A 230,686-nucleotide genomic window follows, 5' to 3' on the forward strand; every position below is an offset into this window, starting at 1 on the left:
GGTCGTGATCGGAGAGCGGGTCGCCGTTCGCGGCCGTGCCGCCGTAGCCAGCGCCATCGACGGCGAGGCGGTGCGCGACATGCCGCTCGGTCCCGACTATCGCAGCCTCGTTCGGCTCGCTCCGGGCATCCAGGTGACCCAGGACGGCGTGCGGGGACCGGCCAGCGGCGGCAGCGGCCAGGACAACGTGTACCGTTTCGACGGCGTCGACGTGTCGCTGCCGATGTTCGGCACGCTGTCGGCCGAGCTCTCGAGCCACGACGTCGACCAGTTGACCTTCGAGCGCGCCGGCGCCACGGCGGTGGGCTTCAACCGCAGCGGCGGATTCACGATGGACTCGACGGCGAGGTCGGGTACGAACGCCTTCGCGGGCAGCGTCGAGTACACGGTGGAGCCGCCAGATCTCCTGGCGGAACCCGAGACGGTCCTGGAATCCGTGGCTGGACACGACACGGACCGCCAGCGGGCCGTCGCCACCCTCGGCGGCCCGATCGTTCCCTCGCGACTCTTCTTCTTCGCTTCCGCTTTCCGGCCCACGGAAGAGCGGACAAACGCGGCCACGGCGTACGGACCGGTCAAGGACTACGCGAACACGCGGCGCGAGCTGTACGGCAGGCTGACGCACATGCCGTCGGACCAGGTGCTGCTCAACGCCGGTTACCGTACCTCGCGGCGTGAGGAGAACGGCGTCTCGGTCGGGCCTTACGAAGCCGACTCGGTATCGCTCGGCGGCAGGGCGGATCAGCGCGTGGCGAACGTCGACGGCGTCTGGCAGACACGCTTGGGCGCCCTCTCGTTCCGGTTCAGCGACTACGAACTCGATGGCTCTTCCCGCCCCGACGTGGTGCTGGCCGTTCAGCCGGCGCTCGACGGCGCCCTGGACGTGGAGAATCTGGACCTGATGGGTTACTTCAGCGTCCCGGAGTACGTGGACGGTGCCGATGCCTACAACGCCGCGGTCAGGCCACTGGTGGAACGCTACGGCTACGAGGACGAGCACGGCGCGGGCCGGGGAGGCGGTGCCGTCGGCGCGCATCCGTTGATCAACGACCAGGCGTTCTACCGGCGGAGCTTTGAACTGGCGTTCGATCACGAGTTCGACTGGGGCGCCACAGGCCACGACGTCCACGTCGGGTTGCGGGCCGCCGAGGCGCGCGAGACGCTGAGCCGTGAATCGAACGGTTGGGGCGCCATCGAGGCGCCGGGCGGCGTCGACCTGGCCGAGGACGGAACGCCGGTCTTCTACGTCGCTACGGTACAGCAGATGAGCCTCCGGCGCCCGGACGGCACGGTGGTCTCGCCCATTGACTCCTTCACGGAGACGACGTCCCTGGAGGTCCACGATCGCTTGGCGACTGGCGACTTCACCTTCGACGCCGGCGTGCTGCTGAGTCAGGACGTCCTGTACGGGCAGGGTCTGCGAGTGGCGCCGGGGACGGTGTCCGGCTTCGCCCTGGCGCCTGGCGAGAAGTACCGGATGTACACGATCGACTGGCGGGACATGATTCAGCCGCGGCTCGGCGTCGCCTGGTCCTACCGGGCGGAGGGCATGGTCTTCGCGAACTACGCGCGCTACCACCCGGAGGCGACCTCGCTGGCGCGCGCGGCCTCCTGGGACCGGAACACCCGCGCCAGCCTCCGCGTGCTGTTCGACGAGGGCGGCCGGATCATCTCCCACGAGCCGTACCCGGGATCTTCCGGCAAGGTGTTCCAGGACGGCATGAAGCCCCGTCGCATTGACGAGTGGACGCTCGGCGCGACCCGGACGTTGTCGCGGGGTCTGGCCCTCAGCCTTCACCTGCGCCGCCGGGAGGGCGGGCACTTCTGGGAGGACACCTGGAACGGATCCAGGGGTTACGACAGTGCCCCCACCCACCTCGCCGCCCGCGGTCTCTACGTGCCGGGTCTCGACGCCGTTCGAGCGGAGATCGGCGGTTCGAGCTACGTGATCGCCGAGCTCGACGACGCGTACACGGAGTACTCGGAGGCCGCGGTCGAACTGGTGTGGCGGGGCGAGCGCGGCTACCTGAACGCTTCGTACGTGCGGAGCCGCTACACCGGCAACTTCGATCAGGACAACACGAGCTGGAACAACGACGCCAATCTGTTCATCGGTTCGTCCAACCTCGCCGACGGCTATGGCCGGCAGGTGTGGGACAACAAGGACGGGACGCTGCGTGGGGACCGGCCGCATCTCGCCAAGGTCTTCGGCCGTCTTGATCTGCCGTGGCGGGCGAGCGTCGGCGCCTTCGTCTTCTTCCAGTCCGGGCAACCTTGGGAGGCGTGGGACTCCGTCGCGTACGGACTGCCTTCCTACTTCTCGTCGACCAACCGTTACGCCGAGCAGGCCGGCAGCCGGCGCAGTCCGGGCCACTGGCAACTGGACCTGGGCTATACGCAGCGCTTCCTCCTGCCGCCGGACCTGGGGCTTCGGCTGCGTGTCGATCTCTTCAACCTCTTCGACCGCCAGACCGGCTACAACATGAACCCGTTCCGGCGCGACGCCGCCTTCGGAGAACCCCGTGACCGCTTCGACCCGCGCCGGGTGCAGATCTCCCTGAGCGTCGAGTTCTGATCCGTTGCCTCGGAACGTAGCGAAGGCAGGTTTGGTGGGCGCCGGCCGGACGGAGATCACGGTCCGCGACGCGCGGCGGCTGGCGCTGGCCCGAGCGGGGCTGCTGAAGCCCGAGTGGACGGGCTTGCCGCGCGCGGCTTCCGGCCGGGGCCTGCGTGCGCGCCGGGCGCTCCACGCACTGATCGGGCGTTTCGGCTATCTCCAGCTCGACACCATCTCGATTGCCGGCGCCCGCACCCACGCCCTCGTGCCGTTGTCGCGCTGGCCCGGAATCGATCGGAACCTGCCGGAGGAACTCCTGCAGCCGGGCGAGCCGATCTTCGAGTACTGGGGTCACGAGGCGAGCTGGATCCCGATCGATCTCTACCCTGCGTTCGGCTTCCGACGGAAGGAGTATCGAAGCGGCAGGACCTGGCACAGCAAGGGGATACGCGAGCACCCGGACGTGGCGAAAGCGATCCTGCGCCGGGTCGAGGCCGAAGGGCCGATGCGTTCGCTGGATCTGACGGGGCCGATGATGGGCGAGATGTGGCGCTCGAAGCGGGAGCGGTGGGTCGCCTACTCCCTGTGGTCCACTGGTGAACTCGCCATCCGGTCGCGCCGGAACTTCCAGCGAACCTTCGACCTGCCGGAGCGGGTGATACCCGAGCGCTGGCGGAACGAGGAATGGAGCCTGGAGGAGGGGGTCCGGGCGTTGATCCTGCGCGCGCTCGAGGGTCACGGGTGGGCGACGATCGGCACGCTCGCCGACACCTGGCGGCTCAAGAACGTGCGCCCGCAGATCAGGGCCGCGCTGGAGGATCTGGCCGCGGCGGGGGAGGCGACCCCGTGCGACGTGATCGCGGCCGGCGGCAAGAGGCGGTCGGGATGGGTGCGCCCCTCGGATCTGGAACTCGCGGCGCGGTTGCGGCGGGTGCGTCCGGCGCCGGGCCGGGGCGTGCTGCTGTCGCCGTTCGACCCGGTGCTCTGGCGCCGGACGCGGGTCGCGCACCTGTTCTCCTTCGACCAGATCCTCGAGATCTTCAAGCCGGCCGCGCAGCGGCGGTACGGCTACTACTGCATGCCGGTGCTGGCCGGCGACCGGCTGGTGGCGCGCTTCGACTTGAAGGCGCACCGGCGTCAGGGTCGCCTTGAAGTGCTGGCGCTTCACTACGAGGCGGACGGCCCGAAGGCGCCGGCCGCCGACCGGGCGGCCGCGGAGAGCGCGCTGTTGAGATTCGCGGAGTCGGTGGAGCTGGCTGTTTCGGACTAGGCTCTGTTGCGCGATGGTGAACGGCAGACTCTCCAACGCATTCCCAGGCCTCCTCGCCGTCATAGCACTCGCGTTCGCGGGTTGTGGAGGCCCCGGCAGCGACGCGCCCGGCGACGAAGTGCACGCGCGGCCGCGGATCGCCCTGGTCATGAAGTCCCTGGCCAACGAGTTCTTCGAGACGATGGCCGAAGGCGCCCGCGCGCACCACGAGGCCAACGCGGACGAGTACGACCTGATCGTCAACGGCACCCGGAACGAAAGCGACCTTGCCCAGCAGGTCGCCCTGGTCGAGCAGATGGTGGCCTCCGGCAGCGACGCGATCGTCATCGCACCCGCGGACTCGAAGGCGCTGGCGCCGGCCCTCGCTCGGGCCCAGGCGGTAGGCGTGGTGGTCGTCAACATTGACAACCGCCTCGACGCGGAGGTGGCGGCGGAGACGGGCCTCGACGCGCCGTTCGTCGGTCCGGACAATCGCGATGGCGCTCGGCGGGTCGGCGAGGTGCTGGCGGAACGGCTCACGCCGGGCGATCGGGTGGCGATCGTCGGCGGCATCCCGACCGCGTTCAACGCCCAGCAGCGGCAGGCCGGTTTCGAGGATGCGATGAACGCGGCCGGCGCCGAGATCGTCGACACATAAAGCGGCGGGTGGGAGCAGGCGCAGGCAAACACGGTGGCCGCGGCGATGCTCCGGGAGTATCCGGACCTGCGCGCGCTCCTGTGCGCCAACGACAACATGGCGCTGGGCGCCCTGGCGGCTCGCCGTCTTCGGGATCGAGGCCGCGCTGGAGATTCTCGGCGGCGGTGAAGCCGGAGACCGTCAGACGCCGGTGGACGTCGTCGCGGCGCCCGACTAGGGGAGCTTCGTCACGATCGCCTGGCCCGTGGGCAGGGCGAGCGGGGCTTCGGGCCGGTCGGCGAAGAACTCGTCCACGGCGTCCTTCTCCCCGCGAGCGGCGGGGAAGCCGTAGTCGTCGAAGACCACGATCCCGCCTGGGGAGAGGCGCGGATAGAAGTACTCCAGGCAGTCGAGCGTCGAACGGTAGAGGTCGACGTCCACGTGGACGAAGGCGAAACGACAGTTTTCGAGACCCTCGAAGGTCGACGGGATCCACCCTGGGTGGACTCTGAGGGATCCCGAGAAGCCGCCGAGCAGAGCGCCGACGGCCTGGGCGGACGTCGCCTTGAAGACGCCCTGTTCCAGATCGGGATCTCTCTCCGGATCTGGCGCCGGGAGCCCCTCGAAGCTGTCGAAGAGATGGAGGGTCTTCTCGCACCCTTCCAGGACCCTCGAGAGAAGAAGCGCCGTGCCGCCCCGGTACACGCCGCACTCGGCGAAGTCGCCGTCCACGGAAAGAGCCTGGCTGGCGAGACGGTAGAGGACCTGGCAGCGGTCGCCTGAAACGACCGTGTACGGCTCGACGCCTTCATAGGCCTCCCGGAAGTCGGGCTCGCCGCGCCAGGGCGCCCAGACCGGCGACGGTGACTTCCACGCGCGGTAGAAGCGCTCGTCCGCGTTCTTCACCGCGTGGGCGTCCCGCCTCGAGCGGGGGAAGATCTCGAAGTCGTATCCGAATCGACCCAGCACGCCCTTCGTCAACCGGTATGCGGCGGCCTTTGAACCACCGCGGACCCTGCGAACGAGAGAGAGCATCGGAGCCAGCCGCGACTGTATCCTCGTCCCGATGCTCGCCGGGCGCTCCGACCGATGACGCTGGCCGTTGCCGGCTGGCGCAGCTCCTTGTCTCCGGGATACCAGGGAGGACTGGTCCTGGTCATCCTCGGCTTGTGCGTCGCCTTCGGCCTGGTCACGGATCACTTCTGGAGCGCCGTTACCTTCCGGACGCTGGCGAACCAGTTGCCGCCCCTGGTCATCGCTTCGGCCGGCCTGACGCTTGTGCTGATCGCCGGTGGCATCGACCTTTCCGTCGGCTCCGTGCTGGCTTTGGCCGCTGCCGTTCTGGGCGTCCTGACGCTGGATCAGGGATTGCCCCTCGTCGTGGCGGCCCTTGTAGCTCTTGCGGTCGGCGGGCTCTGCGGCGCGATCAACGGTGCGCTGGTCGCGCGCTGGTCCATCCCGTCGTTCCTCGTCACGCTCGGGATGCTTGAGATCGCGCGCGGCTCGACCTACCTGGTGACTGCCTCTAGGACCAGCTATCTCGGCGACCGGGTCGCCGCGCTGGGCACCAACCTGCCGGTCCTCGGGCTGTCGGTCGCCTTCATCGGCGCGCTCGCCGTGGTTGGCGTGTTGCAGTTCGTTCTCTCGCGCACCGCCTTCGGGCGGTGGGTGTTCGCGGTCGGCGGCAACCGCACGGCGCTCCATCGCTGCGGGGTCCGGCCCGCACGCGTACAGTTCGCGGTGTTCACGCTTGCGGGCCTGCTGGCGGCAGCCGCCGGACTCTGTCAGGTCGGCTACCTGCAGTCCGCCGACCCGAACGCTGCGATCGGCATGGAGTTGTCGGCGATCGCCGCGGTGGTCATCGGCGGCACGTCGCTGCTTGGCGGCCGGGGCTCGGTGACCGGCACGCTTCTGGGCGTGCTGGTGATCGCGGTTCTTCAGACCGGCCTGGCCCAGGCCGGCGCCTCCGAACCGACGAAGCGGATCATCACCGGCGCGGCGATCCTGCTGGCGGTGGCGACGGACGTCTGGCGCCGGCGACGGAGCGCGGCCGTCGTTTCCTGACGCCGGGTGTCATCCGTGCGTCCGATGACGGACGCCCGGACGGTTCGCACCAGGCGAGTTCATCAGCGAGCCGCTGCACCGGCTATTCTCCGCTCGTTGTCCCGGAACTCCGTAACCCGAGAGGAGCTCGCGATGAAGAGTCGACTGGCCGTTCGGATGCAGGTGCTGACCTTCGCGGCGTTCGCCGCAACTATGCCCGCTGTCGCCCAGGAGCGCGCGATCGAGTTTCCAGACGTCGACGGCTACAGCACGTTCAGCGTCGATCTGCACACCCACTCCGTCTTCTCCGACGGCATGGTGTGGCCGATCATCCGCATGCAGGAGTCCGAGCGGGACGGCCTCACGCTGATGGCGGTCACGGAGCACCTGGAGTACCAGCCTCACCGGGCGGACATACCGCATCCCGACCGGAACCGGTCCTACGCCGTCGCCAGCGAGTACGCCGCGGAGGCGGGATCGGACGTGATCGTGGTCAACGGCGCCGAGATCACCCGCAGCATGCCTCCGGGCCATGTCAACGCCGTGTTCATCTCGGACGCGAACGCACTCCTCGTCGAGACCAGCGACGCGGACTACATGATCCGGCTCCAGCCCTCCACCCCCGAGGAACAGGCGGCGAGCGAGCGCGAGGCGCGGCACGCGATCGAGGCGGCCAACGAGCAGAACGCCTTCGTCTTCTGGAATCACCCGAACTGGCCGCGGCAGCGGCCCGACGGTGTGGCCAGGCTGACCGACATGCATCGGGACCTCATCGCTGAGGGGCTGCTTCACGGCATCGAGGTGGCGAACGGTGACTTCTACTCGGCCGAGTCCTTCCAGATCGCGCTCGACAACGACTTGGCGATCCTGGGCGTTTCCGACGTCCACTACCTGATCGACTGGGACTACATGCCCAACGACGGCGGCCATCGCACCGTGACCCTGGTGTTCGCGGAGGAACGGAGCGCGGAGTCGATCAAGGAGGCGTTGCACGCGAACCGCACCGTCGCCTGGCTGGGCAACTGGCTCATGGGCCGCGAGGACGCGCTGATGCCGCTGCTCGAGGCTTCGCTCCTGTTGACGAAGGTCGAACGCAGCCTGGGCGACGAACTGATCGACATCAGGCTGTCCAACGTCTCGGATGCCGCCTTCGATCTCCGCGTGGTCAGCGGCCACCGGTTCAACGGTCCTCCGTCGACCATGCGGGTCGAGCCGCACAGCGACCTGGACCTGGCGATCAGCGGCGAAGCCCGTACGAGTTTCGAGATGGCCTTCGAGGTGCTGAACGCGTTCACAGCGCCCGAGACACACCCGACCCTGCGACTGGAGGTGGAAGTAGCGCCGGCGAGCTCGGCCGAATGAACGACTCGGTGAGCGGGCCAGGTTTCCTCCAGGCCCTGTTTCTGGCCACGGCGGCGGTGACGCCGGCGGCCGCGCAGAGCCGCGCGATCGAGTTTCCGGAAGTGGGCGGCTACCACACCCTCGCCGTCGACCTGCACACGCATTCCGTGTTTTCGGACGGTTCGGTGTGGCCGGTCATCCGGGTCCAGGAGTCCGAGCGGGACGGCCTCGCCCTGCTCGCCGTGACGGAACATCTGGAACACCAGCCCCGAGCTGCGGACATCCCGCATCCCGATCGCAACCGCTCGTTCGAGATCGCCGCGGAGTACGCGGGCGCGGAGGCTCCTGGGGTGATCGTGGTCAACGGTGCGGAGATCTCCCGGGGCATGCCGCCCGGCCACGTCAACGCGGTCTTCCTGCGCGACGCGAACGCCCTTCTGCGGGCCGACGTGATGGAGGTGTTCCGGGAGGCGAACCGGCAGGACGCCTTCCTGTTCTGGAACCACCCCGCCTGGATCACTCAGCGGCCGGACGGTGTAGCCAGGCTGACGGACATGCACCGCCGGTTGATCGCAGACGGACTCCTGCACGGAATCGAGGTGGCGAATGAGCACACGTACTCGGCGGAAGCGCTCCAGATCGCCCTCGACTACGACCTCGCCATTCTCGGCGTCACCGATATCCACGGCCTGATCGACTGGGAGTACGACGTTCATGGCGGTGGACACCGCACAGCCACGCTGGTGCTGGCCGAGGAGAGGACGGCGGAGTCGATCAAGCAGGCATTGCATGCAAACCGTACGGCCGCATGGAAGGACCACGAACTGATCGGGCGGGAGGATGTGGTGGTTCCGCTCCTCGAAGCGTCCCTGAAGGTGTCGGCCGTCCGGTATCGGGAGCCGAGGGGCAGCGTGGTGACCGTGACGTTGGCGAATGGCTCCGGGGGAGCGTTCGACCTTCTGAGCGTCGGCCCGCAGCGCTTCTACGACCGCGCCGCTGTGGTCGAGGTGCCGCCGTACGGAACGGTGGAACTCAGCGTGACCGGGGAGAACAGCGCGGACTTCGAACTGTCCTTCGCCGTGCTCAACGCCATCGTGGCGCCTGAGACCCACCCGACGTTACGACTCGCGGTCGAAGTCCCCGAGTAGCGACATCAGTCGCGCTCGCCGCGTCGCTGCCGGTCGACGATCCTGCGCACGGAGTCCAGATCCGCTTCCCAATACCTCGCTTGCTCCTCCAGGGGTGGTTCGACCAGCGGCCGGACGACCCGGAAGCCGAGGAAGCGGGCGTTCGTATGGAACCAGACGCTCTGGGGGATCTGGGGGTCCATCCGCTTCCAGGAGAGCTGGGAGCCGCGGCGGGCGGCGCAGCGAAGGTCGGCCGGCTCGTCCTGCCAGGAGCCGCCGCGGACGCTGCGGGGATACTCCTGCTGCGGCCAGGCGATCGGATCGGTCAGTAGCTCGCCGTCGCCAGGTTCCGCATACTCCGCGTAGGCGTCGAGAGTCCATTCGGCCACGTTGCCGTGCAGGTCGAAGAGGCCCCAGGGATTCGGTTCGAGCTGGGCGACCTGTCGATAGCGCCGGTCACTGTTGCCGGCGTGCCAGGCGAAGCGGTCGATTGCAGTCTCTTCGTCGCCGAACGACCAGGCGGTCGTGGTTCCGGCGCGGCAGGCGTACTCCCATTCGGCCTCGGTCGGCAGCCGGTAGAAGCGGCCGGTCTTCATCGACAGCCACTTCGTGAACTGGCGGGCCGCGAACTGGGTCATGGAGATCGCGGGAAAGCCGTCCGTGCCCATGCCGAAGTCCATCGGCCGGTAGGGCGGCGTCGGCCTGCTGACGGCGTCCGCCCAGGCGGCCGCGGGTTCGTCGCCGCCGCGGTCGGTGTCGAACATGAAAACGCGGTAGAGGTCCCAGGTCGTCTCGTGCGTCGCCATCCAGAACGGGCCGACGTGTACACGGCGCCGTGGAAACTCGAGTTCGCCACGCCCTGGCTCGCCTTCAGGACTTCCGAGCTCGAACTCGCCGCCCGGCACCGGAGCCATGTCGAGGTGGAGTTCGCCGCCATCGGCACTGACTCCGACGATCCGCTCGCGGTAGGGCTGCATCTCGGCTTCCGTGGCCGCGACGGCGTCCGGTACGTCGACGGCCGCCGGCCGGCCCGGCGGCATGTCCGGATAGCGGCCGGCACCCGGTTCCTGGACCGCGGCGGCGAGCAGCGCGACCAGGATCGGGAGCCCCTTCAGCACGGGAGCGGTCTCAGCGGCCCCGGAAGTTCGCTCGCCGCTTCTCGAAGAAGGCGGCGATGCCTTCCGCGGCGTCCTCCGTTCGTGCGGCGTCGGCGATCGCCTGCGACTCGAACTCCATCTGGGACTCCAGGTCCTCCGAGAAGGAGCGCATCACGAGTTCCTTGGCCGCGCCGAACGCCCAGGTCGGTCCAGCGGCCAGTTGCCTTGCGAGCTTCCCCGCGCGGGCGTCCAGTTCGTCGGCCGGCACGACCTCGTTGACGATTCCCCATTCCTGGGCCTCGGTGGCCGACAGCGTGCGGTTCGTGAGGATCAGTTCCAGCGCACGGTGGCGTCCGAGCAGCCGTGGCAGAAAGTACGTCGAGCTGCCGTCCGGCGTCAGGCCGGCGCGCGTGTAGGCCATCGTGAACACAGCCCGCTCAGAGGCCACGACGAGATCGGCTGCGCAGGCGACGGAGAAACCGGCGCCGGCAGCCGGCCCCTGGATCGCGGCGACGACTGGCGCACTGCCGCGAGTCAAACGCGTGATCGCGGCATGGAGGTAGACCGTCATCTCCTTGAGGCCACGCGGCAGGGCGTCACCCGCCTTGGCGAAGGAGGCCAGGTCGCCGCCGGCACAGAACATGCGTCCCTCGCTGCACAGCAGGACGGAGCGCACGTCGGGGTTCTCGTCGCACTCGATGCCCACTTCCAGCAGATCCTTCGTCATCTGCAGGTTCATGGCGTTCGCCGCTTCGGGCCGGTTGAAAGTCACCCGGGCCACCCCGTCATCGAGTTCGAAGAGCAGGGTCTGGAGTTCGTTCATGGCGGCGGATGGTAGCGAAGTGTCCTCGAACCGCGTGTAGCGGAGATCATTGGCCGGCTTGAGGATGGACTCCGCTACACTCCGCCCGCTGATGCTCCGGTCGACAACATCGGCGTGGCGGGCTCGCACTCTTGCGTTCGCGGGATGCCGAGGGGCTGTCGTCGCTGGGACGTTGTTCGGTGCGTCGATGTGGGTGCAGGCTCCTGCGGCCGGCCAGACCCTGTTTGAGATCGACGGCGATGCCTCGGTCACGGGACTTGCCGGCGATGAGGTGGACGCGGTCGGAGTTGCGCGACGTGCCTTCGCTATCGACGTCGATGTCGAACTGCTGCGTTCGGCGCCGGGAGAGTTGAGGCTTCTCACACCGGATGGTCGCGAGCTGGCGGCGACCCTGAGCACGTTCGAGGATCGCGGCGGCGGCAACGTCTTGTGGCGGGGCCGTCTTGCCGGGGAGGAACTCGATGGTGTCGTCCTGACGGTGGAGGATGGCATTCTGGTCGGGCGGTTCGGTGACGGCGAAGGCAGCTACAGAATCAAGCCGGACGTGGGCGGCCAAGCTCTCTTGAAGAGTGCGGACGGTCCCCTTCGTTGTGCGGCGGAGAGCGCTCCCGGCCAGCCTTCCTCCGCGCTTCTTCCTGGACTGGACCAGCCGCAACGCGCGGTCGGCGCGGCCACGACGGCAGTGATCGATGTGCTTGCCCTCTACACGCCGACAGCCGCCGCGCGCATGGGTGGCGCCGCGGGAATGCGGGCCGCCATCCGCAACGCGGGCGACTATCTCAACACGGCCTTCTCGAACAGCGAGATCAGCGCGATGGTGCGCATCGTTCACATCGCGCCGGCGCCGGCTGGCCTTGCTTCCACGGACACGGTTCCTCTCGAGGACATCGCGCTGAACCTGACGGACCACGGGGGGTCCGCGCACTGCGGGAGCGCCATCGAGCCGACCTGGTTCATCTATTCATCGATCAGGCGGCTGAAGGTCGCACGGGCGCCTGCGGCTGGGCATGGGTTCTTCAGCGACACCATACGGTCGCCCTGTTCTCGCCGTACGGTTACGCCGTCACGAGAACCTGGTGCGACGTGGACGAACTCTTCGCTCACGAAGTGGGTCACAATCTCGGTGCCAACCATGTGCCCTCGAATAGCAACATTGCGCCCGAGGAGGCGGTTCGGCCCTATGCCTTCGCCTACAACAACCTGGCCGAAAGCGTCCACACCGTCACGAGTCAGGGCACGGATACGACGTTCCCCGTGGCGATCTTCTCGCTCGCCGGGAACAGTGGCGCGACTGTCGGCGTCGCGGGGAGACAGGAGAACGCCCGCGCCCTTCGCGCGACGGTCGGTATGGCCAGCCGCTACAGCGACGTCTTCGCACCGCCGCCGGGGAACAGAGCGCCGGCGGCGCCCACGGAGTTGACCGGCTACGCGACAAGCGAATCCAGCGTACATCTCACCTGGAAGGACAACTCAACCAGTGAGGACACCTTCGAGGTGCTTCAGGCCCCCACTCTCGCTCCCAGGAACGTGGCCTTCTCCGGGTCGCGGATCCGTTCCGTCGGCGCGAACACCGTGGAGGTCGACCTGACGGGTCTGAGCCCCGACTACTACGCCTTTGCCGTTCGGGCGAGGAACGCGGCGGGTGCTTCGGAAACGAGCAACAGCATCGGGTTCTTCCTGCCGCGCGATCCGTGCAACGAGGACGAGACGACGACGTGTCTTCAGCGGGGGCGGTTCGATGTCTGGTTGCACTTCGCGACCGACGACGGCACCGGGCACGGCAAAGTCAAGCGCGTCGACCTCGGTGATGCGTCGACTCTTATGTACTTCTTCGACGAGAGCAACGTCGAGATGCTGATCAAGGTCCTGGATGGGTGTCGCATCAACAACCGGTTTTGGGTGTTTGCGGCGGCCGCAACGGACCTGGAGTACTACCTCTACGTTTGGGATACGACGTCGGGCGTGGTCGCCATCTACTACAACTCGCCAGGGACGGCGCCTCGTGCGGTTACGGACACGCAGGCGTTCGCGACTTGCGACAGGTGAGTGGGGCGGCTACGCTGACCCCACCTTTTCAGCAGACAGTCGAGTTCGTAACGGTCACGGGAGAACAGAGATGGACGGAACCTCCAGGCGCAGTTTCATCACGGGGGCCTCGGCGGCCCTGCTTGCGGGCGGAGTCGGCGGTGGACCGGCAGCGGCCGCTGCCAACACGAACTCGGACGTCGGACGCGCTCGCGGCGACGCGACGCTGCGGATCGGCCTGATCGGCTGTGGCGGACGTGGCACGGGTGCCGCGGCGCAGGCCATGTCGACCGAGGGACCGGTCGAACTCGTGGCGATGGCCGACGCGTTCGAAGATCGGCTGGAGAACTGCTACGCGCATCTCGCCGAGCTGGGCGAGGACGGGTCGTTCGACAATGGCAAGCGCCTCCAGGTGCCGGCGGAGAACCGCTACGTCGGCTTCGACGCCTACCGGAAGGTGATCGACTCCGGCGTCGACGTCGTCGTCCACGCGACGCCGCCGGGCTTCCGGCCGGAACACTTCGAGTACGCGGTCGAGCAGGGCAAGCACGTGTTCATGGAGAAGCCGGTGGCCGTCGACGCGCCGGGCGTGCGGCGGGTGTTCAAGGCGGCCAAGGCGGCGGAGGAGAAGAACCTGAAGGTCGGCGTCGGCCTGCAGCGCCACCACAGCGCGATGTACAACGAGACGATCGATCGCATTCATGACGGCGCGATCGGCGACGTCGTCGCACTCCGCGTCTACTGGAACGGCTCCGGCGTCTGGGTGCGGGCGCGCAAGCCGGGCCAGACCGAGATGGAGTACCAGATGCGCAACTGGTACTACTTCAACTGGCTCTGCGGCGATCACATCGTCGAGCAGCACATCCACAACATCGACGTCGGCAACTGGGTCAAGGGCGGGCACCCGGTCGAGGCCCAGGGCCAGGGCGGCCGTCAGTGGCGGAACGGTCCCGACCACGGCGAGATCTTCGACCATCACTTCGTCGAGTACACCTACGACGACGGCGCGGTCATGCTGAGCCAGTGCCGGCACATCCAGAACTGCTGGGACCAGGTCGCCGAGTTCGCGCACGGCAGCAAGGGCCGGGCGAGTCTGGCCTCCGGCCTGATCGAAGCGCCGGGCGGATGGACCCACCGTGAGCCCGAGGACGAGAAGAGTCCCTACCAGGTCGAGCACGATCGCCTGTTCGAGGCGATTCGCGAGGACAAGCCCTTCAACGAGGCGAAGAACGGCGCAATCGCCACGATGACGGCCGTGATGGGCCGGATGGCGACCTACTCCGGCAAGAAGATCACCTGGAAGGAAGCGATCAAGTCGGATGCGTCGTTCGAGCCCGCGACGTACGCCTGGGACGCCGACCCGCCGACCGTGCCGGACAAGAAGGGCCGGTACGCCGTGGCGGTGCCAGGGGTGACGAAGGCGTAGCTACGGAGCGGCCTCGAAGGCCGCCAGGAACTGGTGATCGCCCCAGGCGATCCGCAGTACCGCGCCCGGTTCGACTTCCAGGAACTCGATCGTCAGCTTCTCGGTCGGCTCGTCGGCCGTTGAGTGCGTTAGCGGCACCTGGACCGCGTCGGCCGCCGGGTCACGCTGGCTGCCCCAGATGTCCGCGTCGCCGTTGAACACGAGGCTCCAACCGTCCGCGGTGCGCCTGGGCCAGAGGCTGTAGACGCCAGGATAGTCGGGGGAGGCGTTGCCGTAGGGCACCACGACGCCGTCGAAGGAGAGTGTCGCGTGGCTGAGCAGCTTGATGGCCCTGCCACTGTTCCAGGCGGCGACTTCGCCTCGGTCGAGAGCTGCGAACGCCCGGTAGTCGTCGCTGTCCGTCATGAGGTCCGGATAGGAGATCCTGAGCTGCTTGCCGCTGAGTGCGAGTTCAGCCAGGTTGCCGTACCGCAAGCGGCGGAACCGCTCGCGCAGGGCTGCCGCCCTGGCTGCGGCGTCGCTGTCGGCGGCCTCGGTGGTTGCCGGGGCGGAGTCGGATCGGTTCGAATCCGCTTGCTCCTGGGCGGCGACCGGGGCTGCCGCCGGAAGCAGTACGGCCAGGAGAGTGAGGGCGTTGATGCTGGTCGTCGTTCGCACGGCAACTCCGGTAGAGGTTGCGGTTGGCCGGGGCAGTGGCGGCCGGCGCTTCTGGTTGGATGTAGCTCGCGGAGCTTACAGGCCGGCATGGCCGGCAGCGGCAGCCCCACACCGAGGGTGAGTCTGGTCGAGGATCAGATCCGCCTGTCAGCAGTAAACTTCGAGCGGAGGCCAGTCGCCCGGACAACCCGCTCATGACTACACCTGAACAGGATCCCCGGATCCGGCCCGCCGAGGACGCCAGCCCGCTCCGCTTCGTGACCGCGGCGTCGCTGTTCGACGGTCACGACGCCGCGATCCACATCATGCGGCGGATGATCCAGGACCGCGGGGCCGAGGTGATTCACCTGGGCCACAACCGCGGCGTCGACGAGATCGTCCGCGCGGCCGTGCAGGAGGACGCCGACGCGATCGCGATCAGCTCCTACCAGGGCGGTCACATCGAGTTCTTCCGCTACATGATCGACCGCCTGGCGGAAGAGGGCAGGGAAGACGTCCTCGTGTTCGGCGGCGGTGGCGGCACGATCACGCCGGAGGAGATCGCGGAACTCGAGGCTTACGGAGTCGAGCGGATCTACCACCCGGACGACGGTCTGAAGATGGGCCTGCCGGCGATGATCGACGACGTCGTCGAGCGGGCGCATGCGAAGCGCCGACCGGCGCCCGAATCGCGGTTCAGAGTACGCGTGGCCTCGGACCCGGACGGCGACATCGAGTTGTCACGCCTGCTCTCCGCGATCGAGCGCGGAGCGGTGGGCGAGTCCGAGCTGCGCCGGTTGCGCAAGGAGTGGCAGCTGGCCGGCGCCGGCGTGCCGGTCGTCGGGCTCACCGGCACCGGCGGCGCGGGAAAGAGCAGCGTCGCCGACGAGCTGCTGAACCGCTTCCTCGAGTGCATGCCCGAGGCGGCGAAGGCGACGCGGATCGCCCTCCTGGCGGTCGACCCGACGCGCCGGCGGACCGGCGGCGCTCTGCTCGGCGACCGCATCCGCATGAACAGCCTCCGCTGCGAGCGCGCCTTCATGCGCTCGATGGCGACGCGGCGCCAGCACCTGGCGACCAGCGAAGTGCTCGGCGACGCGATCGCGCTGCTCAAGGCGTCGGGGTTCTCGATGGTCCTCGTGGAGACCGCCGGCATCGGCCAGAGCGACAGCGAGATCGTCGATCTGGTCGACCTCTCGATCTACGTGATGACCTCGGACTACGGCGCCGCGAGCCAGCTCGAGAAGATCGACATGCTCGACTTCGCCGACGTCATCGTGCTGAACAAGTTCGATCGCCGGGGGGGCCAGGACGCGCTGCGCGACGTGCGGAAACAGTGGCGGCGCAACCGGCTCGCCTTCGATACGGCCGACGAGGACGTGCCGGTCTATCCAACGATCGCCAGCCAGTTCCAGGACCCCGGCGTAAACTGGATGTTCTGGAACGTATGCCGGCTGCTCCGCGAGCGCCTCGACCTGGACGAGGCCGCCTGGACGCCGGCGATCGCGGTGGACGAGCGCGAGCCGAGCGCGGCGATCCTGATTCCGGACAATCGCAACCGCTATCTGGCGGAGATCGCCGAGGCGGGCCGCGCCGCTGAGGCCGATGCCGAGCGCCGAGCGTCGGCCGCCTCGAAGGCGCACGGCTGCTACCGGGCGCTGGCCGAACTGGACGACCCGGATCTCCCGGCGCCCCTTTCCGGGTACGCGGCGGCGGCGCTCGACGCGGCGCGCGACGAGACCCTGGCGCGGCTGCGCCGGAGCTACCAGGAAGCGCTGGCGGAAGTCGGCCCCGAGGCGGCCGAACTCCTGAAGAAGTGGCCTGAGCGGGTCGAGGCCGCGCGCGCGGACCACTACAGCTATCCGGTCCGCGGGCGCGAGGTCACCGGCGAGAACTACCTAACCACCCTGAGTCACCTGCGGATGCCGAAGCTGGCGCTGCCCGAGTACTCGGACTGGGGCGACCTGCTGCGTTTCCTGATGAAGCACAACCTGCCGGGCGCGTACCCGTACACCGCCGGCGTTTACCCCTACCGGCGCGCCAGCGAAGAGCCGACGCGGATGTTCGCGGGCGAGGGAATCGCCGAACGCACGAACCGGCGATTCCACTTCGTGTCGCGCGGGCAGCCGGCGAACCGCCTGTCCACGGCGTTCGACTCGGTGACGCTCTACGGCTCGGATCCGGGGCTCCGGCCCGACATCTGGGGCAAGGTCGGTAACTCGGGGGTCTCGATCGCCACCGTCGACGACATGAAGCGGCTCTACTCGGGATTCGACCTCTGCGACGCGGCGACGTCCGTGTCGATGACGATCAACGGCCCGGCCCCGACCATCCTCGCCTTCTTCATGAACGCAGCGGTCGACCAGCAGGTCGAGCGTCACCTCCGGGAAACCGGGGGCCTGGAGGAGGCGCGCGCGGAGATCGACCGGCGGTCCGGCGGCGACGTGCCGGCCTACCGCGGCGAGCTGCCCGAGGAGAACGACGGCCTGGGACTGGAGTTGCTGGGCATCTCCGGCGACCAGGTGGTCGAACGCGAGGTCTACGAACGGATCCGGGCGGACGCCCTTAGCCGGGTCCGGGGCACCGTCCAGGCCGACATCCTGAAGGAGGACCAGGCCCAGAACACCTGCATCTTCTCGACCGAGTTCTCGCTACGGATGATGGGCGACGTCCAGCAGTTCTTCATCGACCACAACGTCCGCAACTACTACAGCGCCTCGGTCAGCGGCTACCACATCGCCGAGGCTGGCGCGAACCCGATCACCCAGTTGGCGTTCACGCTCGCCAACGGCTTCACGATCGTCGAGTACTACCTGGCGCGGGGAATGGCGATCGACGACTTCGCGCCCAATCTGTCGTTCTTCTTCTCGAACGGCATGGACCCCGAGTACGCCGTGATCGGCCGGGTGGCGCGGCGCATCTGGGCACGAGCGATGCGCGAGCGCTACGGCGCCTCCGCCCGCAGCCAGATGCTGAAGTACCACATCCAGACCTCCGGTCGTTCGCTGCACGCGCAGGAGATTCAGTTCAACGACATTCGCACTACGCTGCAGGCGCTGTACGGCATTCTCGATCGCTGCAACTCCCTGCACACGAACGCCTTCGACGAGGCGATCACGACGCCGACCGAGCAGTCGGTGCGGCGCGCGCTGGCGATCCAGTTGATCATCAACCGGGAGTTCGGTCTCAACCGGAGCGAGAACCCCTGGCAGGGCTCTTTCGCCCTGGATCAGTTGACCGACGCGGTGGAGGAGGCGGTCTACCTGGAGTTCGAGCGCCTCGCCGAGCGTGGCGGTGTGCTGGCGGCGATGGACACGATGTACCAGCGCTCGAAGATCCAGGACGAGAGCATGGAGTACGAGGCGAAGAAGCACGACGGCAGCCTGCCGGTCGTCGGCGTGAACACCTTCCTCGCCGAAGGCCAGGACTTCGCCGAGACGGTCGAGGCGGAGCTCATCCGCTCGACGGACGAGGAGAAGCGGCAGCAGATCGAGAGTCTGGCCGCCTTCCACCGGCGTCACGGCGATCATTCAGGGGCGTGTCTCGAGCGGCTGCAGGACGTGGCCCGCCGGCGGAGCAACGTCTTCGAGGAGCTGATGGAGACCACGAAGCACTGCTCGCTCGGGCAGATCTCGGACGCGCTCTATCGCGTCGGCGGCGAGTACCGGCGAAGCATGTAGGGCGGAGTGCGTCGGCCCTTGGGCTGTCCGCTCCTATTGGCAGGGAAACGCCTTGATGTCGCTCTTCGTAGCGGCGGTCGTGCCCTGCGGGTTGCCGTGCGTCCAACGGCTGCCGTCGGGTCCCGTGATCCACAGGTTGAAGTCCAGGGTGGTCACCGGCGCCACGAACGCCCAGCGATGGCCGTTGACTCCACAGCCGTCGAGTACCTTGACGAGAACCTCGGGGTTGTTGCGGCCGAAGAACCACAGGATGCCGGCCTCGCTGGACCAGACTTCGGCCTTGACCGAGCCTGACTCACCTTCTGGCGTGACGTAGCACATGCTGACCTCGTAGCCGCCGTCGAAGCGGAGGACCACGGAAGTGGGCGTGCAGGTCCCGACCGGGTCCGGAGCCGGTCCGGGATCCGGATCCGGGTCGGGGCTGGGGCCGGGTCCGGATGGCCGCGAGCCTCGGTCGGCGAAACCGTCCTTGATCCAGTCGAAGACCTTGCTGTTGGGCACGGTGCCGCGCACGTTCTCCGACGTGCGGCCGACCGCATAGATCATCACGTCTTCGCCAGCGTGCGTCTCGAGGAAGAGCGGGACCGTTGCCTCCTGCCGGTACGCCGAGTGGGCGGTGCTCGAAGGAACCGCGCCACCGTAGCCTGCCGTCCGGTCGCTGTTCGGATTGACGCGCGAGCCGCTCCGGTGTCCCGGCCCGTTGGCGTAGCCCAGGATGGTGTAGGGAATGCCGCCCGAGTCTCCGCTCTCCGAGATCGTGCCTCCGCTGTCGATGTCGTGGACCGTTCCCAGGATGCCGTGGTGCGGCTGGTTGCGGAACGACGCGGGCACCGAGCGGGGGGTGTAGCGCAGGTCGCCGAGCGGTCGCATCGGGTAGCCGGCGATCGTGAAGACGTGACTGTGGTCGGCGGTCGCGAGGATCAGGGTCCTGTTGAGATTGACGCTTCGCTGCGCGGCGTTGATCGCCCGGTCGAACATCCGGGTGTCATTGAAGGCGCGAAATGCGTTCCCCTCGTGGTGCGCGTGGTCGATGCGGCCCCCTTCGACCATCAGGAAGTAGGGCTTTCCCGTAGCGGTGAGGATCTGGATCGCCTTCCTCGTCATCTCCTCCAGGCTCGGCTCGCCGCTGCCCCGGTCCGCTTCGTACGCCAGGTGACTCGACGCGAATAGACCGATTGCGCGGCCGGAACCGCCCAGCGAGTTGAGACCCTGCCGGTTCCAGACGTAGCGATAGCCCCGCTGTTGCAGCTCGCTTCGTAGATCGCGTCCGTCTGATCTCCGTCCCGGAAGTCCCTCGTCGTCCGAAGCCGAAGTCGGAAGGAAATGCCGTCGGCCACCACCGAAGATGACGTGAAGCCCGTCTCCGAGGCGTGTGTTGAAGCCCCCTCCGCCCGGCACCATCTGCGCGGCGATCTCGTTCTCCAGGTTGCGGTCGTTGACGTGCGCGAAGACGGCCGCAGGGGTCGCGTGGGTGACGCGAGTCGTCGTCACGATACCGACCGCGTAGCCCATCGAGATGGCCAACTCGCCGATGTTCGTCAACCGCGGGCCGTCGCCGTTGCCGTTGAAGTCGCTGAACTCGGTGGTCGGGCCGTAGCCGATCACGCCCGTGTTCGTGTTGACTCCGGTCATCATCGCCGACATCGTTGCGGCGCTGTCAGGCGTGATGTAGTCGGCCGACGCCGTGCGCGAAATGGCGGTGTAGGGCATCCGGTCCATCGTCAGTTGTCCGTCGACGCCGACCGTCGCAATGCGGGTGGACGTGACCGTCGACACGCCCATGCCGTCGCCGACGAACAGGATGACGTTGTTTCTCTGCGCGGAGGCAGGTGTCGCCGCCACCAGAAGGAACATGACCGTCGCGATAGCGCTTGCGACCCCCGCGAGACACCTGTGGGCGCTTCGGATCCGTACGAAACGACTCTTCATGGCCGAACCCTCCTTTCGCGTGCCCGGTCCCGGCAAGGGACGAGTACCTGTCGGGATCGAGCCGCTCTTCTAAAGACCGGATGTGGACTGGCGAACGATGCTAGTTGGAGAGAGCCCGAGCGCCAAAACGAGCGCGCAGGTGCCGGTGTCTCGGCTCTGTTTAGGGCCTGGAGGCGAGCTCGATGAGTGACTTGCCGACGATCGACGTCTTGGACAGTCCCGCCGCGGACGCGGTGTTCGTCCGCTCGCACTGCCAGACGCAGCCCTGCACGAGGTCGCTGCGCAGTCGAACGCAGTCGCGCTGGCAGAGTTGAACGGCTCCTTCCGCCGCCTTGGGTTGCGAGAAGTACCGCGAGCCGCGAGTGGGGATCCCCTTTTCGCGTTGCATGCAGACGACGGTCACGGCCGTCAGATCGGTTTGTGCGCTTGAAACAAACCCCGGTCCGTCGGAGGCTCCGGTTCGCCCGTTCGCTCCGGTGCCCGTAGCCAACGCGGCCACGGGGCCGGCTCCGACGATCATCATGCGCTGATTGCCGCCGTCCTTTGGCTCCAGCCAGTCGCCAGGGGAGTACGCGATGTCCTGGATGCCCTCGCCGCGCAGAAGGATCGTCTGGAGCGAATCGGCGCCGATGCTCAGCGACGTCGAACCGGATGCGGCGTCGATGCCCAGTAGGTCCCGGCCGGCGGCCTGCGGCGGATGACGGGGCGGCACGAGTTCCGGTGGGAAGTCGCTCAGGTAGTCGCCGTTCTTGAAGTCGATGAACCCGTCCAGCGTGAGCGGTTCGTGACCCTTGCGGTGAACGGTGATCGTGTACTTAGCTGCATCGCTGGAGATGAACTCCAGATCGATGACCCACCGTTCCTCCGGATCCTCGGTACACGACGTGAAGCAGAGGATGAGTTGAGCCCTGCTGGGGCCAACGTGCTGATACTCGTAGCGGCCAAACCGAGTCACTGCACCAGTATCCGAATCTCTCCTGGGTCCCGTGTGAGCCACGAAGCCCGGTGGCAAGCGAATAGACACTCCTGTTCCAGAGATGTGGCCGCCTATCTGCACCCCGGGCAGGAACGGCCTTCCCTGCGCGAGGACCTCAAACTCCTCCTGGCTCCGTGGTGCGAGATTCTCCGGCTCGGGCGGCGTCTCTTCGAGGTCGAAGTCGGTGTTGACGCCAGCGTCCCCGCACTCGTCGAGGAACGAACCGGAAGTGAGCGACGAGAAGAGGAGGGAAAGCGAGCAGCCGGAGCGGCCGACCTCGTCGTACTCCAGCGTGATCAGGCCCCGGTCGGGCTCCGTCTTCTCGTAGTCGTAGCTGCCATGGACGTGCCTGCCGTTCGTTCTTTCGCTGAACCGGCCCGGTGCGGGGAATCGCCGGTCGCCCAGCCTGCCGCCGGGGCCCAGGCGATCTTCGAAGTCCTGGTCGTTCAGAGGCGACCGGTCCGTTTGGGGTATGCCGGATACCGGTTCCGACCAGCCGCAGGCCCGCTCCGGGCCGAATGGGCGGATGCGAACGTAGTAGCGCTGAAGGTTGGTGAGGCCGGCAAGGTACGCGAAGTCGTTCTCTCGCCCGGGAACCGTGACGCGGTTGGTCCACGCGCCGCTCGACCCGGCACGCCATTCGATTTCGTAGCCGAGCACGGCGGCGGTCTGATCGTCCTCCTCCAGCGGCGTCCACCGCACGACGAGCAGGCCGTCGCGCGGGTTGAGACGCAGTCTCGGCGGCTGCGAGCAGTTAGCTTCGAGGTCGAGAATGTCGATGGTGACCGGGAGACTTGCCGTCTCGTCGTGTACGTCTCGAGCCTCTACGGTGACGTTGTACGTGGACCGGGACTCGAAGTCATAGGTGCGGCCGGCGCGGGTGCGAATCTGGCCCGTCTCGGGCACGATCTGGAAGCTCGCGGCGTCCGGTCCGCTCAGGCTGTAGGTAAGGATGTCGCGAAGGCCGTCCGCATCATCGGCGGCAACGGGCGAGCCAACATTCACCTCGTCCCCCGCGTTCTCCTTGACCGAGACGGTGACTGAAGTGGCGCCGGCGAACTCGGGACGGCTGTTGATGGCAGTGCCGCTCGTCGTGCCGTGGCCTACGGCCGACCAGAGGCCCGGCGAGCCGGCGGTACAGGAAGAAGAGCGGCGCGACCGGTAGCGGGCTTCGTACGTCGTGCCGGCGCGAAGCCCGGTGATCGTGATCGAAACCGCACCGGTTGCTTCGCTGCTAGACGAGTTACGGACTGGTTGACAGCCGATATCGGTCCATGCGGTTTGGGGTCTCCGTAGCCGAACCTGATAGTCGTAGGCGCGCGTCTCCAGAGGCCGGAACGTGGCGCGGAACGTGACCTCGAGCGCGTCGTCATTTGAGCCGGTTTCGAGCGCGGGTGCGTTCGCAGTCGGCGACGTCACGAGCGCATCGAACGTCGAAAGCCCTGACGGTTCGCCGCGGCTGTTGACGGCCACGACCGTGATGGTCGCCTTTCCGGCTTTCTTTCCGGTGACAGCGAGTAGTCGACCGGACTTCGAAGCTCTCACCTCAGCCACAACGGCGACGTCTTCATCGTCCGACCAGGCGCCGAAGCTGTACAGATCGTCACCGGCTTCCGCGACTTCCGCGAACAGGGTGGTCGTGTCGCCAGTGGCGACCTCGTTGTCGCCTCCGCTCTCAAGCGCCGGCGGTGCCTCGGGAACGCCCACCCGTACGGCTGCTGCGGAGGAACAGTTGTTCGCCGTGTTCGCCTCGCCTGACACTGGGTCGACGCAGGCGCCGTAGTAGTAGGTGCCGGCACTTGACGGAGCGGTCAGGCCGATGGAGTGGGCCGCGGTTCCGGACTCGACAAGAGCACTCACCGGGTCGGTGCCGATCGCCCTGTCGTTCGTGGTGATCGTGGAGTCCCTCGATCGGTAGTAGCTGAGGGTGGTGGCGGCCGACCGGTCGTCGCCGCGGTTGTCCACCAGCACCTGGAGGGAAAAGGACTGTCCCGGCTCGAGGTCGGCGTCGCTGACCGAAGGCGCCCGCACGGCCAGGTCGGCTCCGTACGTGTCGTCCGTCGCGCACCTGAACGCCGTGACGTCGCTGCTGGTCGCGGCGGTCTCACCCAGTCGGTTCCGGTAGATCCAGCGGTTGCCGCGGCTACTCGTCACGTGCAGGTTGAAGGCGACGTCGGTCACGGGCGCGACGAACACCCAGCGATAGCCGTTGTGGGCGCAGCCGTTAAGCACCTTGATCAGCATCTCGGCGTTCTCGCGACTGAAGAACCAGACGATTCCCGACTCGGCCGACGCCCAGATCCCGGCCTTTCCGTCGCCTACTGTCCCTTGTGCTGTTTCGTAGCACAGGCTGACGCCGTAACCGCCATCGAACACGAGAACCGTCGTGTCGGGAGTGCAGTCGCTGTACTCACCGCGGCTCAGGGCTGTCTCGGCACGCGACGCCGGTGGTTCGGCCGTCGAGTCTCCCGCGGGCATGGCGTGGGGGAGCGTGGGGGCTGGGGCCGAAAGAAGGAAGGCAATCGCCAGCCCGCCTCCCAGGGAGCTCATCTTCTGGTTTCCAACCAAGTGCCTCGCGTTACGGTTCTGCCGTCGATCTGGCACGAGCTCGCTTCGCATGTGTAGCGGTAGCTCCCGTACTCGATGTAGCCGCCCCTGGAGTTGACTGTCTTGACGTTTCCGCTCAAGCTGCAGCCGCCGGTGCAGACGTTCGGGAACCACGATCCCGTCGGCAGCGTCGTGATCACGTCTCCCACGCTGTACGTTGTGCCCGACGGGTCTCCTTCATCGTCGTTGCCGTCTTCGTCGGCGCACATGAACGCGGATGTGTCGCTCTTAGTGGCTGCGGTTTGGTTCTGCTTGTTGCTATGCGTCCAGCGGTCGCCGTTTGGCCCCGTCACCCAGAGGTTGAACTCCAGCGTGGTGACCGGCGCCACGAACACCCAGCGGTGGCCGTTGTGCGCGCAACCGTCGAGCACCTTCACGAGCACTTCGGCGTTCTCGCGGTTGAAGAACCACAGGATCCCCGACTGGCTGGAGGCCCAGACGCCCGATTTCGCCTGACCTTCTTCCCCTTGGGGTGTGCGGTAACACATGCTGACTTCGTAACCGCCGTCGAAACGCAGTGCCGTGGTCGTGGGTCGACAGCCGGAGGTCGGCGGCGTCTCTGGATCCGGGTCAGGCGGAGGTGTACCTCCTCCGTGGTCGACGCTCAGGCGAATGAAGTAGGCCGTGGCTACCGTCTCGGCGTTCCATGAACCCCAAGTGGCTCCCGATGAGGATCGACTCCGCCAGAAGTTCCTCGTGCCTCCGGGTCCGTTGCGATCCTCGGCGAAGAACTTCCCGGTTGAGTTCTGCCACCGGACGCTCAGCCAGGTGTTGCCGCTCCCAAGTCGCTGGTTTGTGATGTCGCCTCGGTTGACATTGACGCAGGTCCCCTGGCCTCTGGTCAGGCCCGAAGCGCTCGCGGAGTACGAGGCCAATTGACTCCCCGGTCGCCCACCGGAATCGCGGTAGAACGTCAGGACGAACGACACGTTCGCGTTGTCGTCGTCCTGGTCTCGACCGAAACAGGCCGTCGCGGAGGTCACGGTTCCGGCACTAGGCAACCGGAATCGTTGAGCGTACTCCTGCTCGTGTGCGTTCCTGATGCGAGTGAATCCCTCAGGAGTGCCGTCGTCGTACTTGTACTCGGTTGTGGAGGCAGAGGCGACTCTGAAGGGGCCAGAGACAGCCGCTTCGACCAGCGAGATGTCGCTGGCCTCATGGACGACTACGTCGCGGACGGTTTCCTTGACAAAGACCTGCTCGCGGACCGGCTCTTCCCAGGCAAGAAGATCCCGCCCCTGCTGAGCGATCGATGGAGCCGACACGGCCATGGCCAACGCCGTCAGCGTGAGCACGACGGCCGGTCGCACCGGACGAACGCGTCTGATTCCGGAGGTTCTCATGATGGTCATGGTCGTGTCTCCCAGCACGAATTGTTCCCACGCTGCGCGCACGTTGGACGACGTGGCGGTTGCTCGTGCCACCCTGAGACGGCACTCTTGCCCCCGCGCGTCGTGACGAGTCGGAAGCGGGTGCGGACCTGCGCCGCTACCGCCAAAGAGCGTAGATCAAACCTGGCTTGTAGTGCGGGAGAAAAATGTGTAGTTGGTTGCTGTGGCGAAGCGACCGGTCAGGAGTCGTCCGGGATCAAGCCCATCTCTTGAGCCCGCCTTACGGCCTCCGCCCGATTTCGGGCGGCGAGCTTGGTGAAGAGGCTTCGCAGGTGGTACCTCACGCCATGCGTGCTCAGGCCCAGGTCGGCCGCGACCTCCTTGTCCCGGCGGCCCGGCAACCGCTGTAGCACCTCGAGTTCGCGCTCGCTGAGCAGCGGCGCCGAACCCTCGTCCGCATGGCACATCGCCAGCAGCGAACGCGCGGCTTGCCGGTGGGATGCGTCCGCGTCGAGGTCGAGGTACATCCGCAATGCGTCCACGCAGGTTACCTGGTCCCGCACCAGGGGCCAGGCGTAGGGGGATTCGGCGAACCGCCTCAGGTACTTCGTCAGATGTCGCAGGCTCGCCTGGGTGTCGCCAGCTCGCTGTTCCAGCACGACGGACAACGCCAGGGCGCGCATCTCGACGGTGCGTAGGCCCAGCTCGGCCGAAACCTCGTGCAACTGACGTAACAGCGACCGCCCTTCCTCCCACCGTCCGCCTGCTATCAACAGACGAGCACGCGCTTCCGAAACGGCCTCTACTTCCCTCCAACTCTGAGCCGTCAAGTCCACGCAGGCCGCAGGCTCCGCAGGCAACCCCTCCCGCCGCCAGGCTCGTTCGGCCTCTGCCTCGCGGCCGGCGATCACCAGCACCGAGACGCGAAGCGCGACGATCAATCTCAGGAAGGTGGTCAATCCCGCCCTGCGCGAACGAAGCACCAACCTGTCCGCCAGGGCGAGGGCCTTGTCGACCTGTCCGGACCGCAGCCTGGTGCCGATCAACACGTTGCTGGCCGTTGCGAAGTACGAGAAGGGCACGCCGTGGCTCGTCAACACTCTCAGCACGCCGGGCGGTTCGACGGCGGCCGAAGCGGGGTTGCATTCCAGGGCGATTTCGTTCCGAACGACATCGCAGCTCGTCATCGCCGTAGGATCGAGTAGAAAACCCTTCCTGGCAATCCGGCGTGCTCTGCGGAAGTGTGCCCGGGCGCCCTCCAATCGGCCTCTCACGAAGTCGATCTGGCCGTGCAGGATTCCTCCGTACAACACGATGTAGTCGGTGCCGGTGGACTCGAGTGCCTCGGAGAGCCTCTCGAGGGCGACGTCGAACTCCCCTTTCAGGAAGTGGAGGATGGATAGACCGTACTCGATTCCACCGCGCTTTGCCGGACTTAGGTCCACCGCTGCCGTCAGCCGGGCGGCGTCGCGAAACAGGGTCTCCGACCAGTTCGACCCGACTGGAGACACGCCGTACAGCGCCAGGCCGGTACGGACGGTGAGATCCTCCAGGGGGTAGCGGAAGTCGTCGTTGTCGTCGCTGGAGGGGATGGAGCGGGGACACGTGCTGTAGAGCGCCCTTGCCTCGTCGCCGCGCCCTGCAAGTGCCAGCGCCATGCATCTGAGCAGTTTGAGTCGCGGCGATGCGGCAACGACTTCCTCGGTCAAGAGGCGATTTGCTTGCAGCAACTCCGGGACACCGTTGCGGATCCAGAGGCGTACGCCGCCTGCCCGCTCGGCAATCCTGCCGGCGAGGAACGGATCGCGCCCTTCGATTGCGTGGCGCATCGCCGCTATCGTCTCGCGGCGTTTCGCCAGGGCCGTGGCGATTCGCCGATGGACGGCGGCAAAGCGCTCGGGGTCTTCGTGACGCCGCCTGTCGATGCAGTGCTCTCGCACCAGCGGATGCAGCCGCCAGCGCTGGGTCTCGCCGTCAGCGAGCGGCTCGAGCAGACCCGTCAGCGCGGACATCGACTCGAAGTGGCGCAACGAGTCCCTCCGCTGCAGCACTTCGTCCAACAGCTCCGCGTCGATCCAGTCGAGCTGCGCCAAGTCCAGAACGAAGTCCCGCTCGCTGCGCCCAAGAGCTGCGAACAGGCGGGACTCGATCCAGTTTCCGACGAAGCCATGCGCAGCGTCGCGGCCGTCGTCCGCTGCGTGTTCCATGCTGTTTCTGGCAATGCGCAGTGCCACTGGCCATCCAGCCGAACGAGTGATTTCTTGCGCCAGGGCGCGACGCGAGAGGCGGAGGCCGAAGAACCTAGCCACCTCCGCCCGGGAGAACCTCAGGTCTTCGGTTTCCATCGCTTCCGCGTGACCCGCCAATAGGGGACTGGCCACATCAATGCCGTCCGGGATTTCCCGGCCGGCGAACACAAGATGCAGGTTGGAGGGTCCGCGGTGCAGGAGGAACGCCAGGAGCGGGACGGAGGCGGGATTCAGACGCTCCAATTCGTCGAAGGCAAGGACGAAGGGTCTTCCAAGCGACTCAATCTCGCGAAGAACCGTGCCGATCCGGCCAGTTGGCCCGTCGGCGACTTCACTCGCAGGCGCCGCGTCGAGGAGGTTCAGCCCGGCTCTGGCGCAGGCAAAGGCGATGTAAACGTCAAGCACCCCAGGCTCGTCGCTCTCGTCCAGCGAAACCCAGGCTATGGTGACCCCATTGCGGCGGAGCCGGCGGCAGCACTCCGCCATCAGGGTCGTCTTGCCAAACCCGCCGGCTGCTCGCAACACCGTTAACCTGCGGCGCGTGGGGAGGGCCCGCTGCTCGAGTTCCGGCCGCGGGAGGTACCCTGCGACCCGGTCCGGGATCGCGACCTTCTGCCGCAGCAACCAGGGGAATGCGTGCGTGGGAAAGGGCTGTCCAGGCATTCCTCGCGGCGCGCTGGCTCTTCCCAGAGCGCCAGGAGAAGAGCTTACCGGCCGACGACGGGGATCGGCTTGCTTGTGCCGCGGACGCCGCAGAACGGAGCCTGCGCTGCCCCGTGGGCTGACGCCCCACCCGCAGCGCCGGCGCCTGACAAGGAGTACTCGTCGGCCTGGTCCAAGTTCACCTGGTAGCCGAGATCCGCGAGAGCCTGAACCGTGATCGCGCTGAGGGCGTGTCCCCCGTGCGGCCCCATGAGCTCATGGTCGAGGATGGGGACTCTCCAGTGCGTTGGCTCCGCCAAGGGCACCTTGGCGCCGACGTAGCTCGTGCCGCCCGCATCGTCGAACGCGGCGATCGCCAGAGGGCCGTTGAAGTGGGGATCGGTCGAAGTCTGGAGGAAGTCGCCCCAAAGAGGCCCGATCCCTATGCCCAGGACGTGCCCGAGTTCGTGGGAGGCAGTGACGTCGACGTTGGCACGGTCCAGGTCGATCGCCATGCACCCCACGACCGGGAAACCACTGTCGCGGAGCAAGGCTTGTCCGGCGTAGCCAACCGGATCTTCTGGATCTCCCTCAAAGCTGGTCACGTAGACCCGCAGGTCGTCCACGCGCTCGCCGGCTGAGATTTCCCACGACCCCTCGCCGCACCTGCCCGACTCTGCCTGACTGAACACATGGTCGGCCAGGTCGTTCGAGACGATCGCTGTCCATCGCCTGACCGCCCATTCGACCACCTGCCGATGAGTCTGGCCGCGGCCGCCACTCCACCGCTCGTCCAGAAAGACGAGTTCGATGTCGAACTCGCCCTTGGTGAATCGATCGAACTGCACTTCGACGCCTCTCCGGAGAAGGCCTGGGACATGGAGGTCGAGCGAGGCGGGGTCGAGAGGATTGCCGCGAAGGTCCAGCGCACTCAGGCTCGGGAGTCGAGCAAGTGGGGCCACGTCCGCGATCTGGTTGAAGCGAGCGTCCAGTGCGCTCAGGTTGGTGAGCCCGGCAAGTGGGGCCACGTCCGAGATTCGGTTGTAGGCAAGGCGCAGGTCGGTCAGATCTGCGAGTGCGGCGAGCGGCGCTACGCTCGCGATCTCGTTGAAGCCAAGGTCCAGGTTCTTCAGGTTTGTAAGTCCGGCAAGCGGGGCCACGTCCGCGATCCCGTTGTCCTGAAGGTGCAGCCAGCTCAGTTTGGTGAGTCCTGCCAACGGACCAACGTCCCCGATCTCGTTGTCCGCCAGGTACAGCCCCGTGAGGTTCGTGAGTCCGGCCAGCGGAGCGACATCCGTGATCTTGTTGACCTGAACGTACAGGTTGTTCAGGTTCGTGAGTCCGGCGAGCGGGGCCAGGTCCGAGACTCGGTTGTAGTCGAGGGTGAGGTGGGTCAGCCCGGTAAGTCCGGCGAGCGGCGCCACGTTCGAGATTCCCACAGCCTGGCTGCCCAATCCGTTGTAGGCGAGTTCCAGCACCTTCAGTCTGGTGAGTCCGGCGAGTGGCGCCACGTCCGAGATCCTGTTGCTTGCAAGTTTCAGCCAGCTCAGGTTGACGAGTCCCGCCAGGGCAGACACGTCCGTGATCTCGTTGCCCTGAAGCTCCAGGAAGGTCAGATTTGTCGCTGCCTCGAGTCCCTCCAGGTCCCTGATCCCTGCGTCGTTGGCAGCCAGGCGAGTCAGACCTTTCAGGTGGTCTCTTGTGATCGACGTGCCGCTCGGCAGACCAAGCTCAGCCCGGATAGCCGAGCGCAGAGTCGGGTCCGTGATGTCGACGGGCGTGGCATCGTCGGGCGCACCGTCGTCGGTGGCGCAGACGAACGCCGATGTGTCACTCCTGGTCACTGCCGTTCGGCCGAGGGGGTTACGGTGGGTCCACTCACGGCCTCCACTGCTCGTGACGTGGAGGTTGAAGGCGACATCGGTGACGGGCGCGACGAAGATCCAGCGCCGACCGTTGTGCGAGCAGCCGTCGAGCACCTTGACCAGCACTTCGGCATTGCCGCGGCTGAAGAACCAGAGCAGGCCCGACTGGTCCGATGCCCAGATCCCCGCTCGGGCCTCGCCGACGACACCTTCCGCGGTTTCGTAACACAGGCTCACCCGATAGCCGCCGTCGAACGTGAGTGGCGTCGTCGCGGGCCTGCAGTCCGTGTGCTCCCCCCGGACGATGGGACTCGCGGTGACGGATAGGCCCGGCGCGGTCTCCGGCGGTCCGCTGGCTGCGGCGTACGTACTCGTCGCGTCGTCCTCGGTCGCGCAGACGAACGCCGAGGTGTCGCTCCTGGTTTCCGCCGTTCGGCCGAGGGGGTTGCGATGGGTCCACTCACGGCCTCCGCTGCTCGTAACGTGGAGGTTGAAGGCGACATCGGTGACGGGCGCGACGAAGATCCAGCGCCGACCGTTGTGCGAGCAGCCGTCGAGCACCTTGACCAGCACTTCGGCATTGTCACGGTCGAAGAACCAGAGCAGGCCCGACTGTCCCGAGGCCCAGATTCCCCCCCGGGCCTCGCCGACGACGCCTTCCGCGGTTTCGTAACACATGCTCACTCGATAGCCGCCATCGAACATGAGTGGCGTCGTCGTGGGACGGCAGTCCGTGAACTCTCCCTTCGATATCGAGCTCCTGACGGCGCCCTGTCCGCCGCGAAGACCGACCGTTGAATGGACAGGTTCAGCGGCTGAGTACGCGGCTCCCGGTTTCCCTTGCTGCGCGGTCACCGGTGACACGATCGCCAACAAGAGGAGGAGAAGTCGTGCCTTGCGCTTCAGCACATCGAAGAGGCTAGAACAAACCCGGCCTGTAGTGTCGTGGAGAAACGTGTAGCTGGTCGCCGGACGGGACGGAGGCGATCGTACTTCCGCCGTGGTTGACCGCGAGACGGATCAGGAACACCCTGACCGAGGAGATCGGGTGGTCCTGCCACGCGATCCAGCTTGAGTTCGACGTCAAACGGGCCCTGATGCTGAGTTTCGTGGACCCGGTCGCGCGGTCATCCACGACCATCGCCATCCCGGTTGAGGATAGCCAGGACAGGCCGATCCAGGTGTCGCCGCCACTGAGCTTCTGGGCGGTGATGGCGCCGCCAATCCTGTAGCACCGCCACCTTCCCGCCGAAGGACTTTCCAGCGTGCCCGTGAACTCGCCGAGAGCGCCTCCCGGGCGTCCCCCGGAATCCCTGTAGAACGTGAGCTTGAAGGGCAGGCGACTGCTGTTGCCGACATTCGGCCGCCGAGCGACACAGACCGTAACGTGATCCACGGTGCCGCTTTGCCTGAGCCGGAATCGCTGGGCGTACTCCTGCTCGTGGACGTCACCGGCGTTTGTGCTGAGCCAGGAGGACCTGCTGGTGTCCCCGTCGTCGTAGCGGTACTCGACTACGGCACTGCCTACCGCCACTCTGACTCCGGTGGAGCAGTTGTTGTCCGCGTTCACCTCGCCGGTCACCGAGTCGACGCAGGCGCCGTAGTAGTACGTGCCGGGGGTTGAAGTGACGGTGAGATCAATCGACTCCGCGCTCGAAGCCGAAGCGGAAAGCGTCCCTATGGCGTCTGTTCCAACTTCGCTGTCCGCTCTGCTGATCGTGGAGTCAGAAGAGCGGTAGTAGCGGAGAGTCGTCGAGGTGGACCGACCGTTACCCCGGTTCTCCACCGTCGCGCTCAACGTGAACGTCGCTCCCGCCGTGACGCTCGCGTCACTCGCTGAAACGGATGAGACGACCAGGTCGGGCGCCCGAGGCTCACGATCGCCGCACGCGAACCCCTCGGCATCGACAACCGACTGCCCGTCCCGTGAACGGAACCACTTGAGTTCGTTCGTGTCGGTATCCCTGATCGCGACGTTGAAGTCGGCGCCCGAGGCGGCTCCGGCGTAGACCGTCCAGTTGCCGTTGGTGTTGCATGTGTTGGCGACCCGCACCAACAGTTCGGGGTGGCCGCTGTCGAACGTGAAGAGGCCCGAGGACTTGCCCAGGTCGGCCGATAGCGCGCCCGCGGCCCGACTCGAGCCGCCGTCGGGCACGTACCAGGCCTTGACCCTGAAGATGTCATCCTGCAGAAGGCAGGTTGCGCCGGCGCAGATCGGGTCGTCCGCGCCGCCAACGCCGCCCGTCGACATCCTGGCATCACCGTCCGTGCAGGCGAACCCCTCCGTGTCCGCGACGGACCGGCCGTCTCGCACCCCGAACCACCTGAGTTCGTCGGTGTCGGTGTCCCGGACGGCAACGCTGAAGTCGGCCTCCGACGCGACCCCGGCGTACACCTCCCAGTAACCCGTTGTGCGACAGCGATTGACGATCCTGACGAGCAGTTCGGGACTGCCGCTCCCGCCGCTGAACAGGCCTGCGGAATCCGCCAGCGCCGCTTCTATCGCTGGGGCGCTCTGACCCGGGGCGCCGGCCTGCGAGTAGCGGGCCTTGACCCTGAAACGCTGTCCCTGCAGGAGGCAGGTGTCGCCGCTGCAGGGGCTCTCGGCAGGTTCGCCAGGCGGCGTCCCGTTGTCCGACCCGGTGCACCGGAACGCCTCGACATCCACGACGGCCTCCCCGCCCTGCGAACGGAACCACTTGAGTTCGTTCGTCTCGGTGTCCCTGATGGCCACGCTGAAGTCCGCGTCCGAGGCGGTCCCCGCGTAGACCGTCCAGTAGCCGCTCGTACTGCATGTTTCGGCTATCCGGACCAGCAGCTCCGGGTTGCCGCTGTCGAAGGCGAAGAGGCCGGCGGATTCGCCCAGATCCACCGATGTCGCATCGGCGGCCTGACTCGATCCGCCATCCCGCGCGTACCAGCTCTTCACCCTGAAGCGGTCTTCCTGCAGGAGACAGGTGAGGCCGCTGCACGGGGCGCCGTTCGTGCTACCGCCGGGATCGGCTGGTGCTGCATGGTCGTCGCTCGTCGTACAGGCGAACGCCTCCGTGTCGGCGATGGACCGGCGGTCTCGGGTGCGGAACCACTTGAGTTCGTTGGTTTCGACATGCCTGACGGCAACGCTGAAGTCGGCGTCCGATGCGACCCCGGCGTGCACTTCCCAGTAGCCCGTGGTGCGGCAGTGATTCACGATCCTGACGAGCAGTTCGGGACTGCCGCTGTCGCCACCGAACAGCCCGGCGGAGCCCGCCAGCGCCGTTTCCATCGCTCCGGCGCTCTGGCTCGGGGCGCCGGCCTTCGAGTAACGGGCCTTGACCCTGAAGCGCCTCCCCTGCAGGAGACAGGTGTCTCCACTGCAGCTTGCCGTTGCTCCGGTTACGGAAACAGGTACTCCGATGGAGCAGTTGTTCGTTCTTTCCGATTCGCCCGACACCGCGTCGACACAGGCGCCGTAGTAGTACGTCCCAGGAGTGGCTGGTGCTTGCTGGTCGATGGACTGCCTGTCCGTTTCCGACGCGGAGAGAGCGCTGACCTGGTCCGTTCCCACCGGAGTGTCGGACGTCGTGATCCGGCTGTCCGAAGACCTGTAGTAGCGCAGGGTCGTGGCGTTCGACCGACTGTCGCCGCGGTTGCGCACCGTCGCGGCGAAGGTGAAGGCACCGCCGGGCGCCACGGAACTCTCGGTCGAAGCCGGGGACTCGACGACCAGGTCGGGAGCGGGGGAGTGGCTTTCGTCCGGGTAGAGCCGGCGCACGGCGGCCCGGTCGTCGCTGTGCAGAGCCGTGCCCAGATCGCGGTGGGGATCGCTCCTCCACCACATCACCGCACCCGAGAACTCGTGGGCGGTGTCGCAGTTGCTTTCCTCTGGTTCACAGGGGTGAGCGATGCCCAGAGCATGGCCCAGCTCATGGGCCATGACGTTCTGGAAGGCGCGTTCCGCGGTTCGCGAGTCGAACTGACCAAGGAAGCTCCGGTAGCCGTCCTGCGTCGCCATGTTCGCCTCTGGAATCTCACTGATGCGGAGTCCGCCCACGGTGCGCGGAACGCAGTTCGACCAAGTCGAAGTCAGGGCGATGACGCCACCCCGTCCCGCAACATACGAGCCTTCGATCTCGTCGTGGGGGTCCTCGAACGTGATCGAGTTGTCTCCGTCCAGTTGACCGAGACGGGGGGGCGAGGTGATCGTCCTGGCGAACTCCAGGTCCACGTTGCTCCCGGGATCGGCGTTCCAGACTCGCATGGCGGCGCGCACCAGCGACAGGCCGCCTCCAGCTATGCCAGGCTGGCCTCGCGAGTGAACGTCGAAACCGACGGTTTCGCCGCGGTCGAAGTTGGGCCACCTTGCCGGGATTGCTCCTGCGGCGCAGGAGAACTGAGTCAACCGAAACGGCGACACCACCGCCGTGGGATGCTCCGGAAGCTCCCGCGCAAGGTAGTCGGCGGGCCGCCCGGCGCCCGCCGCCCGGTCGGCGATCCAGCGACGGAAAGCCGCTGCGTCGCGGTAGCCCCGGCGCCTGACGCGGCCAGTCGCCGCCTGACCGCCCGGCAGGACGACCTCGCCCCGGAGCGAGGGCTCGCGCAGCAGGAAGGCTCGGTCGCCGACCCGGGCCTCGTAGAACATGCCGAGACCGTACTCCACGATGCCGTGCGCACCGTTCTCTGCGGGGTGCAGGAACAGCAGGACGCGGTTGCCCTCTGCCAGCATCGGCAGGCCGAGAACCCTCATCGCCACACCATCTGCGCCGACGCCGCCCGGCTGCCGGACGATGATGCCGCTACCGGCCACGAACCCCTTCAGCACTTCCTCGACCGCGAACAGGTACTGGGTCGTCGGAGTAGCTCCGGCGGGCCCCGGTTGAACGCTCAGGACTTCGCCGAAGACGATGATGGGCGACCGGTCCACCATGCCCTCGTCCGTCGGCATGACGTAGACGATGGCCGCCGCCGGCAGAGCGAACAGCAACCCGACGGCTGCTGTCATCGTCTGGAAGCGAAGACGTGTTCTCCGGCCTTTCGGGCGCCCTTTCTCGGTCACCATTGCCAGTTCGTCTCCGCGGTCCCAGAGAATCTGGTCACCGCGGTGAGCCTAGCGAAAGGGTGATCGGGTAGAGCGGCAGCGTTGTTCACCAGGTAACCGAAATCGGTGTCGGAGACGACCCCAGCGCTGCCGCCAACTGCTAGATTCCTGCGCCCATGAGCGACTGGCATCACGCGGACATTCTGGAAGCAATCGCAGAGCATCAACCGGAGGCGCCCGCGCAGGCCTTCGTCGATCCACTGGGCGGCGCCCCGAGCCGCCGCTACACATGGGCCGAAATGCACCGCCGTGCGAACGGCGTGGCGGCGACGCTGATCGAGCGGGGCGCGAAGCGCCAGGACAAGGTGGCGCAGTACCTGTACAACGTTCCGGAGTACCTGGAATCGGTCCTCGCCTGCTTCAAGGCGTCCCTGGTTCCCGTGAACACGAACTACCGCTACGTCGAGGGCGAGCTGCTCTACCTGTGGGACAACGCGGATGTCGTGGCGGTGGTGTTCCACAGCTGCTTCGCCTCGCGGATCGAGGCGCTTATGGCGAAGGTCCCGCAGATCCACACCTGGCTGTGGGTCGACGACGGCTCCGGGCCTTGTCCCGATTGGGCGATTCCCTACGAGCAGGCAGCGTCCGCGGCACCGGGCGAATCGCTGTCCTTCGAAGCGCCCTGGCGGCGTAGCGGCGACGATCTGTGGCTGCTGTACACCGGCGGCACGACCGGCATGCCGAAGGGGGTGATGTGGAGGCTGGACGATCTCTGGCTGCTCGGCAACGAAGGCCGGCCCGAGCCGTTCGATCTTTCGGGCGGTGTGGAGGGTCTGGTGCCCCAGTTCGATGAGCTTCTGATGCGGCGGGTCTCGCTTCCCGCGTGCCCGTTGATGCACGGGACGGGTTTTCTGACCGCACTCGGCAGCATGCTGAACGGGGGCTGTGTGGTCACCCTCGCCAACCGGCGCTTCGACGCGATGGCGACCCTCGAGGCGATCACCAGCGAGAGGATCAACGGGATCGCGATCGTCGGCGACGCGTTTGCACGGCCGATGGTCGGGGCGCTCGACGAGGCTCCTGAACGCTTCGATCTCTCGAGCCTCGAAGCCGTGGTTTCCTCGGGCGCCATGTGGAGCGCCGAGGTCAAGCGCGCGTTCCTGTGCCACTGCCCGCCGGAGACGATCCTGACCGACAGCCTGGGATCGTCGGAGTCGATCGGCATGGGACGGTCCGACTCGACCGCCGGCGAGGCCAGCGACACGGCCTCCTTCGTGCTCGGCGACAACGCCTGCGTGATCGACGACGACGGCAACAAGGTCGAGGCGGGCTCGGGGGTGCTTGGGCGGATCGCCGTGACCGGTCACATTCCGGTCGGGTATTACAAGGACCCTGAGAAGACGGCGGCCATTTTCGCCGAAGTCGACGGCGTCCGCTACTCGATGGCGGGCGACTACGCCACCGTCGAGGCTGACGGCTCCCTCAAGCTCTACGGCCGTGGCTCCGTGTGCATCAACAGCGGCGGCGAGAAGATCTTCCCCGAAGAGGTCGAGGAAGTGCTGAAGACCCATCCGTCGGTTCGGGACGCGGTGTGCGTCGGCGTGCCGCACGAGCGCTTCGGGCAGGCCGTGACGGCGGTCGTCGAACTCGACGATCCCGGCCGCTTCAGCGAACCGGAGGTGATCGGATGGGTCAAGCGCGAACTGGCGTCCTACAAGGCGCCCAAGCGCGTCCTGGTGCGTGACAGCGTCGGACGGGCGGCGAACGGCAAGGCCGACTACAACGGTCTGCGCGAGTGGGCGACCTCAGAGCTCGCCACCGCTGAGGCCTGAGGGAGTGAGCGGCAACAGCAAGCAGAAGGTCGTCGTCCAGTTGCCAGGCATCGCGAAGGCAGCGTCGGTCGAAACCCGCTACCACTTCGAACTGGAGGCTCTGTTGCCGGTGGCGGAGCTGGTCGAGGTGTCGGCAAAGACGGAGGAGGACTTCCTCGCCGAGGCCTCGGACGCCGCCGCTGTCATCACGTCGTGGGGCTTTCGGATTTCCCGCTCGGTGATCGCGGGACTCGACGAGTGCATCGTGATCGGCGTCGGCAGCGTCGGCGTCGACATGGTCGACGTCGAGGCGGCAACCGACGCCGGCATCGTGGTCACCAACGTTCCCGACGTCTTCATCGAGGAAGTGGCAGACCACACGATGGCGCTGCTCCTGGCCGGGGCCAGGCGGCTGCGCGAGATGGACTCCATGGTCCGTCGCGGCGACTGGTTCCAGGGTCGGCCCCTGCTCAACGAGGTGCCGCGGCTCTGGGGACAGACGCTCGGCCTGATCTCGTTCGGCAACGTGGCGCGGGCGGTGGCGCGGCGGGCGAAGCCCTTCGGCATGCACGTCATCGCGCACGACCCCTACGTCAGCGAACTGAAGATGACGGGCGAGGGGGTCGAGCCGGTCGGCTTCGGCGAACTGCTGGATCGATCCGACTACCTTTCCATGCACCCGCCCCTCAACCGGGAGACGCGCCACATGCTCTCGGGTCCCCAGTTCGCGGCGATGAAGAAGACCGCCGTTCTGATCAATGCCGGCCGTGGCCCGACGGTCGACGAGGCGGCGCTGATCGAGGCGCTTGAGTCGGGCCAGATCGCGGCCGCGGCGCTCGACGTGCTGGAACGGGAACCGCCGGCCGAGGACAACCCTCTTCTGGGGATGGACAACGTGATCCTGACACCGCACGTCGCCTCGGCGACGACCCGAATGCGGCCGGTGACCCGGCGGCGCGTCGGCCGTGAGGTGGCCCTGGCGCTCTCCGGCCGCTGGCCGATGAGCTGTGTCAACCCGACGGTGTTGCCGAGGGTCGAGCTGGAGCGCTGGCAGCCGGTGCCGATGGAGCGCGGACCGAACCGGTAGGCCGGGCGCGCACGGTCTTCAGGCCGTTTCGACCACCTCGCCTGCAGCCTGCGCCCGCTCGACCCGGCTGCTCTCGTCGGCGGCCACGGTGCGACCGGCGAGCCAGAAGAAGATCGCCCCGAGGACGTAGGCGCCCAGGCTGGCCAGCATCGCCAGTTGGAGAGAGCGGCCGGAGTCGGCGCCGCCGGCCTCCAAGGTCGTGCTCAGCCAACCCATGAGGAAGGGTCCCAGCGCAAGACCGACGAAGGTCATCATCAGGATGTAGAACGCGGATGCCGTCCCGCGCATCCTGGGCAGCACGAGGTCGTTGGCCAGGGCCACGGCCGAACCGATCCAGGCCGATCCGACGACGGTGAAGGCGAAGTTCAGCACGTAGGCGGTCGTCACGTCCTCGGTCAACACGAAGAAGGCGCCGAGCGGGATCGAGGCCAGGGCGATGATGAGCCCGCAAAGTGGACGGGCCTTCGCCGTCTTCTGCTTCATCCGGTCGGAGAAGTAGCCGCCGCCGGCGACCCCTAGCCAGCCGGCGACCGCCGCGGTGAGGCCGAGGACCAGGCCGGCTTCACCGGCGCTCTGATCGTGAACCCGCCGGAAGAAGGACGGTGCCCAGAAACCGAGGCCATAGCCGACGAAGGCCATCCAGCCGAAGCCGAACATGCCGTAGATCATCGACCGCGAGCCGTAGATCAGCTCGAAAGTCGGACGGTCCCTCAGCCGCAGTCGCTGCACCCAGGAGAGGAAGGCGTAGGCGCCGATCCCGAGTGCGATCCACTGGACCGGGTTGCCGGAGACCTGGATCAGTCCGACAACGACGGCGGCGCATCCCACCGCGATCAGCAGGTTCCTGACGATCGCCCGGAAGCCGCCGCTCGCGAACAACGAGAACACGGTGAGCGGCGGCAGGATGGCGGCCGTCTCGCGGCCCAGCTCCTTGAACGGCGCGGGATGCGGGGGAGTGACGATGCCCTCGCTCTGGCCTCGCACTGGCTCTTTCAGAGTCCATACCCAGATCGCCATCAGCAGGCCCGGCAGGCCGACGGCGAAGAACGCGACCTGCCAGCCGACCAAGCCGAACGGTGCTCCGCCGTCGGCGAACGCGTTGTTCCACCTGTCAACGATCTGCCCGCCGATCAGGATGCCGAGGCCGGCGCCGATGTAGACGCCGCTCGAGTACATCGCTGTGACCGTGGCTCGCAGCCGCGGCGGGTAGTAGTCGCCGAGCATGGAGAACGCCGCCGGCCCGGCGCTCGATTCGCCGATGCCGACGCCGATCCGGTACGCGGCGAGGGAAGCGAAGCCGCGGGCGGTGCCGGACAGCGCCGTCATCAGACTCCACGCGGCCAGACCGATCGAGATCAGGCTCTTGCGGGTCCACATGTCGGCCAGACGGCCGATCGGAATCCCGAAGATGGCGTAGAAGACGGCGAACGCGGTGCCGTAGAGGAAGCCGAGCTGGGCGTCGCTGACGCCGAGGTCGTTGCGGATGTCCTCGGCGAGGATCGAGAGGATCTGCCGGTCGATGAAGTTGAAGACGTAGACCAGGACGAGGACGCCCAGGACGTAGTTGGAGTAGCGCCTGCTCGGCGCCTTCTGGGCCGGGGTCTGGCTATCCTGGTCTGTTGACGTCATTCGCCTCCGTCCGCTCCCGGTTCCGCCATGGCGCCGGGGACCGTGCCCTTCGCTAGTTCCTGATCGATCATCAGCATGCCGACGCCGTCGCCGCTCACCAGCCTCAGCCGGCCAAGCAGCGTGCGGGCGACGTTCTCTTCTTCGACCTGCTCGTTGATGAACCACTGGAGCATGATCGAGGCGGCGCGATCGTGGACCTTCTCGGAGAGGTCGTAGAGCTCCTCGATCGCCTTCGTAACGTGCTGTTCGCTCTCCAGGATCGCCGCGACCGCGGCCTCGGGTGACTCCCACTCCGTGGGCTGAGCCGGGATCTCGGGGATCTTCACGAGGAGATCGCGGTCGGCGAGGTGATCGATGATGCGGTGGGCGTGGCCGAGTTCGTCGGCCGACTGGCCGCGCAGCCAGGCGCCGAAGCCGGGCAGGTCGATGCGCTCGAGCCAGAGCGCCATGGACAGGTAGCGGTGGGCGGCCTCGAACTCGAGACCAAGGTGGGCATTCAGACGGTCGTGGAGGGTCTTGTCCATCGTGTCCTCCGGTTTGGGCGTTTTTGGGGTCGGTTGGAAGCGGACGCCGCCAGCATAGCGCCGGCCGATGGAGAACCGGTGAAGCGGGACCCGTCTGCCCGCGCTGGACTACGGCAGCAGTTCTTCGACGCCGGCGCGCTCTTCGAACAACTCGTCGAGCGTCGCCTGCATCCGGCCGCGGCTGAACTCGTCGATGTCGAGGTCCGGCACGATCTCGTAGTCGCCGCCGCTCGTCGTGACCGGGAAGGAGTAGACAACGCCCTCGCGCGTACCGTAACTGCCGTCGGCGGGAATCGCCATGCTGACCCAGTCGCTGTCGGCCGTGCCCTGGACCCAGGTGCGGATGTGGTCGATCGCGGCGGCGGCCGCCGAGGCCGCCGACGACGCGCCACGCGCCTTGATGATCGCCGCGCCGCGCTGCTGAACGGTGGGGATGAACTCGTCGCGGGTCCAGGCTTGGTCGACGAGTTCCGGCGCCCGCCGGCCGTCGACCAGGGCGTGGTTGAGATCCGGGTACTGGGTGGCCGAGTGGTTGCCCCAGATCGTCATCCGGTGCACCTGGGTGGTGTGGGCGCCGGTCTTCCCGGCGAGTTGGCTGATCGCCCGGTTGTGGTCGAGCCGGGTCATCGCGGTGAACTGCCGGCGGTCGAGGCCCGGCGCGTTGCTGGCCGCGATCAGGGCGTTCGTGTTGGCCGGGTTACCGACTACGACCACCCGCACGTCGCGGCTGGCGTGGGCGTCGAGCGCCTTGCCCTGAACGGAGAAGATCGCCGCGTTCGCCTGCAGCAGGTCCTTGCGCTCCATGCCCGGTCCGCGCGGCCGCGCACCGACCAGCATCGCGATGTCGGCGCCGTCGAAGGCCTCGTCGGCGTCGGAACTCGTCACCACCTCGTGTAGTAGCGGGTACGCCGAGTCGCGGAGTTCCATCACCACTCCCGCGAGGGCATCCATGGCCGGCGGAATCTCCAGTAAATGGAGGCTCACCGGCTGCTCCGGCCCCAGCATCTCCCCGGCGGCGATGCGGAAGATCAGGGAATAGCCGATCTGACCGGCGGCTCCGGTGACGGCGACTCGAACGGGTGTCTGCATGGCCTGGTTTCCTCCTCGATCCGGCGCGGGATCGTAGCACCGCGGTCTGGTGCGCGTGCGGGTTCGGAAGGTATCGACGGCGGGGAGAGGTTGGACGGGTTGTTCGCTAGATTCGTAGTTCTCTCTGAGGGGAGGAGTCATGCGGTGTCGCGCGTTGGACGGCGTTCGGTATCGAGTTGCCGCAACGTCCTTGACGGCAGGCCTGCTGTCGGTCGCCAGTGCCGGAGCCTCGGTCGAAGTCAGAGGCTCGATCGAGGGCCAGCCGAATGGACGTCCACTGGAGGTTTCCCTGGTGCCGGCGCCATCGCTCTACGAGCTGTTGAGCGTGGTCTTGCGTGATGAACCGGGCGGCTTTCATGCGGCGGAAACGACGGTCCCGGTCTCGGGCGGTCGCTTCGCGCTGGATGTCGCCGAGCCCGGCGTCCGTTGGGTCAGAGTGCAGGCAGGCGGCACGGCGCCCAGGACCTACCTCCTCGTGGGGCCGGAGACCGACACCCTCCTGCCGCCACTTGAACTGGGCAACACGGCTTCCTGCAGCCTGAGACTGGTGGAGCCAGGGAGCGCCTGGGTGGCCAGGGGCAGGAGCCTGCGTGATCTTCGTTTCTCGCGCTCGTGGAGCATATGGCCGCCGCTGCGCCAGCTCCAGGCCGGAAGAACGACCAGCTACGAGTTCGAGGCCGGAAGGAGCAGGCGGACCGTTTCCGGTGTTCAGCGTGATGCCGTGGCGGTCACGATCGGTGCACCCGGGTACGAGCCGAAGGTCGTCGATTGCCTCGCCGGGACACCTGTCGCCGTCGAACTGGAGCGACGGAGCCAGCCGATCGCCGACGGCGTCCTGAGGCGTGTGGGCCTGCCGGTGGCCGATGCGATCCTCATTCACGCCGACGGATGGCCGGCCGGGACGACGGATGAGTTGGGGCGCTACCGGGTACCCGCGGGCGCCTATCAGGTGCTCGACACGGACGGCGGCTTGGATGGGGTCGAACTGAACGGCGGCATCGCCGAACTAAGCGCAAGCGCGCCGCAGCCTGTGGCCGTGACGATGACGGGTGTCGGCAGTGGCCGCGATGAGTTGCCGGCCGTCGCGGTGGTTCACTGGTCGTCGTCGGGTGTTCCGCTTGCTGTCAATCGCGGGCGACCGGAGAGCGCGAGGTTTCTCGTCGGCGCCGGACCCGGAGTGTCGAGAACGACCGTGTTGGCGGAGCGTTTCCAACCGCTGCGGATCACGTGGTCGGAGCGTCCGGCGAACCTGTCGTTGGAGCCCTTGCTGCGGCTCCGCGGAGTCGCCCTGGATATGGCCGGTGACCCTGTCGGGGGCGCACAGGTCGTGGCATCCGGATACGGAGCCACGGCCGGGCCTGCCGGAGTCAGCGACGCGGCCGGACGGTTTCTCCTGGAGGTCGCGGAACCCCCGGATCGGAGGTGGCTCGTGGCGAGCGCACCGGGCTACCGCGAGACACGCACGAAACTGAGCGACGCGCTGAGCCGGACAGGGCCCGAGCAGCTCGTGGTGGAGCTGAGGCCCGTCCGGGCGATCGTGGGCCGGCTCGTGTCGGCCCGGAGCGGTAGCGGCGTTCCCGGAAAGGTCGCCCTCGCGCGGCTCTGGGTTTCGGATCGGTTCGTGGGTGAAGCCTCGACGTGGAATCTGGAAGATCCATCCCTCTTGCAGTTCGTGAGCACGGATGAGGCCGGTAGGTTCCGGCTCGATCCTCCGGACCAGAACGATGTCCGGCTCGTTGCGGCCGCTGCCGGCCATGGCACGGTGCGGCGGCCGCTCCCGAAACCGCTTCCGGGCGATGCCGGGGATCAGCAGCTCGGCGACGTCGTTCTGGAGTTGGAGACCGTCCTGCGGGGCCGGGTCATGGACGACGAGGGTGCTCCGGTCGCGGACGCCGCGGTCGATTTCGGCAGTGGCGGTTCGGGAGGCTGGCTGCCGGCAGGTTCTACGGGCGATGGGAAGCCCGACGCGACGACCGACGCGAGCGGGGGCTTCCGTATCGGCGGGCTCGTGCCCGGCGATGTCGTCTCGTTGCGGATCCAGGCGGCCGGCTTCGTGACCGAGCGCGTGTCGCCGGTACGGGTGGATGCCGCGACGGAAGCGGAAGTGCTCGACGTCCGGCTCCGTACCGCCTACGAGTTGGCCGGGCGCGTAACGGACGAGTCGACCGGCGAGGGCGTCGAGGCGCGGTTGCGGTTTCAGCAGACGGTTCGCTACGGTGGCGGCAACACCGAATCCGATCCGGATGGAGAGTTCGTGTTGAGCGGCTTTCCGGCGGGCGCGGGCGTCCTCACAGTGCGCGCTGACGGCTACGACGACCTCGACCGCGTCCTGGCTGAGCTCCCGCGAAGCCCCCTCGATCTGGTCCTCCGACCGAAGGCGGAGATCGAAGTGCCGGGCGTCGTGGTCCGGGACGGAGCACCGGTACCCGGCGCCTCGGTCTCCATTCGCTCGGCGGTGTCTGTCACGGATGCTGCGGGTCGGTTCGCCGTCAGGGCACCTGTGGGACCGGCGACTGTCGAGTGCCGGGTGCCCGGCCTGGAGCGGATCAAGCGGCGGCAGGTCGACGTGTTCGCGAACATGGCTGAGATCACGATGGACGTCACTCCGGTGACCGTGCGAGGCCGGGTCTTGGGACCGGACGGGATGCCCGTGTCGGGCGCCTCCGTGGATGCGGTCCTCCAGGACCAGGACCGTCGGTTCCTCATCAACTACGGCAGGGGAAACGCGCAGACCGGGGCGGACGGCGGCTTTGAGTTCCAGGTCGATCCGGGCCTCTACTCCCTGAAGGCGCGTACGGGCGGCGCGGAGGGTCCTGAGGTCGAGATGTCCGTAGCGGCCGGGGACCGGCCGTGGGTCGAGCTCGAGGTGCCCCAGCTCCATCTCGTGAGAGTCAGGGTTCTGGGCCTGACGGCCTCCGAGGCAGCCGAGGTCGTCGTGAGCCTGAGGGCGATCTGGGAACAGGGAATGTTGATGAGCATGACCCTGACCAAACCCGAGGGGGGAACCGATCTCGAGCCGGTGTTCGAAACCGAGTTCCACGAGCGTGAGGGCGCCACGATGATGGCTACGGCTTCGGCGGCGGGGCGCACTCGCCGGGCGCCGATTCGGTACTCGCCGAGTGGTGTTGCCGATGTGGAGATCTCGTTCGCGGCCGGCGGCGGCGACATCGAGGGCACCGTGACGCTCGACGGGTGGCCTCTTGCCGGTGAGTCGGTTCACGTCCGTGACGAACGCCGCGGGCTGACCTGGAGCGTTCGCAGCGATCACCGCGGGCGCTTTCTGATCGACGGGCTGCGTGCCGGCGCCGAGGTCGCCGTCGCGGCGGTCGGGCAGCAACGGGCGATTCGCGTAAGCGATACGGCCGTCCACGTCGATCTGGAGGCGACCAGCGCCGCGGTGCGAGGCCGGCTGTTCGATGGCGAGACCGGCTTGCCCGTCGCGGGGATGCGGGTCTCCGCGGTTCCGGCGCAGAGTGCGGCTTTCGGCGAGATCGCAGCGGCGTCGAGACGCGTCATGTACACCCGCACAGCCGAGGACGGTTCCTTCGTGCTCGATGGCCTGTTCTCGGCTCCCTACCGGCTGGAGATCCGGCCGGGCGGCACCAGCCGAACATCGGAAGACATTGCCGGGTCGGCGGACGTGGACCTCAGTGCTGGCGACGCGGACGTCGCACTGTCAGTGCGGGTACCGGCGGATCGGTAGCAGTCCACCCATAGACTCGGCTCATGGCGGAGCGGGTTCTGGTCACAGGCGGAGCCGGCTTCATCGGCAGTCACACCTGCGTCGAGCTGCTGGCTGCGGGCTGGGACGTGACGGTCATCGACGACCTCTCGAACAGCTCGCCGGAGGCGCTGCGGCGGGTCGAGGAACTGGCCGGACGGAGATTGCGCTTCGTCGAAGGAGATGTTCTCGACGAAATCGCCCTTGCGCGCGCGTTCGGCGAGGTCGGCTGCACGGCGGTCATTCATTTCGCAGCGAAGAAGGCGGTGGCCGAGTCCTGCGCCGACCCGCTCGGCTACTACCGGACGAACGTGACGGGCACGATCAGTCTGCTGACGGCGATGCGTCGTCACGGTGTCCGGCGCCTCGTCTTCTCGTCTTCCGCGACGGTTTACGGCGACCCGGGTCCGGGCGCTTGCCCGCTGGCCGAGAGCGCGCCGCTCAGGCCGTCGAATCCCTACGGCCACACCAAGGTCTGCGTTGAGCGGATGCTGCGCGATCTCGCTGCCTCGGAGGAGGGTTGGCGAATCCTCTCGCTGCGCTACTTCAACCCGGCCGGGGCCCACCCGAGCGGCCTGATCGGCGAGGATCCGCGAGGCGTGCCCGAGAACCTGCTGCCGAGCGCCATGCAGGCCGCCGCCGGCCGGCTGCCGCAGCTACGGGTGTTCGGGACGGACTATCCGACCCGGGACGGCACGGCCATCAGGGACTATCTCCACGTCGTCGACGTAGCGACGGGGCACCTTGGGGCCCTTGACCACCTGCCGGCGATCGAAGGCTGCGCGGAGTACAACCTGGGAACCGGGCGCGGAGTGACGGTCTTCGAAGTGCTCGAGGCCGTGCGGCGGGCTAGTGGCCACGAGCTCTCGACCGTTGTCGAGAGCAGGCGGCCGGGGGACGCAACGGAAGTCTGGGCCGACCCGTCGCTTGCGGAGCGAGAACTCGGCTGGACCGCTGAGCGTGGCCTGGACGAGATCTGCGTCGACGCCTGGCGCTGGCAGAGAACGAATCCCGAGGGCTACGGGAGTTGAGCGGAGACTGCAAACCGGCAGCCGGAGATGCGCCGCTCGAGGTCTTCGTCTACTACGACTTCGCATCCAGCCTGAGCTACGTGGCGCACCGGGTGCTGGCGCGGATCGACGAACCGCTCGCGGCGGAGCGCGTCGACCTGCGGTGGAAGGCGATCGATCTGACCGGCGTGGGGAACTTCCAGCGCGGCCGGCTGCTTGACCCGGCGCGACGGCAGAGTCTCCTGAGGGTGGCGGCGGCGCTGGACGTGGACTTCGATCCACCCGAGTACTGGCTCGATTCGCGCCTTGCCGGCGAGGTCGCGGTGGTCCTGGACGAGCGAATCGACCGCGGACTCGACCCGGCGATCGAACGGGAATGGCGGGCTGCCGCGTTCGAGGCGTACTACGAACGGCGGAGCGAGATCGAAGACCTGCTGCGGGACTTCGGGCGCCGCACCCCCTTTCCGCTCGGCGCCGCCGCCGATCTCGCGGCCGGCCGGCGGCTGACCGAGGTGACGCGGAGCGCGGTGGCGGCCGGGGTCGAGGGCGTGCCGACCCTGATGCTCGACGTCTTCCCGCTGTGCGGTATCCACGACGAGGAGACGATGCTGGGGATGATCCGGCGCTACGCTCGCCGGCGCCGGCGGCTGAAGGCGGACGCGGCGGTCGGGGTGAACTGAGTGCGCGGGCTTGCCCTTGCGGCGGCCGGGGCCGCGATGCTGGGTTGCGCGGCCGAAGAGGGCTCTTCGGAGGCGCCAGTCTCGCCACCGGCCGACGCAGTGTCCGTCTCCGCCGTGACGTTCGTTGACGTGACGGCCGAAACCGGCCTCGACTTCGTCCACGCTACGGGCTCGGCTGGGACGTTTCCCATGCCGGCGATCATGGGCGGCGGCGTCGCGGCGTTCGACGCCGACGGCGACGGCCTGCTGGACCTCTACTTTCCTAACGCGGGCAGCGACATCGCCGGCGAGCCTGGGAGCAACCGCTTGTACCTGCAGAACCCGCGCGGCCGTTTCGTAGACGCGACGGCGGGTTCCGGGCTCGACGACCCGGGCTACGGCATGGGCGCCGCGGTCGCGGACATCGACAACGACGGCGACCTCGACCTGTACGTGACGAACCTGGGCCCCGACGTGCTCTACCGGAACGAGGGCGGCGGCCGCTTCGTCGACGCCACCGACTCGTTCGGCGTCGCAACGCCCGGCTGGTCGACCTCGGCGGTGTTCTTCGACGCGGACCTCGACGGCTGGCTCGACCTGTACGTCGCCCGCTACGTCCAGTGGCACGAGGCGCGCGAGTGCCAGGTCCAGGGTGGGCGGGTCGATTACTGCGGCCCGCAGCAGTTCGAGGGCGAGGCCGACGTCTTCTACCGGAACGAGGCCGGCCGGCGCTTCGTCGACCGCAGCCGGGACGCCGGTGTTTCGCTGATCGAGGACGCCGGCCTGGGCGTCGCCGCTGCCGATCTCGACGACGACGGACTGGCCGATGTCTACGTCGCAAACGACGCCGACCCGAACCAGCTCTGGATCAACCGGGGCGACGGGATCTTCGAGGACGACGCGGTGCTGCTCGGTGCGGCCTACAATCGGTTCGGTGTAGGCGAGGCGGGAATGGGCATAGCACTGGGCGACATCGACGGCGACCGGGACCTCGACCTGTTCCTGAGTCACCTGATCGAGGAGACGAACACGCTGTACGTGAACCTGGGCGGAACGCCGGGGGCGACGGATGGCTTCGAGGACCGGGCCGCCGAGGCCGGCCTGGCGGCGCCAAGCACGCCGTACACGGGCTTTGGCACCGCTTTCTTCGACGCCGACAACGACGGGGATCTGGATCTGGCCGTGGTCAACGGAGCGGTCAAGCGGCGCCCGGAGGTGCTGTCGGAACGAGACGACTGGTTCTGGCGCGGCTACGCCGAGCCGAACCTGCTGATGCTCGGCGACGGCGCCGGCGTCTTCGCCGACGCCAGCGCCGCTTCCGGCGACTTCGGGACGGCGCTCGACGTGAGCCGCGGCCTCGTCCCCTTCGATCTGGAAGGCGACGGCGATCTGGATCTGCTGGTCAGCAACCTGGAGGGTCCGGCGCGCGTCTACCGCAACGAGACGATCGCGGAAGGCGAGACGGCGGGCGCAACCGGGGCCGGCTGGGTGCGGCTACGAGTGATCGACCCCGAACTGCGTCGCACGGCGATCGGCGCCTCGGTCGTAGCCAGGATCGACGGCCGTCCGCTCCGGCGCCTCGTACTGCCGCTCGGCGGCTACCTGACCGGCGGCGAAGCGCCAGTCCACATCGGCCTCGGCGACGCGACCGCCGTCGAGCGCTTCGAGGTGACCTGGCCCGGCGGCGCGCTCGAGACCTTTGACGGCGCCGCCAGCGGCAGCGAAGTGACTCTCCTCCGCGGAGAAGGCCGATGAGGAGGTTTGCCGCGCTCAGTGTCTTCGTCGCCGCCGCTGCGGGCGGCAGTGAGCTCCCAGCGCCTGACCTCACCGCCGTCGAACCCCGCGTACGCACGGCCATCGAGAAGGAACTCGCCACCGCGGCCCGCGAACCCGACTCGCCCTCCACCTGGGGCCGGCTCGCCATGGCCCTGCATGCTCACCAGTTCGACGACGAGGCCGCGGCCGCTTACACCGAGGCCGCGCGGCTGGCGCCCGGCGACTTTCGCTGGATCTACCTGCGAGCGAACGTCGAAGAGGCGAGCGATCCGGTCGCGGCGACGGCGCTCTACCGTCGGGCCGTCGAAATCGACCCCAACTACGCGCCGGCCCACATCCGGCTCGCTTCTGCTCTGGAGAAGATCGGCTTCGCCACGGACGCGGACGCCCACTACCAGCAGGCTGCACGTCTCGAGCCCGACAACGCGGTGGCCCATCTCGGCCTCGGCCGGCTCGCCCTCGCCGGCGGCGACGTCGATCAGGCCACGCGGCACCTCGAACGGGCATACGAACTGAGCCCCGAGACCCAGGCGATCGTCGCCATGCTGTCGCGCGCCCGGCACCGTGCAGGCGACCGCGACGGGGCGAGGCGTCTCGCCCAGGCGGCGCGGGACCTGCCGCCGTTGCTCCACCAGCGCGACCCGCGCCGGGCCCAGGTCGACCTGCTGGCCGTCGACTCGGAGAGCTTCCTGCGGCGGAGCAAGACCTACCGGGAGACTGGGCAGTTGCAGGCTTCGCTCGGGGAACTCCGGCGCCTGATCGAACTGGAGCCCGGCAACGCGCAGGCGCACTTCGCGGCGGCCGGCGTCCATGATCGGATGAACCGCCCACGGGAAGCGGCCGCGGCCGCCCGCCGCGCGCTCGAACTCGATCCCGATCTGGCGGGTGGGCAGGCCGTGCTGGCGGGCGCCCTGTTCAAGCTCGGACAGTTCGGGGAGGCGGCCGCCGAGGCCGAGCGCGTCCTTGCCGAAGACCCGGCCGACATCCACATGCTGCTCGTCACGACGATGCTGGCGATGCGGGAGAACGACGTGGCGCGGGCTCTCGAGCGGCTCGACCGAGCGGCCGGGGTCGGCGCCTCCGAACCGCGGATGCGGGAACTGATGATTCAGCTCCAGCTCGAACTGGCGGACGCCCTGGGTGGCGCCGGCCTCTACGACGACGCGGCCCGCCGGATCGAACAGGTGGTCGAGACGCTCGAACGGGCCGGCGCCGACGACGGCGAGCTGCAGGTACACCGGCGGCTGCTCGCCCGGTATCGCGAGAGGGCACGCGGATGAGCGCGCCGGGACCGGAGACCGCAGTGCCGGTACGGGTCCGGGTGGCGCCGTCGCCGACCGGCGACCCCCACGTCGGCACCGCGTATCAGGCGCTCGTGAACCTGGCCTTCGCGCGCAGCCGCGGCGGCGTGTTCGTACTGCGGATCGAGGACACGGACCGCGCCCGCTCGAGCCGCGAGTCGGAGGCGGCGATCCTCGACGCCCTGCGCTGGCTGGGCCTGGACTGGGACGAGGGCCCGTACCGGCAGAGCGAGCGGCTGGAGTTGTACCGCTCGGAGGTCGACCGTCTGCTCGCGGACGGCAGCGCCTACCGCTGCTTTTGCACCCGGGAGCGGCTCGACGAGATGCGCCGGGAGAACCGCGCGCAGCAGCGTTTCCCGGGCTACGACCGCCGGTGCCGGGACCTGCCGGTCGCCGAGTCCGAGCGCCGAGCGGCCGCGGGAGAGCCCCACACGATCCGCCTGGCCATGCCGACCGAGGGCGAATGCGTCATGCGGGACCGGCTACGCGGCGAGATCCGCCGCGAGTGGGAGCTGATCGACGACCAGGTGATCCTCAAGGCCGACGGCTATCCCACCTATCACCTCGCGTGCGTCGTCGACGACCACGCGATGGGGATCACCCACGTGATCCGCGGCGAGGAGTGGATCAACTCGCTGCCCAAGCACCTGCGGCTATACGAGGCACTGGGCCACGAACCGCCGACCTTCTGCCACCTGCCGCTCCTGCGGAACAACGACGCGAACCGGTCGAAGCTCTCCAAGCGGCGCAACCCGACCTCCATCACCTGGTTCCGGGACGCCGGTTTCCTGCCGGAGGCGCTGCTCAACTTCCTGGGGCTCATGGTGTCGAGCCGGGCCGAGGGCGAGGAGAAGTTCAGCCTGGACCAGCTCGTGGACGGTTTCCGCCTGGACGACATCTCGCTCGGCGGCCCCGTCTTCGACCTCGACAAGCTGCGCTGGCTGAACGCCCGCTACCTGCGCGAGGACTATGACGCCGACGGCCTGGCGGACCTCGTGCGGGAATGGTCGATGGGGCGGGAACGGCTTTCCGCGATCGCCGCCCTCGCGCAGCCTCGCCTGGAGACGCTCGGCGACTGGGGCCGGCTGACGAACTTCCTGTTCGTCGACGCGCCGGCCGTCGAGTCGGAGAAGCTGGCGGTCAAGGGTCTCGAAGAGGCTCAGGTCGCCGAGGCGTTTCAGTTCATGCTGTGGACGCTGGAGCGCGAGCAGGACTTCACTGCCGACGTCATCCAGGGCCACTTTCGGCGTCTGTCCGAAGCGCTTGGACTCAGCCTGCGCAACCTGACGCGCCCCTTCTACGTCGCCATGTCCGGCGAGACGGCCTCGCTGCCCCTGTTCCAGTCGATGGAGATCCTCGGTCCGGACCTGGTGCGCGCCCGCATTCGCCGCGCCATCGAGGCGCTGGGCGGCATCTCCGGCAAGCGAATGAAGAAGCTGCAGAAGCGGTTCGAGGCGCTAGCGGGCTGACGCCTTCTGCGCCCGCTCGATCTTCGCCCACGTATCCCGCAGCGTCACCGTTCGGTTGAACACCGGCGCGCCGGGCGCGCTGTCCGGATCGACGCAGAAGTACCCGAGCCGCTCGAACTGGACCCGGTCGCCCGGCGCGGCTTCGGCAAGGCTGGGCTCGAGCCGGCAATCCTTCAGAACCTCCAGCGAACCCGGATTCAGGTGATCCTCGATCTCGCCGGGCGCACCGCCGGGGTTTGGGTGATTGAAGAGCCGGTCGTAGAGGCGGACCTCGGCCGGGATCGCGTGGGCCGCCGATACCCAGTGCAGCGTGGCTTTGACCTTGCGGCCGTCCGGCGCGTCGCCGCCGCGTGTGGCGGGATCGTAGGTGCAGCGGAGTTCGACGACGTTGCCTTCCTCGTCCTCCACGACGTCCGTGCAGGTGATGAAGTAGGCGTAGCGGAGCCGCACCTCCCGGCCCGGCGCGAGCCGGAAGAACTTCCGCGGCGGGTCGCGCCGGAAGTCGTCCCGCTCGATGTAGAGGACCCTTGAGAAGGGCACCTTGCGGGTGCCGGCCGAGGCGTCCTCCGGGTTGTTGATCGCCTCGAGTTCCTCTTCGTGGTCCTCGGGATAGTTCTCGATCACGACCTTGAGCGGCCGCAGCACGGCCATGACCCGCGGCGCGGTCCGGTTCAGCTCGTTGCGAATCGCGAACTCGAGCTGGCTCAGGTCGACGACCGAGTCGTTCTTCGTCAGACCGACGCGCGCGCAGAGGTCGCGGATCGCTTCGGGCGGGCAGCCGCGGCGGCGGAGCGCGGTCAGGGTGGGCATGCGGGGATCGTCCCAGCCGTCGACCAGGCCTTCGTCGATCAGCCGTCTCAGCTTGCGTTTCGAGGTCAGGGTGTACGTCAGGTTGAGGCGGGCGAACTCGATCTGCTGCGGCAGGTGGATGCCGTCGATGTGGTCGAGGAACCAGTCGTAGAGCGGCCGGTGGTCCTCGAACTCGAGGGTGCACAGCGAGTGGGTCACGCCCTCGATCGCGTCGGACTGGCCGTGCGCCCAGTCGTACATGGGGTAGATGCACCACCTGGAGCCCGTACGGTGGTGGTCCGCGTGGAGGATCCGGTAGAGCACCGGGTCGCGCAGGTTCATGTTCGACGAGGACATCTCGATCTTCGCGCGCAGCGTGTGCGCTCCGTTCGGGAACTCGCCGCTCTTCATCCGTTGGAACAGGTCGAGGTTCTCCTCCACGGAGCGTTTGCGGTAGGGGCTCTCGCGGCCCGGCTCGTTCCAGCGCCCGCGGTAGGCGCGCGCCTCCTCCGGACTCAGGCTGCAGACGTAGGCCTTGCCCTTTCGGATCAACTCCACCGCCCACTCGTAGAGCTGGTCGAAGTAGTCCGAGGCGTAGAGCGCCTCACCGCCCCAGTCGAAACCGAGCCAGCGCACGTCGCGCTCGATGGCCTCGACGTACTCGGTGTCCTCCGCGGTCGGGTTCGTGTCGTCGAAGCGGAGGTTGCAGTGGCCGCCGTACTCCGCGGCGACGCCGAAGTCGAGGCAGATCGCCTTCGCGTGGCCGATGTGCAGGTAGCCGTTCGGCTCCGGCGGGAAACGGGTGACGACCTTGCCGCCGTGCTTGCCGGCGGCGACATCGGCGCGCACGCGCTCACGGATGAAATCGAGGGGCCTGGAAGTGGCGGAATCGTCGGTCATGGCGGCTTGGCCGCAGCGTATTGCTGCGGAGCAGCGGAGGTTATCGCGCCCAGGCAGGCGTCATCAGCCGTCGAAACGGTAGCCGAGCCCGTGCACCGTGACGATGAACTCGGGCCGGCCCGGATTCGGTTCGATCTTCTGCCGCAGCGACGACACGTGGACATCGACGGTGCGGGTCGTCGGCGTCGCGTCGTAGCCCCAGACCTCGTCGAGCAGGCGGTCGCGGTCGTGAACCTGACCGCGGTGCTCGATCAGGTACCTGAGCAGGCGGTACTCGAGCGCCGAGCAGGCTACGTCGGTTTCGGCGCCGCCGTCATCGATGCGCCACACCTGGGCGCGGTCGAAGTCGACGCGGACGTTGCCGAAGCGGTAACCGCGGGGTGCGTCGGTCGCTGTTGGCGATGCCGGCGCTCCGTCCCGGCTTCGTCGCATCAGCGCCTCGATGCGGGCCAGCAGCTCCAGCGTCTCGAACGGCTTGGCGAGGTAGTCATCGGCGCCGAGCTTGAGCCCGAGGACGCGGTCGACGAGTTCGTTACGGGCGGTCAGCATCAGGATGGGGAGGTCGATCCCGTCCCGGCGGAGGTCCCGGCACACGTCGAAGCCGTTCTTGCCCGGCAGGTTGACGTCGAGCAGGACGACGTCGAAATCGCCGTCTCTGGCCAGCCGTTCGCCCGACGGGCCGTCGGCCGCGATGACGACCTCGTAGCCTTCCGCGGCCAGTCGGTCACGCAGGGTGCGGGCAAGGCTGGGTTCGTCCTCGACCAGGAGCAGGCGCGCGTTCATGGAGTGTGCACCGGCAGCACGACGCGGAAGGTCGTGCGCCCGGGCTCGCTGTCCACGGTGATCGAACCGCCGTGCTCCTCTATCGTGTTGCGCGCGAGGCTCAGGCCCAGGCCCGAACCGGGAAGACCGCTCTCGGTCGCGGTGACGCCGCGGACGAAGGGATCGAAGATACGCCGCTGTTCGCCCTTCGGGATGCCGGGGCCGCGGTCGGTGACGGCCACGGTAACCCCACGTCCATCGGCGTCGGCGCTTGCATCGACTCTCACCCGCACCGCGCCGTCGGCGCCGCGGCCGTACTTGGCCGCGTTGTGCAGGAGGTTCATGAAGACGGTGATCAGGCCCTCGCGGTCGCCCCGGAGCGGGAGCAGATCGTCCAGCCCTTCCAACTCGAGTTGGACGCCGTTCTCCTCCAGAAACCACTTCGACTCGGCGACTGTCGTGCGCAGCAGTTCGCCGAGGTCGATGTCGGCCGTGGCTTTCCGCGCCGTACTCCGGCCGATGCCGGCCCACTGGAGCGCCTGCTGAACCAGCCGCGACAGTCGGCGCTCCTCGCGTTCGATCAGCTCGCCGTAGCCACGGACATCATTGGACCGGTGGACGATCCCGCTCCGCAGGTTCTCGCCCGCCGAGCGGATCGCCTGGAGCGGCGTGTTCAGCTCGTGAGAAACCCCGGCGACGAAGTCGACCTGCTGGGCGGCCAGAGCCCGGGCGCGGCGGGCCGACACGAGGACCAGGGCGAAGGCGACGCCGATCAGGAACAGGGCGCCCGAGCTGTGGTAGAGGTTGCGCCGGCGTGCCGCGCTGGTCGCGGCTTCAAGCGACCCTCTGCGGTGCGTGATGCGCACCAGCCAGGGTCCGCCGGGCTGCCCGAGCGCTGGTGGGCCGCGTTCTGCCCGTTCGCCGCGGCCGCGGCCGCCAGGCCCGAAACGACGGCGACTCTCGCGCCCGACCGCGCGGAATGCCGCGAACTCGATATCGGCCGGTCGCGCAGCCGCATTCGCGCCGTTCTCGGCCCGATCACCGGAGAGCGGATACAGGAGCCGGGGAGGGGAACTGGTCGTGTCGGTCACCGTGACCAGGTACGTGGGCGCAGCGCCCTCCGCGGCGGCGCCGAAGTGCCGCTCGATCAGCGCCGGCAGCATCTCTTCCTCGATCGTCGTGGTACTGAGAGTCGCCACGATGAGGCCCGCCGGACCGGGTGGCCCGCCCCGGCCGCGAGCCGGGATCGGCATGACCAGTCTGTCTGTCCGCTGCGTCGGCGCTGAACTACCGGGTCGGCGCTGGAGACGGTCCAGTTCTTCGAGGACGTCAGGGTCCGTCTCGGCCTGGAGTTGGCCGCCGTCCTCGTCCAACCGGAAGACCCGGCGCGTCGAACGGCGGTCCGCGAACACGATACGCGTCCGGTCGAGGATGGCCGGAAAGTCGGCGCTTTCGCGCCAGTCCTGGAGAAGACGAGAGAGCGTGTCGGCGAGCAGTGCTGATCGTTCTTCGCCGCGGGCCGGGCGCGGACTGCTGGAAGTTGCCGCTCGCAGCAGGGTCAACTGGAGTTCAGACAGCTGGCCGTCGATGTCGTTGGCGAGCAGGCGGCTCGATTCCTCGAGGTTTGCCCGCATCCGCTGGTTTGCGGCGTCGCTGAGCGCACCGGTCCAATGGTACTGGAGTACCGCCAGCGCTGTCAGGAGGACGGTGGCGAGCAGAGCGATAACGAGCAGCCAGCGGTCGCTCGAGGCCTTTCCGCGGCCGGAGATGGGCCGAACAGCCATGGGGAGTCAGTGTAGCTACAGCCAGGGCCGCGAAAACCGGGTCGGCGAGAGGCTTTACAAGCGTTACAAACATCTTGCACCGGCTTGATGACAGGCCGGGCCAGGGCTCCGTACTGTCTCTTCACGTTTGATCCCTCACACCCCTAAGAGGAGGTGCTCGAAATGAAGACAACCCTGAACCGTTCGATCCGGATCGCCCGCATCCTGCTTCCCGCTCTGATCGTCGCGGCCGCGACTGGGTTCGCCGCGGCCGAAGAGGGCGAAGGTCGCCAGTCCAAGCGGAGTGCCCGCGGCGACTTCGCGGAGCGCGACGCCGAGCGCATGGCTCGAGTGCTCCAGTTGACGGAAGACCAGCAGGAGGAGTGGCGCCGTTTGCGCGAGGAGCACGAAGCGAGCGTGCGGCCTCTGATGCGTCAGATGCGCGACATCACTGAGCGTCTCGAGACCGAGGCGAACCTCAAGAACCCCGATCCGGCCCTCGTCGGCCAGTTGGAGCTCGACCGCCGTGCGGTGGCGCGTCAACTGAGAGACTCGAGAGTCCAGGTTCACGAGGATGCGACGCGGTTGCTCGACCGTGACCAGCGGATCCGCTGGGAGGCCCTGCAGGAGAATGGCCGCGGCGGCTTCCGGGGCCTCTTCGGCCCAGGCGGCCGTGGTCCTCGTCCCCGGCACTGAACGCGCGCAGAAACCAGCCTCCGTTCCACGGGCGGGCGTCCTTCGGGCGCCCGCCCTTTACGTGGCGGGGAAGCTAGGATCGCGCCTCATCGATCAGTTCGGGCGGTGGGATTCTCCGCCTGGGGAGGTAGGTCTTATGGCAGACGTTGCTTTCGTCGGACTCGGAGTCATGGGCTATCCGATGGCTGGCCACCTGGCGGCAGCGGGGCACCGTGTGACGGTGTACAACCGCACGGCGGAAAAGGCGGAGCGGTGGGTGGAGGAGCACGGCGGCAGGAGCGCGCCGACCCCCGCCGAGGCCGCGGCGGGCGCGGAGTTCGTGTTCTGCTGCGTCGGCAACGACGACGACGTGCGGGCGGTGACGCTGGGATCCGGCGGCGCGCTAGAGGGGATGGCGGCCGACAGTGTCCTGGTCGACCATACGACGGCGTCGGCCCGCCTTGCCCGCGAGCTCGCGGGTGCCTGCACCGAGAAGGGCCTTGGCTTCCTCGACGCCCCGATCTCGGGTGGTCAGGCGGGCGCCGAGAACGCGGCGCTGACCGTCATGTGCGGCGGCGAACCGGCCGTCTTCGAGCGGGTGAACGCGGTCATCGACTGCTACAGCCGTGCCGTCACCCTCCTCGGTCCCGCCGGAAGCGGCCAGTTGACGAAGGCGGTCAACCAGCTCTGCATCGCCGGCATCGTTCAGGGCCTCTCCGAAGGCATCCACTTCGCGGAGAAGGCCGGCTTGGACCCGCTGGCCGTGATCGGAGCGATCTCGACAGGCGCCGCGGGTTCCTGGCAGATGGACAACCGCGCCGAGACGATGGTCCAGGGCAAGTTCGAGTACGGCTTCGCGGTCCAGTGGATGCGCAAGGACCTCGGCATCGCGCTGGAGGAGGCGCGCAGCAACGGCGCTCACCTGCCCGTGGCCGCGCTCGTCGACCAGTTCTACAGCGAGGTCACCGCGCTCGGCGGTCTGCGCTGGGACACGTCGAGCCTGGTGGTGCGGCTGCGGGCGATGAGCGAGGGCGCGACGAGCTCCTAGCGCTCGCCGTCCTGGCTTCTCTGGCGCGCCCCAGTCAGTTCTGCTTCTGCTCCTGGTCCTCGACCCGCTCCACGCGGGGGACCACGCCCATCAGGGGGCCGCGCGAAAACAGCGTCCCGAGCGGACCCTCGTCGGCATCCACGCCGGCGGGCAGGACTGGGGTCGTCAGCTCCACGTCCGCGCCCCGGCGCAGCAACGGGGCAGCGGCCGCGGCCGTGCCCGTGTTCAGCCAGTACCAGGCGCCGTCTTCGAGACCGTCGGCCTCCAACCGGCCAGACACCGAGGTGCCGTCCTCGTCGAAGCAGCCGGGCAGAAGCGCCACGATCAGGCCGTCCTCGCCCGCGTCAAGCGGATGACTCTCCGCATCGGCCTCGCCGCACGCCAGCCGTACCGTGGCTCGGCTGCCGTCCAGCGGACGGCCGACGATCCCGCCGCCGCCCTTCCAGTACGGCGCGACGTGCTCGCCTCCGCCCTCCAGGTCGACGAGATGCGGCACGATGCCCATGAACCCGGACTCGTCGTGGACCATCAGCGTGCCGTGCCATGCGTCCCGCACCGATAGCACGAAGCGGCGGTCGCCGCTTGGGCGCGCGGTGACGCCGTTCGGCACGGGTGGCCTCAGCTCGGGATTCAGCGACTCCTCGCAGACCAAGGGTGCGACGGCGACGTTGTGGTCGCCGTTGACCCAGTACCAGCCGTCGCCGTCGATGCCCTCGAAGGTCATCTCGCCGTCGATCGGCCGGCCGTCGTCGGTCGTGCACACCGGCTGGCTGACCGTGCGCACGATCAGGCCGTCTTCGCCGGCGCGCTCGCGGCTCGTGTAGCTCTTTCCGCCGCACTCGATCCGGACCATTGCCGACTCACCGTCGGCGGGCCTGACGGCGAACCCGCCTGTGCCGTGCCAGTACGGCGCCAGGCGGGACGGACACGCCGGCTCGGGCTCGGGCTCCGGCTCCGGCTCGGGTTCAGGCGGCGGCGGTTCTGGCGGCGCGCCACAGCCATCAGCGCCGCCGGGATACCCGTAGGACAGGTCGAATGCCTCCGCGAGGTTGCCTGCGAGATCCTTGATCGGGTTTGTCGAGGGCGGCGTGTAGACCAACCTCCAGACCTTCCGCACCTCCGACGGCGAAGGGAGTGGTGGACGCAGTTCCAACACCAGGGCACTGTCGCCGAACACGCCGTAGCCGATGCGTACTCCGCTCAAACCCCGGTCGACGTCGCATATCTTGAACTCGAAGGCATCTGTCCCGGGGACCGAGTCCCTGTCGAGAGGCTCGCTGGCGGCAATGACCCAATCACCGCGTCCTCCTGGCGTGACCGCGTACAGCGAGACGTTGCCCCCTATCGTGGGCGGCGTCGTGTCCTGCTGCGTCCATCCGGACGACGCCGAGCCCAGGAGGACTACCATCAGGCTGGCATGCGCTAGTCGGCCCACTACACCTGCTCCTCCTGCACTTCGAGCCGCGGCACCACGGCCACCAGGGGGCCGCGGGTGAGCAGCGGCCCCAGAGGACCCTCCTCGGCGTGGTTCCGGTGCGTGTGCATGAGATTCGGCGCCGGCTACTGCGGCCGAGCTCACTCATCCGACCCCTCAATAGTGTGACGCCCACGAGCGATCTTCTGGCGATCAAGCCAGAACGAAACGCGATGAATCAGGAACGGGATCAGCCCACTCCGCCCTCGTCGCGGGGATTCGCAACCGAGGAAGTGGAGGAAGGGTTGGCCCCGGGTTTGGGGCCGGGACAGATCAGGACACGTTCGGGTCACCGGCGACGTAGAACCGCCAGAGTCGTTTCGGGGCTCGCGTGACGCCGATGCGGCCGCTACGTCCGGGGTTCGCAGGGGGCGGCGTACCGTCGTCGGCGATGTAGATCGGCAGACGCTGGCGGGGATGATTGGACGCGCCGACCAGGTCGTTTCCATCGTCGCGTCGGTCGAGGCCGAAGGCCTGACACAGGCGGGCGGGGCCTGAGCAGAGATCGACGGCAAGGAACGGCCGTGTGGAACGCCGGCGGCTGGCCGCGTTGCGTGCCCGGCGCATGATGCCGACGCCAGCGAGCGGTGCGGCCGCGCGCAGCAGGACGGCGGAGCACGCGCCGTCTTCGCCGCAGACGACGTTGGCGCAGTGGTGCATGCCGTAGGTGAAGTAGACGTAGAGTTTCCCGGGTGGCCCGAACATCGTTCGCGTACGGTCCGTAGGGCCCCGGTAGCCGTGGCTGGAGGGATCGTTCGCGCCCTCGTAGGCCTCGACTTCGACGATCCGCGCGGCGCGCCGGCCGCGGACGAGGACTTTGTTCAGGAGCTGCGGCGCGACGTCGAGCGCGGTGGGGCGGTAGAACGAGCGGGAGAGCAGCGAGAGGCGGGAAGAGCCCGTGCTCAGACCGGCACCTCGTCCAGGTTCGTCTCGGGCCCCATGTAGGCCCGGATCTCCGGAGGGGTTTCCTGCTTCGTGTAGTCGGGCACCTTCACGCTGACGTAGACGACCTCGCCGGTGAAGATGGGTCGTCCTTCGTGAGTGCCCCGGTAACCGAGGATCCAGGAAGTCCGTCCCCAGTGCTTGATGGCGAGGTCGATGTCGAGCAGGTCGCCGTCGGTGACCGAGCCGAGGAAGTCGATCGTCGTGCGGCGAAGCATCATGTCCCAACCGAGACTGTTGCGGAGCTCCCGGATCGGCAGCAGCCAGGTCTCCATGGCGTCGTCCATGTAGGCCATGTAGTGGGCGTTGAAGACGACCCCCTGCTTGTCGACCTCACCGTAGCGGACGCGGATCGTGTGGCGGTAGGGCGTGGTCATCGAGCCCGTGGCGATCTAGAAGCTAGGTTCGAGACCCACCGCCCAGGCGGCGAAGGCCCACTGGTTGGCGACATCCTCGATCTGCATCGATGTCGGCTTGCCTGCCCCGTGGCCGGCCCGGGTCTCCACCAGGATCAGGACGGGGTTGTTGCAACCCTGGCCTCGTTGCATCTCCGCCGCGTACTTGAAGCTGTGCCAGGGCACGACGCGGTCGTCGTGATCGGCGGTGGTGATCAGGGTCGGCGGGTAGCAGGCGCCTTCCTGCACGTTGTGGAGTGGAGAGTAGGCGTACTGGGCCCGGAATTCATCCTCGTTCTCGGAGAGGCCGTAGTCCGTTGACCAGTTGCGCGCGTTGGCGCTCGGCAGGTGGTAGCGCAGCATGTCGAGGACGCCGACCGCCGGCAGGGCCGCCGCGAACAGGTCGGGCCGCTGGTTCAGGGTGGCGCCGACGAGGAGGCCGCCGTTGCTGCCGCCCTGGATCGCGATCCGCCTGGAGCTTGTGTAGCCCTCGGCGATCAGCCATTCCGCAGCGGCGATGAAGTCGTCGAAGACGTTCTGCTTGTTCAGCTTGGTCCCTGCGAGGTGCCACTCACGGCCGTACTCGCCGCCTCCGCGCAGATTGGGAATCGCCAGCACGCCACCCATTTCGAGCCAGGCGAGGCGCGAAGAGGAGAAACCGGGCGTCAGCGGGAGGTTGAAGCCACCATAGCCGTAGAGGAGAGTGGGATGGTCGCCATTCTTTTCGAGCCCTTTGCGGTGGGTGATGAACATCGGGATGCGCGTTCCGTCAAGGCTCTCGTAGAACACCTGCTCGGTCTCGTAGCCGTCGAGCTCCGCGTCGATCGCGGGGCGGCGGACCAACGTACTTTCACCGGTGGCCACGTCGTACCGGTAGACTTGGGACGGCGTGCCGAAGCTGGAGTAGGAGTAGTAGGTCTCCGGATCCTCCCATCGGCCGCCGAAGCCGCCCGCAGTACCGATGCCCGGAAGCTCGACCTCGCCGGCCGGGGTCGCCGGACGGGTTCCGTTCGGCTCAGCCAGGCGGACTACCGTGCGGGCATCGTGCAGGTAGTTGAGCACCAACTTGCCGCCGACCGCCGAAGCGTAGGACAGTGTGTCCTCGGCCTCCGGCACGACCTCGTGGAGCGTCGGGTTCCCTTCTTCCGAGTCGTCGCTCACGTCCACCGCGACGATCCGGTTGCGCGGCGCGTCCTTGTTCGTCTCGAACAGGAACACGGACCCGATGTTGACGAGGTAGCTGTAGAGCGCGTCCCACTGGTCGAGCAGGGGGCGGATGGCCGAATCCGGCTCCTCGATCTTTCGGTAGTGGACGGCATTCTCGAGATAGCCCTCCTGCAGGTTGACCAGCACGTACTTGCCGTCCTCGGAGACCGAGGCATAGGGGTTGCGGCGGGGGTGCTCGGGCTGGCTGAAGACGAGTCGGTCCTCACTCTGGTCCGTGCCCAGGGCGTGGAAGTACGCCGACACCGCCTTGGCGCCGTCACCCCTCGTCGGGTCGTCCTCGCGTGGGGGATAACGACTGTAGAAGAACCCGGAGTTGTCCGGCATCCACGACACCCCTGTGAACTTCGTAAAGTCGATCAGGTCGCCCGTGTCTTCGCCGCTCTCGACGTCGCGGACCTTCCATTTCCGCCAGTCCGAGCCGCCGTCCGACTGCGCGTACGCGACGTAGCGGCCGTCCCGGCTGGGCGCGAACCCGGCCAGCGCCACTGTGCCGTCCTGGCTCCACGTGTTCGGGTCGAGCAGCACGCGGCCCGGCGGCTCGTCGCCTTCCGGGTCCATCGACTCGGCCACGTAGACCACGCTCTGGTCCTGGAGTCCGTCGTTACGGTTGTAGAAGTAGCGCTTGCCCCACTTGCCGGGCGTGCTCCAGCGCTCGTAGTTCCAGATCTCGCTCAGCCGCTCCTCGATCGCTTCGCGGCCGGGGAGCGTCGCCAGAAAGGGCCCGGCGACGGCGTTCTGCGCCGCCACCCAGGCCGCCGTCTCCTCGCCGTCGAGGTCCTCGAGCCAGCGGTACGGATCCGCGACCTGGACGCCGAAATAGTCGTCGACCTGGTCGACCGTCCGGGTCTCCGGGTACTCGACGGTCCCGGAGTCGGAGGGTTCGGTGGAACAGGCCAAGAGGGTCAGGACAAGAGCCGGCAGAAGCCGGCAAAGAGTCGGTTTCATGATGGGGCGGGATTATAGGCGCGCCGTTGGCCCGCGCCGCCCATGACGAGCACGACGTTCAGAGCCCCAGCGCCTCGCGGCACCAGACGCTGACCGCGTCCGCCACTTCTCGGTCGACGTCCTCCTGCCGGCGCCCTGACCGCTTCAGCACGTGCAGGCTGTGGTCGCCGCCCTCGACGAAGTGGAGAGTCGCGCGGGAGCCGAGACGGTCGCAGACACCGGTCAGCAGTTCGGGGTCGGCGAGCCGATCCCTGGTGCCGTTCAGGAAGAGCATCGGTTTCTCGACCTGGCTCAGGTGGTCCGCGCGTGACGTTCCGGGCTTGCCCGGCGGGTGCAGGGGGAAGGCGTGGAACACGAAGCCGGCGACGTCGAGGGCGTCGGCCGCATCGGCGCCTGAGGCCATGCGCCCGCCCATCGAGCGTCCGCCCGCGAGGAGCGGCAGTTCGGGGCGCACGGTCCTGGCCTGGGCCACCGCCGCCCGAACGGTTCGCTGCAACACAGGCCGCGGGTTCGGGGGGCGGCGACCCGTTTCACGGTAGGGAAACCGAAATCGGAGCGTGGCGATTCCTAGCCCGGCCACGCCGCGGACGAAGGTCTCCATCGTCTCGTGACGCATGCCCGCGCCGGCACCGTGGGCGAAGACGAGGAGGCAGCGTGGCTCTTCGGGTTCGAGTAGGAGAGCGCTGACCCGCTGGCCGTCACTGACAGCGATGCTGGTTTCGCTGGCCCGCGTCACAGCCCGAACATCTCCGCCGCCCGGTCGGCCAGGGTGTCGCCGATCGCCAGCGACGCCGTCGCGCCGGGTGACGGGGCGTTCAGCACGTGGAGCATCCGCGGACTCGTTTCGATCGCGAAGTCGTCGACCAGGTTGCCCTTGCGGTCCAGGGCCTGGGCACGGACGCCGGAGCCGCCGGGCATCAGGTCGGAGTCCCTAAGATCGGGGACGAAGCGGCGCAGGTCGCGGGCGAAGCGGGCGCGGCTGCCGGAGCGCGCCATCTCGCTGATGCCGACCTTCCAGAAGCGGAGGGCCATCTTCCAGAAGCCGGGATAACTCAGGCTGCTCCAGGTGTCGCGGGCATCGAAGCTGGTGCGGTCGTAGCCCTCGCGCTTGAGCGCGAGGACCGCGTTCGGGCCGGCTTCGACCGAGCCGTCGACGCGCCGGGTCAGGTGGACTCCGAGAAAGGGGAAACGGGGATCGGGGACGGGGTAGATCAGTCCGCGCAGGAGGTGACGGCGCTCCGGAGCGATATCGAAGTACTCGCCGCGGAAGGGAACGATCCGCACGTCCGGATCGAGGCCCGCCATGCGCGCCACGCGATCGGACTGAAGGCCGGCGCAGTTGATCGCGTGGCCGGCCTCGAACTCGCCGGCGGTTGTTTCCACGACGACGCCGTCAGAGCGTGGCGCGAGACCGGTGACGCGGGTCTGCAGGTGGAGGGAAACACCGGCCGCCTCGAGTTGTTCGGCGTAGGCGCGGGCCACGGCCTTGAAATCGACAATGCCGGTCTCGGGAACCCAGAGAGCGTCGACGCCGGTCGCGTACGGCTCGAACTCGGGGATCCGCTCGGGCGGGAGGCGCTCCAGGCCGGCAAGGCCGTTCGCCCGGCCGCGACGCTCCAGTTCGTTGAGTCGGGGGATCTCCTCCGGGTCGGTCGCGATGACGAGTTTGCCGCAGATCTCGTAGGGAATCCCGTGCCGGTCGCAGTAGTCGATCAGACGCTTCCGTCCGCCGACACAGTTGCGCGCCTTGAGCGATCCCTGCTTGTAGTAGAGACCGGAATGAATGACGCCGCTGTTGTGGCCGGTCTGGTGGACGGCGGGCCTGGGCTCAGCCTCGACAACGTGGATGTCGATCTGACCGAAGCGGCGGGCGAGGCTCCGGGCCGTGGCGAGACCGATGATGCCGGCCCCGATGCAGACGACGTCCGCGCGCTGGGGCAAGGCGGGCTCAGGCGCCTTCCGCCGCCGCGTCCTCGGCTGGCCGCTCGGCGGGTGCTGGCGGCAGCGCGCTCGGGTAGGTGCCTAGGATGCGGAGCTCCTTCGCCTTCGCTTCGATCGACTGGAGCGCTTCGGTCACCGGCACCGAAGCGGCGTGCCCCTCGATGTCCAGGTAGAAGCAGTAGCGCCAGGGCGTTGCCGGGATCGGTCTGGACTCGATCTTGGTCAGGTTGATGCCGCGCCGCGAGAAGCTCCGCAACACCTCGCCCAGGTCGCCCGGTTGATGCCCGGTGACCAGAAGCAGCGAGGTCTTGCACGGCACGTCGGGCGGACAGGGCGCCGCTTCCGCGGCCACTTCCACGAAGCGGGTGAAGTTCCCGGCCTGGTTCTGGATGCCCTGGGCCAGGATCTCCAGGCCGAAGACCCGCGCCGCGGGTTCGCTGGCGATGGCGCCGACCGTCTGGTCATTGCCTTCGCGGACGCGCGCGGCCGCGCCGGCGGTGTCGAACTCGGGCTGCGGCCGCAGCCAGTCGTGGTCGTGGAAGAACTGGTCGCACTGGCGAAGCGCCTGGGGATGGGAGAGCACGAGCCGGAGATCCTCGATCCTCGCGCCGGGCAAGGCGAGCAGGCAGTGCGCCACCTTGCTGATGACTTCGGCGGTGATCACCAGGCCCCCTTCGGCCAGCAGGTCGTAGGTCTCGTTGATGCTGCCGGCGGTGCTGTTCTCGATGGGCAGCAGGGCGATGTCGTGGCGGCCGTCCCGGACGCCCTCCGCGGCGCTCCGAAACAGCTCGTAGCCCTGGAGCACGACGCCTCCGGGCCGTCCGGCGTACTGCCGCTGGGCGGTCAGGTGGCTGAACGAGCCCTCCACGCCCTGGTAGGCGACCCGCAGCGGCGCCCGGTCGAGATCGCGGATGTAACCCTGCTGCGCCGCGATCGACATCTCGATCAGCAGCCGGAAGATGCGCTCGGTCTGGTGGGGGTCGAGCTCGAGTTCGGCGGCGATGGTCCGCACCCGGGTCAGCAGTTGCTCCTCGCGCAACTGGTCCCGGAACGGAAAGGCGGCGGCGATCTTGGCGCCCGCGACATCGCGCGACAGTTCGACGCGGCGCCGGAAGCCCTTCAGCAGCTCTTCGTCGACGTGCTCCAGTTCCTGGCGCACCGCCTCGAGATCGGGCAACAGGTCATTCTCGGCAGTGGCCATGAGGTACTCGACTTTCGCGGCCTCTGGTGGCCGCGAGGCGCAGTATACGGCGCTAGTGCGTAAAGGCCTGTCCTGACAGTCAGTTGGAGTGCGGCCGGATGGCGACCTTCAGGGCGTGCCGGCCGATCATCAGGTCGAGCGCCTCCGTCAACCGCTCGAGGGGCAACTCGCGTTCCACCAGTGCGCCATAGCGCTCAGGCGCGCCGATCAGCCGGTCGAGCGCCGCGCGGAACGACGAGGGCCGATGGTGGTAGACGCCCAGCAGTGTCTGTTCCTGGTAGTGGACCCGCTCCGCGTCGATCACCAGGTCTGTTCCCGGACGGCAGCCGCCGAACAGGGCGGCGACGCCACCGGGAGCGAGCGACTTCACGGCGTGATCCCAGCCGGCGGGCGTACCGGTCGCGTCGATCGCGAAGTCGAACGGATCTTCCGCCGCTGGGCCGTTGCCGTCGCCGGCGCGGCCGAGCCGCGTCTCCGCGGCGCCGAAGGGGCCCGCCGCTTCGAGGCGGTGGCTGTGTGGATCGAGGGCGCAGACGTGAGTACGCATGCTGTGGAACAGGTCGATCAGCATGAGTCCCAGCGGTCCGCAGCCGATGACCAGGGTCCGCGCCTCGGTGGGCGGACCGCTCCAGGCCCCGAGGCAACGTTCGAGGCAGTGGACGGCGCAGGCCAGAGGCTCGGCCATGGCTGCGACCACAGGGTCGAGTCCGTCGGGGCGCGGATACACGCTGCGGTTCGCAACGGCTTCGGGAATCAGCAGGTAGTCGGCGAAGGCGCCGTTCAGGTAGACGAGGTTGCGGCAGAGATTCTCGCGCTTGTGCCGGCATGGCTGGCACTCGCCGCAGGAGGCGCTGTTGGCGACAACGACGGCGTCGCCCTCGGCGTACGAGGTCCCGGCGGCGGCTCGGACGACGGTGCCGGTGACCTCGTGGCCGAAGGGCGATGGCAGGGCGAGCATGGTCGGATGGCCGCCGCGGCGGTAGACCTTGACATCCGTGCCGCAGGTGGTCGCGGCGTCGACCCGGATCAGCAGCTCGCCGGCGCTGGGTTCGGGCATCGGTGGTCGCCTCAGCTCGACGCTCCCGGGGCCGGTGAGAAAGGCCTGGGTCTGATGCTCAGGGATCATGCCGTCAGGGGTGTAACAGTACTTTCAGCGCTTCTCGCCGTCGGCACAGGTCGACGGCTTCAGTGGCGCGGTCCAGGGGCATGCGGTGGGTGACCAGCGGCGTCGGGTCGAGCGCGCCCTCGTGGAGCAGATCGAGCACGCGCGCCTGTTCGGCGGGGGAGCCCGAGTATGCGCCAATCACATGGCGCTCGGTCTTGAAGACCGCGTTGATGTCGAGCGTGACGCGGGCCTTCCTGGCGGCGTGCGCGAAGAGCACGACGCGGCCGCCCGGTCGCGTGACTTCGAGCGCCAGGTCGAAGGCCTCCTGGCCTCCGGCGGTGTCGAAGACGGCGTCGGCGCCGGCTTGAGGCTTCGCGGGGTCCGCCAGGTCGGCGATCGCGTCGGGCGGCACCGCGGTGTCGGCGCCGAGCTGCCGCGCGGTGGCCCGTCGGCCGGCGTCCGGCTCGACGATCACGATCCGACCGCCGGGAAGGACCGCCCGCAGCACCAGCAGGTGGAGCAGACCCATCGAGCCGGCGCCGATAACGACGATGGCGGGCGTCTCTCCGACGAGACCGGCGCGACCGACTCCCCGCAGCACGCAGGCGGCCGGTTCGACGAACGTGGCCGCCTCGTCGGCGAGTGCGTCGTCGAGCTTTCGCACGGTGCGTTGAACCGCCCGGGCCTTGAGCCGGAGGCGCTCGCTGAACCCTCCCGGGTCCAGCAGGTTCTCCGCGAACTGCGGGCACATCGTCTCGGCGCCCGAACGGCACAGGCGGCAGTCGCCGCACGGTGCGTGGTGGGGGGCGACGACCCGGTCGCCGGCCTGGAGAGACGCGGACCGACTCTCGACGACTCTGCCTACGACTTCGTGTCCGAGCACCTCTCCCGGCGTCCGGCCAGCGTCGTCCAGCTTGTAGAGATCGGTCCCGCAGAGGCCGCAGTAGATGAGCTCGACCAGCGCCTCACCGGTCCTGATCGGCGGCTCCGGCACCTCCGCGAGCTCCAGACTGCCTCCGTCGGTGGTGCGCGCGACCTTCACTTGTTCGCCTTGATCAGGTTCGAGCGCGGCATGTCGTTCCCGAGAGGCATTCTAGTGAGATGGAGGATGGCGGCTTTGACTCCGGAGTCGCGGTCGTGTAGGTTGCGCCTTCCGCCGGGTCCAGCTAGCAGTCCCCTGGTCGCCACGACGACCAAGAGCGCTTGATTGCCGCGCCAGGGTTGATGCAGCGGTGGACGTGAGTCCCGCCCCCTGCTTGCTCGCCCGCGCCCAATCGCCTTACCACTATCTCCCGACCAGAGGAGTCTGTTTCCTTATGCCCAAGAAGTCTCGCGCGTCCCGCCGGCGTTCGTCCGTCCGGCGTCCGTCAGGAGGGAAGCCGTTTGGCCGACATGCGTCCGGCCGAAAGGTGCGCCACGGCCACGATGCCGTCTGCGCCGAATGCGACAGCCCGACAACCGTTCCATTTCGCCCCGCCCCCGGTAGGCCGGTGTACTGCCGTTCCTGTTTCACCAGCCGTCGTGACGGCGCCGGCACCGCGGTGAACGCCGCTACCACCGAGCGGGCCGTGAACGGCGCCCGCCGCGCGGCAGAACCCGCCGCCGATCGCGGACGAGATGCTCGCTCCGGCGCCGTCTTCGCCGGCATGGCGCTGACGCGCGCGACCAGGGCGGCGATCGCGCGAATGGCCATCTCCGAGCCGACGCCGATTCAGGAAGAGTCGATCCCCGCTCTGCTGGCGGGCCGGGACCTCGTCGGGCAGGCGCAGACGGGGTCCGGAAAGACGCTGGCCTTTGCCGTGCCCATCGCTGAAGTCTGCGATCCGTCGGTCCGGCGGGTTCAGGCCCTGGTGTTGGTACCGACACGGGAGCTTGCCCTCCAGGTCGCCGGAGTCATCTTCGGTCTGGCCTCATCGCGGGGCGTATCCGTGACGCAACTCGTCGGCGGACGCCCGATCAGGCGCGAGCAGGCGGCGCTCCGGCGAGGAGTCGACGTCGTCGTCGGCACTCCCGGCCGCACCCTGGACCACCTGCGGCAGGGCTCGCTGAAGTTGGACGCCGTGCGATTCCTCGTCCTGGACGAGGCGGACGAGATGCTGGACCAGGGCTTTGCCCGCGATGTCGAGGCGATCCTCAGCCACACGCCTGCTTCACGGCAGACGGCTCTGTTCTCGGCCACCATGCCGAACTGGGTGGCGAACACGGCGAAGCAGTATCTGCGCAACCCGGTGAAGGTCGAGGTCGACGCGCGCCTTCAGGAGCTAACGGTGGAGCATCTGGTCTATTCGATCCAGAGGGACGACAAGATGGCAGCGCTCCAGACGCTGCTGGACGACCGCGGCAGCGACCCGATTCTCGTCTTCGGCCGCACGAAGCACGGCGTCAGAAAACTGGCGAAGAAGCTCGTTGCCCTGGGCTATCCGGTCGGGGCGCTGCAGGGGAACCTCAGCCAGGGCGCCCGTGAGCGCGTGATGAGGGGCTTCCGTTCCGGCGCCGCGCCGATCCTCGTGGCGACGAATGTGGCCGCCCGGGGGTTGGACGTGAACGGAATCGGCCAGGTCATCAACTACGACTTGCCGGACTCGGAGCGACTCTTCACGCACCGGGTCGGGCGGACTGGCCGCATGGGGCGTTCCGGAGAGGCGGTCACCTTCGTGACCCCGGACGAACAGCGGAAGTGGCGTGAGATTCAGCGTGGGCTTGGCCGCCGGTTCCCGCACCGGCCGTGGCGAGCGCGGTCGAGGTCTTCGTCAGTCGGCAGCGGGCTCGGTTAGCCGGGGTTGCCGCGAGGGCCGCCCTTCCTTGATGTAGATGTCGTGCTTGCTGTACGGGATCTCGATGCCCGCCTCTGCGAACGCCTTGATCGTCGCCTTCACCAGCTCGTGCGTGACGATGCCGCGAAGCACCGGCTCCTCGACCCAGCACAGCAGCTCGTAGTCGATCGAGGAGGGTCCGAAGCCGCGGAACCGGACGCGCGGTGTGGGCTCCTTGCACACCTTCACGTTGTCGTCGGCTACCTGAAGCTGCAGGGCCTCGACCTTCTCGACGTCGCTGGTATAGGCCACGCCGACCCGGACGCGGATCCGGTACTTGACGTGGGGCCCGCCGCTTTCGTTGTTGATCTTCGCGTTCCCCATCACCGCGTTCGGGATCGTCACCTCGATGTCGTCGCGGGTCAGCAGCCGGGTGCTGCGGATGCCGATCTCGGTGACCATGCCGCGTTCCCCGGTGTCGAGGGTGATGAAGTCGCCGATCTTGTAAGGCCCGTCCGCGAAGATGAAGATGCCGGCGAAGAGGTTCGCCAGCGTGTCGCGGGCCGCGAAGCCGATCGCGAGGCCGGCGATGCCGCCGGCGGCGAGGAGTCCCGAGACGTCGGCGCCCCAGGCCTTGATCACCAGGTAGGCACCCAGGATCACGATCGCGACCTTGGCCAGGTTCTCGAACAGGGGCTCGGTGTGCTTGGAGACGAGCGCGCCGCTGCTCCGGCGCCGCGCCAGGGCGCGTAGCAGGACTCCCGAGGCACGCAGCGCCGCGACGACCCAGAACAGCAGCGCCACGGTCTGCAGCGCGTCGACGATCCTCTGCTCGGTGATGTCGGCGAGCTGCAATCGAGCGACGCCCATCCGCAGGCCGATCAGGAAGACCGAAACCCAGAGCGGCCAGTGCGCCGCCTCGAGCAGTCGGTCGTCGACCTCGGTCTTGGTCTTCCCGACGAGCTTCGTCGCGCCGAACTTGAGGATCCACCAGACCACCCAGGCGCTTAGCGCGGAGGCGAACGCGATCGCCAGCAACTGGAGCCAGGCGCCCCACGTTTCGTGCACGTAGACCGGAAGCAGCTCGGCGAGCCGTCCTTCCAGTGCGGTCAGTTGCGCGTCCACGGGTCCAGTGCCCACGCCCGATGGCGGGCGTACCGGTTGTTACGATAGCCGACGCCCGGAGGAGGCCATCGTAGTGAACTGGCTGTTTGTGGGACTGGTGATGTGCGCGGCCTCGGTGGCCGCGGGCGCTTTCGGCGCGCACGGCCTGCGGTCCGCGCTCGACGCCGAGCACCTGGCGCTGTGGGAGACGTCCGCCCGCTATCTCATGTACGGCGGCGTGGTGGTGGCCTTGCTGGGATTGGCCGGCCGCGGCTCGAACGTCGACCTGCGGCTAGCCGGTTGGCTGTTGTTCGCCGGCTCCCTGATCTTCTCCGGGACGGTGGCGGTGATCGCGGTCGGAGGCCCGCGATGGCTGGGCGCCATCACGCCGATCGGCGGCACACTCCTGATCGTCGGCGTTCTCGTTTTCGCCTGGAGAATGCTGGAACGCTCGGGGACGTCGGCGGGCTTCTGAAGGACGAGGGGAAGGCCGGTTCGGCGCAGGTCGTTCGCGGCATTCCCTGGAGCGGCTGCGCGGTCTATGCTGCGGTCGCGGCTGCGACGAAGCAACCCGCACACCCCAGGAGATGAACAGAAATGCCGAACGGCAGGTTGAACGTACCCGAACCCCGCAACGAACCCGTCCTCGACTACGTGCCCGGTTCCGCCGAGCGCTCCGCTCTGGAGACGCGGCTGAAGCAGATGCTGGGCGAGCAGGTCGAGATTCCGGTCCTTGCCGGCGGCCGCGAGATCCGCACCGGCCGCACGCAGGACGTCGTCTGCCCCCACGATCATGGCCACGTCCTCGGCACCTGCCATCAGGCCGGTGCCGCGGAAGTCGAAGCGGCCGTGGCCGCCTCCCAGGAGGCCTGGCCGGCCTGGTCCGCGATGCCGTTCGAGGAGCGGGCGGCGGTCTTCCTGCGCGCAGCCGAGCTGTTGGCCGGTTCATGGCGGTCGACGGTGAACGCCGCCACCATGCTGAACCAGTCGAAGACCTGCTACCAGGCCGAGATCGACTCCGCCTGCGAGTTGATCGACTTCCTGCGCTTCAACGTCGCGTTCGCCGAGGAGCTTTACGGCCAGCAGCCTGTATCGTCGCCCGGTATCTGGAACTACGTCGAGTACCGGGCCCTCGAGGGTTTCGTGTTCGCGGTCACGCCGTTCAACTTCACCGCGATCGCCGGCAACCTGCCGACCTCGGCGGCGATCATGGGCAACACGGTGCTGTGGAAGCCGGCGTCCACGGCCCTGCTCTCGGGCTACTACGTGATGAAGCTGCTCGAGGAGGCCGGGCTGCCGCCGGGCGTGATCAACTTCGTGCCCGGTCCCGGTGCCACGGTTGGCGATCCGGTCCTGGCCAGCCGTCACCTGGCGGGAATTCACTTCACTGGTTCGACGCCCGTGTTCCAGCGCATGTGGCGGACGATCGGCGACCAGATCGAGAACTACGACACGTACCCGCGGATCGTCGGCGAGACCGGCGGCAAGGACTTCGTCTTCGCGCACCCGTCCGCGGACGCGGCCGCCCTGAGCACGGCGCTGATCCGCGGCGCCTTCGAGTACCAGGGCCAGAAGTGCTCCGCGGCCTCGCGGGCATACGTTCCGGCATCGCTCTGGGGCGAGGTGCGGGAGCGCTTGGCCGACGAACTGGCGACCGTGTCGATGGGCTCGCCGGTCGACTTCTCGAACTTCATGGCCGCGGTCATCGACCAGTCGTCCTTCAACAACATCTCCGGCTACCTCGCCGATGCGGAGAACGGAGCTCCGTACGAGGTCGTGTCAGGCGGCGGCCGGGACGATGCGGCCGGCTACTTCGTCGAGCCCACCGTCGTCCGGAGCGAGGATCCGCGGTCCCGCCTGATGAGCGAGGAGATCTTCGGACCGGTGCTGACTTTGTTCGTGTACGAGGACGCCGCGCTCGACGACGCACTCGAACTCTGCGATACGACGAGTCCGTACGCGCTCACCGGCGCCGTGTTCGCCAACGACCGCGCGGCGGTCGCCCGTGTCGGCGCCGCGCTTCGACACGCCGCCGGCAACTTCTACATCAACGACAAGCCGACCGGCGCGGTCGTCGGTCAGCAACCCTTTGGCGGTGCGCGTGCGTCGGGTACGAACGACAAGGCCGGATCGCTGGCGAACCTGATGCGGTGGACGTCCCAGCGCGCGGTGAAGGAGAACTTCGCGCCGCCGACGGACTACCGCTACCCCCACATGGGCTAACGCAGCCGGTTCACCGCCGCCATCATCGAGTCGACGTCGGTGTACTTCTCGCGGACCTTGTTCCGGGCCTCGCCGAGGCGGACTTCGTCCTCGTCGAGGCGGTTCCAGTCGTCGAAGGTCACAAAGTCGACGCCGCGGGCACGGAGCAGCTCGACGATCCTCTCAGGTGCCTTGGCGGGGTCGGCTGGGGCCGTCACGCCGTCGATGTCCTCGATCATCTTCTTGACCGTGGCCGTGGAGTCGGGACTGTTCGTGCCGATCAAGCCGGTCGGACCGCGTTTGGCCCAGCCGACGACGTACTGGCCCGGCACGACTTCGCCGTCCGGCTCGGTCTGCAGCCGGCCTTCGTCGTTGGGCAGGATGCCCCAGCGCTCATGGAACGGGACGCCGGGCAGTGGGACGCCGCGGTAGCCGACGGCCTTGAACACCAGCTCGACGTCGAAGGTCTCGGTTACGCCAGTGCCCCGGGGTCGCGGGGTGCCGTCGTCGGAGGAGTAGAGCTCGTTCTTCTCGATCACGACCTGGGCGACCCGGCCGTCGTCCCCGGCCACGAGTTCGATCGGTGAGACGAGGAACCTGCAGGTGACGAGGCGCTCGTCGGCTCCCGCTTGGGCGCCGGCCACTTCGGTCAGGTAGTCGACGTTTCTTTGGGCGCTGCGTGCCGCTCCCTTCTCCAGCCAGGCGCTGCTGATCTCGTCGAGGTCCATCTCTTCTTGTGAGACCAGCAGGCTGGCGCCTTCGAGCGAGCCGATCTCCTTGATCTCCTGAGGCGAGAACGCTGCCTGTGCGGGTCCGCGCCGGCCGAGCAGAACCACCTCATGGACCGCACTCTTGCGGAGTACCTCGAGGGATTCAGCCGTGATGTCGGTCGGAGCGAGTTCGTCCGTGTCCCGCACCAGGACGCGGGTCACGTCCATCGCCACGTTGCCGTTGCCGACGACCGCGACGCGCCGGGCCGAGGCCAGGTCGAAGCTGCGATCCTGGAAGTCGGGATGGCCGTTGTACCAGCCGACGAACTCGGTTGCCGAGTGAACGCCGGGCAAGTCTTCGCCCGGAATCCCCATCTTGCGGTCGGATTCGTTGCCGGTGGCGTAGACGATGTGGTCGTAGTGCCGGCGGAGGTCGTCGACCGAGATATCGCGGCCGAGTTCGACGTTGCCGAAGAAGCGGAAACGCTCATGCTGCGCGGTGCGGTTGTAGACCCTGATGACGTTCTTGATCTTCTGGTGATCGGGAGCGACGCCGCCGCGCACCAGACCGAACGGAGTGGGCAGACGGTCGAACAGGTCGACATCGGCCTCGATGCCGTCCGCCTTGAACAGCGCGGCGATCGCGTAGAAGCCGCTCGGACCGGAGCCGATCACGGCGACGCGGAGCGGTCGTTCATTGCTCCCGAGGGGCCGGTCTTCGAGGGTCTCCTGCACTCGTTCCTCGCCTTCTCGCGCCGCGGTCGCGGCTCTCGTCTTCCTGTTGGGGATGGCCGATCGGTCGGGTATCATAACGCCGTACCTGCTGGCGCCGTTCAGGGATGCGCCACGGCCGGTCGCCGGCATTTGTCAACACCGTTAAGTGTTTGACATGATTGGACATACGCCGCTCCGGCCCGCCCGGTCATGCGGACCGCGGCTGGGAGAACTCAAGGAGATGACTCATGTCCCAGTCCCGTTGGCTCGCTGAACACGCCGCCACCCAAAGCTCGTTGCGGGCGGCCCTCGTTGTACTCCTGCTTGGAGGCCTGATGCTGGGCGCCCTGCCGGCCGCTGCGCAGCAGTGTGAGGGTGCGTCCGAGATCACCCGCCTCGGGGGAGCGAACCGGTTCGCCCCACCGGTCACGGACCAGGAGGGTCTGCAGGCCCTGTTCGTGGATCACCGGGACGAGATCGTGGCTCTTCTCGGACAGGCGAACTGGGCGGGCAACGCGGACGATCTGTTCGCGGCCGTCGCAGCGTGGCGTGGCGTCACCTCCACGACCTTCGATCCCGGACAGCGGGTTCAGTGGATGTTCTTCCGCGAGCGCGGCCAGACGCCGACGGTCGGCACGAACCTCTGCTGGGCCGGAGACGAGGCGTTTACGTCCTGGGAGATCCGTTTCAACTCCAGCGGGCGCTGGTACTCGATGATCGTGCCCGAGTCGTGCGGCAACCTGGCTCTCCTGGCGGAGCAGCCGTTGCCCAAGGTGACGCTCGATCTCGACATCGGGGGCCTTTCCTGCAGCGACCAGACGTTCGACTTCCAGAGTTCCTGTGTCGACGGCGAGGGTGCCGTGATGGTGCGGATGCCGGACGGCGGCGAACGTTCGGCGGCTTCCGGTGGCGCGTCGTTCCCGTTTACCGCCGAGGGCGACTACACGGTCACCGCGACCTGCTCCGCGATGTCGTCCCGTGGCGACCGGCTCGAGGACTCGGTCAGCCGCACGATCGCCGTCGGCTGCCCGAGCTGCAGCGTGACCGCTTCGCCGGCCGAGGTCGATCTAGGCGAGTCGTCCACGTTGACCGTCACGCCGAAGGCCGGCCACGGCGCGGAGGTGTCACAGGTACTGCTCGACGGGCGCCCGCTCGCGTCTCCGTACACGCGGGAGATGACCCACGACGGAGCCGACGCCTTTACTCACGCGGTGACCGTCGAGACGAGCACCGGTCAGAGCGCCCAGTGTTCGACCGGGATGAAGGTCGCGCCCACGGTCACGATGTCGATCGAGCCGGACCGGGTCCTGGCCGGCCAGACGGCGGTCGTGACGGTCGTACCGGAGAATGGCAACGGCGCTCCCATGACGGTCGCTCTGGACGGTCAGCCGCTCGGCGAGCCCTACCAGCGTGAGGTCCTTCACGGGAACGACGGCGAGTACACCCACACGGCAACGGTGGAGAACGCTGGAGGCAGCAACGAGGCCTCCGCCACGATCAAGGTCGATCGGCGGTGGACCCTGGTGCCGACGCTCAACTCGTTGAGCGGAGACGACGTGCACATCTCGGTGCTCGGTCCGGATTCGCGGGACAGGCTCAAGGCCTGCGTGGACGGCGTCGGCATCGGCGTAACCGCCGAGTACCGCCTTAGCTACCCCTTGGGGATCACGTTCGGGGCGAACACGATCAACTGCGAGGTCGATTGGTGGCTGCACCCGGGCGGCCGGACCGGCTACAGCAGCGCCGATGTGGAGATGAAGAAGTTCTTCGTTGGGTTGAATGTGCATCTGACCCGACCCGGCAGCCGCGTGGACTGGTGGATCGGTCCCGTGGTCGCCCAGCTCGACTACAGCTCTCCGTCTCTGGTGGCGGACGGGCTGGACGGCGCCTCGGTGGACGCCGTGTACAAGCCCGAGTGGCCCGGCGAGACGGTGCTCGGCGCCAACGTGGGTCTGAAGATCCCGTTCAAGGCGGATTGCCCGGTTGGTCTGTATCTCGGCGCCTTCTGGTTCGACTCGTCGATGAAGGCCAAGAGTACGGAGATCCGCGGCGAGGACGGGGTTCTCGCGCCCGGCTTCGAGTTGCGCAAGACGCCGGTGTACGTGAAGGCCGGAGTCTCGTTCGAGTTCTGACGGTTTCGAGTAGTCCGCGGCAGAAGTCGCGCTACATTACATCCGAGCGCCCGAAGACGGGCGCTCGGACTGTGACGCTGGTAGCGCGGGACGCGCCACCAGGGTTCGAGCAGGGAACCTGTCGTGAAGCCGACGGAACTGGAAGAACGATACGGCGCGCGGAACTACGCGCCTCTCGACATCGTGATCGAGCGCGCCGAAGGCGTGTGGGTCTGGGATACGTCTGGTCGTCGCTACCTCGACTGCCTCGCCGCCTATTCCGCGGTCAACCAGGGCCATTGCCATCCGCGGATCGTTGAGGCGCTGATCCGGCAGAGCCGGAAGGTGACGGTCACTTCGCGGGCGTTCCGCAACGCCGAGCTCGGGGCGTTCTTCCGCGACGTCTGCGAGCTGACCGGCTTCGAGCGCGCGCTGCCGATGAACACCGGCGCCGAAGCGGTCGAGACCGCGATCAAGCTGGCCAGGAAGTGGGCCTACACGCGCAAGGGTGTGCCGCCGGGGGAGGCGGAGATCCTGGCGTTCGCCAATAACTTCCATGGCCGCACGACGACGATTGTGGGATTCTCGAGCGAACCGCAGTACCGGGACGGTTTCGGCCCCTTCGCGCCCGGCTTCGAGCTGTTGCCGTTCGGCGATGCGTCGGCGGCGAGGTCGGCGGTCGGCCCGAACACGGCGGCGGTGCTCGTCGAGCCGATCCAGGGCGAGGGCGGAATCGTCGTTCCACCGGACGGCTTCCTGACCGAACTGCGCGAGGTCTGCAGCGAACGGAACGCGCTTCTGGTCGTCGATGAGATTCAGTCCGGCCTGGGGCGTACGGGACGGATGTTCGCACACGAGCACGACGGGATCCGGCCGGACGTCATGCTGCTCGGGAAGGCGCTCTCCGGCGGTCTGTATCCCGTGTCGGTGGTGGTGGCCGACGCGGAGATCCTGGACGTGTTCCAGCCGGGCGACCACGGCTCCACCTACGGCGGCAACCCGGTAGGGGCGGCGGTGGCGCGCGCGGCGCTCGCGGTGCTGCAGGAGGAGCGGCTGGTCGAGAAGTCGGCCCGGCTCGGCGAGCACGCCCTGGGCCGGTTGCGGAGCGTCCGCTCACCGCTGGTGCGTGAGGTCCGTGGCCGTGGACTGTGGATCGGAGTCGAACTCCATGAATCCGCCGGCGGGGCCCGTCCGTATTGCGAGAAACTGGCCGAACTGGGCCTGCTGTGCAAGGAAACCCATGATCACGTCATCCGATTCGCACCGCCGCTGGTCATCGGGGAGGAGGAGCTGAACTGGGCGCTGGACCGGATCGAGGAGGTGCTGGCGGTATGACGGCCGACGCCGCGAGCGCCACGCCGGTCCCGGCGTCGCCGCGGCCGGGGAACGATGCCGACGACCGGGTGCGGGCGCTCCGCCGCCCCCATCCCAAGTTGCTTCGCTACTACGTTCTTTTCTCGCTGATCACCGGGCCGGCGTTCCCCGTCGTCTTCACCATCCTGTTCCTGCGCTATCGCACGCTGTCCTACCGTTTCGACGACGAAGGCGTGACGATGAGTTGGGGCGCGGTGTTCAAGCGCGAGATCAGCCTCACCTACAGCCGCATCCAGGACATCCACGTGCAGAGCAACGCGGTCGAGCGGTGGCTCGGACTCTCGCGTCTCCTGGTTCAGACGGCGAGCGGCTCGGCGAAAGCCGAGATGAAGGTCGAAGGCCTGCTGGAACTCTCGGCGGTTCGCAACTTCATGTACAGCCGGATGCGCGGCGCGCGTGCCGGAGCACCTGCCACTGCTGTCGCCGGAGCGACGTCGGGCGCGGTTGCCGAGGGCGATGCCGCCGCCCTGGCCTCGACTCTGCGTGAGATCGCGCGCGAGGTGGCGGCGGTACGGAGCGAGCTGGAGCGGAGGCGATGATGCCCGCCCGCGCCGAAGGCGCGCCAGGCGGCGGGATGCCGCCGGGCCTGAAGCGTCGGCTGCTGGCGCTGTTCCGCGTCGAGGAGCGGCCGGAACCGCCGCCAGGATCACCGGAGTCGCTGCGCACCTTTCGCGCCTCGCCGCGGTTCTTCCGTTACAGCCTGCTCAAGTGGGGCCTGGGGCAGGCGGGCGCCCTGTTCGGCCTGGTGGCGTCGACGATCGGCTTCGACTTCATCGAGTTCGGGCCCTGGTCGCGATTCACCGCCGCGGCGGGGCCGTTCCTGATCGTCCTGTTCGTCGTTCAGGTGCCGTTCTCGTACCTGGTTCTCCGTCTGGGCTACGAGATGCGCTGGTACATGGTCAGCGACCGGGCTCTTCGCATCCGCCACGGCGTCTACAGCGTCAGGGAACAGACGATGACGGTTGTGAACATCCAGAACATGGCGGTGAAGCGCGGTCCCCTACAGCGTCTGTTCGGCATCGCCGACCTGGAGATCCGTACCGCCAGCGGCGGCGGTTCGGACGATGACGACGAGGACAGTCTGAGCCGGGGCCTGTTGCAGGGCCTCGACAACGCGGAGGAGCTGCGCAACCTGCTGCTGTCGTCGCTCCGGCAGAGCCGGGACGCCGGTCTCGGCGATCCTGACGACCAGCCGGCCGCTCTCGCCGTACCGGCGACCCCAACGGAGGCCACCGCCCCGGGCGAAGCGGAGAGTGCTCCGGTTCTCGCGGCTGCCAGCGACCTGCTCACCGAGTGCCGGGCTCTGCGACGAACGGTGGCCGGGTCCGCGGAAGCATCGTGATCCGCCTGACTCCTGCCGGCTCGTAACCTCGAATGCCCGAGCTTCCCGACGTCGAGGTCTACTGCGAAGCGATCGAGCAACGGGTCGCGGGCCGCGAACTCGTCCGTGTCCGTCTGCGGAGTCCGTTCCTGCTCCGTTCCGTACGCCCGCCGCTTTCCGATGCGGAGGGGCGGACGGTCGTCTCCGTCCGTCGGGTCGGCAAGCGCGTCGTCTTCGCGCTGGAGGGGGAGCTGTTCCTCGCCGTCCACCTGATGATCGCCGGCCGGTTCCGCTGGGCAGGACCGTCGGCGAAGGTGCCGGGCCGCGTGGGACTGGCCGCGTTCGACTTCGGCTACGGCACACTGCTGCTCACCGAGGCGGGGAGCAAGCGCAGGGCCGCGCTGCACCTGGTCGCGGGTGAAGACGGCCTGGCTGCCCTGGACCGCGGCGGGCTGGAAGTGTTGCGCGCCGGTCCGGAGGCGTTCAGGGAGCGGCTCAAGGCCGAGAACCACACACTGAAGCGGGCGCTCATCGACCCAAGGTTGTTCAGCGGTATCGGCAACGCGTACTCGGACGAGATCCTGCATCGCGCGCGCCTGTCGCCGATGCGTTGGACCACGCGGCTCAACGACGAGCAGGTCGACCGGCTGCATCGGTCCGCCGTCGACGTGCTGACGGAGTGGATGGATCGCCTCAGGGCCCAGGCCGGGGGGCGGTTTCCCGCCAAGGTCACCGCCTTCCACCCGGAGATGGCTGTCCATGGCCGCTACCGCGAACCATGCCCGCGTTGCGATGCGCCGGTCCAGCGCATCGTCTACGCCGAGAACGAGTGCAACTACTGCGCGCGCTGCCAGACCGGCGGCCGGCTGCTCGCCGACCGGGCGCTCTCGCGCCTGCTGAAGAAGGACTGGCCGAAGACAGTCGGGGAACTGGAGGAGCGCCTGGGCGGGAGCGCCGGGGAGCCGGCCGGCTGATGGGCGTAGCGCCCGAGATGTCGGGTCTGACCGACTGTCACGCCCACCTGTGCGACGGCTCGTTCGCGGGCGACCTGGGCGACGTGCTGTCGCGAGCCCGCGACGCAGGCGTCGGGGCTGTGGTCGCCGTCGGCGAGACGCGCGCGGACGCGGAGCGGAATCTCGAACTGGCGGAGGCGTATCCCGGCATCGTGCGGCCGACGGCCGGCCTCTATCCGGCCCATCTCGACCAGGCGGAAGCGGAACAGGTCGCCGGACTGATTCGCCTGGAGCGTCCTCGTCTGGCCGGAATAGGCGAGGTCGGCCTGGACCGCTGGAAGGTGCGCGACGAGCGCGACCTCGCGGTGCAGCGCGAGATCTTCGCGTCGTTCATCGACCTCTCCGTCGAACTCGATCTGCCGCTCAACGTCCACTCGCGCTCCGCCGGCCACTACGCGATCGACCTCCTGCGGAAGCGGGGCGCGAAGCGCGTGCAACTCCACGCCTTCGACGGCCGGGCGGCCCGGGCCGAACCGGCGGTCGAGGCGGGCTACTTCTTTTCCGTGCCGCCATCCGTCGTCCGTTCGCCGCAGAAACAGAAACTCGTGCGGCGTTTGCCGCTCTCGTGTCTGCTGCTCGAGACGGACAGCCCGGTGCTCGGGCCGGTGCGCGACCAGCGCAACGAACCGGCGAACGTCGTGGTCTCTCTCAAGGCGATCGCGGAGCTCAAGGGCCTTGAGGAAGAAGCGGTGGCGGCCGCGGTCAGGGAGAACACACGACGGCTCTACCGCCCGTAGAGGAACCTAGGAGGCCGCGCCGCAGAACACAACGGAGTCAGTTCTTCGGCGCGGTCTCCTAGGGAGGTGGGGGCTGGGGCCAAACACGGAGCCTGCGACGGGTTTGGCGGCGCTAGCGGACGGTCTGAATCGTCCCGGCGGGCCCCAGCAGGAGCGCAGGGTCGACCCGGGCGCCCTGCCAGCGGATGCCGAAGTGCAAGTGGGGGCCGGTGGATCGTCCGGTCGAGCCGACGCTGCCGAGCCGGCTTCCGCGCGTCACTTCCTCGCCCTGTTCGACGAATACCTCGTGGAGGTGGAAGTACATGCTGATCAGCCCGTTGCCGTGATCGAGAAAGACGGCGTTGCCGGAGAAGAAGAACTCCCCGGTCAGGGCGACGACGGCGTCGCCCACGGCAAGCACCGGCGTCCCCCGGGGCACCGCATAGTCGGCGCCGGTGTGCGGCGAGCGCGGTTCGCCGTTGATGATGCGCTTGGCGCCGAAGCGGCCGCCGGCGGGCATGTCCTCGAGCGGCGGTCCCAGGGGCAGGGAGAAGCGCGGCTTGCCCTGGCGTGTCCAGAGCTTGCCGATCAGGGCGTTCTCGCGCTGCACCCGGGCCAGGTTCTCCGGCGAGAGATCGACGCGGCTCTGGTCCTTGATCTCGAGTCTCTGTACCGAGTAGGGGTACTCGCCGAGACCGATCCGTAGCCGCTCGCGTTGGCCGTCCCGATCGCGCTGGGCCACGATGTCGGCAGTTCGGGTGAGGCCGACAGGCACCAGGCAGCCCGGTTCCCCATCGAGGTTCGTCGGCGCAAACTCACGGCCGCCGAGCAGGCACCGTTCGATTCCGGCGCCCTGCCAGTGGACGAGGCTGCCCGGCGACGCGGTCTGGGCTGGCGCCGGCGCGGCGACGGCCACGAGCATCGCGGTAACCGAGCAGATGCCGACCAGCGAACGGAAAGAGATCATGCGCCGAACTATAGACGATCGCGTATAAACGACGCGGGCGTTCGCGCGAAAAGCGGTACGCTTTCGTTCTGCCGGGCGCGGTCCGTCCGGAGTGGAAGGGAGCCCCTGTGAGTCTCAGAGCGACGTACCTGGAGAGTGACGGACTGGAGCTGGCGCGCCTGCTTCGCGGAGGCGAGCTGGCGCCGGCCGAGGCGGTCGAGTGCGCGGCCGCGATCGCTTCCGAGTTGAACGGCGACCTGAATGCGATCGTGTACTCGGACTTCGATCGTGCCGCGGCGGCGGCTCCGGATGCCGTGGCGGCCGGCGGGCCGTTCGCCGGCGTTCCCTACCTGCTCAAGGATCTCTACGCCGCCGCCGACGGTTTGCCGATGACGAACGGCAGCCGCCTGTTCGCCGGCAACGTGCCGGACCACGACTCCGAGATGGTCCGCCGCTACCGGCAGGCGGGCCTCCTGATCGCGGGCCGCAGCGCCTCGCCGGAGTTCGGACTCACGACCAGCACCGAGTCGGCGATCTTTGGTCAGACCCGCAATCCCTGGAACCTGGAGCACATCGCGGGTGGCTCGTCGGGCGGCGCCGCCGCCGCGGTTGCGGCGGGAATCGTGCCGGCCGCTCACGCCAGCGACGGTGGCGGTTCGATCCGGATCCCGGCGTCGTGCTGCGGGCTGTTCGGCCTCAAGCCGAGCCGCGCCCGGGTGTCGCTGGCTCCGGATGCCGGAGAGGGTTGGGCCGGTCTCTCGGTCCAGCATTGCGTGAGCCGGACGGTGCGCGACAGCGCCGCGCTCCTCGACGCGGTCGCCGGTCCGGTCGCGGGCGATCCCTACGCGGCGCCGGTGCCCGAGGGTCCGTTTCTGGAGGAAGTCGGCAGGGAGCCTGGGCGGCTGCGGATTGCCCTGACCGCTCGGGCCTTCAACGGCTCGGAGGTTCATCCGTCGTGCGTCACCGCGGCCGAGGAGGCGGCGCGCCTCTGCCTGGAACTGGGGCACGACGTCCAGGAGGCCGCACCGGACATCGACGCCGCGGCCCTGGGCAACGCAACCCGGCTGATTGTGGGGGCCAACATCCGCGCCACGGTGGCGGAACGGTCCGAGATGCTCGGCCGGAAGGCGCGGGAAGAGGAACTGGAGCCGTTGACCTGGGCCATGGCCGCTGTCGGTGAGGAGCACGATTCCGCCGCCTACGTTCGGGCGACGCGGACCGTCCACGCGGTCTGCCGCCAGGTGGCCGCCTTCTTCTCGGGCGGCTACGACGTTCTGCTGTCGCCGACGATGGCGGCGCCGCCGGCCAGGCTGGGCGTCCTGTCGCTGTCGAATCGAGGCGACGACTACCTGCCCGCGTTGCTTCAGACGATCGGCTTCACCCAACTGATGAACGTGGCGGGCAACCCGGCCGCGTCCGTGCCGCTTGGCTGGACTGAATTGGGCGGCGGTCTGCCGATCGGTGTGCAGCTCGCCGCACCGGTCGGGGGCGAGGGGTTGCTGTTGCGATTGGCCAGTCAGTTGGAACGGTCCCGTCCCTGGACCTCGCGCAAACCGCCGTGTTCGGCCTGGGGCGAGAACTGAGAGCGGCTGCGCTGTCCGTAGCCGTCCTGGCGGCGGCGGTGCCGGTAGCGGCGACCGGCAGTGAGCCGCCGTGGCAGCGACTCGAGTTTCGGGCCAAGAAGTTCTTTCTCTCCGCCGACGCCGCGGTCGAGTTCGACTCCACGGCCCCACTGCCGGCGGATGATCGCTGCGAGGGCCGTCCTTCGTTGCCGGCGTCGGCTGCGCGGATCCGCATCGAGTCTTCGATGTTTGGCCGTCGTTCGCAGTCCTCGTTGTGGTTTGATGCGGAGAGCCTCCAGGCCCATGTCCGGGTGCAGGAGGAACGTGGTAGCCGCAATCGCTACAAGCGCTATACGTTCTGTCAGGGTACCGTGGAGGCGGAGCGGGCGACGCCGAACGACGGGGAGGCCGACCTGCCTGTTGCGTCATGGACGCACCGCTACCCGCTCGTTCACGAGGTGCCGGCGGAACTCACAGCACCCCTGTCCGAGCCGTCGGCGCTTTTGCACCTGGTGGCACGCCTGGCGGCTCCTCAGGCCGAAGGCGGAGCGGCGAGCCGGACCGTCCCGGTGTTCTCCAACAGCCAGGTTCTGGCGGTCCGGATCGACCGACATCCGGAGACGATTCCGGCGATGCCCGGGTTCTCCGTCGCCGGCGGTCCGTCACCGGAGGAACTGACCCTCGCTCGCTTCACCCTGACCCCCCTGGCCATCGGTTCAGATGGACGGGTCGAGGACTTCGAGTTGCTCGGGCTGGAGGGTGAGATCGAGATCCTCGCGGCGAGAGAACTTCAACTGCCAGTGTCGATTAGCGGTAGGCTCCCGCCTGCGGGACGGGTGACCGTACGGTTGCGTCACGTCGAACTCCGCGAGAACCAGTAACCATGCAGAAGAAACCAGGGCGGCGTTCGTGACGGACGGCCCTTCCGACAGCGTCGATCGGGTTCGTGAGGAGTTCGTCCAGCTTTGGGGGGCGCTGGGGACCTTCTGGGGCGTTCCGCCGACGACGGCACGGGTCTTCGGCTGGCTGATGTCGCGCAGCGAACCCGCCGACGCCCAGGAGATCATGGCGGGTCTTGAACTGAGCCGCGGCGCGGTGTCGATGGCATGCCGGGAACTCCGGGAGTGGAAGCTGATCGCGCCTGAACGGGTGGCCGGGTCGCGTCGGGTCGTCTACCGCCCCGAGACCGACCTCGAACGCGTGCTGCGCAACGTCGTTCAGATCCGCAAACGACGCGAATGGGACCCGATCCGTGAGAACATGCGCGACTGGATTCCGGCGCTCGAGGCCGATCGCTCTCCCGAAACGACAGAGTTTCTCGAGCGTCTGCGCGCCATCGACACACTCATGGCGCGCGCGGATGCAATCGCGGAGTTCCTGCTGAAGGGCGGTACGGTGACGGACTTTGGACTGAAGGCGCTGCTGGGAGCCGGAGCGGTCGCCGCCCGGTTGGGCAACCTCGCCCTTTCACGGCTCGACTCGGCCACGCCGCCGGATCGAGTAGGGGACCTCGAGGCGGAGGAACAGGAGAGTTGACGGTGCTCCCCGATCACCGCAGCGGCATCGCCCTCGGCGATGAGGTCCTGGTGAGGCTGCGGGATCTGTGCCTCGACGGCGGTCTGAGCGACCTTGCCTCGACGATCGAGGATCTGGTCGGCTTCGTTCGTGACGACCTGGCGGTGGTCGAGGAGGACCTGGCCGCCCTGCCCTTGGGCGACACGCTCGTGGGGGATGCCGGAGTCGGTCTGGTTCACCTTGGCGGCAAGCGGCTGCGGCCGCTCTGTGTCCTCCTGGCGTCACGGGTCGGAGGGACCTCCGCGCCGGCCGTACATGATCTGGCGGTCGCCGCGGAACTCGTCCACAACGCGACTCTGCTCCACGACGATGTCGTCGACCACGCGGATCGCCGCCGGGGCCGGCCGACGGCGCGCGTCGAACTCGGAAATGCCGCGTCGATCTTCGCCGGCGACTATCTGCTGATCGAGGCGCTGCAGCGTGTCCAGCGAGCGGATGTGCCCGGCGTGATGGACGGTCTGCTCGCGACGATCGCCGAGATGATCCGGGCCGAGTCGCTCCAGTTGGAGAACCGTGGCCGACTCGATACGTCGGAGGAGCTCTACTTCGAGGTGGCCCGCGGCAAGTCCGCTGCTCTGTTCCGTTGGGCTCTGGGCGCCGGCGCGATGACGGGCGGGGCGTCACCTGAGGTCTGCGCCGCTCTCGAGGCCTACGGCGAGTCGGTCGGTGTGGCCTTCCAGTTGATCGACGACCTGCTTGATCTCGTGGGTCACCACAGCAACACCGGCAAAACGCTGTTCAGTGATCTGTCCGAAGGCAAGGTCACCTATCCTTTGATCACGGTACTCGAACGGGAGCCGGAACTGGTCGACACGATCCGCGCCATCGCCGACGATCACGGGGCGGGACCCCAGATCGGCGGATCCGGTTTCGGGCACGCGCAGACGAACGGCGACGGACCGGTCAACGGCGGTCCGACCAACGGCGACGGTGGCGCCGGAAGCGAGCTCTCGAGTCGGCAGGCGCGGGTGCTGAAGGCAATGGCCCGCCACGGCGTCGAGGGAATCTGCCGGGGCCTCGCTGCGACCCACGTCGATCAGGGAGTCGCGGCGCTTGCCGGAATCCCTGATGGGGAGGCCCGGCGGGCGCTGACGGCCGTGGCGTACGCGAGTGCGCTGCGGGAGCGGTAGGCGCTTCGCTGGGAAGATCCCGGAATGGTCCTGACCGAGGCAGAAAGAGTGCGTGGCGACGGCTCGGGCGCGATGTTCGATCGCATCGCTGCCCGCTATGACCTTCTGAACCGTCTCATCTCGCTGGGCTGGGACCGGCGCTGGCGGCGCATCGCGGCCGAAGCAGTGGCGCTGGACGGTGGGACTCGCCGGCCGCCCCGGGTGCTCGACGTTGCTTCCGGTACCGGAGATCTCGCGATCGAGATCGCCCGCCGGTACCCCGGCGCTGCCATTCACGGAATCGACGCGTCCCGCGGGATGACCGAGATCGGCCGCCGCAAGGTCGACCAGGCGGGGTTCGGGGATCGCATCACACTGGATGCGGGCGACGCCCTGGAGCTTCCCTTTGCCGACCACTCCTTCGACGCCGTGACCATCGCGTTCGGCATCCGGAACATTCCGGACCGGAGCCGCGCCTTGCGGGAGATGGCGCGCGTGACGCGGCCGGGAGGACGGGTGGCCATTCTCGAAGCGGGCGAGCCTTCCGCCGGCCTGACGGGGGCGCTGGCCCGCTTCCACATTCACGTGATCGTGCCGTTCGTCGGTGGGCTCCTGGCCGGCGCCGAGGAGTACCGCTACCTGGAGCGGTCGATTCGAGCCTTCCCTCCGGTCCCCGAGTTCGTTTGCACGATGGCGGCCGCCGGCCTCGAAGAGGTCGAGACGCGGAGCTTGACCTTCGGCGTCTGCAGTCTGTTTCTTGGCCGTCCGGCGGCGGCTTCGCCCCTGGGGGCGGACACGTGACGTCGCCCGCGACCGGGGCGCGGCTGGTTCCGCGGCCGCGAGTGCCTGGGGCCTCGCTACGGGCGGTGCGCGTCGATGCGCCGCGCGCCGCGCCCGAGGTGTTCTTGCAGTTGGCGGCACGGAGCTTCCGGGACTGCGAGCCCGTAGGTCATCTCTGGTCTCCGGCTGAGGGAATGCAGTGCGCCGGCTGGGGCGCGTCGCGTCGCTTCGAAGGCGCGATCGATCCTCTGGCGGAGGAGGCGTCCGGGTTGTGGAACGAACTGGCGGATGTCGATCCGCTCGCTCTTCGCCTCTATGGCGGCTTCGCCTTCGATCCGGGAGCCGATGGGCGGCGGAGCGCGAACGGTTCAGCCTGGGGCGACTTCGGCGCCGGCAGCTTCGTGCTGCCCCGAGTCGGCTATGTGGCGGAGGCGGAATCCGCGTACGTCTACGCGGTTCTGGACGGGACGGAGTTCGCGGCCATGCCCTCGTGGCGGCAACGGCTGCTCCGCCTCGCCGATGAACTCGACGCAGGGAATCAGCCCGCGAGCGGGGCCAACGGGAGCGTGGGAGCCGCGGGTGCCGGCGACGCCGCTCCGGACCTGCCGGCTCTACCCGAGATTCTGCGGAGCTTCGATCTGCCGGCGACCGAAGAGTGGATTCGGCGGGTCGAGGAGCTCCGCGGCGAAGTCAGCGACGGACGGCTGCAAAAGGTCGTGGCGGCTCGCATGGTGGAACTCGACCTCGGCCGGCCGTTCGGGATCCGTGATCTGGGGCGCATCGTGGAGCGTCTGCGGAGGCACATGCCTACGTGCACCTGTTTCTCGTTCCTGCGCGGGGGATCGATCTTCTTCGGCGCCACGCCGGAGCTCCTGGTCCGGCGACGCGGCCGGCGGATCGAGACGCTGGCCCTGGCGGGCTCGATCGCCAGCGACCCGTCTCCGGAGAAGCGCCGGGAGTTGAAACGGCGCCTGCTTGCAAGCGCGAAAGACCGGCTCGAGCACGACCTCGTGGTCCGCTACCTCGTCGAGCGGCTCGACCGGAGTTGCGGCGCCGCGGCCCCGCGGTCACTGCCGGGAGTGCGGGTCCTGAGGAACGTCCTCCACCTGGAGACGCCGATACGGGCCACGCTGGCGGAAGCAGCCGAACCCCCCCATGTGCTGCGGCTCGTGAGCGCTCTCCATCCGACTCCAGCCGTGGCCGGTCGTCCGACTGCCGGTGCCCTGGAGGCGATCCGCCGCTCCGAGGAGCGGGATCGGGGTTGGTACGCGGGGCCCGTGGGCTGGTTCGACGGTCGCGGCGACGGCGAGTTCTCGGTGGCGCTCCGCTCCTGTCTGGCGACCGGGCGAAAGGGGCTCCTCTACTCGGGCGCCGGCATCGTCGCGGACTCGGATCCGGACCGCGAACTGATCGAGACGAACCTCAAGCTCGACGCGATCCTGGGGGCATGGGACTGAGGCCCGGCGCGGCCGAGGTGCAGTTCCAGCGAGCGCGCCTTCTCGTCGGCGCTCTGGTTCAAGCGGGCGTCCGGCAGGTCGTCACCAGTCCCGGTTCGCGTTCGACGCCGCTTGTGCTGGCGGCGCTGGACCTGGCCGCCAGCACCGGCCGGACCGGCGGTCTCGAACTGAGAAGCGTTCTCGATGAGCGTGCGGCCGCCTTCTACGCGCTCGGGCAGGCCCGGGCCACAGGCATGCCGAGCGCCCTGATCTGTACTTCGGGTTCGGCGCCTGGCCACTACCTGCCCGCGATTCTGGAGGCGAAGGAGGCAGGGCTGCCGCTGATCGTCCTGACCGCCGACCGGCCGGTCGAACTGCTGGACTGTGGAGCGCAGCAGACAACCGATCAGACCAAGCTGTTCGGTTCGGCCGTCAGCGACTTCGCGGAGATCGACCTGGGCGGCCGGACCGACCGTTTGAGTCTGCGTGCGCTTCGTCGGACGGCCGTGCAGGCCGTGTTCCGCTCGCGCTGGCCTCAGGGGGGCGCTGTGCATCTCAACGTGCGGGCAAGAAAGCCCCTGGAGCGGCCGGAGGCCGGCGAGTGCGGCACGGTTACGGCCGCGGTGGACGAGTTGCTCGCGGAGCCGGTCGACGTGGGCCGACCGAGCGTCGCGCCTGACGCGGACGTTCTGAGCAGGGCGGTGCAACTCTGCCGTCGGTCGGAGCGTGGACTGATCGTCGCCGGTCCCCTGACCCTGCCGCCGCCGGTGGCTCGTGAAGCCGGCGCCGACGTCTTCGGCCTCGGGGAGCTTGCCCGCCGGACTGGCTTCCCGTTGCTCGCGGAGGCAACCAGCCAGAGCCGCTTCCTGGAAGGGAGCGCTGCCGGCGTGGCCTCCTGTCTTGCCGACTGCCTGGGTGCCGCCTGGGTGGCGAACGATGGGAGCGCGCTGCCGGTTCCGGACCTCATCCTGCAGGTCGGGGCGCCGCCGGTATCTTCCGGGACGCAGCGCCTCCTGGAAACCTGCGGTGCGCCGCAGGTTGTGGTCTCGGATGGAACGTGGACGGATCCGGCTGGACTGGGCTCGGTGTTTCTGCTGGGCGATGTCGGGACCACCGTCGCCAGCCTCTGTTCCGGCCTGAAGTCAAGTTCGCCCGCGGCGGCAGTGGAACCGTGGCGCCGGGAGGTGCTCACCCTCTGCGGTCGCTTTCAGGAAACGGTCGCGAACCTGGTCGCCGAGTCGGGACCAGGAGATTTCCACGACGGTGAAGTGACTCGCCAAACGGTAGCGGCGATGCCGTCGGGTGCGCTCCTGATGTTGGGAAACAGTTTGCCCGTCCGTCTCGTCGAGACTTGGGTAGGGCGACGCGGGCGTCGTCTCTGGGTCGCCAGTCAGCGCGGGCTTGGCGGGATCGACGGTCTCGTTGCGGGTTTCCTGGGATCGCTGTCGACCGGCGAGTTCCCCGCCGGCGTCCTGGTCGTCGGCGATGTCAGTCTCCTGCACGATCTCGACGGCCTGACAGCTGCCACCGAGTACGGGGATGACTCGGCGGCAGTGATCGTCGTGATCGACAACGGGGGCGGACGGATCTTCGAGCGGCTACCCATCGCCTCGACCGAGGCGTTCCAGGGCCCGGAGGGGCGGCACTGGCTCACTCCCCACCATGTCGACTTCTCGGGGCTGGCGCGGGCGTTCGGCCTGCCCTGCGCCCGTGTCGACACGACTCAGGCGCTGCAGCGCGAGCTCGCGGCGGCGATGGGCCGCCGCGGTGTTTCACTCGTGGTCGCCCGGACCGTACCCGGTGCGCTCGCTCAGGGTGAAGAAGCGTTGAGCCGGACGATGGCTTCGTCCCCCGGCCCCTGATGACGACGGCTGTTCTGATCCACGGATTCTCGGGCAGTCCTAAGAGCTGGCGCAGCGTCCGCGCCCGACTCGACGTGGCGAGCTGCGTGCCCGCCGTGTGCGGCCATGGCGGAGGACGCCCGACGGCTCCGACCGTACCTCCCGGCCCCTCCTTCGAGGCGGAAGTGGATCGGTTGGCGTCGGTGATCGGCAAGACAGCACCTGCTCCCCGCTATCTGGCCGGCTACTCCCTGGGCGGGCGTCTGGCGCTGGCCCTGCTCGTGCGCCATCCGCGTCTGTTCGCGGGCGCAACCTTGATCGGTGCCAACCCGGGCATCGGCGACGAGGGCGAACGGGCCGAACGTCGCGAGGCGGACGGGAAGTGGGCACGCCTGATCGAAGAACGAGGTCTGGACGAGTTCGACCGCGAGTGGTCAAGGCTGTCCTTGTTCGGGAGTCAGTCCCGGCTCGAGCCCGGTGTACTTGAGGAGCAGAGGAGGATCCGGTTCGGTCACGGCCGTGTTGTGCTCGCGTCGGCGATGAGGACACTCAGCCTGGGCGCGATGCCGGACTACCGGCCCTTCCTGTCCTCGATCTCTTGCCCGGTCGAGTTGATCGCCGGCAGTCTGGACTCGAAGTTCATCGGTCTGGCGCGCCAGATGGCCGGAGTCCTTCCGGCGGCCACGGTCCGCATCGTCGACGGTGTTGGCCACAATGTTCCCCTGGAGGCGCCGGCGCGATTGGCCGGGCTCCTGAACGCCGCTACGGGGCGAACGCTCCGCGGCCGTTCCGGTGATGGGAGCCGTTGTAGTGTCGCCGATCGAAGGAGGCGCGGGGGATGAGTGGAGAATCGCACCAGGAATGGCGGAGTGGCGGTGACTACACCGATATCCGCTACGAGAAGTCCTATGTCGACGGTGAGCCGGAGGGGATCGCCAAGATCACGATCAACCGGCCGGAGGTGCGCAACGCGTTCCGTCCGCTGACGGTGCAGGAGATGAGCGCGGCGGTGGACGTGGCCCGCGATGACGGTGAGGTAGGCGTCGTCATTCTCACCGGCGAAGGGCCAATGGCGTTCTGTTCGGGAGGCGATCAGCGGATTCGCGGCGATGCCGGCTACGTCGGCGACGACGGTGTGCCTCGTCTGAACGTGCTCGACCTGCAGCGGCAGATCCGCACGTTGCCGAAGCCGGTTGTGGCGATGGTCGCCGGCTACGCAATCGGCGGCGGGCACGTGCTGCACATGATCTGCGACCTGACGATCGCGGCGGAGAACGCGCGTTTCGGTCAGACCGGTCCGCGCGTGGGCAGCTTCGACGGCGGTTACGGCGCCTCCTACATGTCGCGGATCGTGGGCCAGAAGAAGGCGCGGGAGATCTGGTTCCTGTGCCGCCAGTACGATGCGCGTCAGGCGCTGGACATGGGTCTGGTCAACACGGTCGTGCCGCTCGAGCGGCTCGAGGAGGAGACGCTCCAGTGGTGCCGGGAGATGCTGGCGAACAGTCCGATGGCGCTGCGCTGCCTGAAGGCGGCGATGAACGCGGACTGCGACGGTCAGGCGGGTCTCCAGGAGCTGGCCGGGAACGCGACGCTGCTGTTCTACATGACGCAGGAGGGGCAGGAGGGGCGTCAGGCGTTCCTCGAGAAACGCAAGCCCGACTTCTCGAAGTTCCAGCGCTATCCATGACCGGGCGCGGAGGCGTCCGCGCCTGGGTACTGGCGAGCCGGCCGAAGACGCTGTGGGCCGCCGTGACGCCGGTGATGGTCGGGACGGCCTGCGCCATCTCGGTTTCCGGCTTTGCCGCCGGTCCCGCGCTGGCCGCGCTTATCGTTGCGATCTCGATCCAGATCGGCACGAACCTCTCGAACGACGTCCTCGACTTCGACCGCGGCGCGGACACGACGCGGCGGGTCGGACCGCCGCGGGCGGTGCAGTCGGGACTGCTCAGCCGCGGCCAGGTGTGGGCCGGGGCATGGGTCGCGTTCGGGATCAGCGTCGGGTGCGGGCTCTATCTCGTGGCTGTGGCCGGCTGGCCGGTCCTCGTTCTCGGCGCGGTCTCGATCGCGTCCGGCCTGCTCTACACGGCCGGGCCGTGGGCGCTGGCGTACACCGGCCTGGGCGATCTGTTCGTCCTCCTCTTCTTCGGTCTGGCGGCGGTGTGCGGCACGGTGTACGTGCAGGCCCTCCAGGTGCCGGTCGCGGCGTGGTGGTCCGGTCTTGCCGTCGGCGCGCTGGCGACGGCGATCCTGGTCACCAACAACCTTCGAGATCGGGAAGAGGACGCGCTCGCCGGCAAGCGCACGTTGGTCGTTCGCTTCGGACCCGGGTTCGGGCGCTTCGAGTATGCGGTGCTGCTTCTCCTGGCCCACCTCGCGACGCTGCCGCTGGTCCCTGGGCTGGGCCTCTGGCCTCTCCTGTCCTGGCTGGGGCTGCCGTTCGCAGCGGTCGTGCTGCGTTCCGTGTGGCAAGGCGAGGGAGCGGCGCTAAACGCGTCCCTGGCATCGACCGCCCGCCTGCTCCTGGTCTTCGGTGTCCTGCTCTCGGCCGGCATCGTGTTGGGGGCTGCAAGCTGAGCACGGCGCTCTCGGTTGGCGCCGCCGCCCGCGAGATGCCCGAGGGAGTCGCGCTCGTCCACGGCGGGCAGACGCTGACCTGGGCCGAACTGGCGGCGCGGGCGGAGGGGGTCGCTACCAGTGTCCGGCACCGTCTTCGGGCCTCGCCGTACCCTCTCGTAGCGGTCGTTGGGGGCATGGGCGTCGAGACCGTGACGACCATCCTGGCCCTTCTCGAGGACCGGGTGCCGTTCGTTCTGCTGCATCCGCGCTGGAGTCGGGCCGAGAGGAAGCGGGCACTGGCGAAGACCGGCGCGGCGCTGGTGGTCGAAGAGGACGGTGCGCTGACGGCGGCGTCGGGTAGTCCGGGCCGCGGCTGGATCGGCGACGGCGGGGCGGCGTTCGTGTTCACATCCGGCAGCACAGGCCTGCCGCGGGGCGCCGCTCTCAGCCAGGCGGCGCTGGTCGCGTCGTCGAAAGCCCACACGGCCGTGTTCGGATGGAACGAGGAAGATCGCTGGCTGCTCAGCCTCCCGACGGCGCATGTCGGCGGTCTCATGATCGTGGTCCGCTGCCTCCTGGCTCGTCGATCGATCGTTCTCGGTAGCCGACACGCGAGCGGGACATTCGACGCGGAACGAGTGCTGCGGGTGATCGAGCGCCACCGGGTGACTCTTCTCTCCGTGGTGCCGACGATGCTCGGGCGCCTGCTCGACGGGGCTGGCGAGGATCCGCCGCCGACGTTGCGGGCGGTGCTCGTGGGTGGGGCGGCCGCGTTCCCCGCTCTGATCGCGCGCGCTCGGGGCCGAGGATGGCCGGTGTTTGCCACATACGGCCTCACGGAGGCCTGTTCCCAGGTCGCCACCGAGCGTCCGGGAGCCGCCGAGCACGTTGTCGCCGGAAAGGGCGCCGTCTCGGAAGCGGGCGACTCGCGTTCGGGTAGCGGCGTCGGACCGCCGCTGCCTGGCGTCGAGGTGCGCATCGAATCGCGAAAGACGGCCGGAGAAGCCGGCACGCCGGTACGCGGCTCGATTCTGGTGCGCGGCGCGATTCTCTTCGAGGGCTACGTCGGTTCCGAACCGGGCGCGCCGCTCGAGCGGCCGTTCGACGCGGACGGCTGGTTCGATACGGGCGACCTGGGGAACCTGGACGCCTCGGGCCAACTCCACATCCTGGGTCGCCGGTCGGACCGCATCCTGACTGGCGGAGAGAACGTCGACCCCAGCGAGGTCGAAGCCGCCGTGCTCGAGTGGCCGGGCGCTGTGGCGGCCTGCGTCGTCGGCGTGGACGACGACGAGTGGGGGGAGCGGGTAGGAGCAGTTGTCGTCGGTTCGCGCGCCTTCGAGGCCGAACGCGGACTCGCGGGCCTCGAGCGGCATCTTCGCGAGCGGCTGGCGGGCTTCAAGCGGCCGCGGCGTTGGAGAGTGGTGGATCATCTGCCGGTGGCACCCTCGGGGAAGGTCGACCGGCAGGCGTGCCGCGGTCTGCTGATCGATTCGGAGAGACCAGGTTCGCCGGAGGCGCGGCGATGAGCGTTCGCCGGGTGGTTGAGGATTTTCGGCGGCGGCTCGACCTCGGACGCCGGCTGGCTGCCTTCGAGCCCAACCGCTACCGGGGCAACGACAGTGGAACGCCGACTCTCCATCTCGACGACTTCACGGGGATTCCGTTTCTCGACGGCATCACGGGAGTCGAGTGCTACCAGCACCGGGCGAGATTGCGCGCGGTGGAAGGTGACTACCTCGCCGCCTCGACCCCGGCTTCTGGCGGCTACGAGCGGTACTGCCGCGAAGTCCTGGGGCTCGGCGCGGCGGAGCTGCTGGAGGTCGACCCCGGCCGCGACCGGCTCGCGGTCGCGCGCGCGTGCATGACCGGAGCGTACCGGTCTCGTCTGGCCGCCGTGGCGGCCGCGAGCGGGGGATTGGTGATCGAGCCCTTCATGGGCATCGAGGCGATCTGGGACCTCGCCGCGACGGTCGCTGCCGACTCCGGCGAGGAAGTGCAGGTGCTGGCGCCGCCGCCGCCGGTTACCTGGATCGCCAACGACAAGGCGATCTTCGAGGATCTGGTGACGGCGGCCCTGGGGCCCGGCTTCCTCCCCGCCAGCCGTCGCTCGGCGTCGGCCGAGGGTCTGGCCCGCGGTTTGCTCGAACTGGCCGAGGCGAGTCCGGCGGTGGCCCTGAAGCGCCTTCGCTGCGCGTCGGCCATGGGCAACGAGGTGTTCGAGTCGCCGGCTCTGCGCCGCAAGGGGCTCGCCGGAGTGCTCGACATCGTTCGCGGTTTCCTCGAGCGCACCGGCTGGGACGGCAGCGAGGAGGTGCTTGCGGTCGCCTGGGAGGAGTCCTCATCGTCGCCCTCGACGCAGTGGTGGCTGTCGCCCCCGGGGGGCGACGGTCCGCGTCTCGACGGCGTCTACGAGCAGATCCTGGCGGGTGAGGAGGGTGTGTTCGTGGGCAGCCGGCCGAGCGGGCTGCCCAAGGATGTGGAGCAGGCGATCGTCTCGCAGGCCGGCTGCGTGGCGGCCGCTCTGCACAGTCTGGGCTATGTCGGCCGCTGCTCGTTCGACCACCTTGTGCTCCCATCGGGCCGGGTCGTGTTCACCGAGTGCAACGGCCGCTGGGGCGGCACGAGCACGCCGATGCACCTGGTCGACCGGCTCTATCCCGGGGGTCGGCCTCCCTACCAGGCGCAGGGTTTCGTCCACGCCGGGCTGACGGGCCTGACCTTCGAGGAACTCCGGGTGAGATTGGGTTCATCGCTGCAGGACCGCGGCGTCGACGCAGGGCGCTTCGTGCTCTACAACGTCGGGCCGCTCATGGAGTTCGGCAAGTTCGACGTGATCGCGATCGGTTCGGACCGCGAGCACGTCGACCAGTTGATGACCGAAGAGCTACCTGGGCGACTCGGACTGCTCTGATTCCGCGCGGTCGCGGAGGCTGCGATCCAGAGCTTCGCTCATCTGGCGGAGGCGCTCCGCCTCGACGGCGGAAAGGAGGCCGCCGCTTTCACAGGCGCCGATCGTCAACGTCATCTCGTGCAGGCGGTCGAGCGCTTCATCCGGCGCCGCCCGCTTCGCGGCCGGCGCGTGGGCAGCTGCGAAGAGCAGCGTCGACAGGGTCAGAGCAAGCCGGCGCAGGCGCTGGCGCGAGGGTGCCTGCACCTCCTCCTGTTGCGCCGTTGCGTCATAGACGTCGGCGAGCAGGACCCGCGAGATCGCGTACGCATCCTTCATCTCGGTCGCCTTCCTCCCGTGCCTCCCGGAGTTCTCCGGTACCTTCACTAGGTACAACGCATCGGTGCCCCGATTGGTTTCCGGAGCGACCCTCCGATCTGCGTTACAGCGGGTCGGCCACTCTCTTCTGTGCGACTCGCCGATCTTCCAGACGGACCGCGGTGAGCCTGCCGCCCCAGACGCATCCACTGTCGAGAGCGATCAGATCCGGCCGGAGCCGCATGCCAAGCGCGGCCCAGTGACCGGTAATCGCCGTGTGGCCGGGGCAGCCTCGCGGCTCGACCTCGAACCACGGGCTGAGGCCCGCTGGCGCCGCTTCGGGCGCGCCGTTGTGGTCGTGGAATCCGGCGTCCGGATCAAGCATCCGCATTCGAGTGAATGCGGCCAGAGCTTCGTCGTCGCGGCTGTGCAGCAGGCGTTTCGGATCAGGACCCCGAAGTTGCCGTTCCAGCCGCTGCGCCGCCATGGTGGCGTCCCGCCGTGACCAACCGGGGAGTAGTCCGGCGTGAACGAGCACGAAGGCGTCATCGCCAGTGCCGCCGAAGTGGATGAACGGTCGTCGTCGCAGCCACTCGACGAGATCGGGACCGTCGGCGGCCTGCAGAACGTCGTCCAGGGTGTCGCCTGGCCTCGCGCTGGCGAGACCCCGATGCCGCGCGATCAGGTGGAGGTCGTGATTTCCCAGGACGACCCGAAACCGGTCGCCCATTTCCTCTTCCAGCGCCCTGGCCCACCGGAGCACGCTGAGCGAACTCGGACCGCGGTTCACGAGATCGCCCACCATCCAGAGGCGGTCCCGGGTGACGTCGGGATCGATCCGCTCGATCAGCGCCTCAAGAGTGCGGAAGCAACCGTGAACGTCGCCGATCGCCCAGGTTGCCATCGGGGAGGTCTCCCTCCGCGATTCGTCAGTCGACGATCGCCTGGTAGGTCAGCGTCTGGAGATCCTGGCGGATGTTGAGGTGCGTGTAGGGGCGGACCTGGGTCATCAGGATGCCGATCAACTCTTCTACCGGATCGACCCAGAAGACGGTGCAGTAGGCGCCGCCCCAGGAGTAGGACCCAACCGAGGCCGGCATCGCCGAAGCGCCCTTGTCCGTCACCACGCTGTAGCCGAGGCCGAAGCCGTAGCCGGGACCCCGCAGCCAGAGGCCGTGGTCGCCGGTGTGGTTCGACGTCATCAGCTCGACCGTCTTGCGGCCGAGGATGCGCGCGCCGTCCAGTTCGCCGCCGTTCAGCATCATCTGGTGGAAGCGGTAGTAGTCGGCCGCGGTGGAGACGAGGCCGCCGGAGCCGCTGAAGTACCTGTGGGGCTCCCGCACGTGCCGGGCATTGGTGTCCGGCGACTCGGTGAGGACGATCCTGCCGTCCTCGCCGGGCCGGTAGAGCGCGGCGAAGCGGCCGACCTTCGACTCGGGCAGGTAGAAGTACGTGTCGACCATGCCCAGCGGATCGAAGATGCGCTCCTTCAGGTACTCGTCCAGGGTCTGGCCGGACAGGACCTCGACCATCCGCCCGACCACGTCAACGGACGGGCCGTACTGCCAGGCGTCGCCGGGATGGAACTCGAGCGGCAGCTCGGCGAGGGCGGTGACGAAGTCGCCGACCGTCCACTCCGGGTCCCGGTTGTTGCGCAGCTTCGCGTACTCGGCGCCGAGCAGCCCCCGATAGTTGTTCGCGAAGCCGGCGGTGTGGGTCAGGATGTGCTGGACGGTGATCGGCCGCGCTGCCTGGACCAGCTTGTAGGGGGCGCCCAGGTACTCGTCGGCGTCGGGCACCGTCGCGACCTGCATCTCGGCGAACTCGGGCAGGTACTTCGCGATCGGATCGCGGAGCTGGAACCGGCCCTCCTCGTGCAGGGTCATCAGCGCCACGGAAGCGATCGGCTTGGTCATCGAGGCGATCCGGAAGATCGTGTCCCGGGTCATCGGGGCGCCATCCTCGGGCCAGCGTTCGCCCTGGGCCTCGAAGTGGACGACCTTGCCGCGGCGCGCGACGAGGGTGACCGTACCGGCGACCTGCCCGCGGTCGATGTAGGCGCCGACCGCCTCGGAGAGGCGCTCGAGCCGCTCGCTCGACATGCCGGCGCTCTCCGGCGCGGCGATCGGCAGCGGGGCGGCCGCGTTCTGGTCCGCGGCTGCGGCCGGCGGAGCGGCCAGCGCCGTACCGGCGAGGAGGCTGCCGAGGAGAAACGCGGGGGCGGAGAGCATCAGGACACGGTCACGTTGGTCGAGGTTCATAGGGCGCCTCTCTGAGAGTGTGGGGGTGGTCTTCAGCCTTGGTGATTCAGCGTCTCGCGCGGGGCGTCAGCGTCGTCGTGTGACGTTCGCCGTCGCGCACGTAGACGACCTCGATCGGTTCGTCGATCTTCACGGCGTCGAGGGCGTAGGTGTAGTCGTAGATGTTGGCGATCGTCTGGCCGGCGAACTCGACGATCACGTCGCCGGCCTCAAGACCGGCCTCGGCGGCCGGGCCGCCCTCCATCACGCCGCCCAGCAGCAGGCCTTCCACTTCGCTCGCGTAGTCGGGGATGGTGCCGGTGTAGGCGCGCACTGTGTCGCGGCTGCCGCCCTGCTGAAGGGTCCGCTCGACCTTGGCGAACTCGAGCGGCTCGGCCTGGTTCGCGGCGCGGCGCGTCAACAGGGCGGCGAAGCGGGCCACGCGCTCCAGGTCGTCGTAGTTGATCAGGTCCGCCGTGTCGGTCGGTCGGTGGTAGTCCTCGTGGGAGCCGCTGAACAGGTTGACGGTCGGAACGCCGGCGCCGTTGAAGCTCGAGGTGTCGGTCGGCAGGTACGGATCGGTCTGCATGCCGAGGTCGAAGCCCACCGGAACGTTGGCGGCTTCGACCAGCCCCGTCCAGTCGGGACTCGAACCGACCGCCTGGACGGTCAGGCGGTTGTCGCGGACGCGGCCGACCATGTCCAGGTTGACGTAGGCCGCGATCTGGTCGGTCGGAATCACGGCATCGTCGACGAAGTCCGCCGAGCCCAGCAACCCCAGTTCCTCGCCCGACCAGAAGGCGAGCGCGACGTTCCGGTCGTGGCCCAGCGCGCGCAACTGGCGCGCGGCTTCGAGCACCGCCGCCGTGCCGGAGGCGTTGTCGTCGGCGCCGAGGTGAATGGCGTTCTTCTCGTCCGGCCGAGCCAGCGAGTTGCCGCCGCGCCCCTGGCCGAGGTGGTCGTAGTGGGCGCCCACGACGACCCACGGTTTGGCGAGGCTTTCCGCCTTGCCGCCGGGCAGGACGGCGACGACGTTGCGGGCCGTGCTGCGCTCCCGCTCGATCGCCGTCTTCAGGGTGACACGGACGCCCGGAAGGTCGAAGCCGGCGTTGTGCGGGTTGCCGTCGTCGAAGCTCTGCTGGATCTCTTCCAGATCGCGGCCGGTGCCGGCGAACAACGCGTTCGCGGCATCTTCGCCGATGCTGGCGGCGGCGACGCCGGAGCCGGCCGCAGCGGTGTCGAAGGCCATGGGGATCGTCTCGCCGGCGTTGGGGGACCGCGGCCCGGTCAGGACGAGGAGCCCCACGGCGCCCGCCTCACGCGCCGTCAGTGCCTTGTAGCGGAGTCCCGAGTAGCGGTTGAGGATAGCCCGCGCCTCGCCCTCGAGGTCCTCGGGGACGTAGCGCAGGACGACGGCGATCTTGCCGCTGACGTCGAGCGTGGCGTAGCTGTCGTAGCCGAAGTCCTGGGAGTCCGGCACGCGGATGCCGTAGCCGGCGAACACCGCCTCTCCCTCGATTTCGGTCGCGTCGGAGAAACCGAGCGCCTGGATCTGTGTCTGATCGCTGTACGTGGTGGCGCCGCCCTCGGTTTCGATCTGGATCGTCGAGCCCGTGTCGCGGGCGCCGGAGGTGAACTCGAAGTCGAGCAGCAGGTCGTCCTTGCCGGGCAACGGCTCGGCGCCGAGCGCCGCAAGCTGTTCGGCCAGGTAGGCGGCGGCTCGCTGCTCGCCTTCCGTGCCCGTGAGGCGGCCGCCGAACTCGGGCGAGGCGAGGGTGGTCACGTGGCTTTCGAGCGCGGATCGCGGATCGGCCGGCGGACCGGAGGCGTCGCGGTCCGGCGAGGCCGCGAGGGCCGCGAGCGCGGCCTCGTGGTTCCAGTCGGCGATATAGAGCTGGCCGCCGTCTCCGCCGTGGCGGCTGGAGGTCCAGACGAGCCGGCGGCCGTCCGGCGACGGAACGGGCAGGCCGTCGAAGCGGTCGGTGTAGGTGACCCGCACCGGTTCCTTCGTCCCCTCGGTGTCGACGATGAAGACCTCGAAGTTCTCGAAGCCGAGCTTGTTTGAGGCGAAGAAGATGTACTGCCCTGAGGGGTGCTGGTACGGGGCCCAGCTCATCGCTCCGAAGTCCGTCAACTGCCGCTGGTCCGAGCCGTCCGGATTCATCGACCAGACGTCGGCGATCAGGCCGTCCTCGCTGAAGCGTCGCCAGACGATGCGGGAACCGTCGGCGAAGAAGAACGGACCGCCGTCGTACCCGGGCACGTTGGTGAGCCGGGTCTGTTCGCTGCCGTCCGCGCGCATGACGTAGATCTCGCCGAAGTAGGCGGGATCGACTTCGAGCAGGTTCTTTTCGCGCTCGGAGAGTCTTCGGTTGAAGGCGTCCCGCGTGGAGGCGAAGACGATCCACTCACCGTCCGGAGAGTAGGCGCCTTCGGCGTCGTAGCCCCGCGCGTCGGTCAGGCGCCGCGGCTCGCCGCCGGCCATCGGCACGGTGTAGATGTCCATCTCCGGGTCATAGTCCCAGGCGTAGCGCCGTTCCTGGCCCGAGGCGCGGAAGTCGAGTTCCTGCTGCTGCAACTCGGCCGAACGCGGGTCGTGGTGGGTCGACCCGTACAGGATCTCGGAGCCGTCCGGACGAATGAAGGCGCAGGTCGTCTTGCCGATTCCGGTCGAGACCTCCCGGGTGTCGCCGGTGGCCAGATCGAGCAGGTAGATCTGGTAGAACGGATTCTCGGGCCGCCGCTCGCTCTGGAAGACGAGGAGGCCGCCGTCCGCTGAGAAGTAGCCCTCGCCGGAGCGCTTGCCTTCGTAGATCAGGCGCCGGGTTCGTTCGAGGAACGTGTCTTCGTCGAGGTCGCCGTCCGAGGCCTGCGCCGGCGCGGCGCTGACGGTGAGAGCCGCGGCTACCAGTGCGGCGGTTACGGACTGAGGTCTCGGCACGGTGGATCTCCCTCGCCAGTTCTCGACGGGCCTGCGAGGCCAGGAGATCCCGCCGCGGAACGAAGTCGGGCGAGTCTACTAACGGTGCTCGCACACGCCGGGATCCGTGCCATACTCGGGAGGCCAACTCGCCGGTTCTCCGGGCGCCTCGTGGAGGCAAAGTGACATGACGACCGCGAACGTGACGACCGCCGATCCGCCCCGGACGGACGACTGGGTTGCGTGGCGCGCCCGGATCGACGAGCGCATGCAGCACATGGCGACCAAGGCCGACCTGGCTGATCTCAAGGTGTGGATGCTGAAGACCATGGTTACGACGATGGTCACGACGATGATCGGCTTCGGCGCCTTGATCGTTGCGGCGATCAGGTTGCTGCCGTAAGCCGCCGGGTTGGGGCACCGCGGCTAGCCTGACGGTGGTGGCCAGCGGCCGCCACTACTACGGCGGCGTCAGCGGGGTCAGGGCGAAGGCGCGGCTGGCGATGTCGATGGCCTCCTCGATGTCGTCCGGCTGGTGCGCCAGCGACAGGAACCAGTTGAGCCGGGGGTGGAAGATGGCGCCGAGTCGGGCCGCTTGGCTGCCGAAGATGCGGGCGCGCTTGGCCTTCACATCGCCGCGAAAGAGAAAGGTGGGCATGGTCGGCGGCCCGGACATGACCACATCCTCGTGGCCTTGCGCCCGTCCGGCGGCGACGATTCCCGCCCCGAGCCGCGTGCCCATTCGCATCATGTGCTCGAAGACGTCCTCCCGCTCGTAGATCTCGAGCGTCTTCATGCCGGCGCGGAAGGCGACCGCGGAGAACATGTAGGTCGCGGTGAAGGCGATCCGTTCCGCGCCCTCCCGCAGTTCGTTGCGGCCGAGTACGGCCGAGACGGAGTAGCCGTTCGCCAGGGGCTTGCCCAGGCAGATGAGATCAGGCTTGAGGCCCATGCCGAGGTGGGAGCCCTTCGGGTGCATCCGGAAACCGGCGCGGACGTCGTCCAGGGCCACGCGGCACCCGGTCCGTTCGCGCGCGGCGTGAATCGCCGCGACGATTTCCGGGCTCGCCTCCCGCGTCTCCTGGCTCGGGTTCTGGTCGAGGGGACTGATCATGATGCCGGCGAGGCGGTCTCCGAGTTCCTCCACCGCGCGCTCCAGGGCCCCGGCGTCGTTCCAGGGGACGCGCGCGACGTGCCGCTGCTCGCCGGTGGCCGGGGTTTCCGGGTGGAGCGCGATCTCGGCCCCGAAGCCGTGGTAGGAGTCCCGAAAGAGGATGACGCAGGGCCGGTGGGTCGAGGACCGCATGGTGCGCAGCGCGAGGTTCGTGCTGTCCGATCCGTTCTTGGTGAAGATCGTCCAGTCGAAACCTGCCACCGCTCCGAGCAGTTGCTCGGCGTAGAGCGGCATCGTCTCCGGGAAGAAGGCGCTGAGGTCCATCGCGCCGGACTGCTCGGCGGCCGCGGCGTCGACTTCGGGGTGGCAGTAGCCCAGGATGTTCGGCCCGTTCCCGCAGTTGAAGTCCAGGTAGGAGCGGCCGTCGGCGTCCTCGATCCGGCACCCCTTCGCCGAGCGGATGAACCCTGGCAGCACGTCCCGGCCAGCGAAGCGCGCGGACCGGGTCAGGTAGATGCCGCCGCGGGGTATGACCGCGTCCGTTCTCTCCCAGAGTTCCCGGCCTCGCGGACCGTCGACGGAGTCGTTCATCGGGTCAGGCTCCTTCCGTTCCGACCTCGGTGGCGCGCGTAGCCTCCGCTTCTTCCGCGTGGATGTCTCCCTTGACGCCGGGGCTGGCTCCTCGCGGCGGGACGTGAGGGCACTTGGCGACGGAGACGTGGTAGTCGCGCATGAGCCCGTTGATCGGCTCCGCAATCCAGGTGTTGGGTTCCATGATGTCCCACTCTTCCTTCGGGTCCTGCTCGACATTGAACAGCTGGGGGTTGTTCAGCGAGATGCGCGTGCGCCGTCCCGCTTCGGGCTGGAACTCCACGAAGTGCATCTTGAACTGCCGCCACTTGATGGCCGCGAGTTCGTCCTTGATGAAGCACAGAAGGTGCTCGCGCGGTCCCTTGTCGGTGTTCCCGAGGAAGACCTCGGACTGGTCCACGCTGTCCAGGACCCGGTCGTCCGGCACCAGGTTCCCGGCGTCCGCCAGGTGGGCGAGGGTGCGGTAGAAGTCCATGACGCTTACGATCTGATCGCTGACGGCGCCGGCAGGCACCCGGCCGGGCCAGCGCAGGATGCAGGGGGTCCGCAACTGGCCTTCGTAGGCGGTGCCCAGGCAGCCGCGCCAGGGGCCCGAGTCCGCCTGGGGGCCGAGACTGGGGATCAGCACCGGCCCGTTGTCGCTGGCCCACACGACGAGCGTGTCCCGCGCGATGCCGGCCTCCTCGATGGCCTCGAGGACCTGGCCCGAGCGATGGTCGCACTCCACCATGCAGTCGGCGAAGTCGCCGCCGCGGGTCCGGTCCTTGAAGTCGGGGTGTGGCATGGCCGGGTGGTGCACGAGCGAGTAGGGGATGTAGAGGAAGAAGGGCTTGTCCCCGCCCGCGTGTTCGTGGATGTAGGCCACGGACTTCTCGGTGATGATCGAGTCGACGAACGGGCGGCTTTCCAGGTTGTAGGGCCGCACCGGCACACACGGTTCGCCGAGGCGGCCCTCCCACAGCATGGGATTGTCCATCTCGTCCGGATCGAAGCCGATCAGGTCGCCGTAGATGGCGGGCGCGGTGCTGTCGCGTACGCCCCACCACTCCTCGAAGCCGAAGCGGGTGGGCATGCGCGTCTGGACGTTACCCAGATGCCACTTGCCGAAGATGGCGCAGCGATAGCCGGCATCCCGGAGCAGCTCGGCCAGGGTGTACTCCCAGGGCGCCAGCCCCTGCTTGATGCCGGGTGGAATCACCCGGTGGCAGCCGGTGCGGATGGGCATTCGACCGGTGAGCAGGGCGGATCGGGTCGGCGTGCACTCGGCTTCCACGTTGAAGTTCGTCAGTCTCAGGCCTTCGGCGGCCAGTGCGTCGAGGCGGGGAGTCGGGGCGCCCCGCGTGATGCCGCCGCCGTAGCAGCCCAGGTCGCCGTAACCGATGTTGTCGGTCAGCATGAAGACGATGTTGGGTGGTTTCATGCCTGCCTCTCGTTCCTCGTGCGGTGGCTGCCGCGAGGTGTCGCCGTGCGCCGCGCTGCCGGATGCGGACCGATCCTGCCACGGCGACTGTAGGGACACGCCTGTTCCTGTGCGTCAGCGCGGCGCGGACGCCGCGACTCGACTGCTAGCCTGACGGCCCATGTGGGCCGGCCTGCCGATCTCGACCTGGGCTCTGCTCGCGGTGTCGGTCGTCGGCGGACCGGCTCTGGTTCTGCTGCGGTGGTGGCTTGAGCGGCGTGGTCGCCGCCGCGGTCACGGGACCGCGCGGAGCGGTGCGGCGTGACGGCAAGCGCGCTGGTCCTCGTCCCCCTGGGCCTGTACATGCTGGTCCTGATCGGGCTCGGCCTGTGGGGCCGGCGCGAGGGAGGGAGCCTCGAGGGCTACTACGTCGCCGGCAAGAAACTGCCCTCCTGGGTCATCGCCTTCAGTTCGAACGCCACCGGCGAGAGCGGCTGGCTGCTGCTGGGTCTGACCGGGATGGGCTACGCGGTCGGCTTCCACGCGCTGTGGGTCGTCTTCGGCGAAGTGATGGGCGTTGCGATCGCCTGGACCCTCGTTTCGCGGCCGTTCAAGGAGTACACCGACCGGTACCGGGCGATCACCGTTCCCGACTACCTGGAGGAACGGTTCCGGGACCGCCGGCAACTACTGCGCAAGCTGAGCATCGCGATCATCCTGTCGATGGTCGCGGTCTACTGCTGCGCCCAACTGGTGGCGACGGGCAAGGCCTTCTCGTCCTTCCTGGGGTTCAGCTACGTCACCGGCGTCTTCCTGGGCGCGGGTGTCACGATCGTCTACACGGCCGTCGGCGGCTTCAAGGCGGTGGCCTACTCGGACCTCGTGCAGGGGCTGCTCATGGTGGGCGGGCTCGTCATGCTCCCGATCGTCGGCATCGCGGCCGCGGGCGGCTGGAACGAAGTGATCGGCACGCTCGAGACGGCCGATCCCAACCTGCTGCGGGCGATGGGCAGCCACGGCGCGACCTGGGCGGGCGTGCTGTCGGCCGCGAGCTTCGCCGGCATCGGGCTCGCCTTCCTGGGTGTGCCGCAACTCCTGACCCGGTTCATGTCCGCGGCTTCGGGCCGCGAACTGGTGCGCGGCGGCCGGGTCGCCGTCGTGTGCATGGTGCTGTTCGACATCGGCGCGGTGTTCACGGGGATCGCCGGCCGGGCCCTGTTCCCGTTGCTGGACGATCCGGAAACCGTGATGCCGACGATGAGCGCGGAGCTGTTCCCGGCCCTCTTCACGGGCATCTTCCTCGTCATCGTTCTGGGCGCGATCATGTCGACCGTCGATTCCCTGTTGATCCTCGCCTCGTCGGCCGTCGTCAGGGACTTCGGGCAGAAGATCCTCGGCGCGGCCCGCGGTGACGGGCGCCTGTCGCGCTACGGGCGCTACGTGACCGCGCTCGTGGGCCTGGTGGCCATTCCCTTCGCCCTGTTCGAACCGCCGCTGCTGTTCTGGTTCATGCTGTTCGCCTGGTCGGGGCTGGGGGGCGCCTTCGTCCCGGTCGTCCTCTGCTCTCTCTTCTGGAAGCGGACGACCTTGCCGGGCGCGTTGGCCGGGATGGCTACAGGATTCGTGGTGACGGTGGCCTGGGTGGTGCTGTTCAAGGCGTCCTACTACGACCTCTACGAACTGATCCCGGGGCTCATCGCGGGGACGGCGGCAACGGTGATCGTCAGCCTGCGGACAAGACCGCCCGAAGGGGCGGCGGCGGAGTTCGAGGACGTTCACGCGACGGTGAGGGGTTCCTAGGGCTACACTGCCCGCCATGCCCAGATTGTCCTCTGTTCTCCTTCTGGTAGGCGCGTTGGCGTTACCGGCGACGGCCGAAGAACTCTCGTACTACCTCGCGGACGCCGGCGATCCCGCCGCTTACGACCCGAACGTGCCCAGACCGTCCGCGGTACTCGGCTACGAGGTGGGCGAGTGGCACGTTCGCCCCGATCAGCTCAATGCCTACATGCGGGCGGTGGCCGCCTCCTCGCCGCGCGTGAGCGTCTCGGTGCAGGGGAGGACCCACGAGCAGCGTCCCCAGCTCCTGCTGGCGATCACCTCGCCACGCAACCATGCTCGCCTCGACGAGATCCGCGAGCAGAGGCGCAGCCTAGTCGATCCGCGGCTGCCGGCACCGGAGCTCGAGGAGCTGCCCGTCGTCATCTGGCTCGGCTACAGCATCCACGGCAACGAGCCGAGCGGCGCGAACGCCTCGATGCTGGTTGCCTACCACCTGGCCGCGTCGCTCTCCGACGTGGTTGCCGAGCAGTTGGAGCAGGCAGTCATCCTGGTCGACCCGAGCCTGAATCCAGACGGGATCGGCCGTTTCGCGCACTGGGCGAACACGAACCGGGGCATGGTGCTGAATCCCGACCCCGATCACCGGGAACACCGGGAACCGTGGCCGGGCGGCCGCACGAACCACTACTGGTTCGATCTGAACCGGGACTGGCTGCTGCTGCAGCATCCCGAGTCGCGGAACCGCATGGCGGCCTGGAAGGCGTGGCAGCCGAACCTGGTCGGCGACTTCCACGAGATGGGTTCGAACGCCACGTACTTCTTTCAGCCCGGGGTCCCGAGCCGGCGGAATCCGCTGATCCCCGAGCGCAACGTGGAACTGACGGAAGCGATCGCGGCGCACCACGCCGCCGTGTTCGATGGAGTGGGACGGCTCTACTACACGCAGGAGGGCTTCGACGACTTCTACCTCGGCAAGGGCTCTACCTATCCGGATGCGCACGGCGCGGTCGGCTTTCTGTTCGAGCAGGCGAGTGCGGAGGGGCACCTGATGGAGACGGCGAACGGAGAGCTGGCATTCGGTTTCGGGATCAAGAACCAGCTCCTGGCGTCTCTCTCCATGGTCGAGGGCGGCGTGGCGAAGCGCCTCGAGCTTCTCGAACACCAGCGTGACTTTTTCCGCGACGCATTGGCCGCGGCGGAGGAGTCCGGTCCGGCCGCCTACGTGTTTCACGTGGACGGCGACCGCGGCCGGGCGCATCGAATGCTCGACCTGCTGCTGCGCCACGAGATCGAGGTCTACGGGACGGTGGACGACATCGCATTCGAGGATCGGGCCTATCCTTCGGGCGCGTCCTGGCTGGTGCCGCTGGAGCAGGCGCAGACGACCCTCGTCCGGTCCTTCTTCGAGAAGGTGACCGAGTTTGGCGACACCGTCTTCTACGACGTCTCGGCCTGGACCCTGCCGCTCGCCTTCGGCGCCGAGTACGACCTGCTCGAGGGGGACGACTACAGAGCGGAGATGCTCGGGGCTCCAGTCACGGAAGCATCGATTGAGGCCGGCCGGTTCGGTGCTGCGAGGTTGAACGAGGCGGTCTACGCGTATGCCTTCTCGTGGGACGGCTACTTCGCGCCGCGGGTCCTGAACCGGTTGCAGCGTGCCGGGGTGAGGACGCGTGCCGCGGCGCGGCCGTTTACGGCGGAAACGGTCGGCGGCCCGGAGTCGTTCGATCCCGGAGCGATCGTCGTGCCGGTGGGGCGCGAGGGAGAGCCGGGCGCGAACGCTGGAATCGACCTGGAGCGGCTGTTCACCGAGGCATCCGCTGCCGACGGTGTCGACGTGCACCGATTGATCAGCGGTCAGGCCGCGGCGGGAATCGACATGGGGAGCCCGAGCCTGCGGCCGCTGGTCGCGCCGCGGACGCTGCTCGTGAGCGGTTCCGGGACCCCGTCGTACCGCGTGGGCGAAGCCTGGCACCTGCTCGACGAGCGATTCGGCGTCGAGGTTTCGCTGGTCGATCTCGATGCGCTGGCCGGCGCGGACCTGGACCGCTACACCCACGTCGTGCTGGCCCTGGGCGGCTTCGGCGGCGCGGCGCCCCGGGAAGAGGTTCGGGATCGCCTCCGGACCTGGGTGCGGGGTGGCGGCGCGGTCGTGGCCATCGGCGCGGCGAGCCGCTGGGCGAGTGTGGAGCTCCTGGGCCGCGAGGAGGCATCGGAGGATGCGGCGGACGCGGACGCCCCCGAAACGCCGGAGCGCCCCCGCTACGCCGACTACCGTGACCAGCGTGCCGAACAACTCATGGCCGGAACGATCGTCGGCGTCGAGCTCGATCTGACGCACCCCCTGGCTTACGGCTACAGGCGGTCGGACCTGGCCGTCATCCGAACGGGGGAGTGGGTCCTGCCGGCGAGTTCCGATCCCTTCGAGAACGTCGCCCTGTACCAGGACCCGCCGCGGCTGAGCGGCTGGATATCGCCGGAGAACCAGCGCCTGCTGGCCGGCAAGCCCGCCGTCGTCGCCAGCCGGATGGGCCGCGGCGTCGTGATCCAGCTCCTCGACAATCCGAACTTCCGTGCCTACTTCTATGGCTCGAACCGTCTGTTTCTGAACTCGATCTTCCTCTCTGGCCTGATCGACTCGACCTCCGCACCGGAAACCTGGTAGCGATCGGCGGGCCTGTCCAAGCCCTCGCCTGGCAGGCGTCTTGCGTTCGTCTGCGGCGTTGTGCTGAGATCCGGCGGGCCAAGCTGGCCCGGCGCGCAGAAACGACGCGCCGAGGTCGGTGGGTCTTGCCACTTTGACGCCTCTGACGAAGCTTGCAAGAACCGTCGAGCCGGGCGTCAGGCATGGGGACGAAACGAAGTCGTCAACTGTCCACGGAGAAACGACAAGAGTGAGCGAAGGTGGCGAAGTCCTGATCGCGGTCAGTGACTTGACCAAGCACTACGGTTCGATCCGCGCTGTCGACGGCATCAGCTTTACCGTACGCCGCGGCGACGTGCTCGGCTTTCTCGGACCGAACGGCGCCGGCAAGACGACGGCGATGAAGATGATCACCGGCTTCCTGGAGCCGGACCGAGGTTCCGTCATGGTGGCTGGGATCGATGTCGGTGCGGACCGGCTGGCGGTGAGTCGGCGGATCGGATATCTGCCGGAGGACGCCCCGGCGTACGGCGAGATGACCGTCGAGGCTTTCCTGCACTTCATCGCCGAGGCACGGGAGCTTGAGGCCGCGGAAGAGGCGATCGAGAGGGTTCTTGAGACGGCGCACCTGAGGAGCGTGAGGGGGCAGACGATCGAAACCCTGTCCAAGGGCTACAAGCGCCGGGTCGGCCTGGCCCAGGCGCTGATTCACGACCCTGACGTGCTGATCCTCGACGAGCCGACGGACGGTCTCGATCCGAACCAGAAGGCGGTGGTCCAGGACCTGATCTCGAGCCTGTCGTCGGACCGCTGCATCGTGCTGTCGACGCACATCCTCGATGAGGCGGAGCGCGTGTGCAACCGGGCCGTCATTCTCTCCGAGGGCCGCATCCTGGTCGACTCGACGCCGGAGGACCTCGTGAGCCAGGCGCCCGGCCACAACGCGGTTCGTTTCCGGGTAACGCAAGGAGACGCCGCCGAGGTGGCGGCGAAACTGGCCGAGGCCGAGTGGTGCGCGTCGGCTCACGTCCTGCCCGGCGGCGAGGTCGAGGCCGAGCCTGCCGGCGGCGAGAACCGGCTGAACGAGGTGCTGGCCGCGGTCGGCGAGCACCGCGTCGCCGACGTCAGGGTGAGAGAAGGCCGGCTGGACGAACTCTTCCGCGACGTGACGAGGGGAGTGGCGGCATGAGCGCGCTGGCGCGGCGTTTCACCGGGATGAGGGCGGTGCTGCGGCGGGAGTTCCACGGCTACTTCGCGTCGCCGCTCGGCTACATCTTCATCGTCATCTTCCTGATTGCCAGCGGCTATCTCATGGTGTCGCGCGACTTCGGCCGCTTCCTGGAGCTCCGCGAGGCGAACCTCGACGCGCTGTTCAGCTACCTGCCCTGGATCTTCGTCGTGCTGGTGCCGGCAGTGGCAATGCGGCTGTGGGCGGAGGAGCGCCGGTCCGGCACGGTCGAGCTGTTGCTGACCCTGCCGATCACTCTCGAGGGTTCCTATCTCGGCAAGTTCCTGGCCGGTTGGGCGTTTCTGGCCGTGTCCGTGTTGCTGACGTGGCCGGCCGTGTTTCAGGTGGCCCGCCTCGGCGACCCGGACTGGGGCGCGATCTTCGCGAGCTACGTCGCGACCCTGCTGGCGGCCGCGGTGCTGCTGGCGATCGGCCTCCTGTTCTCGGCGCTGTCGAAGAACCAGGTGGTCGCGTTCATCCTGGCGGTGGCGGCCTCGGTCGGCTTCCTGCTGATCGGCGTGCCCCAGACCCAGGAGTTCGTGGGCAAGTGGTTCGGCGGCTATGTGGAGCGCGTGGTCTCGTCGCTCAGCCTGCTCGACCACTTCGAGACGCTGACCCGCGGCCTCCTGCAGTTGAACTCGCTGTTGTTCTTCGTGTTGTTCACCGTCGGCTGGCTGGTCTGCGGCATGTTGGTGCTCGGCCAGACGAAGACCAATTGAGGGGTTGGGCAGATGACTGACGAACCGAACGTACGTCCGGACGCCGGCGCCGACGGCACGAAGGGGATGACGGTGGCGCAGAGCCGCCTCCTGACCCTGGCCCTCATCGGGCTCGTGACCGTGCTCTCGATCCACGTCGCCAATGAGTGGCTGGAGGGCTGGCGCGTCGACCTTTCCGGGGGCGATCTCTACTCGCTGACCGACGGCAGCCACGCGATCCTCGATCGCATGCAGGAAGAGGGCGTCAATCCGCTGGACATCCGCCTCTACTTCTCCGAGACGGCGGGCAAGACGCTGCCCAAGTTCGTCAAGGACTTCATCGGCTACGAGCGCTATCTGCGCAGCCTGCTGGCTGAGTATGAGAGGGCCGCGGCCGGGAAGATTCGCCTCGAGACGATCGACCCGCTTCCCGACAGCGACGACGCGGACCGCGCCGCCGAGGACGGCCTGGACGGCAAGCTGATCAACCAGAACGGCGATCTCTTCTACTTCGGTCTCGCGTTCGAGACGCAGACCGGTAGCAGGGAGACGATCGAGTTCCTGTGGCCGCAGGAGCAGGAGAACATCGAGTACGAGATCTCGAAGAAGATCCACGGTCTGCTCTGGCCGGCCCGGCAGCGGGTGGGGGTGCTCTCGAGCCTGGAGGTCTTCGGCGGCGCCCAGGACCCGTTCATGGCGCAGATGCTGGCGGCTCAGGGCCGGACTCCGTCGCAGAAGTGGATCATCGTCCAGGTGCTGGAAGACCTCTACGACGTTTCCCAGGTCGCGCCGGACGTGGACGAGATCTCGAGTGACGACTACGACCTGCTCATCGTGATCCATCCCAAGGACCTGCCCGACAAGACGGCCTTCGCGATCGACCAGTGGGTGGCCGCAGGCGGCAACACGCTGATCTTCCTCGATCCGTATGCGCTGGGCGACACCCCGCCGCAGAACCCGCAGCAGCCCTGGATGGCCCTCCAGTACCAGCCGGCCTCGAACCTGGAGCCGCTGCTCGCATCCTGGGGTCTGGAGCTTCCAGCGAACCGGTTCGCGGCCGACTTCGAGCTGGCGGCGCGGCGGCCGATGAGCCAGTTCGGCGCCGCCGAGTCGGTGATCATCGATCTCCAGGTCGATTCCGCGCTCCACGAAGACGTGCTGGACGAAGAGAATCCGATGCTGCGCGGCCTGTCGAACACGCGCTTCTTCCTTTCCGGCGTGCTGCGGGAACTGGGAGACGACGGGTCGGAGGCCGACGCTGGCGAAGACGATGCGGGGGACGAGCCCGGCGACCGCGACGCCGGCGAAACCGGACCTGTGGAGGGCGTCGAACTGCGGCCGCTGATCTCGACGACTCCGGCCGCCAACACGCTCGAAGTGCTGCCGGGCTTCGGCGGCGGCGACGGTCTTGCCTACACCGACCTGAACGACGGCGCGGCGCTCCGTGACGCGTTTGCACCAGGTGAGGAGCCCCTGGCGCTCGCGTACTTCGTGCGCGGCAGGTTGCCGACCGCCTTCCCGGACGGCGTGGACTACCCGGACAGAGAGGCGGAGCGGCCGCCCAACCTGCCGCCCGAGATCGAGATTCCGCCGCCCGATGACGCACAGATCATCCACCGTGATCCCCTGCCCGAAGAGGAACGCGGCGAGGCAGCGGTCGTCGTGTTCGCGGACGTGGACTTCATCCACGACCAGATCGCCTTCCTGCAGAACCCGTTCGGGATCATTCAGGCCGCGAACGACAACCACAAGGTCGTTCTCAACAGCATCGACTACCTGCTCGGCTCCCAGGACTTGATGTCGGTTCGGGCCAAGAGCGGGATCAGCCGCCCCTTCCTTCGCTTCGACGAGATCGAGGCGCAGGCCGAACTCGACACGCTCGATCGAGAGCGGCAGATCCGGGAGGAGATCGAGAGCTTCGAGGAGGAGTTGCGGGAGAAGCAGGGCGAGATCACCCAGCGCAACGCGGCTCTCTTCGAGCGAAAGCTGCAGGAGGAAGTCGACGAGTTGAACGAGCGGATCCTGGAAGGCAACCGGGAGCTGCGGGACATCCGCAAGGGCCGGCGCGAAGCGCTCGAGCGCGAGGAGTCCATGGTGCGCTTCGCCGTCATCGGGTGGATGCCCATCGTCGTCCTGCTGATCGGTCTCTACCGCGCCCGGCGGCGCTAGGGCTTGCTAGGAGTTATCGGCATGAGCCAGTTGAATCAGAGGCTTGTAGCCGCGGCCGCGGCGCTGCTCGCCCTTTCGGTCTTCAGCTACTGGAACAGCGTGTCGCGCGCCGATCGGTTCGAGAGCGGTCAGAAGTTCCTGCCCAACCTGAACCCGGACGAGATCGCCGCGGTCGAGATCCTCCAGGGAGACGAGCAGGTCACCCTGAGCCGGCAGGACGACTTCTACGTGGTGGAGGAAGTCCACGACTACCGGGCCCGGAACGAGGGTGTGAACCGATTGGTGCGGAACCTGCTCGACATCGAACTCGCGAAGGAAATCGGCTCAGGCGACAACCTGGCCGCGGAACTCGGCATCGAACCGCCCGGCGAGGACACGGTCGAGGTGGCGCTCCAGAACGCAGCCGGCAGCGACATGGTCCGGTTACGGGTAGGTAACCGGTTCGAGGGCGGCAGCGGCAACTACGTCCGCCGCCTCGATGGCGAGGAGAACCCGATCTTTCTGACCGAGGCGACCGTGCTGATCGACAGCACGGCGGATCAGTTCCTGCAGAAGGAAATCGTCGACGTCGCCGGAAGCGACGTTGCGCGCATCGACGGACCCGACTTCACCTTCAGCACCGGTGAGGGCGAGAGCGACACGCTTGCTCTCGAGCGCGTGCCGGCCAGTCGGCGTGAGAAGACGAGCGAGGCCGGACGGGTCAGGAACTTCCTGTCCCGGCTGCGCTTCTCCGAGGTTCACCTCGCGGACGACGAGGAAGTGGCCGATCTCTCGTTCGATTCCGAGTTCCGTTACGAGTTGGCCGATGGATCCGGTTACGTCGTCTCAGTCGCCGGCCGCGATGACGACCGCTACATCCAGATCAGCGGCTATCACACGGTGCAGCAGGTCGAGATCGAACGCGACACACCCGACGAGGAACTCCAGGAGAAGGCCGACATCCTGAACCGGGCGGAGGAGATGCGGGACTTCAACGACTACCACGGCTCCTGGGTCTACAAGCTGGACAGCTTCACCGGCGAGAAGCTGGATCTGCGCCGCGCCGACCTGATCGAAGACGAAGAAGAACAGAACGAGGAGCTTGACTCATGATTGGCTACTGCACGATTGGCGTGAACGACATGGACCGGGCGACGGCCTTCTACGACTCCCTGCTCAGCGAGCTGGGCGCGAAGACCCTGTTCGACATGGGTCGGATCAAGGGCTACGGCGTTGGGCCGGGACAGCCGATGCTCGCGATCTGCATCCCCTACAACGAGGAACCGCAGGTGCCGGGGAACGGGAACATGGTGGCGATCGCCGCGGCTTCGCAGGAGCAGGTCGACCAGCTTCACGCCAGGGCGCTCGAGCTGGGCGGCACGGACGAAGGCGCGCCCGGAACGCGCGTGGCCACGTTCTACGGCGGCTACGTTCGGGATCTCGACGGCAACAAGCTCTGCTTCTTCAACATGGGCTGAAGCCGAGTCGGCGCTAGGTCCAGCGGGCTCTCGGCGTCGAGTAGCGAGCTGAGGACGCCAGGTGAGGCTCGCCTCGCGGAGAGTCTTTCCGCGTCGCTCAGTTGACTTTTCGTAAAGACGAAAAATATGATTCGTCTCGATGGAAACACCAAGAAGGCTCCGGTCGCCGGACCGTATCGGCGTCACAGCCCTTGGTCTGTGGGCGATCGTGGCGGCGCTGACCGCGGCTCAGGGCGGGGCCGTCGACTGTCCGGCGGATGCCAGCCTGCGTGGCACGGTGCGCTCGCTTTCCGGGACACCGGTGGCCGACGCCGTGGCTACGCTGACGACTTCCTCCCGGACTGTGGCAACTGGAGAGGACGGGCGATTCTGCCTCTTTCCGGTGGAACCGGGCGAGCACCGGCTGGTCGTCTTCGCGGACGGCTACGGCGTCGCTGAACAGGAGTTCCTGGTCGAGGAGCAGGGCGCGGTCCAGGTCGAGATTCGCCTCCGCGCCGCGTTCGGCGAGGAGGTGGTGGTCAGTGCGACCAGGACGGAGAAGCGTCTCGCCGATGTGCCGCTCCACGTGCAGACAGTGCGGCGTTCCCAGATCGAGGGCGTTGTTGCGCGCACACTGGCCGACGCCGTGGAATGGACGCGGGGCGTGCGGGTCGAGTCGAACTGCCAGAGCTGCAATACCTCCCAGATCCGGTTGCTCGGTCTCGAGGGTCCGTACTCCCAGCTTCTGGTCGATGGCCAGCCGACCGTGTCGTCTCTCGCCATGGTCTATGGCATCGAGCAGTTGCCGGCCCGGCTGATCGACTCGGTCGAGGTGGTCAGGGGCGGCGGTTCGCCGGCCTACGGAGCGGGGGCGGTGGCGGGCGTGATCAACCTGATTCCGCACCATCCCGATCACACTCACGTCGAGGTGAGCGCCCGCTCGAGCCGGATGGATGGCGCCGGCGCCGTGGCGCGGAGCCCTTCGTACAGCCTGGTTGCCGACCTGATGCCCGGTTCGTCGCGGGCCGCGACGTTCTACGGCCAGGTAGACCGGGAAGCGCCGGTCGACGTCGACGGCGACGGGTTCACCGACGTCTCGATCCGCGACCTGGATGCTCTCGGAGCGCGCTACCACGAGTTGCTGTTCGACGGTGCGGCGCGGTTTGCGGTGGACGTCAGTCATGTCAGCGAGTTCCGTCGGGGCGGCGATCAGTTGCATCTGCCGCCGCAGCACGCTCAGGTCGCAGAGCAACTGGCCTCCCACAGGAAAGGCGTCACGGCCTCCTGGCTTCAGACCGTTTCATCGCGATGGGACTGGCGGACAACCGTGTCCCATGCCGGCGCCGAACGAGACAGCTACTACGGGACGGGAGGCGACTCGAGCGCCTTCGGGACAACCCGCAATCCGCTTTGGCTCTTCGACACCCAAGTCAACCGCGGCGGCGAGCGGGGCACGCTGAGTTTCGGCCTGCAGGCTTCGGACGATTTCATCCACGACCGCCAGCCAGCGTACGGACGGATCATTCGCGAGAGATACCGCGGGGCGGCGGCCTTCGTTCAGGACGACCGGAGGATCGCCGACGGCGTGACCCTGCTCTACGGGCTGCGGGTGGACCGCCACAATGCGGTCGACGGATCGATCGTCTCGCCGCGGGCGGCCCTGATGTGGACCCCGCGAAGCGACCTGACCCTGCGAGTCTCCCACAGCGCCGGCTTCCGTCCACCCGCGGTGTTCGACGAGCAACTCCACATCGCTCTGCTCGGCGGCGAGGCGATGGTCGTGCGGGACGAACCCGGCCTGCGGGAGGAGACGTCCGTCTCGCGCATGTTGAGCGTCGAGTGGAGGCCGATGGTCGGCGAGCGCACGGCCGTGGCGTTCGATTCGACCTTTTTCGATACGACGATCGCCGATCTGTTCCACAACCGCGAGGCGGACGATCCGGCGACCCCGGAACTCGAGTTCACGCGCACCAACTTCGGCCGTGCCCGGGTCGCCGGCGTGGAGGTTGGCTGGAGCCTGAGGCGCGGTCGTCTGGCCGTGGATTTGGGCTACGGATGGCAGCGGGCGGAGTTCGGCCATCCCGAACCGGATTTCGGCAGCACCCGCATGTTCCGAACGCCCGAACGCTACGGCACGGCGAGCGTCCGGTGGCTGCTCTCGGGCGGGCTCGATCTGTTCGCGGGCCTTCGCTACACGGGACAGATGGCGGCGCCGCATTACGCCGGCTACATCGCCAAGGATCGACTGGAGTTGACGCCGAGCTTCCTTGCTATTGACGTTGCCGTGTCCCGGAAGTTCGTGCTCGGCGGAGACCGCGGCATCGTGGGCACGTTCGCGGTGAAGAACCTGACCGACGAGTACCAGCAGGACCTGGACCGGGGGCCGCTACGGGATGCCGGCTACGTCTATGGACCGAGATTCCCGCGCAGCGTGGTCGTCGGCGTCAAAGTGGACCTGTAGCCGTGCGGAGACTCGTGTTCGCTCCAGGGTCGGTTCTGGCGGCGATGCTGATGCTGGCGTTGGCGGCACCGCCGACGGCGGTTCCGGATGACGGATCGGCACCGGCGCGGGCGGACGAGCTGGAGTCTCCGGCGAATCACGGCGTCCGGCTTGCCGACCTGTGGGCGGATCTGGCGGTGCGAGACCTCGATGGCCGGACCTGGACCGCGGCCGATTTCCAGGGTCGCGTCGTTCTGCTCGACTTCTGGGCCACCTGGTGCGCTCCCTGCCTCGCCGACTTCCCCCATCTCGAACGGGCGCGGGCCAGCTACGACGATCAGGACCTCGTGATCCTCGCCGTTTCCCTCGACCGTTCGGGACGTGACGATCTGAGGAGCTTCAGGCGCCGGCAGGCCATCACCTGGCCCGTCCTCTTCGACGGACTGGGCGCTGCCGGAACGGTGGCCAGCCGCTTCCAGGTGGAGTATCCGCCGCGGTCCCTGCTGTTCGACCGGCGCGGACGGTTGGTGGCCCTCGATGCCCGCGGATCGACACTCGACGCGGCGCTGAGGGTCCTTTTCGCCCCGGAGTGACGTTCGCTGCGGACGGACTGCTACGCTGACCGCCCCGTGTCCGGCGTGGCTGTACTCCTGCTGACCGCGATCGCGGCGCTGGTCCCGGTCCAGACGGCTCCCGGTCAGATTGATGCGGCATCGGGCGATCCGGTCGCGGTCTTGGCGGAGGCACGCGCGGCTGTCGAGCGGGCGCCCGCGGAGTTCGCGCCGGCGTTGGCGCTGGCCCGGGCGCTTGCCACCCTTGGGCGCACCGCTGACGCCCTCGCGGCGTTCTCCCGTGCGCGAGAGCTTGCGCCGGCCGGAGTGGGCGGCGACGCGGTCGCGTCGTCCTATCTCGTGCCAGCGTTGCTGCTGCGTGACCTCGACCGCACCGGCGAGGCGATCCGGCTGCTCGAGAACGGTACGAACGGCCGGCTCGGCAGTGCCGACGTCTACGAGCAACTCGCCTTGCTCCGACTGGCGGATGGCCTCGTTGACGGGGCGATGGCGGCCATCGACGCCGCCCTGGCCGAGAATCTCGAAAGCCCCGGACTCGACCTCGCCCGCGGACTGGCGCTGGCGCGCCATCCGAACCGTCGCGGCGAGGCCTTGGACTACCTGAAGCGCGCGCTGAAGGACGGCGTGGGAGACCCGGTCGTGATCCGTCTGGAAGCCGCCGAAATCCTGTCGACCGATGGTCGCGATGCGGAGGCGATCGAGCACCTGCGCGCCGCCGAGGAGCTCGCGCCGAGCGAACCTGAGGTGATCTACCGCCTCGGCCGCGCCCTCGCCGCGGCTGGCGACCGGGAAGCCGCGCAGTCGGCTCTTGAGCGCCACCGGTCGCTGCAAGGCGCTCTGCAGCGCGCTGCTGAGATCGAGCGAGCGGCGTCTGCGGACCTGGCGGCCGGCTTGTCGGAAGTACAGGATCTGGCCGCAGCGGGCGATCTGGAAGCGGCGCTCGAACTTCTTCTCGGACTGGGGGGGCGGCCCGAGGATCCGCTAGTCGCGGATGCGTACTCGCTCCGGGCCAAGGTGTTGTTCTCGATGCGCCGGGTCGACGAGGCAGCGGCGAGCATTGCCGAGGCGCGGCGGCTCGCGCCGCATCGGGTGGAGCACCACTACCTGGAGGGGGTGTTTCTCCACACGGGTGGACATCCCGAGGACGCGGAGTCCGCACTCGAACGGGCTGTGGCCCTTGATCCCGACCTCGGTGAGGCCCACGCCCTCCTCGGCGTGATCGCCGCGGAAACCGGCCGTCCCACCGAGGCCGCCGAGCGGATCGAGCGGGCGCTTGAGCTGGGGCTCGACCGTAACGCGCCGCTCCGTTTCAACTACGCCCGAGTGCTCGAGGCCCTTGGGCGCAGCGAAGAGGCCAAGGTGCAGATGGAGGCGTTCGAGCGGTTGCGAGCCGACGGGCCGCCGTAGCCGTTCGCGGCGCTACTCGCAGGCGAACGCCTGATTGTCGGCGACTGGCTGGAACGCTTCGCCCAGCGGGCTCGTGATGACGTGTCGCCGCTGGGTCACCGGGTCGGCGACTTCCAGCTCGACCTCGACGTCGGTGAGGCCGGTGGCGTAGACCCAGTACCTGTCGTTCTGCGAGCAGGCGTCGAGGACCTTCAGCACGATCTCGACGTTCGCCGGGTCGAAGAAGGTGAAGTAGCCGGTGTCTCCGGTCAGGTGGGTGCCGGTCGCCAGGGGGCCGTCCTCGCCGGCAGCGGTGGCGAAGCGGGCCCGGACCCGGAAGCGGCCGTCGTTGAGACAGAGGGTCGTCGTGTCCGGGACGCAATCCTCGATCGGCTCGGTTGGAGCGTCCGGCTCGTCCTCGACCGTGACCACCATGCGGCGCTCGCCAAGAACCGCGCCGCCCAGCGTGTCATGGAGTTCCAGTTCGATCGTCTCCGTGCCCTCGCCGAAGCCGTCCTCGTGCAGCCGGAGCGCGAACCTCCGGTCAGCCGAATCGCCGTGAGCCCAGGCGAGCGTGCGTGCGATCGGCTCGTAGTCGGTCCCCGCCGTGGCGGAGCCTCCGGCGGACCGCACGGAAACGGCGACCGCGCCGTCACTGCCACCGGCGCGGACGACGCTCAAGGTGATCTCGCCGTCTGTTTCGCCCGCGGTGACAGCCGGTAGGGAGAACCCAAGCGTGCCGGGATTCTGTTCCGGCAGGTCGCCCGCCAGGGAAAGGGCGACGAGTTCGGCGTCGGAGGACCCGGCGCCGACCGCGACGACGACGTACTGGCGGCCGTCCACGGTGTAGCTCATCGGGCCGCCCGAGGCTGGCGCCGGCAGCGAGACCGTGCGGAGCACTTCGCCGTTCGCGGGGTCCAGGACCGTCAGCGAGGACCGGGACCGGTTGGCGTAGAAGAGCAGATCCTGGGTGGCGAGCAGGGCCGGGGTGCCGGCGTAGCCGTTCACGCCGTCGTTTGTTCGCTGCCAGAGGATCTCGCCGCGGTCGAGGTCGTAGGCCGTGACGTGCCCCCAGGGCGGCTTCAGCAGATAGCGGTTGCCGGAGGCCCACAGGATGCCCGATTCGTACAGGTAGTAGCCGGAGATGGCGGTCCGGTAGAGGCGGATCCAGAAAGGAACGACCCCCTGGACCGGTACGTACAGCCTCGATCGGACGGGATCGAAGGCGGCGCCGCCCCAGTTCGCGCCGCCGCCCAGGCCGGGGGAGATGACGGCGCCGCGGGTGGAAAGGGGGGTGTAGATCGGCCCCCAGTCGAGGTCGGCGAGCACTTCCTCGGCGCCGTCGCCCAGATCCTCCCGCGCGATCCCCAGCCGGTCGAAGGGCGGCGGTTTCGTCGGCCGAGGTTGAGTCAGCGCGGTCCGCTCGCCGGGCACGGTCGACTGCGGGACCGGAACCTCGTGGATCGGCCACACCGGCCTGCCGTTTCGCCGGTCGAACACGAACACCCAACCCTGCTTCGTGACCTGCGCGACCGCGGGGATCTCGCGACCGCCGACGGTGATGTCGACCAGGTTGGGCGGCGAAGGCAAGTCGAAGTCCCAGATGTCGTGATGGACGATCTGATAGTGCCAGACGCGGCGGCCGGTCCGCGCGTCGAGGCAGACGATGCTGTTCGCGAACAGATTGTCGCCCTTGCGGTGACCGCCGTAGAAGTGGTTCGACGGGGCGCTGACCGGCAGGTAGACGTACCCGAGATCCAGGTCGGCGGTCATCGGCGGCCAGACGTTGGCGCCGCCGACCCGTTCGGCGGAGCCGTTCTCCCAGGTCGAGTAGCCGAACTGCCCGCGGCGAGGCACGGTATGGAAGGTCCACAGCAGCCTGCCGGTGCGGGCGTCGTAGCCGCGAACGTCGCCCGGCGGCCACTCGGGTTGCGGCGCCCAGTCCATGACCGAGGAGCCGACGACGATCACGTCGCCGACGACCGTCGGCGGCGAGGTGTGGCCGTACTGGTCGGAGCGGTTGTTGAGCGAACGGATGCCGGCCGACAGGTCGACGGTGCCGCGGTTGCCGAACTCCCGCCGGGGCGTCCCGGTCGCCGGGTCGAGCGCGATCAGGCGCGCGTCGCCGGTTGCCAGGTACAGGCTCTCCGTCTCGCCGTCCGTCCACCAGGCGAGCCCACGGTGGAGGAAGCCGTTGTTCGGAGGGCGTCCCGACTCGTAGCTCCTCGGGTCATGGACCCAGAGCTGCCTGCCGGTCGCGGCGTCGACGGCGGCCGCCTGGCTGAACGACGTGCTGGTGTAGAGGACTCCGCCCTTCATCAGCGGTGTCGCTTCGAAGGCGACGATCTCGAGACCGGCGTCGGGGTCCGCGATCGCGTTGTCGGGCGACTCCCAGCGCCAGCGGATCGCCAGATCTCCGACGTTGCCAGGGTGGATCTGGCCGAGCGGCGCGTACTTCGTGCCGCCGGCGTCGCCGCCGTACTCGCGCCACTCGCCTCCGATCGCGCCGTGCTGTCCGGCCGCCGGCGCTGCGGTCGCCGCAAGGGCGAGCAGGATCGCAGCCGGGGGCTTGCGGGTCACGGCGGGTGGAGCACGTAACGGATCAGATCCTGGACCTCGGACGGCTGGAGAGTGCTGAGCAGGCCGCTCGGCATGGGCGAGAGGGAGGACTCGTCGAGGCTCTCGATCTCCTCGCGCGGAATCGTCTCGACATGGTTCGGGTCGAGCGGGTTCGAGCGGATGCGGACGGCGTCCTCGCCGGCTTCAACGAGCAGACCGGAGTAGAAGCGGCCGTCGCGGGTCTCGACCAGGGTCGTGCGGTAGTCCTCGGCCACCTCGTCCGAGGGATCCAGGATGTGGCGCAGGGTGTCCAGCGCTCCGAGACGATCGCGCACGTCGTCGAGGGCCGGGCCGATCTGGCCGCCGGCGCCGCCGAGCTGGTGGCAGGTGGCGCAGCCGGCCTCGAGGAAGAGCCGCCGGCCGCGCTCGAGTTCCTCGTCGCTGGCAGGCGGAGCGGCTTCCAGCGGAGCGACGTCGGTCTCCAGCATCTCGTAGCTCCAGTCGGCGACGAAGGCGCGCTGGGGAACGTCCGGGGCGAGCCGGGGGGCGGCGTAGCGGGTGACCGCCGTGCCGTCGAGCCGCTCGACGACCCGCATCGTGCCCTTCATCAGGATCCAGTGTCCCGGGAAGGTGCAGACGAAAGGGTACAGGCCCGGTTCTCTCGGGGCGTTGAAGCTCAGGACCTCTGTTTCGCCCGGCTGGACGAGGCCGGTCCGGAACAGGACCAGGGGCGTCTTCGGAACGTAGCCTGATGCCTCGGCGCCGGCGGGGTTGCGTTCCGCCTCCGCGTCGGCGGCGCGGCCGACCTCCTCGAGCGCCCCGGGCCTCGTGACGACGACGTTGTGCGGCATCACGTCGCTGTTCTCGAACGTGATCTCGACGGGTCCGCCGGCGCGGACCGTGAACTCCTCGAGGTCGAACAGCATCTGGTGGGGAACGGGTCGCAGCGTGACGATTGCCGGGCCGAGATTGACGAGTTCCTCGCGCAGGTCGCGGCCGCGATCGTTGCCGGTCCGGTCGATCAGGCGGTCGGCTATTCGCAGGCCCAGATCGTGAATGGTGCGGAACCGCGGCGAGGTGAGATCACGGGAAGCGGCGTTTCGAAGTGCCGCCAGGACCGGGACGGCAAGGGCTTCGTCGCTACCGTCCGCGGGCCAGGCGTCGGGCGCCCGGGTCGTCAGTTGCCCCAGACCTTCGAGGGCGGCCAGCCCGATCGTGGGATCTGCCGTCAGAACCGCCAGCCGTTCGAAGCTCCGGCCGGCGTCCCTTGTGATCCCGGCCAACGTGTGCGCCGCCGCTTCGAGCACCCGTCGGCGGTCCGGTCCGCGGCGGTCGTCGAGGAGAGACGACACGAATGGATAGGCGTCGACCCGTAGCTCGGGCGGCAAAGTGGCGATGGCGTTCAGCCAGTCGATCAGTTGTTCCGATCCCGGTCGGCGCGGGAGAACGCGTCGCGGTGACGGGTCATCTGAGGCGGCCATCAGGGCGGCCATGGCGCCGCTTCGGACCTTGCCGCGGACGCCGTCCGTCGCCAGTTCCCGCAGTGCCGGCCTTGTTGCTGCCAGGGCCGTGGTGGTGCGCTCCAGCAGGTGGAGAACGATCCGATCGGTGGTTTCCGGTTCGGGCGGGTGCACGCGGTCGAGACGGACCAGCTCGTCCATCAGCAGGGCCGCGGCGGCTTCATCGGTTTCCGCCGGTGTGGGTTCGGCCTGGCCGATCGAGGCACGGTCCGCGGCGAGGTTGGCGATCGCCCGGCGCTGGCGTTCGACGCGCGCATCGGCGCGCCGTAGCAAGGCGCGATCGGTCAGCGGATGGGCCCCGAGTTGCTCGAGATCCCGCGTGCGCAAGCGGCTGAGAAGGTACTCGCCCCTGATCGACCCGATCTCGTCAAGCAGCCGAGGCTCGCGGTCGGAAGAGAGAGCCGGCCGCCACCAGGGCTCCAGCGTGTCGACGGTCTCTTTCAGGGTGTAGTCGAGGTAGTAGTCGGTCTGCTGGTCCAGCGTCTTGAGGGCCGCCAGGGCCGCTGGCTCCGATTCCAGGTAGCTCAGACCAAGCAGCGCTTCCAGGCGGGTCCGCGGGAAGGAGTCCTCGGTGCGGGCGGCCAGGATGGCCAGGGGATCGTCCAGTTCGCGCCGCCAGAAGCGGGCGACCCGGGTCGCCGCCGCGCGAGCTCGCGGTTCGGGCGAGTCGAGCATCCGGTCGAGCAGTTCCGGTTCGACGACGTTCAGGGTCTGGTAGAGCCACAGGGCCTCCAGGCGGTGGTGTTCCAGATCGGAGACGTTCGTGTCGTCGCCGGCGTCCAGTTCGCGGGCGTCGACGTCGTCCAGCCACGCCTCGACCGCGGCCAGCACCTCGTCGCGCGGGCGTTCCCGGAGTTCGCGGCGGACACGGTATCGGGTGCGGTCCTCGTAGCTCTCCAGCAACCGGACGAGCGCCGGCGTCGAGGCGCCCGCGATCTCGGGCGGCTCGAGCAGCGGACGCGAGCCGTGCCGCACGCGCCAGATCCGGCCGTGGTCGTGGTCGCGGCGCTCGTCCCGGAGCGAATACTGCATGTGGCCGATCAGCGGGTTGAACCAGTCGACGATGTACAGCGACCCGTCCGGTCCGAACTGCAGGTCGACGGGCCGGAAGTTGATGTCGGTCGAATAGAGGAGAGGTTCGACCTCCTCGGAGGTGAAGCCGGAGTCCTCTTCGATCACCCGGTGCTGCTTGATGCCCTGGAAACCGATCGTGTTGTTGATCAGGAAGTTGCCCTGCGCCTCGTCCGGGAAGTGGCGCGAACTGACGATCTCGCAGCCTGACGTCGGCCGGACGATCGAGGTGAACACCTTCATCCGCCGCCGCTTCGTCGGATAGGGCGCGTTGCCGGTGATCGGGGCGCCGAAGTAGTTCGAGCCGCCGGAAGCGTCGGCGATGAAGTTCTGTCCCCAGCGGTCGAAGATGTGCCCCCACGGGTTGGCGAAGGGGTAGGAGACGAACACTTCCAGGTGGAATCGCCGCGGCTTGTAGCGGAAGACCCCGGCGTCGACCAGCCGCACCGGCCCGTACGGCGTCTCGACCTGGCTGTGGTGGAAGACGCCTTCCTGGAAGTAGAGCGCGCCGCCGGGTCCCCAGGTAAAGGCGGAGATCGAGTGGTGGCTGTCCTCGGTGCCGAAGCCGTGGAGGACGACTTCGTAGCGGTCGGCCACGTCGTCGCCGTCGGTGTCCTCGATGAACATGAGGTTCGGCTGCTGGGCCACGTAGACGCCGCCGTCACCCAGTTCGAAGCCGGTCGGCACGTGCAGGCCGCGGGCGAAGACGGTGTGGTGATCGGCGCGGCCGTCGCCGTCGCGATCCTCGAGAATGACGATCTTGTCGTCGGGTTCCTCGTCCGGCAGGCGCTGGGGGTAGGAGGGCATCGTCGCTACCCAGAGCCGGCCCCGGGAGTCGAAGGCGAGAGCGACCGGGTTGCCGATCGGGAAGTCCTGCTCGGAGGCGAACAGCGAGACCTCGTACCCCTCGGCGGGGTGCAGGTGTTCCAGCGCGTACGCCGGATCACGGGCTTCGTACCGCGGCTCGCCGCCGAGGTTCGGTTCCTCGTTGGTGACGTTCTGGGAGATCGCCGGACCGGAAAGGTGAGCCGCGGCAAGAAGGACGACGAGTGGGACGCGGTTCATCGGTCGACGCGCTCCAATCGCCAGGTTTCGCCCGAGTGCGCAAGGTCGCGGGCCTTGTCGTCGAGTTCGCCGACCAGTTCGTCGAAGCGGGCCATCTCGGGCGGGAAGGAATGAACGCCGAAGGGCTCCTTGCGCCCGCCGTAGATGTAGTAGCCGTTCACGGCGCGGTAGCGGTCGAAGAACAGCCGGCTCTTCTGCAGCACCACGCGACGCAGGCCGTCGCCGGCCTCCACCAGCGCTGTGATGGCCGGCGTCGCCTGAATGTCGACTCCCTGCGCCCAGTCTCCATCGCTGGCCGAGGCCAGGGTCTGGTCGCCGCGCCGCAGCGCGTAGTAGCCGGGCGCCAGGCCGCGGACGCTGATCCGGAGGCGGTCCGGTATCGCATTGGGTCCAGGTGGCAGAACCGGCGGGCGGATCTCCAGTCCCGCGCCGCCTTCGGCCGAGGCGACGACCGTACCCGGCTCCGACGCGCCGAGCGCTTCGAGAAGCACCCGGGAGGCGTGCCAGTAGCCAGCCTCGTTCAGATGCACGCCGTTGACCGTCAGCGGCGCCGGCTCGCCCGCGAACGCGGCCGCGACGCCGTCGAAGATGTCGACGAAGGGCACGCCGTTCTCGTCCGCGACGGCTTCGGCCGCCTCGGTGTACACCTGCAGCTCGACGTTGCGGCGTTCGACCGCCGCCGCGTCGAGCCCGTGGCCGGACGGCAGCGCCTGTTGCGGTATGGGCGAAACGAGAGCGATGCGAGGCGGCTCGGAGCCGTTGTAGAGCTGCTTCGAGACGTGGCGGAGCAGTCTCCCGAGGTCGTTCCGGAACGCGGGCAGACCCTCATCGCCCGCGAACGACTCGTTGGCGCCGTAGAACAGGAGAACGACGTCCGCGCCCTGCGCCTCGAGATGACGGTCGACCGCGCCGAAGTCCAGCGGTCGCGGCCGCAGTGCCGTTTCGTCCGCCGACCAGGCGAGATTGCGTACCGACAGCTCCAGGTCCGGGAAAGCGGCGAGCAGCCCGCTCTCGAAGTAGCCGAAGAGCTGGAATCTCTCGGCGAACGTGTTGCCGACCAGACAGATCTGGTCGCCGTGGCGAAGCTGGAGCGTGGAGGCTTCCGCCGCGGAGGCGCCGGCCGCGACGATTGCGAACAGGAGGGCGGACAGTTTCTTCACGCGCGGTCGGTAATCGTAACAGCCGGTCGCCGCCCGCAGGCGTCCGCGCTGCTTCGATAGGGTTGCCGCTTCCGATGAGCAGAGGACGACTGGTGTGGATGGCCTTTGCGTTGCCGATGCTGGCCGCGTTCGTCGCCTGTGCGCCGCCCCAGGATGCGCGGGAGCAACTCTACGCATTGTTCGACGAGGAGTGGGCGGCGAGGCTCGTCGAGAGTCCGCAGTTTGCGACGAGCGTCGGCGATCACAGCCGGAACGACGAGCTGGCCGACGTCAGCCTGGAGGCGATCGAACGCCGGGTGGAACGGCGCCGCGACGTGCTGCGGCGGTTCGAGGAGATCGACGTCTCCGGGCTCAGTGCGGCGGACCGGATCAACGCGCGGATGTTCGAGCGCCAGCTTCGGAGCAGCGTGCAGGGCTTCGAGTTCGGCGGCTACGAGATGCCGCTCAACGCGGACTCCGGCTTCCACATGGGGTTCGCCCGCATGTACCGCCCGATGCCCTTCCAGACGGCGGACCACTACGACGACTACATCGCTCGGATGAGGGCGATCCCGGCCTACTTCGAGCAGCAGCAGGGCCACATGCGAGCGGGGATCGAGCGTGGCTTCACCCTGCCCCGCGTGACGCTTACGGGCTACGAGGACACGATCTCCGCTCACATCGTCGACGACCCCCGGGACAGCGCCTTCTGGGCGCCCTTTGAGGAGGTGTCGGCGTCCGTCGGGGAGATGGACCGCGAGCGGATCCTGACGGATGCCGAGGCGGCGATCACCGAGGCGGTGGTGCCGGCCTACCAGGGGTTCTACGACTTCTTCGTCGGCGAGTACCTGCCGGGCGCCAGGGAGACCGTCGGTGCCTCCGACCTGCCGGACGGTCAGGCGTACTACGCGGAGCAGGTGCGCTGGTTCACCACGCTCGACGTGACGCCGCGGGAGGTCCACGAGATCGGCCTCAGCGAGGTCGCGCGGATCCGGGCCGAGATGGCGGAGGTGATCCGGGAGATCGGCTTCGAGGGTTCCTACGCCGAGTTCCTCGAGTTCCTGCGCAGGGACCCGCGCTTCTACCCGAAGACCGCGCAGGAGCTGCTGGAGCGGGCAGCCTGGATCGCCAAGACGATGGACGGCAAGCTGCCGTCCCTGTTCGCGACCCTGCCGCGGGTTCCCTACACGGTCGAGCCGGTCCCCGACCACATGGCGCCGAAGTACACCGCCGGCCGGTACGTGTCGGCCCCGTACAACAGCACGCAGCCCGGCATCTACTGGGTCAACACGTACAACCTCCCGAGCCGGCCCCTCTACGCGCTGGCGGCGCTCACCCTGCACGAGGCGGTGCCGGGTCACCATCTTCAGAACGCGCTCGCGGCCGAGATCGACGCCGGGCCGGAGTTCCGCCGCCACGACTACCTCTCGGCCTTCGGCGAAGGCTGGGGCCTGTACTCCGAGTACCTCGGGCTCGAGGCGGGCATCTACGAGGAACCGTACAGCAACTTCGGCCGCCTGACCTACGAGATCTGGCGGGCCTGCCGGCTCGTTGTCGACACGGGCGTGCACGCCTTCGGCTGGACGCGCCAGCAGATGCTCGACTACCTTGCCGAGAACACGGCGCTCTCGCTGCACGAGGTCACGACCGAGACGGACCGCTACATCAGTTGGCCGGGCCAGGCGCTCGCCTACAAGATGGGCGAACTGAAGATCCGCGAGCTGCGGGCAAGAGCCGAGGAGGCGCTCGGCGCGGACTTCGATGTCCGTCACTTCCACGACGCAGTGCTCGCGAACGGTTCGGTGCCGCTCGACATCCTGGAGGAGTTGATCGACGCCTGGATCGAGGCGCAAGGGTCCTCGTAGCTGGATCGACTAACTGTCCGCGACATGGTCGACTTCCTGATCTGGCTGGAAGAAACTCGTCCTTCCACCTGGATGCGCGAGTCGGGTGGCGCCTTCTTCTCGAGCCTGGTGTTTCACTCGATCGGGATGGCCTTCGTGGCGGGCATCCATGTCGTGACGGATCTGCGCGTCCTCGGAGTCGCGCCCGGGGTTCCGCTCTCGCTGATGCGACGCTACGTTCCGGTGCTGTGGGCGAGCCTGGCGGTGGTCACGGCTTCCGGGCTCCTGCTGCTGCTGGCGTACCCGGCGAAGGCGCTGACCAATCCGCTGTTCTACTTCAAGCTGGTGGCGATTGGGGTCGCGCTCTGGATCATGAGGGCGCTCCAGCGCGGCGTCCTGAGGGATTCCCTCCACGACGCGGTGCCTGTCCCGACAAGGGAGCGGCTGCTGGCGCTCGTCTCGCTCGTGCTGTGGGCCGCGGTGATCACCTCGGGCCGATTCCTGGCCTACACGGCGAAGGTCATGATGGCCTCCCATCTCCAGTACTGAGGCGGCGATGGAAGACCTGCTGTACTCGATCGGTCAGAAGAGCGGCATCTACGACTTCATGCATACCTCGTGGGGGTGGCCCACGGTGGAGTCGCTCCACTTTCTCGGCCTGTCGCTGCTGATCGGCGCGATCGGCTCATGGGATCTTCGGCTGCTGGGCGTGGCGCGGGGGATTCCGATGGCGGCGCTGCACCGCCTCGTGCCCTGGGGTGTCGGCGGCTATCTCCTGAACGTCTGCACCGGCTTCCTGTTCGTCGTCAGCGCGCCGAACCAGTACCTCTACAACCCGGCGGTGCAGATCAAGTTCTCCTTGATGGCGATAGCGGGTCTCAACATCCTGGTCTTCTACCGCTTCGCGTACCGTCCGGTGAAGGCCGCCGCCGCCGGTGCCACGGCGCCCGTCAGGGCCCGAACTGCCGCCGCGATCTCTCTCGCCTGCTGGGTCGGGGTCATCGTGTGCGGCCGGCTGATCACTTACTTCCGGCCGCCCTACCACTGGTGTTTCTGGTGCTGAGCAGCCAGCAGGCTGCGCGGCGGCGGCGCTAGTTGTCGTCGTTGTCGTCGTCGTCCGGCGGCGGCTTGGCCGGCTCCTCGTCGACGAACCGGAAGGGTAGCCGTTCTTCGCCGTCGGCGGGCGGCGTGGGCTGGGGCCTGGGTGTTCGGCGGAGACGCCATTCCGCGCGGTCGGGCGGTGGACTGCTCGCGGCCGGCCGGCCTTCGTTCGCGTCCAACTCGGCCTCGACCTGCTCGATGAGTTCCTCCGCGGACTGCGCCTGGTCGAGACCCGCGGCCTCGAGTTCCGCTTCGATCAGCGCTAGCAGTTCGTCCGTGGTCAGATCGTCCAGGTTCGGTGAACCATCGGCGGCGCGTGGAGTAGCGGCAGGAGCCGCGTCGACCGCGACCACCGGGTCGGCTGCGGGAGCGACCTCGGCGGCGGGGGTTGCCTCGACGCCGACGGCCACGACCGGTGCCGGATCCCGGGGAGGCCTGGAGGGGTCGTCGGGAACCGGAGAACTCTCGATCAGGACGCCTCCCCCGGATGACGGCAGCGCGGTCGGGCCTAGACCGACCTCGATCAGCCCGCCGGATTGGCGCACCTGATACCCGGGCAGGGCCTGGTTCAGGTCGACCACGACGCGCAGGAAACTCGGATGCCTGCCGGTGCGCACTTCGATCGCGGGGCTGCCCGGCGCCGGCGCCGGCATCTCCGCGACGGAGCGGTCGATGCCGAACAGGTCGAGCACGACCCGTGGGGGGTTCGGCAACTCGAAGTGACGCACTGCCTGCACGCTGTCCGTCACGTTCAGGCGCAGGACATCACCGTTGAGCCCGGCTGAGGTCAGGCGGTTGGTCTGGGCACCGGCCGTCGCGGCGAGGAGAGCCGATGTGAGACAGACGAGGAATCTCATGGCGGTTTGACGCATGCTGAAGAGGCACAGTTTACCACTGTCTCTGCGATAGCCTGCGCGGCAGCCATGCAGCGCCTCGCACCGGCCGTTTTCGTCGCCCTGTCCGTCTCGTCCTGGGCGGCGCTGCCGGCGCAGGAGACGCATCCGTTCTCGGTCCACGACATGCTGGCGATGGAGCGGCTTTCGGACCCGCAGATGGCGCCGGACGGGTCGACCGTCGCCTTTGTCGTCCGCACGACCGACCTGGCTGCGAACCGCGGTCGAACGGATCTCTGGTCGGTGCCGGTGGAGGGCGGCGCACCCCGCCGTCTGACCACGCACGAGGCGGCGGACTACCATCCGCGCTGGTCGCCCGACGGCAGGGATCTCTACTTCCTTTCGACGCGTTCGGGGAGTGCGCAGGTCTGGCGCCTGCCCCTTGCCGGGGGCGAACCGCGCCAGGTGACCGATCTGCCGCTCGACGTCGGCAACCTGGTCGTGTCGCCGGACGGTCGGCGCATCGCCCTGACGATGGATGTGTTCGCTGAGTGCGAAACGCTCGACTGCACGGCGGAACGGCTCGAGGAGCGGGCGTCAGGGAAGACCACCGGTGTCGGCTACGACGACCTCTTCGTGCGCCACTGGGATGTCTGGAAGGACGGCCGGCGATCGCACGTCTTCGTCCTGGAGCTGGACGACTCGGGGGCTGCTGCCGGAGATCCGGTCGACCTGATGAACGGACTCGACCAAGACGCGCCGCCGAGGCCCTTCGGCGGCGCCGAGGAGATCGCGTTCGCGGGCGGCGGCAGCGCGGTGATCTTCGCTTCGCGCGCCGGCGGTACGCCCGAGGCGTGGTCCACGAACTTCGATCTCTATCTGGCGCCGGCGGACGGTAGTTCCGAGCCCGTCAACCTGACCGCCTCCAATCCGGCCTGGGACAGTCACCCCGTTCTTTCGCCGGACGGCGACACACTGGCCTGGGTTGCCATGGAACGTCCGGGCTACGAGTCGGACCGGTTCCAGGTACGGCTGGCTCGGCTAGACGGTGAGCGGCTCGAGGACGAGCGGGCGCTGACCGCCGACTGGGACCGTTCCGTGTCGGGTCTCGCCTTCTCGGCCGACGGCGGGACGCTCTACGTCACGGCGGCCGACCTCGGCCAGCGGAGTCTGTTCGCGGTCGACGTTGCCGGCGGTGAGGTGACCCGGCTGCACGGTGAGGGCTCGATCGCCGGTCTGGCGGTGTCGGAGGACCGGCTCGTGAAGCTCCACAACGACCTGGCCGGGCCTTCGGAGCTCTACGTGAGCGCGCCGGACGGCGGAGGCCGGAAGGCGCTCACCGCGATCAACGCGGAGCAACGGGCGGCGGCGCGGGTGGGCAGCTACGAGCAGTTCACGTTCGCAGGCTGGAACAACGAGACGGTGCATGGCTACGTGGTGCGGCCGGTCGACTTCGACCCCGACCGCCGTTATCCGGTCGCGTTCCTGATCCACGGCGGGCCGCAGGGCTCGTTCGGCAACAGCTTCCACTACCGCTGGAACCCGCAGGCCTACGCCGGCGCTGGCTATGCCGCGGTGATGATCGACTTCCACGGCTCGGTCGGGTACGGGCAGAACTTCACCGATTCGATCCGTGGCGACTGGGGCGGCAAGCCGCTCGAGGACCTGAAGAAGGGACTGGCCGCGGCGCTCGACCGCTACCCGTTCCTCGACGGCGACAGGGTCTGCGCGCTGGGGGCGTCCTATGGCGGCTACATGGTCAACTGGATCGCCGGGGCCTGGCCGGACCGGTTCCGCTGTCTGGTCAACCACGACGGCGTGTTCGACCTGCGCTCGATGTACTACACGACCGAGGAACTGTGGTTCGTCGAGTGGGACCACCGGGGTAGCTATTTCGACAACCCGGAGGGGTTCGAGACTCACAATCCGGCCCTGCTCGTCGACCGCTGGCAGACCCCGATGCTAGTGATCCACGGCGCTCTGGACTTCCGCGTTCCGGAGACCCAGGGGTTGGCCGCCTTCACGGCGCTCAAGCGCCGCGGCGTGCCGGCCCGCCTGCTGTACTTCCCGGACGAAAACCACTGGGTGCTCCGTCCGGCGAACAGCATTCAATGGCACGAGGAGGTGCTGGGATGGCTCGCCCGCTGGCTGGAACCTTGAACCGTCCCTTCGGGCGCTTGGGGCCTTTGGCCGTCGGCGCGGCGGTGCTCGCCGCGCTGGCGTCCGGGTTCGCCCCGGCAGCGGCCCAGACCGCGGACGATCCGGGTGTCTACAAGGGACGGAAGATCGCCGACGTGATGTCGTTCCGGGGCGCCGGCTGGTTGGAGCGCGCCTCGCGCATCGAAGAGGAGAACCCTGACGCGCTGATGGCCGCCCTGCCGATCGAGGAGGGGATGCTGGTCGTCGACATTGGCTGCGGTTCGGGCTACTACGCCCGCCGCATGGCGGCGGCGGTCGGCCCGGAAGGCAGCGTGCTGTGCAACGACATCCAGCCCCAGATGCTGCGCATCGCGGAGGAACTCGCCCGGCGCGAGGGAGTCACGAACATGTCGACGGTGCTGGGCACCGAGGGCGATCCCCGGTTGCCGGAAGGCGAGGTCGACCTGATGCTGCTCGTGGACGTGTACCACGAGTTCTCGGAGCCCGAAGCGATGCTCGAGACGATGCGGGAGGCGCTTTCGCCCGACGGTGTGATCGCTCTGGCGGAGTTCCGGCTGGAGGGCCGCACGGCGGCCCACATCAAGCTCGACCACCGGATGTCGATTGAGCAGGTGATGAAGGAGTGGTTGCCTGCGGGCTATGAACTCGTCGAGCGGATCGACTCGTTGCCGACCCAGCACCTGTTCCTGTTCCGCGCCGCCCGCTAGCGGCGCGGCGGATGCGCTAGAGCCGCCAAACCCGTCGCAGACTCCGTGTTTGGCCCCAGCCCCCACCTCACCAGGAGGCCGCATCGCAGAACTTGCTTCGCAGCGTTCTGCGGCGCAGCCTCCTAGCTGTCCAGTACTTCGGCGCAGCGCCGCGCGAAGTAGGTCAGGATCATGTCCGCCCCTGCGCGCCGGATCGCGGTCAGCGTTTCCAGCATCAGGGCGTCGCCGTCCATCCAGCCGTTCGTGGCGACGGCCTGGATCATCGCGTACTCGCCGCTGACCTGGTAGGCGGCGACCGGCAGGTCGACCGCCTCGCGTACCGCGCGGATCACGTCGAGATATGCGAGGGCGGGCTTCACCATGACGATGTCGGCGCCTTCCTCGACGTCCAGCCGCGCCTCGCGTACCGCTTCCCGCACGTTCGCCGGGTCCATCTGGTACGTCTTCTTGTCGCCGGCGCGGGGCGCCGAGTCGAGGGCGTCGCGGAACGGCCCGTAGAAGTTCGAGGCGTACTTCGAGGTGTAGCTCAGGATGCCGACCTGGTCGTGGCCGGCGCCGTCGAGGGCGGTGCGAATTGCCCGCACCCTGCCGTCCATCATGTCCGAAGGGGCGATGACGTCGGCGCCGGCGTCGGCCTGGGAGACCGCGGTGGCGGCGAGGATCTCGAGCGTCGGATCGTTCACGATCTCGCCGTCCTCGACCAGTCCATCGTGACCGTCGCTGGAGTACGGGTCCATCGCCACGTCCGTGATCACCAGCATCTCGGGGAGCGCCGACTTCAGCTCGCGGACGGCGCGCTGGACCAGACCGTCCGGGTCCAGGGCGCCGCTGGCGGTGCGGTCCTTCAGTTCGTCGTCCACGGCCGGGAACAGCGCCACCGCTGGCACGCCGAGCGCGTGCGCGGCGCGGCTCTCGGCGACCAGGCGGTCGATGCTCAGCCGCGCCTGTCCCGGCATCGAGTCGATCGGTTCGGCGGCATCCCTGCCCTCCATGACGAAGAGCGGGTAGATCAGCCGGTCGGGCCCGAGGTCCGTCTCGCGGATCAGCGATCGGATTGCCGCCGAGCGGCGGTTGCGCCGGGGACGGATGGGCATCGGCTGCATGGCCGGGGGATTCTACGCCGGCCCGTCCGCGACCACACACTGAGTGCGCCGGAGGCGGCGGGATCGACACGCCGGCCGGCCGTCCGGCTCAGCTTTGGCGCGGCGGTTCCATGGGGAGCGGACCTATACTTCCCGCCATGGCACTGAGGGAGGTGTGCGCGGATATCTGGGTCGTCGACCACCAGCAGAAGATCCCCGTCGGCTTCGTCATGCCTGCCCGGATGATCGTTGTACGGCTCAGCGCGGGCGACCTGTGGCTCTGCTCCCCGGGACCCATCGACGACCCGACTGCGGAGGAACTCGCGGCGCTCGGACCGGTGCGGTATCTCGTCGGGCCGAATCGCTTCCACCACCTCTATCTTCCCGCCGCGGTAGAGCGCTTCCCCGACGCGGAGGTTCTGGGCGCGCCGGGTCTGGCCGAGAAGCGCAAGGACGTGGCGTTCAGCGGCACCCTCGGGATCGCGTCCTCCTGGGGTAGCGACCTGATCTCGATTCCGATCGACGGCATGCCGGGAATCGGCGAAGTCGCGTTCTGTCACCGGCCGAGCGGCTCCCTGCTGGTGGCCGACCTGCTCTTCAACCTACGGCAGCGCCAGGGGTTGATGGCGTCGGCCTACTGCAGGTTGACGGGGGTCCATCGCCGCGTGGCGATGAGCCGTATGTTCCGGTTCGCGATCCGCGACCGCGCGGCGTGTGCCGCGAGTTGCCTGCGCCTGTTGCGGTCCCCGTTCGACCGCCTGGTGCCCTGCCACGGCGACGTGGTGGAGGAGGACGCGAAGCGGCAGGTTGAGGCAGCGCTCGCCTGGATCTTTGATGGCCTCGAAACGCCCCCCGAACCCGCGCCCGCCGGCGCTCCTGTGCCCGAGGTCTGACCCTCCCGTGTCACTCCCCCTGGCGGACCTGCGGGTCCTCGACCTGACGATCGCCCGCGCCGGGCCGACCGCGGTGCGACAGCTCGCGGACTGGGGCGCCGACGTGGTGCGGATCGAGCGCCCGCCCGCGCCGGGCAAGGACATCGGCATCTCCCGCCGGCTCGGCCACGACTACCAGAACCTCCACCGCAACAAGCGCTGCCTGACGCTGGACCTGAAGCAGGACGAAGGCCGCGACGTGCTGCTGCGCCTCGTCCGCGACGCCGATGTGCTGGTCGAGAACTACCGCGCCGACGTGAAGCACCGGCTCGGCTTCGACTACGAGACGGTGCGGGCGGTCAACCCGCGGATCGTCTACGCCAGCGTGTCCGGCTTCGGCCAGACGGGTCCGTACCGGGAGCGGGGCGGCGTCGACCAGATCGCCCAGGGTCTGGGGGGGCTGATGTCGGTCACGGGGTTACCCGGTCAGGGCCCAGTGAGAGTGGGGACGGCGATATCGGACCTCGCGGCCGGCCTCTACCTCGCCTTCGGCATCATGGCGGCCCTTCGCGAGCGCGAGCGGTCGGGCGAAGGGCAGTGGGTGACGACCTCGCTGCTCGAAGCGATGATCGGGATGCTCGATTTTCAGGCCGCGCGCTACCTGGTCGAGGGTGAAGTCCCCGGCCAACAGGGCAACCACCACCCGACGATCGCGCCCATGGGGACCTTCCCCGCGGCCGACGGCTGGGTCAACGTCGCAGCCACGAGTAACAAGCACTTCCGCGGCATGTGCCAGGCCCTCGGCGGCGAGGAACTGCTCGAGCGGACGGAGTACAGGGACTCCGCCGGCCGCGTCGCCAACCGTGCGCGGCTCGAGGAGGAGGTCGCTGAGCTGACCCGGCGCTTCGAGGTGGACGAGATCGTCGAGCGCCTGAACGATGCCGGCCTGCCGTGCGGCCCGGTCTACGACCTGGGCCAGACCTTCGCCGACCCCCAGGTCCGGCACTCCGGCATCGCCGTGCCGCTGGAGCACCCGGACCTCGGCCCGGTGCGGCTCGTGGGCCAGCCGGTCCAGCTCCGGCGGACGCCCTTCGAACTGCGGAGCCGGGCGCCCGGGCTGGGCGAGCACAGCGACGAGATCCTCGCGGAGGCGGGGCTGGAAGAGACCGAGATCGAGGCTCTGCGGGCCGCGGGGGTCGTTGCGTGAACGCGATCGAACTGCCGACGACGAAGATCAGGGCGAGGGTCGAGGACGGCGTCGGCTGGCTCACCTACAACAACCCGGAACGGCGGAACGCGCTCTCGTTCGAGATGCAGGTCGCGCAGGCGGAGGTCCTGCGCCGGTTCCAGGAGGACGACGCGGTGCGGGTCGTCGTGCTGCGCGGTGCCGGTGACCGGGCGTTCGTCTCCGGCGCCGACATCTCCGAGTTCGAGAAGCTGCGGACGACGGTCGAGGCGCGCGAGCGCTACGACCAGGCCGGCCGCGAGACCGGTCGGGCCTTCGCCGCGCTGGAGAAGCCGCTGATCGCGATGATTCGCGGCTACTGCCTGGGCGGGGGTCTGGCAACTGCGCTCAACGCCGACCTGCGGATCGCGTCGGAGGACTCGCTGTTCGGGATCCCGGCCGGCCGTCTGGGCGTGGGCTACGGCTTCGCCGGGATCAAGGTGCTGGTCGATCTCGTCGGGCCGTCCCGCACCAGCGAGATCCTGCTGACGGCGCGGCGGTTTAACGCCGCCGAGGCGCTGCACATGGGGCTGATCGACCGGGTGACTGCGGCCGATGACCTCGAGGACACCGTCCGCGATCTGGCCGGCAGGATGGCGGCCAACGCCCCGCTGACTCTCCGTGCCGCGAAGTTCGCGATCCGTCAGGCCACGAAGGACCCGGAACGCCGCGACCTGGACCGGGTCAAGCAGCTCGTCGAGGCCTGCTTCCGCTCCGACGACTACGTCGAGGGCCGGAAGGCCTTCCTCGAGAAGCGGCCGCCGCGGTTCCGGGGGCGGTGACGAGTTCTCCCGCCCTCGGGGCGGAGGCCGCCGAAATGGCGACGGCGATGGACGAGCCGCTGCTTGAACTTGCCGATGTCACGGTCGTGCGAGGCGGCCGACCAGCGCTGGACGGCGTAACGCTCACGATTCCGCGAGGCCGGAACACGGCCGTGCTGGGGCCCAACGGCGCCGGCAAATCCACCCTGCTGCGAATGCTGAACGGCGAGTTCTTCCCGCTTCGCCGGCCGGGCGTCCGGATGCGGCTGCTGGGCCGGGCCCGTTGGAACGTGTTCGACGTGCGCCGGCAGCTCGGTGTCGTGTCGCACGAACTGCAGGCGACCCATCACGGCTGGCTCTCGGGTCTGGACGTGGTGTGCTCTGGTTTCTTCGCCAGCGTCGGCGTCTACCGGCACCAGGGATTGACCGAAGGGCAGCGGAGAAGGGCCGAGGCGGCGGCAGGGAGCCAGGGCGCCGGCGACCTCCTGGGACGGCGCTTCGACACGCTGTCCTCCGGTGAGCAGCGTCGCGTACTGCTGGCGCGGGCGCTGGTCCACGAGCCGCACACCCTGCTGCTCGACGAGCCGGCGACCGGCCTCGATCTGCAAGCGGCCTTCGGACTGATGCAGCGGCTACGGGCCCTGGCTGCTGCGGGAACGACGCTGATCATCGTCACCCACCACGTCGACCAGATCCCGCCGGAGGTCGAGCGGCTCGTGTTGCTGAAGGCCGGTCGCGTGTTCGCGGACGGGCCGAAGGACGAAGTGCTGACGAGCGGGACACTGTCCGAGCTGTTCGACGTCGGCGTGCAGTTGGTGGAGCGGGACGGCTACTTCCAGGTGCTGCCAGGCTAGGCGCCGCGCTACGATGCCGGCAATGTGCCCACGACGGTCAACCATCGCGACTTTCGTCGCGTTCCTCGCCGTCACCGTACCCCTCGGCGCCGCCGACAGCCCGGGCTGTTCAGCCGGTGTCGCCGGCCTCGCATCGGCCGCTACGCCCGGCACAAGCGTTGACCTGGAGCTCGCCCACGGGGGCCTGATTCGCAGCTACCGCCTCCACCTGCCTGCCCGCTTCGACGGCGTCGCCCCGGCGCCCCTGTGGCTGCACGTGCATGGCTACACCGGCAGCGCCCGACATAGCGACGGCTGGACGGGCCTGTCGGAGCTCTCCGACCGCGAAGGCTTCGTCCTGGTGTTACCGCAGAGCACGTCGTTCGAGGCGTCCCTGGGGCCGCCGGGCCAGAGCCGGAACGCCACGATCACGTCCTGGAACGACCTCGCCTGCAGCGCGCCGCTCCAGCCGGAAGCGGCCGCCTGCCGCGAGGATGCGGACCCGTACCCCTGCCCGCCGGAGTGCGGAACCTGCGGGCGGTGCAACTGGTGCTCCTGCCATGACGACGTGGCCTACATCGCCGCACTGATCGACCACCTGGCGGCGGAGCTCTGCATCGACACGGACCGTGTCTTCGCCTCCGGCTACAGCAACGGCGGCATGTTCGTCCACCGGCTTGGCTGTGCCCTCGACGACCGCCTGGCCGCGGTCGCGCCGATGCACGGCTACCTGGCGCGCGGTTTCAACTGCGCGGCCGGAGCGTCCGGTCCGTCGATGCTGCTGGTCGGTGGCACGGCGGACCGTACGGTCCCGATCGACGGTTCATTCGCCAGCGACGGGTACATCTACACCTCGCAGCACGGCGTGGCGGAGGAGTGGGCCGAGTCGCAGTCCTGCTCCGCCGAGCCGACTGCCGTCGAGACGCCCTGGGACGGCCGCCGGGCGCTGAGTTGCGTTGAGCATCCCGGCTGCGCTGGCGACCGCGCCGTGCGCAGTTGCTCCTGGGACGGCGCCCACATCTGGCCGCGCGACGACGCCGGCAACTTCGGGGGCGAGCTTCTGTGGGACTTCTTCAGCGAGGCGGAGCGCTAGCGCCCCGAAACCCCTCGCAGGCTCGGTGTTTCGGCCCATCCCGTCCTCGCCCAGGAGCTCGCCCGGAGAACTTACGCGTAGCGTTCTACGGCGCGAGCTCCTGGACCTCTGCTTCCAGTCGCCCGGCCTCCACCCCTAGCCGTTCGCCGGCGGCGACGATCTGTCGCCAGGACTCCGCGTCGACCGGGATCGCTTCGGCACGTTCGATCCGGCTGACGCGCTCCGGATCGCCCGGTACGAGCACCGGCTCGTCCGGCTCGGCGGCGGGCGATGCCTTGACGTGAGCGACCAGGGCGGCGAGCTCGTGCTCCATCGCCGAACGCGGAACAAGCCGGTCGGGGTCGAACACGATCATGAACATGTTGTTGATGATCGTGCCCTCCATCTCGTGCTCGGGCTGGGCGGTGCGGCCGCCGCTCATCATGCCGCCGAGGAGTTCGCAGAAGACGGCGAGGCCGTAGCCCTTGTGGTCGCCGAAGGAGGTCAACGCGCCCACCGGCTGCCGGAAGAGCACTCCCGGGTCGCGGGTCTTGCGGCCTCGATGGTCGATCAGGGAGCCCTCCGGCGCCTCGTCGCCCATGTTGTGAGCCACCCGCGCCTTGCCGTGGGCGATCCGGCTGGTCGCCATGTCGAGGAGGATCGGGGGTTGTGCTTCGCTGCCGGGTAGCGAGAGGCAGATCGGATTCGTGGAGTAGCGGGCGTCGGTACCCCGGTAGGGCGCGACCAGGGCCGGGTGGCCGACGACGTTGACGAAGTGGAGTGAAGCGAGACCGGCGTCCGCCACCTGCTCGCCGTACGTGCCGATCCGGCCCAGATGGTGACAGTAGCGGACCGGCGCCAGGACCACGCCGCTGGTCCGGCAGCGTTCGATCGCCGCCGCCGTGGCCTGCCGGCCGACCACCTGGCCGTAGCCCATGCCGCCGTCGAACATCATGATCACGCCGTCGTCTCGGACCAGCTCGACCTTCTGGTTCGGGTTCAGGGTTCCGTTGCTGAGGCTCCGCTCGTAGGCGGGCAACATGCCCACGCCGTGGCTGTCGTGGCCTGAGAGGTTCGCCAGTACCAGGTGGTCGGCGACGACGCGGGCCTCGCCGGGTTCGCTGCCGCCGGCTTCGAGGATCATCATGGCTGCTTCCCGCAAGGCCTGTGGCCGGATGTCGATGGACTCCAAGGTGTTGGCTCCTCTGATCTCCTGCGTTCGTGAAAGCGGCGATCCTAGCCCGCAGTGCGCTCGGCCGCCGGGTGTTATCCGAGTCCCCGCGGACGGTAAGCTGACGCCTCGATGCGCCCCTCCGCAGCTTCGTCGTTCCTGCCGGCCGTTTTGTTCCTTCTGCTCGGTGCGGCGGCACCCGGGCTTTCCCAACCGGATCCCGGCTCCGGCTGGATCGATCTGACGGCCGGCGGACTCGAGGAAGGGTGGCGGCAGCTCGGCGGCGCCGCGGAGTACTCGCTGGAGGACGGCGTTGTTGTCGGCACGGCAGTGATCGAGACGCCGAACTCCTTCCTGGCGACGAAGGAGGAGTACGGCGACTTCGCGCTCCAGTTGGAGTTCAAGATCGACGAGGGGCTGAACGCGGGGGTTCAGATCCGGAGCCACAGCGATCCCGAGTACCGGAACGGCACGGTGCATGGCTACCAGGTGGAGATCGATCCCAGCGAGCGGGCCTGGAGCGCCGGCGTCTACGACGAGGCCCGGCGCGGCTGGCTGTATCCACTGGCGGCGAACCCGGCGGCGAGCGAGGCGTTCCGCCAGGGTGGCTGGAACCACCTCTACATCGAGGCGATCGGCCCCGAGATCCGCACCTGGCTGAACAACGTGCCGGCGACGTTCCTGATCGACGAGATGACGCCGAAGGGGTTCATCGCGCTCCAGGTCCACTCGGTGGGGCCGGACGGAGGGGGCAGGCAGGTTCGCTACCGGAACGTGCTGCTGCGGACGGAGGGCTTGACGCCGAGCGGGCGGAAGTTCCCCTACATCGTCGACACGCGGCCGAACCGGCTTTCGGAGGCGGAGGCCGCTCTCGGCTGGCGGCTGCTCTTCGACGGTGAGAGCACGGAAGCGTGGCGGGGCGCCCATCGCGAGGACTTCCCAGGGACGGGCTGGGAAGTGCGCGACGGCGAGCTGACCGTGCACGCGTCTGAGCCGGGCAAGCCGCGCGGCGGCGGAATCGTGACGCGGGAGGCGTTCTCGGCTTTCGAGCTCCAGTTGGAGTTCCGAATGACCGAGGGCGCCAATAGCGGCATCAAGTATCTGGTGACGGAGGGCTACGACTCGGCACCGGGGTCTGCGATTGCATTCGAGTACCAGATCCTGGACGACTTTCGCCATCCGGACGCGCAGTCAGGTCGGGACGGCAATCGCACTCTGGCCTCCCTCTACGATCTGCTGCCGGCGACCAAGACAGGGCGTTTCGTCAAGGGTCCGGGGCGCTACAACCACGCTCGGATCGTCGTCCACGCGGACGGCCGGGTCGAGCACTGGCTGAACCACGTGCCGGTGCTGATGTTCGATCGCGAGTCGGCGGAACTCGACGAGGCGATCGCCCTCAGCAAGTTCGCAGGCCGGAAAGGGTTCGGCAAGTGGCCCGAGGGGCGCATCCTGCTCCAGGACCACGGCGATGAGGTCGCGTTCCGGAGCATCAAGGTGCGCCGGCTCGACGAAGCGGAGTAGCGGAGCCCGTCGGGTCGATGCGTGTCCGCCTGGCCTACGGCCGCAACGGCCTTGAGATCGAGGTGCCGCGCGAGCGGACGACCGTGATCGAGCCGGTCCAGGCGCCGGCGCTCGATGATCCGGCCGCGGTTCTGACCGCGGCGTTGCGCCGGCCGGTCGCGGGGCCGCCCCTCCGGGAGCTGGCGAAGCCGGGGCAGACCGTCGCGATCTCGGTGTGCGACATCACCAGGGCGCAGCCGCGCCGGCAGATGGTGGGCGCTGTGCTGCGGGAACTCGACGGCATCGTGCGACCGGAGGATGTAACGATCCTGATTGCCACCGGTACTCACCGCGCGAATACGCCGGAGGAACTGCTGGCGATGCTCGGCGACGAGATCATCGCGTCCTGCCGCGTGATCAACCATGACGCGCGGGACGACACGTCCCTGGTCGACCTGGGAGAGAGCGGGAATGGCGTGCCGACCCGACTTTGCCGCCACTGGCTGGATGCCGACCTGCGGATCACGACCGGCTTTGTCGAACCGCACTTCTTCGCCGGCGTCTCGGGTGGACCGAAGATGGTGGCGCCCGGCCTTGCCGGCCTTGACACGGTGCTGACGCTGCACGACGCCGCGCGCGTCGGTGACCCGCGCTCGACCTGGGGAATCATCGACGACAACCCGCTTCACAGCGACATCCGCGCGATCGCGGCGCGGCCCGAGGCGCGGCCACATTTCAGTGTGGACGTCCTGCTCGACCGGTCGCAGCAAATCACCCATGTCTTCGCCGGCGAGCTGTTCGCGATGCACCGACGCGCCTGCGAGGCCGCCAAACCGATCGCCATGCGAGCCACCGATCACCGGTTCGAGGTCGTCGTGACCACGAACTCCGGCTATCCGCTCGATCAGAACCTGTACCAGGCGGTCAAGGGGATGTCGGCCGCGGCGCAGGTCGTTGCCGATGGCGGCACGATCCTCTGCGCGGCCGAGTGCAGCGACGGCATCCCGGACCACGGGCGGTACGCCGAGCTGCTCCGCCGCGGAACCTCGCCCGCCGAGCTGCTGGCGCAGATCGAAGCTCGACCGGTCACCGAGCCGGACCAGTGGCAGGTCCAGGTCCAGGCCTTGATCCAACGCCGGGCCCGAGTGCTGGTCAAGGCGGATGGCCTGAGCGGGGAGCAGCTTGCCGCTGCCCACTTCGAGCCGGCTCCGGACCTGGATGTTGCGCTCGCCGAGTGCGTGGCCGGTCAGCCTGACGCGCGAGTCTGTGTGCTGCCGGAGGGGCCGCAGACGATTCCGTACGTCGCGGCCGTGTGACCGCAGGTCTTCTGACCCGCGGGGACAAACGTGCCGAGAAGCGGCGACCGCGTTGAAGAAGAAGGGCCTCTCCGTCGCCGGAGAGGCCCTCGATTCACTTCACCGCGGTTTTGGACGCCGCGGCTTCAGGAGGCGGTCAGCCGCTAGAAGCTGAACCGGCCTCCGATCTGCAGCTGACGCGGCCTCGTCGTCAGGAACGACGGGATCCCGAGGGTGTCGGGAACGACTCCGTTGTTGATGTTCCGCTGGCCGAAGCCGACGCCGAAGCTGTTCTGGTCGAACAGGTTGAATGCCTCGACGAAGACGTCGAGCCGCATGTCGTTGCCGAAGCGGAAGAACTTGCCGACTCGTACGTCGATCGTCTGGATCGACTCGTTGCGCTCCGTGTTGCGGCCCACCAGTACGCCGTCCATGATCGCGTACGGGTCGGGGCAGTTGAAGATGGGGAAGCCGCAGGCAACGCGGTCGAAACCGCTGTCGACCAGCGTGTACGGATAGCCCGACTGGTAGTTGATGATGCCCGAGATCTGGAAGTCGGCCGGCAACTGAATCATGCCGGTGACCACCAGGCGGTGCTTGATGTCACGGTCCGAGAGGCCCCAGTCGTAGTCCAGGTTGCCCAGGTCGGAGATCGTGACGCCGGTCGCCGAACGCTCGTTCGAGTCGGTGTCCCGGTCCTTGCCCCAGGTGTAGTGGGCGTTGAACTGATACCGGCCGGTGAAGCGCCGGTTCACCTTCAGGGTGACCGCCTGATACTCGGACTCGCCGCGGGACTGCCGGACCAGGATCTCGGCAACATCGTCCCTTGGGCGGCCCGCCCACATCGGACGTCCGTACTCGTCGTAGCCACCGAAGGTGCGATTGAAGTCCGTGTTCCGCTGCAGACCGCTTGCGTCGGCGTACACAGCGTCCACGCCGGCGCTCCAGCCGTTGCCGAGTTCTCGCTCCCAGCCGACGCTCATCCGTAGCGTCTGGGCGTCATCGAACGCGGGGTCGACGTAGGAGATCGCAGGAGTGATCCCGGGAGGAGGGTTCTCGTTGTCGATCGGTGTACCGAGGTCCACGTAGCCGTTCTGACCGGGACGGACCGTGATCCGGCCGTAGTTCGGCGGTACGCCGTTTGCCTGCACCTGGTTCGCGAAGAGCAGAGTCGGCGTCCGGCCGAAGAAGAAGCCGATACCACCGCGGAGGACGGATCGGCCCTCGCCTTGTGACAACGCAAAGCCGAAGCGGGGCGCCAGGTTCTGCGTGTCCGGGATTGCTCGACCGTCGGGTTCGCTGTGGTCCAGACCGTCGGGGTTGTCAGTCGACGTGTAGCGAAGGCCGTAGTTGAGCGTCAGGTTGTCCCGCTTCAGGCTGTCCTGGCCATAGAAGGCGAGCACGCTCTGGGTTTCGTCGTAGTTCGGGTAGGTCGAGTCGCCGAACCAGATCCGAGCGCGATTGGCATTGTTGCTCAGGAAGTCCTCCGGGGAGTTGAAGTCGTAGCGGCCGTCCCGGCTCCCGGCGAAGAGTTGCGCCAGGTCGTCCTTCGAGTAGTCGACGCCGAACTTCAGGTCGTGCGCGCCGAACAGGTAGGAGAAGTCGTCCTTGATCTGGAGCTGCGACTCCTCGACGAAGATCGGCAGGAAGTCGAACTTGCCGACGCTGTCGAACCCGGCGAACCGGAAGCGGACCTGCGCCTCGATCGGCGTCCCGACCCGCTTGGACAGGCGGTCCAGGTTGTCGTCAGCAGCCTGAATCCGGAACTCGTTCACGCCCCGGCTGCCGATGACCGAGGTCATCGAGACGATCGTCGTCAGCGTGTCCTCGGTCTTCAGCGATTCCTCGTCGAGATAGCTGCTCTCGCGCTCGAAGTCGGTCCAGTTGGCACGTAGGGTGATCAGGTTCGCGTCGCTGATTTGGTGGTCCAGCTTGCCGAACAGGATCTGGTTACTCACCGAGCGCAGGAACAGGCCGGTGGCGGAGCCGTCGGCGTTCCGGTCGAAGCCCTCGACCAGGGCGGCAAAGGCGGGCTCGTTCTGCGCTCGCTGCATGATCAGGTCGTAGGTGCTGTTCGCGCCCGTCGAACGCAGCGAGCGGGTGAACGGGATGTCCTGGTCGCGAAGGTCGATGCCGAAGTAGTAGTGCGTTCGATCCCGCTTGAACGGACCGCCGACCGAGACGCCGTAGTTCTGGGTGTCGAACGTGTCCACCGACCGCGAGCCGTCGTTGCCGAAGTGGTCGTCGAGCGGCGACGAAGGCAGATCCTCGGCCATGCTGTCGTCGCGGAACTGGTAGAAGGCCGAGCCCCTGACCTCGTTCGTGCCGGACTTCGTGACCACGTTGATGAAGGCGCCGCCGTGCCGGCCGTACTCAGCCGAGAAGCCGTTGGTGATGACCTGGAACTGGCGCACGGTGTCCTGAGCGATGATCAGGCCGTCGTTCTCCGTCGCCTCACCGCCGCGGCCGTAGCCGAAGAACGTGCTCTTGTTGTCCGCGCCGTCCACCGAAAGGCCGCTGTACATGCCGCGCTGGCCGGCCATCGTCAGGAAACCGCGGGAGCGGTCGCGCTGTACGCCGGGGGTGAGAATCGCGAAGTCGGTGAAGTCCCGGCCCACGATCGGCAGGCTCTCGATCGCCACCTCGTCGATGTAGTTGGCGGCGCCGGAGCGGCTGACCTCGATGATCGGCGCCTCGGAGGTGACGGTGATCACCTCGGACGACGACTCGACCTCGAGGGTGAGGTTCACGTCCTTGATCTGGCCGACCAGGACGGAGATGTCTGCCTGCTGGGTCGTCTGCATGCCGGCGAGTTCGGCGGTCACCGAGTAGGTGCCGACCTGCAGGGCCTTCGCGCTGTAGAAGCCGTTCGCGTCGGTGATGACGGCCCGGTCGATGCCGGTGTCCTGGTTGGTCGCGGTGACCGTGGCGCCCGGGATCGGGTCGCCGGCGACATCCGAGATGTAGCCCTCGATCGTGCCGGTGATCGTCTGGGCAAAACCGGCGCCGCCAATCAGGAAGGCGCAGGTCGTTGCCAGGAGGATCGCAAGAAGACGTGCCCGGGGGCGGGTCCACTGCATGGTTGGTTTCTCCTCTGTTTTCTGAATGAGTGCCGCCGAACTCAATTGCGAGCCCACCGGCGCGCGGTTCACGCCTTGAAGGCCTGTCGGAACTGGTTGTGACGGTGGTGGGGCGCGGCGGCTCAAGGCCACGAACGAAGAGGACTATAAGGGCCGCTTCGCCGCCCGTCAAAGTGTGCGGAATCCGCTCCAAGAAGTTGAATTTCCAGGGCCGTCAACCGGTGGACGGCAGGGGCAACTCCGTGGCCCCGGTCAGGTACTCGTCGATTCGGGCCGCGGCGCCGCGACCCTCGTTGATGGCCCATACGATCAGACTCTGGCCCCGGCGGCAGTCGCCGGCCGCGAACACGCCGGGAACGGAGGTCTCGTACCGGCCGGGCTCGGCGGCGAAGTTGGTGCGGGCGTCGGTCGCGAGCCCCAGTTGCTCTCCGAGCGTAGCCTCGGGACCGAGAAAGCCCATCGCGAGCAGCACGAGGTCGGCCTCGAAGGTCTCCTCGGTGCCCGGCACTTCCTCCATCGCGAAGCGGCCGGATTCGTTTCTTCGCCAGGCGATACGCACGGTCTCGATGCCGGCGACGTTGCCGGCTCCGTCGTCCACGAAACGCTTGGAGAGGACGGAGAAGACGCGCGGATCGGCGCCGAAACGGGCGGAGGCCTCGGCGTGCGCGTACTCGACGCGGAAGATGCGCGGCCACTCCGGCCAGGGATTGTCCGGCGCGCGATCGTCGGGCGGCCGGTCGAGAAGCTCGAAGTTGACGAGCGAGGCGCAGCCGTGCCGGATCGCGGTGGCGATGCAGTCGGCGCCGGTGTCGCCGCCGCCGATGACGATCACGTTCTTGTTCTCAGCCTGGATCGGAGTCTCGACGACGCCGGCGCCGTCGCTGGGCAGGTCCCGGTCCAGCAGCGCCCTTGTGTGCTCGGTCAGGAACTCCATCGCGAAGTGAATGCCGGAGTGTTCGCGGCCCGGAATCGCCAGGTCGCGCGGATGGGTGGCGCCGCACGCGAGCAGGATCGCGTCGTGGTCCCGGCGCAGGTCGGCGACCTTGACGTTCACGCCGACGTGGGCGCCGGTCACGAACTCGATGCCCTCGGCCCGCATCAGGTCGATCCGGCGATCGACGACCTGCCGCTTGTCCAGCTTCATGTTCGGGATGCCGTACATCAGAAGGCCGCCGATCCGGTCCTCGCGCTCGAACACGGTGACCGAGTGACCGACGCTGTTCAACTGGGCGGCAGCGGCGAGGCCGGCCGGACCGGAGCCGACGACGGCGACGCTCTTGCCGGTTCTGCTCGCCGGTGGCCGGGGCACGATCCAGCCCTCCTCGAAGCCGCGGTCGACGATTGCGTTCTCGATGTTCTTGATCGTCACCGCCGGGTCGGTGATCCCGAGCACGCAGGCGCCTTCGCAGGGCGCGGGGCAGACCCGGCCGGTGAATTCGGGGAAGTTGTTCGTCCGCTCGAGTCGGCGCAGGGCCTCTCGCCAGCGCCCCTGGTAGACGAGGTCGTTCCACTCCGGGATCAGGTTGTCGATCGGGCAGCCTTCGTCGGACTGGCAGAAGGGGACGCCGCAGTCCATGCAGCGGGCGCCCTGCGTGGCGAGATGCTCCTCCGCGACGGGTTGCAGGAACTCGCCGTAGTGGGTCACGCGAATGAGCGGATCCTGGTACGGAACCGCGGCGCGCGCGTACTCCTTGAAGCCGGTGTCCTTGCCCATGAACCCGCGTGCCCTCCTCGCTTGCGGTGTTCCGATTCGCGGTCAGCCGACGGCCTCAGGCCGCGGCCTCGGCCTTCTGTTCGGTCTGAACCTCGGTTTGCGGCTCGCGTTGCGCTTCGAGGACGCGGCGATAGTCGTGCGGCATGACCTGGATGAACTGCCGCAGGGCCTCGTTCCAGCGCTCGAGAAGTCGGCGCGCGACCGTGGAACCCGTGAAGCGGGCGTGCCGTGCGACCAGCTCGCGCAATTCCGCCTCGTACTCGTGGCCGACCGGTTCGAGCCCCACCATCTCGAAGTTGCAGTTATGGTCCAGTTCGCTGCGCGGGTCGAGCACCCACGCGACGCCGCCCGACATGCCGGCCGCGAAGTTGCGCCCGGTCGGGCCCAGGATGACGGCTCGGCCGCCGGTCATGTACTCGCAGCCGTGGTCGCCGATCCCCTCGATCACGGCGCGGGCCCCCGAGTTGCGGACACAGAACCGTTCCGCCGCGCGGCCGCGGAAGAACGCCTCGCCGCCGGTGGCTCCGTAGAGCGCGACGTTGCCGATCAGAACGTTGTCCTCCGCGACGAAGCGTGACCGGCGGGGTGGATAGAGAATCAGCCGTCCGCCGGACAGCCCCTTGCCGACGTAGTCGTTGCCGTCGCCTTCCAGTTCGACCGTGATGCCGGGCGCCAGAAACGCGCCGAGGCTCTGGCCGGCGCTGCCGGTCAGCGAGATGTGGATCGTGTCGTCTGCCAGACCGTGCTCGCCCCGGGCCTTCATCAGCTCGTGGCTCAGCATCGTGCCGACGGTGCGCTGGGTGTTCTCGATGGGCAGGTCGATCCGGACGCGCGTGCCACGTTCGAGCGCCGGCCGGGCGCGCTCGATCAGCTCGTTGTCGAGCGCGTGCTCGAGCGCGTGGTCCTGCTCGATCGTCTTCGTGACCTCGACGCGCTCGTGCCTGCGGACGGCCGGCTGCAGCACCGCCGACAGGTCGAGACCTTCGGTCTTCTCGCTCTGGACCGCGAGTTCGGGCTGGAACAGATCCGTTCGGCCGACCAGTTCCCGGATCGTCGCCACGCTCAGGGCGGCCATGATCCGCCGCGTCTCTTCGGCGACCAGGAAGAGGTAGTTCACGACTTCCTCCGGCGTGCCCTCGAACTTGGCGCGCAACTCTGGGTCCTGCGTCGCGATCCCGACCGGACAGGTGTTCAGGTGGCACTTGCGCATCATGATGCAGCCGATCGTGATCAGCGGCGCGGTGGAGAAGCCGAACTCCTCGGCGCCCAGCATGCAGGCCACGACCACGTCGCGCCCGGTCTTGAGCTGGCCGTCGGTCTGGAGCGTGACCCGCGACCGCAGGTCGCTCAGGACCAGGGTCTGGTGGGTCTCGGCGATGCCGAGTTCCCAGGGCAGGCCGGCGTGCTTGATACTGGTCAGCGGCGAAGCGCCGGTGCCGCCGTCGTGGCCCGAGATCAGGATGTGGTCGGCGTGCGCCTTGGCGACACCCGCGGCGACCGTACCGACACCGACCTCGGACACCAGCTTGACGCTGATCCGCGAACCCGGGTTCGAGTTCTTCAGGTCGTGGATGAGCTGCTTCAGGTCCTCGATCGAGTAGATGTCGTGGTGGGGCGGCGGCGAGATGAGGCCGACGCCGGGCGTCGAGTACCGCGTCCGCGCGATGATCTCGTCCACCTTGTGGCCGGGCAGTTCGCCCCCCTCGCCCGGCTTGGCGCCCTGGGCGATCTTGATCTGCAGTTCGTCCGAGTTGGTCAGGTACCAGGAAGTGACGCCGAAGCGGCCCGAGGCGACCTGCTTGATCGCGGAGCGGCGAAGGTCGCCGTTCTGGTCGGGCACGAACCGCGCCGGATCCTCGCCGCCCTCGCCGGTGTTGCTCTTGCCGCCGAGCCGGTTCATGGCGATCGCCAGCGTCTCGTGGCTCTCGGCGGAGATCGACCCGAAGCTCATTGCTCCGGTACAGAAGCGCTTGACGATCTCGCTGGCGGGTTCGACCGCGTCGAGCGGCAGGGGCTCGAGGTCCGTGCGGAACTGGAGCAGTCCGCGCAGCGAGCACTTCCTCGTCGTGTCTTCGTTGGCGAGTTGAGCGAAGCGCTCGTAGGCCTCGGTGCTGTTCGTGCGCGCCGCGTTCTGGAGCCGCGAGATCATCTGGGGGTTCCACATGTGGCGCTCGCCGCCGGCGCGCCAGTGGTAGTCGCCGGGGTTCGACAGGTCGGACGTCCGGTCGAGTTCGTGGGCGGGGAAGCCCTTGGCATGGCGGCTCAGGGCGTCTTCGGCCAGCCGCAGAAGGCCTGCTCCCTCGATCCGGCTCGCGGTGCCGACGAAGCAGCGGTCGATCACCTCGCTCGACAGGCCGACGGCCTCGAAGATCTGCGCGCCCTTGTAGCTCTGGAGCGTCGAGATGCCCATCTTCGCCATCACCTTGAGCATCCCCTTCCTGACCCCCTTGCGGTAGCGGTCGACGACGGCCTGGTCGTCGGCCGCCGCCGGCAGCCGGCCCTGGCGGCGGGCCTGCCACAGGGCTTCGAAGGTCAGGTAGGGGTTGATCGCGTCCGCGCCGTAGCCCACCAGCAGGCAGTGGTGGTGAACTTCGCGCGCCTCTCCGGTCTCGAGAAGGAGACCGACCCGGGTGCGCTTGATCGTCCGCAGCAGGTGGTGGTGGACGGCGCCGCAGGCGAGCAGGGTCGGCACCGGGACGCGGTCGGGTCCTGCGGAGCGGTCCGAGAGGGCGACGAAGCTGCAGCCGTCGTCGACCGCCTGCTCGGCTTCCGCGCAGAGACGTTCCAGCGTTCTTTCGAGACCGGCGGCGCCTTCGGCTAGCGGCCAGGTGGCGTCGAGGATCCGGCAGGAAAAGCCGGCTTCTTCCGCGCCGGCCAGGGCCGCGAACTCCCGGTTGCTCAGGATCGGGTGGGGCAGGCGGACTCTCTGGCAGTGCTCGGCCGTCGTCTCGAGCAGGTTGCGCTCGGGGCCGATCGTGCAGTCGAGCGTCATGACGACCTCTTCGCGGATCGAGTCGATCGCCGGGTTCGTGACCTGGGCGAAGAGCTGCTTGAAGTAGTCGTAGACGGGGCGGTCCTGGTCGGAGAGGAAGGCGAGGGCGGCGTCGTTGCCCATCGAGCCGATCGGGTCGCGCTGCTCCTCGATCAGGGGCCGCAGCATGAAGCGCATCGTCTCGCCGGTGTAGCCGAACGCCTGCAGGCTCCGGGTCAGACCGTCGCCTCCCATCGTCGCCTGGTTTGGAGGGGCGTTCCCGTTTTCCTGCGCGTTCGCCACGAGGTCTGCCAGGTCGGTGCGCCGCTCCAGCCATTCGGCGTAGGGGCGCCTGCGGGCCCACTCGCTCTTCAGTTCTTCGTCCGCGACGATGCGGCCGCGGTCGAAGTCGACCAGGAACATCCGCCCCGGCTTGAGCCGTCCCTTGCGCAGCACGCGCTCGGGTTCCACGGGAACGACGCCCGCTTCCGAGGCCATGACGACCAGGTCGTCGTCAGTGACGTAGTAGCGGCTGGGCCGCAGGCCGTTGCGGTCGAGTACCGCGCCGATGAAGCGGCCGTCGGTGAAGGCGATCGACGCCGGGCCGTCCCAGGGCTCCATGAGGCAGGAGTGGTAGTCGTAGAACGCCTTCTTCGTGGCATCCATGTGCGGATCGTTCTGCCACGCCTCCGGGATCATCATCATGACCGCTTCCTGGAGGGTGCGGCCCGTGAGCAGCAGGAACTCGAGTACGTTGTCGAAGCTGCCGGAATCGGAGCAGTCCGGTTCAACGACGGGAAAGGCGAGCGGCAGATCGTCGCCGAAGAGGTCGCTCTCAAGGACGCCTTCGCGCGCGTGCATCCAGTTCATGTTGCCGCGCAGGGTGTTGATCTCCCCGTTGTGGCTCATGAAGCGGTTCGGCTGGGCGCGGTCCCAGGACGGGAACGTGTTCGTGGCGAAGCGGGAGTGGACCATCGCCAGGTGGGACTCGTAGTCCGGCGCCGCGAGATCCGGGAAGAACGGTACGAGCTGGCCGGAGGTCAGCATGCCCTTGTAGATGATCACCCGCGTGGACAGCGAGCAGACGTAGAACATCTGCGCTTCGGCGAGCGCATCGTTGCCGCGCAGGCGGATCGTCGCCTGCTTGCGGATCAGGTAGAGCTCACGCTCGAAGGCGTCCTGGTCGAGCCCGTCGGCGGCGCCGATGAAGAGCTGCTCGATGACCGGCATCGAGTCGAGCGCTGTGGCGCCGATGTCCGCGACCTCGGGGCGGGTCGGCACCTTGCGCCAGCCGATGAGCTGCTGACCGCGGTCCGCCACGACCTCCTCCACGACCCGCCGGCACAACTCGCGTTCGCCGTCGTTCTGGGGCAGGAAGAAGACGCCGGCGGAGAAGGTGCCGGGCGCTCCGAGTTCTGCGCCGAACTCGTCGGCGGCCACTCGCCGGAGGAGCGCGTGGGGTAGCGCGGTCAGCATGCCGGCGCCGTCGCCGGTGTTCGGCTCGCAGCCGCAGGCGCCCCGGTGGTCCATCTGCGTCAGCATGTGGGCGGCCTGCTGCATCAGCCGGTGGCTGCGTTCGCCGCGCACCTGGGCGATGAAGCCGACGCCGCAGGCGTCGTGCTCGTAGGCCGGGTCGTACAGGCCGATCTTGCCGGGACGGAGCTTCATGCCGCTTCTCCGTGCCGCTGCCCCAGCTCCTCGTCGACGGGCATCGGCCCCGCGTTCTCGACCAGGAAGGAGGCAAAGTCCTCCGCAGCGAACCGCAGCTTGCCGCGGGCGTAGACGATGCCCACCGGCCGCTCGAGCACCGGCTCCAGCGGCACGGCGGCGAGCAGGCCGGCGCGGACCTCTGCCAGGAAGGTCCGCAGCGGCAGGATGGCGGCGTAGTTCGTCGCCTGCAGCATGCTCTTGAACGTGTCGATGTTGTCGAGACGCTGGGCGAAGACGGCGTTGGCCCCGTTGCCTGTCAGATAGCTGCGGATGTGGCGGGCCGCGGGAAGTTCGTGGGTGAAGTGGATGAGCTCGCGACCGTCGAGATCGGCCGCCCGGACGCTCTCCGCGCCAGCGAGTTCGTGGTTCACGCCGCAGGCAAGGCACATCCGCTCCTCACGCAACGGCCTGGACTGCAGGCCGGGCCACTGTTCCGGGTAGGAGACGATGCCGAAGTCGCAACGGCCCGTCCGCGCCGCCTCGGCGACCGCGGCGGGCGGCTCGTACTCGATCTGGACATCCAGTTCGGGCCGCTGGCGCTGGAACTCGGTCCGCAGTTGATTGAGCAGCGCGATGCCCGCCGAGTAGATCGCGTGGACGCGGACGGAGCCGGTGCGTTCCGGATCGAGGCGCGCGACGCTGCGCGCCAATGCGTCGTACCGCCCCACCAGTTGACGGCCTTCGCGCGAGGCGAGTTCACCGGCCGGCGTCAGCACGAACGGCCGTTTCGAGCGATCGAGCAGTTTCGTGCCGAGACGCTCTTCGAGGTGATGGATGCGCTGACTGACCGCCGACTGGGTGATTCCGTGAAGCTCGGCGGCGCGGCTGAAGCTGCGCAAGTCCGCGACATCGCAGAAGATACGAAGCCCTTGCATGAAGAGGTGAAGCCTACATTAGCTTCACCTCATAGGCAACCGCTATGTATTAGAGAAGCTGATGTTAAGGCAGGCGCCAGTAGAAGACCAGCAGGTATGCCGCGAGCAGTACGGCTACCCAGAGGGCCATCGAGGCGGTTAGCCAGGATCGGCCGAGCAGTCCCTGAGGCCCCAGGTGCCGTTGGGCCGTCGCCGAGGCGGCGGTGGCAAGTCGACCGGCCACCGCGTAGCCGGTGCGGTGAAGAGCCACGAAGGCGGTCGCAACACCGTCCCAGACGCGGTAGCCGACCCGGCGGTAGAACCAGTCGGCGTCCAGGTTCACCGAGCGCAGCTCGGGTGGGTAGAGCCCGGTACGCATCAGGGTGGCGAAGGCGAGAGCCGAGAAGAAGAGGAGCTGCGACTGGGTGATCACGTGGGTCGTCGTGTACGCCTCGTAGTGGACCTGATACGGCAGCAGTTCATAGAACGGGTTCGCGAGACCGAACCACATCTCCGCGAGCGGGAGCAGTCCGATGGCCATGCTTGCCGCGGCCGCCAGGACCATCGCGACGAGCATCGACCTCGGCGCCTCCTTGCAGCGGATGCCTGAATCGTGGTGGAAGAAGGCGAAGAAGGGGATCTTGATCCCGGCGTGATGGAAGACGCCCGCGGAGGCGAACAGGAGGACCAGCCAGAGCCAGAAGTACTCCTTGTACACGGCCGCGCTCATGATGAGCGACTTCGTGGCGAAGGCCGAGAACAGCGGAAAGGCGGAGATGGACGCGGCGCCGATGATGCAGAGCCCGGTCGTGATCGGCATCGACTTGTAGAGGCCGCCCAGGTCCGAGCCGTTCACGTGGCCGACCCGGTAGAGCACCGCCCCCATCGCCATGAACAGGAGTCCCTTGAACAGGATGTCGGCGAAGGCGTGGGCGACGGCGCCGTTGATCGCCAGCTCGGTGCCGATACCGATGCCGACGACCATGAAGCCGAGCTGGTTCGTCATGCTGTAGGCAAGCACGCGGCGCAGGTCGTTCTCGATCACGGCGAAGAAGATGGGGAAGGCGGTCATCAGCGCGCCGATCCAGATCAGTTCGGACTGGCCGGGGAACGCCCGGGCGAGGGCGTAGATCGCGAACTTGGTCGTGAAGGCCGACAGGAACACGGCGCCGGCCGGGGTCGACTCCGGGTACGCGTCGATCAGCCAACTGTGCAGCAGCGGGAAGGCCGCCTTGAGGCCGAAGGCGAGGAAGATGAGGGTCGCTGCCAGGTTCGATAAGCCGAGCCCGCCGTCCGCGAGGAAGCCCGTCAGGTTGCGGAACTCGGCCCAGCCCGGGGCCGCGCCGACTTCGTGACGGAGCAGCACGATGCCGGCGAGCAGCAGGACGCCCGAGACCATCTGCATCCCCAGGTAGCGGAGGCCGGCGCCGGCCGCCTTGCCGCTTCTCCGGACCCAGACCAGCAGTGCCGACGACACCGCGGCCACCTCCCAGAACAGGAACAGGGTCCAGAGGTCGCCGGCGAGCACGACCCCCAGCGCCGACCCGGCGTAGAACACGCCCACGAGCGGTTGGAAGTTGTCCTTGGCGTAGAAGGAGTAGATGGTGCCGATCAGCGCCGCGAGGTGGAAGATGACGGCGAAGATCCGGGAGAGGCCGTCGATCCGCATCAGCGTCAGCGTCTGACCGAACAGGTCGAACCGCGCATAGTCGCCGAACTCGAGGCCCCAGAACCGCCACAGCGAATAGACCGGCAAGGCCAGCAGCAGGGCGCGCAACACGGTGCGCGGCAGCACGTTGCGCGGCGCCGCGGCGAGCACCACGCTGCCGAACATCAGCAGCAGGGGCGGGGCTAGAAGGAACTCGATCATCGACGATCAGGAACCGCGGCGCTTGCCCTCGTAGTAGTCCTCAGAGCGCATCAGCACCCGACGCATCTGTTTGGCCGCCAGCACCAGCAGGAAGGCGCCGACGAAGCCGTAGACGGGGTAGAACCCGAAACCGCCATCGGCCCACCCGCCGAGAGCTTCGAACTCCTCGTGTTTGTCGTAGAGGAGATCGGCCAGCAGCCAACCGGCGTCGACAATGATCAGGCCGTAGAAGACCTTGGCGACGTTCCGCTTGTCGTCGAGCCAGTACCTCTTGCCGCTGTGCTTGCCGTGCTCGTGGTGGGCCATCGTTTGGGGGGCGAGGTTAGCAGCCGGACTCGCGCTCCAAGGGGTCACGCTCGGCACGTAGCGCCCCGAAACTCCTCGCAGGCTCGGCGTTTCGGCCCATCCCGTCCTCATGCCAGGAGATTGCCCTCGAACTCGCTTCGCTGCGTTTCGAGCGCAATCTCCTAGCATGCCCTGTGGACTCATTCTCGGAACCGGTGCGCCGGTGGTTCGATGGCTCGTTCCCCGGGCCCACTCGGGTGCAGGAACTGGGCTGGCCGGTGCTGACCCGCGGCGGAAACGCGCTGCTGGTGGCGCCCACCGGCAGTGGCAAGACGCTCGCGGCGTTCCTGTGGGCCATCGACCGGCTCTGTCTGGGCGACGAGCCCCCGGGGCCGGGCGTACGTGTCGTCTACGTGTCGCCGCTCAAGGCCCTCGCCTACGACATCGAACGCAACCTGCAGGCGCCGCTTGAGGGCGTCGTCGGGGAGGCCCGCAAGCTCGGCGCTCCGGTGCGGCCGATCAGCGTCGACGTGCGCACCGGGGACACGCCGCCGGCCGACCGGCGCCGCCAGCTACGCAAGCCCGGCGAGATCCTGGTGACCACGCCGGAGTCGCTGTTCCTGGTTCTCGGGTCGCGGGCGGCGGCCAACCTGCGCACGGTCGAGACCGTGATCGTCGACGAGGTTCACGCGATGGCGGCGACCAAGCGCGGCGCCCACCTGGCGCTGTCACTCGAGCGGCTCGCGGAGTTGGCGGAGGCTCAGGATCCGCAGCGAATCGGTCTCTCGGCGACGGTGCGTCCGATGGACCTGGCGGCCGGGTTCCTTGGCGGCGACCGGGCGGTTGAAGTCGTCGACGCCTCCGAGCCGCCGAACATCGATCTCCAGGTCGTGGTTCCGGTGCCGGACATGGAGGCGCCGCCGCCGGCGCCTGAGTCTCTTTCCTCGGGCGAAGGCTGGCCGCGCAGCTTCGAAACATCGGGCCTGTGGCCGTCAGTCTTCCCGCGCATCCTGGAGGCGGTCCGGCGCCATCGTTCGACGATCGTCTTCGTCAACAGCCGTTCGCTCTGCGAGCGGCTCGCGCAGCGTCTGAACGAGCTGGACGACCGGACTCGCGGCGCCGTGGACGACGAAGAAGCGGACGACCGCGAGCCGCTGGCCCGGGCCCACCACGGCAGCATCTCCCACGAGCGGCGGCGGGAGATCGAGGGCGCGCTGAAGGCAGGCCGCCTGCGCTGCATCGTGGCCACCAGCTCGCTCGAACTGGGGATCGACATGGGCAGCGTCGACCTGGTGCTCCTGGTCGAGGCGCCGGGTTCGACGGCCAGCGGGCTGCAGCGCGTCGGCCGCTCGGGGCATGCGGTGGGCGAACGGAGCCGCGGTCTGATCTTCCCCAAGTTCCGGGGCGATCTCCTGGAGTGCACGGTGACCGCGATCCAGATGCAGCGGGGTGCGAGCGAGTCGATGAAGCTGCCGGAGAACCCGCTCGACGTGCTGGCGCAGCAGATCGTCGCGATGTGCTGCGGCCGGGAGTGGACCGTCGACGGGATCCTGGCCCTGACCCGGCGCGCCCGGCCCTACCGCGGTCTGACCCGCAACCTGCTCGCCGCGGTGCTGGACATGCTGGTCGGCCGCTTCCCCTCCGAGGAGTTCGCCGACCTGCGGCCCCGGTTGTCATGGGACCGCGGGCGTGACGTGCTGACCGCCCGGCGCGGCGCCGACTTCCTGGTGCGGATGAACGCCGGCACGATTCCGGATCGCGGCCTGTTCACGGTCCACCTGGGGCCCGAGGGTCCCCGGGTGGGCGAGCTCGACGAGGAGATGGTCTACGAGTCCCGCGCCGGCGACACGTTCCTGCTCGGGGCCTCCGCCTGGCGGGTGACCGAGATCACCCGCGACCGGGTCATCGTCCGGCCGGCGCCGGGCGAGCCGGGGCGGATGCCCTTCTGGCACGGCGATGGTCCTGGCCGGCCTCTGGAGCTGGGACGGGCCCTCGGCGCCTTCGTGCGCGAACTGGGCCAGAGGCAGGGCGCCGCCGCCAGACGCTGGCTCGCGGACGAAGCGCCGCTCGACCCGCACGCCGTCTCGAACCTCTGCGCCTACGTCGAGGAGCAGCGCGACCGCACCGGCGCGTTGCCCACCGACCGCGCGGTGACCCTGGAGCGCTTCCGCGACGAGATCGGTGACTGGCGCGTGTGCATCCTGACCCCGTTCGGGGCCCGCATCCACGCGCCCTGGGCGATGGCGCTGGAGCGGCGCATCGGCCGGCGCTTCGGTTTCGAGGTCCAGACGCTTTGGACGGACGACGGACTGGCCCTCCGCTTTGCCGACACCGACGAGTTGCCTGCGGTGCGGGAGTTCCTGCTCGACCCCGACGAGGTCGAGGACCTGGTCGTCGAGCAGGTCGCTTCCTCGCCGATGTTCGCGAGCCGGTTTCGCGAGAACGCCGCCCGCGCGCTGCTTCTGCCGCGCAACCGGCCCGGCAAGCGGACGCCCCTCTGGCAGCAGCGCCAGCGGTCGAAGAACCTGCTCTCCGTCGTCCGCAGGTACCCCGACTTCCCGATCCTGCTCGAGACCTACCGCGAGTGCCTGAGCGATCTCTTCGATCTCTCCGGCCTGGTCAACCTGATGGCGCAGGTCGCGGAAGGGGAGGTCCGGGTCGATGACGTCGAGACTCTGGCGCCTTCTCCGTTCGCCCGCTCGCTCGTCTTCGCCTACGAAGAGCGCTTCCTCTACGACCAGGACGCGCCCGCGGCCGAGCGCCGGGCTCAGGCGCTGACTCTCGACCGGGAACTCCTGCGGGAGCTGCTCGGCACGGCCAGCCTGCGGGAGCTGCTCGACCCGGACGTGATCCAGGCGGTCGAGGAGGAGTTCCAGGGGCTCTCGCCGGACCGCGGCCCACGCCACGAGGACGACCTCTACGATCTGTTGCGGCGAACCGGCGGTCTGACTTTGGAGGAGATCGAGGTCCGGGCTCCCGGTAAGGCGGGCGAGTGGCTCGCGGACTTGGCGCGGCAGAAGAGGGCCGTCGAGATCGAGTTCAGGGGCGGCGTGCGGATGTGGACGGCCGCGGACGACGCGGTGCTCTACCGCGATGGTCTGGACGCGGCGTTGCCCGAAGGCCTGCCAGGCGAACTGCTGGCGCCACGGCCGGAGCCGCTCGAGAGTCTGTTGAGACGCTACGCCCGGAGCCGGGGTCCGTTCGCGGCTGCCGACGCGGCGGCCCGCTTCGGCTTGCCCCAGGGGGCGATCGAGCCTCTGCTGACGGGCCTCGAAGAGGCCGGCCGGCTGACCCGGGGCGAGTTCCGAAGGGAAGGCGGCGGGGTCGAATGGTGCGACCGGGAGGTGCTCCGCCGGATCAAGCGTCGGACGCTGGCCAGGTTGCGCCGCGAAGCCGAGCCTGTCGACGGAGCGGCTCTGGCGCGGTTCCTGGGTCGCTGGCAAGGTGTCGACACGGCGCCGGTGTTCCCGGCTCGCCCGGCGACACGGGACCGCGGGCGGGCAGGGATGTCGGTGTCGTCGGATCGCACCCTGGTTCGTCTCAGGGAGGCCGTGGCGCGACTCGAAGGCGTGCCGCTCTCCTGGCGGATTCTGGTCGACCACGTCCTGCCCGCGCGGGTGCCCGGCTTTCGTCTCGACATGCTGGACCGGCTCGCGACGGCCGGTGAGTTACTGTGGGTCGGCAGCGGCAGGCTCGGGTCGAAGGACGGTCGGGTAGCGATCTACCGTCGGGAGCGGTTCCAGCTTCTGGCGCGTGGGAACGAGTCGATGGAAGCCCCGGATGAGGCGCCGGCCGGAACCCCGCACGCCGCGGTCCTCGAACGCCTGAAGGCACGTGGCGCCTGCTTCACATTCGACCTGGTCGGCGGGGTGGCTGCTAATGGCGACTGGGGGGAAACGGAAGTCGAAGCGGCGATCTGGGACCTCGTATGGGCCGGCCGCGTCACGAACGACACCTTCCTTCCGCTCGCTTCGCTCGGCAAGCGGCGGCGGTCGCTCGCCGGTCGTTCTCCCCGCGGGCTTCCTCGTGGCTGGCGTCGGGGGCCGCGGGCCGGGACGGCGCCGGCTGCCAAGCGGGTCGGCGTATCGGGCGCCCGCCGCGGCCGGATCGGGATGCTGGCGGGCGGCCGCTGGTCGCTGGTGGGCGATCTGGCCGCGCCGGCCGGGCGGGTGAGCGACACCGAGTGGGCGCACGCCACGGCAACCCTGCTGCTCGAGCGCTACGGCGTGGTCGCGGCCGAGACGGCGCGCAACGAGAGTGTGCCCGGCGGGTTCGAGGCCCTCTATCCGGTACTGCGCGAGATGGAGGAGGCCGGCCACATCCGCCGCGGCTACTTCGTTCACGGTCTGGCCGGCCGCCAGTTCGCCCTTCCGGCGGCCGTCGAGCGCCTGCGGCGGGAGCGGCGGGGACCGGCGAAGCGAGCGCCGATCGGGATCCTGCCCGCCGTCGACCCGGCGAATCCGTGGGGCGCCGTGCTGCCCTGGCCTCAGCTCGGAACCGAGATCGATCCCCGAAAGCGAGGCCCGCGCCGCGTGCCTGGCGCCTGGGTCGTCCTCCGGGCCGGCTCTCCCTGTCTCTTTCTCGAAGCAGGCGGCCAGGGCGTCTGGACCTTCGCCGCCCTCGGCGGCGACCCGGAACCCCGGCAGGCCTGGGATGCCCTGCGCGACCTGGCCGGCCGCCGCCGGCGCCGTACCCTCAGGCTTCTGCGCATCGATGGCCGCCCGGCCCGCGAGTCCCCGTGGACCGCGACACTCGATGCGTGCGGCTACGAGAAGGACCTCGACGGCTATCGCGTCAGCCGTCTGCTGCCGGCCGTCTAGGTCGACTCGCCGAACGCCTTCCGTAGCGCAGCGCAGGCCTCGTGGACGACCCGGCGGCCGCCGTCGAGCATGGGCGAGAGCTGGAAGAAGACGTGGACCTGGCCCTCGTAGTTGGAGAGGGTGGCGTCGACACCGGCGGCCCGGAGCTTCTCGGCGTAGTCCCTGCCCTCGTCGCGGAGCGGGTCGAACTCGGCTGTGACGACGAGCGCCGGCGGCAGGCCGCTGTGGTCGGAGGCCAGCAGCGGCGAGGCGCGGAAGTCGGCGCGGTCGGCCTCGGAGCGGAGGTAGTGGCCGCGGAACCAGATCATGTGGTCCTTGGTCAGAACATACCCGTCCGCGTTCTCGTCAATGGAGGGGCGGCTGAAGTCCATATCGACGGCGGGGTAGACGAGGAGTTGGAAGACGAGGTGCGGACCGCCGGCGTCCCGGGCAAGCAGGCTCATCACGGCGGAGAGGTTGCCGCCGGCGCTGTCGCCGCCGACCGCGATCCGGTTCGGATCGCCGCCGAGACTCTCCGCGTTGTTCGCCACCCATTGAAGGGCAGCCCATGAGTCGTCGACAGCGGCCGGGAACTGCGCCTCGGGCGCCAACCGATAGTCGATGGAAACGACCAGGCAACCGGCGCCGGCGCAAAGTTCGCGGCAGGCGTAGTCGTGCGTATCGAGGTCACCGATCACCCAGCCGCCGCCGTGGTAGTAGACGAGGATCGGTAGCGTGCCGCCGGCATCCCGGGGCCGGTAGATGCGGACCGGAATGTCGCCGGCCGGGCCGGGAACGGCGGAGTCCTCGGTGTCCACGTCGGGGCCCTGTCCGAGCATCTCGGCGACCGCAAGATAGCCCGCCCGGGCCATCTCCACGGTCTGCTCCGTGATCGGCGGAACCTGGTTCTCGATCGCGGCCTGCGCCTGAGCTTCGAGGAAGGCCTGTACCTGGGGATCGACTGGCATCTGCGCACTCCGTGGGTCGTCAGCGGGAGGCGCGAAGCCTACGCCACGCCCGGTCGCGAGCCCGCCGGTGCCCAGGTGCCCGCTACGCGTCGACCGAGTCGACCGCTTCTTCCGCGGCCTCGACCGCTGCTTCCGCCGCTTCCTCGGCGGTCTCTTCGGCGGCTTCCGCCGCTTCCTCGGCGTGCTCGACCGCCTGCTCCACCGTCTCGCTGATCAGATCGGCGAAGCCGTCCCAGTCCGCGTTCTCGAAGCTGGCGGCGATCAGTTCCGCGAGCTCGCCCATCTGCTCGCCGAATGCGCCGACCGCCTCACCGAAGGTCTCCCAGTCGGCGCCTTCCATGGCTTCGCCGAGAGAGCTGCCGAACCGTTCGCCGAACTCCTCCCAGAACTGTTCGAAGCGATCCCAGTCGACGTCACCGTCCGGATGCTCCATGTCCTCGAACTGCTCGGCCCATGCGTCCCATTCCTCCTCGTCGAATGCGTGCTCGAAGGACGCGGCGAACTGCTCGCCCCATTCCTCCCAGCGCTTGCCGACTTCTTCCCAGTGCTTGCCGTGGGCTTCCCAGTCGGCGTCCTCGAAGCTGCGGCCGAAGCGTTCACCCCATTCCTGCCAGCGCTGACCGATCTCTTCCCAGCGTTCGTCGTGACCAGGATCGGTCTGGGCCTGGGCCAGGAGGCCTCCGGGGACGAAGGCGATCAGGAGGGCGAACGCCAGGGTCGCCCAGCGATGGCGGTGGAGGTTCTTCATGTTCGGTCTCCTTGGGTGTCGGAGGAAGGGGCAGGCGGCGTGACTGCGCCGTACCCCTTTACAACGTCCAGGCGTCGCCGGAGTTTCAGGATCCGCCCGATCGGAACACGGCGCGCCCGTGCCGGCGTTCCTGTGGTCAACTTGACGTCCGATGGACAACCTTGCAGACATGCCGCGTTCCCGGTTCGTGATCGAGGGCGGCAACCCGATCTCGGGCGCGCTTCAGGCGCGCGGCAACAAGAACGCGGCACTGCCGATGCTGGCCGCGGCGCTGCTAACCGACAACGAGGTCACTCTCTCCAACGTGCCGCGAATCCGGGATGTGGAAGCACAGATCGGGCTGCTCCGTCAACTCGGGGCCGACGCTGAAATCGTGGGCGACGACACGGTCCGGATCTGCGCCTCGGGTCTGGGCGACGACGATCCCGATCCGGAACTCTGCCGCGCGATCCGCGCCTCGATCCTGCTGGCGGGCCCGCTCCTCGCGCGTCGCGGACGGGTCGGCATGCCGCCGCCCGGTGGAGACGTGATCGGTCGCAGGCGCCTCGACACGCATGTGCTGGTGCTCGAAGCCTTGGGCGCCGAGGTCACGCTCTGCCCGCGGGGCGGCCTGGAGTGCCGCGTCAACGCGCCTGGCGGTCGCCTGCGCGGGGCCGAGATCTTCCTGGACGAGGCGTCGGTCACGGCGACGGAGAACGCGGTGATGGCTGCGTCTCTTGCGGAGGGCGAGACCCGGATCCTGAACGCCGCCAGCGAGCCCCATGTGCAGGACCTCTGCAGGCTGCTGCGAGAAATGGGGGCGGGCATCGAGGGCCTCGGGACGAACGCTCTGACCATCGAGGGAGCGGACAGGTTGGGAGGCGCCGAGTTCGAGATCGGACCCGACTACATCGAGGTGGGATCGCTCATCACGCTGGCGGCAGTCACCGGCGGCGAGCTACGGATTCCCAACGCGCGTCCGGAGGAGCATCGCGCGACGCGGATCGCATTCGGCCGGCTTGGCGTCGACTTCGAGGTCCGGGGCGACGGTCGCGATCTCTTCGTGCCCGGTGGCCAGGAACTCCAGGTGCGCACGGATCTGCAGGGCGCGATCCCGAAGATCGAGGACGCGCCCTGGCCCGGTTTCCCCGCCGATCTGACCTCGATCGCGGTCGTCGGAGCGACTCAGAGCCGCGGATCCGTGCTGATCCACGAGAAGCTGTTCGAGTCCCGCATGTTCTTCGTCGATCGGCTGGTGGCGATGGGGGCTCAGATCGTGCTCTGCGATCCGCACCGGGTCGTCGTCAGCGGGCCTTCCCGGCTCTATGGGCGGGACATGGTGAGCCCGGACATCCGGGCCGGCATGGCGATGCTGATCGCGGCCCTGTGCGCCGAGGGGCGCAGTGTGATCGACAACGTGCAGCAGATCGACCGCGGCTACGAGCGGATCGACGAGCGGCTCAGGTCCCTCGGCGCCGACATCGAACGCGTGGGCTAGGGTTCGGACCATGGCGGGCCTCTACTACGAGCAGTTCGAAGTCGGCCAACTCTTCGATCACCCGCTGCGGCGCACGGTGACCGAGGCGGACAACGTCTTCTTCACCGCGATGACCCACAACCCGGCCGCGCTTCACCTTGACGCGGAAGCGATGAAGAACAGTGAGTTCGGCGAGCGGATCGTCAACAGTTGCTTCACCCTGAGTCTCATGGTCGGCATCTCGGTCGGCGACACGACGCTCGGCACGACGATCGCGAACCTCGGCTGGAACGACGTCGTGTTCCCCAGGCCCGTGTTTCACGGCGATACGCTGCGGATCGAGACCGAGGTGAAGGACAAGCGGGAGAGCCGCTCGCGGCCCAACGCCGGCATCGTGACCTTCGAGCACCGTGCGTACAACCAGCGCGATGAACTGGTGGCCCGGTGCACGCGGCTGGGGTTGATGCTGAAGGTGCCGGAGGGGGAGGAGTCGTGAAGTTCGTCGAGCTCGCCACGTTCGACTCCCGGCTCGAGGCCGAGACGATCGGCCACGCCCTGGACCAGTACGAGATTCCGTTCCTGGTGCAAAGTGCCGGGGTCGGCATGTTCGGCATGGGAATGATGGGGAAGTCGCCGGTGCCGGTGAAGCTCTGCGTGCCCGACAACCGGCTGGACGAGGTGAAGGAGCTGCTGAGCTGCGTCGCCGGTCCGTTGGAAGAAGGCGAGGAGCCGCCGGCCGACGGCTGAGGCTCAGTCGGCGAGCACTTCCAGGGCCTCGGGCAGCAGCCGGCGCGTCGTGCTGAACGCACGGTCGCCGTGGATCGTCTCGTTGCCGTCCCAGTCACCGAAGTAGCCGCCGGCTTCGCGCAGGATGACGGGAAAGGGCCCGCAGTCCCAGGCGCTCATCTTCGGGTCGACCATCAGTTCCAGCCGTCCGGTAGCGACCAGGGCGTGGCCGTAGGCGTCGGACCAGCCGACGCGGTAGGCGGTGCCCTCCATCATCCGCTGCCAGGCCTGTCGGTGGCGGGGGTCGACGAAGAGTCCCGGGTCACCAAAGGAGACGTAGCCCTCGGTCAGGCTTGACGTTTCGCGGACCTGGACCGGCTCGCCGTTCAGCGTGCAGCCGTGACCGGCGGCGGCAGCCACCGTCTCGCCGATGCCCGGGAAGTGGGCGACGCCCATCTCGACCCGTCCGTTGACTTCCAGGCCGATCAGGATCCCGTAGAGCGGCACGCCGCGGACGAAGGAGCGGGTGCCGTCGATCGGATCGACGTACCAGCGGCGTTCGGACGCGGCGGGGTCATCGTCGCCCGCACCGAACTCCTCGCCGACCACGATGTCGCCGGGAAAAGCCTCGACGATGCGGGAGCGAATCAACTCCTCCGCGCCGCGGTCCGCTTCGGTGACCGGCGTCATGTCACTCTTGAGCTCCGGATCGACGCCTAGCCGGAAGAACTCGAGCGTCAACTGGCCGGCGATCCAGGCGGTCTCGACCGCGAACTCGAGTTCGGCTTCGTAGCTGGCCGCCAAGGTGAACTCCTCAGAAGGTCTCGATCGTCCGCTCGTCAGTGTTCGCCGGCAGCGCGATGTGCATCCCGTCGGCGGCGACGACCGCATCGTTCGGGGCGTCCTCGGCACGGCCGCGCATGAACACGCCCTCCGCCTGTGGCGCCGGCAGGGGCGGCACGAGGTGGCTCAGGACCAGGAGTCCGACCTTCGCGTCAGCGGCGAGGGCGTGCACGTCGGCGGGGAAGGTGTGGTAGTCGAGCGTGTCACGGAGCAACTTCGCCGTCTGTTCGTTGCCGGCGCTTTCGAGTGCCTGCGCCGCCCCGCCGATCAGGGCGCCGGACAGGACCTCGTGGACCAGGACGTCGACGCCCTGGCTCATGGCCTCCACGTTCGCCGAACGGATCGTGTCGCCGCTGACCACGACCGAGCGACCACCGTAGTCGATCCGGTAGCCGACCGCGGGCGCGATCGGTTCATGCTCGACCAGGAACGCCGTGATCCTGAGGCCGTTCTCGTCGTAGAAGACGCGGGAGGGGGCGTCCTCGGCGAGTTCGATCGTGTGCGCGTTCGCCTTGCCGCCGTCCGGCGGAAGCAGGTCGGCACCGTGGTGGGCGACGCGGTAGGAGACGTCCAGCTCGTAGGCGGCCTGGAAGCCGGCGACGACCCGGTCGACGCCCACCGGGCCATAGACGTCGAGCGGCACTGCCCTGCCGGAGGTCCAGCTAGCGAAGACGACCTCGCCGAGTTCGCCGATGTGGTCCGAGTGGAAGTGGGTGAGCAGGACGCCGGCCAGACGGCCCGTCGGCAGTCCCCAGAGGCGCAGGTTCTCCGTCGACCCGGGGCCGACGTCGATCAGGAACATCCGGCCCCCGGCGATCACCGCCGTGCAGGGTCCGGCACGCTCGGCGCTGGGCAACGGTGAGCCGCTGCCGCAGATGACGACGTGGAGGGCGCCGTCGTCCAGGAGGGACGACCGGTTGGGAGGCAGGTTGCCGAACTGTGCTGCCGCGACGGAACTCAGGAGCAAGAGCGCAGCCGTCAGGGTAGACATGATGGCCGGGGTGCGGGGTCTCATGGGCAGGCTCTTCTGGCAGGTCCGGCTCGGGAAGGTGGCGTCGGAAGATAGCAGCCGGCCGCGACTAAGATCGCCCCGATGGCGGAGCAGGCGCTGATCAACGACCCGACCGCGCTGCTCGTTTTCTTCGCCGGCTTCGTGGCCCTGATCTTCGTGCTGGCGCAGACGCGGCCCTTCGACCGGCTCTTCAGGTATCTGCCGCCGATCGTCTGGATCTACCTGCTGCCGGTGGTGCTCACCACCGCCGGCATCACGCCGGCCGAGTCGCCCTTCTACGACTGGTGCACGGACTACCTGATGCCGTGCTCGCTGTTCCTCCTGGTGCTGGCGACCGACGTGCCGGCGATCAGGCGCCTGGGGCCGCTGGCGGCGGCGATGCTGCTGTCGGGGTCCGTCGGCATCGTGATCGGCGGACCGATCGCGCTGGCCATCTTCCAGCCGTTCCTGGACGACCCGCAGATCTGGAAGGGCCTGGGTGCGCTTTCCGGCTCCTGGATCGGCGGTCTGTCGAACATGATCGCGATCAAGGAGGGCGTCGGCGCTCCCGACGACGTCTTCTCCCCGATGATCATCGTCGACTCGGTCGTCGGCTACGGCTGGATGTCGATCATCATCCTGCTCAGCGGCTACCAGAACCGGATCGACCGCTGGAACCGGGCGCGCCGCGAAGAACTCGACGCGCTGAACCAGCGGTTGCAGCAGGTCCAGGCCGAGAACGCGCGGCCGATCACGTTGCCCGCCTTCGCCTCCATGCTCGGCGTCGGCCTGGTGGCTAGCTGGCTCTGCATGCGCGGCGGAGAGCTGCTGCCCCAGGTCGGCTCGGTGCTGTCCCACTTCACCTGGGGCATCCTGCTGGTCGTCGCGGTCGGCCTCGCGCTGTCCTTCACGCCGGTTCGTCGTCTCGAACATCGGGGAGCGACACCCGTTGCCTACGGCGGCCTCTACCTGATGGTCGCGACGATGGGCGCGGGCGGCGATCTCGCTGCCATTGCCGAGGCGCCTCTGGTGCTGGCCGTCGGCGTCGTCTGGATCGGCATCCACGTCGCCTGCCTGTTCCTCGCGATGCGCCTCCTGCGCGCGCCGATCTTCCTGTTCGCGACCGGCAGCATGGGCAACGTTGGCGGCGTCATCTCGACCCCGGTCGTCGCCGGCGTGTTCCAGCCGGCCCTCGCCGCGGTCGGGGTGCTGATGGGTGTCCTCGGCAACCTGGTCGGCACGCCGCTGGGGCTACTGTGTGCCCAGCTCATGGCCTGGGTCGCGCGGGCGTACCACGGCGCGGCTTCGCTGTAGGAGCGTCTGCTCGTCGAGACCCTCCGTCGCTCTGGTCCAGAGCTAGGCGGGTTCCGGCTCGGGCTCGCGGTCGTTGTCTCCGGCGGTGAGCGCTCTGAACAGGTCGATCTCGGTCTTGCAGGTCTTGACCACCCAGGCGATGACCGCGGCGTCGTCGATGAAGCCGGCGACCGGGATGAAGTCGGGAATGACGTCGATGGGGATGACGAAGTAGAGGACGGCGCCGGCGATCAGGATGAGTGTCTCCTTCCGGAGACGGTAGTTGCCGCGCGCGACCGCCCGGAGCAGGTCGAACATCGTCTTCAGGTCTTCGATCACACCGCTGAGCGGGCTGGTGGCGCCGCTGGCGGAGTCGGCCTTTTCCCTGGCTTCGGCGATCATCTCGCGGAGCTTGTCCGGTGACCGGACGATCTCGGCGGCGCGGTTGCGGGCGTGGAGCGGGAGCTCCATCTCGCCGGTCTCGGGAGGCGCTGGGGGCTGCTCGGAGGCGCCTTCCACGTTGCCGCCGGTCAACTCCCGATCGGATGCCATGTCGTCTTCACTTCCTGCAGGTCGGTGATCTCGTAGGGGCTCTGGATGTCCGTCCAATCTTCGTGCGGGCGGACCGCGACGCGCTTCAGGTTGTGGACCGCTTCGATCTCGGCGGATCTGGCGACGTCCGGGTCCGGCGAGCAGAGGAGCAGGGCATTGACGTCGCGGTGCGCGGCGAGCGGCGCGAGCATCTCGTCCCGGCGGCCGGTGAGGATGTTCACGACGCCGCCGGGTACGTCGGAGGAGTTCAGGACCTCGCCGAACGTCGTGGCCGGGAGCGGTTGGCTCCCGGTGACCAGGACGACCGTCGTGTTGCCGCCGGCGATCGCGGGGCCGATGGAGGAGACGAGGCCGAGCAGGGGCGACTCGGGGGCCAGCACGCCGACGACGCCCATCGGCTCGAGGATCGAGAAGTTGAAGTGCGAGGTGGCGACCGGGTTGACGCTGGAAAAGACCTGCTGGAACTTGTCGGTCCAGCCGGCGTAGTGGAGCAGCCGGTCGGTGGCGGCCTGGACCTCGGCCGCGGCTTCGTCCGGTGTCGCGCCGCCCGCAGCGAGCAGGGCCTCGAACTGGCCGCTTCGGCCTTCCAGCATCTCGGCGATCCGGTAGAGGATCTGGCCCCGGTTGTAGGCGGTGCGGGCGGCCCAACCGGCCTGTGCGGTGCGGGCGGCGGTCACCGCGTCCCGCACGTCCTTGCGCGAGCAGCGGCAGATGTTCGCGATCGGCGTGCCGTCGGGCGCCAGAGCCCGGTCGAAGCGGCCAGACTCGGAGCGCGGGAACTTGCCGCCGACATAGACCTTGTGGGTTTTGAGCACCGGTAGGCGGTCGGTTGCGGCCGTGGATCGCTGCTCGCTCATGCCGCTTCCTCGGGCTGCAGGTAGGCGTGGAGTCCGGCGAGCCCGCCCTCGCGGCCGATCCCGCTCTCCTTGTAGCCGCCGAACGGCGCGGTCGGGTCGAACTTGTTGTAGGTGTTCGCCCACAGCACGCCGGCGCGGATCCGGCTGGTGACCCGGAATGCCTTGGCGCCCTTGTCGCTCCAGACCCCGCCGGAGAGGCCGTAGGGGGTGTTGTTCGCCAATGCGATGCCCTCGTCGACGGTGCGGAACGTCTGCACCGCGAGCACCGGGCCGAAGATCTCCTCCTGGACCACGCGGTGGGACTGGGATGCGTGCAGGAACAGGGTCGGCCGGAACCAGTAGCCGCGCTCCGGCACCGGGCACGAGGTCTGGAAGGGCTCGGCGCCCTCCGCTTCGCCGATCTCCAGGTACTCCTCGATCTTGTCGAGTTGGGCGCGGGAGTTGATCGCTCCGATGTCCGTGTTCTTGTCGAGCGGATCGCCGACGATCAGGGTCTCCATCCGGTCCTTGAGCTTCGAGATCACCTCTTCGGCGACGGATTCCTGGACCAGCAGGCGGGAGCCGGCGCAGCAGACGTGGCCCTGGTTGAAGAAGATGCCGTTGACGATCCCCTCGACCGCCTGGTCGACGGCGGCGTCCTCGAACACCAGGTTGGCCGCCTTGCCACCGAGCTCCAGGGTGTAGTGCTTGCCGCTGCCGGCGAGCGCGCGCCGGATCAGCTTGCCGACCTCGGTGGAGCCGGTGAAGGCGACCTTGTCGACGTCGTCGTGCTGGACGACCGCCGCGCCCGTCTCGCCGGCGCCGGTGACGATGTTGACGACGCCCGGCGGCACGCCGGCGTCGCGGATGATCTCGGCCAGTTTGAGAGCGGTGAGCGGCGTGGTCTCGGCCGGCTTGAGCACGACCGTGTTGCCGGCCGCGATGGCGGGCGCGATCTTCCAGGCCGCCATGAGCAGCGGGAAGTTCCACGGGATGACCTGGCCGGCGACCCCGAGCGCTCTGGCGCCGCGGCCGGGGAAGGCGTAGTCCAGCTTGTCCGCCCAGCCGGCGTAGTAGAAGAAGTGCGCGGCCGCCAGCGGGATGTCGACATCGCGTGACTCGCGGATCGGCTTGCCGCCGTCGAGCGACTCGGTGATCGCGAGTTCGCGGCTCCGCTCCTGGAGCACGCGGGCGATCCGGTAGACGTACTTGCCGCGTTCCCGCGGCGCGAGCCGCGACCAGATCTCGTCGTAGGCGCGCCGGGCGGCCGCCACGGCGGCGTCAACGTCGGCCTCGGAGGCCAGGGCGACGTCCGCGATCTTGTCCTCGGTGGCCGGGTTCGCCGTCTCGAAGGTCCGGCCGTCGGCCGCGTCCGTGAAGTCGCCGTCGATGAACAGGCCGTAGCGGTTGCGGAGTTCGACGTGGTCGGTCGACTCGGGCGCCGGCGCGTAGCCCCAGCCTTCGCCGCCGCCGAGGCGGAGCTTCGGAGCCGCCGGCCCGGTTGTTTGCGTGGACTTCGTCACTTTCGTCTCTACATGGAGAAGTCGTCGAACGACTGGTAGATGCCGCTTCGCTGCTTGACGATCTGGCGCAGGACGTCGTTCGCGAGTGAACTCGCGCCGAACCGGTACAGGTCGGGGTCGAGCCAGTCCTGGCCGAGCGTCTCACGCACCATGACCAGGTGGCGGATCGCGTCCTTGGCGGTCGAGATGCCGCCCGCCGGCTTCATGCCGATCTTCTGGCCGGTGCGGCGGTAGTGGTCGCGGATGGCCTCCAGCATGACCAGGACGACGGGCATCGTGGCGGCCGGCTTGATCTTGCCCGTCGAGGTCTTGATGAAGTCGGCGCCGGAGCGCATCGCCAGGTCCGAGGCGCGGCGGACCGCGTCGAGGGTGCCGAGCTCGCCGGTCTCGAGAATCACCTTGAGGTGCGCCTCGCCGCAGGCCTCCTTGATCGAGGCGATCTCGTCCGCGGTGTAGGCGAAGTCGCCGGCCAGGAAGCGGCCGCGCGAGATCACCATGTCGACTTCGTCGGCGCCTGCCTCGACCGCCTTCCGCACCTCCAGCAGCTTGATCTCGATCGGCGCCTGGCCGGCGGGGAAGCTGGTGGCGACCGAGGCGACGTTGATCCCGCTGCCTTCGAGCGCCCGCTTCGCGGCGCCGACCAGGGCCGGGTAGACGCAGACGGCGGCCACGTGCGGAAGATCGGGCAACGCCGCGTGAAGCTGGAGCGCCTTGGCGCAGAGCTGCCGTACCTTGCCCTCGGAGTCGGCCCCCTCGAGGGTCGTGAGATCGATCATCGACAGGGTCAGGTGCAGCGCCTGGCGCTTGGCGTCCTTCTTGATCGAGCGCGAGCAGAGTCTCGCGACCCGCTCCTCGACGCCGACGGCGTCGATTGGCGGCGACTCGAACGATGCGCTGGCAGTCGATACCTGCATCACCCGTCAGTCTACGCCGGTTCGGCCCGCGGCGGGGCTGTGGCAGAGTGCCCGTGTCATGGCCGGGAACACGTTCGGAACCGCGCTGCGGCTGACCACGGCCGGCGAGAGCCACGGGCCGGGCTACGTCGGCATCCTCGACGGAGTGCCGCCGGGCCTCGAACTGTCCGAGGCGGACCTTCAACCGGACCTCGACCGGCGCCGCCCCGGACAGTCGAAGCTGACCACACAGCGCATGGAGCCGGACGAGGCCCGCATCCTGTCCGGGGTGTTCGAGGGCAGGACGACCGGTACGCCGATCGCCTTCCTGATCGAGAACCGCGACCAGCGGCCCAAGGACTACAGCGAGATCAAGGACAAGTACAGGCCCGGACACGCCGACTACACGTTCGACGCGAAGTACGGCTTCCGCGACTACCGGGGAGGCGGCCGTTCGAGCGCCCGCGAGACCTCGGTGCGAGTGGCGGCCGCGGCGGTGGCGAAGAAGCTCCTGCGGGAGCGCTGGGGTGTCGGGATCGTCGGCTACGTGAAGAGCATCGGCGACATCGAGGGGCGGATCGACGATCCGGCGGCGGTGACCCTGGAGCAGGTCGAGTCGAACCCGGTGCGCTGCCCCGATCAGGAGGCCGCGGCGCAAATGGCGGAGCTGATCGAACGGATGCGCGCGGAGCGCGACTCCGTTGGCGGCATTTCGGAACTTGTCGCCACCGGCGTACCGCCTGGCTGGGGCGAGCCGGTGTTCGACAAGCTGAAGGCGGACCTGGGCAAGGCGCTGTTCAGTCTGCCGGCGGTGTTGGGCGTCGAGTACGGGGCCGGGTTTGGCGTCGCACGCGCGCGTGGCAGCGAGAACAACGATCCGTTCGAGATGCGGGAAGGGCGGGTCGCCACCCGCGGCAACCGCCACGGCGGCATGCTCGGCGGCATTTCGTCAGGGCAGCCGATCGTGCTGCGGTGCGCGGTCAAGCCGACCAGCAGCCTGCCGCAACCGCAGGACACGGTGACCCGCGCCGGCGAGCCGACGACGATCGCGACCAGGGGCAGGCACGACCCCTGCCTGCTCCCGCGCTTCGTGCCGATGGGCGAGGCGATGATCGCGCTGGTGCTCTGCGACCATGCCCTGCGGCAGGTCGCCGTTACAGACGTGCTGGACTAGCGCGGGCCGCTTCGCGGCCGCTCCCGGATGCCGGCGAGGCCGCCGGCGCACCCAGTGTTGAGGCTACGGGTCGATCCTTGCGGTGGCTTTGCCCATCACGACGACATCGCCATCCTGGTTCACCGTCGTCACCGACAGGTCGACGAGGCCTTGGCCGTCCTCCTCGCGTACCGCGTCGACCTTCGCCGTCGCCGTCAGCGCGTCGCCCGGCCACACCTGCCGCGTGAAGCGGACGCCGTAGGCGGTCAGCCGGCCGTCGCCGACGAAGTCGGTCACCATCCGGCCGGTCATGCCCATTGTCAGCATGCCGTGGGCGAAGACGGTCGGGTACTTCGCCACCTTGGTGGTGAAGATCTCGTCGGAGTGGAGCGGGTTGTAGTCGCCCGAGGCGCCCGCGTACTGGACGATCTGGGTGCGGGAGAGGTCGTCGGTGAGCTTCTGGGTGTAGGTGTCGCCGACCTGGATCTTGCTTGCGTGAAGTGCCATTCGTTCGCTCTCCTCAGTCGCTCTCGACGACCTTCTCGGTGCGGACGCCGACGCCGGTGGCGCGCACGACGAGTTCGCCGGATTCGTCGTAGTACTCGGTGATGTTCTCGCTGAACTTCAGGTTGCCGCCGCGCTTGCCCTGCCGTTCCCAGCTCTTGCCGGGCCGGGTCTTGAGGGTCAGCGTCTCGCCGGGGCTCACGTGCCGGAAGTACTCGAAACGCTGCTCGGCGTGGAGGCCTGTGCCGCCGTCACCTCCGGTCCGCGTGGGCGGCACGCCGGTCGGCTCCTTGCCGGAGCCGAACCACGGCTCGCCGATCTTGGGGCGCAGGAAGTAGTCGGGGTCGAACTGGGCGGAGGCCTGGTAGAAGGTGGGCGGCGCGATCGTCTTGCCGGGTTCCGTGTCCGCTGCCGCCTCGGCGTCGTGATAGATGGGGTTCGGGTCGCCGACCGCGCGGGCGAACATCATGATGTGGCCTGCCTCGACCGGGAACTTCTTTGCTGCCATTCCGGTTCCGTCCTCCTCTTCGAGTGGTCTCTGAAGCGCAATCTGGTGCGTGGTTTGAGCGCGTGACTGTAGCAGCATGAACCTGCTTCTGTTGGAGGACGCGGACTTCGATCAGACGGCTGGCTCAGGTACGCGAGCGGTCGTGTCCGGCGAACGCCTGAAGCACGTCCGCAAGGTGCTGCGAGCGGAGGTCGGCGACACGCTGGAAGTGGGCCGCCTCGGAGGCGGCATTGGCCGCGGACGGATCGTCGACCTAGGCCGCGAGCGGTTCGTGCTGGAGCTGGGGCCGCTCGATGGGGAGTTGCCCGCGCCGCTGCCGGTGACGCTCGTGCTGGCCTTGCCCCGGCCCAAGTTCGTGGGCCGGATCCTGCAGGCGGCGGCCGCGATGGGCGTCAAGCGGATCCTGCTGGTCCACACGGCACGGGTGGAAAAGAGCTACTGGCAGAGCTCAACGATGCAGGCGGAGTCCCTGCGACGACACCTGATGCTGGGTCTGGCGCAGGCGCGGGACACGGTGCTGCCGGAGATCGAGATGCTGAAGGGGCCTCGGGATCTGATGGATGCGCTGCCCGGCCTGGTTCGGGACCACGATCAGGTTCTGGTGGCCGATGCCGCCGGTGACGAGCCCTGTCCGCTGGGCGTCGATGGCCCGACGGCGCTGCTGGTCGGTCCCGAAGGCGGCCTACTGGACGAGGAGCTTGCCTCGTGGGGACACGCCGGCGCCACAGTCGTGAGTCTCGGCCCTCGGGCGCTGCGGGTCGAGCACGCCGTCGTGGCCCTGCTGTCGCGTCTTGGCGCCTGAGGAGGGATCGCAGCGGGATACGCTGGCGACGCGGAGGTCGAGATGAGGCGTCGAGAAGGACCAGTTCGGATTCTCTGGCTGATGCTCCTCGTCTTGGCTGCTGCCGCTTCCCACGCTCTGCAGCAAACGGAACTCCCGGCTGGTCGACTGGTGGGCGGCGTCGTTGAAGATGGCGGAAGAGCGGTGATGCTTCTGGCGGGAGACCGCGGCGATCCAAGAGATGGTTCCCGGTTGGTCGTTCTGGAAGAGGCCGAGACAGAGATCGTCGAACTGCCCGGTTTCGGGGGCGACAGCCTCACGCCGCTCGCTGCGAGTGGCGTAGTGTTGCAGGGGCGGAGGATGCTCCCGCCTGGCGCCAAAGCGGATTGGGGCCAGGCGATGGAGATCGTCCAACCGGGAAGCGACGAGAAGCGAACCTGGGCTTGGCGGGACTGGGACTTCTGGGTGACGCGGGGGATGCACTTCGAGTATCTCCATGACGTCTCACGCGATGGACTCCTGTGGGGCGCGGTAGGCACCGGAACGGCGGATTCGTTCGACAGAGCCCAAGCGTCCAGGACAAGGGAGCTGCGAGTCGAGAGCGTCGTTCTTGGAAGCGAGCGGCCCGAGACAGAGGAATGGCTCGTGCCGCCGGCACCCATCATCCTTCGGTCCGACGGTCCGGTCGTGCTCATTCCCTGGAACTGCTGGGGCGCCTACATCGTTCACTTCGCGCAGGGCGGAGGAGTCGACCGCATTGCGCCGATCTTCTTCGACAACGGCGTGGTCGAGCATGAGTTCCGCTGGCAGGCAAGCGAGGACGTGCTTTGGGTCCGGACCCCGCTGTACTGGAAGGCGTACCATCTCCCTGGCTTGGCGCTCTCAGGGGAAGCTGTAGCGCCGTACTGGGTTCTGGAGAGATCCGTTCTTCCTCACCCTGAGCGCGGGATTGTCCGGTTCGTCCAGGAAGGCGATCGCTACCGCATCGAGCATGCATATCGCGATCCTGAATCGTCAATCCGGGAGCGGCACGTGTCGGACTGGCAGGGACCTTCCCGGGTTGACGGCGACTTGACCCCCGGCGAGTCGCTTCCGCGATTGGTGGCCCCGCCCCATCGGTGGGCCCGCCAGGGGGAGGCCCTAGCCTTCACCAGTCCCAATGGCCGCCATGCGGTCGTCGTCGAGCAGCAGAGTGCGACGGAAGGTGTGAGGCCCTACGCGCGCCGCGTTCCCCTGCGCACTTCGACACCGCGGCCGCCTGTCGAAACTGACGCTCAAGCGGAGCGCGCTGCCGAAGGACCGAAGTACTACCTGGATCTGCTGGATCCCATCGCGTTCCGCGCGGATCGCCCGCTCCGGTTTGTCTTCGGTTCGGTGGCCGAAGGGGTGCGCCGACAAGGCTCGCCGGAAGAACTGCCCTAGTCCGGGCAGAGCCTTGTCCGTGGCCTCGTTCCGGAGCCCTACTCGCGGAGCTTCGCGCCGACGGACCTCTCGACCTGTCCCAGGATGCGCCGGCGGAGCTTCTTCACATCGCGGTCGCGCAGGGTGCGGTTCGGGGCCCGGAAGGTGAGGTGGTAGGCGAGGCTCTTCGAGCCTTCGCCGATCGCCTCGCCGCGGAACACGTCGAACAGTTCGACGGCGCAGAGCAGGGGCTTGCCGGCGGCGAGGAGGGCGGCCTCGACGGCTGCGGCAGGCGTCGCCTCGTCCACGATCAGGGCCAAGTCCTCGCGCACTTCCGGATAGACGGGGACGGGCTCGACCTGAAGGGAATCGGGGACGAACTCGAGGATGCGGTCGAGGTCGAGTTCGGCGGCGAGGATGGGGTGACCGTCCGCGGGCTCCAGATCGAAACGGGCGGCCACCGCCGGCTGGACTTCGCCCAGCCAGCCGACGGGTTTCGAGTCGGCACCGGTTTCGATTGCCGCGGAACGTCCGGGGCGGAAGGACGGTGGCGTCGCACTCGCCGCCGGCGCCGTGAACTCGACCGCCAGGCCAAGCCGGTCCAGGACCGTCTCGACCACGCCCTTGACGTCGAAGAAGTCGAAGCAGCCGCCGCTGGCGCCGGCCCCCTGCCAGTGGTCTGCCCGGCGCGGACCGGTCAACACGACAGCGGCCCATTCCCGCTCCTCGGGCAGCGAATCGCCTTCGTTGACCGGGAAGACGCGGCCGACCTCGAACAGGGCGAGCCGGTCCGTGAACCGGCCGTTCGACGCCGCGGCTTCCAGGACGGATGCCAGCAGGCTGCGGCGCATGACGACGCGGTCCTGGGTCGAGGGGTTGGCGAGGCGGACGTAGGGCGGCGGTTCGGCGTCTTCGAGTTGCAGCCTCGCTTCCGCTTCGGGTGTGGTCAGGCGGTAGCTGACGATCTCCTGGAGTCCCAGGTCGGCGAAGGTGTCCTTGACCCGATCCTCGAAGGACTGCTCGCGGTTGCCGCGCTGGGGCGGCAGCACGTCGCTGAGCACGGTCGAGGGGATGCGGTCGTAGCCGTAGATGCGGCACACCTCCTCGACCAGATCGTGCTGGCCTTTGATGTCGAGGCGGTGGTCGGGAACGGTGACCCGCAGATCGGCGGAGTCGTCCTCGATCTCGACCTCGAACTGGAGCCGCCGCAGCAGGCTCGCCGTTTCGCTCGCGCCGAGGTCGAGACCGGTGAGGCGGCGCAAGTATCCGAGGTCGAGATCGACGGTCACGGCCTGGGCTGGCATCGGGTAGTGATCGACGATCCCCTCGGCGATCGTGCCGCCCGCGTGGAGCCGAAGCAGTTCGGCGGCCCGTCGGGCGCCGAGCAGGGCCTGGCTGGGATGAACGCCGCGGCTGAAGCGGAAACCGGCTTCGGTGTGGACCCCGAGCTGGCGCTGGGTGCGCCGGATGCTCCGTGGTTCCCAGGCTGCCGCCTCCAGCAGCACGTTGCGGGTTTCCGGACCGATCTCGCTGTCCCGGCCTCCCATCACGCCGCCGACGCTCAGCGAGCCGGCCGGGTCGGTGACCATGATCTGGTTCGTCCGCAGCTTCTGCTCGGCGCCGTCGAGCGTCGTCAGACGTTCTCCCGCGTGCGCCAGACGCGTGACGATCCGCACAGGGCCGCCGTCCGCATAGCTTTCGGCCCGCTGCCGCAGCAGGTCGTAGTCGAAAGTGTGGTTCGGCTGGCCGACCTCGAGCATCACGTAGTTGCTGATGTCGACCACGTTGCTGATCGGCCGTTGCCCAGCGAGCTGCAACCGGTGCTGCATCCAGTAGGGAGATGTGCCCTGCTCGATGCCCTCGATCAGCAGGGCGACGAAGCGCGGATTGAGTTCGGGGTTCTCGGTCGCGATCTCGACCCGGCCCGCGATCGGCGGTCCGTCCATGGTGAGCGGGACGGCGGGCGGCCGGAACGCGGCCTCCGTGAGCGCCGCGACCTCGCGCGCAACCCCCAGGATCGAGGCGCAGCGGGCGATGTTGGGAATCACGTCGATGTCGAGCACGACATCGCCGAGCACTTCGGCGAGGGGCCGTCCGGGGCGAAGGTCCGGGAGTTCGTCGGCGGGCTCGAACAGGATGATCCCCTCGTGGTCCTCGCCGAGCCCGAGCTCCGCGGCCGAGCACAGCATCGCGTCGCTGGTGATGCCGCGCAGCTTCTTCGGCTTGAGCCGGGTGATCTTCAGGTCACGGTAGGGGTTGCGGTAGCTGGCGCCGGCGAGCAGCAGGGCGCCCCAGGGACCCGCGTCGCCGAGGTCCTGGCCGAGGAGCGGGACCAGGTTGGGGGCCCCGGTGATCACCTGCCGGGTGGAGTCGGCGCCGTAGTCGACGGTTGCGAGCACCAGGCGGTCGGCGTCCGGCACCGGGTCGACGCGTAGGACTTTCGCCGCCATCACCAGGTCGGCCGGCCAGGGCAGCTCGGCGCCGTCGACGCCGAAGCGTTCGATCGCCTTGACCTCCAGGCCGGCGTTGGTAAGCAGCTCGGCGAGGTCGCCGGGAGAGCCGTCGAGCTCGACGAAATCGCCGAGCCAACTGAGTGGAACGCGCATCAGACGAACCGCTGGAACTGGCGCAGGAAGCGCAGATCGTTCGACCAGAAGTAGCGGATGTCGCGGATCCCGTGCCGGAGCATCGCGATCCGTTCCGGTCCCATGCCGAAGGCGAAGCCGCTCCACTCGTCAGGGTCGTAGCCGCCGTTTCTGAGAACGGTCGGGTGGACCATGCCGCAGCCGAGGATCTCGAGCCAGCCGGCCTCCTTGCACAACTGGCAGCCCCCGCCGTCGCAGAGGAAGCAGGCGATGTCCATCTCCGCGCTCGGCTCGGTGAACGGGAAGTAGCTGGCCCGGAAGCGGGCGCCGCGGCCCTCGCCGAACAGGCGCCGGGCGAACTCGGTCAGCGTGCCCTTCAGATCGGCGAAGGTGATCGCCGGGCCCACCGCGAGTCCCTCGATCTGGTGGAACTGGATCTCGCTGCGTGAAGTGATCTGCTCGTTGCGGTAGCACATGCCGGGCAGGATGACCCGCAGAGGCTCCGGGTGGCGTTCCTGCATCGCCAGGATCTGCCCGCCGCTGGTGTGGGTGCGCAGCACAACGCTCGGATCCGTCGTGTAGAACGTGTCCTGCATGTCGCGTGCGGGGTGGTCGGGCGGCATGTTCAGGTCGCCGAAGTTCAACTGGTCGGTGACCACGTCCGGGCTGCGGTAGGTCTGGAAGCCCATGTCGCCGAAGATCCGTTCGATCCGGCGCATGACAAGGGTCGACGGGTGCAGCCCGCCGAGCGCCGGGCGGCGGCCGGGCAGGGTGACATCGAGCCGGTCGGCGTCGTCGTCGGTATCGTGCGTCGATCGCTTCAGAGCTTCCTGGCGCGCTTCGAATGCCACCTGCAGGGCGGCCTTGATCTCGTTGATCCGCTTGCCGAAAGCGGGCCGATCGGCGGGTTCGATCTCCCCCATGCGGCGGGTCAGGAGCTGAACCTCGCCCTTGCGGCCGATCGTCGCCCGGCGCCACCTCTCGAGTTGCTCCAGATCGACCGTAGCGTTCAGCGCCGCGGAGACCCGCGCTTCGATGTCGTCGAGCTGGTCGATCATGGCGTCAGGCGGGTTTTCGTGCGGTGCCCTTTCCCGGGCCCGGTGCGGCGCCCGACTCTACTAGGAGGTGGCGTTCGGCAGAACGCGAGGGATCAGCAGCCCCAGCAACACCAGGAGGGGCAGGATGGAGGCCAGAACCGCGGCTCGGATGACTCCGACTCGCTGAACGACGTGGAGACCGATCCCGAACAGCACTGCGCCGCAGAATGTCGCCAGGATCTCGCCAGCGATGGGAACGATGCCCAGGAGATTGGCGCCGTTTGCGTAGCAGATCGCGACCCAGGTACCGCGGAAGCCGTGTGGCCTCGACGTGCGGGTCACGACCAGCAGAAGGTGGACGAGCGTACCTACGATCAACGTCGCGACCAGCGTGAGGGCGAAGAGGGCGGGAAGGGCAAGGAGGAGCACCTGGAACGCGAAGAGAACGAACAGGGTGGTTCCGAAGGGCAGTTCCTCCGCAGTGGGGAACTGAGATGGATCCATCCGCCACACCGTTTGGTAGACGAACTCCAGTGCCTGGTCCGGAAGGGTCAGGATGAGGATCGTGAAGACCACGCTTCCCAGGACCATGTAGATGAGTGTGACCAGGCCCGCGAATAAGAGGGGGCCCCAGATGCCCGCGTCGGGCCGGGTGCCCTCGAAGAACTTCCTCGGAGCGGTGGCCAGGAGGACCAGAGCGGCGACGAGGGCGGAGAACCTGCCGCGGTCCTTCCGCTCCTCCCACGGATTGACGACCTCGACGCTTGCTTCGGCGCCGGTGCTATCGTCCGCGGAGTTCACGAGGAGCACCTTACCGGAGCGATCCTGATGGCGGACGCCCGACAGCAGCGAACGGCGGCAGTACGCGACGTCGGCGCCGGTGCCGGTGCCCTCGTCGTCGGCGTCGCTGCTGCCAGCGCATTCAACGAGTTCGTGCCGGAAGGGCACCGGCCGGAGGACGTTCTTCCGGGCGCGAAGAGCGTTGTCGTCGCGGGCAACCAGGGGCCGACGGCGGGCGCCTGGCGCAGTCCCGATCACCGGGTGATGGAGATCACCGGCTACGACTTCCGCGAGAACGTCGCGGTCCACGTGATGTGCGACTACATCGAGCGCGAGCATGGCCATCGGGCGCTGCAGGGGCCGTCCCTGCCCACAGCCGGGCACAACCCACCGATGAGCATGATGCTGGCCGCGGTGCTCGCGGGGCTGGGCACGAGATCGCTGGCGGCGAACATCATCCTCCATCCTCGCTACGGCCTGCTGTACTACGCGGCCCTGGTGACCACCCTCGACCTCGAACCGGATCACCCGCTCGAAGAGGACGTCTGCCCTTCGAAGCCCTGCATCCAGATGTACGAGAAGCTGGGCACGACGCCGTGCCTCGCCTCCTGCCCGAAGGACGAGGGTGGCTGCCTCGACGGAGCGCTCGACGAGAACGGCAGGATCAGCTACTCGTACTACGACCGCGAGCGCTGTACCTCGCGGTCGATGAACTTCGGCATCGGCTCGATCCAGAAGTCCCTGGTCCAGATCACCACGGAGGAAGACCGGGAGCGGCGCAAGTCGATGATCTACTCCGACTTCTTCAGCCAGTCGCTGTCGTCGCTCTCGTACTACAAGGAGAGCGTGGCGCAGTGCTTCGAGTGCATGCGCGTGTGCCCGGTCGGGATGCACGAGAGGCGTCTGCAGTGACCGTTTCGCGGGTGGCTCCGGCGCCGACGACCGACGAGGCCACGGCGGCCCGCGACCGCGTGGCCGCGATGGTGGAGCGTGGCGGCGCGCTGGCCTGGGGCGTCGCCGACGCCGACGACTTTGGCGAGGCGCCCGAGGGCTTCCGGCCCGGCGACCTGCTGCCGGGCGCGCGCCGCGTCGTGGTCGTCGGCGGCAGTCCACCGCGGGCGGCCGACTGGGCGAGCCCCGTCCACGAGCACCTGGAGACGATGGGCACTAGCGACCGAATCAACTCCCTCGGCCTGAAGACGGCGAAGTTCATCGAGGCGGAGTTCGGCTACTACGCCCTGTTCGTACCGCCAGGCGTGCGCAAGGGCAACCGGCCCTTTCTGAGCGTTGCGCTGGCGGCGGAACTGGCAGGCTGCGGATCCCGCAGTCTGGCCGGGCCAGTGCTGCATCCGGAGTACGGTCTGCTGTTCTATTCGGCGATCATCACGACCTACCCGTTCCCGGTCACGCCGGCGCTTGCCGAGCCCGCGTGCCCGGCGCCTGCCTGCGTCGAGATGTGGGAGGCGGAAGGAGCCACGCCCTGCACCAGGGTGTGCCCGCTCGGCGACGGCGGTTGCCTGGACGGCCGGATCGAGAACGGCCGACTGGTGGAACGCCGCTACGACGCGGCGCGCTGCACCTCCCGCGTCTACACCCACTGGATTCCAGGCTTCCAGAAGGGCCTCGAGCTGGCTCTCGACCAGGAGGATCCGGAGGCTCGGAAGATGGTGCTCTACTCGAGCCACTTCACGAAGACGCTGTGGTCGATGACCTACGCCGCGCAGAGCCAGGGCCAGTGCTGGGAGTGCATGCGGGTGTGTCCGGTCGGCGCCGAGTTCAGGGACAAGGCATAGACGCGAGGTGTGACGATGGCTTTCTTCTTTGTCGATCCCGAGACCTACCGCCGCCACCGGGAGGAGATCCTGAAGCTGTCGAACTCGATCCAGGTCGACATCCACGAGCACCTGCCAGGCGAGAAGCGGCGCCGGGGTCTCTCGGACCGCGAGATTGCCGACCGACTCGGCCTTGACGAGCGCACGGTGCGCGAGATCCGGGTGGTCGCCGAGCGCGACTACTACGACATCGAGGAATGGGAGAAGGCGATCGAGTTCAAGGACAAGGCCTGCCGCACCTTCGCGGAGGAGGGTGTGTCCTACGTGTTCAAGGGCCGACGCGGCTGAGCGAGCGGCCGAGTGCATCCGGCGCTCGCGGCGCTCGATGCTGCTTCTTGATCTGTGAGACGATAGCCCGCTCATGAAGACAGCGGTGCTCCAGTTCTTCTCGTGGCCTGACCGGCGCATTCCGCTGGAAGAGGTGTACCGCCGTGCGTTCCAGCGCATCGACATCATGGACCAGAACGGGTACGACGCGGTGTGGCTGGCGGAGCATCATTTCAGCCCCTTCAGCATCTGCCCGTCGATCCACATGATGGGGATCGAGGTCGCCGCCCGCACGAAGAACCTGAGGATCGGCACGGGTGTGTCCCTGGCGCCCTTCTACAACCCGCTGCGACTGGCCGAGGAGGTGGCTCTGCTCGACGTCCTCTCCGGGGGCCGGGTCAACTGGGGTGTCGGCCGCGGCTACGCGGAGAAGGAGTTCAGCGCCTTCGGCGTCGACCCGCAGTACAGCTACCCGGTGTTCAGGGAACATGTGCAGGCGGTGATCGACGCCTGGACGAACGAGCAGCTCACCTTCGAGGGAGAGCACTTCCAGTGCCGCGATGTCGAGGTGCTGCCCAAGCCTGCGCAGAAGCCGCATCCGCCGGTGTGGCTCGCTTCCTCGTCGCCGGAGTCGATGACCTGGGCGGCCCGGAACGGCTTCTCGATCATGCTCGACCCGCACTCGGCGCCTGGCCGGATTGCGGAGAAGCGCGAGCTGTACCGGCAGATCCTGGATCAGCACGGGCACTCGATCGATGGCCGGGAGATTCCGATCGCACGTCTGATCGCGTGCGCTCCGACCCGGGCCGAAGCGGAGGAGATCGCGCGCAACGGCGCGCAGTGGACCGTCAGATCCCACCAGCGGAAGGGCACCCGACCGGTCGCGACCGATACGCGGCGCAACCTCGAGCGGCCGGAACTGGCGACGCCGACCTTCAAGGCCGAAGAGCAGACCGCGGTCGACCGGTATCTGAACGGCGTCATTCTCTACGGCACGCCGGACGAGCTGGTCGACGAGATCGCGCGCCTGAAGGAAGAGATGTTCCTCGACTACCTGCTGTGCGCGCCGCTCAGTCACGGCTCCTTCGTGCTCTTCACGGACGAGGTTCTGCCTCGGGTCTGAGTTCGGGTCGGCCCGGGTCGGCCGTCGCTGGCCGGCCGCGAGTTGGCGCGCGACGCCGGATCGGTCAGAGTTCGATCGTGACGAGAGCTACCGACCCCTTCGACCGCTTCCGCGACCTGTTCGAGCGTGCTTCGGCCACTGGCCTCACCGAGCCGAACGCGATGGTTCTGGCGAGCGCCGACGAGCAGGGTCGTCCGTCGTCCCGTGTCGTGCTCCTGAAGCACTTCGACCGGCGCGGCTTCGTCTTCTACACGAACCTCGAAAGCCGCAAGGGCAGGGAGATCCTGGCGCGGCTGGACGTGAGCCTGAACTTCTTCTGGCGCGAACCGAAGGAGCAGGTGTGCATCTTCGGTCGTGCGGAACGGGTCAGCGACGCCGAGGCCGATGCCTACTTCGCGACTCGGGACCGGAACAGTCAGCTCGGCGCCTGGGCCTCGCGGCAGAGCCGGCCGCTCGCAAGCCGCGAGCAGCTCCTCGCCGACTTCGAGCAGGTGACCGAGCGGTTCGCGGGCGGCGACGTACCGCGCCCTCGGCACTGGACGGGGCTCAGGGTCGTGCCCAGGCGCTTCGAGTTCTGGGTGGCGCAGGAGCACCGGCTTCACGACCGTACGTTCTACGAGCGGGACGGTGACGCGTGGGTGGTGGGTATGCTGTATCCGTAGCGGCCCGAAGAGGAGAGCTGTCGAAGGAAGCGATGACGCTACGGTTTTCTCGCTCGACTGTCTGGACTCTCGCTGTCGCCCTGGCCAGTGCCAGTCTGTCGGCCGCCCAGGATCCGGCCCTCCTTCAAGCGTCACAGGACTCCGGCCCGCCGGTGGTGCGCGGCATCAGCCACCGGAGCTCCCCGGAAATCGGCGTCACCTACGAACGCGGCGAAACGGTCGAAGTGGTTGTCGACTTCACCGCTTACGTGATCGTCACCGGCAGTCCGCAACTGGCGCTGATCGTCGGCGACGAGCTCAGGTGGGCCGCGTTTTCACACAACGTCCGCTGGACCAACCTTCTCTCCTTCCGCTACACAGTGCAGGCTGGGGACAGGGACGCGAACGGGATCAGCATTCCGGCTGACGCGATCCGCCTCAACGGTGGATCCATCAGGGCGGGGCCCGAGGATGTCGTCGATGCGGTATTGACTCATGGCGCCCTGGCCGACAAGAGAGGCCACAGAGTCGATGGCAGCCGCTTCACGCCGCCGGCCGTAACGAGCGTTGCCTTTAGAAGCTCGCCCTTGCATGGCGACACCTATGAGTTCGGGGAGCGGATTTGGCTTGCGGTGGGGTTCAACAGAACGGTCGTCGCTGGGGGGGCGATCCTGACCCTGGCTATCGGCGATCAGACCCGACTCGCGGACCACGAGCCGAGCTACGACTTCTATCGGTCCTCAACCGTGAACTTCACCTATACGGTGGAGAAGGATGACCGGGACGCCGACGGAATCAGTGTGCCGGCCAACGCGCTTCGCCTTGCCGACGACGGCGTGATTACGGCCACTGTCGACCAGGACGTCCACGCTGTCCTGACACACGCCGGCCTTCGCCCTGATCCCAGCCGCAAGGTCGATGGTGGCCGCTACACGCCGCCGAAGATCAGCAGTATCTCCTTCAACGACTTTCCCTTGCTGGGTGACACCTACGAACTCGGCGAGGACATCACACTGTTCGTTCAGTTCGACAAACCCGTGACCGTTGAAGGCGGACCGCGGGTGGCGCTCGACATCGGCGGCCACGCACGGCAGGCCCTCTTCTACACCCGCGACAGTTCCGGACTGCGCTTCCGGTACGGGGTTCAGGCGGCTGATCTCGACGTCGACGGCATCAGCGTCGAGGCCAATGCACTGACCCTCAATGGCGGCCGGATCCGTGCCGTTTCGGAAGGGGCGGTCGACGCCGACCTGACGCACGAACCCATCGCCACTGACAGGCGTCGCAGGGTCGACGGCGGCCGGGTCAGCGTGCCGGCCGTGGCAGGTATCTCCTACCGGAATCCCGGTCCTCATGAGCGCGGCGAGACGTTGTCGGTCGGCGTGTGGTTCACGAGACCGGTGACGGTGACGGGAAGGCCGCAGGTGGCGCTCGTCATCGGCGATGCGAGCCGACTGGCGACCTACTCCCCGGGCTGTGCCAGCAGTGGAATCCTCTACTTCGACTACCAGGTTCAGGAGGCTGATCGGGACGACGACGGAGTCAGCCTCCGCTCGAACGCCATTCGCCTGAACGGCGCCACGATCCGGTCTGCCGTCGACGGCGGGACCGACGCGAACCTCATCCACGCTCCGATGGCTCCGGACCCCCGCCTGCGAGTCGACGGCAGCCGAGCCACCGCGCCGCGGGTGAGCCTGATGCGCTTCAGGGGGCCCGGCGAACCCTACGCACTCGGTGACACGGTTGAAGTCGAAGTGGAGTTCGATCCTCTAGTGAAGGTCACCGGCAATCCGGTGGTGGAGTTGGACGTCGGGGGCCGGATCAGGCTGGCCACTCACACCGGGGGTCTCATCTTTCAGTACACCGTGCAGGCGTCGGATCGGGATAGCGACGGGATCAGCATCCCGGCCAACGCTCTGCGCGCCAACTCCGGGATGATCGCCAAGCGGTCCGACGGCGGCGCAACCAGAGCAGTTCTTGAGCACGAGTCAGTCCGGGCCGATTCCAGGCGCAGGGTCGACGGGAGCCGAGTCCCGGTACCGCGAGTGTCCAGGGTGCTTCTTGGAGGTGGCACTTCGGGACGTGGTGATCTGGTCTATGCGAGGGTCGACTTCAACAGGCACGTGAAAGTCACTGGTACCCCTCAACTGGCGCTGTCCATTGGAGGCTGGACCCGACTGGCGGCCTACTCTGGCAGTGACTCCACCTACGGGAGTTCCAGCGTCTATTTCCGCTACACGGTACGTGCGGACGATCGGGAAGAAGAAGGCGTGAGGATCCCGGCCAACGCGATTCGTCTCAACGGTGGAACGATCAAGGCGGCACGTGACAGTTCCACCGACGCGTCGCTGCGCCACGAGGCACTCGACTCCAGCACGAGAGTCGACGGCAGTCGAACCGAGCCGTTGACGGCCAGCATCTTCTTCGGTGAATCTCCGCGTGGGTGCGGAACCTACGAACGCGGTGAGACGATCTGGGTGGGTGCCAGGCTCCGCGAAGGCGGCGACAGCGCCAGAGACCTGATCGTCAGCGGCAGGCCGAAACTGGCCCTGAACGTCGGTGGCCGAGAGAGGTTGGCCACGTACTTCATGACGGGCGGTCGGCGGGGACCGCCCTATTCGCACGGTCCGGCTGACGCGCCAAGCACTCTGTGGTTCGGATACACGATCCAGACCGAGGACCGCGACGCCGATGGCATCAGCGTTCCTGCGAATGCGATCCGGTTCGATGGCGGGACGATCAGGTTGGCGGGTCACCCCGTGCCGCAGCAGCCGCCGACAAGCTATGCCCTCAACCCGAGCCGCGGACGCAGAGTCGACGGCGGTCTCGCCGCTCCACCGACGTTGGAAAGCGTTTCGCTGAGCGGCTCGCCGGACCTCGGTGACACCTACCGGCTCGGCGAGACGATCGCCGTTGAGGCGCGTTTCTCGCGGGCCGTGTCGGTGACGGGCAATCCTCAGGTGGCGCTTTTGATCGGCGAACGGACGAGAGCGGCGTCCTTCTCGCCCGGGCCCTTCCCTTCCGCTCGAACGCTCCGCTTCGAGTACACGGTGCAGCCGGGGGACCTGGACACGGACGGCGTGAGCTTCGCAGCCAGCGCCCTGGATCCTGGCGGCAGCGCGATCAGGCTGCCGGACGGCGAGACGGACGCCACTCTCAGCCACTCCGGACTTGCCGACGATGCGGCGCGCAAGGTCGACGGGAGTCTGGTCGTCGAGCCGGCGGTGGATGCCGTTTTGCTTCGCGGCTTCCCGTCAGAGGGCGATACGTACCAGGCGGGCGAAACGATTGAAGTCGACGTGCGGTTCAGCAAGGCCGTGACGGTGACCGGCGATCCCCAGGTCCTACTGGCCTTGGGTGACTTCTCAAGGCTTGCCACGTACTGGCCTGGTCCTCAACCTTCCCCAACACAGTCCTTTCGCTACACCGTGCAGCCGGTTGACTGGGACGAAGACGGAGTCGGTATTCCTGCCAACGGCCTTCGCCTGAACGGCGGCACGATCCGGCTCGTTGACGAGGTTACGGATGCCGACTTGAGTCACGCCGCCGTGAGTGACGACCCGAGCCGGAAAGTGTGGGGGCTGGACGGTGGCCCGAGCGTTCCGACCGATACCTGCGAGCCGGACGCGGAAACGGCGTGCCTGCAGGATTCCCGGTTCGAAGTCAAGGTGAGGTGGTGGCAGAGGGACGGTCCGAGCGGTCCCGCCCGAGTGGCTCACGCGGAAGCCAACGACTCCGGTCTCTTCTGGTTCTTCGCCCCGGACAACTGGGAGATCCTGGTCAAGGTCCTGAACGGCTGTTCGACCAACGACCACTTCTGGGTCTTCGGTGCCGCGACGACGGACCTGGGCTACCGGATCACGGTGACGGACACGGTGACGGGCTTGATGAGGGTGTACGGTCAGGAGCCCGGTCTGCCGGCTCCGGCCATTACCGACACCCGGGCGTTTCGTGCATGCGCCCCCTGAGGGAGGCCCGCAGCCGGCAGAGCGGCTCTCAGTACACCCGCGGCACGATCCGGCACGGCACGCGCCGCCGGTACTCGTCCCACAGCGGGCCGTACTTCGCGGCGCATCGCCGGTCGTCGTCTCGCTCGCGCGGCACGAGCAGCAGGACGTAGTAGAGCGGGTAGAGCCACGGAGCGACGAGCGTCGGGTAACCGAGGCTGAGCGCCAGGCCGGTCGCCATGAGGATCTCGCCGAGATAGTTGACGTGGCGCGACACGCGCCAGAAGCCGCTGCACAGCAGGCGCCGCTCGCCGTCCGAGATGGCTTCGGGACGGAACTGGCCAAGGAACGTTCGTTCCGGGTTGAGCTTGAAGTGGAACTTCTGCATGTTCGCGCCGCGCGCCAGCGACCAGCCGGCGAAGAAGACGAGCGTGGCCAGAACGAGCAGCCAGACGGGGGCATGCGGGTTGGGCAGGTCGGCGGCGGCCCAGAGTCCGACTCCGTAGAAGTACGGATAGAAGAAGAGGCAGCCCCAGACGAGCTTGAAGCCGACGCGCTCGGCAAACAGGTCGTAAGTGTAGAGGTGCACCCGCTCGAACAGGAGGTAGTCGCAGATGAACCAGGTGAAAAGCGCGACGTAGAGGACGACGCCGGGCGAAGGATCTTCGGGGAAGGACAGGAAGTGATGGGCCGCGAACGAGAGCAGGTTCAGTTCGAGGTAGGTGCCGCCGAACACGTAGAGGAACATCTTCGCGTCCACTCGGCCGCCGAACATCCGTGGGTTCGGGTGGCGTCCGAGAAAGAGTTCCTTCAAGAACGGCCCACCGCGGCTCGGCGCCGCCAGCACGACGGCCACCGAAGCGATGACGCCGAGCGCGAAGGCGCCGGCGGCGCCGCTCCAGCGGTGCGCCCAAAGCCAGTCCCAGGGCATGACGCCGCTGTAGCCGGCAATGAGCCACAGGCCGATCGTCGCGACGAACACCAGCGGTCCGTTCAGGCGGTACTCGAGGCGCGACCCCGTCCGTACGTCACGGACGTAGCCGCTGACGCGGCGGGCAGGCAGCAGGGCGCTCAGCCCCAGCACGAGGGCTGAGATGAACCAGGGGGCCAGGAAGCCCAGGAGATGATCCGTCACGCTCGCGAGCGTCGGTTCAAGGGCAGTATCGGTCCCTTGACTCCTACGCCTCGGCGAGCTTGACCCACTCGAAGTCGCCTGGCTTGTGGTTGATCCGGATCCTCGGTTCGGCGATCCAGGAAGCGTAGTGGCCCGGCCGGAACTCCGGCTTCATCAGCGACTCGATGAACGCGCGGTCGGAGTCGTCCGGCAGCCACTCGCCGCGTTGTGCGGTCCAGGCGTCTTCGGAGATGAGTTCGCCCGCCGGCGTGGCGTGCAGATCCCGGTAGACACCGATCTGCCGGTGGAAGGCCACGTGGGGCAGGGTGATCGCGAAGTCGAATCCGGTCTGGCTGATCGCCTTGTTCCAGCGACCGACACCGAGGTTGCAGTCGGCGGTGAAGTCGTCGCGCAGGCGTGCGTTCAGGGCGTTCAGAGCCGGATGCTGGACGATCTGCCAGCCTCCATTCACCCCGGCGGCGCCCTTCGCGGGTTCCGGGATCCCGTAGGTGTCGTCGAGCAGGCGGTGGTCGTCCTCCAGCCGATGTTCGCGGAAGCGCCCCTTCAGCCCGGCGTTGAAGAAGTTGGCGGAGTTCGTCGACAGCTCGGAACCGAACAGGTCGAGGGTGAGCGAGTAGTGAAGGTTCACCTTCTTCTGGATCGTCGGCAGGTCGATCACGCCGAGCGCCCGCACCGCTTCGATGTCGGTCGGGTCATCGAGCCCGGCTTCCCGCATCGCTTCGCAGGTGCGCTGGACGATGCGGGTGACGCCGCTCTCGCCGACGAACATGTGGAACGCCTCCTCGGTCAGCATGAAGCGGCAGGTGCGGGACAGCGGGTCGAAGCCGGACTGGGCCAGCGATTCGAGCTGCATCTTGCCGTCGCGATCGGTGAAGAACGTGAACAGGAAGAAGGAGAGCCAGTCCGGTGTCTCCTCGTTGAAGGCGCCGAGCATGCGCGGGGCGTCGTCGGAGCCGGAACGGCGGCGCAGCAGCTCACCGGCCTCTTCCCGCCCGTCGCGGCCGAAGTACTTCTGGAGCAGGTACACCATGGCCCACAAGTGCCGCCCTTCTTCGACGTTCACCTGAAACAGGTTGCGCATGTCGTAGAGCGAGGGCGCCGTCTTGCCCAGAAAGCGCTGCTGCTCGACCGAAGCCGGCTCGGTGTCGCCCTGGATCACGATCAGGCGCCGGAGCATCGCGCGGTACTCGCCCGGCACCTCCTGCCACGCCGGCTCGCCGACGTGGCGGCCGAACGGGATCGTCCGGTCCTCGGCCTGGGGCGCGAGCAGGATGCCCCAGCGGTAGTCGGGCATCTTCACGTAGTCGAACACGGCCCACTTGTCCGCGCCCTTCGATTCGACCCGCACCGCGGTGCGGAGGTAGACGTCGGAGGTCTGGAAGCCGTCGGGGCCCATGTCCATCCACCAGTCGATGTAGCCGGGATGCCAGCGTTCCAGGCCGCGGCGGACCCGGGCGTCCGACGCCAGAGCGACGTTGTTCGGAATCAGGACGTCGTAGTCGACGGTGCTGTCAAGCGTCGTCATAAGTCGAGTTGCTCCGTCAGATGCGTTCGCGGTCGAAACGGGGTCGGCGGCCGGTGCCGTAGAGGCGGAGCGCGCCCTCTTCGCCCACCGCGTTGGGCCGCTGGAAGATCCAGTTCTGCCAGGCGCTGAGGCGCCCGAAGATCTTGCTCTCGAGGGTTTCGGGACCGGGGAAGCGGAGGTTGGCCTCCATCGCGGTCAGCGCGTCGGGCGAGAAGCTCGCCCGTTCCTCGAGCGCGATGCGGACTTCGTCGTCCCAGTCGAGGTCTTCAAGGATCTCGGTGACCAAGCCGGCCTCCGCGGCTTCGGCGGCTTCCAGACGTGTGCCGATGAGTGCACGGAGGGAGTCGATCGCGTCCTCCCGGCCGAGGAACCGGGTCTCGATCCGGCTAAGTCCGTTGGGCGTCGGGAAGGCCCCGAAGTTCAGTTCGCCCAGCTCGATGTAGGGCGCCCTCTCGCCGTCCTCGCTCTCACCCTCGAACATGTAGGCGCGGTCCGAGGCCAGCGCGAGTTCGAGCAGCAGGCCGGCGAAGCAGCTCCCCGGCGCGATCAGCGTGAACACGCTACGCGCGGTCAGGTCGAGTCGCTTGAGCACCCGCTTCCAGTACAGCAGCACCTCACGCACGAACCAGTGTTCGCGTTCGCGGTGGAGGAACGGGTCGAACGCGGCTACCGCGCCCAGGTTGCCTTCGGACTCGATGACGAGCTGCCCGATCCGGGTCTCGTTCAGGCGCAGGTGGAGCAGGGCGTCGTCGAGTTCCCGAGCCAGGACGAGGGGCCAGAAGGCCGCACTCCCTGCCAGTGCTTGCGACGCGTCCGCCGGCGGCGGTTCGGTCGGGCCGAGCACGGTCAGACGGGCGGCGCCGAGCGCGCGGTCGAAGTCGATGCGGAGCGCTGTGTAGACGATCGAGTCCGCTTCCAGCTTCGGTTCGACCTCGAGCCAGTCCGCGCCTCCGGTTGCGGCAGGACGGTCGCTAGAGCCGGCGAGTTCCAGCGCCCGCGTCTTCGCGCCGTCGTCGAAGGAGGATCGCGGCAGCAGTTCGTCGACCAGGTTCCAGTCCACCGCGCGCCGGCCCTTCACGCCCTCTTCCAGGGTGCAGAACAGGTCGGCCCGGTCGCGGCGGACGCGGCGCTTGTCGAGGAGTCGTGTCAGTCCGCCGGTGCCGGGAAGCACTCCCAGGAGCGGCACTTCAGGGAGCGAGACGGCCGAACTGCCGTCGTCGGCTAGCAGGATGCGGTCGCAGGCGAGCGCCAGCTCGTAACCGCCGCCTGCCGCCGTGCCGCGAACCGCGCAAACGTAACGCTGGCCCGAGTGCTGACAGGCGTCCTCGATCGCCAGGCGGGTCTCGTTCGTGAACTTGCAGAAGTTCACCTTCAACTGGTGGGAGGAGGAGCCGAGCATGCCGATGTTGGCGCCGGCGCAGAAGATCCGGTCGCGGTCGGAGCGCAGCACTACGGCGTGGACTTCCGGGTGCTCGAAGCGCAGCCGCTGGGTGGCGTCGTAGAGCTCGAAGTCGACGCCCAGGTCGTAGGAGTTCTGCTTGAGCTGGTAGCCGGGCCGGAGCCCCGCCTGCTCGTCGACCTCCAGGGTCAGGAAGGCGAGCGGCGGCTCGATCCTGAGATGCCAGTGCCGGTAGCGGTCGGGATGAGTGCGGAAGTCGAGCGGCTTCTCCGCGACGGTTCCGCCGGCCTGGTGGCCGGAGGGTCCGTCCGCGGTGGCCTGGTTGGACATCTGGTTGGTAGGGGAGCGCAGTGGCGGTTCGTGAGTATAGTCACGGCTCGTGAGCGTCCCGGCCCCTGACGATCGCGGCGAGAGCGGCGTGCCGCACGTCGAATTCGAGGGCGTCGACAAGAGCTACGACGGCGAGAACCTGGTCGTGCGAGGGCTCGATCTCGCGGTGGAGCGGGGCGAGTTCCTGACCCTGCTGGGGCCCTCCGGCTCGGGCAAGACGACCTGCCTGATGATGCTCGCCGGTTTCGAGGCGCCGACCGCCGGAACGATCCGGATCGCGGGCCGGCCAATCCAGGATCTGCCGCCGCACAAGCGCGGGATCGGCATGGTGTTCCAGAACTACGCCCTGTTCCCCCACATGACGGTTGGCGGCAATCTGGCCTTCCCGCTCGAGGTCCGCGGCGTCGAGCCGGCCGTGCGGCGGGAACGGGTCAATCGGGCGCTCAGCCTGGTGCAACTCGAGGGGCTCGAGGACCGGCGGCCGGCGCAGCTCTCGGGCGGTCAGCAGCAGCGCGTGGCGATCGCGCGTGCACTGGTGTTCGAACCCGAGATCGTCCTGATGGACGAACCGCTGGGCGCGCTCGACCGCCGCTTGCGCGAGGAGATGCAGTACGAGATCAGGCGTATCCACTCCAGTCTGGGGGTGACGGTCGTCTATGTCACCCACGATCAGCAGGAGGCGATGACGCTCTCCGACCGGGTGGCCGTGTTCCACAACGGCGTGATCGAGCAGGCGGCGTCGCCGGAGGTCCTCTACGAGGAACCGGAGAAGGCCTTCGTGGCCCGGTTCATCGGCGAGAACAATCGGCTCGACGGCGTCGTGGTCAGCGAGGAGGACGGCGTCTGCGAAGTCGACATCGGCGGCCAGACGATCCGCGCGATGAGCCTGGGTCTGTGCCCGCCGGGCGCTCGAACCACGGTCGTCATCCGGCCCGAGCGCGTCGCGGTGACGCCGCCGGACGGCCGCTACCGGAACGAAGTCGAGACGCGGATCGACGACATGATCTTCCTCGGCGACCATCTGCGCCTTCACATGACGATCGGCGGCGCCTCCGACTTCATCGCGAAGATCCCGAACGTCGTCGGGCACGGCGCGGTGCTGCCGGGCGACACGGTGCGGGTCGGCTGGGCGGCGCTCGACTGCCGGGCGCTGGTGCCCGAGAAGCTGGCGGAAGGCGAAGAAGAGTGGTGAGGGCGGCCGCCGTCGCGGTCGCCGCGGTGCTGGCCGGCTGCGCGCCGCACGCGGGAGATGGGACGGAGCCCCGCTCTCCGGGCCCCGAGGCGAACGAAGAATCGATCACCGTCGTCTCCTACGGCGGTTCCTACGCCCGCGCCTGCGTTCTCGGCTACCACGAGTCCTTCACCGCCGAGACCGGCATCCAGGTGAACCTGGAGGACTTCAACGGCGGCCTCGCCCAGATCCGCGCCCAGGTCGAGGCCGGCGCCGTCCACTGGGATGTCGTCGATCTGGGCGTCGCCGATACCGTGACCGGTTGCGACGAGGGCGTCCTGGAGCTGATCGGTCCCGAACTGCTGCCTCCGGGTCCGAACGGCGAGGCGGCGGCGGACGACTTCCTGCCCGAGACGAACACGGAGTGCGGCGTGGGCACGCTGCTCTACTCCACGATCTACGCCTACAACCCGGAGACCCTGCCGGGTCCCGCGCCGAGCACGCTCGCCGACTTCTTCGACCTGGTGCGCTTCCCCGGGCGCCGGGGCATGCAGCGGAAGCCGGAGGCGAACCTGGAGTTCGCTCTGATGGCCGACGGCGTGCCGAAGGAACGGATCTACGAGTTGCTCGGCACGCCGGAGGGCCTCGATCGCGCGTTCCGGAAGCTGGACACGATCAAGGACGAGGTCGTGTGGTGGGAGGCCGGCGCGCAGCCGCCGCAGCTCCTCGCCGACGGCGAGGTCATGATGAGCACCGCCTGGAACGGACGGATCTTCAACGCCCAGGTCCTTGAGGACCAGCCGTTCGTCATCGTCTGGGACGGGCAGATCATGGACCGGGGCCAGCTCGTGGTCGTGGCCGGCACTCCGCACCTCGAGGGTGCCCTGCGGTTCATGCGCCATGCCGCTCGCTCCGAGTCGATGGCGGGCGTCGGGAGGTACATCGCCTACAGCCCCGCACGCCGTTCCGGCCAGGCGCTGATCGACCGCCACGCGGAGACGGGCGTGGACATGTGGCCGCACATGCCGACCAACCCCGCGAACATGAAGAACTTCCTGATGGCCGACTGGGAGTGGTGGGCCGACCACAGGGACGAGATGCAGGAGCGGTTCGCCGCCTGGCTGGCGCGATGAAGAGTTCGGTCGCAGTCGTCCTGAGCGTTGTCCTGGTCGCCGGCTGCCGGCTGGCCGCGGACCCGCCTCCGGGCTCGGCGCCGGGCAGCGAGGCGGGCGAGCGCTCGATCACTGCCGTTTCCTACGGAGGCTCCTACGCCCGCGCAGTCGTGAGGGGATACCACCAGTCCTTCACGGAAGCGACCGGCGTTCGCGTCGACCTCGCCGACTTCCAGGGTGGACTGGCCCAGGTCCGGGCGCAGGTGGAAGCGGGTGCGGTCCACTGGGATGTCGTCGATCTCTCCGTGGCCGAGACGGTCAGCGGTTGCGACGAAGGCGTCCTGGAGTTGATCGATCCCTCGATCCTACCGGCGGGTCCGGGCGGCGAGCTGCCGGAGGATGACTTTCTGCCCGAGATGAACACGGAGTGCGGCGTGGGCAACCTGCTGTTCTCCTCGATCTTCGCGTACAACCGGGAGGTTCTGACGGGACCGCCTCCGACCCGGCTCGCCGACTTCTTCGACCTGGAACGGTTTCCCGGGCGGCGTGGCGTGAGGCGGTCGCCGGAGGCGATTCTGGAGATGGCGCTGATGGCGGACGGGGTTCCGAAGGACCGTCTGTACGACGTGCTGAGTACGCCCGAGGGTCTCGAGCGGGTGTTCCGGAAGCTGGACACGATCAAGGACGAGGTCGTGTGGTGGGACACGTCCGCCCAGGCGCCGCAGTTGCTGGCGGACGGTGAGGTGCTGATGACGATGGCCGCGAACGGTCGCATCTTCAATGCCCAGGTACTGGAGGGGCAGCCCTTCGTCATCGTGTGGGACGGCCAGGTCCTGAACCGCGGCCAGCTTGCGATCGTCGCGGGTACGCCACGGCTCGACGATGCGATGCGCTTCGTCCAGCATGCGGCCCGTGCCGAGTCGATGGCGGGAGTCGGCCGCTACATCGCCTACAGTCCGGCGCGCTACTCGGCGGAGACGCTGATCGACCGGCACTTCGAAACGGGAACCGAAATGTGGCCGCACATGCCGACGAACCCGGCGAACATGCAGAACTATCTGATGACCGACTGGCAATGGTGGGCGGACCACGGCGACGAGATGCTGGAGCGCTTCACCGCCTGGCTGGCGCGCTGAGGTTGAGGGCTCGAGCCGTGACGTCCCAGGAATCTCCAAGCGGCAGGCAGCCGCCTGCCCGGCCGCTATGGCGCCGGGCGCTCGGGCCTCGGCTGCGGGCAGCCGGTCTCGCCCTGCCGCTCGTCGCGTTCGTTAGCGTGACGTTCCTCGGCCCCATGCTCAGCCTGCTGACGAAGAGCTTCCATGATCCCGAGGTCGCCGACGCGCTGCCCGAGACGATGGCCGCGTTGCGCGACTGGGACGGTCAGGGCACCCCGTCCGACGAGGCGTTCGCGGCAGTCGCCCGCGAGTTCGTCGCGGCGCGGACGGAGCGCAACCTCGGACGGACGGCGAACCGCGTCAACCGGGTCGCGAGCGGCATGCGCAGCGTGATCATGGGCAGCTCGCGGGAGATGGTCGAGGCCCAGACGGCCGCCGCAGCCGCCGGCGCGGTGACGGACGGCGCTTTCTGGCGGGACACGATGATCGCCATCGACTCCCGCTGGGGCGGTCCGGAGCCGTGGCGCGCGCTTGAGGCCGCCGGCCAGCGGTTCACGGCGCGCCACTACCTCAAGGCCCTCGACTTCGAGCGTGGTCCTGACGGCGGCTACGTTCGCGCACCGGAGGTGTGGCGGATCTACGTGCCGCTGTTCTGGCGGACGTTCCTGGTCAGCTTGGGCGTCACCCTGCTGTGTCTGGTCATCGGCTATCCGGTGGCGCACATGATCGCCAACTCGCCGCCGAAGCGCGCCAACGTCCTGCTGCTACTCGTCCTGCTGCCGTTCTGGACCTCGCTGCTCGTGCGGACCACTTCGTGGATCGTCCTGCTCCAGAACCAGGGCATCGTGAACGACTTCCTGGTCGCGATCGGACTGATCGGCGACGACGGCCGGATCGCGATGATCTACAACATGACGGGCACCTTCGTGGCGATGACCCACGTGCTGCTTCCGTTCCTCGTGCTGCCGCTCTACTCCGTGATGCGGGCCATCCCGCCCGCCTACATGAACGCGGCCGTGTCGCTCGGGGCGACGCCGTTCCAGGCGCTGCGACGGGTCTACTGGCCGCAGACGCTGCCCGGCGTCGGCGCCGGCTGCCTCCTCACCTTCATCCTCGCGATCGGCTACTACATCACCCCGGCCCTGGTCGGCGGCCAGAGCGGCCAGTTGATCTCGAACATGATCGCCTACCACGTCCAGACCTCGCTCAACTGGGGTCTGGCGGCGGCGCTGGCGGCACTGCTGCTGGGCGGCGTGACCCTGCTCTACGTCGTGTACGACCGCCTGGTCGGCATCGACCGGATCGGCCTCGGGTGATGGTTGGCGGCGCGCTCAGCCCCGGCTACCGGGTCGCCCGCTGGGGCTACGTGGCGTTCTGCGTCGCCGCGTTCATCTTCCTGATCGCGCCGATCCTGGTCCTGGTGCCGCTCAGCTTCAACGCCGAGCCCTACTTCACGTTCACGGAAGGCATGCTTCGGTTCGACCCGGAGGCCTACTCGCTCCGCTGGTACCGCAGCATCCTCGACGGCGACGAGTGGACGCGGCCGCTCGCCAACAGCCTGATCATCGGCATCTCGGCGACCGTCGTCGCCACCGTGCTCGGTGCCGCCGCGGCGCTGGGCCTGGCCCACCCGGCGATGCCGGGCCGCAAGATCGTCACGGCGCTCCTCATCTCGCCGATGATCACGCCGGTGATCATCGCCGGCGTCGGCATGTTCTTCTTCTACTCGAACCTCGGCCTGGCGCAGACCCACGTCGGGATCATCCTCGCGCACGCCGTGTTCGGCGCGCCTTTCGTCGTCATCACGGTGAGCGCGACGCTGGCCGGCTTCGACTGGACCGTGATGCGCGCTGCCGCCAACCTGGGCGCGAACCCCCTCGTCGCCTTCCGCCGGGTGCAACTGCCGCTCATCCTGCCCGGCGTCATCTCGGGTTCCCTGTTCGCCTTCGCGGCGTCCTTCGACGAGCTCGTCATCGTCCTGTTCATGGGCGGCCTCGAACAGCGCACCCTGCCGCGCCAGATGTGGTCCGGCATCCGCGAGGAGATCAGTCCGACGATCCTGGCAGTGGCCACCTTCCTGATCGTCTTCGCGTTGCTGGCGCTGAGCACGGTGGAGTGGCTGCGGCGAAGGGGAGCGTCCGGGGAGCAGAGGGCCGGTTGAAGTGAAGATCCGGCGATCCCTGGTTCCTCGGAAGAGAATCGATGACCAGGGACGCGGGCATGGGTTCGTCAGTGGCCGGATTCAACTGGACCGCCCTTTGGGGGCGGTGTTGAGACGGCGGCTGGCGGACCGCTCGGCGGCACGCCCCCTGGCGTTCGCCCGAGTCGTCGTGTTGGCTGCCGGCGTCTTCACGCTCTTCTCCGTCTGCTACTTCATGGTCCTGGTAGCGGGGGAGGCGGCTGCCGGCTCGGTCGCGACGAGGTCGGTGCTTGAGGTGCATGTCCCGCCGCTGACCGGCGACGACTGATCGGCGTCGTCGGCGGCGTCGAAGCCGAGACCCCTCGCCTGGACTATTGCCTGCAGTCCTACAACCCCTCGATGCGCTCCGGCAACGACGGAATCGCGTTCGCGGGCAGGACGGTGATGTCGGACGCCGCCGGGTAGGCCTGTCTGGTCGGGCAGACGACGAAGAGGTGGTCGAGATCGAGGGCGCTGGCGATCTCACGGGTCTTGGCGCGGACCCGGGGCGCTTCGCTGAACTTCATCTCGAAACCGATCCGGCGGCCTCGCAGGAGGAGCAGAAGGTCGATCTCCCCCAGCCCGTGCGCGGACCAGAACCAGGGGGTCGGCTGGCCCAGGGCGCTCAGGATCTGCTCCATCGCGAAGCCCTCCCAGGACGCGCCGACGCGCCGATGGCCGAGGAGTTCCTGGTCGTTGTCGATGCCCAGCAGGGAGTGGAGGAGCCCTGTGTCGCGGACATAGACCTTGGGCGCCTTGACCTGACGCTTGCCGAGGTTCTCGAACCAGGGTTGAACCTGGCGGACCATCCAGGCGCCGGTCAGAAGGTCCAGGTAGCGGCGGGCGGTCTTGTCCGAGACGCCGATCGACCGGCCTAGACTCGCCGCGTTCGCAGTCTGACCGTGGTGGTGGGCCAGCGTGCTCCAGAAGCGCCGCATGGCGACCGCCGGCACGGGGACGCCAAGCTGAGGCAGGTCGCGCTCGAGGAACGTGCGGATGAAACCGCGGCGCCAGGCGACGCTCTCGGCCTCCGAGTCCGCGAGCCAGGAACGCGGAAAGCCGCCGCGTCGCCACAGCTTCCTCATGTCGGTTGCGCCGGTTTCCTCCAGATCGAAGCCACCCATGTCGATGAACTCGACGCGGCCCGCCAGGGACTGCGAGACGCCGCGCACGATCGTTGGAGAGGCGCTGCCGAGGATGAGGAAGCGCGTGTCCGCGTCCGGTCGATCGACCAGGACGCGAAGAACGTTGAACAGCCCCGGCAGAATCTGAATCTCGTCTAGGACGACGAGCCCCCGCAACTCGCCCAGGACGAGCTCCGGGTTGGCGAGCTGGCGCACGTCCGCTTCGGATCCCAGATCGAACCGGGTCGACTCCCGCGTGGACGCGAACTCGCGGGCCAGCGTCGTCTTGCCGCACTGGCGAGGGCCGAGGAGCGAAGTCACGGGCGCCCGCCCGATGGCGGCAGCGATGCGGTCGAGGTAACGGCGACGTTCGATCATCGGGCTGGCATTGTAGCCGGGATTTGCCCTGGACTCCGAGATTTCAATGTCCATACTCCGAGATTTCCGTCTGTGAACTCCGAGATTTCAGGGGTCGGACTCCGGGATTTCGAGGGCGGAACTCAGGGATCTCGGACCTGTGCCCGCATCCGGCCCGCGGGGCCACCTGGATTGTCCGGCTTGCCTGTTCCCGTCGGTAGAGTCCAGGGTGGTGAGCGACGACGACCATGGCATCACGCTGGAGGCAGTCGAAGAAACGGTCGCGCTGATCGCTCCTCACATTGTCGAAACGCCGGTCGTCGAATGGTCGGGCCCCGAGATGCGGGCGATCCTGCCGGGGAGCAGCCGGGTCCACGCCAAGCTGGAGCTCTTTCAGCGCTCCGGCACGTTCAAGGCGCGGGGGGCGCTGTCGAACGTCCTGCGATTGAGCGCCGAACAACTGCGGGCCGGCGTGACGGCCATGAGCGCGGGCAATCACGCGATCGCCGTGGCGTATGCGGCGAAGGCGGCGGGGACCAGCGCGAAGGTCGTCATGCAGCGATCGGCCAATCCGGCGCGCGTCGAGTTGGCCAAAGCGCTTGGCGCCGAGATCCTGATGGCCGAGGATGGCCCCAGCGGATTCGAGATGGTGGCAGGTATCGCGGCCGCGGAGGGCCGGGCGATAGTCCATCCGTTCGACGGTGTGGCGACGGCCCTCGGCGCGGCGACGCTCGGTCTTGAGATGCATCGGCAGCTTGGAGACCTCGACGTGCTCATCGTCGCTATCGGCGGCGGCGGTCTGGCCGGGGGCGTCTCGGCGATCACGAAGCGATTGAACCCGGATTGCCTCGTCGTCGGCGTGGAACCCGCCGGTGCCGACGCCATGCACAGGAGCTTCAGGTCCGGCAGACCGGAGCGCCTCGAAGGCGTGGACACCATCGCGGACAGTCTGGCGCCGCCCATGACCGAACGGCTGCCCTTCACGCTCTGCAGGAACAACGTGGATCGGCTCGCCGTGGTCACCGACCGCGAGTTGGCTCAAGCCATGGGGCTCATCTTCCGGGAACTGAAACTCGCCGTGGAGCCAGCCTGTGCCGCCACCACCGCTTCCCTGCCTGGTCTCGCCGGGGAACTCTCGGGCGCGCGTGTGGGGCTGATCCTCTGCGGGTCGAACATCGACCGGGAGACGTACGATCGGTACTGCGAGCTCGGCGGGGGGCGACTTGGGTCCTGATCGGCGCCCAGGCCGTCAGGAAGACCGGTACCGCCACAGCCCCGTGGCGGCCATGCTGTAGACAAACAGCAGCACGGACGCCGCCATACCGGGGACCAGGCCGGCCAGGGCGCCGTACTCCTCGACGATCCAGCCGAGGATGACGGCGCCGATCAGCGGGGCGCCGAGCAGGCCGAGACCGAAGACGGACATGACGCGGCCGCGAGTCTGCGGCTCGGCGGCTTCCTGGACGATAGCGCGGGCGAGAGTGGTCGTGACGCCCATGTTCAGGCCCCAGGCGACGCTCGCCGTGACGACCAGCCACCATGCCGGTTCGATCCAGATCAGGAACAGGACGAGGATCCGGGAGAGTTGCAGCACGACGAACCAGCGTCCGGGCTGCTGAAACGGCATGAACCGGAGCATGATCAGGTTGGAGGCGCCGGCGCCGGCGAAGAACAGGATCATCAGCCAGGAAAGAAGTTCCGCGTCGCCGCCATAGACGCGCAGGACGACAAAGGGGAGCACGGTGAAGAAGGCGCCGGCATTGAAGATGCTGGAGACGAAGTTCACGGTCATCGCGTCGAACACGGCCCGCTGGCGGTAGGAGGCCCGGAAACCCTCGACGATGCGCCGCCAGGCGGGTGCTCCGGGCTCTCCGTCGTTCGCGGGATGCGATCCGATCCGGCGGATCCAGAGGGCCGCGGCGGCCAGGCAGAGGCTCTGGGCCAGCAGCACCTGGCGTAGACCGAAGGAGTCGAGCTTTCCGGCGACCCTGAGTCCGATCATGAAGGTGAACATGCTGATCGCGGTGGCCGCGGTGATTCCGCGTTGCAGGTCGCGCCCCGCGATCCTGTTCAGCACCGCCTGCTGCGCCGGACTGGAAAACGACAGGGCGGCGCTGATGCCGAGGCCCCAGACGGTGACCGTCCAGACGTTGAGTTCGCCCAGTTCCAGCGCTAGGACCAGACCGAAGGGCACGAGCGCCGCGGCGCCGAACACGCGGGTCAGGGTCGCCCTGGCGTCCGTGCGGTCGGCGTTGGCGCCGCCCCAGAGCATGATGATCACGCCGGGCAGGCCGATTGCCGCCTGCAGCGGCCCGACCCGGTCGGCGGGCAGAGCGAGTACGCCGGCGAGCAGCCAGACCAGCAGAAGCTGTTGCATCGCGAGGCCGGCGCTCGAGCAGGCCCACGACCCCATGTACGCTAGGAGGCCCGGTCGGCGCCACAGGCTGACGGCTGGGATGGCGGGAGAGACGATGACGCGGATCTCGGTTGGCGGCAGTGTCGGGAAGAGCCTGCGAAGGCTATACGCGGGCCTTGGGCGCCGGTCGAGGGCCGGCATCCTGGGTGTTGCCGCGGTGGCGACGTTCGGCTTCGCCAACTGCACGGCGTCGGCGCAGGAGGCGGTCGACTTCGCGGAACTCCGGCGGCGCATGGTGCGCGACACGATCGCCGAGCCGCGCGACGGACGGCCGCCGGTGCACGACGCCAGCGTGATCGAGGCCATGGAGAAAGTTGAGCGCCACCTCTTCGTACCCGAGGAAGTGCGGGCCTGGGCCTACCGTGACTCGCCGCTCGGCATCGGCTGGCGGCAGACGATCTCCCAGCCCTACATCGTCGCCCTGATGACCGAACTGGCCGCGCCCGATCCCGGCCACAAGGTGCTCGAGATCGGCACGGGCTCCGGCTATCAGGCAGCGGTGCTGGCCGAGATCGTGGACCATGTGTACACGATTGAGATCGTCGAACCACTGGGGCTGCGGGCGGCCGAGGCTCTCGAGGCCGCGGGCTACGAGAACGTGACGACCCGGATCGGCGACGGCTACGCGGGCTGGCCGGAGGAGGCGCCCTTCGACGCGATCGTCGTCACTGCCGCTCCGGACCATGTGCCGCAGCCGCTGATCGAGCAGTTGGCGCCCGGGGGGCGGCTCGTGCTGCCGGTGGGACCGGTAGACGGACGCCAGGAACTCCAGGTACTGGAGAGGACCGCCGGCGGTGAGGTGGAGCGAAAGCGTGTGATCCCGGTACGCTTCGTGCCGCTGACGCGGAATCGCTAGAGGCCAGGGCCGCGGCGCCTACAGCGGCACTTCCTCGCCCTGGCCTTCAATGACGAGTCCCAGGGTCACGGCGCCGAGGGGCACGGCCAGGGTCGGCTGGCCGAGGTCGTTCCAGAACATGGTGGCGCTCTCCGCGCCGTCGTAGTTCTGGAACAGCGCCATCGTCATCGGGTGGGTGGCGCCCTCGATGATCGTGTTGCTGGCTTCGACCAGGGGTTCCTGCTCGGGCACACCGTACGGGTCGAAGTTGTCGAGCGCCACCGGGATCAGCAGCAGGAAGTCACGAAACCAGGTCTGCCCGGTGTGGTCGCCGTCGGCGGGTTGCACCGCGTATCGAAGCGTGTAGGTGCCCGGCGGCACGATCTGCGCCTTGTACGTGCTCCACGGGCCGGTCGTGCGCATGATCCCGACCAGGCCGCCGGGAGGCAGCGTGGGGTACTCGACGCCGAGTTCGGCCGAGGGATCCTGCATCGGCAGCGCGGGGGGGAACCAGAACTCGACCGGCTCGCCTTCGTCCCGAACGACGCGATAGCCGGCCGGATCGAGCACGGCGCCAAGCCAGTCCGGCAGGCCGGGCGGCAGGCCGTCCGTACGTTCCATCGCCGGTTCGGCGCCGAGAGGCGCTGTGAGAAGCAGCCCGGCGAGGAGGAGCCCGGCGCGGGCAGCCGGCCCTTCCGCGCTCACTCGAAGTTGATCAGGTAGTAGCGGAAGTCCGCGGGATCCACTTCGTCCAGCATCAGAAGGAACTGGACCAGCGGCTCGATGTCGGCCTCGGAGATCCGGATTTCGCCGAACAGCGGATCGACGCCTTCCTGTTCGGCGCGCGCCGCCTCGACCAGCCCCATGTGGTGCCGGAGCGCGTCCTCCAGAGTGGCCGCGCCGCCGTCGTGAAGGTACGGATCGGTACGCGGCAGGTTCCTGAGCGGCGGCGTCTTGAAGTTCCCGCTGCCGGTGCCGTGGAGGGAGTAGTCGCTGAACGTGGGCGGCACGTGGCAACGGATGCAACTGCCGACCGACTCGACGTCGAAGACGCGGAAGAACGTCTTGAAGCCCTCGTACGCGGATTCGGTGAACCCTTCCGGCCGCCGGATCAGGTTGCGGCCTTCCTGATTGAAGATGCGGCTTTCGATGACCGCGGCGTAGTTCATGATGTCTTCGTCTGCGTTCGGCGCCGTGCGGAAGCGATTCTGCTCGGTGAACGCGTCCCAGCGCGAGGTCATCGAGAAGTCGAGCGTCCTGGTGTAGTCGGCCAGGGCGCGGGCGCCGGCCGCCACGACTTCCAAGGGCTCCAGCGACTCCAGGTCCAGACCGTAGACCTGCTGGAACTGCTCGACGTACGGCACGCCCGAGATCGCGTTGTGCCCCTCGTCGAGCAGCACGTAGGCCGCGTTGTCGATCGCCTCGTCACGCGCCCCGGGCTTCCAGCCGTACTGAATGCCGATCAGCTTCTCGAGGATCATGTCTTCCATCGAGTCGTTGGCGCCGTCCCAGCCGAACACTTCGGCCCGGTGGACGCCGGCCAGGGTCTGGGCGTTGCGGTCGGTCGTCTCGCGCCCCGCGGTCAGGCTGGTGGGCGTGTGGTCGGCGTAGAAGCGCTCCTTCTTGCCGGCCACCGATTCGCCCAGGGCGTGGCACACCGAACACGCGATCGCGAAGTCGGTGCCCTGGTTGTTGAACAGCAACTCCGCGAACAGGTCGGTGCCGAGCTGGTCCAGCCCCTCCGGCGGGTCCTGGGCCGTAGCCGCTGTGCCGAGCAGGAAAGCGGCCGCGACGGCGGCGCTCAGCCGGTGGGTCACGCGTGTTCTCTTCATGGTCGTCCTCCGCTTGGCGCCGTGGCGGCGCACGCTTCCGGTCCTTGACATGCCGAGAATAGACGATCGCCCTGGTGACACACTACGGTTCGATGGGCACACCGGGAGCGGTTCCGTGGAGGGAACTCGACACGATCTTCTTCGACGCGGGCAACACGTTCCTGTCGATGGACTTCGACCGGGTCGCCGAGGTTGCGGCCGATCTGGGCCTGGCCTGCTCCGGGAGCCAGTTGGAGCGAGCGGAAGCGGCCGCCCGTCCGGCGCTCTCGGCGGCTCTTGCCGAGGGGAGGTCGACGGAGGGTGGCTCCGCCTTCCGCTTCTACCTGCAGGCGATCCTCGCCGGGCTGCCAGCGGGCTGCGCGGATGGTGTCGAGCTGGAGGAGATGGCCACCGCGCTTGCCGAGGGCCTCTTTGTGCCCGGCCGGAACGACCTGCTCTGGAACCGGCGACTGCCGGGCAGGAAGGAGGCCCTGGAGCGGATCCGGTCGCTCGGCTATCGAATGGTCGTGGTCAGCAACTCGGACGGCAGCATGAGGCGGAACGTTGAGTCGATCGGCCTTGCCCAGCTCTTCGACGGGCTGATCGACTCCTCCGTGGTCGGTTTCGAGAAGCCGGATCCACGGATCTTCAGGGCGGCCCTCAAGACGGTCGGCGCCGATCCGGAGCGCACCGTCCACGTCGGAGACCTCTATGCGGCGGACGTCGTCGGCGCCCGTGCTGCCGGACTCCACGCGGTTCTGCTCGACCCGTGGGACGACTGGCCGCCGGTCGACTGTCCCAAGGTGGCTGATCTCGCCGAAATGGCGGCTCTGTTGCCGGGCCCTAGACCGCGAGACGTTTCCAGTACTGCTCGTCGGCGTCCCGGGCCAGGCTCAGGCCGCCGTCGGAGCCGACGAAGACCGGGTCCTTGACGACACGGACGCGGCCGCCGCCGAGTTCGCCGAGGGCGTGCTGAAGCTCGGCGCCGAGACCGCGGATCAGTCCGGAGCCGCCGGTGAGGATCACGTTGTTGCGGATCCGGCTCTGGTACTCGGGCTCGACCCTGGCGATCAGGTCGAGCATCGTCTCGCGCAGGGGCTCCAGCAGACTCTCGCAGGCGCGGCGCATGGGCTCCGTGATGTCGATCCGAGTCGGCTTTCCGTGCACCGGCACGTCGACCACGACCGGGGCGCTCTCGCCGACGAAGGAGTGGCGCTCCTTCCAGGCCCGCACCATGTGGATCGAGACCGACGCGTCGGCGTAGCGCTCTTCGATCAGGCCGTGCAGTTGGTCGTCCACGGCGTCGCCGGCGACGCTCAGGGTGCGCTGGTCGTCCTCGGTGGGGAAGCGGCCCATCAGGACGCAGAAGTCGGTCGTGCCGGCGCCGATGTCGATGACCATCGTGTGGACCAGCGCGTCGAGACCGTAGGCGACGGCGAACGGTTCGGAGACGACCATCGTGCTGGCGACCTGGCCGGTCAGGATGCGTCGCAGGTTCTGACGGTTGACCCTTAGGGTTTCGGCGGGGACGCCGACGACGGCGTGGATCGCCGGCGTCGGCCCCTGCCCGGGCGGCGCGGCCAGTTCCAGCAGCCGCCTGACCAGTTCGCGGACGGCCTTCTCGTCCTGGACCGATCCCTCCTTGATCAGTCCCCGCTCGAGCGGCCGGCGCAGGTTGAGCATGGGGCGGTGCTCCAGTGCTTCGGCCCCCACGAGGACGTCGCGCCCAAGCACCTTCCTCGCCACCATGTCCCGAGGCCAGCCGACATAGCTCTGCACCATGTGGCGCTGGCCGTTCGCGGCCGAGATCGAACTCCTCGAGGTGCCCAGGTCGATGCCCACCTTGAGAACTTCCTCGTTCGACGTGGTGCTGTTCACGGCTCCCCCGGGCTCTCCGACGGCGCGGAGCTTAGCGCCGGATCTCCCGCTGGAGGCCGGAACGGGTGGAGATGCGAGTCGGCGTAGTTGCGGATGCCGGCGTCGAGGGCTTCGGCGATCGACTGGAGGTAGAGGTCGTCCTGAAGTCGCTCGATCTCGTCGGCATCGGAAAGGCAGGACACCTCGGCGAGGATGGCTGGCATCTGGGCGCCGATCAGGACGACGAAGGGTGCCGACTTCACACCGCGATTCCCTAACCCCGGATTGGACTTCCGCAGTCCTTCGACCAGGGCAGCTTGCACCGCGTCGGCGAGAGTGCGGCTCTCGTCCTGCATGGCCTGCGCATAGACGCCGTCGAGGATCCGGCGCAGGTCGGCCAGGGAGTAGCCGTGTGCCTCGGCGTTCTCCCGTTCGGCGAGTGCGGTCAGCTCGGGGTCGTCGGTGGGGCCGAGGAAGTAGGTTTCGACGCCGCAGGTCTGGTTCCGGGCCAGCCAGTTCACGTGAATCGAGACGAACAGATCGGCTTCGGCCTGGTTGGCGATATCGGAGCGACGATCGAGTTCGACATCGATGTCCGCCTCGCGGGTCATCGCGACCCGGTAGCGATCGGCAAGCAGCTCGCGCACCCGGCCGGCGATGTCGAGCGCGAGATCCTTCTCGGCCAATCCGCCGGCTGCGGCGCCGGAAGCGGAGCCGCCGTGTCCCGGATCGAGCATGATCTTCCTGATGGGGAGCGGGAAGACGTCGAGGTCGAGGGACTCCGGCGGCTCGGTGAACCGGACTTCGGATTCGGGCGGCGCCGCTTCCACCGGCGGATCGGGTGGAATGTCCGTTCCGGGGCCCTTCAGCTCCAGGTAGCCAAGTCCCGCGGCGGCGGCGACCGGCACCAGCAGGAGCAGGCTCCAGGCCGGGAAACGGCGCGGCGGACGGCGCCTCGGTTCGCGGCGCTGTGCGGGCTCCGGGCCCGGCCGTCCGAGTTCGGCCTCGTTCTCGCGCACGGCCGCTTCGATCAGATCGAGCCGGAGCTGCCGGTCGACGCGGCGGCGTTCGGAGGGAGTCACTTGAAAGACGGTAGCCGATCGGAGCGCTAGTAGCATGGCCGGATGCTCCGGGCGCTCGTGCTGGCTTCCGTTCTCATCCTCTGGCTCGGATGCAGCGTCGCGAGCACGCCACCGATTCTGGAAGCGCCGGCGCCGGCCCGGTACGGCGACGGGGCGGGCGGAGCGGAGGCGCCAACCGGCTCGTCGCAGGTCGCGCCGGACTGGTGGACTGACTTCCGCGATCCGTTGCTGTCGCAGTTCATCGTCGAAGGACTGGAGCACAACGCGAGCTTGCTCGCGGCCGCCTCGAACGTCGAGACGGCCTTCGCCCAGGCGAGGCTCGACGGCGCGGCCCGGCGACCTGAGTTGGAAGCGGCTCTGGACCCCGCGCGGCGCAGGCAGAACACCGCTCAGAGCGGTCTGACCGAGGCGATCCCGATCCCGATCCCGGGTTTCGAACCGGGCGGAGTGCGGAGCTTTTCCTTCACCTCCTACGGCCTGGCTCTGAACGTGCGCTGGGAGGTCGATCTCTGGGGCCGGCTTCGTGCGCTGACGGCCGCGTCCCTGGCCGAGGCGGCGGCGGGTGAGGCCGACCTGGAGGGAGCGCGCCTCTCGATCGCCGGCCAGCTCGCCAAGGTGTACTTTGGCGTCGTCGAGGCGGTGCAGCAGGTGGAACTTCTGGAGCGGACGCTGGCGAGCCGCGAACGCACGCGCGACCGGGTCGTGGCCCGCTACCGGCGCGGCGTCGCGACCGCGCTCGAGGTGCGGCAGGCGCGCGCACAGATCGCCGCGGTGGAGGCCTCGCTGGCGGCGCAGCAGCAGGCGCTCGACGGCCTGCGTCGGCAGATGGAGGTTCTGCTGGGGCGCTATCCGGCCGGGGAGATCGAGGCGGCTCCGGGCCTGCCGGCGCTGCCGGGGCTGCCCTCGACGGGCGTGCCGGCGGACCTGCTGGCGCGACGACCCGACCTGCGAGCGGCGGAGTACCGTGCGATCGCTTCGTCGCAGCGGATTCGCGCTGCCCGCCGTTCGCTGTACCCGACCTTCCGGCTGGAGGGCTCCTCGGGAACCTCGAGTGGAGAACTCGGCGATCTGCTGGACGGTGACTTCTCGGTATGGAGCCTCGCTGCCGGGCTACTCCAGCCGCTGCTCTCGGGTGGTCGGCTCCGTGCCGGCCTGGACCTGGTGACGGCGGGCCTCGATGCGGCGGAGGCGAACTGGTTGCAAACGGCGCTGGCGGCCTTCGCGGAGGTGGAGTCGGGACTGGCGGCTGAACGGATGCTGGCGGAGCAGACCGAAGCGCTGCAGCGCGCGGCGACCGAGAGCCGGGAGGCGGAACGGCTGGCCGAGGGCCGGTACCGCCAGGGCCTGGTGGGCTATCTGCAGGTGCTGGACAGTCAGCGGACGTCGTTCGAGTCGGAACGGCAGCTGCTTGCCGCCCGCCGCCAGCAGCTCGAGTCGCGGACGGATCTGATCCTGGCCCTTGGGGGTGGCCTCGATCGCGAGGCGGCCGGTCTGGCCGCCGCCGGCGGGGGCTGATCGTGTCGAAGAAGCTCCTGCCGCTCCTGGTCCTGGCGGCAGCTGCCGCTGTGGTCGTGGTCCTCCTGAGGACCCGGCCGGTAGTGGAAACCGCGCCGCGGGAGATCGCTCCCCCTCCGGTTCGTGTCGTGGCCGTCCAGCCGACATCGGTCGAACTGCGGGTGCGTTCCCAGGGGTCCGTGGTTCCAGTGACGGAGGCGGACCTGGTCTCTGAGGTCGCCGGCAGCATCGTCTGGACGGCCGAGAGCTTCGAGGTCGGCGGTTTCTTCGACGCCGGCGACGTGCTGCTCCGTCTCGACCGGCGTGACTACGAATTGGCGCTCGCAAGCGCCCGCGCGTCGGTCGCACAGGCACGGGTCGCGCTGACGCGGGAGGAGGCGGAGGCCGAAGTCGCCCGCGAGGAGTGGGAGGATCTGGGCGAGCCGGGCGAGCCGGGTCCGCTGGTGCTTCGAGAGCCCCAACTGGAGGAGGCGAGAGCGCGCGTCGAAGCGGCCGAAGCAAGCGAGGCGCGGGCCGAACTGGATCTGTCGCGAACAGCGATCCGCGCACCGTTCGCGGGGCGGCTGCGCGCCAAGCGGGTCGACCGCGGCGAGTTCGTGAACCGTGGCGTACCGCTGGCGACGATCTACTCCGTGGACGCGGCCGAAGTCACGCTGCCCGTGCCGGACTCGGAGCTCGCCTTCCTGGAACTTCCCCTGGGCTCCGAGCTCGGGGGCGCCGGACCGCGAGTGATCCTGCAGGCGGAGTTCGCAGGCGGCCGGCACGAATGGGAAGCCCGGGTCGTCCGGGTGGGCGGCGAGATCGACCCGGCGACGCGCATGGTGAACCTGATCGCTCGCGTGCAGGACCCGTACCGGGCTGCCTCCGGGCTGCCTCCGCTGTCGGTCGGCCTGTTCGTCGATGCGGAGATCGTCGGCCGTTCGGTCGATTCGGTGTTCGAGGTGCCGCGCGGCGCGCTGGTGGGAGCGGACCGGCTGTGGTTTGTGGAGGACGGTCGACTGATGCTGCGTGGCGTCGAGATTCTGCGGTCGGACCCGGACGTCGCGATCGTCTCCGGCGGTCTCGCGAGCGGCGATCTGGTCAGCTTGACGATCCTTGAAACGGCCGTGGACGGGATGTTGGTGACGCCGGAGGTCGTCACACCGGAGGCGGCGGCACCGGAACCCGCGACGCCGGAGTCGGTGGTGGCAGAGCCAGCGGCACCGGCAGAGAGGCCGGCGGCTGCGGCCGGCGAGCGGGCAACGCTCGCTGCTATCGAGCTGGACTACGGTACGGAGTTCGTCGACGTGCTGCTCCGTACCGGCGGTGAACCCGCTTACCGCACGTTCTGGTTGGACGATCCGCCGCGCTATGTCGTCGATCTTGCGGATTGCGTCATGCGGGCCGCCATTACCCGGGTCGCGGTGGACCCGGCCGACGACGGAAGTGGTACCGGCGGCTCGCCGGCGCGCTCGGTCCGCGTCGCCCAGTTCCGGGGCGGGTCGGACCCGATCACCCGGGTCGTCATCGACGGCGCGGTCAGGGATGAAGTCGAGCCGATCGGGGACGCTGCCGGCCTTCGGCTGCGTCTGCGCCGGGGCGCGCTGTGAGCGGCGTGATCGCCTGGTTCGCCCGCAACGGCGTGGCGGCGAACCTGTTGATGGTCTTCATCGTGGCCAGCGGTGTCTTCGCCCTGATCGGCATGCCGATTGAGGTCTTCCCGAGCATGGAGACGGAGAGCATCACGGTGACCGTGCCGTACCTGGGCGCGGCGCCGGAAGAGGTCGAGCAGGGCGTCTGCCTCCGCGTCGAGGAGGCAGTGCAGGACCTGGAGGGCGTCGACACGGTCCGGGCCACGGCGGCGGAGGGCGTTGGCACCGTAGTGATCGAGCTGGAGAGCGGCGCCGACAACCGCAAGGTCCTGGACGAGGTCAAGTCGCGTGTCGACGCGATCACGACCTTTCCCGAGGAGACCGAGAAGCCGATCATCCAGGAGGCGCTCATCCGTCGCCGCGTGATCACCGTGGCGATCTACGGCGACGTCGACGAGCGGGCGCTCAAGGCGGTCGCCGAGGAGGTCCGCGAGGGGCTGTCCGATCTTCCCGGTATCAGCCAGGTGGAACTCGACGCGGTACGTCCCTACGAGATCTCGATCGAGGTCTCGGAGGACACTCTCCGGCAGTACGGTCTCACCTTCGACGAAGTCGTGATGGCGGTCCGGCGTTCGTCGCTCGACCTGCCGGGCGGCGCGGTCCGGGCGCGCGAGGGCGAGATCCTCCTGCGGACGATGGGCCAGGCCTACCGGGGCGCCGAGTACGGCGACATCGTGCTGCGAGCTCGCCCCGACGGCAGCCGTCTGCTCCTGGACGACATCGCTGAGGTGACCGACGGCTTCGCCGAGACGGACGTGACGTCGCGTTTCGACGGTCAACCTGTGGCCCTGGTCCAGGTCTACCGGGTCGGCGACCAGAGCGCGCTGCGCCTTGCCCGCCAGGTCAAGGCGTACGTCGCCGAGCGGTCGGCGGCCCTGCCGCCGGGCCTGCAGATGACGACCTGGCTCGACGACACGGTGCCCCTGCAGGACCGGCTGCGGGTTCTGCTCGAGAGCGGCCGCCTGGGGCTCGTGCTCGTCTTCCTCGTGCTGGCCCTGTTCCTGAAGTTCCGGCTGGCCCTGTGGGTGTCGGTCGGCATCGCGGTTTCCTTCACGGGCGCGATCGCGGTTCTGCCGTACGTCGATGTGACGATCAACGTGATGTCGCTGTTCGCCTTCCTGCTCGTGCTCGGCATCGTGGTCGACGACGCGATCGTGGTCGGAGAGAACATCTACCGTCACTTCGAGATGGGCAAGTCGGGAATGCGCGCGGCGGTCGACGGTGCGCGCCAGGTCGCGACGCCGGTCACGTTTTCGATCCTCACCACCGTGGCCGCCTTCACGCCGCTCATCTACTCCGTCGAGGGCCCCTCCGGAGCCATTGCGCGAACCATTCCCCTGGTCGTCATCGGGTGCCTGGCGTTCTCGCTGATCGAGTCCATGTTCGTGCTGCCGAACCACCTCTCGCACCTGACCCACCGGCACGAGGAGGGGCAGTCCCGCAATGTCGTGTGGGGCTGGTCTCTGTTCCAGGGCTTCTTCAGCAAGCGGATGAAGTGGGTGATCGAACGCGGCTACCGGCCGCTCATCGAACGGGCGATCGAGTGGCGGTACTCGACGATCGCCATCGCGGTCGCGGTGCTGGTGATCACGGCCGGTTACATCTTCTCGGGCCGGATGAAGTTCGAGTTCTTCCCGGACGTGGAGGCCGACAACGCGGTCGTGTTGCTGACCATGCCGCAGGGGACGCCGGCGGAGACGACCCTGGCGGCGGTGGAACGCATCGAGGCGGCGGCCTCCGTCCTCGAGGAGGAACTGCGGCTGGAGGGTCACGACGTGTTCCGCCACGTCATGGCGACGGTCGGCGCGCAGCCCTACGCCGCCCTGGTCCAGGCGAGCGGGCCAACGGCCAACTTCCAGGTCGAGGTCGCGGCGCCGCATCAGGGCGAGGTGAACATCGAACTCATGTCGTCCCAGGAAAGGACGATTCGGGCCTCGGAGGTCACCCGCCGGTGGCGCGAGAAGGTGGGCACCGTGGCGGATGCGGTCCGGGTCGAGTACACCTCGAGCCTCGTCAGTTTCGGCGCCGCGGTCGATGTGGAGCTGACCGGAAGGAACCTGGAGCAGCTTCGGGCCGCGGGGGAGGAGATCAAGGCCCGCCTGGCCGACTATCCCGGCGTGTTCGACATCTCGGACTCGTTCAGGGCCGGCAAGCGGGAGATCCGTCTGGAGCTCGACCCTCGCGCCGAATCCCTTGGGTTGAGCCTCGAGGCCCTGGGGCGCCAGGTCCGCCAGGGCTTCTACGGCGCCGAGGCGCAGCGGATCCAGCGCGGACGCGACGATGTGCGGGTCATGGTGCGGTATCCGGTGGAGGAACGGGAAACCCTGGCGTCTCTCGAGGACATGCGGATCCGGACGCCGGCCGGGGCCGAGGTCCCGTTCTCCCTCGCCGGCCGCGCCGAGTTCGGCCGCGGCTTCGCGACGATCCAGCGCCTGGACCGGCGGCGCGTGCTGAACATCACGGCGGATGTCGATCCGGCGATCGTGACGGCCAACGAAGTTGTCGCCGATCTCGAAGCCAGCGTGCTTCCCGAGATTCTGGCCGGCTACCCCGGGATCAGCTCTTCGTTCGCCGGGGAACAGGAGGAGCAGCGCCAGACCTTCGAGGGGTTGTTCGAGGCGCTGGGCGTGGCTCTGATCGTGATCTACGGTCTGCTGGCCATCCCGTTCCGCTCCTACCTGCAGCCGATGATCGTGATGAGCGCGATCCCGTTCGGCCTGATCGGCGCCGTGATCGGCCACCGGTTGGTCGGGCTCAACCTGACCATGCTGTCGCTGCTGGGCCTGATCGCCCTGACGGGCGTCGTGGTCAACGATTCCCTGGTCATGGTCGACTTCATCAACCGGCGCGTGGCGGCGGGCATGAAGGTGCATGAGGCGATCCGTGACGCGGGCGCCGCGCGTTTCCGTCCGATCGTGCTGACGTCGCTGACCACCTTCGTCGGGTTGCTGCCGCTCCTGCTGGAGCGGAGCTTCCAGGCGCAGTTCCTGGTGCCGATGGCCGTCTCGCTCGCCTTCGGCGTCCTGTTCGCGACAGCCATCACGCTGGTGCTCGTGCCGTCGCTCTACGCGATCCTGAACGACTTCCGGTCCCAGGTCACCGTTCAACGGCGGAAGCAGCCCGCCGAGACCCAGGCTGGCGGCGCGACGGATGCCGTGCTCGATGCGGTCTGAGGACAGGGGCTCGAGCGCAAGGCGCTCGGCGGTTACGTTCTTCCTGGCAGCCCTCCTGCTGCTCGCCTGTGCGCCCCAGCAGGTCCAGTACGACCTCGTGCTTCGCGGCGGCCGCGTGATGGACCCGGAATCGGGTCTCGACGCCGTGATGGATGTGGGGATCACCGGGGTGGAGATCCGGTCGATCTCGGAAGGCCCGCTGTCGGGCGCCGAGGTGGTGGACGTTTCGGGCCTCGTCGTGGCGCCTGGCTTCATCGACCTGCACGCCCATGGCCACGATCCGTTCAGCCGCGACCTGCAGGTGCGGGACGGGGTGACCGCGGCGTTCGAACTCGAGGGCGGGGCGTACCCGGTCGACGAGTGGTATGAGGAACGGGAGGGCTCCTGGCGGATCCACTTCGGCGCTACGGTTGCCTACGGCGCCGCGCGGGTGCTGGCCTTCAGAGAGGACGAGCGCGCGGCGACCTACGAGCCGGCGAGTGCGGAACAGATCGAGGCGATCCAGGAGACGCTGAAGGACGGCCTGGCCGAGGGCGCCCTGGGTGTCGGCCTGCCGCTCCAGTACCAGCCGGGCGCCTCGAGGTCCGAGATCTTCCGCATGTTCCAGACGGCGGCGGAGGCGGGGGTGACCGTCTTCTCCCACATTCGCTACGCGGGCGTGGTGGAGCCGGAGAGTTCGATCGCCGCCGTCCAGGAGATGATCGCCGACGCGGCCGGCTCCGGCGGTTCGGTCCACATCGTCCACATCGGTTCGAGCGGGTTGGCGCAGATGCCGACCGTCATCGAGATGATCGACCGGGCGGCCGCCGGGGGCGTCGACGTGACCACCGAGGTCTATCCCTACACCGCGGCCTCGACCGACATCCGGGCCGCGATCTTCGATCCCGGCTGGCGGGAACGGCTGGCCGCGGACTACGGCGACATCGAGTGGGTGGCCACCGGCGAGCGCCTGGACGAGGCCGGTTTCAACGAGCGACGGGCCCTTCCCGCGTCCGAGGAGGCGACGATCATCGCGCACATCATCCCGGAGCGGGAACTCGGCGACGCGATCGCGCATCCAGCCGTGATGATCGCGAGCGACGGCGTCGGCTACATCGACGGCCGGGCCCATCCCCGCGGCGCCGGCACCTTCGCCCGCGTGCTCGGCCGCTACTCGCGTGACGAGGGTCGGCTCAGCCTGATGGAGGCGATCCGCAAGATGACCCTGGCGCCGGCCCGCCGGCTCCAGGAAGTGGCGCCGGCGATGCGGAGGAAGGGCCGCCTGAGCGTCGGCGCAGACGCCGACATCACGGTCTTCGACCCGGAGACCGTGATCGACCGGGCCACCTTCGCCGAACCCGCCTTGCCCTCGGCGGGTATTCCGCACGTGCTGGTGGACGGTGTGTTCGTCGTCCGCGACGGAGAGCTGGTCGAGGATGCGCTGCCGGGTCGGGCGATCAGGTCAGGCGTCGTCGACGTGGACTGAGTTCACTGACCAAAGCGCGCCTCCCGCTTCTCCATGAACGCCCTCACGGCCTCCTTGTGGTCCGCCGTCCGCACCGAGCGGACCATCCCCTCCGCCTCGATGGCGAGCGACTCCCGCAGACTCCCGAGCACGGCTCGGTTCACGTTCCGCTTCATGTAGCCGAGCGCCGCCCGGGGTCCGTTCGCCAGCTCCAGCGCGAGGCCCCGCGCCTCGGTCGCCAAGTCGTCGAAGGGCACGATGCGATTGACGATTCCGAGCTTGAGGCACTCCTCGGCGGTGATGCGGCGGCCGGTCATCAGGAGTTCTTTCGCCACCGCGGGACCCACGAGGCGGGTCAAAAACCAGCTCGATCCGTAGTCGCCGGACAGCCCGATGCGCCGGAAGGCGGTCGTAACGAAGGTGTCGTCGGCCATGACACGGAGGTCGGCGGCGAGTGCGATGGAGAGGCCGGCGCCGGCGGCAGGTCCGGGCAGGGCGGCGACGATCGGCTTGTCCAGTTCCGCCATCCGCAACGTCAGCGACTCCTGCTTCTCGATCAGAGAAGCCACGGCTTCGTCGACCGTTGGCGGCGCCTTCGGCGCTTCATCGCCCTTCCCCCGGTTCGACCCCATGCCTGAGACGTCGCCGCCGGCGCAGAACGCCCGGCCGGCGCCGGTCAGCAGGATCGCGCCACAGCGCTCGTCCGCTTCGAGGGTCAGCAGGATGCTGCGTAGCGCCGGCGTCAGGATGTCGCCCAGGGCGTTTCGCTTCTCGGGCTTGTTTAGCGTCACCGTGGCGACACCGTCCTCGAGGTCGCAGAGGAGTTCGCTCGTGCCGGTGTCGATCGTGATCATCACTACGCCTCCTGGAATGGCCGCAGGTCGAATTCGCCAGCCACGATACCCGCGCCCGTGCCGACCCGGCAGGTGTGGATCTCCGGCGGCCGCCCGAAGCGGCGCTCGAAGGCTGCCGCGGTGCGCTCGCGTACATGACGGGCCGCGGCTTCGCTGGTGATCGCGGTCACGCAGCCGCCGAAGCCGGCGCCGGTGAGGCGGGCACCGTAACAACCTTCGGCGCCGGCGGCGGCTTCCTGGAGAACGTCGAGTTCCTCGATGCTGACGTCGTAGTCGTTGCGGGAGCTGCGGTGGGACTGGGCCATCAGATCGCCGAGCGCGTGCAGGTCGCCTTGCCGCAGCGCTTCGGCGCCATCGAGGACGCGGCGGCACTCGGTGACCACGTGGCGGGCACGGCGGTCGAGCGGCGATTCGAGTACGTGGCGCAGCCGGTCGAGGTTGGCCGGTTCCAGGTCGCGGAGCGTGGAGAGCTCCGGCAGATGGGGCCTCAGCAGGTCGGCGGCGCGGAAGCACTCGGACTTCCGGTCGTTGAAGCCGGTGCCGGAGGCGAGGGCACGGCGGACGCCGGTGTCCGCGACCAGGAAGACGAGACCTTCAGGCGTCGGGATCAGCTCGTGCTCGAGCGACCGGCAGTCGAGCAACAGGGCGTGTCCCTCGCGGCCGTGGACGGAGGCGAACTGGTCCATGATTCCGGACTGGACGCCGACGTACTCGTTCTCGACCGTTCTGCCGACCTGGGCTCGGTCAAGGCCGGAGAGCTGGAAGCCGGCGAGCTGCTCCCAGGCGACGAGGAACGCCATCTCGACGGCCGCCGAGGAGCTGACCCCGGCGCCGATCGGCAGGTCGCCGCCGAAGACGGCTTCGATCGGCGGCACTTCGATCTCTCGCTGGCCGAGCGCCCAGGCCAGCCCCTGCGGGTAGTCGACCCAGGACGACGGCGTGCCGCGTTCCGTGACCGGCGGCGCGGGCTGGACGGCGTCGAAGGCGGCCTCTTCTGCGAGGTCCAGGGCCGCCAGCCGGGTCTCCGCGCCGCGCGCCCGCCGAGCCGCGACCCAGACCGCGCGGTCGATCGCCGCCGGCAACACCCAGCCCTCGCTGTAGTCGACATGCGCACCCAGGAGGTTGGCCCTGCCGGGCGCGCGGGCGATGACGTCGGGCTCGGTGCCGAAGCGTTTCCGGAACGCGTCGACGAGATCGCCGGCCTTCACGCGGGAGTCTCTTCCGTCAGGCCAGGAGGTGGTACATGTCGGTGCGGCGCTTCGCCGGGTCGTCGTGCCAGTCGCCGTAGAGCTCCCAGCACGGACCGGCGAGGACGAGGTTCTGCTCGGCGCACCATTGGTGGATCGCCTGGTGGACGCCCGGGATCTCGCTGTAGTCGCCGTGGAGCACGGCGTGGGCGCACCGGCCTGCCGGCGTCGCCGAGCGGACGAGGCCCTCCGCCGCCTGGGTCGAGGCGGGCACCTGGACGCCGACGTCGACTTCCATCTGACCGCCGCTGACGTCCCGGTAGAACCAGACGTTCTGACCGGCGCCCTCGACGCCGTGTTCCCGCACGAAGGCGCCGACCCGCTCCATCAGGGGCAGGAGCTTGGCGGGAACCTCGGTGAAGGTGGCGCTGGTGCGCGCGGCCAGCAGGGGCTCTTCCTCGACGGTGACGATCGAGATCTCGGTCATTGGTTGTCCTCGACAGGCGGCCAGGGATTAACGAGGTGAACGTCGGCCAGCTTGAAGTCCTGGACGTTTCGTGTTGCCAACATAGCGTCGCGAGAGTGGGCAATAGCCGCAATCTGGCCGTCCGCCTGCGAGATCGGCCGTCCTGCTCTTCGGCAGCGGGCGGCGATCCTTGCATAGGCCCTCGCGGCTTCCGTGTCGAAGGGAAGGATGCGGCCCGCGAACAAGTCGCCGAACGCCTGATCGGCGGCTCGGGCGAGTAGCCGGCGTCGCCGGCCCTCAGGCAGGAACGCTATTCCCGCGCGGATCTCGGCTTCGGTCACGGCGGTCACGAACAGGCTGCGCCTGAACTGGCTGTCCAGCCAAGCGAGGACGATCGGCTGCGGCTTGGGCCGCATGAACTCCGACACGACGTTCGTGTCCACGATGACCGTCGTGGGGGAGTCAGTCGAAGCGGGGTGGTTCACGCATGGGCTCCCTTGGCGGCAGCTCCAGCTCCACGCCGCCAAGGGGCTTGAAGAGCTCGTGGATCGCCGTCCCCAGTCCCTTTTCGGGCTCGGCGTCTCGCTGAACGGCCTCGCGCAGAATCAACCGGACCTCTTCTTCCATCGACCGGCCGTTGTCGGCCGCGCGCACCCGGAGACGCTTCTTCACTCCCTCGTCGAGGTTTCTGACAGTGATGCTAGCCACGGGACGACGCCTCCAGTACGCCTCGGAGAGTACATGGTGATTGCATTGCAATCAAGAGCGATCAAGAGTCGTCGAGGATGGCCGCCGCTCGCAGCAGAAGGTCCTGCGACTCTCGCAGGCCGCCCTCGCGGCTGGTGGCGAGCCAGACGTCGGAGAGGTCGCCGGCGATGTCGCGGAGGTCGGCGCCGAGGGCGGCGCGAACCTTCGGTGGGAGCTGGCCGGCTCGCAAGCCGCGGCCGGCGGCAAGGCGTGCGACGCCCAACTGGCAGCACCACGTCATCATCCGGCAGGTCCAGTCCAGCGCGGCATGGCTCGGGTCGCTCTCGACCCGGTCCAACCGGTCCCTGGCGGCGGCCAGCCGGGCGTACGTCCGTTGCAGCGTGGCCATGGTGAGCCGCCGGAAGCGCCGGTGGGTGAGGTCATCGTCGACGAACCGGAGAAGGTAGAAGAGAGCGGTGCCGTTGATCACCGGGCCGCCGCAGTCCAGGTCGATGGCGCCGAGGTCGACTACGGTGCGCGCCAGCGTCTTGTCTCCGTCGTAGACCAGGCGGACCGCGTGGTCGAGCCAGGCTTCCTCGGTCCGCTCGGGGCCGCTTGCCGCTTCGCGCGCCGCCTCGACCGACCAGGCGAAACCGGCACCGATGGAAAGCGGCAGCTCGGCGATCGGTGGCGGCTGTAGGTGTCCGTGGTCGCCCCAGTCGGTGATGAGAAGACCCTGGGCGCCGGCCTCCGAACCCGCCGTTGCGGCGAGGGCCAGGTTGCCGACGGCGTTCTGCAGCCGGCCGCCGAAGCTGTGCCAACTGCTGGTCCCCGGGCACACCCAGAACTCTCTACCCGAGGCGGCCAGCCGGGCGCACTGGTCCTTGAACGGGTGGCGCGCCTCGTAGCCCCAGCACAGCGCGACCGCGTCTTCCGGGACCTGGTCGATCACTTCGGGGTGCTCGAGGATGATGTCGCCCCAGAAGAGCATCTGCCGGTCGCGCTCGGTGACGAGATCGTGGACCTGGCGCAGGAAGTCGAGGTACACGGCCGCCTTGCCCCGCTCTTCGCACGCCTCGGCGGAGTGCCCGCGGCCCAGGTCGAACGTCTCGTCCAGGCCGACGTTGAAGCGCCGGCTGCCGAAGTGGGGAAGCAGTTCGTCGTAGAGGCCCGTGAGCAACTCGAGGACGCGTGGGTCGGTGGCGCACAGGCTGAACGGCTCCGGGTCGATGGAGAAGGGGTGCTGGAAGCCCTCGGGCACTTCTGCCAGCGGCCGGTATCGGTCGTGGATCAGCCAGCGGTGGAAGTGGCCGAAGCTGTTCTGGTTCGGCGTCAGTTCGATGAACCGCTCCCGGCACCAGGCGTCGAGCTCCCGGATCTCGCCGGCGGTGAACGGCGAGGCATCGCGCCAGACCTCCTCGTGATCCGCGTAGGCGTAGGTGTGTTCGACGTAGAGCTGGAGGTGGTTGATCTTCCATTCCGCGAGCCGGTCGACGAGTCGTTCGAGGTAGTCCATGCGCGGCACGCGGTTCCGGCTGACGTCGAGCATCGCGCCGCGTATGGGGAAGTCCGGCCGGTCCTCGATCTGGACCGCCTGCACTTCGAATCCGGCGGCCGCCGGCCGGCCGCGCGAGTTGAGCCACTGCTTCAGGGTGGTCGCTGCCCGGAACGCGCCAGTCGGCGTTGCGGCCTCGATGGCGATGCCGTTCCGACCTGCCCGCAGGCGATAGCTCTCATCGGTCGGAACGTCGACCGGGGGAGCCCCCTCCGCGCCTGGCGAGTCGACCGCGACGCGGCACGCGACGCCGGCACCCACCCCGTTCCCGTCACAGGCAGGGAGGAGATGCGACCCCGTGATTGCCAACGCGCGCCGCAGGCCCGCGAGCGCGAACTCCAGTTCCTCCGAGACCTCCGCCTGTTCCGCCCCCGCCGCGGTCACATGGAGCGCAAACGGCGCGCCCGGCGGCAGGACGAGGGGATCGGCGGCGTCAAGGACCTCGACCCGCCGCGGCGGCGGCCAGAGACTCACGGGGCGGCGGCTCAGGTCTCCCGAACCTGGATGTCGACGCCGGTCGGGCTGGTGTGGCGCCCGCCGCCCGCGGCCGAAGTCCACGCGAGATGGTCGATCGCCCGGCCCGCGGTTGGTTCCAGTGCGTCGTCCGTCTGCCGGAACAGCACCCGCATCGTGCCGTAGTTGACGGCGAGCAGGATGTCCTTGAAGGTCTCGGCCGGACCGGGGACGTGTTCCAGCAGCCAGGAGCGGTCCTCCTCGCAGTCCGGTCCCAGGATGTGGACGTGGTGGAAGCCCGGATGGGTCGCGTCCTCGAGGAGCTCGATCTTCGCACCCCAGGGATCCGTCACGAAGGAGATGTAGAGCTTCGCCGGCCCGAAGTGCCGGGGTTCCCAGAACTCCGTAGCTCCGTCGGCGAGCATCGCGGCGTGAAGGTCGTCCAGGTTGTCGACGGACCAGCCCGAGTGGTCGAGTCCGGTGCCGATGCTGGGTCCTGGGGCCTCGGCGCCGCGCCAGTGGAGGACCGCCGTGCCGTTGCCTGCCCGGAAGCGGGCGCCGGCGCCGGCGAAGCCTTCCAGGAGTTCACCGCCGAAGTGCCGCGCGTACCAGTCGGCCGCCGCGGCGGGATCGGAGGCGTTCAGCGCGAGGCGGTCGAATCGGCAGGTATCGGTCATGGGGGTGAGTTCCTCGGACTTCGGTTTGGACGGAGATGGAAGGGCGGTGATTGTGTCACCGATCGCCGGTGCCGCGCGGGTCTTGGTCGATCGGGCGTAAGCTGTGTCCCGTGAGAAGGATGCGGGGCGCCGGCCCGCCATGACCAAGCCGGCCGAAGACCGCGAGGCGCTCTCCGGGGTCGTCGAGCGGGTCGTCTTCCACAATGAGGAGAACGGATTCGCGGTGCTTCGCGTCCGGGTACGGGGCAGCTTCCAGCCGGCGACGGTGGTGGGCCGACTGCCCCTCGTCTCGCAGGGCGAGACGATCCGGGCCTCCGGCGCCTGGAAGAACGATCCGAACCACGGCGTCCAGTTTCGGGCCGACCGGCTCGCCGTGTCGCCGCCGGACTCACTCGACGGGATCCGGCGCTACCTCGGATCGGGAAGGGTGCATGGCGTTGGGCCGAAGATGGCGAAACGCCTGGTGAAGGCGTTTGGCGAAGACGTCTTTGAGGTCATCGAGAACGAGCCGGAGCGCCTGAAGGAGGTTCCGGGTATCGGCCCGAAGCGCGCGAAGCGCCTGAGCGAGGGCTTCAAGGATCAGAAGGCGGTGCGGGAGATCATGGTGTTCCTGCAGACGCACGGTCTCGGCTCCTCGCGGGCCGCTCGCATCTACCGGACCTATGGAGCTGACGCCGCGACCTTGCTCACCGAGGACCCGTACCGGCTGGCGCGGGACATCCGGGGGATCGGTTTCCGGATCGCCGACAGCATCGGTGCGAGTCTGGGCAAGGACCGCGAGGGCCTGCCGCGGGCGCGCGCTGGACTCGGCTACACGCTGGAACAGGCGCGGGGCGCCGGACACTGCGGCCTGCCCCGGGACGAACTCCTCGAGCAGGCGCAGGAGCTGTTGAAGATCCCGCAGGAGATCCTCGTCACGGCCCTGGGGGACGAACTCGAAGCGGGGCGGCTGGCGGCGACCCGTCTGGGCGGCGAAGAGGCGATCTTCCTGCCGCACCTGCTGTCGGCAGAGCGGGCCATTGCCCGCCGGCTGGGCGAACTCCTCCGGGCCGAGCCGCCGCCGTGGGCGGACATCGATGCCGCGAAGGCACTGGCCTGGGTGGAGAGACGGCTGGAAGTGACGCTTGCGCCGACCCAGCGCGCGGCCGTCGAAATCTGCCTCAGGTCGAGAGTGACCGTGATTACCGGAGGTCCCGGTGTCGGCAAGACGACCCTGGTCAACGCGGTGCTGCGGATCCTGCGCGCCCGTGACGTCCACTGCGCTCTCTGCGCCCCGACCGGGCGTGCGGCCAAGCGGCTCAGCGAGAGCACCGGCCACACGGCGAAGACGATCCACCGGTTGCTCGAGATCGATCCGTCGAACGGCAAGTTCCGCCGCAGCCGCTACCGTCCGATCGACTGCGGTCTGCTGATTGTCGACGAGGCGTCCATGGTCGACGTGGAACTGATGGCGTCGCTGCTCCAGGCGCTGCCGGCGGAGGGCTCGCTCCTCCTGATCGGCGACGCGGACCAGTTGCCCTCGGTCGGTCCGGGCCAGGTGCTGCGCGACCTGATCGATTCCGGCGCCGTGCCGGTTGCGCGGCTCCGGGAGATCTTCCGCCAGGCCGACAACAGCCGGATCGTCCGCAACGCCCACCGGGTGAACCGGGGCTACCTGCCCGAGCTGGAGCCTGTGCGGGACGAACTGAGCGACTTCTACTTCGTGCCGGCCGAAGATGCCGAGGACGGCCAGCGCAAGGTCGTGGAGATCGTCGCCGGGCGCATCGGCCGCCGCTTCGGTCTGGATCCGGTCCGGGACGTCCAGGTCCTGTCGCCGATGAACCGCGGTCCCCTCGGCGTCCGCACGCTGAACGTCACACTGCAGGCGGTGCTGAACCCCGCGCCGGAGTCAGGCGCCGTCGAGGTCGAGCGCTTCGGCTGGAAGTACCGTGCCGGTGACAAGGTGATGCAGACCGACAACGACTACGACAAGGACGTGTTCAACGGCGACCTCGGCCGGATCCGGTCGATCGATCCGGGCGCGGAGAAGATGACCATCGTCTTCGATGGCCGTCCGGTCGACTACCGATTCAGCGACCTCGACCGGCTCATGCTGGCCTACGCGGTCACGGTCCACAAGTCGCAGGGCTCCGAGTACCCGGCGGTCGTCGTGCCGATCTCGACCCACCACTACGTGATGCTCCGCCGCAACCTGCTGTACACGGCGATCACACGCGGCCGCCGCCTGGTCGTCATCGTCGGCCAGAAGTGGGCTCTCCAGAAGGCCGTCGAAGAGGCTTCCGACATGCGTCGCTATTCGACTCTCCGCGAACAACTGGCGGAGCTGGCTCGGTCGGGCTGAGAGTGGCGCCAGCAGATGCCGCCTTGGGCGGATGCCGGCCAGAAGGCCGGCGCACCGACTGCGACAGCGTTTCCCGCTAACCGTCAGCCGCCTGCTCGCGCGGCAACCGGATCTCGCTGACGAGGCGCTGCACGTCGGCCGGCGGCGGTTTGGTGAAGCGGCTGACAATGAGGGCCAGAGCGAAGTTGATCAGCATGCCGACGGCGCCGATGCCCTCGGGGCTGATGCCGAACAGCCAGTCGTCGGCGGTCGCTTCAGGCCGGATCAGGCGGAAGTAGACGATGTAGGCGCCGGTGAACAGGATGCCGCTGCTCATGCCGGCGATCGCGCCCTCCTTCGTCGTGGTGCGGGTGAAGATGCCGAGCACCAGGACGGGGAAGAAGCTGGACGCGGCGAGGCCGAAGGCGAAGGCGACCACCTGGGCGACGAAGCCGGGCGGCGAGATGCCGAAGTAGGCGGCCACGACCACTGCGACGGAAGCGGTCACGCGTGCGAGCAGGAGTTCCCTGCGCGAACTCATGTCCTTCCACAGGATCGATTTGCCGATGTCGTGAGAGATGGCCGATGCGATGACGAGCAGGAGCCCGGCAGCGGTCGACAGCGCGGCCGCGAGTCCGCCGGCGGCGACCAGGGCGACGACCCACGCCGGCAGTTCGGCGATCTCCGGGTTGGCGAGGACCATGATGTCCTGGTCCACCGTCAGTTCGTTGGCCCCGTCGGACATGTCGATCACGCCGTCGGCGTCCTGGTCGTCGAAGGAGATCAGGCCGGTCGTCTCCCAGCTCCTGAACCACTCCGGCACCTCGCTGTAGCTCGTGTTGTGGAGGGTCGAGATCAGGTTTACGCGGGCGAAGGCGGCGACGGCGGGCGCCGTGGTGTAGAGCAGGCCGATGAAGACCAGCGCCCAGAGCGCGCTCCAGCGGGCCGCGCGGGCGCTGCGTACGGTGTAGAAGCGGACCAGCACATGGGGGAGTCCGGCGGTACCGACCATCAGCGCCAGCGCGATCGCGGTGACGTCGATCATGCTCTTCTTGCCCGGCACGAAAGCTGCCGTGTACTCGGGCAGCCGGAGTTCCCGGTGCAGCGCGTCCAGCGCCTCGAGCAGGAAGACGCCGGCCTGCTGGCCTTCCTGGACCGTGCCGCCGAACCCGAGCTGCGGGATCGGGTTCCCGGTGATCTTCCACGAGATGGCCGCCGCCGGAATGAGAAACGCGACGATCAGGACGCAGTACTGGGCGACCTGGGTGTAGGTGATGCCTCGCATGCCGCCCAGCACGGCGTAGAAGAAGACGATGACCACGCCGATGATCACGCCCCAGTGGATCTCGACCTCCAGGAAGCGCGAGAAGACAACCCCGACGCCGCGCATCTGGCCGGCGATGTAGGTGAACGAGACGAAGATCGTGCAGCCGGCCGCCACCAGCCGGGCGGCGTCGGAGTAGTAGCGGTCGCCGACGAACTCGGAGGTCGTGAACTTGCCGTACTTGCGAAGGTAAGGGGCGAGCAGGAGAGCCAGCAGGACGTAGCCGCCGGTCCAGCCCATCAGGTAGATGGTGCCGGTGTAGCCCATGAAGGAGATCAGGCCCGCCATCGAGATGAAGGAGGCCGCGCTCATCCAGTCGGCGCCGGTCGCCATGCCGTTGGCCACCGCGGGAACGCCGCGTCCGGCGACGTAGAAGCCCGAAGTCGTCCTGACGCGGCTCCACCAGGCGATGCCGATGTACAGCGCGAAGGTCGCGGTGACGATCAGGTAGGTCCAGGCCTGAACGTTCATCGGCTATGGGCCCTCCGTCGTCATTCCCGTGCGGTCTGTGCGGCGTCGGACGGGTCGATCGCTCAGTCGACGCCGTAGCGGCGGTCGAGGCGGTCCATGACCGCGGCATAGACCAGGATCAGGACGACGAAGACGTAGATCGATCCCTGGTGTGCGAACCAGAATCCGAGAGGAAAGCCTCCTACGCGGGCGGCGTTCAGCGGCTCGACGAGGAAGATGCCCAGGACGTAGGAGCAGATGAACCAGACGGCGAGCAGGATCGCCATCAGCCGCAGGTTCGCCCGCCAGTAGGCGGCAGGATCAGCTTGTTCGCTCAAGAGCGGGCATAGTACACCGTCACTCAACCTCTAGCGCCGCCAAACCTGTCGCAGACTCCATCCAAGGGTCCACTGCGCCCCTGGGGCGAACGACTCCATAGTCGAAGGCCCCTTTTGCGGCGCAGCGCCGCCGAGTCCCATTGCAGACTCCATGTTTGGCCCCAGCCCCCACCTCACTAGCACCTTGCGCCTAGGGACTCACTTCGTTCCGTCCTACGGCGCAAGGCCCTAGACTCACGGCCATGTCCGACCGCGCCATGGGCGCCTTCCTCTACGCCGTATCGTGGCTGGTCCGCCTGCTGCCGGCGGCCGCCTTCGGGCCGGTTTCAGGCCTGCTGGCGCACCTGCGGGGCGTGACGCCGCGGGACGTCCGGTTGATGCGGACGAACCTGGCGGTCGTGCTGGGGCTGTCTCCGGGGTCGCCGGAGGCGCGCGATCTGGAATGGCGCTGCGTGCGGCACCAGATCGTCGCGGCGCTCGAGACGGTGAGGATCAGCTTCGACCGGAAACGGCTCGACGTCACGGCGATGGATGGTTTTGACGAGTTGCGGCAACTGATGACCGAGGTCGAGGGCCACGGCCGCGGCCAGGTGCTGGTCACCGGCCACCTGGGCGCCTGGGAGTTGCTGGCCCAGAGCACCGTCCGCGCCTCCTCGTCGCCGGTCTGCGCGGTGGCCAAGCCGTCCCGCGCCAGGGCGGCGTCCGCGTTCGTGGAGCGGATGCGCGGTCGGGCCGGGGTCCGGGTGATCTGGAGCGGCCGGACCTCCCTGTTGCGAGACATGCTGAGCTGTCTCAACCGGCGGGAGACCCTGATCATGGTCGTCGACCAGAGGCCGGACCAGCGGCGCGGGCCGGAGGTCGACTTCATGGGCCGCCGCACCGAGTTCGTGGGCGGTCCCGCGGCGCTGGCGGCCAAGCGAGACTGCCCGCTGATCGCCGCCTTCTGCATCCGCGAAGGACCCTTCAGCTACCGCCTGGAGAGCGAGATGTTGCGCCGGCCCAGCGGCTCGCGGGATCCGGTGGAACTGTCGCAGCGGATCGCCTCGGCGATCGAACGAAGGGTGCGGGCCCAGCCGGAGCAGTGGATGTGGAACTACCGGCGCTGGAACTACGATCCGGAGGAACTGGCCGAGGTCGGCCTGGGGCCAAACCGGTGAGAGGAACCGAAATGAGGGGGAACACGATGACGACGAATCGACGAAGACGGGGACCTGTGCGATCTTCTCGAGCACATCCGGGCCTCGGAGCGGTTCTGCTCGCGGTGTGCGGAGCGGTCGTGCCGGCGACGGGGCCCGCGCTCGCGGCCGAGCGGCCGAACATCGTCTTCATCCTGATCGACGACCAGCGCTACGACGCGGCGTCCGCGCTCGGCCACGCCTTCCTCGAGACGCCTCACCTCGACCGCCTGATCGAGCGCGGGGTGCTGTTCGAGAACGCCTTCGTGACCACGTCGTTGTGCTCGCCGAGCCGCGCTTCGATCCTCACCGGGCAGTACGCGCACCGCCACGGCGTGCTCGACAATCGCACCCGGCTGGACCCGGCGACGCCGACCTTTCCGCAGGAGCTTCAGCGCGCCGGCTACCGGACCGCCTTCGTCGGCAAGTGGCACATGGGCGGCACGTCGGACGAACCTCGCCCCGGATTCGACCGCTGGGTCTCGTTCCCGGGCCAGGGTCTCTACTACAACCAGACTTTCAACATCGACGGCGAGCGGGTGCCGCGGCAGGGGTACACGACGGACCTGATCACCGACTACGCGCTGGACTTCCTCGGGGCTCGTGCGGGATCCGAAGAGCCCTTCCTGCTCTACGTGTCGCACAAGGCCGTCCATGCGTCGTTCCGGCCGGCGGAACGCCACCTCGGCAGCTACGCCGGCCAGCGCTATCCGCCGCCAGCGACGATGCCGAACCGGCACGACAACTACGAGGGCAAGCCGAACTGGGTCGAGGCGCAGCGCCGGAGCTGGCACGGCGTCGACGGCTTGTACGACAACTCGGTCGACTTCCAGCAGTTCGCTCTCGACTACGCGGAGACGATGCGCGGCGTCGACGACAGCGTGGGCCGGATCGTCGGAGCGCTCGAAGAGCAGAACCTGCTGGAAGAGACGCTGCTCGTGTTCACGTCGGACAACGGTTTCCAGTTCGGCGAACATGGCCTGATCGACAAGCGGACGATGTACGAGGCGTCGATCCGGGTGCCGCTGATCGTGATGGCGCCGTGGCTCGACGGCGGAGCCGGGGGTCTCAAGCGCCCGGAGATGATCGTCAACCTCGACTTCGCGCCCACTTTCCTCGAGGCCGCCGGACTGAATGTTCCTGGAACAGTCCAGGGTCGGTCCTTCTATGGCCTGCTAGCGGCCGGCCCGGGCGCGGAGCGCCAGCCTTGGCGGGACGCCTTTCTCTACGAGTACTTCTGGGAGAGGGCCTTTCCCCAGACGCCGACGGTGCTGGGCGTACGCACCGACCGCTACAAGTTCATGCGCTTTCACGGCGTGTGGGACCGCTACGAGCTGTACGACGTGCAGGTCGATCCGGGTGAACGACGCAACCTTCTGGGTGACTTCATCACGCGCCACGGTGCCGGCAACGTGGAGGCACGGCTCCGGGTGGCGGCCGCGGCCGCCGCCCAGAATCCCCGCGACGACTGGGCGCGCGAGGTGTTGGAACTCAAGGCGCTCTTCGACCGGTTGTCCGCGCGGCTCGACGAGCTCCTCGACGAGACCGGAGCGCTCCCAGAGCCGAACTGGCAGGCGACCCGCTAGAGCTTGCGCAGGCGGACCCCGTGCACGGCGTGGTCGGGCGCTTTCTCCAGGATCAGGTCCGCGCGTTCACGCGTCGGCAGGATGTTCTGGACCAGGTTCGGTTCGTTGATCGCCTTCCAGATGCCGCGGGCGGTCTCGATTGCATCCTGTTCGCTCAGGCTGGCGTAGCGGTGGAAGTAGGCGTCGGGGTCGCGGAAGGCGGTATCCCGAAAGGTGAGGAAGCGCTCGATGTACCAGCGCTCGACGACCTCCGTCTCGGCATCGACATAGATCGAGAAGTCGAACAGATCGGAGAGCATCAGCCGGCTGTTGCGAGAGGGCGACTGGGAGCGGGCCTGTAGCACGTTCAGGCCTTCGAGGATCAGTATGTCGGGCTGATCGACGATCTCGGTGACTCCGGGCAGGATGTCGTACGAGTGGTGGGAATAGACCGGGTGAGGCACCCTCCGCTCGCCGGACTTGACCTGGAGCACGAAGTTGACGAGCGTGCGCAGGTCGAAGCTCTCCGGAAAGCCCTTGCGCTCCATCAGGCCCCGCGCTTCGAGAAGCGCGTTGGGATGTAGGAAGCCGTCGGTCGTCACCAGGTCGACCTGGGGATGGTTGGGCCAGCGTGCGAGCAACTCGCGCAGAATGCGGCCGGTGGTGCTCTTGCCCACCGCGACGCTGCCGCCGATTCCGATGATGTAGGGCACCTTGGGCGCCAGGCCGCCGAGGAAGGTCGTGCTGGCGCGGTAGAGGTCCTGGGTGCCGCCGACGTAGAGATTCAGCAGCCGCGACATCGGCAGGTAGATCTGCGCGACCTCGTCCAGGGAAACGTTCTCGTTGATCCCGCGCAGCCGCTCCAGTTCGCTCTCCGAGAGCGGATTCGGCGTGTCGGCGCGCAGCCGTCCCCACGCCTCCTCGTCGAAGGTGACGTAGATCGAGTCGGTGAGAGAGTCGACCTTGTGGTTGGTCAAGAGACCCCCGGGTTACGCCGGCGGAGTGCGGGTGGCGCCCACCGTTGACGGCTGGGTCAGCCGAGCTTCTCCAGGACGGCCTCGGCACCGCTCACGCCGACCTCTCCGGCGGGCTCCACGCCCAGGTACTTCACCACACCGTCGTCTACGACCGCGGCGTAGCGTCGTGATCTGGTGCCCATGCCGAAGCGGGAGGCGTCCAGTTCGAGTCCGACCTTGGACGTGAACTCGCAGTTGCCGTCGGAGAGCAGGAGGATGCCGTCGGGAATGCTCCGCACCTTGCGCCATTCGTTGATCACGAAGACATCGTTGACCGCTAGACAAGCCACCGTGTCGACGTCCTTCGCTTTGAGCGACTCCAGGTGCTCGACGAAGCCGGGCATGTGGACCTCGGAGCAGGTGGGGGTCAGGGCGCCGGGAACGGCGAAGAGCACGACCTTCTTGCCCTCGAACAGCTCCCGTGTGGAGATGTCGACGATTCCGTCCGACGTCATCTGCTTGAAGCTGGCTTCCGGAATCATGTCCCCGATCTTGATGCTCATGCGTGCTGCTCCCTGGCGTTGCTGGGTCCGATGGGGGCGGCAGTATAACTATGATCGCAGCTCGTGCGGTGCCGTATGCAGACGGGGACGTTTCGGGCCTGGATGCCGTTGGTCCGCGTGGCCGGCGTGGCGTTGCTTGTCTGCGGCTGTGCGCGGACTTCGGACGGAGCTCCGGCGGGCGACGGGGGCGTTTTCGACTTGGGCGCTGAGTACTCCGCGTACCTGGGTGGGGTGGCGGAGGCAGAGTTCGAGCTCCTCGAACCAGGCAGTGGCGGTGCCTGGCGGGAGATCCGCGGCGGCGGCCGGGCGGTGCGGTTGGCGGCACCGCCCGAACGGATCGCGTCCCGGACCCTGGCCACGGACGAGATCCTGCTGGAGATCGCCGAGCCGGAGCGGATCGCGCTGCTCTCGCCGTTTGCCGGCGATCCCGCGTTCAGTCCCAGTGCGGAAGCGGCGCGCCGTCTGGGACGCGTGGGCGGCTTCAGCACTGAGGAGATCCTGGCCGTTTCGCCCGACCTGGTGTTCGCGGCCGGCTTCAACACCCCGGAGACGCTTGCCCAGTTGGAGGCGGCGGGTGTGCCCGTCCTCGTTCTGCTCGATCACGAGAGCCTGGAGGCGATCGAGGGCAACATCCGTATCGTGGGCTTCGCGATTGGCCGCGAGAGGGAGGCGGAACGGTTGGTGGCATCCATGCGGGCCAGGCTGGAGGCAGCACGTGAGAGTTCGGCAGCCCGAGTGGCGGGCCTGCGCGTCGTCCACTACAACGGCGGCGTCGTGCTCGGTGGCCGGACCGTGTTCGACGACGCCATTCGCTACCTCGGCGCGGTGAACGTCGCGACCGAGAAAGGCCTCGTCGGCTGGCCGCGGATCAGCGCCGAGCAGGTCGTGCTCTGGAACCCGGACGTGATCTTCACCGACTCGTACGTGGGAGGCGGTGCGGCGGTCGGGGTCCCGAACGGTACGCGGGCGGCCGGACTGGGCAACGTGGTAGCGCTCGACGGTCGGGACATGGCCGCCGTCTCGCACCACGTCGCGGGACTGGTTGAGAGGCTGGCTGACGCGCTCGCGCGGGCCGCGGATCGGATGGAAGCGGCCGGCGGTCCCCGGCCCGCGGTTGGCAGGGAATGAGGATCGTTCCCGGGGTGCGCCGGGTCGGCTTCTGGTGGTACATGGCCGCCGGCGCCGTGCTGCTCGTGACGTTCGCGGCAGTCGGTCTGTACCGCGGTTCGGTCGCTCTCGATCCGGCGGACGTCCTGGCGGTGCTGGCCAGGCGTCTCTTGCCGGGTGAGTACGGCCCCGTCGATCCGCAGGTGGAGACGATCGTCTGGTCTCTCAGGGCGCCGCGCGTGATGGTGGCGGCGATGGTCGGCGGGTGTCTGGCCCTCGCGGGCGCACAGATGCAGGGACTGTTTCGCAATCCACTCGCTTCCCCGGGGATCGTGGGCACGAGCACCGGCGCCGCCGTGGGCGCCGTCTTCGCCCTGACGTTCGGTCTTGCCGGAGCGTTCCTTCTCGCGGCGCCGCTGTTCGCCGTCGGGGGTGCGCTGCTGTCGCTGCTGGTCGTCACCCGGATCGCCACTCGCGACGGCTATACGCCCGTCACGACTCTGCTGCTCGCCGGGGTGGCGCTCAACGCCCTGCTGGGCGCGGTCAACTCGTGGTTGATCGCCCGCTCCTGGGAGCAGTACGAGGCGGCGCGTCAGATCGCCTTCTGGATGATGGGCGGAGTCGCGGATCGAAGCTGGGAACACGTCGCGATGCTTCTGCCGGGGCTGGTCTTCGGCTGCGTCGTGGCGGCCTGGTTCGCGCGCGACCTGGATCTACTCCTCGAAGGCGAGGAGGTGGCGGCATCGCTGGGGGTGGACGTCGAGCGCGCGAAGCGCGCGGTGCTGTGGAGCGCGGCGCTGCTCACGGGCAGTGCCGTCGCGGTCAGCGGGGTGGTCGGCTTCGTCGGTCTCGTCGTGCCGCACCTCGTGCGCCTGCTACTGGGACCCGTCCACCGTCGCCTGCTCCCGGCCGCCTTCCTGACCGGCGCCTGGTTCGTCGTGGGCGCCGATCTTCTGGCGCGCACGCTCGCGGCACCCAAGGAAGTTCACCTGGGTGTGGTCACCGCCTTCGTGGGCGCGCCCTTCTTCCTCTATCTGCTCGTCCGGCACGAGAGTGAAGTGGCGGTGTCCCGGTGACGGCGGCACCGGGCTCGGTACAGCGGGCGCCGCGGCTGGAACTTGTAAGCGGCGGCGTGGAGCGGCGGGGCCGCTGGTTGCTGCGAAATGT

Annotated in this window: 177 protein-coding genes (2 of these 177 only partly in view); 97 read left to right on the forward strand and 80 right to left on the reverse strand. The window is 68.5% G+C overall.

Annotation, left to right across the window (positions count from 1 at the left end; all coding sequences use genetic code 11):
* The 3 genes in view from OXG83_00225 to OXG83_00235 are tightly spaced (at most 34 nt apart) and all read left to right on the forward strand, a layout consistent with a single transcriptional unit that may run on beyond the window.
* A protein-coding gene (locus tag OXG83_00225) for a carboxypeptidase regulatory-like domain-containing protein (protein ID MCY3963430.1) crosses the window boundary here: on the forward strand, positions 1–2,575 show its 3' portion. Its footprint begins 365 nt before the window's first position; 2,575 of the gene's 2,940 nt are visible here — the last part of the coding sequence; its start codon lies off the left edge, out of view; it ends in the stop codon at positions 2,573–2,575.
* Between the two features lie 34 nt (positions 2,576–2,609).
* Positions 2,610–3,827 carry a winged helix DNA-binding domain-containing protein gene (locus OXG83_00230; protein ID MCY3963431.1) on the forward strand — a complete coding sequence of 406 codons (1,218 nt, stop codon included), beginning with the start codon at positions 2,610–2,612 and terminating at the stop codon, positions 3,825–3,827.
* Positions 3,828–3,840: 13 nt separating this feature from the next.
* The gene (locus tag OXG83_00235; protein MCY3963432.1) at positions 3,841–4,464 is read left to right on the forward strand and encodes a substrate-binding domain-containing protein; all 624 of its coding nucleotides are present in this window, start codon (positions 3,841–3,843) and stop codon (positions 4,462–4,464) included.
* A gap of 213 nt (positions 4,465–4,677) precedes the next feature.
* Here the strand turns inward: OXG83_00235 and OXG83_00240 are convergent, their stop codons facing one another.
* Positions 4,678–5,478 (reverse strand): class I SAM-dependent methyltransferase, encoded by an 801-nt coding sequence (locus OXG83_00240; protein MCY3963433.1) that lies wholly within the window; start codon positions 5,476–5,478, stop codon positions 4,678–4,680.
* A gap of 54 nt (positions 5,479–5,532) precedes the next feature.
* Here OXG83_00240 and OXG83_00245 point away from each other — a divergent pair, with 54 nt between their 5' ends.
* The 3 genes from OXG83_00245 (at position 5,533) to OXG83_00255 (ending at position 8,975) form a co-directional block, all read left to right on the forward strand.
* Positions 5,533–6,507, forward strand: coding sequence for an ABC transporter permease (locus OXG83_00245; protein ID MCY3963434.1), 975 nt, complete (start codon positions 5,533–5,535; stop codon positions 6,505–6,507).
* Positions 6,508–6,639: 132 nt separating this feature from the next.
* Positions 6,640–7,848, forward strand: coding sequence for an Sb-PDE family phosphodiesterase (locus OXG83_00250; protein MCY3963435.1), 1,209 nt, complete (start codon positions 6,640–6,642; stop codon positions 7,846–7,848).
* Entirely contained in the window at positions 7,845–8,975 is a 1,131-nt protein-coding gene (locus OXG83_00255; GenBank protein ID MCY3963436.1) for an Sb-PDE family phosphodiesterase, read from the forward strand. The genes OXG83_00250 and OXG83_00255 overlap by 4 nt, the downstream gene beginning before the upstream one ends.
* Positions 8,976–8,980: 5 nt before the next feature.
* On the opposite strand, the gene OXG83_00260 is transcribed toward OXG83_00255, so the two are convergent.
* Genes OXG83_00260 through OXG83_00270 form a run of 3 tightly spaced genes read right to left on the reverse strand, consistent with a single transcriptional unit; the run spans position 8,981 to position 11,430 of the window.
* The gene (locus OXG83_00260; GenBank protein MCY3963437.1) at positions 8,981–10,072 is read right to left on the reverse strand and encodes a formylglycine-generating enzyme family protein; all 1,092 of its coding nucleotides are present in this window, start codon (positions 10,070–10,072) and stop codon (positions 8,981–8,983) included.
* Positions 10,073–10,082: 10 nt separating this feature from the next.
* Entirely contained in the window at positions 10,083–10,874 is a 792-nt protein-coding gene (locus tag OXG83_00265; GenBank protein MCY3963438.1) for an enoyl-CoA hydratase-related protein, read from the reverse strand.
* Positions 10,875–10,920: 46 nt separating this feature from the next.
* Positions 10,921–11,430, reverse strand: a complete 510-nt coding sequence (locus tag OXG83_00270; GenBank protein ID MCY3963439.1) for a hypothetical protein — start codon at positions 11,428–11,430, stop codon at positions 10,921–10,923.
* A 32-nt stretch (positions 11,431–11,462) separates the two neighbouring features.
* Here OXG83_00270 and OXG83_00275 point away from each other — a divergent pair, with 32 nt between their 5' ends.
* Positions 11,463–12,920: a M12 family metallo-peptidase gene (locus OXG83_00275; protein MCY3963440.1), complete on the forward strand. Its 1,458-nt coding sequence runs from the start codon at positions 11,463–11,465 to the stop codon at positions 12,918–12,920.
* A gap of 70 nt (positions 12,921–12,990) precedes the next feature.
* Entirely contained in the window at positions 12,991–14,325 is a 1,335-nt protein-coding gene (locus OXG83_00280; GenBank protein ID MCY3963441.1) for a Gfo/Idh/MocA family oxidoreductase, read from the forward strand.
* Here OXG83_00280 and OXG83_00285 read toward each other — a convergent pair whose 3' ends face one another.
* Positions 14,326–14,982: a DUF2911 domain-containing protein gene (locus tag OXG83_00285; GenBank protein MCY3963442.1), complete on the reverse strand. Its 657-nt coding sequence runs from the start codon at positions 14,980–14,982 to the stop codon at positions 14,326–14,328. It lies immediately after the preceding gene.
* A gap of 194 nt (positions 14,983–15,176) precedes the next feature.
* Here OXG83_00285 and OXG83_00290 point away from each other — a divergent pair, with 194 nt between their 5' ends.
* Entirely contained in the window at positions 15,177–18,641 is a 3,465-nt protein-coding gene (locus tag OXG83_00290; protein MCY3963443.1) for a methylmalonyl-CoA mutase family protein, read from the forward strand.
* 33 nt (positions 18,642–18,674) lie between these two features.
* Here the strand turns inward: OXG83_00290 and OXG83_00295 are convergent, their stop codons facing one another.
* The 6 genes from OXG83_00295 to OXG83_00320 form a co-directional block, all read right to left on the reverse strand.
* Entirely contained in the window at positions 18,675–20,570 is a 1,896-nt protein-coding gene (locus OXG83_00295; GenBank protein MCY3963444.1) for an alkaline phosphatase, read from the reverse strand.
* 160 nt (positions 20,571–20,730) lie between these two features.
* Positions 20,731–24,096: a fibronectin type III domain-containing protein gene (locus OXG83_00300; protein MCY3963445.1), complete on the reverse strand. Its 3,366-nt coding sequence runs from the start codon at positions 24,094–24,096 to the stop codon at positions 20,731–20,733.
* Complete coding sequence (locus tag OXG83_00305; protein ID MCY3963446.1) at positions 24,093–25,505, reverse strand: hypothetical protein; 1,413 nt, start codon at positions 25,503–25,505, stop codon at positions 24,093–24,095. Before OXG83_00305 ends, OXG83_00300 begins: the two co-directional genes overlap by 4 nt.
* A 218-nt stretch (positions 25,506–25,723) precedes the next feature.
* The gene (locus tag OXG83_00310; GenBank protein MCY3963447.1) at positions 25,724–28,396 is read right to left on the reverse strand and encodes a LuxR C-terminal-related transcriptional regulator; all 2,673 of its coding nucleotides are present in this window, start codon (positions 28,394–28,396) and stop codon (positions 25,724–25,726) included.
* Between the two features lie 44 nt (positions 28,397–28,440).
* Positions 28,441–30,918: a leucine-rich repeat domain-containing protein gene (locus OXG83_00315; protein MCY3963448.1), complete on the reverse strand. Its 2,478-nt coding sequence runs from the start codon at positions 30,916–30,918 to the stop codon at positions 28,441–28,443.
* Between the two features lie 241 nt (positions 30,919–31,159).
* On the reverse strand, positions 31,160–35,221 hold the full coding sequence (locus tag OXG83_00320; GenBank protein MCY3963449.1) for a hypothetical protein: 4,062 nt from the start codon (positions 35,219–35,221) through the stop codon (positions 31,160–31,162).
* A 212-nt stretch (positions 35,222–35,433) separates the two neighbouring features.
* On the opposite strand from OXG83_00320, the gene OXG83_00325 reads away from it, so the two are divergent.
* Together OXG83_00325 and OXG83_00330 are read left to right on the forward strand one after the other, a co-directional pair.
* Entirely contained in the window at positions 35,434–37,089 is a 1,656-nt protein-coding gene (locus tag OXG83_00325) for an AMP-binding protein (GenBank protein MCY3963450.1), read from the forward strand.
* Between the two features lie 4 nt (positions 37,090–37,093).
* Positions 37,094–38,155, forward strand: coding sequence for a C-terminal binding protein (locus OXG83_00330; GenBank protein ID MCY3963451.1), 1,062 nt, complete (start codon positions 37,094–37,096; stop codon positions 38,153–38,155).
* A gap of 18 nt (positions 38,156–38,173) precedes the next feature.
* Here OXG83_00330 and OXG83_00335 read toward each other — a convergent pair whose 3' ends face one another.
* From OXG83_00335 to OXG83_00345, 3 genes are all read right to left on the reverse strand, one after another.
* The gene (locus OXG83_00335) at positions 38,174–39,784 is read right to left on the reverse strand and encodes an MFS transporter (protein ID MCY3963452.1); all 1,611 of its coding nucleotides are present in this window, start codon (positions 39,782–39,784) and stop codon (positions 38,174–38,176) included.
* Positions 39,781–40,308 carry a ferritin gene (locus OXG83_00340; protein ID MCY3963453.1) on the reverse strand — a complete coding sequence of 176 codons (528 nt, stop codon included), beginning with the start codon at positions 40,306–40,308 and terminating at the stop codon, positions 39,781–39,783. Before OXG83_00340 ends, OXG83_00335 begins: the two co-directional genes overlap by 4 nt.
* 108 nt (positions 40,309–40,416) lie before the next feature.
* The gene (locus tag OXG83_00345) at positions 40,417–41,397 is read right to left on the reverse strand and encodes a malate dehydrogenase (GenBank protein ID MCY3963454.1); all 981 of its coding nucleotides are present in this window, start codon (positions 41,395–41,397) and stop codon (positions 40,417–40,419) included.
* A 190-nt stretch (positions 41,398–41,587) separates the two neighbouring features.
* Here OXG83_00345 and OXG83_00350 point away from each other — a divergent pair, with 190 nt between their 5' ends.
* From OXG83_00350 to gltX, 6 genes are all read left to right on the forward strand, one after another.
* A complete protein-coding gene (locus tag OXG83_00350; protein MCY3963455.1) occupies positions 41,588–45,100 on the forward strand; it encodes a carboxypeptidase regulatory-like domain-containing protein in 3,513 nt (1,170 codons plus the stop codon).
* Positions 45,101–45,123: 23 nt separating this feature from the next.
* Positions 45,124–46,149 (forward strand): UDP-glucose 4-epimerase GalE, encoded by a 1,026-nt coding sequence (galE, locus tag OXG83_00355; protein ID MCY3963456.1) that lies wholly within the window; start codon positions 45,124–45,126, stop codon positions 46,147–46,149.
* On the forward strand, positions 46,146–46,808 hold the full coding sequence (locus tag OXG83_00360; protein ID MCY3963457.1) for a DsbA family protein: 663 nt from the start codon (positions 46,146–46,148) through the stop codon (positions 46,806–46,808). Before galE ends, OXG83_00360 begins: the two co-directional genes overlap by 4 nt.
* Positions 46,809–46,922: 114 nt before the next feature.
* Positions 46,923–48,542 (forward strand): CRTAC1 family protein, encoded by a 1,620-nt coding sequence (locus OXG83_00365; GenBank protein MCY3963458.1) that lies wholly within the window; start codon positions 46,923–46,925, stop codon positions 48,540–48,542.
* The gene (locus OXG83_00370) at positions 48,539–49,843 is read left to right on the forward strand and encodes a tetratricopeptide repeat protein (protein ID MCY3963459.1); all 1,305 of its coding nucleotides are present in this window, start codon (positions 48,539–48,541) and stop codon (positions 49,841–49,843) included. The genes OXG83_00365 and OXG83_00370 overlap by 4 nt, the downstream gene beginning before the upstream one ends.
* Positions 49,840–51,333 carry a glutamate--tRNA ligase gene (gene gltX / locus OXG83_00375; protein MCY3963460.1) on the forward strand — a complete coding sequence of 498 codons (1,494 nt, stop codon included), beginning with the start codon at positions 49,840–49,842 and terminating at the stop codon, positions 51,331–51,333. The genes OXG83_00370 and gltX overlap by 4 nt, the downstream gene beginning before the upstream one ends.
* Here the strand turns inward: gltX and OXG83_00380 are convergent.
* The 3 genes from OXG83_00380 to OXG83_00390 all read right to left on the reverse strand — a co-directional run bounded on the left by OXG83_00380 (position 51,322) and on the right by OXG83_00390 (position 55,568).
* The gene (locus tag OXG83_00380; GenBank protein ID MCY3963461.1) at positions 51,322–53,022 is read right to left on the reverse strand and encodes a glutamine--tRNA ligase/YqeY domain fusion protein; all 1,701 of its coding nucleotides are present in this window, start codon (positions 53,020–53,022) and stop codon (positions 51,322–51,324) included. The two genes, gltX and OXG83_00380, sit on opposite strands and share 12 nt — an antisense overlap.
* A 63-nt stretch (positions 53,023–53,085) precedes the next feature.
* Positions 53,086–53,805 carry a response regulator transcription factor gene (locus OXG83_00385; protein ID MCY3963462.1) on the reverse strand — a complete coding sequence of 240 codons (720 nt, stop codon included), beginning with the start codon at positions 53,803–53,805 and terminating at the stop codon, positions 53,086–53,088.
* On the reverse strand, positions 53,802–55,568 hold the full coding sequence (locus tag OXG83_00390) for a HAMP domain-containing sensor histidine kinase (protein MCY3963463.1): 1,767 nt from the start codon (positions 55,566–55,568) through the stop codon (positions 53,802–53,804). The genes OXG83_00385 and OXG83_00390 overlap by 4 nt, the downstream gene beginning before the upstream one ends.
* Before the next feature lie 162 nt (positions 55,569–55,730).
* Here OXG83_00390 and OXG83_00395 point away from each other — a divergent pair, with 162 nt between their 5' ends.
* Positions 55,731–56,243 carry a Spy/CpxP family protein refolding chaperone gene (locus OXG83_00395; protein MCY3963464.1) on the forward strand — a complete coding sequence of 171 codons (513 nt, stop codon included), beginning with the start codon at positions 55,731–55,733 and terminating at the stop codon, positions 56,241–56,243.
* 136 nt (positions 56,244–56,379) lie between these two features.
* Complete coding sequence (locus OXG83_00400; GenBank protein ID MCY3963465.1) at positions 56,380–57,270, forward strand: NAD(P)-dependent oxidoreductase; 891 nt, start codon at positions 56,380–56,382, stop codon at positions 57,268–57,270.
* Between the two features lie 34 nt (positions 57,271–57,304).
* On the opposite strand, the gene OXG83_00405 is transcribed toward OXG83_00400, so the two are convergent.
* From OXG83_00405 to OXG83_00445, 9 genes are all read right to left on the reverse strand, one after another.
* A complete protein-coding gene (locus OXG83_00405; GenBank protein ID MCY3963466.1) occupies positions 57,305–58,678 on the reverse strand; it encodes a hypothetical protein in 1,374 nt (457 codons plus the stop codon).
* Between the two features lie 339 nt (positions 58,679–59,017).
* A complete protein-coding gene (locus OXG83_00410; GenBank protein ID MCY3963467.1) occupies positions 59,018–59,650 on the reverse strand; it encodes a DNA-3-methyladenine glycosylase in 633 nt (210 codons plus the stop codon).
* On the reverse strand, positions 59,647–60,063 hold the full coding sequence (locus OXG83_00415) for a thioesterase family protein (GenBank protein MCY3963468.1): 417 nt from the start codon (positions 60,061–60,063) through the stop codon (positions 59,647–59,649). The genes OXG83_00410 and OXG83_00415 overlap by 4 nt, the downstream gene beginning before the upstream one ends.
* A gap of 15 nt (positions 60,064–60,078) precedes the next feature.
* Entirely contained in the window at positions 60,079–62,253 is a 2,175-nt protein-coding gene (locus OXG83_00420; GenBank protein MCY3963469.1) for a prolyl oligopeptidase family serine peptidase, read from the reverse strand.
* Between the two features lie 58 nt (positions 62,254–62,311).
* Positions 62,312–62,989: an alpha/beta hydrolase gene (locus tag OXG83_00425; protein ID MCY3963470.1), complete on the reverse strand. Its 678-nt coding sequence runs from the start codon at positions 62,987–62,989 to the stop codon at positions 62,312–62,314.
* Complete coding sequence (lhgO, locus tag OXG83_00430; GenBank protein ID MCY3963471.1) at positions 62,986–64,194, reverse strand: L-2-hydroxyglutarate oxidase; 1,209 nt, start codon at positions 64,192–64,194, stop codon at positions 62,986–62,988. The genes OXG83_00425 and lhgO overlap by 4 nt, the downstream gene beginning before the upstream one ends.
* Before the next feature lie 7 nt (positions 64,195–64,201).
* Positions 64,202–65,395 (reverse strand): bifunctional chorismate mutase/prephenate dehydratase, encoded by a 1,194-nt coding sequence (locus OXG83_00435; protein MCY3963472.1) that lies wholly within the window; start codon positions 65,393–65,395, stop codon positions 64,202–64,204.
* 79 nt (positions 65,396–65,474) lie between these two features.
* Complete coding sequence (locus OXG83_00440) at positions 65,475–66,521, reverse strand: alcohol dehydrogenase catalytic domain-containing protein (GenBank protein MCY3963473.1); 1,047 nt, start codon at positions 66,519–66,521, stop codon at positions 65,475–65,477.
* Between the two features lie 4 nt (positions 66,522–66,525).
* Positions 66,526–67,542, reverse strand: a complete 1,017-nt coding sequence (locus tag OXG83_00445; GenBank protein MCY3963474.1) for an alcohol dehydrogenase catalytic domain-containing protein — start codon at positions 67,540–67,542, stop codon at positions 66,526–66,528.
* 499 nt (positions 67,543–68,041) lie between these two features.
* On the opposite strand from OXG83_00445, the gene OXG83_00450 reads away from it, so the two are divergent.
* Entirely contained in the window at positions 68,042–69,274 is a 1,233-nt protein-coding gene (locus OXG83_00450; GenBank protein ID MCY3963475.1) for a DEAD/DEAH box helicase, read from the forward strand.
* Here OXG83_00450 and OXG83_00455 read toward each other — a convergent pair.
* Positions 69,251–70,393, reverse strand: coding sequence for a mechanosensitive ion channel family protein (locus OXG83_00455; GenBank protein MCY3963476.1), 1,143 nt, complete (start codon positions 70,391–70,393; stop codon positions 69,251–69,253). The genes OXG83_00450 and OXG83_00455 overlap by 24 nt on opposite strands.
* A gap of 58 nt (positions 70,394–70,451) precedes the next feature.
* On the opposite strand from OXG83_00455, the gene OXG83_00460 reads away from it, so the two are divergent.
* Positions 70,452–70,832 carry a DUF423 domain-containing protein gene (locus OXG83_00460; GenBank protein ID MCY3963477.1) on the forward strand — a complete coding sequence of 127 codons (381 nt, stop codon included), beginning with the start codon at positions 70,452–70,454 and terminating at the stop codon, positions 70,830–70,832.
* Positions 70,833–70,954: 122 nt separating this feature from the next.
* Positions 70,955–72,580 (forward strand): L-glutamate gamma-semialdehyde dehydrogenase, encoded by a 1,626-nt coding sequence (gene pruA / locus OXG83_00465; GenBank protein ID MCY3963478.1) that lies wholly within the window; start codon positions 70,955–70,957, stop codon positions 72,578–72,580.
* On the opposite strand, the gene OXG83_00470 is transcribed toward pruA, so the two are convergent.
* Entirely contained in the window at positions 72,577–74,004 is a 1,428-nt protein-coding gene (locus OXG83_00470; GenBank protein ID MCY3963479.1) for an FAD-dependent oxidoreductase, read from the reverse strand. The two genes, pruA and OXG83_00470, sit on opposite strands and share 4 nt — an antisense overlap.
* A gap of 227 nt (positions 74,005–74,231) precedes the next feature.
* Here OXG83_00470 and OXG83_00475 point away from each other — a divergent pair, with 227 nt between their 5' ends.
* From OXG83_00475 to OXG83_00500, 6 genes are all read left to right on the forward strand, one after another.
* A complete protein-coding gene (locus OXG83_00475) occupies positions 74,232–76,115 on the forward strand; it encodes a hypothetical protein (protein ID MCY3963480.1) in 1,884 nt (627 codons plus the stop codon).
* A gap of 123 nt (positions 76,116–76,238) precedes the next feature.
* A complete protein-coding gene (gene rocD, locus OXG83_00480; protein ID MCY3963481.1) occupies positions 76,239–77,429 on the forward strand; it encodes an ornithine--oxo-acid transaminase in 1,191 nt (396 codons plus the stop codon).
* Positions 77,426–78,007, forward strand: a complete 582-nt coding sequence (locus OXG83_00485; protein ID MCY3963482.1) for a PH domain-containing protein — start codon at positions 77,426–77,428, stop codon at positions 78,005–78,007. Before rocD ends, OXG83_00485 begins: the two co-directional genes overlap by 4 nt.
* Positions 78,007–78,810: a PH domain-containing protein gene (locus OXG83_00490; protein MCY3963483.1), complete on the forward strand. Its 804-nt coding sequence runs from the start codon at positions 78,007–78,009 to the stop codon at positions 78,808–78,810. Before OXG83_00485 ends, OXG83_00490 begins: the two co-directional genes overlap by 1 nt.
* A gap of 32 nt (positions 78,811–78,842) precedes the next feature.
* The gene (locus OXG83_00495; protein ID MCY3963484.1) at positions 78,843–79,763 is read left to right on the forward strand and encodes a formamidopyrimidine-DNA glycosylase; all 921 of its coding nucleotides are present in this window, start codon (positions 78,843–78,845) and stop codon (positions 79,761–79,763) included.
* Positions 79,763–80,539 carry a TatD family hydrolase gene (locus OXG83_00500; protein MCY3963485.1) on the forward strand — a complete coding sequence of 259 codons (777 nt, stop codon included), beginning with the start codon at positions 79,763–79,765 and terminating at the stop codon, positions 80,537–80,539. Before OXG83_00495 ends, OXG83_00500 begins: the two co-directional genes overlap by 1 nt.
* Before the next feature lie 112 nt (positions 80,540–80,651).
* On the opposite strand, the gene OXG83_00505 is transcribed toward OXG83_00500, so the two are convergent.
* A complete protein-coding gene (locus tag OXG83_00505) occupies positions 80,652–81,485 on the reverse strand; it encodes a M23 family metallopeptidase (protein ID MCY3963486.1) in 834 nt (277 codons plus the stop codon).
* Between the two features lie 107 nt (positions 81,486–81,592).
* Between OXG83_00505 and OXG83_00510 the strand changes: the two genes are divergently transcribed.
* From OXG83_00510 to OXG83_00565, 12 genes are all read left to right on the forward strand, one after another.
* Positions 81,593–83,047, forward strand: a complete 1,455-nt coding sequence (locus tag OXG83_00510) for an amidase (GenBank protein MCY3963487.1) — start codon at positions 81,593–81,595, stop codon at positions 83,045–83,047.
* Positions 83,023–83,907 carry a hypothetical protein gene (locus OXG83_00515; protein MCY3963488.1) on the forward strand — a complete coding sequence of 295 codons (885 nt, stop codon included), beginning with the start codon at positions 83,023–83,025 and terminating at the stop codon, positions 83,905–83,907. The genes OXG83_00510 and OXG83_00515 overlap by 25 nt, the downstream gene beginning before the upstream one ends.
* A gap of 28 nt (positions 83,908–83,935) precedes the next feature.
* Positions 83,936–84,562: a hypothetical protein gene (locus tag OXG83_00520; protein MCY3963489.1), complete on the forward strand. Its 627-nt coding sequence runs from the start codon at positions 83,936–83,938 to the stop codon at positions 84,560–84,562.
* Positions 84,563–84,564: 2 nt separating this feature from the next.
* Positions 84,565–85,731, forward strand: coding sequence for a polyprenyl synthetase family protein (locus tag OXG83_00525; protein ID MCY3963490.1), 1,167 nt, complete (start codon positions 84,565–84,567; stop codon positions 85,729–85,731).
* 24 nt (positions 85,732–85,755) lie between these two features.
* Positions 85,756–86,511, forward strand: a complete 756-nt coding sequence (locus tag OXG83_00530) for a ubiquinone/menaquinone biosynthesis methyltransferase (GenBank protein MCY3963491.1) — start codon at positions 85,756–85,758, stop codon at positions 86,509–86,511.
* Between the two features lie 173 nt (positions 86,512–86,684).
* Positions 86,685–87,947 carry an isochorismate synthase gene (locus OXG83_00535; GenBank protein ID MCY3963492.1) on the forward strand — a complete coding sequence of 421 codons (1,263 nt, stop codon included), beginning with the start codon at positions 86,685–86,687 and terminating at the stop codon, positions 87,945–87,947.
* Entirely contained in the window at positions 87,938–89,788 is a 1,851-nt protein-coding gene (gene menD, locus OXG83_00540; GenBank protein MCY3963493.1) for a 2-succinyl-5-enolpyruvyl-6-hydroxy-3-cyclohexene-1-carboxylic-acid synthase, read from the forward strand. The genes OXG83_00535 and menD overlap by 10 nt, the downstream gene beginning before the upstream one ends.
* Complete coding sequence (locus OXG83_00545) at positions 89,788–90,609, forward strand: alpha/beta fold hydrolase (protein MCY3963494.1); 822 nt, start codon at positions 89,788–89,790, stop codon at positions 90,607–90,609. The genes menD and OXG83_00545 overlap by 1 nt, the downstream gene beginning before the upstream one ends.
* Positions 90,606–91,454, forward strand: a complete 849-nt coding sequence (gene menB, locus OXG83_00550) for a 1,4-dihydroxy-2-naphthoyl-CoA synthase (GenBank protein MCY3963495.1) — start codon at positions 90,606–90,608, stop codon at positions 91,452–91,454. Before OXG83_00545 ends, menB begins: the two co-directional genes overlap by 4 nt.
* On the forward strand, positions 91,451–92,341 hold the full coding sequence (locus OXG83_00555) for a 1,4-dihydroxy-2-naphthoate polyprenyltransferase (GenBank protein ID MCY3963496.1): 891 nt from the start codon (positions 91,451–91,453) through the stop codon (positions 92,339–92,341). The genes menB and OXG83_00555 overlap by 4 nt, the downstream gene beginning before the upstream one ends.
* A 35-nt stretch (positions 92,342–92,376) precedes the next feature.
* Positions 92,377–93,852, forward strand: a complete 1,476-nt coding sequence (locus OXG83_00560) for a class I adenylate-forming enzyme family protein (GenBank protein ID MCY3963497.1) — start codon at positions 92,377–92,379, stop codon at positions 93,850–93,852.
* Entirely contained in the window at positions 93,849–95,237 is a 1,389-nt protein-coding gene (locus OXG83_00565; protein ID MCY3963498.1) for a hypothetical protein, read from the forward strand. Before OXG83_00560 ends, OXG83_00565 begins: the two co-directional genes overlap by 4 nt.
* On the opposite strand, the gene OXG83_00570 is transcribed toward OXG83_00565, so the two are convergent.
* The 4 genes from OXG83_00570 to OXG83_00585 all read right to left on the reverse strand — a co-directional run bounded on the left by OXG83_00570 (position 95,211) and on the right by OXG83_00585 (position 100,712).
* The gene (locus OXG83_00570; protein ID MCY3963499.1) at positions 95,211–95,552 is read right to left on the reverse strand and encodes a hypothetical protein; all 342 of its coding nucleotides are present in this window, start codon (positions 95,550–95,552) and stop codon (positions 95,211–95,213) included. The two genes, OXG83_00565 and OXG83_00570, sit on opposite strands and share 27 nt — an antisense overlap.
* Before the next feature lie 103 nt (positions 95,553–95,655).
* Positions 95,656–96,435 (reverse strand): diadenosine tetraphosphatase, encoded by a 780-nt coding sequence (locus tag OXG83_00575; GenBank protein MCY3963500.1) that lies wholly within the window; start codon positions 96,433–96,435, stop codon positions 95,656–95,658.
* A gap of 25 nt (positions 96,436–96,460) precedes the next feature.
* The gene (locus OXG83_00580) at positions 96,461–97,792 is read right to left on the reverse strand and encodes a serine hydrolase (GenBank protein ID MCY3963501.1); all 1,332 of its coding nucleotides are present in this window, start codon (positions 97,790–97,792) and stop codon (positions 96,461–96,463) included.
* 46 nt (positions 97,793–97,838) lie between these two features.
* Positions 97,839–100,712, reverse strand: coding sequence for a M20/M25/M40 family metallo-hydrolase (locus OXG83_00585; GenBank protein ID MCY3963502.1), 2,874 nt, complete (start codon positions 100,710–100,712; stop codon positions 97,839–97,841).
* A gap of 166 nt (positions 100,713–100,878) precedes the next feature.
* On the opposite strand from OXG83_00585, the gene OXG83_00590 reads away from it, so the two are divergent.
* Positions 100,879–101,094 carry a hypothetical protein gene (locus OXG83_00590; protein MCY3963503.1) on the forward strand — a complete coding sequence of 72 codons (216 nt, stop codon included), beginning with the start codon at positions 100,879–100,881 and terminating at the stop codon, positions 101,092–101,094.
* A gap of 57 nt (positions 101,095–101,151) precedes the next feature.
* Here OXG83_00590 and OXG83_00595 read toward each other — a convergent pair whose 3' ends face one another.
* Both OXG83_00595 and OXG83_00600 read right to left on the reverse strand, forming a co-directional pair.
* Complete coding sequence (locus tag OXG83_00595; GenBank protein MCY3963504.1) at positions 101,152–102,396, reverse strand: aminotransferase class III-fold pyridoxal phosphate-dependent enzyme; 1,245 nt, start codon at positions 102,394–102,396, stop codon at positions 101,152–101,154.
* A gap of 4 nt (positions 102,397–102,400) precedes the next feature.
* Positions 102,401–103,816: an arylsulfatase gene (locus OXG83_00600; GenBank protein ID MCY3963505.1), complete on the reverse strand. Its 1,416-nt coding sequence runs from the start codon at positions 103,814–103,816 to the stop codon at positions 102,401–102,403.
* A 160-nt stretch (positions 103,817–103,976) separates the two neighbouring features.
* Here OXG83_00600 and OXG83_00605 point away from each other — a divergent pair, with 160 nt between their 5' ends.
* The 11 genes from OXG83_00605 to OXG83_00655 all read left to right on the forward strand — a co-directional run bounded on the left by OXG83_00605 (position 103,977) and on the right by OXG83_00655 (position 118,171).
* Positions 103,977–104,120, forward strand: coding sequence for a hypothetical protein (locus OXG83_00605; protein MCY3963506.1), 144 nt, complete (start codon positions 103,977–103,979; stop codon positions 104,118–104,120).
* Positions 104,117–105,595 (forward strand): sodium/proline symporter, encoded by a 1,479-nt coding sequence (locus OXG83_00610; protein MCY3963507.1) that lies wholly within the window; start codon positions 104,117–104,119, stop codon positions 105,593–105,595. The genes OXG83_00605 and OXG83_00610 overlap by 4 nt, the downstream gene beginning before the upstream one ends.
* A 55-nt stretch (positions 105,596–105,650) precedes the next feature.
* Complete coding sequence (locus OXG83_00615; GenBank protein MCY3963508.1) at positions 105,651–108,242, forward strand: M14 family zinc carboxypeptidase; 2,592 nt, start codon at positions 105,651–105,653, stop codon at positions 108,240–108,242.
* Positions 108,243–108,492: 250 nt separating this feature from the next.
* On the forward strand, positions 108,493–109,410 hold the full coding sequence (locus OXG83_00620; GenBank protein ID MCY3963509.1) for an ABC transporter ATP-binding protein: 918 nt from the start codon (positions 108,493–108,495) through the stop codon (positions 109,408–109,410).
* Complete coding sequence (locus OXG83_00625) at positions 109,407–110,168, forward strand: ABC transporter permease (protein ID MCY3963510.1); 762 nt, start codon at positions 109,407–109,409, stop codon at positions 110,166–110,168. The genes OXG83_00620 and OXG83_00625 overlap by 4 nt, the downstream gene beginning before the upstream one ends.
* A 12-nt stretch (positions 110,169–110,180) precedes the next feature.
* Positions 110,181–112,316, forward strand: a complete 2,136-nt coding sequence (locus tag OXG83_00630; protein MCY3963511.1) for a Gldg family protein — start codon at positions 110,181–110,183, stop codon at positions 112,314–112,316.
* Positions 112,317–112,337: 21 nt separating this feature from the next.
* Positions 112,338–113,408 carry a DUF4340 domain-containing protein gene (locus tag OXG83_00635; GenBank protein ID MCY3963512.1) on the forward strand — a complete coding sequence of 357 codons (1,071 nt, stop codon included), beginning with the start codon at positions 112,338–112,340 and terminating at the stop codon, positions 113,406–113,408.
* Entirely contained in the window at positions 113,405–113,773 is a 369-nt protein-coding gene (locus tag OXG83_00640; protein MCY3963513.1) for a VOC family protein, read from the forward strand. The genes OXG83_00635 and OXG83_00640 overlap by 4 nt, the downstream gene beginning before the upstream one ends.
* 139 nt (positions 113,774–113,912) lie before the next feature.
* The gene (locus OXG83_00645) at positions 113,913–116,213 is read left to right on the forward strand and encodes a TonB-dependent receptor (protein ID MCY3963514.1); all 2,301 of its coding nucleotides are present in this window, start codon (positions 113,913–113,915) and stop codon (positions 116,211–116,213) included.
* 2 nt (positions 116,214–116,215) lie between these two features.
* Complete coding sequence (locus tag OXG83_00650) at positions 116,216–116,785, forward strand: TlpA disulfide reductase family protein (protein MCY3963515.1); 570 nt, start codon at positions 116,216–116,218, stop codon at positions 116,783–116,785.
* A 36-nt stretch (positions 116,786–116,821) separates the two neighbouring features.
* Complete coding sequence (locus OXG83_00655) at positions 116,822–118,171, forward strand: tetratricopeptide repeat protein (protein ID MCY3963516.1); 1,350 nt, start codon at positions 116,822–116,824, stop codon at positions 118,169–118,171.
* Positions 118,172–118,183: 12 nt separating this feature from the next.
* On the opposite strand, the gene OXG83_00660 is transcribed toward OXG83_00655, so the two are convergent.
* The 3 genes from OXG83_00660 to OXG83_00670 are packed head-to-tail and all read right to left on the reverse strand — an operon-like array spanning position 118,184 to position 125,525.
* Complete coding sequence (locus OXG83_00660; protein MCY3963517.1) at positions 118,184–120,730, reverse strand: PQQ-binding-like beta-propeller repeat protein; 2,547 nt, start codon at positions 120,728–120,730, stop codon at positions 118,184–118,186.
* Positions 120,727–124,365, reverse strand: a complete 3,639-nt coding sequence (locus OXG83_00665) for a plastocyanin/azurin family copper-binding protein (protein MCY3963518.1) — start codon at positions 124,363–124,365, stop codon at positions 120,727–120,729. Before OXG83_00665 ends, OXG83_00660 begins: the two co-directional genes overlap by 4 nt.
* Positions 124,362–125,525 (reverse strand): SGNH/GDSL hydrolase family protein, encoded by a 1,164-nt coding sequence (locus tag OXG83_00670; GenBank protein ID MCY3963519.1) that lies wholly within the window; start codon positions 125,523–125,525, stop codon positions 124,362–124,364. Before OXG83_00670 ends, OXG83_00665 begins: the two co-directional genes overlap by 4 nt.
* Before the next feature lie 74 nt (positions 125,526–125,599).
* On the opposite strand from OXG83_00670, the gene OXG83_00675 reads away from it, so the two are divergent.
* From OXG83_00675 to OXG83_00685, 3 genes are read left to right on the forward strand one after another with little or no spacing between them, the layout of a single operon-like run.
* The gene (locus OXG83_00675) at positions 125,600–127,369 is read left to right on the forward strand and encodes a DUF885 domain-containing protein (protein MCY3963520.1); all 1,770 of its coding nucleotides are present in this window, start codon (positions 125,600–125,602) and stop codon (positions 127,367–127,369) included.
* A gap of 24 nt (positions 127,370–127,393) precedes the next feature.
* Positions 127,394–127,897, forward strand: coding sequence for a hypothetical protein (locus OXG83_00680; protein ID MCY3963521.1), 504 nt, complete (start codon positions 127,394–127,396; stop codon positions 127,895–127,897).
* A 7-nt stretch (positions 127,898–127,904) separates the two neighbouring features.
* Positions 127,905–128,411: a hypothetical protein gene (locus OXG83_00685; protein ID MCY3963522.1), complete on the forward strand. Its 507-nt coding sequence runs from the start codon at positions 127,905–127,907 to the stop codon at positions 128,409–128,411.
* 28 nt (positions 128,412–128,439) lie between these two features.
* Here OXG83_00685 and OXG83_00690 read toward each other — a convergent pair whose 3' ends face one another.
* Positions 128,440–129,306 (reverse strand): AMIN domain-containing protein, encoded by an 867-nt coding sequence (locus OXG83_00690; protein ID MCY3963523.1) that lies wholly within the window; start codon positions 129,304–129,306, stop codon positions 128,440–128,442.
* A gap of 66 nt (positions 129,307–129,372) precedes the next feature.
* On the opposite strand from OXG83_00690, the gene OXG83_00695 reads away from it, so the two are divergent.
* Entirely contained in the window at positions 129,373–131,442 is a 2,070-nt protein-coding gene (locus tag OXG83_00695) for a S9 family peptidase (protein ID MCY3963524.1), read from the forward strand.
* Positions 131,439–132,149: a class I SAM-dependent methyltransferase gene (locus OXG83_00700; GenBank protein MCY3963525.1), complete on the forward strand. Its 711-nt coding sequence runs from the start codon at positions 131,439–131,441 to the stop codon at positions 132,147–132,149. Before OXG83_00695 ends, OXG83_00700 begins: the two co-directional genes overlap by 4 nt.
* A 122-nt stretch (positions 132,150–132,271) precedes the next feature.
* Here the strand turns inward: OXG83_00700 and hemB are convergent, their stop codons facing one another.
* Entirely contained in the window at positions 132,272–133,252 is a 981-nt protein-coding gene (gene hemB / locus OXG83_00705; protein ID MCY3963526.1) for a porphobilinogen synthase, read from the reverse strand.
* A gap of 137 nt (positions 133,253–133,389) precedes the next feature.
* Between hemB and OXG83_00710 the strand changes: the two genes are divergently transcribed.
* Genes OXG83_00710 through OXG83_00730 form a run of 5 tightly spaced genes read left to right on the forward strand, consistent with a single transcriptional unit; the run spans position 133,390 to position 138,015 of the window.
* Entirely contained in the window at positions 133,390–134,124 is a 735-nt protein-coding gene (locus OXG83_00710; protein MCY3963527.1) for a DUF4336 domain-containing protein, read from the forward strand.
* A 7-nt stretch (positions 134,125–134,131) separates the two neighbouring features.
* The gene (locus OXG83_00715) at positions 134,132–135,310 is read left to right on the forward strand and encodes a CoA transferase (protein ID MCY3963528.1); all 1,179 of its coding nucleotides are present in this window, start codon (positions 134,132–134,134) and stop codon (positions 135,308–135,310) included.
* The gene (locus OXG83_00720; GenBank protein ID MCY3963529.1) at positions 135,307–136,110 is read left to right on the forward strand and encodes an enoyl-CoA hydratase; all 804 of its coding nucleotides are present in this window, start codon (positions 135,307–135,309) and stop codon (positions 136,108–136,110) included. Before OXG83_00715 ends, OXG83_00720 begins: the two co-directional genes overlap by 4 nt.
* Positions 136,107–136,943, forward strand: coding sequence for an ATP-binding cassette domain-containing protein (locus OXG83_00725; protein MCY3963530.1), 837 nt, complete (start codon positions 136,107–136,109; stop codon positions 136,941–136,943). Before OXG83_00720 ends, OXG83_00725 begins: the two co-directional genes overlap by 4 nt.
* A gap of 22 nt (positions 136,944–136,965) precedes the next feature.
* Complete coding sequence (locus tag OXG83_00730; protein MCY3963531.1) at positions 136,966–138,015, forward strand: hypothetical protein; 1,050 nt, start codon at positions 136,966–136,968, stop codon at positions 138,013–138,015.
* An 85-nt stretch (positions 138,016–138,100) separates the two neighbouring features.
* Here the strand turns inward: OXG83_00730 and OXG83_00735 are convergent, their stop codons facing one another.
* Positions 138,101–139,186 (reverse strand): malate/lactate/ureidoglycolate dehydrogenase, encoded by a 1,086-nt coding sequence (locus OXG83_00735; protein ID MCY3963532.1) that lies wholly within the window; start codon positions 139,184–139,186, stop codon positions 138,101–138,103.
* Positions 139,187–139,297: 111 nt separating this feature from the next.
* On the opposite strand from OXG83_00735, the gene OXG83_00740 reads away from it, so the two are divergent.
* Entirely contained in the window at positions 139,298–140,686 is a 1,389-nt protein-coding gene (locus OXG83_00740; GenBank protein ID MCY3963533.1) for a DUF1080 domain-containing protein, read from the forward strand.
* A 17-nt stretch (positions 140,687–140,703) separates the two neighbouring features.
* On the forward strand, positions 140,704–141,981 hold the full coding sequence (larA, locus tag OXG83_00745; protein ID MCY3963534.1) for a nickel-dependent lactate racemase: 1,278 nt from the start codon (positions 140,704–140,706) through the stop codon (positions 141,979–141,981).
* A gap of 143 nt (positions 141,982–142,124) precedes the next feature.
* Here the strand turns inward: larA and OXG83_00750 are convergent, their stop codons facing one another.
* The 6 genes from OXG83_00750 to OXG83_00775 all read right to left on the reverse strand — a co-directional run bounded on the left by OXG83_00750 (position 142,125) and on the right by OXG83_00775 (position 154,465).
* Positions 142,125–145,040 (reverse strand): carboxypeptidase regulatory-like domain-containing protein, encoded by a 2,916-nt coding sequence (locus tag OXG83_00750; GenBank protein ID MCY3963535.1) that lies wholly within the window; start codon positions 145,038–145,040, stop codon positions 142,125–142,127.
* 214 nt (positions 145,041–145,254) lie between these two features.
* Complete coding sequence (locus OXG83_00755) at positions 145,255–146,754, reverse strand: glutamate synthase subunit beta (GenBank protein MCY3963536.1); 1,500 nt, start codon at positions 146,752–146,754, stop codon at positions 145,255–145,257.
* Positions 146,755–146,809: 55 nt separating this feature from the next.
* Positions 146,810–151,393 carry a glutamate synthase large subunit gene (gene gltB / locus OXG83_00760; protein MCY3963537.1) on the reverse strand — a complete coding sequence of 1,528 codons (4,584 nt, stop codon included), beginning with the start codon at positions 151,391–151,393 and terminating at the stop codon, positions 146,810–146,812.
* Positions 151,390–152,310, reverse strand: coding sequence for a LysR family transcriptional regulator (locus OXG83_00765; protein MCY3963538.1), 921 nt, complete (start codon positions 152,308–152,310; stop codon positions 151,390–151,392). Before OXG83_00765 ends, gltB begins: the two co-directional genes overlap by 4 nt.
* 64 nt (positions 152,311–152,374) lie before the next feature.
* Positions 152,375–154,159, reverse strand: a complete 1,785-nt coding sequence (locus OXG83_00770; GenBank protein ID MCY3963539.1) for a Na(+)/H(+) antiporter subunit D — start codon at positions 154,157–154,159, stop codon at positions 152,375–152,377.
* Between the two features lie 6 nt (positions 154,160–154,165).
* Positions 154,166–154,465 (reverse strand): hypothetical protein, encoded by a 300-nt coding sequence (locus tag OXG83_00775; GenBank protein ID MCY3963540.1) that lies wholly within the window; start codon positions 154,463–154,465, stop codon positions 154,166–154,168.
* A 236-nt stretch (positions 154,466–154,701) separates the two neighbouring features.
* Between OXG83_00775 and OXG83_00780 the strand changes: the two genes are divergently transcribed.
* Positions 154,702–159,264, forward strand: a complete 4,563-nt coding sequence (locus tag OXG83_00780) for a DEAD/DEAH box helicase (GenBank protein ID MCY3963541.1) — start codon at positions 154,702–154,704, stop codon at positions 159,262–159,264.
* On the opposite strand, the gene OXG83_00785 is transcribed toward OXG83_00780, so the two are convergent.
* Both OXG83_00785 and OXG83_00790 read right to left on the reverse strand, forming a co-directional pair.
* A complete protein-coding gene (locus OXG83_00785; GenBank protein ID MCY3963542.1) occupies positions 159,261–160,211 on the reverse strand; it encodes an alpha/beta hydrolase in 951 nt (316 codons plus the stop codon). The genes OXG83_00780 and OXG83_00785 overlap by 4 nt on opposite strands.
* Before the next feature lie 82 nt (positions 160,212–160,293).
* Positions 160,294–160,959: a hypothetical protein gene (locus OXG83_00790; GenBank protein ID MCY3963543.1), complete on the reverse strand. Its 666-nt coding sequence runs from the start codon at positions 160,957–160,959 to the stop codon at positions 160,294–160,296.
* Between the two features lie 169 nt (positions 160,960–161,128).
* Between OXG83_00790 and murA the strand changes: the two genes are divergently transcribed.
* Genes murA through OXG83_00805 form a run of 3 tightly spaced genes read left to right on the forward strand, consistent with a single transcriptional unit; the run spans position 161,129 to position 163,162 of the window.
* Entirely contained in the window at positions 161,129–162,436 is a 1,308-nt protein-coding gene (murA, locus tag OXG83_00795; GenBank protein MCY3963544.1) for a UDP-N-acetylglucosamine 1-carboxyvinyltransferase, read from the forward strand.
* 10 nt (positions 162,437–162,446) lie between these two features.
* On the forward strand, positions 162,447–162,911 hold the full coding sequence (locus tag OXG83_00800; protein ID MCY3963545.1) for a MaoC family dehydratase: 465 nt from the start codon (positions 162,447–162,449) through the stop codon (positions 162,909–162,911).
* Entirely contained in the window at positions 162,908–163,162 is a 255-nt protein-coding gene (locus OXG83_00805; GenBank protein MCY3963546.1) for a hypothetical protein, read from the forward strand. The genes OXG83_00800 and OXG83_00805 overlap by 4 nt, the downstream gene beginning before the upstream one ends.
* A 3-nt stretch (positions 163,163–163,165) precedes the next feature.
* Here OXG83_00805 and OXG83_00810 read toward each other — a convergent pair whose 3' ends face one another.
* Entirely contained in the window at positions 163,166–163,945 is a 780-nt protein-coding gene (locus OXG83_00810) for a histidinol phosphate phosphatase (protein MCY3963547.1), read from the reverse strand.
* A gap of 10 nt (positions 163,946–163,955) precedes the next feature.
* A complete protein-coding gene (locus tag OXG83_00815; protein ID MCY3963548.1) occupies positions 163,956–164,999 on the reverse strand; it encodes an MBL fold metallo-hydrolase in 1,044 nt (347 codons plus the stop codon).
* 78 nt (positions 165,000–165,077) lie between these two features.
* On the opposite strand from OXG83_00815, the gene OXG83_00820 reads away from it, so the two are divergent.
* Positions 165,078–166,289 carry a DUF819 family protein gene (locus tag OXG83_00820; protein MCY3963549.1) on the forward strand — a complete coding sequence of 404 codons (1,212 nt, stop codon included), beginning with the start codon at positions 165,078–165,080 and terminating at the stop codon, positions 166,287–166,289.
* A gap of 42 nt (positions 166,290–166,331) precedes the next feature.
* Here OXG83_00820 and OXG83_00825 read toward each other — a convergent pair whose 3' ends face one another.
* The 4 genes from OXG83_00825 to deoC are packed head-to-tail and all read right to left on the reverse strand — an operon-like array spanning position 166,332 to position 170,093.
* The gene (locus OXG83_00825) at positions 166,332–166,820 is read right to left on the reverse strand and encodes a YkvA family protein (protein ID MCY3963550.1); all 489 of its coding nucleotides are present in this window, start codon (positions 166,818–166,820) and stop codon (positions 166,332–166,334) included.
* Positions 166,799–167,677 carry an aldehyde dehydrogenase family protein gene (locus tag OXG83_00830; protein ID MCY3963551.1) on the reverse strand — a complete coding sequence of 293 codons (879 nt, stop codon included), beginning with the start codon at positions 167,675–167,677 and terminating at the stop codon, positions 166,799–166,801. Before OXG83_00830 ends, OXG83_00825 begins: the two co-directional genes overlap by 22 nt.
* A complete protein-coding gene (locus OXG83_00835; GenBank protein MCY3963552.1) occupies positions 167,674–169,179 on the reverse strand; it encodes an aldehyde dehydrogenase family protein in 1,506 nt (501 codons plus the stop codon). Before OXG83_00835 ends, OXG83_00830 begins: the two co-directional genes overlap by 4 nt.
* An 8-nt stretch (positions 169,180–169,187) precedes the next feature.
* Positions 169,188–170,093 carry a deoxyribose-phosphate aldolase gene (gene deoC, locus OXG83_00840; protein ID MCY3963553.1) on the reverse strand — a complete coding sequence of 302 codons (906 nt, stop codon included), beginning with the start codon at positions 170,091–170,093 and terminating at the stop codon, positions 169,188–169,190.
* Between the two features lie 58 nt (positions 170,094–170,151).
* On the opposite strand from deoC, the gene aroC reads away from it, so the two are divergent.
* Positions 170,152–171,246 carry a chorismate synthase gene (gene aroC / locus OXG83_00845; GenBank protein MCY3963554.1) on the forward strand — a complete coding sequence of 365 codons (1,095 nt, stop codon included), beginning with the start codon at positions 170,152–170,154 and terminating at the stop codon, positions 171,244–171,246.
* A gap of 63 nt (positions 171,247–171,309) precedes the next feature.
* Here the strand turns inward: aroC and OXG83_00850 are convergent, their stop codons facing one another.
* Together OXG83_00850 and OXG83_00855 are read right to left on the reverse strand one after the other, a co-directional pair.
* On the reverse strand, positions 171,310–171,732 hold the full coding sequence (locus OXG83_00850) for a MaoC/PaaZ C-terminal domain-containing protein (protein MCY3963555.1): 423 nt from the start codon (positions 171,730–171,732) through the stop codon (positions 171,310–171,312).
* Between the two features lie 13 nt (positions 171,733–171,745).
* A complete protein-coding gene (locus tag OXG83_00855; GenBank protein ID MCY3963556.1) occupies positions 171,746–172,237 on the reverse strand; it encodes a MaoC family dehydratase N-terminal domain-containing protein in 492 nt (163 codons plus the stop codon).
* A 76-nt stretch (positions 172,238–172,313) separates the two neighbouring features.
* On the opposite strand from OXG83_00855, the gene OXG83_00860 reads away from it, so the two are divergent.
* Together OXG83_00860 and OXG83_00865 are read left to right on the forward strand one after the other, a co-directional pair.
* Entirely contained in the window at positions 172,314–173,039 is a 726-nt protein-coding gene (locus OXG83_00860) for an RsmE family RNA methyltransferase (protein ID MCY3963557.1), read from the forward strand.
* A gap of 186 nt (positions 173,040–173,225) precedes the next feature.
* Positions 173,226–174,440: a hypothetical protein gene (locus OXG83_00865; protein ID MCY3963558.1), complete on the forward strand. Its 1,215-nt coding sequence runs from the start codon at positions 173,226–173,228 to the stop codon at positions 174,438–174,440.
* A 38-nt stretch (positions 174,441–174,478) separates the two neighbouring features.
* On the opposite strand, the gene pheT is transcribed toward OXG83_00865, so the two are convergent.
* From pheT to OXG83_00880, 3 genes are read right to left on the reverse strand one after another with little or no spacing between them, the layout of a single operon-like run.
* Positions 174,479–177,025, reverse strand: a complete 2,547-nt coding sequence (gene pheT / locus OXG83_00870; protein MCY3963559.1) for a phenylalanine--tRNA ligase subunit beta — start codon at positions 177,023–177,025, stop codon at positions 174,479–174,481.
* Positions 177,025–178,062 (reverse strand): phenylalanine--tRNA ligase subunit alpha, encoded by a 1,038-nt coding sequence (pheS, locus tag OXG83_00875; GenBank protein ID MCY3963560.1) that lies wholly within the window; start codon positions 178,060–178,062, stop codon positions 177,025–177,027. The genes pheT and pheS overlap by 1 nt, the downstream gene beginning before the upstream one ends.
* Positions 178,063–178,122: 60 nt before the next feature.
* Positions 178,123–178,851, reverse strand: coding sequence for a YIP1 family protein (locus OXG83_00880; GenBank protein ID MCY3963561.1), 729 nt, complete (start codon positions 178,849–178,851; stop codon positions 178,123–178,125).
* 18 nt (positions 178,852–178,869) lie between these two features.
* Here OXG83_00880 and OXG83_00885 point away from each other — a divergent pair, with 18 nt between their 5' ends.
* From OXG83_00885 to OXG83_00910, 6 genes are all read left to right on the forward strand, one after another.
* Entirely contained in the window at positions 178,870–179,733 is an 864-nt protein-coding gene (locus tag OXG83_00885; protein MCY3963562.1) for a hypothetical protein, read from the forward strand.
* Positions 179,730–180,614 (forward strand): hypothetical protein, encoded by an 885-nt coding sequence (locus tag OXG83_00890; GenBank protein MCY3963563.1) that lies wholly within the window; start codon positions 179,730–179,732, stop codon positions 180,612–180,614. The genes OXG83_00885 and OXG83_00890 overlap by 4 nt, the downstream gene beginning before the upstream one ends.
* 15 nt (positions 180,615–180,629) lie before the next feature.
* A complete protein-coding gene (locus OXG83_00895) occupies positions 180,630–180,941 on the forward strand; it encodes a hypothetical protein (protein MCY3963564.1) in 312 nt (103 codons plus the stop codon).
* 73 nt (positions 180,942–181,014) lie between these two features.
* Positions 181,015–182,043 carry an LLM class flavin-dependent oxidoreductase gene (locus OXG83_00900; protein ID MCY3963565.1) on the forward strand — a complete coding sequence of 343 codons (1,029 nt, stop codon included), beginning with the start codon at positions 181,015–181,017 and terminating at the stop codon, positions 182,041–182,043.
* A 77-nt stretch (positions 182,044–182,120) separates the two neighbouring features.
* Positions 182,121–182,705 (forward strand): pyridoxamine 5'-phosphate oxidase, encoded by a 585-nt coding sequence (gene pdxH / locus OXG83_00905; protein ID MCY3963566.1) that lies wholly within the window; start codon positions 182,121–182,123, stop codon positions 182,703–182,705.
* 152 nt (positions 182,706–182,857) lie between these two features.
* Positions 182,858–186,652: a hypothetical protein gene (locus tag OXG83_00910; GenBank protein MCY3963567.1), complete on the forward strand. Its 3,795-nt coding sequence runs from the start codon at positions 182,858–182,860 to the stop codon at positions 186,650–186,652.
* 28 nt (positions 186,653–186,680) lie between these two features.
* On the opposite strand, the gene OXG83_00915 is transcribed toward OXG83_00910, so the two are convergent.
* Genes OXG83_00915 through boxC form a run of 3 tightly spaced genes read right to left on the reverse strand, consistent with a single transcriptional unit; the run spans position 186,681 to position 191,020 of the window.
* Entirely contained in the window at positions 186,681–187,766 is a 1,086-nt protein-coding gene (locus tag OXG83_00915; GenBank protein MCY3963568.1) for a DUF1295 domain-containing protein, read from the reverse strand.
* A gap of 43 nt (positions 187,767–187,809) precedes the next feature.
* Positions 187,810–189,291 (reverse strand): benzoyl-CoA 2,3-epoxidase subunit BoxB, encoded by a 1,482-nt coding sequence (gene boxB / locus OXG83_00920; protein MCY3963569.1) that lies wholly within the window; start codon positions 189,289–189,291, stop codon positions 187,810–187,812.
* Positions 189,292–189,307: 16 nt separating this feature from the next.
* Positions 189,308–191,020 (reverse strand): 2,3-epoxybenzoyl-CoA dihydrolase, encoded by a 1,713-nt coding sequence (gene boxC, locus OXG83_00925; GenBank protein ID MCY3963570.1) that lies wholly within the window; start codon positions 191,018–191,020, stop codon positions 189,308–189,310.
* Positions 191,021–191,069: 49 nt separating this feature from the next.
* Here boxC and OXG83_00930 point away from each other — a divergent pair, with 49 nt between their 5' ends.
* The 6 genes from OXG83_00930 to OXG83_00955 all read left to right on the forward strand — a co-directional run bounded on the left by OXG83_00930 (position 191,070) and on the right by OXG83_00955 (position 196,886).
* The gene (locus tag OXG83_00930) at positions 191,070–192,212 is read left to right on the forward strand and encodes an ABC transporter ATP-binding protein (protein ID MCY3963571.1); all 1,143 of its coding nucleotides are present in this window, start codon (positions 191,070–191,072) and stop codon (positions 192,210–192,212) included.
* Positions 192,206–193,324, forward strand: coding sequence for an ABC transporter substrate-binding protein (locus OXG83_00935; GenBank protein MCY3963572.1), 1,119 nt, complete (start codon positions 192,206–192,208; stop codon positions 193,322–193,324). The genes OXG83_00930 and OXG83_00935 overlap by 7 nt, the downstream gene beginning before the upstream one ends.
* Positions 193,321–194,439 (forward strand): ABC transporter substrate-binding protein, encoded by a 1,119-nt coding sequence (locus OXG83_00940; GenBank protein ID MCY3963573.1) that lies wholly within the window; start codon positions 193,321–193,323, stop codon positions 194,437–194,439. Before OXG83_00935 ends, OXG83_00940 begins: the two co-directional genes overlap by 4 nt.
* Before the next feature lie 17 nt (positions 194,440–194,456).
* The gene (locus OXG83_00945) at positions 194,457–195,734 is read left to right on the forward strand and encodes an ABC transporter permease (protein ID MCY3963574.1); all 1,278 of its coding nucleotides are present in this window, start codon (positions 194,457–194,459) and stop codon (positions 195,732–195,734) included.
* On the forward strand, positions 195,734–196,579 hold the full coding sequence (locus OXG83_00950; protein ID MCY3963575.1) for an ABC transporter permease: 846 nt from the start codon (positions 195,734–195,736) through the stop codon (positions 196,577–196,579). Before OXG83_00945 ends, OXG83_00950 begins: the two co-directional genes overlap by 1 nt.
* Positions 196,580–196,685: 106 nt before the next feature.
* A complete protein-coding gene (locus OXG83_00955) occupies positions 196,686–196,886 on the forward strand; it encodes a hypothetical protein (protein MCY3963576.1) in 201 nt (66 codons plus the stop codon).
* Between the two features lie 58 nt (positions 196,887–196,944).
* Here the strand turns inward: OXG83_00955 and OXG83_00960 are convergent, their stop codons facing one another.
* Positions 196,945–198,099, reverse strand: coding sequence for an ATP-binding protein (locus OXG83_00960; GenBank protein MCY3963577.1), 1,155 nt, complete (start codon positions 198,097–198,099; stop codon positions 196,945–196,947).
* Positions 198,100–198,310: 211 nt separating this feature from the next.
* Between OXG83_00960 and OXG83_00965 the strand changes: the two genes are divergently transcribed.
* Positions 198,311–199,312, forward strand: a complete 1,002-nt coding sequence (locus tag OXG83_00965) for a pyridoxal-phosphate dependent enzyme (GenBank protein ID MCY3963578.1) — start codon at positions 198,311–198,313, stop codon at positions 199,310–199,312.
* Positions 199,313–199,327: 15 nt separating this feature from the next.
* Here OXG83_00965 and OXG83_00970 read toward each other — a convergent pair whose 3' ends face one another.
* Entirely contained in the window at positions 199,328–200,491 is a 1,164-nt protein-coding gene (locus OXG83_00970) for an MFS transporter (protein MCY3963579.1), read from the reverse strand.
* A 235-nt stretch (positions 200,492–200,726) separates the two neighbouring features.
* Here OXG83_00970 and OXG83_00975 point away from each other — a divergent pair, with 235 nt between their 5' ends.
* Positions 200,727–201,350 carry a protein-L-isoaspartate(D-aspartate) O-methyltransferase gene (locus OXG83_00975; protein MCY3963580.1) on the forward strand — a complete coding sequence of 208 codons (624 nt, stop codon included), beginning with the start codon at positions 200,727–200,729 and terminating at the stop codon, positions 201,348–201,350.
* Positions 201,351–201,368: 18 nt separating this feature from the next.
* Here OXG83_00975 and OXG83_00980 read toward each other — a convergent pair whose 3' ends face one another.
* Together OXG83_00980 and OXG83_00985 are read right to left on the reverse strand one after the other, a co-directional pair.
* Entirely contained in the window at positions 201,369–202,034 is a 666-nt protein-coding gene (locus OXG83_00980) for a hypothetical protein (protein ID MCY3963581.1), read from the reverse strand.
* The gene (locus tag OXG83_00985; protein MCY3963582.1) at positions 202,031–203,161 is read right to left on the reverse strand and encodes a hypothetical protein; all 1,131 of its coding nucleotides are present in this window, start codon (positions 203,159–203,161) and stop codon (positions 202,031–202,033) included. Before OXG83_00985 ends, OXG83_00980 begins: the two co-directional genes overlap by 4 nt.
* Before the next feature lie 74 nt (positions 203,162–203,235).
* Between OXG83_00985 and OXG83_00990 the strand changes: the two genes are divergently transcribed.
* The gene (locus OXG83_00990) at positions 203,236–204,072 is read left to right on the forward strand and encodes an HAD family hydrolase (protein MCY3963583.1); all 837 of its coding nucleotides are present in this window, start codon (positions 203,236–203,238) and stop codon (positions 204,070–204,072) included.
* On the opposite strand, the gene OXG83_00995 is transcribed toward OXG83_00990, so the two are convergent.
* Both OXG83_00995 and OXG83_01000 read right to left on the reverse strand, forming a co-directional pair.
* Positions 203,984–205,018 (reverse strand): rod shape-determining protein, encoded by a 1,035-nt coding sequence (locus tag OXG83_00995; protein ID MCY3963584.1) that lies wholly within the window; start codon positions 205,016–205,018, stop codon positions 203,984–203,986. The genes OXG83_00990 and OXG83_00995 overlap by 89 nt on opposite strands.
* Positions 205,015–206,079: an N-acetylmuramoyl-L-alanine amidase gene (locus OXG83_01000; GenBank protein MCY3963585.1), complete on the reverse strand. Its 1,065-nt coding sequence runs from the start codon at positions 206,077–206,079 to the stop codon at positions 205,015–205,017. Before OXG83_01000 ends, OXG83_00995 begins: the two co-directional genes overlap by 4 nt.
* Before the next feature lie 42 nt (positions 206,080–206,121).
* Here OXG83_01000 and OXG83_01005 point away from each other — a divergent pair, with 42 nt between their 5' ends.
* Genes OXG83_01005 through OXG83_01020 form a run of 4 tightly spaced genes read left to right on the forward strand, consistent with a single transcriptional unit; the run spans position 206,122 to position 213,863 of the window.
* Complete coding sequence (locus OXG83_01005; protein ID MCY3963586.1) at positions 206,122–207,594, forward strand: efflux transporter outer membrane subunit; 1,473 nt, start codon at positions 206,122–206,124, stop codon at positions 207,592–207,594.
* A 2-nt stretch (positions 207,595–207,596) separates the two neighbouring features.
* A complete protein-coding gene (locus OXG83_01010; protein ID MCY3963587.1) occupies positions 207,597–209,183 on the forward strand; it encodes an efflux RND transporter periplasmic adaptor subunit in 1,587 nt (528 codons plus the stop codon).
* On the forward strand, positions 209,180–212,398 hold the full coding sequence (locus OXG83_01015; GenBank protein ID MCY3963588.1) for an efflux RND transporter permease subunit: 3,219 nt from the start codon (positions 209,180–209,182) through the stop codon (positions 212,396–212,398). Before OXG83_01010 ends, OXG83_01015 begins: the two co-directional genes overlap by 4 nt.
* Positions 212,388–213,863 (forward strand): amidohydrolase family protein, encoded by a 1,476-nt coding sequence (locus OXG83_01020; protein MCY3963589.1) that lies wholly within the window; start codon positions 212,388–212,390, stop codon positions 213,861–213,863. Before OXG83_01015 ends, OXG83_01020 begins: the two co-directional genes overlap by 11 nt.
* Positions 213,864–213,865: 2 nt before the next feature.
* Here OXG83_01020 and OXG83_01025 read toward each other — a convergent pair whose 3' ends face one another.
* The 7 genes from OXG83_01025 to OXG83_01055 form a co-directional block, all read right to left on the reverse strand.
* Complete coding sequence (locus tag OXG83_01025) at positions 213,866–214,696, reverse strand: enoyl-CoA hydratase-related protein (GenBank protein MCY3963590.1); 831 nt, start codon at positions 214,694–214,696, stop codon at positions 213,866–213,868.
* A gap of 2 nt (positions 214,697–214,698) precedes the next feature.
* Positions 214,699–215,904: a galactokinase gene (galK, locus tag OXG83_01030; GenBank protein ID MCY3963591.1), complete on the reverse strand. Its 1,206-nt coding sequence runs from the start codon at positions 215,902–215,904 to the stop codon at positions 214,699–214,701.
* Positions 215,905–215,920: 16 nt separating this feature from the next.
* The gene (locus tag OXG83_01035; protein MCY3963592.1) at positions 215,921–216,370 is read right to left on the reverse strand and encodes a GyrI-like domain-containing protein; all 450 of its coding nucleotides are present in this window, start codon (positions 216,368–216,370) and stop codon (positions 215,921–215,923) included.
* Positions 216,367–216,834 (reverse strand): type II toxin-antitoxin system VapC family toxin, encoded by a 468-nt coding sequence (locus tag OXG83_01040; GenBank protein MCY3963593.1) that lies wholly within the window; start codon positions 216,832–216,834, stop codon positions 216,367–216,369. The genes OXG83_01035 and OXG83_01040 overlap by 4 nt, the downstream gene beginning before the upstream one ends.
* Entirely contained in the window at positions 216,812–217,057 is a 246-nt protein-coding gene (locus tag OXG83_01045; protein ID MCY3963594.1) for a plasmid stabilization protein, read from the reverse strand. Before OXG83_01045 ends, OXG83_01040 begins: the two co-directional genes overlap by 23 nt.
* A 61-nt stretch (positions 217,058–217,118) precedes the next feature.
* Positions 217,119–219,065, reverse strand: coding sequence for a family 20 glycosylhydrolase (locus OXG83_01050; protein MCY3963595.1), 1,947 nt, complete (start codon positions 219,063–219,065; stop codon positions 217,119–217,121).
* A gap of 11 nt (positions 219,066–219,076) precedes the next feature.
* Complete coding sequence (locus tag OXG83_01055; GenBank protein MCY3963596.1) at positions 219,077–219,721, reverse strand: VOC family protein; 645 nt, start codon at positions 219,719–219,721, stop codon at positions 219,077–219,079.
* 139 nt (positions 219,722–219,860) lie between these two features.
* Here OXG83_01055 and OXG83_01060 point away from each other — a divergent pair, with 139 nt between their 5' ends.
* Positions 219,861–222,062, forward strand: coding sequence for an ATP-dependent RecD-like DNA helicase (locus OXG83_01060; protein MCY3963597.1), 2,202 nt, complete (start codon positions 219,861–219,863; stop codon positions 222,060–222,062).
* A 76-nt stretch (positions 222,063–222,138) separates the two neighbouring features.
* On the opposite strand, the gene OXG83_01065 is transcribed toward OXG83_01060, so the two are convergent.
* A complete protein-coding gene (locus tag OXG83_01065) occupies positions 222,139–223,836 on the reverse strand; it encodes a cation acetate symporter (protein ID MCY3963598.1) in 1,698 nt (565 codons plus the stop codon).
* Positions 223,837–223,898: 62 nt separating this feature from the next.
* The gene (locus OXG83_01070; protein ID MCY3963599.1) at positions 223,899–224,153 is read right to left on the reverse strand and encodes a DUF4212 domain-containing protein; all 255 of its coding nucleotides are present in this window, start codon (positions 224,151–224,153) and stop codon (positions 223,899–223,901) included.
* A gap of 242 nt (positions 224,154–224,395) precedes the next feature.
* On the opposite strand from OXG83_01070, the gene OXG83_01075 reads away from it, so the two are divergent.
* Positions 224,396–225,310: a lysophospholipid acyltransferase family protein gene (locus tag OXG83_01075; GenBank protein MCY3963600.1), complete on the forward strand. Its 915-nt coding sequence runs from the start codon at positions 224,396–224,398 to the stop codon at positions 225,308–225,310.
* A gap of 56 nt (positions 225,311–225,366) precedes the next feature.
* Positions 225,367–226,914 carry a sulfatase gene (locus tag OXG83_01080; protein ID MCY3963601.1) on the forward strand — a complete coding sequence of 516 codons (1,548 nt, stop codon included), beginning with the start codon at positions 225,367–225,369 and terminating at the stop codon, positions 226,912–226,914.
* Here the strand turns inward: OXG83_01080 and coaA are convergent.
* Together coaA and OXG83_01090 are read right to left on the reverse strand one after the other, a co-directional pair.
* Positions 226,911–227,870 carry a type I pantothenate kinase gene (gene coaA, locus OXG83_01085; GenBank protein ID MCY3963602.1) on the reverse strand — a complete coding sequence of 320 codons (960 nt, stop codon included), beginning with the start codon at positions 227,868–227,870 and terminating at the stop codon, positions 226,911–226,913. The genes OXG83_01080 and coaA overlap by 4 nt on opposite strands.
* A gap of 56 nt (positions 227,871–227,926) precedes the next feature.
* Complete coding sequence (locus tag OXG83_01090) at positions 227,927–228,412, reverse strand: peroxiredoxin (protein MCY3963603.1); 486 nt, start codon at positions 228,410–228,412, stop codon at positions 227,927–227,929.
* 102 nt (positions 228,413–228,514) lie between these two features.
* Between OXG83_01090 and OXG83_01095 the strand changes: the two genes are divergently transcribed.
* The 3 genes in view from OXG83_01095 to OXG83_01105 are tightly spaced (each overlapping or abutting the next) and all read left to right on the forward strand, a layout consistent with a single transcriptional unit that may run on beyond the window.
* A complete protein-coding gene (locus OXG83_01095) occupies positions 228,515–229,540 on the forward strand; it encodes an ABC transporter substrate-binding protein (protein ID MCY3963604.1) in 1,026 nt (341 codons plus the stop codon).
* Positions 229,537–230,595: an iron ABC transporter permease gene (locus tag OXG83_01100; protein ID MCY3963605.1), complete on the forward strand. Its 1,059-nt coding sequence runs from the start codon at positions 229,537–229,539 to the stop codon at positions 230,593–230,595. Before OXG83_01095 ends, OXG83_01100 begins: the two co-directional genes overlap by 4 nt.
* On the forward strand, positions 230,592–230,686 hold the start of the coding sequence (locus tag OXG83_01105; GenBank protein ID MCY3963606.1) for an ABC transporter ATP-binding protein. It continues 709 nt past the right edge of the window; the window shows 95 of its 804 coding nt (coding positions 1–95); the start codon lies at positions 230,592–230,594; the stop codon falls past the right edge of the window. The genes OXG83_01100 and OXG83_01105 overlap by 4 nt, the downstream gene beginning before the upstream one ends.

It is taken from the genome of Acidobacteriota bacterium (assembly GCA_026707545.1).
Lineage (GTDB): Bacteria > Acidobacteriota > Thermoanaerobaculia > Multivoradales > Multivoraceae > Multivorans.

Bases quoted from the DNA above. Each gene is read 5' to 3' on its own strand.
- OXG83_00235 (MCY3963432.1), top strand. From the start codon at position 3,841: ATGGTGAACGGCAGACTCTCCAACGCATTCCCAGGCCTCCTCGCCGTC.
- OXG83_00240 (MCY3963433.1), bottom strand. From the start codon at position 5,478: ATGCTCTCTCTCGTTCGCAGGGTCCGCGGTGGTTCAAAGGCCGCCGCA.
- OXG83_00245 (MCY3963434.1), top strand. From the start codon at position 5,533: ATGACGCTGGCCGTTGCCGGCTGGCGCAGCTCCTTGTCTCCGGGATAC.
- OXG83_00250 (MCY3963435.1), top strand. From the start codon at position 6,640: ATGAAGAGTCGACTGGCCGTTCGGATGCAGGTGCTGACCTTCGCGGCG.
- OXG83_00255 (MCY3963436.1), top strand. From the start codon at position 7,845: ATGAACGACTCGGTGAGCGGGCCAGGTTTCCTCCAGGCCCTGTTTCTG.
- OXG83_00265 (MCY3963438.1), bottom strand. From the start codon at position 10,874: ATGAACGAACTCCAGACCCTGCTCTTCGAACTCGATGACGGGGTGGCC.
- OXG83_00280 (MCY3963441.1), top strand. From the start codon at position 12,991: ATGGACGGAACCTCCAGGCGCAGTTTCATCACGGGGGCCTCGGCGGCC.
- OXG83_00290 (MCY3963443.1), top strand. From the start codon at position 15,177: ATGACTACACCTGAACAGGATCCCCGGATCCGGCCCGCCGAGGACGCC.
- OXG83_00295 (MCY3963444.1), bottom strand. From the start codon at position 20,570: ATGAAGAGTCGTTTCGTACGGATCCGAAGCGCCCACAGGTGTCTCGCG.
- OXG83_00300 (MCY3963445.1), bottom strand. From the start codon at position 24,096: ATGAGCTCCCTGGGAGGCGGGCTGGCGATTGCCTTCCTTCTTTCGGCC.
- OXG83_00305 (MCY3963446.1), bottom strand. From the start codon at position 25,505: ATGACCATCATGAGAACCTCCGGAATCAGACGCGTTCGTCCGGTGCGA.
- OXG83_00310 (MCY3963447.1), bottom strand. From the start codon at position 28,396: ATGCCTGGACAGCCCTTTCCCACGCACGCATTCCCCTGGTTGCTGCGG.
- OXG83_00315 (MCY3963448.1), bottom strand. From the start codon at position 30,918: ATGTGTTACGAAACCGCGGAAGGCGTCGTCGGCGAGGCCCGGGGGGGA.
- OXG83_00320 (MCY3963449.1), bottom strand. From the start codon at position 35,221: ATGACAGCAGCCGTCGGGTTGCTGTTCGCTCTGCCGGCGGCGGCCATC.
- OXG83_00325 (MCY3963450.1), top strand. From the start codon at position 35,434: ATGAGCGACTGGCATCACGCGGACATTCTGGAAGCAATCGCAGAGCAT.
- OXG83_00335 (MCY3963452.1), bottom strand. From the start codon at position 39,784: ATGACGTCAACAGACCAGGATAGCCAGACCCCGGCCCAGAAGGCGCCG.
- OXG83_00340 (MCY3963453.1), bottom strand. From the start codon at position 40,308: ATGGACAAGACCCTCCACGACCGTCTGAATGCCCACCTTGGTCTCGAG.
- OXG83_00345 (MCY3963454.1), bottom strand. From the start codon at position 41,397: ATGCAGACACCCGTTCGAGTCGCCGTCACCGGAGCCGCCGGTCAGATC.
- galE (MCY3963456.1), top strand. From the start codon at position 45,124: ATGGCGGAGCGGGTTCTGGTCACAGGCGGAGCCGGCTTCATCGGCAGT.
- OXG83_00370 (MCY3963459.1), top strand. From the start codon at position 48,539: ATGAGGAGGTTTGCCGCGCTCAGTGTCTTCGTCGCCGCCGCTGCGGGC.
- gltX (MCY3963460.1), top strand. From the start codon at position 49,840: ATGAGCGCGCCGGGACCGGAGACCGCAGTGCCGGTACGGGTCCGGGTG.
- OXG83_00380 (MCY3963461.1), bottom strand. From the start codon at position 53,022: ATGACCGACGATTCCGCCACTTCCAGGCCCCTCGATTTCATCCGTGAG.
- OXG83_00385 (MCY3963462.1), bottom strand. From the start codon at position 53,805: ATGAACGCGCGCCTGCTCCTGGTCGAGGACGAACCCAGCCTTGCCCGC.
- OXG83_00390 (MCY3963463.1), bottom strand. From the start codon at position 55,568: ATGGCTGTTCGGCCCATCTCCGGCCGCGGAAAGGCCTCGAGCGACCGC.
- OXG83_00395 (MCY3963464.1), top strand. From the start codon at position 55,731: ATGAAGACAACCCTGAACCGTTCGATCCGGATCGCCCGCATCCTGCTT.
- OXG83_00400 (MCY3963465.1), top strand. From the start codon at position 56,380: ATGGCAGACGTTGCTTTCGTCGGACTCGGAGTCATGGGCTATCCGATG.
- OXG83_00405 (MCY3963466.1), bottom strand. From the start codon at position 58,678: ATGGTAGTCCTCCTGGGCTCGGCGTCGTCCGGATGGACGCAGCAGGAC.
- OXG83_00415 (MCY3963468.1), bottom strand. From the start codon at position 60,063: ATGACCACGCCCTACCGCCACACGATCCGCGTCCGCTACGGTGAGGTC.
- OXG83_00420 (MCY3963469.1), bottom strand. From the start codon at position 62,253: ATGAAACCGACTCTTTGCCGGCTTCTGCCGGCTCTTGTCCTGACCCTC.
- OXG83_00435 (MCY3963472.1), bottom strand. From the start codon at position 65,395: ATGGCCACTGCCGAGAATGACCTGTTGCCCGATCTCGAGGCGGTGCGC.
- OXG83_00440 (MCY3963473.1), bottom strand. From the start codon at position 66,521: ATGATCCCTGAGCATCAGACCCAGGCCTTTCTCACCGGCCCCGGGAGC.
- pruA (MCY3963478.1), top strand. From the start codon at position 70,955: ATGCCGAACGGCAGGTTGAACGTACCCGAACCCCGCAACGAACCCGTC.
- OXG83_00475 (MCY3963480.1), top strand. From the start codon at position 74,232: ATGTCCCAGTCCCGTTGGCTCGCTGAACACGCCGCCACCCAAAGCTCG.
- OXG83_00485 (MCY3963482.1), top strand. From the start codon at position 77,426: ATGACGGCCGACGCCGCGAGCGCCACGCCGGTCCCGGCGTCGCCGCGG.
- OXG83_00490 (MCY3963483.1), top strand. From the start codon at position 78,007: ATGCCCGCCCGCGCCGAAGGCGCGCCAGGCGGCGGGATGCCGCCGGGC.
- OXG83_00495 (MCY3963484.1), top strand. From the start codon at position 78,843: ATGCCCGAGCTTCCCGACGTCGAGGTCTACTGCGAAGCGATCGAGCAA.
- OXG83_00500 (MCY3963485.1), top strand. From the start codon at position 79,763: ATGGGCGTAGCGCCCGAGATGTCGGGTCTGACCGACTGTCACGCCCAC.
- OXG83_00505 (MCY3963486.1), bottom strand. From the start codon at position 81,485: ATGATCTCTTTCCGTTCGCTGGTCGGCATCTGCTCGGTTACCGCGATG.
- OXG83_00530 (MCY3963491.1), top strand. From the start codon at position 85,756: ATGGTCCTGACCGAGGCAGAAAGAGTGCGTGGCGACGGCTCGGGCGCG.
- OXG83_00535 (MCY3963492.1), top strand. From the start codon at position 86,685: ATGCAGTGCGCCGGCTGGGGCGCGTCGCGTCGCTTCGAAGGCGCGATC.
- menD (MCY3963493.1), top strand. From the start codon at position 87,938: ATGGGACTGAGGCCCGGCGCGGCCGAGGTGCAGTTCCAGCGAGCGCGC.
- OXG83_00545 (MCY3963494.1), top strand. From the start codon at position 89,788: ATGACGACGGCTGTTCTGATCCACGGATTCTCGGGCAGTCCTAAGAGC.
- menB (MCY3963495.1), top strand. From the start codon at position 90,606: ATGAGTGGAGAATCGCACCAGGAATGGCGGAGTGGCGGTGACTACACC.
- OXG83_00555 (MCY3963496.1), top strand. From the start codon at position 91,451: ATGACCGGGCGCGGAGGCGTCCGCGCCTGGGTACTGGCGAGCCGGCCG.
- OXG83_00560 (MCY3963497.1), top strand. From the start codon at position 92,377: ATGCCCGAGGGAGTCGCGCTCGTCCACGGCGGGCAGACGCTGACCTGG.
- OXG83_00565 (MCY3963498.1), top strand. From the start codon at position 93,849: ATGAGCGTTCGCCGGGTGGTTGAGGATTTTCGGCGGCGGCTCGACCTC.
- OXG83_00570 (MCY3963499.1), bottom strand. From the start codon at position 95,552: ATGAAGGATGCGTACGCGATCTCGCGGGTCCTGCTCGCCGACGTCTAT.
- OXG83_00575 (MCY3963500.1), bottom strand. From the start codon at position 96,435: ATGGCAACCTGGGCGATCGGCGACGTTCACGGTTGCTTCCGCACTCTT.
- OXG83_00580 (MCY3963501.1), bottom strand. From the start codon at position 97,792: ATGAACCTCGACCAACGTGACCGTGTCCTGATGCTCTCCGCCCCCGCG.
- OXG83_00590 (MCY3963503.1), top strand. From the start codon at position 100,879: ATGACGACCGCGAACGTGACGACCGCCGATCCGCCCCGGACGGACGAC.
- OXG83_00595 (MCY3963504.1), bottom strand. From the start codon at position 102,396: ATGAACGACTCCGTCGACGGTCCGCGAGGCCGGGAACTCTGGGAGAGA.
- OXG83_00600 (MCY3963505.1), bottom strand. From the start codon at position 103,816: ATGAAACCACCCAACATCGTCTTCATGCTGACCGACAACATCGGTTAC.
- OXG83_00605 (MCY3963506.1), top strand. From the start codon at position 103,977: ATGTGGGCCGGCCTGCCGATCTCGACCTGGGCTCTGCTCGCGGTGTCG.
- OXG83_00625 (MCY3963510.1), top strand. From the start codon at position 109,407: ATGAGCGCGCTGGCGCGGCGTTTCACCGGGATGAGGGCGGTGCTGCGG.
- OXG83_00630 (MCY3963511.1), top strand. From the start codon at position 110,181: ATGACTGACGAACCGAACGTACGTCCGGACGCCGGCGCCGACGGCACG.
- OXG83_00635 (MCY3963512.1), top strand. From the start codon at position 112,338: ATGAGCCAGTTGAATCAGAGGCTTGTAGCCGCGGCCGCGGCGCTGCTC.
- OXG83_00640 (MCY3963513.1), top strand. From the start codon at position 113,405: ATGATTGGCTACTGCACGATTGGCGTGAACGACATGGACCGGGCGACG.
- OXG83_00645 (MCY3963514.1), top strand. From the start codon at position 113,913: ATGGAAACACCAAGAAGGCTCCGGTCGCCGGACCGTATCGGCGTCACA.
- OXG83_00665 (MCY3963518.1), bottom strand. From the start codon at position 124,365: ATGAACCGCGTCCCACTCGTCGTCCTTCTTGCCGCGGCTCACCTTTCC.
- OXG83_00675 (MCY3963520.1), top strand. From the start codon at position 125,600: ATGAGCAGAGGACGACTGGTGTGGATGGCCTTTGCGTTGCCGATGCTG.
- OXG83_00680 (MCY3963521.1), top strand. From the start codon at position 127,394: ATGGTCGACTTCCTGATCTGGCTGGAAGAAACTCGTCCTTCCACCTGG.
- OXG83_00685 (MCY3963522.1), top strand. From the start codon at position 127,905: ATGGAAGACCTGCTGTACTCGATCGGTCAGAAGAGCGGCATCTACGAC.
- OXG83_00690 (MCY3963523.1), bottom strand. From the start codon at position 129,306: ATGAGATTCCTCGTCTGTCTCACATCGGCTCTCCTCGCCGCGACGGCC.
- OXG83_00695 (MCY3963524.1), top strand. From the start codon at position 129,373: ATGCAGCGCCTCGCACCGGCCGTTTTCGTCGCCCTGTCCGTCTCGTCC.
- hemB (MCY3963526.1), bottom strand. From the start codon at position 133,252: ATGCAGCCGATGCCCATCCGTCCCCGGCGCAACCGCCGCTCGGCGGCA.
- OXG83_00710 (MCY3963527.1), top strand. From the start codon at position 133,390: ATGGCACTGAGGGAGGTGTGCGCGGATATCTGGGTCGTCGACCACCAG.
- OXG83_00730 (MCY3963531.1), top strand. From the start codon at position 136,966: ATGTGCCCACGACGGTCAACCATCGCGACTTTCGTCGCGTTCCTCGCC.
- OXG83_00740 (MCY3963533.1), top strand. From the start codon at position 139,298: ATGCGCCCCTCCGCAGCTTCGTCGTTCCTGCCGGCCGTTTTGTTCCTT.
- larA (MCY3963534.1), top strand. From the start codon at position 140,704: ATGCGTGTCCGCCTGGCCTACGGCCGCAACGGCCTTGAGATCGAGGTG.
- OXG83_00750 (MCY3963535.1), bottom strand. From the start codon at position 145,040: ATGCAGTGGACCCGCCCCCGGGCACGTCTTCTTGCGATCCTCCTGGCA.
- OXG83_00755 (MCY3963536.1), bottom strand. From the start codon at position 146,754: ATGGGCAAGGACACCGGCTTCAAGGAGTACGCGCGCGCCGCGGTTCCG.
- gltB (MCY3963537.1), bottom strand. From the start codon at position 151,393: ATGAAGCTCCGTCCCGGCAAGATCGGCCTGTACGACCCGGCCTACGAG.
- OXG83_00765 (MCY3963538.1), bottom strand. From the start codon at position 152,310: ATGCAAGGGCTTCGTATCTTCTGCGATGTCGCGGACTTGCGCAGCTTC.
- OXG83_00770 (MCY3963539.1), bottom strand. From the start codon at position 154,159: ATGATCGAGTTCCTTCTAGCCCCGCCCCTGCTGCTGATGTTCGGCAGC.
- OXG83_00775 (MCY3963540.1), bottom strand. From the start codon at position 154,465: ATGGCCCACCACGAGCACGGCAAGCACAGCGGCAAGAGGTACTGGCTC.
- OXG83_00785 (MCY3963542.1), bottom strand. From the start codon at position 160,211: ATGCCAGTCGATCCCCAGGTACAGGCCTTCCTCGAAGCTCAGGCGCAG.
- OXG83_00790 (MCY3963543.1), bottom strand. From the start codon at position 160,959: ATGAAGAACCTCCACCGCCATCGCTGGGCGACCCTGGCGTTCGCCCTC.
- murA (MCY3963544.1), top strand. From the start codon at position 161,129: ATGCCGCGTTCCCGGTTCGTGATCGAGGGCGGCAACCCGATCTCGGGC.
- OXG83_00800 (MCY3963545.1), top strand. From the start codon at position 162,447: ATGGCGGGCCTCTACTACGAGCAGTTCGAAGTCGGCCAACTCTTCGAT.
- OXG83_00815 (MCY3963548.1), bottom strand. From the start codon at position 164,999: ATGAGACCCCGCACCCCGGCCATCATGTCTACCCTGACGGCTGCGCTC.
- OXG83_00820 (MCY3963549.1), top strand. From the start codon at position 165,078: ATGGCGGAGCAGGCGCTGATCAACGACCCGACCGCGCTGCTCGTTTTC.
- OXG83_00825 (MCY3963550.1), bottom strand. From the start codon at position 166,820: ATGGCATCCGATCGGGAGTTGACCGGCGGCAACGTGGAAGGCGCCTCC.
- OXG83_00830 (MCY3963551.1), bottom strand. From the start codon at position 167,677: ATGAGCGAGCAGCGATCCACGGCCGCAACCGACCGCCTACCGGTGCTC.
- deoC (MCY3963553.1), bottom strand. From the start codon at position 170,093: ATGCAGGTATCGACTGCCAGCGCATCGTTCGAGTCGCCGCCAATCGAC.
- aroC (MCY3963554.1), top strand. From the start codon at position 170,152: ATGGCCGGGAACACGTTCGGAACCGCGCTGCGGCTGACCACGGCCGGC.
- OXG83_00850 (MCY3963555.1), bottom strand. From the start codon at position 171,732: ATGGCACTTCACGCAAGCAAGATCCAGGTCGGCGACACCTACACCCAG.
- OXG83_00855 (MCY3963556.1), bottom strand. From the start codon at position 172,237: ATGGCAGCAAAGAAGTTCCCGGTCGAGGCAGGCCACATCATGATGTTC.
- OXG83_00860 (MCY3963557.1), top strand. From the start codon at position 172,314: ATGAACCTGCTTCTGTTGGAGGACGCGGACTTCGATCAGACGGCTGGC.
- OXG83_00865 (MCY3963558.1), top strand. From the start codon at position 173,226: ATGCTTCTGGCGGGAGACCGCGGCGATCCAAGAGATGGTTCCCGGTTG.
- pheT (MCY3963559.1), bottom strand. From the start codon at position 177,025: ATGCGCGTTCCACTCAGTTGGCTCGGCGATTTCGTCGAGCTCGACGGC.
- pheS (MCY3963560.1), bottom strand. From the start codon at position 178,062: ATGATCGACCAGCTCGACGACATCGAAGCGCGGGTCTCCGCGGCGCTG.
- OXG83_00885 (MCY3963562.1), top strand. From the start codon at position 178,870: ATGGCGGACGCCCGACAGCAGCGAACGGCGGCAGTACGCGACGTCGGC.
- OXG83_00895 (MCY3963564.1), top strand. From the start codon at position 180,630: ATGGCTTTCTTCTTTGTCGATCCCGAGACCTACCGCCGCCACCGGGAG.
- OXG83_00900 (MCY3963565.1), top strand. From the start codon at position 181,015: ATGAAGACAGCGGTGCTCCAGTTCTTCTCGTGGCCTGACCGGCGCATT.
- boxB (MCY3963569.1), bottom strand. From the start codon at position 189,291: ATGACGACGCTTGACAGCACCGTCGACTACGACGTCCTGATTCCGAAC.
- boxC (MCY3963570.1), bottom strand. From the start codon at position 191,020: ATGTCCAACCAGGCCACCGCGGACGGACCCTCCGGCCACCAGGCCGGC.
- OXG83_00940 (MCY3963573.1), top strand. From the start codon at position 193,321: ATGAAGAGTTCGGTCGCAGTCGTCCTGAGCGTTGTCCTGGTCGCCGGC.
- OXG83_00950 (MCY3963575.1), top strand. From the start codon at position 195,734: ATGGTTGGCGGCGCGCTCAGCCCCGGCTACCGGGTCGCCCGCTGGGGC.
- OXG83_00960 (MCY3963577.1), bottom strand. From the start codon at position 198,099: ATGATCGAACGTCGCCGTTACCTCGACCGCATCGCTGCCGCCATCGGG.
- OXG83_00970 (MCY3963579.1), bottom strand. From the start codon at position 200,491: ATGGGGTCGTGGGCCTGCTCGAGCGCCGGCCTCGCGATGCAACAGCTT.
- OXG83_00975 (MCY3963580.1), top strand. From the start codon at position 200,727: ATGGTGCGCGACACGATCGCCGAGCCGCGCGACGGACGGCCGCCGGTG.
- OXG83_00985 (MCY3963582.1), bottom strand. From the start codon at position 203,161: ATGAAGAGAACACGCGTGACCCACCGGCTGAGCGCCGCCGTCGCGGCC.
- OXG83_01005 (MCY3963586.1), top strand. From the start codon at position 206,122: ATGCTCCGGGCGCTCGTGCTGGCTTCCGTTCTCATCCTCTGGCTCGGA.
- OXG83_01020 (MCY3963589.1), top strand. From the start codon at position 212,388: ATGCGGTCTGAGGACAGGGGCTCGAGCGCAAGGCGCTCGGCGGTTACG.
- OXG83_01025 (MCY3963590.1), bottom strand. From the start codon at position 214,696: ATGATCACGATCGACACCGGCACGAGCGAACTCCTCTGCGACCTCGAG.
- OXG83_01035 (MCY3963592.1), bottom strand. From the start codon at position 216,370: ATGACCGAGATCTCGATCGTCACCGTCGAGGAAGAGCCCCTGCTGGCC.
- OXG83_01055 (MCY3963596.1), bottom strand. From the start codon at position 219,721: ATGACCGATACCTGCCGATTCGACCGCCTCGCGCTGAACGCCTCCGAT.
- OXG83_01060 (MCY3963597.1), top strand. From the start codon at position 219,861: ATGACCAAGCCGGCCGAAGACCGCGAGGCGCTCTCCGGGGTCGTCGAG.
- OXG83_01065 (MCY3963598.1), bottom strand. From the start codon at position 223,836: ATGAACGTTCAGGCCTGGACCTACCTGATCGTCACCGCGACCTTCGCG.
- OXG83_01075 (MCY3963600.1), top strand. From the start codon at position 224,396: ATGTCCGACCGCGCCATGGGCGCCTTCCTCTACGCCGTATCGTGGCTG.
- OXG83_01090 (MCY3963603.1), bottom strand. From the start codon at position 228,412: ATGAGCATCAAGATCGGGGACATGATTCCGGAAGCCAGCTTCAAGCAG.
- OXG83_01095 (MCY3963604.1), top strand. From the start codon at position 228,515: ATGCCGTTGGTCCGCGTGGCCGGCGTGGCGTTGCTTGTCTGCGGCTGT.
- OXG83_01100 (MCY3963605.1), top strand. From the start codon at position 229,537: ATGAGGATCGTTCCCGGGGTGCGCCGGGTCGGCTTCTGGTGGTACATG.